Annotated in this window: 196 protein-coding genes, 1 pseudogene and 1 riboswitch (2 of these 198 only partly in view); of the genes and pseudogenes, 109 read left to right on the forward strand and 88 right to left on the reverse strand. The window is 28.9% G+C overall.

What is annotated here, in order from left to right; translation table 11 throughout:
* Both BLV71_RS15505 and ytxJ read right to left on the reverse strand, forming a co-directional pair.
* On the reverse strand, nt 1-1086 hold the 5' portion of the coding sequence (locus BLV71_RS15505) for a DEAD/DEAH box helicase (RefSeq protein ID WP_093871425.1). 471 nt of this gene lie to the left of the window's left edge; only the first 1086 of its 1557 coding nucleotides appear in the window; the start codon lies at nt 1084-1086; its stop codon lies off the left edge, out of view.
* Between the two features lie 70 nt (nt 1087-1156).
* The gene (gene ytxJ, locus BLV71_RS15510; RefSeq protein WP_093871426.1) at nt 1157-1549 is read right to left on the reverse strand and encodes a bacillithiol system redox-active protein YtxJ; all 393 of its coding nucleotides are present in this window, start codon (nt 1547-1549) and stop codon (nt 1157-1159) included.
* Between the two features lie 155 nt (nt 1550-1704).
* On the opposite strand from ytxJ, the gene clpB reads away from it, so the two are divergent.
* On the forward strand, nt 1705-4311 hold the full coding sequence (clpB, locus tag BLV71_RS15515) for an ATP-dependent chaperone ClpB (RefSeq protein ID WP_093872059.1): 2607 nt from the start codon (nt 1705-1707) through the stop codon (nt 4309-4311).
* A 27-nt stretch (nt 4312-4338) separates the two neighbouring features.
* Here the strand turns inward: clpB and BLV71_RS15520 are convergent, their stop codons facing one another.
* From BLV71_RS15520 to BLV71_RS15540, 5 genes are all read right to left on the reverse strand, one after another.
* Complete coding sequence (locus BLV71_RS15520) at nt 4339-4980, reverse strand: MIP/aquaporin family protein (protein ID WP_093871427.1); 642 nt, start codon at nt 4978-4980, stop codon at nt 4339-4341.
* A gap of 66 nt (nt 4981-5046) precedes the next feature.
* Complete coding sequence (locus BLV71_RS15525) at nt 5047-5448, reverse strand: GlcG/HbpS family heme-binding protein (RefSeq protein WP_093871428.1); 402 nt, start codon at nt 5446-5448, stop codon at nt 5047-5049.
* A 90-nt stretch (nt 5449-5538) separates the two neighbouring features.
* Nucleotides 5539-6381, reverse strand: coding sequence for a helix-turn-helix domain-containing protein (locus BLV71_RS15530; RefSeq protein ID WP_255405229.1), 843 nt, complete (start codon nt 6379-6381; stop codon nt 5539-5541).
* Between the two features lie 20 nt (nt 6382-6401).
* Nucleotides 6402-7397 carry a PLP-dependent cysteine synthase family protein gene (locus BLV71_RS15535; RefSeq protein ID WP_093871429.1) on the reverse strand — a complete coding sequence of 332 codons (996 nt, stop codon included), beginning with the start codon at nt 7395-7397 and terminating at the stop codon, nt 6402-6404.
* A 108-nt stretch (nt 7398-7505) separates the two neighbouring features.
* A complete protein-coding gene (locus BLV71_RS15540) occupies nt 7506-9644 on the reverse strand; it encodes a S9 family peptidase (RefSeq protein WP_255405282.1) in 2139 nt (712 codons plus the stop codon).
* Nucleotides 9645-9742: 98 nt separating this feature from the next.
* Between BLV71_RS15540 and BLV71_RS15545 the strand changes: the two genes are divergently transcribed.
* The 4 genes from BLV71_RS15545 (at nt 9743) to BLV71_RS15560 (ending at nt 13899) form a co-directional block, all read left to right on the forward strand.
* Nucleotides 9743-10066, forward strand: coding sequence for a YbaB/EbfC family nucleoid-associated protein (locus BLV71_RS15545; protein WP_093871431.1), 324 nt, complete (start codon nt 9743-9745; stop codon nt 10064-10066).
* Between the two features lie 5 nt (nt 10067-10071).
* Nucleotides 10072-10356: a DUF2752 domain-containing protein gene (locus tag BLV71_RS15550; RefSeq protein ID WP_255405230.1), complete on the forward strand. Its 285-nt coding sequence runs from the start codon at nt 10072-10074 to the stop codon at nt 10354-10356.
* Nucleotides 10357-10359: 3 nt separating this feature from the next.
* Complete coding sequence (locus BLV71_RS15555; RefSeq protein ID WP_093871432.1) at nt 10360-10680, forward strand: CCC motif membrane protein; 321 nt, start codon at nt 10360-10362, stop codon at nt 10678-10680.
* 234 nt (nt 10681-10914) lie between these two features.
* Nucleotides 10915-13899 carry a DEAD/DEAH box helicase gene (locus tag BLV71_RS15560; protein ID WP_093871433.1) on the forward strand — a complete coding sequence of 995 codons (2985 nt, stop codon included), beginning with the start codon at nt 10915-10917 and terminating at the stop codon, nt 13897-13899.
* 58 nt (nt 13900-13957) lie between these two features.
* On the opposite strand, the gene rocD is transcribed toward BLV71_RS15560, so the two are convergent.
* The 4 genes from rocD to BLV71_RS15580 all read right to left on the reverse strand — a co-directional run bounded on the left by rocD (nt 13958) and on the right by BLV71_RS15580 (nt 17937).
* Entirely contained in the window at nt 13958-15202 is a 1245-nt protein-coding gene (gene rocD / locus BLV71_RS15565) for an ornithine--oxo-acid transaminase (RefSeq protein WP_093871434.1), read from the reverse strand.
* 288 nt (nt 15203-15490) lie between these two features.
* Complete coding sequence (locus tag BLV71_RS15570; RefSeq protein WP_093871435.1) at nt 15491-16549, reverse strand: hypothetical protein; 1059 nt, start codon at nt 16547-16549, stop codon at nt 15491-15493.
* A 61-nt stretch (nt 16550-16610) separates the two neighbouring features.
* On the reverse strand, nt 16611-17390 hold the full coding sequence (locus tag BLV71_RS15575) for a hypothetical protein (RefSeq protein ID WP_093871436.1): 780 nt from the start codon (nt 17388-17390) through the stop codon (nt 16611-16613).
* Nucleotides 17377-17937, reverse strand: coding sequence for an RNA polymerase sigma factor (locus BLV71_RS15580; RefSeq protein WP_093871437.1), 561 nt, complete (start codon nt 17935-17937; stop codon nt 17377-17379). The genes BLV71_RS15575 and BLV71_RS15580 overlap by 14 nt, the downstream gene beginning before the upstream one ends.
* A gap of 322 nt (nt 17938-18259) precedes the next feature.
* On the opposite strand from BLV71_RS15580, the gene BLV71_RS15585 reads away from it, so the two are divergent.
* From BLV71_RS15585 to BLV71_RS15595, 3 genes are all read left to right on the forward strand, one after another.
* A complete protein-coding gene (locus BLV71_RS15585) occupies nt 18260-19162 on the forward strand; it encodes a lysophospholipid acyltransferase family protein (protein WP_093871438.1) in 903 nt (300 codons plus the stop codon).
* Nucleotides 19163-19374: 212 nt separating this feature from the next.
* On the forward strand, nt 19375-20310 hold the full coding sequence (locus BLV71_RS15590; RefSeq protein WP_093871439.1) for an OmpA family protein: 936 nt from the start codon (nt 19375-19377) through the stop codon (nt 20308-20310).
* Between the two features lie 13 nt (nt 20311-20323).
* Entirely contained in the window at nt 20324-20806 is a 483-nt protein-coding gene (locus tag BLV71_RS15595; protein WP_093871440.1) for a hypothetical protein, read from the forward strand.
* 69 nt (nt 20807-20875) lie between these two features.
* Here BLV71_RS15595 and BLV71_RS15600 read toward each other — a convergent pair whose 3' ends face one another.
* Together BLV71_RS15600 and BLV71_RS15605 are read right to left on the reverse strand one after the other, a co-directional pair.
* Nucleotides 20876-21100: a hypothetical protein gene (locus tag BLV71_RS15600; RefSeq protein WP_093871441.1), complete on the reverse strand. Its 225-nt coding sequence runs from the start codon at nt 21098-21100 to the stop codon at nt 20876-20878.
* On the reverse strand, nt 21087-22469 hold the full coding sequence (locus BLV71_RS15605; RefSeq protein WP_255405231.1) for an MATE family efflux transporter: 1383 nt from the start codon (nt 22467-22469) through the stop codon (nt 21087-21089). Before BLV71_RS15605 ends, BLV71_RS15600 begins: the two co-directional genes overlap by 14 nt.
* Nucleotides 22470-22590: 121 nt before the next feature.
* On the opposite strand from BLV71_RS15605, the gene tpx reads away from it, so the two are divergent.
* The 6 genes from tpx to ribB all read left to right on the forward strand — a co-directional run bounded on the left by tpx (nt 22591) and on the right by ribB (nt 29311).
* Nucleotides 22591-23088, forward strand: a complete 498-nt coding sequence (gene tpx, locus BLV71_RS15610) for a thiol peroxidase (RefSeq protein WP_093871442.1) — start codon at nt 22591-22593, stop codon at nt 23086-23088.
* A 6-nt stretch (nt 23089-23094) separates the two neighbouring features.
* A complete protein-coding gene (locus BLV71_RS15615; protein ID WP_093871443.1) occupies nt 23095-23475 on the forward strand; it encodes a diacylglycerol kinase family protein in 381 nt (126 codons plus the stop codon).
* Between the two features lie 27 nt (nt 23476-23502).
* On the forward strand, nt 23503-25953 hold the full coding sequence (locus BLV71_RS15620; protein WP_093871444.1) for an FtsK/SpoIIIE family DNA translocase: 2451 nt from the start codon (nt 23503-23505) through the stop codon (nt 25951-25953).
* A gap of 27 nt (nt 25954-25980) precedes the next feature.
* Nucleotides 25981-26634: an outer membrane lipoprotein periplasmic chaperone LolA1 gene (locus tag BLV71_RS15625; protein WP_093871445.1), complete on the forward strand. Its 654-nt coding sequence runs from the start codon at nt 25981-25983 to the stop codon at nt 26632-26634.
* Nucleotides 26635-26715: 81 nt separating this feature from the next.
* Nucleotides 26716-28164 (forward strand): LptF/LptG family permease, encoded by a 1449-nt coding sequence (locus BLV71_RS15630; RefSeq protein WP_093871446.1) that lies wholly within the window; start codon nt 26716-26718, stop codon nt 28162-28164.
* Nucleotides 28165-28168: 4 nt separating this feature from the next.
* Complete coding sequence (gene ribB / locus BLV71_RS15635; RefSeq protein WP_093871447.1) at nt 28169-29311, forward strand: 3,4-dihydroxy-2-butanone-4-phosphate synthase; 1143 nt, start codon at nt 28169-28171, stop codon at nt 29309-29311.
* Nucleotides 29312-29313: 2 nt separating this feature from the next.
* Here ribB and BLV71_RS15640 read toward each other — a convergent pair whose 3' ends face one another.
* Together BLV71_RS15640 and BLV71_RS15645 are read right to left on the reverse strand one after the other, a co-directional pair.
* On the reverse strand, nt 29314-31839 hold the full coding sequence (locus BLV71_RS15640) for a CHAT domain-containing protein (protein WP_093871448.1): 2526 nt from the start codon (nt 31837-31839) through the stop codon (nt 29314-29316).
* Between the two features lie 26 nt (nt 31840-31865).
* Complete coding sequence (locus tag BLV71_RS15645) at nt 31866-33113, reverse strand: S8 family peptidase (protein ID WP_093871449.1); 1248 nt, start codon at nt 33111-33113, stop codon at nt 31866-31868.
* A 146-nt stretch (nt 33114-33259) separates the two neighbouring features.
* Here BLV71_RS15645 and BLV71_RS15650 point away from each other — a divergent pair, with 146 nt between their 5' ends.
* Both BLV71_RS15650 and BLV71_RS15655 read left to right on the forward strand, forming a co-directional pair.
* The gene (locus BLV71_RS15650) at nt 33260-33814 is read left to right on the forward strand and encodes an RNA polymerase sigma factor (RefSeq protein WP_093871450.1); all 555 of its coding nucleotides are present in this window, start codon (nt 33260-33262) and stop codon (nt 33812-33814) included.
* Entirely contained in the window at nt 33814-34605 is a 792-nt protein-coding gene (locus tag BLV71_RS15655; RefSeq protein ID WP_093871451.1) for a tetratricopeptide repeat protein, read from the forward strand. Before BLV71_RS15650 ends, BLV71_RS15655 begins: the two co-directional genes overlap by 1 nt.
* 5 nt (nt 34606-34610) lie before the next feature.
* Here the strand turns inward: BLV71_RS15655 and BLV71_RS15660 are convergent, their stop codons facing one another.
* Genes BLV71_RS15660 through mnmA form a run of 5 tightly spaced genes read right to left on the reverse strand, consistent with a single transcriptional unit; the run spans nt 34611 to nt 39940 of the window.
* Nucleotides 34611-35330 (reverse strand): aspartyl/asparaginyl beta-hydroxylase domain-containing protein, encoded by a 720-nt coding sequence (locus tag BLV71_RS15660; protein ID WP_093871452.1) that lies wholly within the window; start codon nt 35328-35330, stop codon nt 34611-34613.
* 3 nt (nt 35331-35333) lie between these two features.
* Complete coding sequence (locus BLV71_RS15665; RefSeq protein WP_093871453.1) at nt 35334-36272, reverse strand: NAD(P)H-dependent flavin oxidoreductase; 939 nt, start codon at nt 36270-36272, stop codon at nt 35334-35336.
* The gene (locus tag BLV71_RS15670; protein WP_113785913.1) at nt 36272-37087 is read right to left on the reverse strand and encodes a toxin-antitoxin system YwqK family antitoxin; all 816 of its coding nucleotides are present in this window, start codon (nt 37085-37087) and stop codon (nt 36272-36274) included. The genes BLV71_RS15665 and BLV71_RS15670 overlap by 1 nt, the downstream gene beginning before the upstream one ends.
* A gap of 10 nt (nt 37088-37097) precedes the next feature.
* A complete protein-coding gene (locus BLV71_RS15675) occupies nt 37098-38708 on the reverse strand; it encodes a S8 family serine peptidase (protein WP_093871455.1) in 1611 nt (536 codons plus the stop codon).
* A gap of 44 nt (nt 38709-38752) precedes the next feature.
* Entirely contained in the window at nt 38753-39940 is a 1188-nt protein-coding gene (mnmA, locus tag BLV71_RS15680) for a tRNA 2-thiouridine(34) synthase MnmA (RefSeq protein ID WP_093871456.1), read from the reverse strand.
* Nucleotides 39941-40105: 165 nt separating this feature from the next.
* Between mnmA and BLV71_RS15685 the strand changes: the two genes are divergently transcribed.
* Nucleotides 40106-41800, forward strand: coding sequence for a T9SS type A sorting domain-containing protein (locus BLV71_RS15685; RefSeq protein WP_093871457.1), 1695 nt, complete (start codon nt 40106-40108; stop codon nt 41798-41800).
* A gap of 65 nt (nt 41801-41865) precedes the next feature.
* Here BLV71_RS15685 and BLV71_RS15690 read toward each other — a convergent pair whose 3' ends face one another.
* Nucleotides 41866-42570, reverse strand: a complete 705-nt coding sequence (locus BLV71_RS15690) for a toxin-antitoxin system YwqK family antitoxin (protein WP_093871458.1) — start codon at nt 42568-42570, stop codon at nt 41866-41868.
* A 45-nt stretch (nt 42571-42615) separates the two neighbouring features.
* Between BLV71_RS15690 and BLV71_RS15695 the strand changes: the two genes are divergently transcribed.
* The 3 genes from BLV71_RS15695 (at nt 42616) to BLV71_RS15705 (ending at nt 43844) form a co-directional block, all read left to right on the forward strand.
* On the forward strand, nt 42616-43191 hold the full coding sequence (locus BLV71_RS15695; protein WP_093871459.1) for a hypothetical protein: 576 nt from the start codon (nt 42616-42618) through the stop codon (nt 43189-43191).
* Between the two features lie 100 nt (nt 43192-43291).
* Nucleotides 43292-43480, forward strand: coding sequence for a hypothetical protein (locus BLV71_RS15700; protein WP_093871460.1), 189 nt, complete (start codon nt 43292-43294; stop codon nt 43478-43480).
* A gap of 133 nt (nt 43481-43613) precedes the next feature.
* Nucleotides 43614-43844 carry a hypothetical protein gene (locus BLV71_RS15705; RefSeq protein WP_093871461.1) on the forward strand — a complete coding sequence of 77 codons (231 nt, stop codon included), beginning with the start codon at nt 43614-43616 and terminating at the stop codon, nt 43842-43844.
* Nucleotides 43845-43897: 53 nt separating this feature from the next.
* Here the strand turns inward: BLV71_RS15705 and BLV71_RS15710 are convergent, their stop codons facing one another.
* Together BLV71_RS15710 and BLV71_RS15715 are read right to left on the reverse strand one after the other, a co-directional pair.
* Nucleotides 43898-44725 (reverse strand): sterol desaturase family protein, encoded by an 828-nt coding sequence (locus tag BLV71_RS15710; protein ID WP_093871462.1) that lies wholly within the window; start codon nt 44723-44725, stop codon nt 43898-43900.
* Between the two features lie 358 nt (nt 44726-45083).
* Nucleotides 45084-45629 (reverse strand): YkgJ family cysteine cluster protein, encoded by a 546-nt coding sequence (locus BLV71_RS15715; protein ID WP_093871463.1) that lies wholly within the window; start codon nt 45627-45629, stop codon nt 45084-45086.
* Between the two features lie 179 nt (nt 45630-45808).
* On the opposite strand from BLV71_RS15715, the gene argS reads away from it, so the two are divergent.
* Together argS and lpdA are read left to right on the forward strand one after the other, a co-directional pair.
* Entirely contained in the window at nt 45809-47581 is a 1773-nt protein-coding gene (argS, locus tag BLV71_RS15720; protein ID WP_093871464.1) for an arginine--tRNA ligase, read from the forward strand.
* A 277-nt stretch (nt 47582-47858) separates the two neighbouring features.
* Entirely contained in the window at nt 47859-49247 is a 1389-nt protein-coding gene (gene lpdA / locus BLV71_RS15725) for a dihydrolipoyl dehydrogenase (RefSeq protein WP_093871465.1), read from the forward strand.
* Nucleotides 49248-49318: 71 nt separating this feature from the next.
* Here the strand turns inward: lpdA and BLV71_RS15730 are convergent, their stop codons facing one another.
* The 7 genes from BLV71_RS15730 to BLV71_RS15760 all read right to left on the reverse strand — a co-directional run bounded on the left by BLV71_RS15730 (nt 49319) and on the right by BLV71_RS15760 (nt 54410).
* Nucleotides 49319-51094: a hypothetical protein gene (locus tag BLV71_RS15730; protein WP_093871466.1), complete on the reverse strand. Its 1776-nt coding sequence runs from the start codon at nt 51092-51094 to the stop codon at nt 49319-49321.
* A gap of 10 nt (nt 51095-51104) precedes the next feature.
* Entirely contained in the window at nt 51105-51527 is a 423-nt protein-coding gene (locus tag BLV71_RS15735) for a hypothetical protein (protein WP_093871467.1), read from the reverse strand.
* A gap of 191 nt (nt 51528-51718) precedes the next feature.
* Nucleotides 51719-52585: a pirin family protein gene (locus BLV71_RS15740; RefSeq protein WP_093871468.1), complete on the reverse strand. Its 867-nt coding sequence runs from the start codon at nt 52583-52585 to the stop codon at nt 51719-51721.
* Between the two features lie 9 nt (nt 52586-52594).
* The gene (locus BLV71_RS15745; RefSeq protein WP_093871469.1) at nt 52595-53032 is read right to left on the reverse strand and encodes a MarR family winged helix-turn-helix transcriptional regulator; all 438 of its coding nucleotides are present in this window, start codon (nt 53030-53032) and stop codon (nt 52595-52597) included.
* Nucleotides 53033-53119: 87 nt separating this feature from the next.
* The gene (locus tag BLV71_RS15750; protein ID WP_093871470.1) at nt 53120-53650 is read right to left on the reverse strand and encodes an NADPH-dependent FMN reductase; all 531 of its coding nucleotides are present in this window, start codon (nt 53648-53650) and stop codon (nt 53120-53122) included.
* Nucleotides 53651-53653: 3 nt separating this feature from the next.
* Nucleotides 53654-54058, reverse strand: coding sequence for an OsmC family protein (locus BLV71_RS15755; protein ID WP_093871471.1), 405 nt, complete (start codon nt 54056-54058; stop codon nt 53654-53656).
* A gap of 1 nt (nt 54059) precedes the next feature.
* A complete protein-coding gene (locus tag BLV71_RS15760) occupies nt 54060-54410 on the reverse strand; it encodes a DoxX family protein (protein ID WP_093871472.1) in 351 nt (116 codons plus the stop codon).
* A gap of 150 nt (nt 54411-54560) precedes the next feature.
* Here BLV71_RS15760 and BLV71_RS19075 point away from each other — a divergent pair, with 150 nt between their 5' ends.
* The 6 genes from BLV71_RS19075 to BLV71_RS15790 all read left to right on the forward strand — a co-directional run bounded on the left by BLV71_RS19075 (nt 54561) and on the right by BLV71_RS15790 (nt 59257).
* Nucleotides 54561-55514: a bifunctional helix-turn-helix transcriptional regulator/GNAT family N-acetyltransferase gene (locus tag BLV71_RS19075; RefSeq protein WP_093871473.1), complete on the forward strand. Its 954-nt coding sequence runs from the start codon at nt 54561-54563 to the stop codon at nt 55512-55514.
* A 10-nt stretch (nt 55515-55524) separates the two neighbouring features.
* On the forward strand, nt 55525-55890 hold the full coding sequence (locus BLV71_RS15770; protein WP_093871474.1) for a cupin domain-containing protein: 366 nt from the start codon (nt 55525-55527) through the stop codon (nt 55888-55890).
* Nucleotides 55891-56015: 125 nt separating this feature from the next.
* Nucleotides 56016-57410, forward strand: a complete 1395-nt coding sequence (locus tag BLV71_RS15775; RefSeq protein ID WP_093871475.1) for a pyridoxal phosphate-dependent decarboxylase family protein — start codon at nt 56016-56018, stop codon at nt 57408-57410.
* A 73-nt stretch (nt 57411-57483) separates the two neighbouring features.
* Nucleotides 57484-57894: a DUF6557 family protein gene (locus BLV71_RS15780; protein ID WP_093871476.1), complete on the forward strand. Its 411-nt coding sequence runs from the start codon at nt 57484-57486 to the stop codon at nt 57892-57894.
* A gap of 12 nt (nt 57895-57906) precedes the next feature.
* Nucleotides 57907-58443, forward strand: coding sequence for a GNAT family N-acetyltransferase (locus tag BLV71_RS15785; RefSeq protein ID WP_233487109.1), 537 nt, complete (start codon nt 57907-57909; stop codon nt 58441-58443).
* A 19-nt stretch (nt 58444-58462) separates the two neighbouring features.
* Nucleotides 58463-59257 (forward strand): hypothetical protein, encoded by a 795-nt coding sequence (locus tag BLV71_RS15790; protein ID WP_093871478.1) that lies wholly within the window; start codon nt 58463-58465, stop codon nt 59255-59257.
* 36 nt (nt 59258-59293) lie between these two features.
* Here BLV71_RS15790 and BLV71_RS15795 read toward each other — a convergent pair whose 3' ends face one another.
* Nucleotides 59294-60589, reverse strand: coding sequence for a phosphatidylserine decarboxylase (locus BLV71_RS15795; protein ID WP_093871479.1), 1296 nt, complete (start codon nt 60587-60589; stop codon nt 59294-59296).
* 472 nt (nt 60590-61061) lie between these two features.
* On the opposite strand from BLV71_RS15795, the gene BLV71_RS15800 reads away from it, so the two are divergent.
* Together BLV71_RS15800 and BLV71_RS15805 are read left to right on the forward strand one after the other, a co-directional pair.
* Nucleotides 61062-61631 carry a Crp/Fnr family transcriptional regulator gene (locus BLV71_RS15800; protein ID WP_093871480.1) on the forward strand — a complete coding sequence of 190 codons (570 nt, stop codon included), beginning with the start codon at nt 61062-61064 and terminating at the stop codon, nt 61629-61631.
* Nucleotides 61632-61687: 56 nt separating this feature from the next.
* Nucleotides 61688-62458, forward strand: a complete 771-nt coding sequence (locus BLV71_RS15805) for an MBL fold metallo-hydrolase (protein ID WP_093871481.1) — start codon at nt 61688-61690, stop codon at nt 62456-62458.
* Nucleotides 62459-62589: 131 nt separating this feature from the next.
* Here the strand turns inward: BLV71_RS15805 and BLV71_RS15810 are convergent, their stop codons facing one another.
* Nucleotides 62590-64224, reverse strand: coding sequence for an isocitrate lyase (locus BLV71_RS15810; RefSeq protein WP_093871482.1), 1635 nt, complete (start codon nt 64222-64224; stop codon nt 62590-62592).
* A gap of 76 nt (nt 64225-64300) precedes the next feature.
* The gene (aceB, locus tag BLV71_RS15815) at nt 64301-65896 is read right to left on the reverse strand and encodes a malate synthase A (protein ID WP_093871483.1); all 1596 of its coding nucleotides are present in this window, start codon (nt 65894-65896) and stop codon (nt 64301-64303) included.
* Nucleotides 65897-66023: 127 nt separating this feature from the next.
* Between aceB and BLV71_RS15820 the strand changes: the two genes are divergently transcribed.
* The 9 genes from BLV71_RS15820 (at nt 66024) to BLV71_RS15860 (ending at nt 80395) form a co-directional block, all read left to right on the forward strand.
* Nucleotides 66024-67505 (forward strand): helix-turn-helix domain-containing protein, encoded by a 1482-nt coding sequence (locus BLV71_RS15820; RefSeq protein ID WP_093871484.1) that lies wholly within the window; start codon nt 66024-66026, stop codon nt 67503-67505.
* A gap of 93 nt (nt 67506-67598) precedes the next feature.
* Complete coding sequence (locus BLV71_RS15825; RefSeq protein ID WP_093871485.1) at nt 67599-69227, forward strand: acyl-CoA carboxylase subunit beta; 1629 nt, start codon at nt 67599-67601, stop codon at nt 69225-69227.
* Nucleotides 69228-69241: 14 nt separating this feature from the next.
* The gene (locus BLV71_RS15830; RefSeq protein WP_093871486.1) at nt 69242-70837 is read left to right on the forward strand and encodes a tetratricopeptide repeat-containing sensor histidine kinase; all 1596 of its coding nucleotides are present in this window, start codon (nt 69242-69244) and stop codon (nt 70835-70837) included.
* Nucleotides 70830-71567 (forward strand): LytR/AlgR family response regulator transcription factor, encoded by a 738-nt coding sequence (locus tag BLV71_RS15835; RefSeq protein WP_093871487.1) that lies wholly within the window; start codon nt 70830-70832, stop codon nt 71565-71567. The genes BLV71_RS15830 and BLV71_RS15835 overlap by 8 nt, the downstream gene beginning before the upstream one ends.
* A 149-nt stretch (nt 71568-71716) precedes the next feature.
* Nucleotides 71717-72931 carry an OmpA family protein gene (locus BLV71_RS15840; RefSeq protein WP_093871488.1) on the forward strand — a complete coding sequence of 405 codons (1215 nt, stop codon included), beginning with the start codon at nt 71717-71719 and terminating at the stop codon, nt 72929-72931.
* A gap of 169 nt (nt 72932-73100) precedes the next feature.
* Nucleotides 73101-74975, forward strand: a complete 1875-nt coding sequence (locus BLV71_RS15845) for a DUF3352 domain-containing protein (RefSeq protein WP_093871489.1) — start codon at nt 73101-73103, stop codon at nt 74973-74975.
* A 186-nt stretch (nt 74976-75161) separates the two neighbouring features.
* Nucleotides 75162-75878: a YebC/PmpR family DNA-binding transcriptional regulator gene (locus BLV71_RS15850; protein ID WP_093871490.1), complete on the forward strand. Its 717-nt coding sequence runs from the start codon at nt 75162-75164 to the stop codon at nt 75876-75878.
* Nucleotides 75879-76004: 126 nt separating this feature from the next.
* Nucleotides 76005-77195, forward strand: a complete 1191-nt coding sequence (locus tag BLV71_RS15855) for a tyrosine-type recombinase/integrase (RefSeq protein WP_093871491.1) — start codon at nt 76005-76007, stop codon at nt 77193-77195.
* Nucleotides 77196-77515: 320 nt separating this feature from the next.
* Nucleotides 77516-80395 carry a KAP family P-loop NTPase fold protein gene (locus BLV71_RS15860; RefSeq protein ID WP_093871492.1) on the forward strand — a complete coding sequence of 960 codons (2880 nt, stop codon included), beginning with the start codon at nt 77516-77518 and terminating at the stop codon, nt 80393-80395.
* Nucleotides 80396-80446: 51 nt separating this feature from the next.
* On the opposite strand, the gene BLV71_RS15865 is transcribed toward BLV71_RS15860, so the two are convergent.
* Complete coding sequence (locus tag BLV71_RS15865; RefSeq protein WP_093871493.1) at nt 80447-81169, reverse strand: SOS response-associated peptidase; 723 nt, start codon at nt 81167-81169, stop codon at nt 80447-80449.
* Nucleotides 81169-82431: a Y-family DNA polymerase gene (locus BLV71_RS15870; RefSeq protein WP_093871494.1), complete on the reverse strand. Its 1263-nt coding sequence runs from the start codon at nt 82429-82431 to the stop codon at nt 81169-81171. Before BLV71_RS15870 ends, BLV71_RS15865 begins: the two co-directional genes overlap by 1 nt.
* Before the next feature lie 334 nt (nt 82432-82765).
* Between BLV71_RS15870 and BLV71_RS15875 the strand changes: the two genes are divergently transcribed.
* The 8 genes from BLV71_RS15875 to BLV71_RS15910 all read left to right on the forward strand — a co-directional run bounded on the left by BLV71_RS15875 (nt 82766) and on the right by BLV71_RS15910 (nt 88116).
* On the forward strand, nt 82766-84139 hold the full coding sequence (locus tag BLV71_RS15875; protein WP_093871495.1) for a hypothetical protein: 1374 nt from the start codon (nt 82766-82768) through the stop codon (nt 84137-84139).
* A gap of 11 nt (nt 84140-84150) precedes the next feature.
* Nucleotides 84151-84549, forward strand: coding sequence for a hypothetical protein (locus BLV71_RS15880; RefSeq protein ID WP_093871496.1), 399 nt, complete (start codon nt 84151-84153; stop codon nt 84547-84549).
* 1 nt (nt 84550) lies between these two features.
* Complete coding sequence (locus tag BLV71_RS15885) at nt 84551-84916, forward strand: hypothetical protein (RefSeq protein WP_093871497.1); 366 nt, start codon at nt 84551-84553, stop codon at nt 84914-84916.
* 188 nt (nt 84917-85104) lie between these two features.
* On the forward strand, nt 85105-85476 hold the full coding sequence (locus BLV71_RS15890) for a transposase (RefSeq protein WP_093871498.1): 372 nt from the start codon (nt 85105-85107) through the stop codon (nt 85474-85476).
* On the forward strand, nt 85476-86327 hold the full coding sequence (locus BLV71_RS15895; protein ID WP_143032775.1) for an IS3 family transposase: 852 nt from the start codon (nt 85476-85478) through the stop codon (nt 86325-86327). Before BLV71_RS15890 ends, BLV71_RS15895 begins: the two co-directional genes overlap by 1 nt.
* Nucleotides 86328-86379: 52 nt before the next feature.
* Complete coding sequence (locus BLV71_RS15900) at nt 86380-86835, forward strand: DUF2750 domain-containing protein (RefSeq protein WP_093871499.1); 456 nt, start codon at nt 86380-86382, stop codon at nt 86833-86835.
* Between the two features lie 15 nt (nt 86836-86850).
* Entirely contained in the window at nt 86851-87324 is a 474-nt protein-coding gene (locus tag BLV71_RS15905; RefSeq protein ID WP_093871500.1) for a hypothetical protein, read from the forward strand.
* Nucleotides 87325-87552: 228 nt separating this feature from the next.
* Nucleotides 87553-88116, forward strand: a complete 564-nt coding sequence (locus BLV71_RS15910) for an adenylate kinase family protein (protein WP_093871501.1) — start codon at nt 87553-87555, stop codon at nt 88114-88116.
* 33 nt (nt 88117-88149) lie between these two features.
* Here BLV71_RS15910 and BLV71_RS18940 read toward each other — a convergent pair.
* Nucleotides 88150-88260, reverse strand: a pseudogene (locus BLV71_RS18940) (IS110 family transposase); the annotation flags it as partial.
* A 262-nt stretch (nt 88261-88522) separates the two neighbouring features.
* On the opposite strand from BLV71_RS18940, the gene BLV71_RS15915 reads away from it, so the two are divergent.
* The 13 genes from BLV71_RS15915 to BLV71_RS15975 all read left to right on the forward strand — a co-directional run bounded on the left by BLV71_RS15915 (nt 88523) and on the right by BLV71_RS15975 (nt 101540).
* Nucleotides 88523-89449, forward strand: coding sequence for a hypothetical protein (locus tag BLV71_RS15915; RefSeq protein WP_143032803.1), 927 nt, complete (start codon nt 88523-88525; stop codon nt 89447-89449).
* A gap of 111 nt (nt 89450-89560) precedes the next feature.
* Nucleotides 89561-90706: a helix-turn-helix domain-containing protein gene (locus BLV71_RS15920; RefSeq protein ID WP_093871503.1), complete on the forward strand. Its 1146-nt coding sequence runs from the start codon at nt 89561-89563 to the stop codon at nt 90704-90706.
* Between the two features lie 98 nt (nt 90707-90804).
* The gene (locus BLV71_RS15925) at nt 90805-92334 is read left to right on the forward strand and encodes an amidohydrolase family protein (protein WP_093871504.1); all 1530 of its coding nucleotides are present in this window, start codon (nt 90805-90807) and stop codon (nt 92332-92334) included.
* Between the two features lie 206 nt (nt 92335-92540).
* A complete protein-coding gene (locus tag BLV71_RS15930) occupies nt 92541-93716 on the forward strand; it encodes a helix-turn-helix domain-containing protein (RefSeq protein ID WP_093871505.1) in 1176 nt (391 codons plus the stop codon).
* Nucleotides 93717-93782: 66 nt separating this feature from the next.
* On the forward strand, nt 93783-95414 hold the full coding sequence (locus BLV71_RS15935; protein ID WP_093871506.1) for a serine hydrolase domain-containing protein: 1632 nt from the start codon (nt 93783-93785) through the stop codon (nt 95412-95414).
* Between the two features lie 165 nt (nt 95415-95579).
* A complete protein-coding gene (locus BLV71_RS15940) occupies nt 95580-96665 on the forward strand; it encodes a serine hydrolase domain-containing protein (RefSeq protein WP_093871507.1) in 1086 nt (361 codons plus the stop codon).
* 107 nt (nt 96666-96772) lie between these two features.
* A complete protein-coding gene (locus tag BLV71_RS15945; RefSeq protein ID WP_093871508.1) occupies nt 96773-97480 on the forward strand; it encodes a ZIP family metal transporter in 708 nt (235 codons plus the stop codon).
* Between the two features lie 173 nt (nt 97481-97653).
* Nucleotides 97654-98124, forward strand: a complete 471-nt coding sequence (locus tag BLV71_RS15950) for a hypothetical protein (RefSeq protein WP_093871509.1) — start codon at nt 97654-97656, stop codon at nt 98122-98124.
* Entirely contained in the window at nt 98117-98692 is a 576-nt protein-coding gene (locus BLV71_RS15955; RefSeq protein WP_093871510.1) for a helix-turn-helix domain-containing protein, read from the forward strand. Before BLV71_RS15950 ends, BLV71_RS15955 begins: the two co-directional genes overlap by 8 nt.
* A 321-nt stretch (nt 98693-99013) precedes the next feature.
* Nucleotides 99014-99397: a Crp/Fnr family transcriptional regulator gene (locus BLV71_RS15960; RefSeq protein WP_093871511.1), complete on the forward strand. Its 384-nt coding sequence runs from the start codon at nt 99014-99016 to the stop codon at nt 99395-99397.
* Between the two features lie 69 nt (nt 99398-99466).
* Entirely contained in the window at nt 99467-100603 is a 1137-nt protein-coding gene (locus BLV71_RS15965) for an FAD-dependent monooxygenase (protein WP_093871512.1), read from the forward strand.
* Nucleotides 100600-101028: a DUF3995 domain-containing protein gene (locus tag BLV71_RS15970; protein WP_093871513.1), complete on the forward strand. Its 429-nt coding sequence runs from the start codon at nt 100600-100602 to the stop codon at nt 101026-101028. The genes BLV71_RS15965 and BLV71_RS15970 overlap by 4 nt, the downstream gene beginning before the upstream one ends.
* A gap of 14 nt (nt 101029-101042) precedes the next feature.
* Entirely contained in the window at nt 101043-101540 is a 498-nt protein-coding gene (locus BLV71_RS15975) for a GyrI-like domain-containing protein (RefSeq protein WP_093871514.1), read from the forward strand.
* A gap of 20 nt (nt 101541-101560) precedes the next feature.
* Here the strand turns inward: BLV71_RS15975 and BLV71_RS15980 are convergent, their stop codons facing one another.
* Both BLV71_RS15980 and BLV71_RS15985 read right to left on the reverse strand, forming a co-directional pair.
* The gene (locus BLV71_RS15980; protein WP_093871515.1) at nt 101561-102580 is read right to left on the reverse strand and encodes a hypothetical protein; all 1020 of its coding nucleotides are present in this window, start codon (nt 102578-102580) and stop codon (nt 101561-101563) included.
* Nucleotides 102581-102649: 69 nt separating this feature from the next.
* On the reverse strand, nt 102650-107725 hold the full coding sequence (locus BLV71_RS15985) for a T9SS type A sorting domain-containing protein (protein WP_093871516.1): 5076 nt from the start codon (nt 107723-107725) through the stop codon (nt 102650-102652).
* Nucleotides 107726-107841: 116 nt separating this feature from the next.
* Here BLV71_RS15985 and BLV71_RS15990 point away from each other — a divergent pair, with 116 nt between their 5' ends.
* From BLV71_RS15990 to BLV71_RS16010, 5 genes are all read left to right on the forward strand, one after another.
* Nucleotides 107842-110871 (forward strand): glycosyltransferase family 117 protein, encoded by a 3030-nt coding sequence (locus BLV71_RS15990; RefSeq protein ID WP_176974418.1) that lies wholly within the window; start codon nt 107842-107844, stop codon nt 110869-110871.
* Entirely contained in the window at nt 110859-111656 is a 798-nt protein-coding gene (locus tag BLV71_RS15995; RefSeq protein ID WP_143032804.1) for a class I SAM-dependent methyltransferase, read from the forward strand. The genes BLV71_RS15990 and BLV71_RS15995 overlap by 13 nt, the downstream gene beginning before the upstream one ends.
* Before the next feature lie 133 nt (nt 111657-111789).
* Entirely contained in the window at nt 111790-112746 is a 957-nt protein-coding gene (locus BLV71_RS16000; protein WP_093871519.1) for a carbon-nitrogen hydrolase family protein, read from the forward strand.
* A 40-nt stretch (nt 112747-112786) separates the two neighbouring features.
* Complete coding sequence (locus tag BLV71_RS16005) at nt 112787-113422, forward strand: Crp/Fnr family transcriptional regulator (protein WP_143032805.1); 636 nt, start codon at nt 112787-112789, stop codon at nt 113420-113422.
* Nucleotides 113423-113497: 75 nt separating this feature from the next.
* Nucleotides 113498-114391 (forward strand): Cif family virulence factor, encoded by an 894-nt coding sequence (locus tag BLV71_RS16010; protein ID WP_093871521.1) that lies wholly within the window; start codon nt 113498-113500, stop codon nt 114389-114391.
* A gap of 85 nt (nt 114392-114476) precedes the next feature.
* On the opposite strand, the gene BLV71_RS16015 is transcribed toward BLV71_RS16010, so the two are convergent.
* From BLV71_RS16015 to BLV71_RS16050, 8 genes are all read right to left on the reverse strand, one after another.
* Nucleotides 114477-115790, reverse strand: coding sequence for a DEAD/DEAH box helicase (locus tag BLV71_RS16015; RefSeq protein WP_093871522.1), 1314 nt, complete (start codon nt 115788-115790; stop codon nt 114477-114479).
* Nucleotides 115791-115926: 136 nt separating this feature from the next.
* On the reverse strand, nt 115927-117051 hold the full coding sequence (locus BLV71_RS16020; RefSeq protein WP_093871523.1) for a metallophosphoesterase family protein: 1125 nt from the start codon (nt 117049-117051) through the stop codon (nt 115927-115929).
* 62 nt (nt 117052-117113) lie between these two features.
* On the reverse strand, nt 117114-118289 hold the full coding sequence (locus BLV71_RS16025; RefSeq protein ID WP_093871524.1) for a phenylacetate--CoA ligase family protein: 1176 nt from the start codon (nt 118287-118289) through the stop codon (nt 117114-117116).
* 14 nt (nt 118290-118303) lie between these two features.
* The gene (locus BLV71_RS16030; RefSeq protein ID WP_093871525.1) at nt 118304-119221 is read right to left on the reverse strand and encodes a glycosyltransferase family 2 protein; all 918 of its coding nucleotides are present in this window, start codon (nt 119219-119221) and stop codon (nt 118304-118306) included.
* The gene (locus BLV71_RS16035) at nt 119222-120484 is read right to left on the reverse strand and encodes a hypothetical protein (protein ID WP_093871526.1); all 1263 of its coding nucleotides are present in this window, start codon (nt 120482-120484) and stop codon (nt 119222-119224) included.
* A gap of 10 nt (nt 120485-120494) precedes the next feature.
* On the reverse strand, nt 120495-121310 hold the full coding sequence (locus BLV71_RS16040) for a hypothetical protein (protein ID WP_093871527.1): 816 nt from the start codon (nt 121308-121310) through the stop codon (nt 120495-120497).
* A 240-nt stretch (nt 121311-121550) separates the two neighbouring features.
* Nucleotides 121551-122195, reverse strand: coding sequence for a hypothetical protein (locus BLV71_RS16045; protein ID WP_093871528.1), 645 nt, complete (start codon nt 122193-122195; stop codon nt 121551-121553).
* 195 nt (nt 122196-122390) lie between these two features.
* Complete coding sequence (locus BLV71_RS16050; RefSeq protein ID WP_093871529.1) at nt 122391-127886, reverse strand: alpha-2-macroglobulin family protein; 5496 nt, start codon at nt 127884-127886, stop codon at nt 122391-122393.
* A gap of 118 nt (nt 127887-128004) precedes the next feature.
* Between BLV71_RS16050 and BLV71_RS16055 the strand changes: the two genes are divergently transcribed.
* Genes BLV71_RS16055 through BLV71_RS16065 form a run of 3 tightly spaced genes read left to right on the forward strand, consistent with a single transcriptional unit; the run spans nt 128005 to nt 129553 of the window.
* The gene (locus BLV71_RS16055) at nt 128005-128586 is read left to right on the forward strand and encodes a MiaE family protein (RefSeq protein WP_093871530.1); all 582 of its coding nucleotides are present in this window, start codon (nt 128005-128007) and stop codon (nt 128584-128586) included.
* A 49-nt stretch (nt 128587-128635) separates the two neighbouring features.
* Complete coding sequence (locus BLV71_RS16060) at nt 128636-129073, forward strand: DUF4268 domain-containing protein (RefSeq protein WP_093871531.1); 438 nt, start codon at nt 128636-128638, stop codon at nt 129071-129073.
* A 9-nt stretch (nt 129074-129082) separates the two neighbouring features.
* Nucleotides 129083-129553, forward strand: coding sequence for a CAP domain-containing protein (locus BLV71_RS16065; RefSeq protein ID WP_255405239.1), 471 nt, complete (start codon nt 129083-129085; stop codon nt 129551-129553).
* A gap of 9 nt (nt 129554-129562) precedes the next feature.
* Here BLV71_RS16065 and BLV71_RS18755 read toward each other — a convergent pair whose 3' ends face one another.
* Both BLV71_RS18755 and BLV71_RS16075 read right to left on the reverse strand, forming a co-directional pair.
* Nucleotides 129563-130513, reverse strand: coding sequence for a C1 family peptidase (locus BLV71_RS18755; RefSeq protein ID WP_218131775.1), 951 nt, complete (start codon nt 130511-130513; stop codon nt 129563-129565).
* A 112-nt stretch (nt 130514-130625) separates the two neighbouring features.
* On the reverse strand, nt 130626-130961 hold the full coding sequence (locus tag BLV71_RS16075; protein WP_093871532.1) for a DUF4870 domain-containing protein: 336 nt from the start codon (nt 130959-130961) through the stop codon (nt 130626-130628).
* A 98-nt stretch (nt 130962-131059) separates the two neighbouring features.
* Between BLV71_RS16075 and mnmE the strand changes: the two genes are divergently transcribed.
* The 6 genes from mnmE (at nt 131060) to BLV71_RS16105 (ending at nt 137772) form a co-directional block, all read left to right on the forward strand.
* On the forward strand, nt 131060-132454 hold the full coding sequence (mnmE, locus tag BLV71_RS16080) for a tRNA uridine-5-carboxymethylaminomethyl(34) synthesis GTPase MnmE (RefSeq protein WP_093871533.1): 1395 nt from the start codon (nt 131060-131062) through the stop codon (nt 132452-132454).
* A gap of 715 nt (nt 132455-133169) precedes the next feature.
* Complete coding sequence (locus tag BLV71_RS16085; protein WP_093871534.1) at nt 133170-133385, forward strand: helix-turn-helix transcriptional regulator; 216 nt, start codon at nt 133170-133172, stop codon at nt 133383-133385.
* Entirely contained in the window at nt 133382-134440 is a 1059-nt protein-coding gene (locus tag BLV71_RS16090) for a DNA cytosine methyltransferase (RefSeq protein ID WP_093871535.1), read from the forward strand. Before BLV71_RS16085 ends, BLV71_RS16090 begins: the two co-directional genes overlap by 4 nt.
* The gene (locus tag BLV71_RS16095) at nt 134424-136550 is read left to right on the forward strand and encodes a sensor histidine kinase (protein ID WP_093871536.1); all 2127 of its coding nucleotides are present in this window, start codon (nt 134424-134426) and stop codon (nt 136548-136550) included. The genes BLV71_RS16090 and BLV71_RS16095 overlap by 17 nt, the downstream gene beginning before the upstream one ends.
* Nucleotides 136551-136559: 9 nt before the next feature.
* Nucleotides 136560-137165 (forward strand): response regulator, encoded by a 606-nt coding sequence (locus BLV71_RS16100; protein WP_093871537.1) that lies wholly within the window; start codon nt 136560-136562, stop codon nt 137163-137165.
* Nucleotides 137158-137772: a hypothetical protein gene (locus BLV71_RS16105; RefSeq protein WP_093871538.1), complete on the forward strand. Its 615-nt coding sequence runs from the start codon at nt 137158-137160 to the stop codon at nt 137770-137772. The genes BLV71_RS16100 and BLV71_RS16105 overlap by 8 nt, the downstream gene beginning before the upstream one ends.
* Before the next feature lie 205 nt (nt 137773-137977).
* Here the strand turns inward: BLV71_RS16105 and BLV71_RS18660 are convergent, their stop codons facing one another.
* The 17 genes from BLV71_RS18660 to BLV71_RS16180 all read right to left on the reverse strand — a co-directional run bounded on the left by BLV71_RS18660 (nt 137978) and on the right by BLV71_RS16180 (nt 161133).
* A complete protein-coding gene (locus tag BLV71_RS18660; protein WP_176974419.1) occupies nt 137978-138145 on the reverse strand; it encodes a hypothetical protein in 168 nt (55 codons plus the stop codon).
* Nucleotides 138146-138159: 14 nt separating this feature from the next.
* Nucleotides 138160-140406, reverse strand: a complete 2247-nt coding sequence (locus tag BLV71_RS16110; protein WP_093871539.1) for a T9SS type A sorting domain-containing protein — start codon at nt 140404-140406, stop codon at nt 138160-138162.
* 121 nt (nt 140407-140527) lie between these two features.
* On the reverse strand, nt 140528-140698 hold the full coding sequence (locus BLV71_RS18665; protein ID WP_176974420.1) for a hypothetical protein: 171 nt from the start codon (nt 140696-140698) through the stop codon (nt 140528-140530).
* A gap of 10 nt (nt 140699-140708) precedes the next feature.
* On the reverse strand, nt 140709-149636 hold the full coding sequence (locus tag BLV71_RS16115) for a M4 family metallopeptidase (RefSeq protein ID WP_369813939.1): 8928 nt from the start codon (nt 149634-149636) through the stop codon (nt 140709-140711).
* On the reverse strand, nt 149602-150339 hold the full coding sequence (locus BLV71_RS16120; protein ID WP_093871541.1) for a hypothetical protein: 738 nt from the start codon (nt 150337-150339) through the stop codon (nt 149602-149604). Before BLV71_RS16120 ends, BLV71_RS16115 begins: the two co-directional genes overlap by 35 nt.
* Before the next feature lie 181 nt (nt 150340-150520).
* Nucleotides 150521-152383, reverse strand: coding sequence for a tetratricopeptide repeat protein (locus BLV71_RS16125; RefSeq protein ID WP_093871542.1), 1863 nt, complete (start codon nt 152381-152383; stop codon nt 150521-150523).
* A 208-nt stretch (nt 152384-152591) separates the two neighbouring features.
* Complete coding sequence (locus tag BLV71_RS16130) at nt 152592-153815, reverse strand: MalY/PatB family protein (RefSeq protein WP_093871543.1); 1224 nt, start codon at nt 153813-153815, stop codon at nt 152592-152594.
* A gap of 17 nt (nt 153816-153832) precedes the next feature.
* Nucleotides 153833-154735, reverse strand: coding sequence for a phosphatase PAP2 family protein (locus BLV71_RS16135; RefSeq protein WP_093871544.1), 903 nt, complete (start codon nt 154733-154735; stop codon nt 153833-153835).
* 23 nt (nt 154736-154758) lie between these two features.
* Nucleotides 154759-155475 (reverse strand): cytochrome c biogenesis protein CcdA, encoded by a 717-nt coding sequence (locus tag BLV71_RS16140; RefSeq protein WP_093871545.1) that lies wholly within the window; start codon nt 155473-155475, stop codon nt 154759-154761.
* Between the two features lie 5 nt (nt 155476-155480).
* Nucleotides 155481-156143 (reverse strand): hypothetical protein, encoded by a 663-nt coding sequence (locus BLV71_RS16145; RefSeq protein WP_143032806.1) that lies wholly within the window; start codon nt 156141-156143, stop codon nt 155481-155483.
* 116 nt (nt 156144-156259) lie between these two features.
* Nucleotides 156260-157051, reverse strand: a complete 792-nt coding sequence (gene arsM, locus BLV71_RS16150; protein WP_093871547.1) for an arsenite methyltransferase — start codon at nt 157049-157051, stop codon at nt 156260-156262.
* A gap of 77 nt (nt 157052-157128) precedes the next feature.
* Complete coding sequence (sigZ, locus tag BLV71_RS16155) at nt 157129-157674, reverse strand: RNA polymerase sigma factor SigZ (protein ID WP_093871548.1); 546 nt, start codon at nt 157672-157674, stop codon at nt 157129-157131.
* Between the two features lie 116 nt (nt 157675-157790).
* The gene (locus BLV71_RS16160; protein WP_093871549.1) at nt 157791-158864 is read right to left on the reverse strand and encodes a 2Fe-2S iron-sulfur cluster-binding protein; all 1074 of its coding nucleotides are present in this window, start codon (nt 158862-158864) and stop codon (nt 157791-157793) included.
* Nucleotides 158865-158873: 9 nt separating this feature from the next.
* Nucleotides 158874-160127, reverse strand: coding sequence for an aromatic ring-hydroxylating oxygenase subunit alpha (locus BLV71_RS16165; RefSeq protein WP_218131776.1), 1254 nt, complete (start codon nt 160125-160127; stop codon nt 158874-158876).
* Nucleotides 160093-160482 (reverse strand): DUF2147 domain-containing protein, encoded by a 390-nt coding sequence (locus BLV71_RS16170; RefSeq protein WP_093871550.1) that lies wholly within the window; start codon nt 160480-160482, stop codon nt 160093-160095. Before BLV71_RS16170 ends, BLV71_RS16165 begins: the two co-directional genes overlap by 35 nt.
* A 74-nt stretch (nt 160483-160556) precedes the next feature.
* Complete coding sequence (locus tag BLV71_RS16175; RefSeq protein ID WP_143032807.1) at nt 160557-160817, reverse strand: hypothetical protein; 261 nt, start codon at nt 160815-160817, stop codon at nt 160557-160559.
* A 22-nt stretch (nt 160818-160839) separates the two neighbouring features.
* Complete coding sequence (locus tag BLV71_RS16180; RefSeq protein ID WP_093871552.1) at nt 160840-161133, reverse strand: DUF6787 family protein; 294 nt, start codon at nt 161131-161133, stop codon at nt 160840-160842.
* Nucleotides 161134-161284: 151 nt separating this feature from the next.
* Here BLV71_RS16180 and BLV71_RS16185 point away from each other — a divergent pair, with 151 nt between their 5' ends.
* The 6 genes from BLV71_RS16185 (at nt 161285) to BLV71_RS16210 (ending at nt 164965) form a co-directional block, all read left to right on the forward strand.
* A complete protein-coding gene (locus tag BLV71_RS16185) occupies nt 161285-161662 on the forward strand; it encodes a DUF2147 domain-containing protein (RefSeq protein WP_093871553.1) in 378 nt (125 codons plus the stop codon).
* Nucleotides 161663-161678: 16 nt separating this feature from the next.
* Nucleotides 161679-162830 carry a hypothetical protein gene (locus BLV71_RS16190; protein ID WP_093871554.1) on the forward strand — a complete coding sequence of 384 codons (1152 nt, stop codon included), beginning with the start codon at nt 161679-161681 and terminating at the stop codon, nt 162828-162830.
* Between the two features lie 4 nt (nt 162831-162834).
* Nucleotides 162835-163176: a hypothetical protein gene (locus BLV71_RS16195; protein ID WP_143032808.1), complete on the forward strand. Its 342-nt coding sequence runs from the start codon at nt 162835-162837 to the stop codon at nt 163174-163176.
* A 28-nt stretch (nt 163177-163204) separates the two neighbouring features.
* Nucleotides 163205-163747: a YceI family protein gene (locus BLV71_RS16200; protein ID WP_093871556.1), complete on the forward strand. Its 543-nt coding sequence runs from the start codon at nt 163205-163207 to the stop codon at nt 163745-163747.
* Nucleotides 163725-163931 carry a hypothetical protein gene (locus BLV71_RS16205; RefSeq protein ID WP_093871557.1) on the forward strand — a complete coding sequence of 69 codons (207 nt, stop codon included), beginning with the start codon at nt 163725-163727 and terminating at the stop codon, nt 163929-163931. Before BLV71_RS16200 ends, BLV71_RS16205 begins: the two co-directional genes overlap by 23 nt.
* 161 nt (nt 163932-164092) lie before the next feature.
* Nucleotides 164093-164965, forward strand: coding sequence for a DUF5777 family beta-barrel protein (locus tag BLV71_RS16210; RefSeq protein WP_255405243.1), 873 nt, complete (start codon nt 164093-164095; stop codon nt 164963-164965).
* 55 nt (nt 164966-165020) lie between these two features.
* Here the strand turns inward: BLV71_RS16210 and BLV71_RS16215 are convergent, their stop codons facing one another.
* The 5 genes from BLV71_RS16215 to BLV71_RS16235 form a co-directional block, all read right to left on the reverse strand.
* Nucleotides 165021-165581: a Crp/Fnr family transcriptional regulator gene (locus tag BLV71_RS16215; protein ID WP_093871558.1), complete on the reverse strand. Its 561-nt coding sequence runs from the start codon at nt 165579-165581 to the stop codon at nt 165021-165023.
* Nucleotides 165582-165617: 36 nt separating this feature from the next.
* On the reverse strand, nt 165618-166499 hold the full coding sequence (locus tag BLV71_RS16220) for a hypothetical protein (protein WP_093871559.1): 882 nt from the start codon (nt 166497-166499) through the stop codon (nt 165618-165620).
* 69 nt (nt 166500-166568) lie between these two features.
* Nucleotides 166569-167069, reverse strand: a complete 501-nt coding sequence (locus tag BLV71_RS16225) for a hypothetical protein (RefSeq protein ID WP_093871560.1) — start codon at nt 167067-167069, stop codon at nt 166569-166571.
* Between the two features lie 229 nt (nt 167070-167298).
* On the reverse strand, nt 167299-167511 hold the full coding sequence (locus BLV71_RS16230) for a hypothetical protein (protein WP_093871561.1): 213 nt from the start codon (nt 167509-167511) through the stop codon (nt 167299-167301).
* A gap of 189 nt (nt 167512-167700) precedes the next feature.
* Nucleotides 167701-169683 carry a GTP-binding protein gene (locus BLV71_RS16235; protein WP_093871562.1) on the reverse strand — a complete coding sequence of 661 codons (1983 nt, stop codon included), beginning with the start codon at nt 169681-169683 and terminating at the stop codon, nt 167701-167703.
* Between the two features lie 1183 nt (nt 169684-170866).
* Here BLV71_RS16235 and BLV71_RS16245 point away from each other — a divergent pair.
* From BLV71_RS16245 to BLV71_RS16350, 22 genes are all read left to right on the forward strand, one after another.
* Complete coding sequence (locus BLV71_RS16245; RefSeq protein ID WP_093871564.1) at nt 170867-172330, forward strand: cobyric acid synthase; 1464 nt, start codon at nt 170867-170869, stop codon at nt 172328-172330.
* A complete protein-coding gene (locus tag BLV71_RS16250) occupies nt 172324-173331 on the forward strand; it encodes a pyridoxal phosphate-dependent aminotransferase (protein ID WP_093871565.1) in 1008 nt (335 codons plus the stop codon). The genes BLV71_RS16245 and BLV71_RS16250 overlap by 7 nt, the downstream gene beginning before the upstream one ends.
* Entirely contained in the window at nt 173322-174263 is a 942-nt protein-coding gene (cbiB, locus tag BLV71_RS16255) for an adenosylcobinamide-phosphate synthase CbiB (protein WP_093871566.1), read from the forward strand. The genes BLV71_RS16250 and cbiB overlap by 10 nt, the downstream gene beginning before the upstream one ends.
* Nucleotides 174256-174783, forward strand: a complete 528-nt coding sequence (locus tag BLV71_RS16260) for an AAA family ATPase (protein WP_093871567.1) — start codon at nt 174256-174258, stop codon at nt 174781-174783. Before cbiB ends, BLV71_RS16260 begins: the two co-directional genes overlap by 8 nt.
* Before the next feature lie 11 nt (nt 174784-174794).
* A riboswitch (cobalamin riboswitch) is annotated at nt 174795-175001 on the forward strand.
* 79 nt (nt 175002-175080) lie between these two features.
* Nucleotides 175081-177330, forward strand: a complete 2250-nt coding sequence (locus BLV71_RS16265) for a TonB-dependent receptor (RefSeq protein WP_093871568.1) — start codon at nt 175081-175083, stop codon at nt 177328-177330.
* 3 nt (nt 177331-177333) lie between these two features.
* Nucleotides 177334-178134 (forward strand): (2Fe-2S) ferredoxin domain-containing protein, encoded by an 801-nt coding sequence (locus BLV71_RS16270; protein ID WP_093871569.1) that lies wholly within the window; start codon nt 177334-177336, stop codon nt 178132-178134.
* 2 nt (nt 178135-178136) lie between these two features.
* A complete protein-coding gene (cobA, locus tag BLV71_RS16275) occupies nt 178137-179681 on the forward strand; it encodes a uroporphyrinogen-III C-methyltransferase (protein WP_093871570.1) in 1545 nt (514 codons plus the stop codon).
* Between the two features lie 4 nt (nt 179682-179685).
* Nucleotides 179686-180618 carry a sirohydrochlorin chelatase gene (locus BLV71_RS16280; protein ID WP_093871571.1) on the forward strand — a complete coding sequence of 311 codons (933 nt, stop codon included), beginning with the start codon at nt 179686-179688 and terminating at the stop codon, nt 180616-180618.
* Nucleotides 180615-181325, forward strand: coding sequence for a precorrin-2 C(20)-methyltransferase (gene cobI, locus BLV71_RS16285; protein ID WP_093871572.1), 711 nt, complete (start codon nt 180615-180617; stop codon nt 181323-181325). The genes BLV71_RS16280 and cobI overlap by 4 nt, the downstream gene beginning before the upstream one ends.
* Nucleotides 181322-182698 (forward strand): precorrin-3B C(17)-methyltransferase, encoded by a 1377-nt coding sequence (gene cobJ, locus BLV71_RS16290; RefSeq protein WP_093871573.1) that lies wholly within the window; start codon nt 181322-181324, stop codon nt 182696-182698. Before cobI ends, cobJ begins: the two co-directional genes overlap by 4 nt.
* 2 nt (nt 182699-182700) lie before the next feature.
* On the forward strand, nt 182701-183342 hold the full coding sequence (bluB, locus tag BLV71_RS16295) for a 5,6-dimethylbenzimidazole synthase (protein ID WP_093871574.1): 642 nt from the start codon (nt 182701-182703) through the stop codon (nt 183340-183342).
* On the forward strand, nt 183343-184542 hold the full coding sequence (cbiE, locus tag BLV71_RS16300; protein ID WP_093871575.1) for a precorrin-6y C5,15-methyltransferase (decarboxylating) subunit CbiE: 1200 nt from the start codon (nt 183343-183345) through the stop codon (nt 184540-184542).
* Nucleotides 184543-186384 carry a precorrin-4 C(11)-methyltransferase gene (gene cobM / locus BLV71_RS16305; RefSeq protein ID WP_093871576.1) on the forward strand — a complete coding sequence of 614 codons (1842 nt, stop codon included), beginning with the start codon at nt 184543-184545 and terminating at the stop codon, nt 186382-186384.
* Between the two features lie 18 nt (nt 186385-186402).
* On the forward strand, nt 186403-187194 hold the full coding sequence (locus BLV71_RS16310) for a precorrin-6A/cobalt-precorrin-6A reductase (protein WP_093871577.1): 792 nt from the start codon (nt 186403-186405) through the stop codon (nt 187192-187194).
* Complete coding sequence (gene cbiD, locus BLV71_RS16315; protein WP_093871578.1) at nt 187185-188270, forward strand: cobalt-precorrin-5B (C(1))-methyltransferase CbiD; 1086 nt, start codon at nt 187185-187187, stop codon at nt 188268-188270. The genes BLV71_RS16310 and cbiD overlap by 10 nt, the downstream gene beginning before the upstream one ends.
* Nucleotides 188267-188983: a hypothetical protein gene (locus BLV71_RS16320; protein ID WP_093871579.1), complete on the forward strand. Its 717-nt coding sequence runs from the start codon at nt 188267-188269 to the stop codon at nt 188981-188983. Before cbiD ends, BLV71_RS16320 begins: the two co-directional genes overlap by 4 nt.
* Nucleotides 188980-190623: an AAA family ATPase gene (locus tag BLV71_RS16325; RefSeq protein ID WP_093871580.1), complete on the forward strand. Its 1644-nt coding sequence runs from the start codon at nt 188980-188982 to the stop codon at nt 190621-190623. The genes BLV71_RS16320 and BLV71_RS16325 overlap by 4 nt, the downstream gene beginning before the upstream one ends.
* Nucleotides 190624-190633: 10 nt before the next feature.
* Nucleotides 190634-191950 carry a cobyrinate a,c-diamide synthase gene (locus BLV71_RS16330; protein ID WP_176974421.1) on the forward strand — a complete coding sequence of 439 codons (1317 nt, stop codon included), beginning with the start codon at nt 190634-190636 and terminating at the stop codon, nt 191948-191950.
* Nucleotides 191947-192537, forward strand: coding sequence for a cob(I)yrinic acid a,c-diamide adenosyltransferase (locus tag BLV71_RS16335; RefSeq protein ID WP_093871582.1), 591 nt, complete (start codon nt 191947-191949; stop codon nt 192535-192537). Before BLV71_RS16330 ends, BLV71_RS16335 begins: the two co-directional genes overlap by 4 nt.
* Before the next feature lie 64 nt (nt 192538-192601).
* Nucleotides 192602-193678 carry a cobalamin biosynthesis protein CobW gene (gene cobW, locus BLV71_RS16340; RefSeq protein ID WP_093871583.1) on the forward strand — a complete coding sequence of 359 codons (1077 nt, stop codon included), beginning with the start codon at nt 192602-192604 and terminating at the stop codon, nt 193676-193678.
* Nucleotides 193679-193741: 63 nt separating this feature from the next.
* Nucleotides 193742-197488, forward strand: a complete 3747-nt coding sequence (cobN, locus tag BLV71_RS16345; protein WP_093871584.1) for a cobaltochelatase subunit CobN — start codon at nt 193742-193744, stop codon at nt 197486-197488.
* A gap of 103 nt (nt 197489-197591) precedes the next feature.
* Nucleotides 197592-200228, forward strand: a complete 2637-nt coding sequence (locus BLV71_RS16350; protein ID WP_093871585.1) for a T9SS type A sorting domain-containing protein — start codon at nt 197592-197594, stop codon at nt 200226-200228.
* A gap of 71 nt (nt 200229-200299) precedes the next feature.
* Here BLV71_RS16350 and BLV71_RS16355 read toward each other — a convergent pair whose 3' ends face one another.
* The 6 genes from BLV71_RS16355 to BLV71_RS16380 all read right to left on the reverse strand — a co-directional run bounded on the left by BLV71_RS16355 (nt 200300) and on the right by BLV71_RS16380 (nt 205973).
* Nucleotides 200300-201628: a leucine-rich repeat domain-containing protein gene (locus BLV71_RS16355; RefSeq protein WP_093871586.1), complete on the reverse strand. Its 1329-nt coding sequence runs from the start codon at nt 201626-201628 to the stop codon at nt 200300-200302.
* Nucleotides 201629-202174: 546 nt separating this feature from the next.
* Entirely contained in the window at nt 202175-202723 is a 549-nt protein-coding gene (locus BLV71_RS16360) for a D-alanyl-D-alanine carboxypeptidase family protein (protein ID WP_093871587.1), read from the reverse strand.
* The gene (locus BLV71_RS16365) at nt 202701-203786 is read right to left on the reverse strand and encodes an alanine/ornithine racemase family PLP-dependent enzyme (protein ID WP_093871588.1); all 1086 of its coding nucleotides are present in this window, start codon (nt 203784-203786) and stop codon (nt 202701-202703) included. Before BLV71_RS16365 ends, BLV71_RS16360 begins: the two co-directional genes overlap by 23 nt.
* Nucleotides 203783-204862 (reverse strand): DUF1611 domain-containing protein, encoded by a 1080-nt coding sequence (locus BLV71_RS16370; protein ID WP_093871589.1) that lies wholly within the window; start codon nt 204860-204862, stop codon nt 203783-203785. Before BLV71_RS16370 ends, BLV71_RS16365 begins: the two co-directional genes overlap by 4 nt.
* Nucleotides 204863-204876: 14 nt before the next feature.
* Nucleotides 204877-205062, reverse strand: a complete 186-nt coding sequence (locus BLV71_RS16375) for a hypothetical protein (protein WP_093872067.1) — start codon at nt 205060-205062, stop codon at nt 204877-204879.
* Nucleotides 205063-205412: 350 nt separating this feature from the next.
* A complete protein-coding gene (locus BLV71_RS16380; RefSeq protein ID WP_093871590.1) occupies nt 205413-205973 on the reverse strand; it encodes a helix-turn-helix domain-containing protein in 561 nt (186 codons plus the stop codon).
* A gap of 224 nt (nt 205974-206197) precedes the next feature.
* On the opposite strand from BLV71_RS16380, the gene BLV71_RS18670 reads away from it, so the two are divergent.
* Together BLV71_RS18670 and BLV71_RS18675 are read left to right on the forward strand one after the other, a co-directional pair.
* Nucleotides 206198-206350 carry a hypothetical protein gene (locus BLV71_RS18670; RefSeq protein WP_158530852.1) on the forward strand — a complete coding sequence of 51 codons (153 nt, stop codon included), beginning with the start codon at nt 206198-206200 and terminating at the stop codon, nt 206348-206350.
* The gene (locus BLV71_RS18675; RefSeq protein WP_176974422.1) at nt 206337-206507 is read left to right on the forward strand and encodes a hypothetical protein; all 171 of its coding nucleotides are present in this window, start codon (nt 206337-206339) and stop codon (nt 206505-206507) included. The genes BLV71_RS18670 and BLV71_RS18675 overlap by 14 nt, the downstream gene beginning before the upstream one ends.
* Before the next feature lie 205 nt (nt 206508-206712).
* Here the strand turns inward: BLV71_RS18675 and BLV71_RS16385 are convergent, their stop codons facing one another.
* Complete coding sequence (locus tag BLV71_RS16385; protein WP_093871591.1) at nt 206713-208905, reverse strand: tetratricopeptide repeat-containing sensor histidine kinase; 2193 nt, start codon at nt 208903-208905, stop codon at nt 206713-206715.
* A gap of 249 nt (nt 208906-209154) precedes the next feature.
* On the opposite strand from BLV71_RS16385, the gene BLV71_RS16390 reads away from it, so the two are divergent.
* Nucleotides 209155-209715: a Crp/Fnr family transcriptional regulator gene (locus tag BLV71_RS16390; protein ID WP_093871592.1), complete on the forward strand. Its 561-nt coding sequence runs from the start codon at nt 209155-209157 to the stop codon at nt 209713-209715.
* A gap of 119 nt (nt 209716-209834) precedes the next feature.
* Complete coding sequence (locus BLV71_RS16395; protein WP_093871593.1) at nt 209835-210251, forward strand: DoxX family protein; 417 nt, start codon at nt 209835-209837, stop codon at nt 210249-210251.
* A gap of 146 nt (nt 210252-210397) precedes the next feature.
* Here the strand turns inward: BLV71_RS16395 and BLV71_RS16400 are convergent, their stop codons facing one another.
* On the reverse strand, nt 210398-214678 hold the full coding sequence (locus BLV71_RS16400) for a T9SS type A sorting domain-containing protein (RefSeq protein ID WP_093871594.1): 4281 nt from the start codon (nt 214676-214678) through the stop codon (nt 210398-210400).
* Between the two features lie 670 nt (nt 214679-215348).
* Nucleotides 215349-216086 (reverse strand): endonuclease, encoded by a 738-nt coding sequence (locus BLV71_RS18945; RefSeq protein ID WP_093871595.1) that lies wholly within the window; start codon nt 216084-216086, stop codon nt 215349-215351.
* 377 nt (nt 216087-216463) lie between these two features.
* Between BLV71_RS18945 and BLV71_RS16410 the strand changes: the two genes are divergently transcribed.
* Nucleotides 216464-217339, forward strand: a complete 876-nt coding sequence (locus tag BLV71_RS16410; RefSeq protein ID WP_093871596.1) for a neutral zinc metallopeptidase — start codon at nt 216464-216466, stop codon at nt 217337-217339.
* 111 nt (nt 217340-217450) lie between these two features.
* Here the strand turns inward: BLV71_RS16410 and BLV71_RS16415 are convergent, their stop codons facing one another.
* Complete coding sequence (locus tag BLV71_RS16415; protein ID WP_093871597.1) at nt 217451-218602, reverse strand: response regulator; 1152 nt, start codon at nt 218600-218602, stop codon at nt 217451-217453.
* A gap of 213 nt (nt 218603-218815) precedes the next feature.
* Between BLV71_RS16415 and BLV71_RS16420 the strand changes: the two genes are divergently transcribed.
* Both BLV71_RS16420 and BLV71_RS16425 read left to right on the forward strand, forming a co-directional pair.
* A complete protein-coding gene (locus BLV71_RS16420) occupies nt 218816-219175 on the forward strand; it encodes a hypothetical protein (RefSeq protein WP_093871598.1) in 360 nt (119 codons plus the stop codon).
* Complete coding sequence (locus tag BLV71_RS16425; protein ID WP_369813926.1) at nt 219176-219571, forward strand: YchJ family protein; 396 nt, start codon at nt 219176-219178, stop codon at nt 219569-219571.
* A gap of 738 nt (nt 219572-220309) precedes the next feature.
* Here the strand turns inward: BLV71_RS16425 and BLV71_RS16430 are convergent.
* The 8 genes from BLV71_RS16430 to BLV71_RS16465 form a co-directional block, all read right to left on the reverse strand.
* Nucleotides 220310-220921 carry a porin family protein gene (locus tag BLV71_RS16430; protein WP_093871599.1) on the reverse strand — a complete coding sequence of 204 codons (612 nt, stop codon included), beginning with the start codon at nt 220919-220921 and terminating at the stop codon, nt 220310-220312.
* 46 nt (nt 220922-220967) lie between these two features.
* Complete coding sequence (locus BLV71_RS16435; protein WP_093871600.1) at nt 220968-221918, reverse strand: transketolase family protein; 951 nt, start codon at nt 221916-221918, stop codon at nt 220968-220970.
* A gap of 52 nt (nt 221919-221970) precedes the next feature.
* Complete coding sequence (locus tag BLV71_RS16440; protein ID WP_093872069.1) at nt 221971-222552, reverse strand: Maf family nucleotide pyrophosphatase; 582 nt, start codon at nt 222550-222552, stop codon at nt 221971-221973.
* Nucleotides 222539-223438, reverse strand: coding sequence for a UbiA family prenyltransferase (locus BLV71_RS16445; RefSeq protein WP_093871601.1), 900 nt, complete (start codon nt 223436-223438; stop codon nt 222539-222541). Before BLV71_RS16445 ends, BLV71_RS16440 begins: the two co-directional genes overlap by 14 nt.
* Nucleotides 223438-223896 carry an SsrA-binding protein SmpB gene (gene smpB, locus BLV71_RS16450; RefSeq protein ID WP_176974423.1) on the reverse strand — a complete coding sequence of 153 codons (459 nt, stop codon included), beginning with the start codon at nt 223894-223896 and terminating at the stop codon, nt 223438-223440. The genes BLV71_RS16445 and smpB overlap by 1 nt, the downstream gene beginning before the upstream one ends.
* A 198-nt stretch (nt 223897-224094) precedes the next feature.
* On the reverse strand, nt 224095-225345 hold the full coding sequence (locus tag BLV71_RS16455) for an aminotransferase class I/II-fold pyridoxal phosphate-dependent enzyme (protein WP_093872071.1): 1251 nt from the start codon (nt 225343-225345) through the stop codon (nt 224095-224097).
* A gap of 75 nt (nt 225346-225420) precedes the next feature.
* A complete protein-coding gene (locus tag BLV71_RS16460; RefSeq protein ID WP_093871602.1) occupies nt 225421-228873 on the reverse strand; it encodes a pyruvate carboxylase in 3453 nt (1150 codons plus the stop codon).
* 282 nt (nt 228874-229155) lie between these two features.
* A protein-coding gene (locus tag BLV71_RS16465; RefSeq protein WP_093871603.1) for a xanthine dehydrogenase family protein molybdopterin-binding subunit crosses the window boundary here: on the reverse strand, nt 229156-230686 show its 3' portion. 629 nt of this gene lie beyond the right edge of the window; 1531 of the gene's 2160 nt are visible here — the last part of the coding sequence; its start codon lies off the right edge, out of view — the gene reads right to left on this strand; it ends in the stop codon at nt 229156-229158.

The raw sequence follows: 230686 nt of genomic DNA on the forward strand, positions 1-230686 counted from the left end.
CCAAGGACCAAATCTATGGAAGTTATTACCTAAATCAATAACATTAAATTCTGATTTATCAGGTAAAACACGCGATCCCCTACCAATCATTTGGTAATACAATGTTAATGATTTTGTTGCTCTATTTAATATAATAGATCTTACTGAAGGCTCATCAAATCCAGTAGTTAATATACTTACTGAGGTGATAATTGCATTTGGTGTTTTATGAAACCACTTTAAAATAAAATCACGTTCTTTTTTAGTATTCGTATTATCTAAGTGAGCAATAGGATATCCAGCCCTTTTAAAAGTATCAAATACATGTAAAGAAGTATTTATTCCATTATTAAAAATTAAAGTTTTAGTTCCTTTTGCACGTTCTTCATATGCCTGCAATAACTTAGAAAGCATATCTGAATTTGTATATAGATCCTCAGAAGATTTTACGGTATAATCACCATTTGCACCTACCTCTAATGAAGTTAATCCTACATTATACGAAAATACATTTGCTCTTGCTAAATATTCATTTTCTATTAAATTACCAATACTTTCACCATCAATTAACTCATCATAATTGTTCTTCATTGGTAACTTAATGTTAGAACTCAATGGAGTTGCGGTAACACCTAATACGAACGACTTATCAAAAAACTTAAACAGTTTAGTAAATGAATTATAGTGAGCCTCATCAATAATAACCAATCCTACATCCGATATATCTAACATATCATCATTCAAACGGTTATTCAAAGTTTCAACCATTGCTACAAAGCAACTAAAGTTACTTTGATCATTTAAGTCTGCTTTACTATCAATGATTTTATTATCTACATTGAATTCGCTTAACATCCTAGCGGTTTGTTTACACAATTCAATACGGTGCGTCATTATTAACACCTTTTTTTGATAATGCTTTAAATACTGACGGGTAATTTCAGAGAAAATAACTGTCTTCCCTCCTCCTGTTGGTAATTGATACAGTAGGTGGTAATTTTCGGGGGCATTTTCAAAACTTTTAAAAATTTTGTGTAACGCTTCCTTTTGATAATCGTATAAATTTTTACCTACAATTGGCTTAGTCGTCGCTGTTTCTTTACTCAATTTTGTACTATTTTGAAGTATGCGAAAATACGACCTATTTAAGTAAATACCAGTAAAAACATTATAAAATTTAAAAAGTTTTTAAATTTATGTTAGTAATATCATAATGAGAAGCATAAGCTACAGCCACTCCTCTTTTTATAATCATTAGCTGTGGAGACTGGTGTAATACCTGAAATTTATAACCAATTTCATTAGACAATTCACGGTAATTTAATAAATCTAAATAATAAACTTTAAAATCTTTTAAACTCTCATCAAAACTACTTTCAAAACGTTGAATAACCATTCTACTAATTCCACAACGCGTTGAATGTTTAAAAATAGCTATTGGTTCTTTCTTTGATAAAATTTCAATTTCTTTAAGTTGATCCATACTTCGTAAAGGCAACCAGTTAACTAACGATTTTTCTTCTTTTTTTTCTGATGATGAATTTCCAAAAAGTGATTTTAATATTCCCATTATTGTTGTTTAGTATTTCTGTCGACTATAAAACCAAAACCTTTCAAGTGTCAAAAAGTCAGCAAAAACAAAGTGGTTAGCGACATTTTGACTCTTTTTATCTTTAAAAAAGTATTGGTATTAATTTTGACTAGTTCATTGTAAAATTAATGATTATGAATTTTAACAATTATACAATAAAATCGCAAGAAACTATACAACAAGCGCAACAATTAGCGCAAGAGTATCAACATAATCAAATTGAAAACGAACATATTTTTAAAGCTTTATTTTCAGTTGATGAAAATGTACTCCCTTTTATATTAAAAAAATTAAATGTTAATTTAACAATTGTTCAACAAATACTAGACAAACAATTAGATAGTTTTTCTAAAGTTACTGGTGCAAATTTAACACTTTCTCCTGAAGCTGGAAAAAGCCTTACAGAAGCTTCTGTAATAGCTAAAAAAATGAATGATGAATATGTTTCTATAGAACATTTGGTTTTAGCTATATTTAAATCAAAAAGTCAAATTTCTCAAGTATTAAAAGATCAAGGTGTAACTGAAAAAAATCTTCAAAATGCAATAGATGAATTACGTAAAGGTAATAGAGTAACTTCTCAAAATGCTGAAGAAACATATAACTCTCTAAACAAATACGCTAAGAATTTAAACCAATTAGCGCAAGATGGAAAATTAGACCCTGTAATTGGTAGAGATGAAGAAATAAGACGTCTTTTACAAATTTTATCAAGAAGAACAAAAAATAATCCAATACTAGTTGGTGAACCTGGTACCGGTAAAACTGCTATTGCTGAAGGTTTAGCCCACAGAATAATTCGAGGTGATGTTCCTGAAAATTTAAAAGACAAACTAATTTTCTCATTAGATATGGGAGCTTTAATTGCTGGTGCTAAATATAAAGGTGAGTTTGAAGAACGTTTAAAATCTGTTATTAAAGAAGTTACTACTTCTGAAGGAGATATTGTTTTATTCATTGATGAAATTCATACTTTAGTTGGTGCTGGTGGTGGACAAGGAGCAATAGATGCTGCTAACATTTTAAAACCAGCTTTAGCTCGTGGAGAACTTAGAGCCATTGGAGCAACTACTTTAGATGAGTATCAAAAGTATTTTGAAAAAGACAAAGCTTTAGAACGTCGTTTTCAAAAAGTACTAGTTGATGAACCAGATACTGAAAGTGCCATTTCTATTTTAAGAGGTATTAAAGACAAATATGAAACACACCACAAAGTACGAATTAAAGATGAGGCCATTATTGGTGCTGTAGAATTATCTCAACGTTACATTACTAACAGATTTCTACCAGATAAAGCTATCGATTTAATGGATGAAGCTGCTTCTAAATTACGCATGGAGATCAACTCTAAACCTGAAGAATTAGATGTACTTGATCGAAAAATAATGCAGTTAGAAATAGAAATAGAAGCCATAAAACGTGAAAATGATGAAATTAAGTTAAAATCATTAAATGCTGATTTAGGAAACATTAAAGAAGAACGTAACGAATTGAATGCTAAATGGCAATCAGAAAAAAATGTAGTAGACGGTATTCAACAATTAAAATCTGACATTGAAAATTACAAACTAGAAGCTGAAAAAGCAGAACGTAATGGTGACTATGGTAAGGTAGCAGAACTTCGGTACGGTAAAATCAAAGAAACCCAAGAGAAACTTGATCAACAACAATTGGTATTAGCTAATCAACAAGAAAACTCTTTAATAAAAGAAGAGGTTACTTATGATGACATTGCTGAAGTTGTTGCAAAATGGACAGGAGTTCCAGTTACAAAAATGCTACAATCTGAACGTGAGAAATTATTAAAATTAGAAGATGAATTACACAAACGTGTTGTAGGACAAGAAGAAGCTATTGAGGCAGTGTCTGATGCCGTACGTCGTTCAAGAGCTGGTTTACAAAACCCTAACAAACCTATAGGTTCTTTTTTATTCTTAGGTACAACTGGTGTTGGTAAAACAGAACTTGCAAAAGCACTTGCTGATTATCTATTTGATGATGAAAACGCTATGACTCGTATTGACATGAGTGAATATCAAGAAAAACATTCTGTAAGTAGATTAGTTGGAGCCCCTCCAGGGTATGTAGGTTACGATGAAGGTGGACAATTAACGGAAGCTGTAAGAAGAAAACCATATTCTGTTGTACTTTTAGACGAAATTGAAAAAGCACATCCTGACACTTTCAATATACTATTACAAGTATTAGATGAAGGAAGATTAACTGACAATAAAGGGAGAGTAGCTGATTTTAAAAACACAATTATAATTATGACTTCAAATATGGGAAGTCATATAATTCAAGAAAAGTTTGAAAACATGAAAAATGATCTTCATACTTCTATGGAGTTAGCTAAAACAGAAGTTCTTGGATTATTAAAACAAAGTGTTAGACCTGAATTTTTAAACAGGATAGATGACATTATTTTATTTACTCCGTTATCACAATCTAATATTAAACATATTGTAAAACTTCAATTGAATAATGTTAAGAAAATGGTAGCTAAACAAAACATTACTATTGATGCTACAGATGAAGCAATTAATTATTTAGCTAATAAAGGATATCAACCTGAATTTGGAGCTCGTCCTGTAAAGCGAGTAATTCAAAAAGACGTTTTAAATGCTTTATCTAAAGAGATTTTATCAGGAAAACTTACCACAGATAGCATTATTTTATTAGATGCTTTTGATGATAAACTTGTTTTTAGGAATCAATCAGATTTAATTGAAACCAACTAATTTAAAAAAGGCTAAAACATTAATGTTTTAGCCTTTTTTACTTATAAATAACCATGTACAATTCGCAGTAATCGCCCCAATAACTGGTGCCAAAAAATACAGCCATGCTATATGCATATTACCTGTAAACAATAATGGAGCTAAGCTTCTTGCAGGGTTAAACGATCCTCCAGAAATAGGTCCAGCTATTAAAATAAACCCCATAACTAAAGCCCCCAAAACAATACCTAATAAATGTGAATAATTCTTATTTTCACTAACTCCTAAAATAGTTAACATTAAAAAAAACGTTAATACTGCTTCCAATACAAAAGAAGGAATTACTCCTCCTGTTGGCAAAGTTTCTCCCAAAGTAGTTGTATTATAAAAAACAACTTTAAGTAATCCACTAGCCATTAATGCACCTAATATTTGCCACACTATATACCCTATAACTTCTTTTTTAGAAATTACTTTTCTTATTCCTAATGCAATAGTTACAGCTGGGTTAATATGAGCACCAGAAATACTTCCAAAAACATAAACTATTGCTGTTATAGTTACTCCAAAAGATACAGAAACACCCAATAAACCTATGCTATTATTAAATAACGAGTTAACAATCACTGCTCCTGTTCCACAAAAAACCAACGCAAATGTTCCAATGAATTCAGCTAAATACTTTTTCATTTTAAAAATTTAAGTATAAAAAAAGGTAGCCTACTTGCTACCTTTAATTATGTTTTACTAATTGATTTATAATATTGCACTTGCTCCTGCTTCTGCAACTGCATGATCATTTTCAACAGAACTTCCACTTACTCCAATTGCACCAATAATAGTACCTTCTGAATCTTTTATAGGTACTCCACCAGGAAAAGTTATTAATCCGTTATTAGAATGCTCAATATTAAATAAAGAACCTCCTGGTTGAGACAATTCACCTATTACTCCTGTATTCATATCAAAAAAACGAGCTGTTTTTGCTTTCTTTATTGAAATATCTAAAGAACCTAACCATGCTCCATCCATTCTGGCAAATGCAACTAAATTTGCTCCAGCATCAACAACAGCTATATTCATTTTTGTATTTAACTCCGTAGATTTAGCCTTAGCTACTTTTATAATTTCTTCTGCTTGTTCTAATACTATATTCATTTTGTAGTGATTTATATTTACACTGCAAATTTAGTACTAGAATTAACGCTCTTGTTTACTTGAAAAGGTCAAATAACTTATGAAAAAAGGTCACTTTATTTGAGATGGACTTATTCCAAATTTTGTTTTAAAAGCACTACTAAAATTAGAAAGGTTATTATATCCTAAATCCAAATAAATATCAGACACTTTTAAATTTCCTTTTTCTAAAAGTTCCTTAGCTTTATCTAAACGTTTATTTCGAAACCATTTTCCTGGTGAAATATCATGCTCCTTAATGAAATTTCTTTTAAATGTAGATAAACTCATATTACACAAAAAAGCAATTTCTTCAATTGTTAATGATGAGTATATATTTTTTTCAATAGTAGACTGAAATACAGATTCTTCTTTAAGAACTAAGCTACAAATATAATTTTCAAATAATTCTCCGTACTTGTTCAATAAATACAACAATAACTCTTCTAGTTTTAAAGAAAGTAAATCAATCATGAATTTAGATGATGATGTACTTATATTATTTAGAGAGTTCAAATAAGAACTTAAATAGTCATCATTTTCAATTACAAAATACGGAGCTATATTTTTTGTGCTCACTTTTTTATTAATATGTTTTTTAATAAAATTCTTTAATTTATCTTCAGAAAAAAATAATAATCTACAGTAATAAACTTCATCTGTATCTAACAACTCACTCCACAAGCTATTTCCCTTTTTTATTAAAATTGATTGTGAATTATCTACTTGCACTTTACTATCTGCAAAATGAACTTGCTTTTTACCTTTTTGTAAAAAGCTAAACATGTGCATATTTAAATTTACTTTTGTTTTAATGGCATTATCAACCATTTTTAAATCGTAAATATAAAGATCAGGATTATTTGTGCCTTTGATGTAAGAATCAGGTACATTTTCTATAGTAAAGTTAGACACAACTTAAAAACATATAAAATTTAATTTAAAAATCCTTGTTCATTCATCCAATCATCAGAATAAATTTTATTCATATATCGTGATCCATGATCAGGTAATATAATCACAACAAAACTATCTTCATCGAAAAAGTTTTTATCGGCATATTGTTGAACTCCCTGTAAAACAGCTCCTGAAGTATACCCTGCAAAGATACCTTCAGTTTTCACTAACTCTCTAGCTTTCAAAGCTGATGTTTTATCTGCTACTTTTTCATAAATATCTATCACATCAAAATCTGTTGATGTAGGAATTAAAGTTTTTCCTAATCCTTCAATTTTATATGGGCAAATTTCATTAGCATCAAATTCACCCGTTTCATGATATTTTTTAAGTACTGATCCTATAGCATCAACTCCTAAAATTTTAATTTCTGGGTTCTTTTCTTTTAAAAATTGCCCAGTTCCAGAAATTGTTCCTCCAGTTCCACTAGCGGCAACCAAGTGAGTTATTTTACCATCAGTTTGTTCCCATATCTCTGGGCCTGTACTTACATAATGTGCCTCAATATTTAATTCATTAAAATATTGATTAATATATATAGAACCTGGATTTTCTTTATGTAATCTTTTTGCTACTTCATAATAAGAACGAGGATCATCAGCAGCGACATTCGCTGGACAAATATGAACTTCAGCACCCATAGCTTTTAACATATCTATTTTATCTTGCGATGATTTATCACTAACTGCTAAAATACATTTATAACCTTTTACAATGCTTATCATTGCCAAAGAAAAACCAGTATTTCCAGAGGTAGTTTCTACAATAATATCTCCTTTCTTTACAATTCCTTTTTTCTCTGCTGTTTCAATGATATGAAGTGCTATTCTGTCTTTAGCTGAATGGCCAGGATTAAAAGCCTCTACCTTAGCATAGTGCTTTCCTGGAATGTTTTTAGTTATTCTATGTAATTCTACTAATGGTGTTTCTCCTACTAAATCTAAAATTGTATTGGTAATACCAGCGTGTCTCATTCTTATCTAATATAAAAGGCGTCATTACGAGAATATATGACGAAATTTAAAGATTTTATCTATTTTCTAGTAATGACGCCCTACTCTTTCCGAGGGGCAAAAGTAAAACTATTTTTCTAACTTTTCCTCTAACATTAAAAAGAACGTATATTCTTCTGCTAATTCTTTTAAAGCATCAAATCTTCCTGAAGCACCTCCATGACCCGCTTCCATATTTGTATGTAAAAACAACATATTCGAGTCTGTTTTAACCTCTCTTAGTTTTGCTACCCATTTAGCCGGTTCCCAATATTGCACTTGACTGTCATGTAAACCAGTAGTAATTAACATATTTGGGTATTCTTTTGCCACTACTTGATCATAAGGGGAATACGACTTAATATAATCATAATACTCTTTATCATTAGGATTCCCCCACTCATCGTATTCTCCAGTAGTTAAAGGAATACTATCATCTAACATTGTTGAGATAACATCAACAAAAGGAACAGCAGCAATAATTCCATTATATAATTCAGGGTTCATATTAACAATAGCTCCCATTAATAAACCTCCAGCAGAACCTCCCATAGCATACAAATGCTTTGGTGAAGTATACCCATTATCTATTAAATACTTAGAACAATCAATAAAATCTGTGAATGTATTTTTCTTTTTTAACATTTTACCATCTTCATACCACTCACGTCCTAGATACTGACTTCCTCTAATATGTGCTAATGCATATACAAAACCTCTATCAAGTAAACTTAATCGTGTAGTTGAAAAGCCATCTGGTATTGTGTAACCATATGATCCATAAGCGTACTGTAAAACTGGAGTATTTTCATCTATTTTTGTATCTCTGTGATGCACTATTGATACCACTACTTTTTCACCATCTCGTGTTGTAACCCAAATACGTTTGCTTACATAATTTTTTTTATCAAATGCCCCCCCTAAAACTTCTTGTTCTTTTTTAATGTTCTTAGATTGATCTTTCATATTAAAATCAATTATAGAACTTGGAGTTGTCATTGAATTATAAGAATAACGAATAACATTTGTATCAAATTCAGGATTAGAATATACATCTGCTGAATAAGTTTCTTCTTCAAAAGGTAAATAATAATCTAAAGTATTATCCCATCTTTTAATTCTAATTTTATTCAATCCTTCATTTCTTTCCTCTAAAACAAGATACTCTTTAAAAATAGAAAAATCTTCAAACAAAGTATCTTCCCTATGTGGTATAACATCAACCCAGTTTTCTTTTGAAGTTTTCTTTTCTGGAGTTTTCATTAATTTAAAATTAGTAGCCCCATCCTTATTGGTTTTTATATAAAAATGATCTTCATAATGTGCTATATCATATTCTAAATTGCGCTCACGAGGATGAATAACCTTAAAATTTCCATTAGGCTTATCTGCTTCTAATACTTGATATTCCGAAGAAACAGTATTGTACGAACCTATTACTATGTATTTTTTTGATTTTGTTTTAGTTACAAAAGTACCAAAGGTTTCATCTTCTTCCTCAAATACTAACACATCATCTTTAGTATCAGTTCCCAAAATATGTTTATATATTTGTGAACTTCGTAAAGTTACAGGATCTTTTTTAGTATAAAACAACGTTTTATTATCATTTGCCCATACAGATCCTCCAGTAGTATTTTCTATCTTATCAGAATAAATTTCTCCTGATTCTAAATTTTTAACCTGAATAATATATTGACGTCTACTAACTGTATCTACAGCAAAAGTAGTCAGCTTATTATTTGGAGATATACTTAGCCCTCCTAGTTGAAAATATTCATGTCCCTTTGCTTCATCATTTACATTAAACATGATTTCTTCCTTTGCCTCTAAATTTTCTTTTTTTCGGCTAAAAATAGGATATTGCTGACCTTTTTCATAACGAGTTATATAAAAATAACCATTACTTTTATAAGGTACTGATTCATCATCTTCTTTTATTCTTCCTTTCATTTCTTGAAACAACTGCTCTTGAAAATCATTAGTTTCAACAGTCATTTTATCATAGAAATCATTTTCGGCATTCAAATAATCATACACTTTTTGAGTTTGATTATCTTTAACTTCTGCATTTTTTTGCTCGTCTGTTAAACGCATCCAAAAGTAATTATCCTCTCTAATATCACCGTGTTTCTCTAACTTAGTTAATTGCTTTTCAGCTACTGGTGCTTTAATGTCTTTTTTCATTATATCATTTTTGCAGAATGCAAAAATAAGATTAAAAGCCATAGCAGGTAGCATTATTTTTTTCATTTTTATCAAGAATGATTAAAACTCTTATGAAAATACTACATTTGTTATTGAATAAATATGTAAATAATAAATCAATGTTTGGAGATATTTCTGGTATGATGGGTAAACTAAAAGAAGCCCAAGAAAAAGTAGAAGAAACAAAAAAAAGATTAAATACTGTTTTAATCGATGAAACTGTTGCTAATAATAATATAAAAGTTACTGTAACTGCCAATAGAGAAATTAAGGCTATTACAATTAATGAAACCTTACTTGAAGACCGAGAAGAACTAGAAGATTATTTAATTTTAGCATTAAATAAAGCTTTAAAAAGAGCTGGTGAAATAAATGAGCAAGAATTAGCTATTGCTGCTAAAACTGGTATGCCAAATATTCCCGGAATGGATATGTTTAAATAAAAAATATGTTTTTAAAGTTAGAAGATTACATGTTACCATGTTTAAATAAAAAACTCTTGGGAGTTGATTGTTTAGGTTGTGGTTTTCAAAGAGCGATTGTGCATGTTTTAAAAGGTGAGTTTATCGATGCTTTTAAAATGTATCCTGCAATCTATTCATTATTATTTTTTTTAATATATATTCTTCTAAATTTTAAGTTCAAATTTAATAATTCTCAAAAAACAGTTCGTTTCTTACTTTTATTAAACTTAATTTTAATAGTAGGAAACTTTATTTTAAAAATACTATAAACTATGGAACCTAAACAATTACAATACGGACCTCTTATTTATATTTTGGCTATTGTAGGACTTCCTTTATGTTGCTGCGCTGGAATTGGTATTATACCTTCTGGTATTGCCTTTTACATTGCTCATACTGAATTAAAAAAATACTACAAAGATCCTGAATCATATACTAACCAAGACAGTATTTATACTGGTAAAATAGTTGCTTTGGTTATTTTAATTATTAATGTTTTGTATTTAGCCTATACTGCTTATCAAATATACACTATAGGTTGGGACAATATCATGGAGCAATCACGACAAATGATGGAACAATACGAGCAATAAAAAATTAACCTATAAAACTAAAAACACCATTCTATTATATATATAAACTAGGATGGTGTTTTTAATTTATACTATTTTTTATCTAAGTAATTGAATACTTAAAAGATAAACTCCTTCATCAAAAAATTGTTAATTAAAACACTTCTATTTCTAAATAGAAATAATTTAAAACTCTTATTTTCGCCATTCTCCCCAACAAAATTACTTTTAATTTAGAGCACTTAAAGCGCACGAATGGATAACGAAAAAAACTGGCTACATTATTATAAAAACAGTTTATTTGATAGTGAAAACTTGGCTATTGATATTTCAAGAATCAAAAATTTATTTCATCAAAATAATGCTGATTTAACCACAGCTCTTTTAAACCCAAAACAAGCTAATGAACTATTAGATGTAGAGGAAAGAAGAATAAATAGGTTAAAAGGAATTAGTAAAAAAGATAGTCCTAAATGGCATGAAGTAAGCGAAACTCAAATTCTTATTGCCCCATTTCATTTACAATATCAAACTGATAATCCTAACTTTAAACAACGAACAATATATCCTTTTTGGGTAGCGGCAAAAGTAGACCGTTCAGGAAACTTATCTGCACCAAACGATTTGTTCCCTCTTATTGTTCGTAACTATTTAGATCCTATTGCAGATGTAAAAAATGATTTCATTTTTTCGTCCTTAGATACTGTCATGATGGTTAGAGATATTGAACAACCTGAACCTCCATATGGAAGTGAGTTAATAGGTTGGGATGATTACTGGACGTATGTAAATGAGGTCTTTTCAGAAATTACTTTTAGTAATCTATCTAATTATAAAAAAGAAAAATATACCACCGAATATAAACTCACTTATTTTTCTATTAGCTCAAAAATATCTACAGCCAAAAGTATTTTATTCTTATATCAAAACTTATTAAATGAGACTGAAGAATTACCTGTATTATCTAAAATAATAAATCCTTTTAATAGAGCCAGAAAAGAACCAATAACAGACTATGGTTTTTTAAATTATAATCATTTACATTTAGGACAAATGTCTAATGAATTTCCTTTATCTATAAGTCAACGTAAAACATTATTATCTTATTTAACTGCTGAAGAAAACTCAGTAACTGCAGTAAATGGCCCACCAGGAACAGGGAAAACTACATTACTACAAAGTTTAGTAGCTACAGAAGTTGTTAAAGCTGCTATTAAAGGAGAAGATGCTCCAATTATCTTAGCTTGCTCTAATAACAACCAAGCTGTTACAAATATTATTGATAGCTTTATTAACTCAGAAAGTAGTATGGGAGAATTAGCTGAACGTTGGGTTCCTGATTTTAATGGTTACGCTACTTATTTACCCTCTAACTCCAAAAGTGAAAAATACTTAAAGAATATTAATTTTTTAAAAGGTAATTTATTTGGGCATGAAGGAACTTTATGTGATTTAGATAATGAAAAATACGTTTACGAAGCTGAATATTATTTTTTAACGAAGTATAATAATTATTTTGGAGTAGAAACTAATTCCTTAGAAGATGCCTGTATGCATTTACAGGAAGAAATAATTACTATTGAAAACCATCTTATTGATAGTGTAGATTTTTCTAGTGATTACCTAAATTATATTGACAAAATTAATGCGATATTAGTAAACAAAGAGGATCTTATTGAAAAAAACACGTTTAAGATATCTAAACTACAAGAATGGAGAACTCTTTTTACTGAACTTAAATCTTATGCTAAAGACAGTGATTTTATTAATAAAATTAAAACTCATTTTATAGTAACCTCTTCAAAAAATAAAGAGATAGAAAGTTCTGATTATATTTTTAAAATTAATGAAGATGTTATTTCTAATAATGAATCTGCTTTCTCTTTTATAAAAGACTGTATTTATAATGTAAATATGGTGCTACAAGCTAACTTAAAATTAAACAACTGGAAACTTGAAAATAACATTCAAGGGTACCCTTTTGTTTCCGAAGAGAAAATGTGGCATTATGAATATGAAAAAGCAAAGAATAAAGACAAAACACATCGTTTTTTTTATGACGAAATTGACCTTGGCTTACGTCATACTGCTTTTTTATTAGCTACTCATTATTGGGAAGCTCGCTGGTTACTTGAAACCATTGATCTTATTGAAAATGATACAGAAAAAGGAACTGGTGAAAATGTTATTAAAGCCAAATGGAAAAGAAGAGCAATGCTTACACCATGCTTTGTTGCTACTTTTTACATGGCTCCTACACACTTTTTATATAGTCAATTTCAAGGCGAAAATGAAGAAGGTAAACCTGTTTTTGAATACCTTCCTTTGTATAATTTTTTAGATTTATTAATCATTGACGAAGCAGGACAAGTAACACCAGAAGTAAGTATCCCAATTTTTTCATTAGCAAAAAAAGCTTTTGTTGTTGGTGATTTAAAACAAATTGAACCTATTTGGTCCATTCCACCAAAAATTGATATTGGTAATTTAACATCTTTAAATATTATAGAAGAAGAAAAAGAAAATGAGCACTTACATGAGCTAGGTTTTTTAGCTTCTAGTGGTAGTATTATGAAAATGGCTCAAAATGCTTGTGAATTTGAAACCTCAATAGCTTCAAAGAAAGAAACTGGCTTAATACTTCTAGAACACAGAAGGTGTAATGATGAAATTATTGGTTTTTGTAACGAATTAGCTTACGAAGGTATTTTAAAGCCTATGAAAGGTAAAGCTAAAGAAGGTCAAATTTTTCAATCGATGATAGCTTATCATGTTGAAGGGGTTAGTGAACGTAAATATAATAGTAGATGTAATTTAAACGAAGTAAAAGCAATCATTTCTTGGCTACAACAAAATAAAGAAGCGATACAAGAAGCTTATGATGTAACTTCTATTGAAAGTGTTTTAGGAATAATTACCCCATTTGCAAGTCAAAAAGGAGAGTTATCGAAAGCCTTGATAGAAGCAGGTTTTAAAGTGAATCAAATAAAACTTGGAACTGTACACGCTCTTCAAGGCGCAGAACGCAATATCATATTATTTAGTTCTGTTTACAGTAATGAAGATGAAGGTACTATGTTTTTTGACAAAGACAACAAACCTAACATGCTAAACGTAGCGGTTTCAAGAGCAAAAGATAGTTTCATTTTATTTGGAGATACAAGGATTTTTGATGAAACCAAAAACACTCCATCTGGAGTTTTAAAAAAGCATCTAAATATTTTAGAAATGGTTAATTAAACCAATAAAAAAAAGGAGTAATTTAAATTACTCCTTTTTTTTAACACTAAGAATAAAATTAATTTTTAAACTCAGAAATTGTTTTCTTTATAATAGAGATACAATCCATCAACTGCTCCTCATCCATTACTAATGGTGGTGCAAAACGAATAATATTTCCATGAGTTGGTTTTGCTAATAAACCATTATCACGTAATTTAATACATATATCCCAGGCTGTAGAACTATCTTCAGTATCGTTAATTAAAATAGCATTTAATAACCCTTTACCTCTAACAGATTTTACTAAATCAGTTTGGTTTGCAAATTCAGATAATTCTGCTCTAAAAATTTTCCCTAAGCGTTCAGCGTTTTCTTCTAAACTTTCTTCTTTAACAACTTCTAAAGCAGCTATAGCTACAGCAGCAGCAATAGGGTTACCTCCAAAAGTAGAACCATGGTTACCAGGTTTAATAACATTCATAACAACATCATTAGCTAATACTCCTGAAACTGGATATGCTCCTCCACTTAATGCTTTTCCTAATATTAAAATATCTGGTTTTACATTTTCATGATCAACGGCTAACATTTTACCAGTTCTAGCAATTCCTGTTTGAACTTCATCAGCAATAAAAAGTACATTATGTTTTTCACATAATGCCTTAGCAGCGGCTAAATATCCTTCAGAAGGAACATATACACCTGCTTCACCTTGAATAGGCTCTACTAAGAATCCTGCTATATTATTTTCATTCTCTAAAGCTTCTTCTAAAGCCTTCAAGTTATTATACTCAATTTTGATAAATCCATTAGTAAATGGTCCAAAGTTCTTACGAGCTACTGGATCATTTGAAAAAGAGATAATTGTTGTTGTACGTCCGTGAAAGTTATTTTCACAAACTACAATTTGAGCATCATTTTCATTAATTCCTTTTACTTCATAAGCCCATTTTCTACACAATTTCAAAGCAGTTTCTACAGCTTCTGCTCCTGTGTTCATTGGTAATAATTTATCAAAACCAAAAAGTTCGGTAGCAAACTTTTCATATTTACCTAACATGTCATTATAAAATGCACGAGAAGTTAATGTTAATGTTTGTGCTTGATTTACCATTGCACCAACAATTTTTGGATGACAATGTCCTTGGTTTACTGCTGAATAAGCTGATAAAAAGTCGTAATACTTTTTCCCTTCAACATCCCATACATACACACCTTCTCCTCTACTCAACACTACTGGTAGTGGGTGATAATTGTGTGCTCCATACTTGTTTTCTAAATCGATCGCTTGTTGCGAAGTTAATTGGTCTAAAACAGCCATTTTTAATAATTTTTAATTTATAAAATAACCATTCCTTATCTACCTTTATCCTTTCGAAGAATTCCGAAAATTCAGCGTGGGAAAGAAATCATCCCTAATTTAGCAAAAGTACTAAATTTAAATCTAAGGTAAGATGGATTTATACATTTTTCACGTGTTTACTACTATAAACAAGAGTGAAAGTGTATTTATCTTTTTTATTCATACTATATTAATAGAACTTTTTTACACAACAAAAGCTAAAAACCACCTTTGAAAAATAGTTTTTAGCTTTATATTTTTTTTACACTAATTAATATCAAAACGAACTCCTAAAGAAATATTTCGAGTTTCTGTACCTTTAAATAATGGATTTAAATCATATTTAGCATACAAACCAACACCTTCATAAGCAAGATACGTACTCAGCCCATAATTAACTGTGTTCATATTAAAATCTCCTTTCTGTACTTCTTCTACACGTATTGATTCATTATTTTCAAACTCCAAGTACTGTCTTGTTCCTAACTTAAAACCAAAGAATCCTCCTATCCCAAACCTTAATCCATCATGAGTTTTATCAATAACTCTTCCATCAGACAACTTTTTATTTTTTGAAAAATCAAATTCTAAATGCATCGGAAACGTCATTTGAACATGCCTCAACCTACTTTCTGATAATGACTTCACATGTTGTTCTAAATTTGTAACTCCATTATTTACAACGTGGTGTTGATTGTTTTTAGCTCTTAAGTTGTTCCATAAAAAAGACAACCCATATTTAAAATATAACTTAGATGCTTCTTTACTAAATCTAGTTTTAAATGTAAAACCTAGTTCATAAAAATGTGATTGCCAAAACCTATATTGTGAATTATTTAAAGAGTTAAACTCATTATTCTCTAACACATTATTTACCCCAAAAGCAAACACAAATTGTGAAGTTGTTCTTTTATTATATTTTTTCTTTTTCCTTTTTTTATTTTTTCCGTCAAAAACAATAATATCATTATCAAAGAAACGGATACTAAAAGAGTCGTCCTCTTCTACACTAGCAATTTTACCATTTGTTTTATCCTGAACTAACTCTTGAAGTTTATGCTCTTGCAAACTAACTTTTACCTCTATTTGCTTTGCATGATAATTAGCTGCTTCATTTTTTTGTAACAAAGCTTGTTCTTTTGTTATTTTATTCTCTTTTAATTCTTTGTTTATTAATTTAATTTTTTGCTTTAGTGAATCTTTTTGTTGTCTCGTAATTTTATCAATTTTTTTTGATATTTTACTTACTTCTTTTTCAAATACTCTTTCTTGAGAAAAGGCAATAGTTGTGCTAAACAACACTAGTATTAGTATTATTCTTATCATTTTGTTTTGTTTTTAGATGTTAAAAAATTAAGCTAATTTATTTTTAGTAAGACCTTACATTTTATTTGTTTCTATCAGCAACAGCGATAGCAATATCAGATATTTTTAGTTTTATTTTACGCATAAAACTTCCTTTAAATTGATCATTAATCAAGTCGCTTTCTACCTCTGCTAAAATTGTTTCCGGATTAATTTTAAGGTTTGACTTTTTTAATTCTCTTTCAATTGTATTAATGATTTTATTTCTATTTAATTTATGCTTAGCATAGTATTCTTTTACTTCATCAACATTATGCGTTACAGCAAATAGTAAATCTTTACCACTAACTTTTATTGTATTTATATTTATTGGTTTTTTACTTTTTTCTTTACTAGCACTAGCTATCAAAGTTTCAATTTTTACATTTTTTTCTTTATCAACTTTAATAAAAGTATCCTCATTCTTTTTTATATTTATTTTTCTATCAATTTTTCTTAAATTATTTTTCTCTATTTTGACTTCTGGTATTGGAATATACTCTTGTTTAGCAATTGTAATTGTTTCTTCATTAATTAAGTTATCTATACTTTTTAATGTATCAACTTTTAATATCTCTAATTTAGTGTTTACTAAAATTGGTTTTATTTTTTCTTTCGAATTAAATTTGAAATAAGAAAAACCAATACTTAACAATAGTAATAAACTAGCTGCATAGCCGTAATAAATCTTTTTTTTATTTTTGGTTTTATATTGATTCTCATCCAGCTGATTACTTAATCGTTCCCAGGCTGAATTAGATGGCTCTATAGACCTGTTATCAAGCTTACTTTTAATTATTTTATCTATTCTATCTTCCTTCATTTTCTAACTTGTTCATTTTAATGTAATTTGCTTGCAACCATTTCCTAGCTTTAAACAACTGTGACTTTGATGTACTTTCAGAAATCTTTAATTTTTTAGCTATTTCAGAATGCTTATATCCCTCTATTGCATATAAATTAAAAACTACTTTATATCCGTTAGGTAACTTATCTATTAACTTTTGAATATCCTCAACACTTGTATTTTCTAAACTATCAATCGACTGCCCATCAAAAACATATTCCTTATCAGTAAGTTCTAAAATATTCTTCTTTTTTAAATACGTTAAACATGTGTTTACCATTATTTTACGAATCCAACCTTCAAAACTGCCTTGAAATTTAAATTTATCAATATTCGTAAAAACCTTAAAAAAACCTGATAACATCATTTCTTCTGCATGGTAATCATCTTTAACATACTGTCTGCATACGCCTAACATTTTAGGAGAATACTCTTCAAATATTTCTTTTTGAGCTTCTCTGTCTTGCTTACAAGCTTTTTTTATAAGCTTTGAAGTAGTGTTATGTAATGATATTACTTTCAATTCAGTTACAAATAATTTGTGCTTTCAAATATAAAGACGATTGTAAAATAAAAAAGGTTGCCTACAAAAATAAAAACTCTCCAATTTATTTTTAAAATGGAGAGTTCTCACTAAAATTAGAATGATAAAAACGGGGGGACTACTTATTTCTTTTCTTATTCTCTATAAATTTAAGGGTTAAAACCACAACAAAAACAGGAAAAACACTGATTAACAAATATTTACCAAAATAAAATTGATTTAACATATAAAAAATAAAATTTAAACTTCTTTTTACTCTTCAATTATATTATTAAGATATTTGCATATTTAAATTTGATTTATGAGCTTCATTGTATATATAATTTCTTATCCTTTCCTTTGGTTACTTTCAAGATTACCAATACGTATTTTATATATAATTTCTGATTTTTTTTATTTCATAATATATTATGTTGTTGGATATAGAAAGAAAGTAGTAAAAAGTAACTTAGAATTAGTATTCCCTTTAAAAACTGATTCAGAAATAACACAACTTTCAAAACAATTTTTCAGGCATCTTATAGATTTAATGATTGAAAGTGTCAAATCTTTTTCTATTAGTGAAAAAGAAATTTTAAAACGCTACAAGTACAAAAATCCTGAACTTATAAATAATTTAGCTAAACAAGGTAAAAGTATTGCTTTAGTTGGAGCACATAAAGGTAACTGGGAGTGGATTGTTAGTTTACCTTTTGCTATAGATATAGATGTTTATGGTTCATACACCAAACTTGCGAATCCTTATTTTGAAAAAAAAATTAAAAAAGCTAGATCTAGATTTGGATTTATAGGAATAAAAACCACGGAAACTGTAAAAAAAATTCACTTAAATAGTCTAAAGAAAAAACAAGGTTTATACATATTATTGAGTGATCAATCTCCTATGGTACATAAATCTCATTATTGGAAAGAATTTTTTGGTGTAAAAGTACCTATTCATACTGGTGCTGAAATGCTTGCTAAAAAATATGATTTTGCAGTGGTTTATTATAATACGACAAAAATTAAAAGAGGGTATTACGAAAGTGAATTTACACTAATTACTGACACTCCAAAAAAGTATGAAAAGTTTGAACTAATGGATGAATATTTATCTATTACAGAAAAAGTGATAAAAGAACAACCTGCCTATTATTTATGGTCTCATAAACGCTTTAAACATAAAGATAAATATAATCAATGGTTAAATTCAAGAAAAAAATAAATTATTATACACTTTTATCTATACACACTTCCTTTATTGCATTAATAAAACAATAAAAATATCAAGCTTAATATTCAATAAATTATTCATTGAATTTTATAAAAACAATCATTTAAAAACATAAAACATTACTACGTTTTATAAAAAATTTGATTTAATAAAAGTTTTTTATAACTTTATGTGCTTAAAACCAAACCTACTACCCCTTAACCATGAGAAACTTTTTAAAAGCTTTTCTCGTTTTTTTATGTTGGGCTGCTTTAGCTCTCTTTCTTTACAATCCTAATGAAAATTATGATTCGTTAGAGACTAAAGTAAATGCAATAGAAAATAAACAGTCAAGTTTATCGAATAAAAAAACTGATACTACAAAAAAGGAGATTTTAAAAAAAGCTGAGATAACTAAGGCTATTTTAAAAAAGCAAGTCAAAATGAACGCCAATACTTTTCCTTTGGTTTTTAATGACAAATTTATAACTAATTCAGCACATACAAGAGTACTTCTTCCTAAGAAGTTTTACTATTTTAAAGATTCTATATTTAACTTTTTAAACAGTAATAGTGGTAAGGAAATAGTTATAAATGCAGTTTACAAAGTAAATGAAATATTGACTGATAAAACTAATTTTGGAATAGCAAGAGCAAACAACCTCAAAAACAAATTAGTTAAATATGGTATAAACTCAAATAGAATTACATCTAAAGCTACGGTAAAAGAATATAAATACGATAAAGAAGGATATTATGCAGATGGCGTAACCATATTGGTTAAAAATATCTCTGAAAGTAAACGTGTTCTTATAGAAAAAGAAATTTCACACAAAACGCTATACATTTCTTTTAGAAAAAGTAGTTTAGAACCAACTAAAGCCTTGTTAACTTACACTTTTGAAATTAAGAATTACCTTAAAGAGCATTTGTCTAAGAAAATAACAATTATTGGACACACTGACAATCAAGGTAACACTGAAACTAATCAACTTATTGGATTAGAAAGAGCTAACCTTGTTGCTAAGTACTTTACTAAAAACGGTATAGATAAAAATAGAATTAGCGTTCAATCTAAAGGAGAAACCTCTCCTATTACCAACAATAAAACTCTAAAAGCTAGAAAAAAGAATAGACGAATTGAAGTAATAATTAATTAACCTCCCCTTAAACATGATTTTATTTTTAACAACCAAAACATCACATTTACTTGAATTCTTTTTTTGGATGTTGGGTTCCTTTTTAATTGGTTATATATTTTCTTGGTTTTATTTCAAGAATAAATACAAATCAGAATTAAACGAAAGCTCAGAAACAATAACAGAATTAAGAAATGAAATGCAATCAACCATACGTGCGAAAAAAACCGTAGAAAGAGGTGGTATAGAAATAAAACAACCTAAAGAGCTTGACTTTAATAAAATTGGTATTGCTACTGAAAAAGACAAAAATGATTTAACCCAAATTAAAGGAATTGGTGGTTTTATTGAAACAAAACTAAATAGCATAGGCATTTATACCTATAAACAAATAAACAATCTTACCAATGAAGACATAAACACTATAACAGATTTAATTCAATTCTTTCCAGGTAGAATTGTTCGAGATAATTGGAAAGGACAAGCAAAAGATCTTTTAAATAGTAAAGAAAAATAAAAATATTTCTCTAATAAACACTTATTTATTAGGGAAATATTTTTTTTATTTTTAACCATAAATTAATTACTATTCATACTTCTTCATTTCTTCATCATAAAACTCGCCTGCTTTATCCATTAAATCGGCCAATTCTGTAGCCACATCCTCTTCTTTTTCACCTGTTAAATCTTCAAACCATTCTATTTCATCATCTTTAAGATTAATTAAAAAACGAGGATATTCAGTATGTAATACAAAAACATCGTCAGGATGATTACTATTATCTGCTAGTAAAAATTTAGGTAAGTTCATTATTGTTTATCAGTTTTAAAGTTAAATAATTAAATCGTAAATATAAAAGAATTGAAGCTGTGGTTAATCCAGCTAGTAACCCTAACCAAATTCCAAAACTACCATACATGTTTTCCTTACCAAAATAAAAACTAATAGGAAAACCAATAATCCAATAAGATATAAATGTTATTATTGTTGGTATTTTAACGTCTTGTAACCCACGTAAAGCTCCCAATACCATTACCTGAATACTATCGCTAATTTGAAAAAAAGCTGCAGCTATTAATAAATTCGATGCCAACTTTAACACTTCCATATTATCAGCGTAATTTTCTACATCATTTGAATCTATATATAAATGTGGTAAATATTCATGTAACGCAAAAAATAAAAAGCAAAAACCGACAGCTAATATTGTTCCTAATAAAAATATAGAAAAAGCTATTCTTCTTAATTCATTATATTTTTGTAGCCCTTTTTGGTTACCTACTCTAATCATAGAGGTGACTCCTAAGCCCATCGCAACCATGAATGTCATTGATGAAAGGTTCAAGGCAATTTGATTAGCTGCTTGTGGATTTTTACCTAACAAACCACTCAACCAAATAGCCGCTGTAAAAATAGCTACTTCAAAAAACATTTGCATGGCACTTGGTGCTCCTAAATTTATAATTTTTCTCAACATTAAACTATCTAAAACAAATAATTTAATATTTGTTACAAGTTTTTTAGATCGTTCATTTTTAGTCAACAACCACCACAAATAAATGACCATTATAAATCTTGACAATAGAGTTCCATATGCTGCTCCTACAATTCCCATTGCTGGGAACCCAAACTTTCCAAAAATTAATACATAGTTTAATAAAACATTAGAAACATTTGCTAATAAGGTAGCATACATAGGATACCTAGTCATAGACATTCCATCACTAAATTGTTTAAATCCTTGGAAAATAATCATAGGAATTAAAGAAAAAGCCACTAAATCTAAGTATGGAATTGCTAAATCAACTACTTCAGTTGGTTGCTTCATAAAATATAATAAAGGCTTAGAGAAATAAACTCCTAAAAACATTAAAACTCCCATACTTATGCATAAAAATAATCCATGCTTAAATGTTGACTTTGCCTTATCAAAGTTGTTTGATGAATCTGCTTCAGCTATTAAAGGAGTTATAGCTGTAGAGAAACCAATTCCTAGCGACATAGCTATAAACATAAAACTATTCCCTAATGATACTGCTGCTAACTCTGCTGTTCCTAATTGCCCCACCATTATGTTATCTACAAAACTAACAAACGTATGTCCTAACATGCCCAACATTACTGGTGCTGCAAGTTTCCAATTATAACTAAACTCAGATGTGTATTCCTTAAAATTCAATTTGTTTTACTCTATTATTTTTAATCTGCGAAGATACTTCTTTTTAAAGGTCAAAATATTTTATTACCTCCATTTTTTAAATTATTTAACTACCTTTGAAAACTGATTAAATTTGAAAAAAATGGCAAAAATAACATTACAAGGAAATCCTTTAGAGACTGTTGGAAACTTACCGAACACAAATACAAAAGCACCTGATTTTAATTTAATAGCTGGTGATTTATCCGAAAAAAAATTAAGCGATTTTTCTGGTAACAAGCTAATTTTAAATATATTTCCAAGTGTAGATACTGGAACTTGTGCTACTTCAGTTAGAGAGTTTAATAAAAAAGCTGCTAGTTTAGAAAACACCAAAGTTTTATGTATTTCAAGAGATTTGCCTTTTGCTCAAGGACGTTTTTGTGGAGCTGAAGGTATTGAAAACGTTGTAATGCTATCTGATTTCGCGACTGGTGATTTTGGTAAACATTATGGATTAGAAATAGCTAATGGTCCTTTAAAAAGTTTACATTCTCGTTGTATAGTTGTAGTTAACGAAGAAGGAAACGTAACATATACTGAACAAGTAAGTGAAGTAGTTGATGAACCTAATTATGACGCTGCCTTAAAAGCATTATAGTTTTATATGAAAAACCCAAATGATGGATTTATAAAAGGTAGATTAAGAAGTATCAAATTTGCTGTTAAAGGAATGTGGCTATTACTAACTACAGAAGATAGTATTAAAGCTCAAACTTTTATAGGTTTATTAAGTACTTTAATGGGATTCTACTTTTCTATATCAACTACCGAATGGATGATTCAATTATTAACAATTGGCTTAGTTTTAGTAGCTGAAGCTTTAAACACAGCTGTAGAGAAGGTAGCCGATTTCATACATCCAGATTATCATAAAAAAATAGGTTTTATAAAAGATATTGCAGCAGGAGCACCTGCTTTTGCTGCTCTTATTGCACTTATTATTGCAAGTATTATTTACGTTCCTAAAATTATAGCTATATTTTAGCGTTTAGACTATTGTCAATTAACATATATGGTAAAAAAAAAGAAGACAACTGTTAAAAGTAAAAAAAGTGAAATTTCTATATTTACTAAGATTGGGGTATTTATTAAGAACAGACAAAACCAAACTATTTTTGGTGCTTTTCTAATCCTTTTCTCAATTTTTTTAACCGTAGCTTTTATTTCTTTTTTCTATTCATGGCAAGAAGATCAAAGCTCATTACAGCAATTCTCTAACAGGCAGTTACCAACTCAAAACTTATTGGGTAAAGTAGGTGCAAAATTAAGTAACCTTATAGTATTTAGAGGTTTTGGACTAGGTGCTTTCATTTTAAATGTTATACTTTTTTTTACTGGAGCACGAATACTTTTACAAACTAATTTAAGAAAAATTATTACTTCATGGAATTGGGGATTATTAGGTATGCTTTGGACTGCTATTTCTCTTGGTTTTGTTGAAAGTAAATATGCTGTTTTATCAGGTATAATTGGGTTTGAACTTAATGAATACCTTCAAACGTTTATAGGTAAAACGGGATTAATTATTTTATTACTTTTTTTCTTTATAGCTTATTTAATTATTCGATTTAGTATTGACCCTGACGCTATAGTTGAGAACATAGATGCTAAAAAACAACAAAAAGAAGCTGAAAAAGCTGCTAAAATTGAGCAAGAAGCTATTGAAAAAACTGCTAGAGAAATTCATAAAGAAGAGGCTGATAATGAGAAATCTGATTTTGAACTTTCAGTAGAAAACCTACAGCCTACTATAACAAACCATTCTAATGTTAATCAACAGTCAATTAAAAAAGAAGATGACAAAGAGATTTCTTTAGATATTACCTCTACCGAAACTCCTGAGTTAAAAATTTCTGAAGAAACTATAAAAGAAGTTGAAGTTGCAATTGAAAAAATTGCTGAAGAAAAAAGTGTGTCGGAAAATTTATCTGACCAATTAGTAAAAGATTTTGGAGAATTCGATCCTAAATTAGAATTAGGTAACTTTAAATTCCCAACATTTAACTTATTAAAGGAATATCATGAAAGTATCTCTGTAGACCCTGCTGAATTAGAAGCTAATAAAAATCAAATTGTAGAAACTTTAAAGAACTACAAAATTGGTATTGCTCAAATAAAAGCAACAGTTGGTCCTACTATTACTTTGTATGAAATTGTACCCGAAGCTGGGGTACGAATTTCAAAAATAAAAAATTTAGAAGATGATATCGCTTTATCATTAGCCGCTTTAGGTATTCGTATTATTGCTCCTATTCCAGGAAAAGGAACTATTGGTATAGAAGTACCAAATAAAAAATCTACCATAGTTTCAATGCATTCTGTTATTTCTTCTAAGAAATTTCAAGAATCACCTATGGAATTACCTATCGCTTTTGGTAAAACTATTTCTAATGAAACTTTTGTTGTAGATTTAGCTAAAATGCCTCACTTATTAATGGCCGGTGCAACTGGACAAGGTAAATCAGTAGGTTTAAACGCTATATTAACTTCACTCTTATATAAAAAACACCCAGCTGAAGTAAAATTTGTACTGGTAGATCCTAAAAAAGTAGAACTTACTTTATTTAATAAAATTGAGCGTCATTATCTTGCTAAATTACCTGATGAAGGAGAAGCAATTATAACAGATACAACCAAAGTTGTAAATACTTTAAATTCATTATGTATTGAAATGGATGCTCGCTACGATCTTCTTAAAAATGCAATGGTTCGTAACATTAAAGAGTATAACACTAAATTTAAAGCTAGAAAATTGAATCCTGAAAATGGTCATCAATTTTTACCATATATCGTTTTAGTAATTGATGAATTTGCCGATTTAATTATGACAGCAGGTAAGGAAGTAGAAACACCTATTGCTCGTTTAGCACAATTAGCTCGTGCCATTGGAATTCATTTAATTGTAGCAACTCAAAGACCTTCCGTTAACGTAATTACTGGTATTATTAAAGCAAATTTCCCTTCTCGAATAGCCTTCAGAGTAACTTCAAAGATAGATAGTAGAACTATTTTGGATGCTCCTGGTGCTGATCAATTAATAGGTAGAGGTGATATGTTATATTCTGGAGGAAATGATATTACACGTATTCAATGTGCATTTGTAGATACTCCTGAGGTTGAAAAAATAACTGATTTTATTGGTTCTCAACGTGCATATCCTGACGCACATTTGCTTCCTGAGTATGTTGGTGAAGATGGTGGCACAAATGTTGATATTGATATAGCAGATCGCGACAAATTATTTAAAGATGCTGCTGAAGTTATTGTAACGGCTCAACAAGGTTCAGCTTCATTATTACAACGTAAACTAAAATTAGGGTATAATAGAGCAGGTAGATTAATTGATCAATTAGAAGCTGCTGGTATTGTAGGCCCTTTTGAGGGTAGTAAAGCTAGGCAAGTTTTAGTTCCTGATTTAGTATCTTTAGATCAATTACTAGAAAACGAAAAAAACAACAATTAAAATCCGAAAACGGAAATCATATATCAAATGAAAAACATAGGTTTATTTTTTATAGGAATATTTATAAGTTTTAATACAATAGCTCAAGATTCTTCGTCAAAAGCAAAACTTTTACTAGATGAAGTTTCTACAAAAATGGGAGCATATAAAAATATGGTAATAGGCTTTAACTCTACTTTAGTAAATAAAGAAGCTGGTATAACCAACGACCCTCCTATCCGAGGAAATATAACAATCGCTGGAGAGAAATATAATTTAGAATATTTAGGTAACAACTTTTTATTTGATGGTAAAAAGCTTGCGGTAATTAACCATGATGAAAAAGAAATAAATATTTCTAATGGAGACCTTGAAGAAGAAGATGGATTCATCTACCCTTCAAAACTTCTAACTTTTTATAAAGAAGGTTATAATTACAAAATGGGAAAATTAAAGAATCATAAAGGGCGTAAAGTTCAATATGTTGATCTAACTCCAATTGATAGTAACTCTGATATTATAAAAGTAAAACTTGGTATAGATGCAAAAACAAAACATATATATAAGTTAGTACAAATAGGATCAAATGGAGCTGAAACTACATTTACAATTACTAAATTTAAAAGTAATCAACCTATTTCAGAAAAATACTTCTCTTTCAATAAAGAAAAATACACTAGTCAAGGTTACTTAATTGACTAAATAATCTAAAAGTTTTGTTATTATTTAAACAATAACAAAACTTTTAGGTTTTTATAAAACTAACAAACTACCTTTGTTTCTGTGAAAACACTAGACAGATATATTTTAAAAAGTTTTTTAATTCCTTTTTTAACAACTTTTCTAATTATATTATTTGTATTAATAATGCAAATGCTATGGTTAGCTTTTGATAATTTTGCAGGTAAAGGAATTGGTATTTTTATAATACTGAAGTTTTTGTGGTACTCTACTCTTATGGCTGCACCACAGGCCTTACCTATTGGTGTATTACTATCTTCAATAATGACTTTAGGTAGTTTATCAGAAAACTACGAATTTGCAGCAGCAAAATCAGCAGGAGTATCTTTACAAAGAATGGTTCGTCCTCTCGTTTTCTTAGCTGTATTTTTAAGCTCTATTAATTTTTTATTTTTAAATTATGTATACCCATATGCAGTTTTAAAACAACTAAATTTAAAAGCTAATATAAAAAAGAAACAGCCAGCTTTAGCATTAGTGCCTGGTAGTTTTAATACAGAAATACCTAATTATCAAATTAAATTTGAAGAAAAATACGGTGAAGAAAAAAACTTATTAAAAAAAGTTTTAATTTATGACTTATCTTCTAAAAGAGGGAATAATAAAATAATTACAGCTAAAAGAGGTAAAATTACTTCAGAACAAGGTAGTCGTTATATGACCTTGATACTTAATGATGGATATTATTTTGAACATCATAGAAAATCAGGAGAAACATTTGAAGAAAGGAAAAAAATGCCTGCCTCTCATGCTAATTTTGAAGAATACATTATAAATATTGATATCTCTTCACTTGACAATACTGATTTAGATGAATTAAAATATACAAAAAACTTCAACATGCTAAGTTTAGGGCAATTAAAAGATACTATTCCTGCCCTTAAAAAAGGATATGATGAATATATTGCTAGTAGAGCTAAAAACCTATTTCTTACTCTAGATGTTGAAGACCTTCATAACTACCCAGATTCTCTTATTAACAAAGAGTTATCTCCAACCATATTAAACAACTTTGAACTTAGAGAGAAAACTAACATTTTAAACATTGCTATTTCTAAAATAGATAGAACTTTAAGTAATAATAAATCATATAAAGAACCTTTAAAAAACAGAAGAAAATGGCTTAACCACCATGACATTGAATATTATAATAGAATAGCCTTTTCTTTATCTTGTCTTTTATTATTTTTTATTGGAGCTCCATTAGGTTCTATTATAAGAAAAGGTGGAATGGGACTTCCTATGATTTTAGCTATCTCAATATATGTTTTGTATTTTTTCACAAATACATTTGGAAGAAATATGGCAGAAGAGAGTTCTGTAACTGCCTTATTAGGTTCTTGGTTAGCTGTAGTTTTAATGTTACCTTTAGCCCTTACATTAACTATAAGAGCTGCTAAAGACAAAGGTTTATTCAGTATTAGTAACTTATTTATACCAATAACAACATTTTTTAAAAATATATTCTCTAAAAAAGAGAAAACAACTTAACTAAATGACAACACATACAACTCCTAAAATTCAATTAAATTCAATTGAAGAAGCTATAGAAGATATAAAAAAAGGTAGAGTTATTATTGTAGTAGATGATGAAGATCGAGAAAATGAAGGTGATTTTCTTGCTGCTGCAGAAAAAATTACTCCAGAGATGGTTAATTTTATGGCTACACATGGACGCGGATTAATTTGTACTCCCTTAACTGAAAGTAGATGTAAAGAGCTAGAACTAGGTATGATGGTTAGTAACAATACTGACCCTATGGAAACTGCTTTTACTGTATCTGTTGATTTAAGAGGTAATGGAGTAACTACAGGTATTTCTGCATCTGATAGAGCCAAAACTATTGAAGCTTTAGTTAATTCTAAAACTAGATCATTTGATTTAGCAAGACCTGGTCATATTTTTCCTCTAAGAGCTAAAAACGGAGGTGTTTTAAGAAGAACTGGCCACACAGAAGCTGCTATTGATTTTGCTCGTTTAGCTGGTTTAAAACCTGCTGGTGTTATTGTTGAAATAATGAATGAAGATGGAACAATGGCCCGTTTACCTCAACTTTTAGAGGTTGCAAAAAAATTCGACTTAAAAATTGTTTCTATTGAAGATTTAGTTGCTTACAGAATGGAGCATGATTCTTTAATAGAGAAAAAAGAAGATTATACTATTCAAACTCGTTTTGGTGATTTTCGTTTACGTGCTTACCAACAAACAACTAATAACCAAGTTCATATAGCATTAACAAAAGGAAGTTGGACTAAAAATGAATCAATATTAACAAGAATTAATTCAACTCTAGTAAATAACGATATACTTGGTACATTAACCAATAATGCTGATAAAAAACTTGATCAAATGTTTAAGGTGATAAATGAAGAAGGGAGAGGTGCTATTCTTTTTATAAATCAGCAATCTCAATCTTTAAATCTATTAAACAGACTTAAAAGCTTAAAAGAAAATCAAGCAAATGGTATAATGAAAGCTCCAAATGTTGTAATGGATAATAGAGATTTTGGTATTGGAGCTCAAATTCTTCATGATTTACACATTCATAAACTACGTTTAGTATCTAATTCTCAACAAACTAAACGTGTTGGTATGATTGGATACGGTTTAGAAATAGTTGACTACGTTAATTATTAATTTTACTTTAAATACAATTTATTTCTTTTTAGGAATAAAAATATAACGCCTAAAGTTATAAACAATAATATCCATACCCAGTTACTGTAATTAGTACTGGGTATTATTTTTATACTATCTGGATTTCCAATTAATATTAAAGATGCCCAAAAATATGGTGATGTTTCACTTAATTGATGCGTTTTTAAATAGTTTTTCTTTGCTATATTTAGAGCCTTCAACTTTGTTTTACCTGCACTTAATTCTTTATAAAATACTTTTAAAATTTCATTAGTTGACTTTTCATTTGCTTTCCATTGTGTTGTAATCACACTCTTTGCTCCTCCTCTAAAAAAACCTCTAGACAAACTCATAATTCCCTCGCCTATTTCTTGTTTTCCTGAAGCTCCATTACAAGCATCTAAGACTACTAACTCTGCATTATTTGACAAACTCAATAACTCCTTTAAATTAATTTTTTTATCCCGGAAAGCTATCCATGGATCATTATCTATTTTATTTAAACCAGCATGAGTGTTTAAATGTATTATTGAATAATTTTTTAACTCTTTTATAAAAGTTTCTTTTGTAGCTTTCTCCTCTATAAATAACTCAGTTTCACAAATTGATGCAACTTCTTGCATTGCCTTTTTACTTCTTTTAAGTGATTGAAGAGTTTTTTGATTAAAATCTACTGGAGCAAATGCCAATATTTTATCAATCGATTTCTTAGTGTTCCTATTTAATTTTTCAAATACTGAAGCTGATAATAAATAATTAATCTCTGTATGCTCTAATAAGTATTCACCTGTTAAGGCATCTGGAATTAATGCTTCAAAATTAATACGTTGTAATTTATAATCTGGAATTACTATTAATCCTTTATTTTTTATTTTCTTAATAGAATTTTTAAAAGGAAATAGTTTTAAAAATACATTATTTGCTAACCTCTTGTATTTTTCTTTATCATCTTTATAAATAAAATATTTAGACATTTTATTTTTTAAACTATCAACTTGATTAATTAATTCTGGTACGTTTTCTAATTTGTAAAATATTTTTTCATTCTCATTACAAAAAATTCCAAAACCTCTTTTTTCATTTAAAATATACTCTACCAAGTTTTTTTCTTTACCTATATGTTGTCTAATACTTTCTTCTAAACTAATTATTAAAGATTCTTTTTTGTTACTGCCCTTAGTATTATTTAATCCTTCTAATAATAATAAAGCCTTATTTTTTTCCATAAAATAAAATGCTTGAGAAACATCATTTTTATAATACGATAAAGTAACAGCTTTCATGTAAAAACTAGCTGCTTTGCGTATCCAAAACAGCTTAGAAGTATCAACAATACTTTCTAATCTAATAAACGAAATAAGTTTATCAACTAAAATACTTATTTCAATTGCTTTATTTAAATCATCATTTTTTAAAGTCGATTCATAATTTTTAATACTAGCTTCTACGTTTTCTATTAAATAGTCAAGAATATCTAACGTATAATCTGAATTCGTAATTTCTTTTAAACTAAGTACGGTTTCATCATAACCTCTATCTAAAAGAATGCCTATCGCCTTTTTATTATAACGTATTTTAATTTCAGGAGTTAAATAATCTCCCATATTACTATTTACAGCGGCAATTGCTTTTTTATCTGTTTTAATTTCTAATGCTTTATCAAAAAAATAATTTGCTTTTTTCCTTTTCTTTAACTTATTATATACCCTTCCTATATTACTGTATACTCTACCTACATTACCAAAATCATTCTTTTCTTCATAAACTTTTAGTACCTGTTTATACAATTCAATAACTTTAAATGGCTTATTTAAGTTTTCGTAAATATTTGCTAAATTATTTTTATAGCCTATATCAGTAGAAAGATAATTATGATTTTTTAAAATATTATCAATACTGTTTATATGATAATTTATTTCTTCTAAATACCTTTTTGTTTCATCTATATAACTATAAGTAGCAATCACTGCTTCATGAGCTTTTAATAAAGTTCTTGGATCTTTATAAGATGTATAGTTTTCAATTACTTTATTAAAATTTATTAAAGCATTAAAATAATCACCTTTATTAGTAAAAATAAACCCTAAATCTATATATGATTTATAAGTAAATTTATTTTTTACAGGTTGACTTTGCAGTTTTATAATTATTTCTTTTTGCTTTTTCTCATTACCCTGAACCTTATAGTAATAGTTTAAATTATAAAAACTATTATTTAATTTATAATAGTCAATTGAATCAGTATCTATTCTTATACTAATTGATTTCTGTGTAACAGAAATAGCTTTCTCATAATTATTTTCAAATGAATATAAAATACCTTGCTTATGATAAGCATACGATATATTCTCTTTAGTTAAATTTTCTCTTTTAGTTATAAATTCTTCTAAAATTTGAGTTTTTAATGTATTCTCAATATTTAATTTATAAATAGAATCGATTTCTTTTTCTTGATTTAGTTTACTTTGACTAAAGGATTTTTGATGAATGATTAAAAACGATAAAAAAAGAAAAAGAAATCGATTCATAAGTATCTCATTATTATTATGGAATACTAATTTAACAATTTATTATATTTTACAGGTCTCGAATACAATTGATTTACACCTATAACATTTAATGCGTCTATAATTTGGTTGGGACTATATAACATTCCAGACTCAAATAATACTTTGGCAGAAATTGCTGTTACTAAAGGTGCAGCATATGAAGTTCCTGAAATATATACAGGAGTGCCTAAAATATCATAAAACAAAATATTGTGGCCAGGAGCATAAAAATCTACGGTATTTATTCCATAATTGGAAAAAGAAGCAATATTATTTCTCTCTGAATCTGATGCTGCTATTGCTAAAATATTACCTTGTGGATATGATGAAGGATAATGACTTACATAATCATTATTAACACCAGAATTTCCTGCTGAAGTAACAATTAAAACATTATTATATTCTGCAATTAAGTCATTAAAAATAGAGTTAACATATGTATTATTATCATACCAACCTAAACTCATTTGAACAATATGAACTCTTGGTAAAGCATATTTTAAACCACATAAAATATTAAAATAGCTAGCTACCCCGTTTTGATCACATACTTTTACTGGTAAAATTTGATGTGGCACCCCTTCTTCATTCAATTTATTGTTAACAATATAAGTAACTTTTGTTCCATGAATTAATTCATAATCATCATAAAAATCATTGTCGTGATTTACAAAATCCCATCCCGATAATTCATTAGCCACATTAACCCCAGAAGAATTATATAAAAAAGGAGTTACAAACAATGGATAGTTCGCATTGACTCCAGTATCTAACACACCAATTGTTACTCCCGTATTATTCGGTACAATTTGAGATATAAAACTATTATTATCAGTATTTGACATTCCTGAATTATTTTCATTTTCTAAATGAAATACAAATTCATTATCTACATTTGAAATATCCCCTTCCGGGCCTCCACTTCCACCTTGTATAGTTAATTTTTTATCTTCAACATCCGCATTACTTCCAAAATCCCATTTCTCTATTAATTTATCATCACATAAATCACAAAATTGGTATTTGACAACCTCATAGAGTTTTCTCAATTTTTGTTTTTTACTAGTACTTACCCCTTCTCTAAACTTAATAATAAGTTCAGTTTTTGAATATCTTGGTGTTGGTAGAATAACTTTTTTTGTTTTAATCATTCTTGATTTTGCTTGATTTTCTGTTAATTCAGTATCATTTACTGTACACTCAACAAAGCCTAAACATAGAGTTAAAACAAATAATAATTTTAAGAGTTTCATTGTTTTTCTGTTTATAATTATTTTAGGAAACTTAGTAATATTACTATTTTTAATTTATATTACTATAATTATAGGCTTAAAATTATTAAAATCATTACCCATTTATTTTATTAAATTAATTTATTTTTGAACTATATTTTAAATTTATGACAGAAAGTGAAAGGTATTTAAATGCTTTATTGAAAGGGAATGAAAAAATAACTGCAGAGATATACACAAAATTTTATAGAAAAGTTAGTTCTTTTATTTTAGCCAATAAAGGAAAAGAAGAAGATGTAGAAGATGTTTTTCATGATGCCTTAATGTACTTAATCGTTGCTCATAAAAAACAAGCCTTAAAAATAAACTCTTTTGAAGGCTATTTTTTCACCATTTGTAAAAACATTTGGAAAACTTCATTAAAAAATAAAAATAAACAGGTAATAAATAATAATGTTTTACCACTAGAAGATAAAGATGATGATTTAAGCTTATTAATTATTCAACAAGAAAGAAGAGATTTATATCGAGATGCTTTTCATAAACTCTCTTCAAATTGTAAAGAAATTTTAGGTAACTATTTTAATGGAATGGGGTATCAAGAATTATTAGAAGAGTTTTCGTATAGTACAATAAATACTATTAGACAACGAGTTTTTAAATGTAAAACTAAGTTGATTTCATTAATAAAAAAGGATCGTCGTTATAATAAACTAAAGTGATGGAAGAAAAAACACAAGAAGAAATTGAACGTTACTTACATAACGAAATGAACATAGAAGAACGTTCTGTTTTTGAAAAAAAAATAAAATCAGATGAATTGCTTAAAGAAGAAGTTTTACTTCAAATTGCAATTCATGAATCTTTTGAGGATCCTAGCATTCAACACAATCAAAATATTTATAACATCAATTTAATTAATGACATTAAACAACAATTAAAGTCAGATGAATTAAGACAAACTTCAAAATTTATTAAAGAAAGTACTAAAAAACATAAAAACTCAAATAAAAAAACTATAAAACTAGTAACCAAGTTTATTGCTTCAATAGCTGCGGTTATTTTAATTTCTTTTATGTTATTTTACAACTCCCAACAAAATTCTCTAAGTTTATATAATGAATATGCTGATTGGAACAACCTACCTTCTTTAATTGAAAAAGGAGAAAGTAATACTCTTTCAGAGTTAGAAATACTGTACAACGCTAAAGAATATAAAAAAATTATTGCTTTTAATATACCTACAAATAAAGCTCCTTATGAATTAATCTACATAGGAACTTCTTATGTCAAGTTAAACGATTTTAAAAATGCTTCTATTACTTTTGACAATTTAATAAACACTAACTCATTAGAAAGCTCAAGAGGGTATTGGTATAAGCTTTTAATTCTTTTGAATCAGAATAAATTAACTGATGCTAAAAAAACGTTAACTATAATCCTTAATAACAAAGAAAATTATAATTATACTAAAGCTAAAGAGCTCTCAGAGAAAATTAAAAATATAAAATAGGAGATTTATTTAATTAACAGTTGATTTTCTAATTGAATAATTAGTTCTTTGGATGCTGGCGTGTTTTGTAATTTAAGTTCGTTTATCATTTGTTCAATGGTTGCCTTATCATGTACTTGAGAAGAATTCTCAAGTATAAAAAAGCGTTCCTTTTCAGCAAGAGAAAAAAATAAGTTATCTGACCATTGGTTTCTTTCTAAATCAATAACTAAATGAATTCTATCTGTATCTCCTAAATTTGAAACTGAATGTATATAGTTTACGTTTGTATACCAACATTCTCCAACTTTCATATCAACAATTTCATCATCTAATAAAAAAGTTACCTTATTATTAGTAATTATAGGAACATGGATACGAAAACAATTGTCTTCATATCCAAGTTTATAATCTCTATGAGGTTTTATTTTTGAGCCTTTTTCTAAGTTTAGTAATCTTACTGAAATTAATGAACTTTTAAAGGTATTTATAACTTCTTTAAGATATGGACATTCTTTTAAGAAAGGAGTTTCAATTATTTTTACTTTTTCTATGGACGCATAAATATTATTCTCATCACCATTTTCAGCATATAAAGCTATTGATTTCCAACTCCCTTCGTAACCTGTTTTATTAAAATGATCATTCCATTTAGAAGTAACAATTGTTTGTAACTCATTCTGAAGTTTTTCAACATTAAACTGAAAAGGTAATTTTAAAAACCTAACTCCTTTTTCTTTTTCCATTATTTATCCTAGCATTTCACTTTTAACTCTAGTAAATTCTTTCATTATATCATCTAATACATCTTTAGCTGGTTTTATTTTATGAATTAATCCTGCTATTTGTCCTATCTCTAATTCGCCTTCCTCTAAATCACCTTCAAACATTCCTCGTTTAGCACGAGCCCTCCCCAATAAATCTTTAATTTCTTCTATTGTAGGGTTCTTCTGATACAGTTCTTGTACTTCATTGTAAAATTTATTCTTTACCAATCTAACAGGAGCTAACTCTTTTAATGTTAAATGAGTACCTCCATCTTTAACCTCAACTATTGTTTCTTTAAATTTATCATGAGCTGATGACTCTATCGTAGCTGCAAAACGGCTACCTACTTGTACTCCATCTGCACCTAATACCATTGCTGCTAACATTCCTCTACCTGACCCTATTCCTCCAGCTGCAATTACAGGTATTTTAACTTGTTCTTTAACCATGGGGATTAATGTAAAAGTAGTTGTTTCTTCACGCCCATTATGTCCGCCAGCTTCAAACCCTTCACATACCACTGCATCAACTCCAGCTGCTTCAGCTTTTAAAGCAAACTTCACAGAGCTTACAACATGAACAACTGTAATACCTTTATCTTTTAAAAAATTTGTCCATGTTTTAGGGTTTCCTGCTGAAGTAAAAACAATTTTCACTCCTTCTTCAATAATAATATCCATGATTTTTTCTATATCAGGATACAACATTGGTACATTAACTCCAAAAGGTTTATTTGTAGCTTTCTTACATTTTTGAATGTGCTCTCTTAATACATCAGGGTACATTGAACCTGCACCTATTAATCCTAAACCTCCTGCATTAGAAACTGCTGAAGCAAGTTTCCAACCACTTACCCATATCATTCCTCCTTGAATAATAGGGTATTCTATATTAAATAATGTTGTTATTTTATTTTGCATTAATTAAAACTTGTATAAAAATGAAATGGTGTACTAAAATGAACGGGGACTTTTCTACTCATATGAATAGCTGGTTCCCATCCTTTTATATTTTTGAAATAAATTTTTAACCTATTTTTTAAATCTATTGGTATTTTATCACTTGTATTTACAATCATTTTTCCTTTAGAGGTTACTATGAAATTTAAATAAACTCTTCCATTTATCTGAAAACCTGATGTAATTAATGTACTGTACATTTTTTTAATTCTTTTAAAAAAAACCTTACTATCTCCTCCTTTAAATAAAAGTTTTTTACGCTCTATCAACTCTTTTTTTACTTTTACACCATTTTCGTTATATAATAATGTTTTCATTAACTTCCCTTTAGAAAAATATTGCCTACAGGCTATATTCCCGTTAGTATGGTAATACTTCCATATTCCAGTCTTTACTCCATTAATATAAAATAATGTATTATCTACACCTCCATTATAAAACCATGATTTAACAATACCATTTAAATCACCATCTTTATTAAACGAAAATGTCTTTTTTAAATTTCCATTTCTATAAAATTCAACAAATTTCCCTTGTGGGTTTTTCTTATCTTTAAATTTATAAGCTCCTCTTTTTGCTAATTTTCCATTTCTAAAATAAAGTGATCCTACCCAAATAGTATCCTTTTTTACTATAGTTTCTATAAATTTAGCTTCTTTTTTTCTTTTTGTAATTTTTTCTTTATGATTTATATAATTTACAATTGAATCTTTTTGACTAAATAAATTATTTACACATAACAACAATAATGTTATAATAATAAAATTCTTTTTCAATTTTAATTTCTTATTTTTTTATAAACTTAATTTTTTCAATTTTCCTTCCACTTTTAATTTGTAATATATATACACCTTTATTAAGTGATGACACATTTATTATATTAGAGTTAGAAATGTTCTTGTATACTTCTTGTCCTAGAACGCTATAAACAATTACCTCATTAATAGTATCAGTAAAAGAAATTATTAAATGATCCTTTACAGGGTTTGGAAATATCTTAAACTCTTCTTTGTCATTATCTTCTGATGACAATGTTTTATTATACGCCTGTTCCAAATCTGGTACACCATACCCATACTGATTTGTTGGATTGCTATATTTATCTGCAGACTCTCTAATCATATTCATTATTTCTACATTCGTTTTTGAAGGAAAAGCTTGCCAAAAAGACGCTACTGCTCCAGCCATAACCGGTGAAGAAAAAGAAGTTCCATTTGATGTTGATGGAATTCCTGTTTGATGATTGATAACATAAACATTACGTCCATGTGCTAAAACATCTGGTTTTACCCTTCCATCTGCTGTAGGTCCAAATGAACTAAAAGAGGCTATCGTTTCTGTGGCATCAACAGCTCCAATCGTAAATACAGAAGCGGCATCTGCTGGAGCAGAAATATATTTCCATGATTTATTACCATCATTCCCAGCTGAAGTAACCAATATCATACCTCTTGAAACTCCTATTTCTGCTCCTCTTGAAATAAAAGCTGTTTTCCCATCCATATCAGCATAGGTATGACTATAATTTGCGTTATCAAATGTAGTATACCCTAAAGATGTATTAATTACATCTACACCTAAACTATCTGACCTTTCAGCAGCCTCAACCCACAAACTTTCTTCTAAAGGTCCTTCATTAGAAACATCTTCTGTAATAAAAAGATAAAACGATGCGTCAGGCGCTGTTCCTACAAATTGATCTTTAATATATCCTGAAATATCTGACAAAACATTAGTTCCGTGATTATGACCTGAATAAAAGTTAGTACTTCTGTTAACAAAGTCATAACCTCCAAGAATTTTATTATTATCTCTAATCCTTTTAAAAGCACTTAATATATTTACATTTGGAAAACCTGCATCAATAACAGCTATTTGCATTCCCTTACCTGTAAAACCTTTTTTATGTAAAAAATCAGCTTTTATCATAGTTATTTGACTAGAAGTTAACCCATAATTGAAGTCTTCTTTTACTGATGAAAATTTATTATAATGTGATGCTTTCACTTTTTTTGTTGAAACAGTAGTTCTAGCGTTTAATGATCTATTAGCAAATTCAATTTTATCTATAAAATTAAATGTAGTTTTTAAAGCATCAATTTTTGATTTTTCTCCTCTAATATGAATTGCATTTAACCATTTTGACTTTGCTAAAACTGTTATACCATCAGCTCCTTTAATTTGATTATAATAACTACTATGTACTGGTACATCCTTTTCATCTAATGCTATCTTCTGTTTCGTTCTCCTATCTAAAGAACGTTGGGATAACATAGTTAAAGGATTAGATAAATAGTTAGAAGCACTAGGTTTATCTTTCAAAATAACCCATGCATCTTCTTGAGAAAAGAGATAAGAGCTAAATAATAAAACGCAAAAAAGTAGTAATTTTTTCATGTTGACTAAATTACTACTTTTATTATTATTTTTATAAAAACAAGCTAACTAATAACTCCTGAACCCAGTAACTCTTCTTCTTTATACCAAGCTACAAATTGACCTTCTTGAATTGCTGATTGTGGATTATCAAATTCAACATATAATCCTTTTTCAACTTTATGTAACGTTGCTTTTTCTAATTTTTGACGATAGCGTATCCTTCCTTCTACTTCCAAAGTTTCACCAGATTTTAATGCTAAATCTTTACGTACCCAATGTAATTCTTCATTAGAAACAAATAAAACATTACGGTATAATCCTTTATGATTTTTTCCTTCTCCAGTATAAATTACATTTTCATCAACATCAGTTTCTATAACAAATAAAGGTTCTTTTGTTCCTCCTACTGCTAATCCTTTACGTTGTCCTTTTGTAAAATAATGAGCTCCTTGATGTTTTCCTACAACTTTACCATCTTCTTTCGTATAAACGAACTTTGTAGAAAAATACGCTAATTCAGCCTCTTTATTTTCAAATTGAGTGACTGAACGATTATATCCCTCAAAATCTGAGGGTATTTGAATAATAACCCCTTCTTTTGGTTGTAATTTTTGCTGTAAAAAATCTGGTAAACGTACTTTACCTATAAAACATAAACCTTGACTATCTTTTTTATCAGCTGTTATTAAATCTGCCTCTTTAGCTATCTCTCTAACCTCTGGCTTCGTTAATTCACCAACTGGAAATAAAGCTTTTGATAATTGTTTTTGAGATAACTGACATAAAAAATACGATTGATCTTTATTAGTATCCTTACCACCTAATAATTTATATACAGGCTTACCATCAATAATTTCTTCTGCTTTTCTACAGTAATGTCCTGTAGCAACATAATCTGCTCCTAAACTTAATGCAATATCCATAAATACATCAAATTTAATTTCACGATTACATAAAACATCAGGATTAGGAGTTCTTCCTTTCTCGTACTCATTAAACATATAATCTACAATACGTACTTTATATTGTTCACTTAAATCAACAGTTTGAAATGGAATTCCTAATTTCTCAGCAACAATCATTGCATCATTACTATCTTCTAACCACGGACATTCATCAGATATAGTTACAGTATCATCATGCCAATTCTTCATGAATAAACCTATAACCTCATACCCTTGCTCTTTTAATAAGTGTGCCGTAACACTACTATCAACACCACCTGAAAGTCCTACTACTACTCTTTTCATTATTTACTTTTAGTGAGGTGCAAATTTACGAATACCTTTTCAATAATTAATCATTTCAATATAATTCCAATTAACACAGAAATCAACTGAAATTTCACCCGAAAAGGGTTACCCCTTTTTTTTAAGTTCTCTTTAATTTTACACAAACAACTAACCTATATAATTATGAAAAAAAGTATTTATTTTTTTACCCTAATTCTACATTCAGCCATACTAATTGCTCAAAACAATTGTAATTGTGATCATTACATATCCAATTTGAGTGCTACAAATTTCAACCTTATTAATGGTAACTCATTTGATTATAAACCTGGTGATATTTTTTGTATTGCTAGTGGTGAATATAAAGGGATTAGACTAGTTAATTTTAATGGCTCACAAAACAACCCTTTAATTTTTAAAAATGATGGAGGAAAAGTTATTTTCTCTGAAACAACATATCCAGCTATAGAATTAAAAGAAAGTACTTTTATAAAATTTACAGGTACTGGTAATACTGAAAACAAATATGGATTTATTGTTACAGCAAATACAACTGCTATAGGAATTACTGAGTTTAGTAGTGATATAGAAATGGATCATATTAAAGTAGAACGTGCTGGTTTCGCTGGTTTTATGGCAAAAACAAATCCGAGATGTAATAACCCAAAAACCTGGAGAAGAAATGGATTTATTATGAAAAACATTAAACTTCATGATAATTATATAAAAGACACTGAAGGTGAAGGCTTCTATATAGGAAGTACAGATGGATATAAAGTTAAAACAAGATTAAAATGTAATGATGAATATGCTTTTCCTCATTGGTTAGAAAACATTGAAATATATAATAATAGTATTGAAAATGTTGGCTGGGATGGTATTCAAGTAAATTTAGTGAGAAAAAATGGACAAATTTATAATAATACTATAACTGGTTATGGTACATCTACAAATAATGGATATCAAAAATTTGCAATGAGTATTGGAGGTGGTCGTTACTCAGTTTATAATAATTATATCAAAAACTTAAACGATGGTAAAGGAATGCAGTTTATAAGTACTCAAAGTGGTACAATGATATATAATAACGTGATGATTAATCCAAAATCTGATGCTATTTTTATACATAGTAGACATCAATTGGAAGATAAAACTAGAGCCTATTATGTTTTAAACAATACAATTATAAACCCTGAAAAATCAGGCGTTAAATTATATACTCATATTACAGAAAGTTCAAATCCAAATTTATTAAATACACTACAATCTTCTATTCCTAGTTATTTTGTAAATAATATTATTGTAAATCCAGGTAATAATTATGAAACTACTGGAACATGGAAAAATATTGATGAAAACTATTTTGACTTTAATGCTCCAGATGAAAAAAACATGCTGAAAAAATATATCAGTTCTAATTTACTTTCAAAAAATATTGATACACTTGGTTTTTCAGATTCATTAAATAATAATTATACTCCAAAAAACAGTAGCTCTAGTATGGTAGATACAGGTGAAGATTTAGTAAAATTTGGTATTACTAATGATTTTAATGGAATTAGCAGACCTCTAAACAATGCATTTGATATTGGAGCTTACGAACTAAAAAATGTGAGTAACTCTCTTCATGTAAAATCATTTAAACCTGAATCAAAAATCATCACTACTCTTTACCCAAACCCAACAAATAATTATATAATCATTAATACATTTTTAAAAATTAATTCAGCTATATTTTATGATATAAAAGGAAATTTTATTGAAAAAAAGGAAAATCCTTCAAATAAAATCTCTATTTCAAATTTGAAAGAAGGGCTTTATTTTATACGAATAAACTACGAAAACACAACTGAAGTTTTACAAATTATAAAAAAATAATATTAAAAAGAGCTATTGCATTTATAAATACAATAGCTCTTTAAAAAAATATTAAATATGTAAGTTTATTTATTTTTCAACTCAGATAACTTATTTTTCTTCTTCTTTGTAACTACTTCACCATCCATATAAAATTCCCATTTACCATCTCTCTTACCTTTTTTATAGTTCCCTTTTTCTTTTATATTTCCTTTCAAATCATAGTATTTCCCTTCACCATGTAATTTTCCTTCTTCATAGCTTACATCTTCTATCAAAACACCATCTTCAGTAAAAACTTTAGAAGTTCCATGTTTTTTCCCTTGACTATAATATGTTTCTTCTGTTAGCTTTCCATTAGTATAGTAGTTTTTTAATACTCCATCCAATTTTCCATTAGCATAATTCTCTTCAGAAATAATTTTTTTCCCATTAGGAAAATAATAAAGCCATGTACCTTCTCTATTTTTTCCTTTCATTTTTCCTTTACTCTTTAACTTCCCTGTAATAGTATAAAACTTTACATCAGCCACATTATTAACTAAAGAAAACTCCTTAATAATAGTTGGTTGAGTTGATGAAGTAATTGAATAAAATTTAAAAACTCCTATTTCTTTACCATCTTTAAACTCACCTTGATATCTAATTTTTCCGTTTTTATAAAACTTTTTCCAAACTCCAGTTCTTTTACCTTTATTATTAAATTGATTTGTTTTTTGAGCACTCATCGTTACTGTAAAAAACATTACTAATAAAATTGTGATTGAAAATATCCTTTTTATATTTATCATTTTGTTACTCCTTTTACGATTCAAATTTACATAAACCATACCAATATGAGTATTGATTTTTTAATTACTGTACTAAAAAATATGGATAACCCTGCAAGAGTTAATCGAAATAACGCAGCAAATATTGTATTAGAACAACCTGAGTTAGTAAATTTCTTAGTTGAATTAACTTTTGACACTAGCAATAAAATTTCAATAAAAGCTGCTTGGGTATTAGAATGGATTTGTACTCATCATGGTATAAATAACATACACCCTTATCTTGATGTTTTTACTGAAAGCATTTCAAAAGTACATTTTGATAGCGCTATAAGACCCTGCTCAAAAATATGTGAACATTTAGCCACAGCATATACCTCAAAAAAAGAAAATGACACCAAATTTATTTTAACAGAAAATCATATTGATAAAATTGTTGAAACTGGGTTTGACTGGCTTATTACCGATCAAAAAATAGCTGTTAGAGCATATACAATGACTACTCTTTATTTATTCGGCTTACATAAAAGTTGGATTCACCCCGAACTAAAACACTTAATTAGTACTAAAATAATACATGAAAGTAAAGGTTGCAAAGCTAGAGGCACTAAAATATTAGAACTAATTAGTAAACATTCATAAAACATTCGTTTCGGAAACAAATTTACTTCTTTTGAAAAGTCTTTACCTTTTTTTACAAAAACCTTTATAAATTAATTTTAATTAATTAAAATTATATATTATGTTAAAAAAAATTAAAAGATTAGAGGGTGTTAAAAAATTAAAAACTTCTGATTTAAAAAAGGTTACAGGAGGTTGTGTTACTTACGATTTAGCTTTTGTTTGCTATGAAGATGGTAATTGTTGGGATTCAAACATTGATTTATCTGGAGATTATATTATGTGTGTTCCTACAGTTCCTGTATTTTAACCTAACTTTTTCCCCTTAAAAATAATATTTAATCATTTTCGGAAACAAATTTACTTCTTTCGAAAACTTTTCAACTTTTATATCATCAAATCATTCTACATTGATAACAATATTAATAATTAAATTATAAGTTATGTTAAAAAAAGTTTTAAGTTTAAGTGGTGTTCAAGAGTTAAATAATGCTAAAAAAAAAGTAATCAATGGAGGTGCCAATGATTATTTATGCTTTAAAGCTGATGGATCAAGTTTTAATTCTGGTACTGATGTATCGTCTTCTTCAGTGAACTGTTCACCTATTGCAGAAGTTGCTGCTAGTGATGATGACTATTTTGAGTTTAATTACAACGATCATATTAGACCATAATCTTAAAAGAAATCAAACTATAATAGCCATGTAAAAAACATGGCTATTTTTAATTAGATATTAGTAGGTTTTCTATATCCTTGAAAAGGTTGTTTTAATAACTCTTTTAAACTGGAATTTATTTCTTCATCTGGAAATGTATCAACACCGTATACTATTTTTTCGCGGTCTAATTCCATGTAAGTACCAAATACTCTATCCCAAATAGAAAAAATATTCCCATAATTACTATCAGTATAAGGCAATAAATTATGATGATGCACTTTATGCATATCTGGAGAAACTATAACATAACTCAATATCTTATCTAATTTTTTAGGTATTTTAATATTTGCATGATTGAATTGAGTTAAAACTAAAGAACAGGATTGATACAACATAACAACTGCAATAGGAGCTCCTACTAAAAACACACCTAATAAAGTAAATATAAATCGTATTATACTTTCAATAGGATGATGTCTGTTTGCTGTTGTGGTGTCTACCTTATGATCTGTATGATGAACTAAATGTACCATCCATAACGGCTTTACCTTGTGCTCTACAAAATGTGCTAAATAAGCTCCAAAAAAATCTAAAAAAAATACTCCTAAACAAACATAAAGCCATAATGGAATTTTAGGTAACCTATTTATTAGCCCAAAGTTATTTTCTTGTACCCAATCAGCCGTTTTTAATAATAAAAAAGCCAACAAAAAATTAATTACAATAGTAGTTCCTGTAAAAAACAAATTAGGAAATGAATGCTTCCATTTATTGTACTTAAAATTAAATAATGGTATGGCGCCTTCGAGTAACCAAAAAAAAGTTATTCCTCCAACAAGTATTAAACTTCTATGAGCTGAAGGAATTGTTTCAAAATAATTTATAAGGGTTTCCAATATGTACTAGTTTTCCTTAAAAATAAAAAAAAGTTTTGAGTTAGTCTTTTCTTTTTTAATAATCTACAATTTTTGTAAAAAAACTTCTACTTCATCTTTTTGATGTAAAGTTTAATTTTTTTTCCTAATCGAAATCTACTTGACCTAACTAACCGCTTCAAGTAATACATTTCTAAGAGTAGATATTATTTTATTTGATAACCCTAATTTTATAAAGCTACATAATTCTCGCTCTGACTTACTTAAAGTTGAAAAATATTTTTCTAAATATCTATCTTTTTATTTTTTACTAAGTTATATTCAAGCTTCTTAAAATTAAAAATAACAACCCTTACACCAATTCATTACACTAAAAATTCTATCGTTGCTTTTTAGCTCTAGGTGATCTTCTAACTTTTTCATTAGATTTTAAAGGTAAGCGCTTTTTTAATTCTTCAACAATTCTATAAGTAGCAGGGCAAATCTCAGTATTGTTTATTGTTAAATCTGAAATTTGAGCAAACTTTTTACGATTGGTATGTGGATATTCAGCGCATGCCTTTGGCCGAACATCATAAATATAACAAGAATTATCTCGTTCATCTAAAAAAGTACAGGGTGCAGATTTCAACACCATAAAATCGTCTGAATCTCTTTCTAAATATTGATCAACAAAGTTATGAACTTTCATTTTTAAATGTTTTGCTACTCGTTCAATATCTTTATCAGTAAAAATTGGAGATGTTGTTTTGCAACAATTACCACAATCTAAACAATCGGTTTTTTCAAACTCTTCATCATGAATCTCTCTAACAATTAAATCTAAACGTTTTGGCGTTCTCTTTTTTAAAAGTTGAAAATATTTTTTATTCTCTTCTAAAGCGTCTTTTGCTAATTTCTCTAAATTTTCTAAATCTTTATCCATCATTCAACAGTTTAAATATAACTATAATTCTATTAATTATTTTCTTAAAATCTAAAAGAAAACTAGACGCCTTTTTAGCATTTTAAATCATTGCAAAAATACCTATATAAATTGTTAGAATCACTTTAAATATCATCCAAATAAATTATGTAATTTTGCACATCAATTTTTAATAAATAATGAGTATTCAAACCTTAATAGAAACTAAAGTAAAAGAAGGATTTTTAGCCTTGTATAATATTGAAATTCCAAGTGTTGAATTTCAAGCAACTCGTAAAGATTTTGAAGGAGACATCACTGTTGTTGTGTTCCCTTTACTGCGGTACAAAAAAGGAAATCCAGTTCAAATTGGTGAAGATTTAGGTAAGTACTTAGTAGAAAACATAGAAGAAATAACTAATTATAATGTAGTTAAAGGTTTTTTAAATTTAGTAATTGACGATTCTTTTTATGTAAACTTCTTTAACCAAATTTCAACTAACACTTCATATGGCTTTGTAAATGAAAACAAGATTGATGCTCGTATGGTTGAATATTCATCTCCTAACACCAACAAACCTTTACATTTAGGGCATGTTAGAAATGTGTTACTTGGATATTCGGTTGCTGAAATATTAAAAGCATCTGGAAAGAAAGTTTACAAAACTCAGATTATTAATGATCGTGGTATTCATATTTGTAAGTCTATGTTGGCTTGGGAAAAGTTCGGTAACGGAGAAACTCCAAACTCAACAGGTTTAAAAGGTGATAAATTAGTAGGTAATTATTATGTGAAGTTTGACCAAGAATATAAAAAAGAGATTGCTGCGTTAATTGCTTCTGGTATTTCTGAAGATGATGCAAAAAAGCAAGCTCCATTATTTATAGAAGCTCAAGAAATGCTTCGTAAATGGGAATCTGGTGATGAAGAAGTTGTAGCCTTATGGGAAACTATGAATGGATGGGTGTATAAAGGTTTCGATGTTACTTATAAAAATATAGGTGTAGATTTCGATAAATTATACTACGAGAGTAATACTTACTTATTAGGTAAAGATGTTATTGAAGAGGGGTTAAAAACGAATGTTTTTTTAAAAAAGGAAGATGGTTCTGTTTGGTGTAATTTAACTGATGAAGGTTTAGATGAAAAACTAGTATTACGTTCTGATGGAACTGCTGTTTATATGACGCAAGATATTGGTACTGCCATTCAACGTTCTAAAGACATGCCTGATGTTGGTGGAATGGTATATACAGTTGGTAATGAACAAGATTATCACTTTAAAGTATTATTCTTAATTCTTAAAAAGTTAGGGTATTCTTGGGCTAGTCAACTACATCATTTAAGTTACGGAATGGTTGATTTACCTTCTGGAAAAATGAAATCTCGTGAAGGTACAGTAGTAGATGCAGATGATTTAATGGATGAAATGACTGATACAGCGCGTACTATTTCTCAAGAACTAGGGAAATTAGAAGGGTATTCTAATGAAGAGAAAGAAGAATTGTATAAAATTATTGGATTAGGAGCTTTAAAATATTTTATCTTAAAAGTAGATCCTAAAAAGAGAATTTTATTTGATCCAAAATCTTCGGTAGATTTTCAAGGAAATACAGGGCCTTTTATTCAATACACCTATGCTAGAATTCAATCAATTATAAGAAAAGCAACTTTTGATTATTCTCAACCTGTAGCTATTGAATTACACGATAAAGAAAAAGAATTAATTAAGCAATTAGAATTATATCCTGAAATAATTCAGCAAGCTGCTAATAATTATTCACCAGCAGTTATTGCAAATTACACCTACGAATTGGTTAAAGAGTTTAATTCTTTCTACCAAAACGTACATATTTTAGGAGAAGAAGATCAAGATAAAAAAACATTTAGAGTTCAGCTAGCTAAAAAAGTTGCTAATACTATAAAGTCTGCATTTAATTTATTAGGAATTCAGGTTCCTGAAAGAATGTAGAAAAGTTAGCAGGTATTCCTGCGTTAGGGATTAGGGCGGCATCCTTTTTAAAACATTATAAAGTAAGCGTCTTTACGAGGACAAGGGACGAAGTAATCTCATAGGATTAAGAGATTACCACAGTTTACAAAAAAGTAAACTTCGTAATGACACGTTTTAAAAAGATATAGAGGAAAGCCCGTTAAAACGCCCAAAACAATTTATTTGTGATTTTTATTAGTAAAATCATTGAAACCGTAGAATAATAATATAACAAACAACAAGTAAAATAAACGACATGAAATACGACGTATTAATAATCGGAAGTGGTCCTGGAGGTTATGTAACAGCTATTAGAGCATCTCAATTAGGCTTTAAAACTGCTGTAATAGAAAAAGAAAACTTAGGTGGAATTTGCTTAAACTGGGGATGTATTCCTACAAAAGCTTTATTAAAATCTGCTCAAGTATATGATTATTTAAAACATGTTGACGAGTATGGTTTAAAAGCTGAAGCTATTGATAAAGACTTTGAAGCTGTAATTAAACGTAGTCGTGGTGTTGCTGAAGGAATGAGCAAAGGAGTTCAGTTCTTAATGAAGAAAAATAAAATTGACATCATTGATGGTTTTGGTAAAGTAAAAACTGGTAAAAAAGTAGATGTTACTGCTGAAGATGGAACTGTTACTGAATATAGTGCTGATACTATTATTATAGCTACAGGTGCTCGTTCAAGAGTGTTACCAAACTTACCTCAAGATGGTAAAAAAGTAATTGGTTACCGTGAAGCTATGAGTTTGCCAAAACAACCAAAGTCTATGATTGTTGTAGGTTCTGGTGCTATTGGTGTTGAGTTTGCACACTTCTATAATTCTATGGGAACTGAGGTAACTATCGTTGAATTTATGCCAACTATTGTTCCTGTTGAAGATAAAGATGTTTCTAAACAAATGGAACGTTCTTTTAAGAAATCAGGTATTAAAATAATGACAAGTTCTTCTGTTGAATCTGTAGATACTTCTGGAGAAGGAGTAAAAGCAACAGTTAAAACTAAAAAAGGAGAACAAATTTTAGAAGCTGACATCGTATTATCCGCTGTTGGTATTAAAACTAACATCGAAAACATTGGTTTAGAAGATGTTGGAATTATTACTGATAGAGATAAAATTTTAGTAAACGATTGGTATCAAACTAATATCCCTGGATACTACGCAATTGGTGATGTAACTCCTGGGCCTGCACTTGCTCACGTTGCTTCTGCTGAAGGAATTACTTGTGTTGAAAAATTAGCAGGTTTACATACAGAAGCTATTGACTATGGAAACATTCCTGGTTGTACCTATGCTACTCCAGAAATTGCTTCAGTTGGATTAACTGAGGCCAAGGCAAAAGAAGCTGGTTATGAATTAAAAGTTGGTAAATTCCCATTCTCTGCATCAGGAAAAGCAAAAGCAGCTGGAACTCCAGATGGTTTTGTTAAAGTAATTTTCGATGCTAAATATGGTGAATGGTTAGGTTGCCATATGATTGGAGCTGGTGTTACAGATATGATTGCAGAAGCAGTTTTAGGTCGTAAATTAGAAACTACAGGACATGAAGTTTTAAAAGCTATTCACCCTCACCCTACTATGAGTGAAGCGGTAATGGAAGCTGTTGCTGATGCTTATGATGAAGTAATTCATTTATAAAAAAATCAGAAAACATTTTTATATAAATAAAAAAAGAGCGCAAGATGCGCTCTTTTTTTATTCTGTAATAATTAATTATTCGTAGATCTTACTGTACCAATGTTAAATGAAGGTACTGGTAATTTTAGTCCAAAAAACCAATAAGGATCACCAGTAAATACATTAATAGCTATCCCAGACTGCACATAATCATGAAGTAAAGAAACTACAACACCAACTCCTAACTCGGGAACATCATCAGCATCAAAATCTGGTGCAGACATATGTAAACCTACTCCCCAATCAAAAATTCTATTATAAGTGACACTTTTTCTTCGTGCTTTTTGATCCCAAATACCTTTAAAAATTAAATTATAATATGGTGCCATTTGAAACTGCGTTTTTACTTCAGTATTTGCTAATGGATCAGCAAAAATAACACCTACAGATCCTTCTAAATGAGGAAGAACTTTATACATATAAACCTCTCTATTTTCACTATATAATAATTTTTTCTTTGAATTAACTTCTAACTTAAAAGCAATTCTATCTCCACTTTTTCTTTTTCCTGTAGTTATTAAATCTAAATCCGTTTGCTTAGGTATATCCTTTAATGATAATTTAAATACTTTATTACTAAATTTCAACAATGAAAAATCAATAGGTGTCCCTGATAATAGTTCATTTATAGCACCTACAATTTCATTGTTAAAGGCAATTCTTATCCATGAATCTAAATTATCTTTTAATTTATTTACTGTACTCTCTAAATTTTCATGACTTCCTAACGCTTTAATTTTAGTATATAATGAAGTACTCTTTATTAAAAGTTTCTTTCCTTCTTTATCTATTAAATCTATATCATTTTTAATTTGAGATATCACTTGAAAAACAATACTCTGATTATTAAATGTTAAATTTTCATAATAAGTAACTCGTTCTTTAATTTCTTTCTCAAAAACTTCTAAATCGCTTTTAAAACTAGTAAAATCAACAATAATTTGATTTACCTCTGTTGCAACAGGTAGCGCTCTTAAATCTTCATTAATTTGATTTACAAGCATTTCTAATTCATTAGAAAATATCTTTTTTAAATAAGTTAATTGATTATATACTATATTTTTTAAAGCCGTAAGTCCACTAGTTTTATTCTCCTGAGTTAATTTACTGAATTCTTCAAATTCTTTTAACTGTTCTTCAGTAGGTAAAATTTGCCAACGTTGTACCTCATACGGTTTTTTAGGTGCTATAGAGTCAAAACCAGGTAAGTGTAATGACTCTGTTTGCCCATTATTAGATAACCAAGCACCAAATTGAACATAAACACCTTCTTTATCTGCATATTCTTCAAGTTCCTTTATTAATTTATCTAATTCTTTTTGAGCTGCATCATACATGTATTCCAACCTGTACCTTTGAAAATTAACATTCTCCTCTTTTAAAATATCAGCTAAATCAATAACGTCTCTGGCTATTTTACTCATTTCTCTAGCCCATTCCTTGTTTTTTTCATTACTAGTATCTTCTTTAAATTCATTGTAATTATAAGCACTCAAAGTAGCATTAAATGATTTTAAAAGACTTTTCCTAGACTCCAATATTTTAGTGAAAAACTTTATTTTTTCTACAATACTAGTTGAAACTCCATTTGTGTTTTGTCTTGCTTTTTCTAAAATTACATTTTTATTTAGATCAATTTGTAAAACACTATTAATATCAACAACTATGTTATTTTTATAATCATCCTTGTTTTTTTCGTAACCGCCATCTCTATCTCTTTCCAAAACTGAAATAACTTTTTCTTGTCCTATACTAGTTATACTTTGTATGAGTAATAAAACTAAAAAAATATAATGTGATGCTTTCATCTTTTCTTTTTTAAATACTTAAATTTTTATCAAATGCCCAGGCTCTAAAAATTGATCTTTCTATATAATACATAGGCTTATTAGCATACTTTTGTGTTAACACTGCATCTCCAATATTATTAAAAACATTAGTAATTGAAAAAAAGATGTATTCTTGAATAGCATCCCATTTTATTGTATCTAATCTAGGATTTACATGTAGACTACTCAATAAGTCATTTAGCAATATAGGGTTCTTGGCCTGAACTACACGAACTCCTTTAAAAAAATGATCATCTGAATTAATTAAAGAAGATATTTTTGTTAAAACTGTTTCAGCTGTATTGCTATTACCTATTACTAATAATATTACAACTGGATCATTGAATAAATCATTCAATGTTGCTTCTGCATCAGCTTTGTTTGTTTCTGATAAGAAAATAGGGTTAATCATAATGTTTGGTTATAGTTTTTAGTTGTTTACAAAATATTGAAAATTAATTAAATACTACAAAAGGTTTTGCACTAATTTTTATTAGTTATTACCCTATACTTCTTTTACTTAAATAAAAAATCTCAACGTTAAATTTAACGCTGAGATTTTTAAGTGCATAACTTTTATAAAAACTATTTAAATATTAATTTCTAATATAGAAAACCCATTTTACCTTGTTTATAATCTCTTAAAGCTTCCATTATTTCAGTTTGTGAATTCATTACATAGGGCCCCCAAGATGTTACTTTCTCTTTAATTGGTTCACCAGAAAGGAACAACAATACACTTCCTTTTTCAGCTTCTAACTCAATCCTACTTCCTTCTTCTTTAAAAGTTATCATTTGGTTTTCACCTTTCAATAAAGTCGTTTCTTTATTTATAATAGCTTTACCTTGTAATAAATACACAAGTGCTTTATGACCTTCAGGAACATCAAACTCAATTTCTCCGTTATTTTTAGCTTCAATAGTGAATACATTTACTGAAGTTTGCGTTTTTATTAACCCTTGTTTATTCTTCTGCCCTCCAGCAATTACTTTTAATAAAATACTTTTATCAATATTTTCAACAATAGGTATCTGTGATGCTTTAATATGCTGATAGTTAGCAGGAATCATTTTTTTATTAGCAGGAAGATTAAGCCACAATTGGATTCCTTCTAAATCTCCGGTTTTTTCAATAAATTCTTTTGTAGGTCCTTCAGAATGTACAATTCCTCTACCTGCTGTTACCCATTGAACATCACCTGCTTCTACAATCACTTCGTTACCTAAAGAATCTCTATGCAACTGTTCTCCTTTAAATAATAAAGTTATTGGTTCAAAACCTCTATGAGGATGTGCACCTACATCAAAAGGATTATTAAAAGGACTAATAGCATAAGGCCCATAATGGTGAAGTAATAAAAAAGGATCAACCATTTCTATACCTTCAACTGGCAAAGGTTGTCGTAACCTAATATTCCCCATATTTACTATAGGACTCTCACTTATTTTATGAACTATTTTTAAATCCATTTTATTTTTTTATCTTAATTTATCTAATAAATCACTTAACTGTACAGCTTCTTCTTCAGTTAAATTTTCAAAAAAATCAAATTCAATGGTATTACCAATATCAGATAGTAATGTTAAACCACTTTCAGAAATTTTTATAAACACTACTCTTCTATCTGTATTGCATCTATATCTTTCTATAAACTTTTTATCACATAATTTATCCATTAAACGTGTTGCATTGGGTGCACGTTCAATCATTCTATCTTTTATTAATTGTACTTTTACTGGCTTACCTGCTCCTCGTAAAATTCTAAGAATATTATATTGCTGTGGTGAAATACCATAAGGTTTAAAAAATTCATTCTCCTTACTCGTCAACCAATTTGCAGTATATTTAATATTAATAAAAGCTTTTACTTTATCATTTGGAAACGTTGATTTAATGTCTTTTGAAATATCTCCCATTTCTTTTATTTTTTCTCTTACAAAATTATAAAAACCTTAAATAATTACCAAGGAATATATTTACAATTCATAATATGTAAACTCAAATTATAATGAAGTTTTTAACTTATTAACCAATTCTTTTAGTTGGTCATTATACTCTTCATTAATTAAACCACCGTCTTTAAAATTTTCAGAAAAAGAGGGTAAAGAAAAATCTGCTACAATTCTTCCTCCCATATAAGGAAAACCAGCTTTTGCTATAGATAGAACTGAACTTCCTCCTCTAGCCCCAGGTGAAGTTGCCATTAAAAGCATTGGAATATTATTCCACAATTTTTGCTGAATTCTTGACATCCAATCGTACGTATTTTTAAAAACTGCTGAAAAATTACCATTATGCTCTGCTAAAGAAAGTATAATACCATCAGCACCATGAATTTCATCTAAGAACTTACTTGCATTTTTTGGAATACCATTATTTGTTTCTTCATCAATTCCGTAAACTGGAAGTGTAAAATCATTTAAATCTAAAACTGATACTTCAACATTATTTAACAAACTACTTGCATACTCTGCTAATTGTTTATTAATTGAATTAACACTATTACTACCTGCAAATACCACTACTTTTTTCATTTTTTATTTAATTTTTGAAATTATAGGTGTTTCACCCTTTACCATTTTTGCTACTGGACATTTACCAGCTATTTCCAATAATCTTTTTCTTTGTTTATCGGTTACTTCTTTTTCAAAAGAAATTTCTTCTTCTAATATTTTTTGTACACCTTCAGAAGTTAATTTTTCCTTTTGATAAACATTAACTGTTATTTTACCTAAATCCCACCCTTTGTGTTTTGCATACATCCTAAGTGTTATTGATACACATCCACCTATTGCTGTTAATAAATACTCAACTGGTGTAGGACCGTTATCATCACCTCCTTTATTAGTTGGTTCATCTATAACTACAAAGTGATTTCTCATTTTAGACTCAGCTAAATAATCACGATTACTCAATGTTACTTTAGAAACTGTTGTTGCCATATTATGCTTTCTTATCAAAGATATATGAAACAACCAATAAAATTAATGCCACTAAAGCTGCAAATTGCCCACCATCTGAAATCATTACATGCGCAAAAAACGCCAAAATAAAAGCAAAAAAGAATCCTGCATACGCCCATTCTCTGAAAAACTTTCCTTTAAAAAACCAAATGGCAATTAAACCTAAAATTTTTGCAATTGCGTATGGATATATTATATAAGTTGGATATCCAAATCCTGTGAACATTCCTGCAACTTCTGCATGATTAAAAAAATACATTCCTGCTGAAAACAACATTAACAAAGTCAATAAACCTGTTGATACGTAAAAAATAATTTTATTCTTATTCATTGTATTATATTTTAAATTTAATGCAAATATACATTTTATTTTCCATGGTATATAATTTTATGGAAAATATTATTTATACTTATATAAATTAATTTGATATTAAAAATTCATATATTTGCATAAGTACTTATATAAATACTTATTTAAAATATGATAGACGCATTAAAAGGTATAGGAGAAATTGGCATGGGGTCACGACTTAAAAGAGTTAGTGACTATATGATGCGAGAAACTCAACTAGTATATAACGAATTCAATATAGATTTCGACCCCTATTTATTTCCTGTTTTCAAAATCATTAAAAATAAAAATGGTGTTACGAATACTGAGATTAATGCTAGTTTAAAAACATCACAACCCGCAACTACTCAAACTCTTAACAAACTGATAAAAAAACAACTTATAATACTAAAAGAAGATAAACATGATAAGAGAAAGAAAATTATTTTCTTATCAAAAAAAGGAATTGAACTAATACAAAAGATAACTCCACTTTGGGAAAGTATTGAACATATTATTAAAGAATACACCGCTATACAATCAAATTCATTAATTGAACATCTAAATATTTTAGAAGAAAAATTTAATCAAAAAGATTTTAGTCAAGCGATAATTGAACATGTAAAAATGAATACAACAACAAAAACAATTGAAATTGTAGATTTTAAAAATGAGTACTCAACTTCTTTTTACAACTTAAATATTGAATGGTTAAAATCCTTCTTTTATGTAGAAGCTTTTGATGAAGAAGTATTAAGTAATCCTGAAAAATATATTATTAATAAAGGAGGTCATATTTTCTTTGCAAAATTAGGTGCTGAAATTGTTGGAACCGTTGCTCTAATGCCAAAAGATGGGACTTATGAGTTAACAAAAATGGCAGTGTCACCAAATTACAGAGGCCATAAAATTGGTCAACAATTAATGCAACATTGCATTGACTTTGCTACTAAAAATAACTTTAAGAGCTTAATATTATACTCTAATAGAAAACTTGAAAACGCTATTTATATTTATAGGAAATATAACTTCATTGAAATTCCTGTTGAAGAAGACTCTCCATATGAACGAAGTGATATTAAAATGAAATTAAACCTAAACTAACTTTTAAATTATGAAAATAGAATTAAATAAAGAGGCTAATAAATTACAAAACTATTTTTCCCCTAAAATAATTTCTGAAGTTAATGATGAATACGTTAAAATAGCAAAAATTAAAGGTCAAGAAATTCCCTGGCACAATCATGATAAAGAAGATGAGTTATTTTATATTATTGAAGGTTCTCTTTTAATGGAAATAGAAAATAAACCTAATTTTGTAATGAATACTGGCGATTTATTTGTTGTACCAAAAGGTGTTAACCATAGAGTTTCTTCATCTGAAGATTGTTTAATCATGCTTATTGAATCTAAATCTGCAAAACATACTGGCGATATAGAATCTACAATTACAAAATCTATTGATGACCAAAAATATTAGTATTTATTATAGTAAGCATTAAAACTTCAATCGATACATCTAAATCTTTATTAGATAAAATTCAATCACTATGATTAAAATAATCTAGTGAATAGGTAATAAATTGTTAATACTAATTAGAAAAAATGAGTGAAATTCAAAATAAAATGTTTCAAGAAATTAGAAGCAAAGAAATATTTAACCAAGTGCAACAATATTCGTATGAATATTTAAATTCTATTTTTAATAGGAACGTTTATCCTTCAGAAGAAGCACTAGATAATTTGTCTGTTTTTAATGAAGAACTTCCTGAAAATTCAACAAAAGCTACAAAAGTTATTGAGCAATTAAATACATATGGTAACCCAGCTACTACTGCAACATTAGGTGGTAGGTATTTTGGTTTTGTAGCTGGGAGTGCTGTTCCGGTAGGATTAGCTGCAAAAAGTCTAGGCACATACTGGGATCAAGCACCAGCAATGAATGTTCTTTCTCCCATTGGTAGTAAATTAGAATCTGTTGTAGAAAAATGGCTTGTTAATTTATTTAATTTACCAAAAAAAACCTCAGCAGGATTTGTTAGTGGAACATCAACAGCAAACTTATGTGGTTTAGCTGCTGCTAGATATCGAATTTTGGAAAGAAACAATTGGAACATCAATGAAAAAGGGCTTAGAAATTCACCCAAAATAAGAATTGTTACAAGTAAACAAGCACATTCTACAGTTTTAAAAGCTGTAGGTATTTTAGGCTTAGGCAAAGAAAATATAGAATGGGTAGATGTAGATAAACAAGGGAGAATTATACCCGAAGAAATTCCTGAATTGGATGCAAACACTATTTTGGTATTACAGGCTGGTAATGTAAACAGTGGAGCTTTCGATAATTTTGAAATTATTTGTAAAAAAGCTAAAAAAGCCAATACTTGGGTACATATTGATGGAGCCTTCGGATTATGGGCCGAAGCAGTAAATGAATTAAAATATTTAACTAAAGGGCTTGAAAATGCTTCCTCTTGGGCTGTAGATGGTCATAAAACATTAAATACTCCGTATGATTGTGGAATTATACTATGTGCAGATCAAGAAGCTATGACTTCTGCACTTCATATGTCTGGTAGTTATATTGTAGAAAGCTCGGAAAGGGATGGAATGTTTTATACTCCTGAAATGTCTCGTAGAGCTAGAATAATAGAGTTATGGTCAATAATGAAATATCTAGGAAAAAAAGGAATCGATGAAATGATTTTAACAATGAACCAAAGAGCTAAACAGTTTGCCAATGAAATAGAAAAAATAACTGGCTTTTATGTTGAAAATGAAATTGTTTTTAATCAAGTAATTGTAAGATGTGATTCAGATAAAATTACAGAGAATGTTTTACTTAATATTCAACAGTTAAGAGAATGTTGGTTAGGAGGTTCAATATGGTTTGAAAAAAAAGTAATGAGAGTTAGTATTTGCTCTTGGGCAACAACAGAAAGTGATATTACAAAAGCTGTCAAATCATTTGAAAAAGCACTAGAAATATCAAAAAAATAAATACTTTTTTATTTAATTTGAATAGAACACCTTTTAAGTTATTAATTAACTATACCTCATAATTATTAAAAATTTGATTTTAAAAAACATAATAAACAATTGTAACTGGGAAGATATTCAACTTGAGTTAATAAAATATTATCCTGAATTGAAAAATTCACTTCCAGATTTTAAAAAAGTATTTATAGAGTTAAATAATCTTCCTATTGTAGAAAATGAATTTATTCTTTTTATACAGAAAGTAGAAATTGAAGGCGAAGATTTTTATATTAGAGTTTCTGGAATTGGTGAAATTAATGAGTTAGGTAATTCATATAATATTTCAGCTATAAATTGGAAAAAATGGCTTGCCATGAAAATTCACCCAATTAGTTTAAAAAATTTCACAAATGCTGAAATAATTGCACACTCATTGTACGAAATGACATTTTTAGGTTTTAGTGAAAATGAAATTGATTCTAATCTAGAGAAAATTGAAAATTAATTACCAAACAAAATGATTATATTTGGTTTAATGACAATTAAAAAAGTAACGATTCAAGATATTGAAAGCTTAAAAGAAATAAGTAAATTGACTTTTATTGAAACTTATTCTTCTAAAAACAGCTATGAAAATATGGCTAAATATTTGGAAAATGAATTTTCTACTGAAAAAATTACAAATGATTTAACCAATCCAAAAATTGAATTTTACTTTGCTATACTTAACAAAATAATTGTAGGATATTTAAAGGTAAATTTCAAAGAAGCTCAAACTGAAATAAAAGATGAAAACGCACTAGAAATTGAACGTATTTATGTGTTAAAAGAATTTCATCGTAAAAAAATTGGACAAGCCCTTTATGAGAAAACAATTGAAATAGCCACAAGAAATCATATAAAATATATTTGGTTAGGAGTTTGGGAACAAAACTATAAGGCCATTCGCTTTTATGAAAAAAATAATTTTATTGCTTTTGATAAGCATGTTTTTATGCTTGGTAATGACAAACAAACTGACATTATGATGAAATTAGATATAAAAAAAGCATAATTAAAAAAACTACTGAAGAATGAAAATGAAATTCACACTACTACTCTACTTTTCATTATACGCCTCTGTATCATTCGCATGCCTATCTACAACTCAATTTAAAATATTTCCTATTGGTATAAGTAATTCAAAAATAATAACTTTTGATGTTTATATTTATAGAGGAGGATACATAGACAAGAAGAATACTGATGATTTTGTATTTCCTAAAACCTCGTGGTCTTTAAAGTCTTTTATCGGAATTTATGATTTAAATGGAAAATTAATATCTAAAGAAGCTCTAGATGTATCAGAAATAAGAAAAGACGAATACCTTAAAGGACTTAAAATTTCTTACAAAAAGGGAATTCAAACTATAAAAAGCAAATTTAAAAATTTAACTTTTTTTGAACCTGAATATATTTCATTTTGTAATTTTCAAAAAAAATGTGAAATTTTAGAAATTATTCATACTAAAAAAACTCAAAAGAATTTTTTAATCTATCAAAATAAAAAACAACTAATAAACTTAAATAGATTCAAAGAATTTAAAAGAAGTATGCAATATTCTGATGACTTAACTTCTTATTATATAAGTTCAACTAGAACATATAAAACTGATAAATTTGAAATTGTAATTGGGCATTTACAAAATGGACAGGGATTATCTACACACCAAACTTCAATTAATAAAAACAATAGCGAAAATAACAAGCTAGAAAACAAACCAGATTTTGAGTTCAATAAATTAGAAAATGCTGTTTATAAAGAACCTTTATTACATCATGCATATGGGTTTGATTTTCTTATTGTTTCCAAAAAACAAAAAAGGTAGTTTTGTTTCAAAACTACCTTTTTTCTAACTAATTTATTATCTATTCCAGTAAACAGAAGTCTGTCCGTATTGGAAATGAATAGGTTGATGTGATGGATCTTGTTGAAACATATATAACTCATGTGGAGGCTTTTCAAATAACATAATAATATCTGACCCTCCAAACCTAAACTTTCCAAACTCTTGGCCTTTAACTACTTTTTTGCCTTGAAGCTCAGTATACATATCAACACCTGATACTTGGCACATTCCTATTGGTAAAATAGCTACTTTTCCTACTTCTGGTCCTGCATCCATAATTACCAATCCTCTTGCTTGTGTAAACTCATATCCATTTTCTCCACCATCTGGAGCATCAAACTGTCCATTTGAAGCAGTTTCTACATTTAAATATACTTTACCTTCTACTGGTAAAATTTCTAAAATTTCACCACTTACTGGTGTATGAAAGCGATGATAATCAAACGGACTTAAAAAATAATGTATAAATGTACCTCCATAAAAATTCTCACCATATTTACTAAACTGCAATAGCTCATCTACAGTTCCAATAGTATGAGTTCCTTTCAATGTAATTTCATCAACATTTCCTTCTTTATCAATTGGATAAAAAGCTTTAAAAGTACAATCTGCTGGAGACACAATAGTTGTATTATCTTCAGGACTTGCTATAGGACGTAATGGAGATATTCCTGTTTTTGGATCTGCTTGATTAAACTCTCTATAAAAAAATTGATTGAAAGTTTTCCAACTTTTTTCGTTATCTGAATATAAAGGAAAATTATAAACGCTTTCTCCTAAACTATTTTTATCATCTTTAAACGATTTTAAAGTTTCATCATTTAATGATGCTTCAGTATCTAAGAAAGTACCCCAAGCATTTGCAAAACTCACCAACCAATTGGCAAATTCAGGATAGCTTTGCATTGTTTTTCCTTCTGAGTCTTCTTGATCTATTAACCAATATGATTGGCAAAGTAAATCATACACTTTTTGATTGTATCCATTTTTTGTTCCATCACTTGTCCAAGCATTTGGATATTCAGGATCTCTACTTTCATTAGGAATCATTTTCACATAAAGATCTAAATAATCATAATAAGCATCAACAGTTACTGGCCAACCTTTACCTTTAAACTCTTTATCAATTGCTTTGTAAAGATCATTGTTTAAAGGAGGTATATTTTTATCAGGACTACCATATTTAGATAATTCAACTGCCTTTTTTAATGATTCTCCCAAACTTTTTGACATTGCTGAATCGCCATCTAAAATACTTTTCAGTTGCTCAACAACTGCTTCATGAGTTTTAATAGTTTTCACTGCCTCCATAATTAATAAAGTTTTAAATAATTCCTACTCTTTTAAAATAGGTTTTTCGGATACCACCTATAAAAACAATCATAGCCAATCAATCAAAATCCAGTATTATTTACTTTAAATATTAAATGATTAAACAACATCTGACACAATAAACTCGACTAATAATTATAGAGTCAGACAATTCAAATTTGTAGAATTAATAAGTTTATTTTAAAAAAAATGTCATGAATATATAGTTTTCACTCATAAAAGCAACAATTATAGTAATAGGAGAAATAAAATAATCAGTAATACAACTATACCTAAAACTTAGGCAGTTATTAATACTCTTTTAAAACAGGTAATTGAATATTAATAACTGTGAGATAAGTTCTAATATTTATTCTCTGTTTGTTTTCTTAAAAACTGTAGATTTCTTTTTAAAAGTCATGAATATAAATAGAATACCATTACATTTATTAAGTAATTAAATAAAGCAACAATGTTTTCTGAAATATCTAAATTTTTCAAAACTGAATACCCCTTAAATGAACATGGGTTAGAAGAACTTTTTTCTCTATTTAAAATAGGCCATTATAAAAAAGGAAACTTGATACTAAAAGAAAATGAGAAGGAAAAACAACTACGCTTTCTTAACAAAGGTTTAGTTAGAGAGTTTTATTCAAACCATGAGAAAGAAATCAACATAAATTTTTATACAAAACCCCTATTCATTACTGATTTATTAACTTTTAATCAAAACTCTACTACTCTTAAAAATCAAGAATGTCTTTCTTCTGTAGAAATTTTAAGTATTGAAAGAAAATCATTTTTTAATCTTTTAAAAAAATATGAATGTGGAAAATCATTTGTTGAAGCGTCATTTCAAAAACTATTAAAGCAAAAAGAATTACTTGAATTTAACCGTATTACCAAAACACCAGAAGAATTATATAATGAACTAATTATATATAAATCCGATTGGCTTCAATCTATACCTCAATACCATATTGCTTCATACCTAAACATAACTCCTGAAACATTGAGTCGTATTAGAAAAAGAATTTCTTGATTTGAATCAATGGTCATTATTTATTTAGAATAGACATTTGTATAAATATTATACGTATGTTAAAAATTCATCATATTAGAAACGCTACAATGGTTTTAGAAACCGAAAAAGACGTTATTTTAATAGACCCAATGCTAGGTGACCAGGGAATCATGCCTAGTTTTACACTTTTTAGGTATAAGGCCAGAAAAAATCCTACCATTTCTTTACCAAACAATACCAATTCAATATTAAATAAAGTAACTCATTGTTTGATTACACACCAACATCCTGATCATATTGACAATAAAGGAATACAGTTTTTAATTCAGAAAAACATTCCTGTTACTTGTAGTGTAAAAGATAAAAAAGCTTTTCTAAAAAAAGGGTTAAACGTAGTTAAAACATTAAAATACTGGGAGCAACAAAGTTTTTTAGGAGGTACAATTGAGGGAATTCCTGCTAAACATGGATATGGTTTTGTATCTAAATTAATGGGTAATGTAATCGGATTCTATATAAAACTACCAAATCAAAAGTCGATTTACCTAAGTTCAGATACTATTTATACAAGTTCAGTAGATAACGTTTTAAAAAACCACAAACCAGAAATTAGCGTTCTAGCATGCGGAGCAGCTCAATTTGACTTGTTTAATAAACTTATTATGAATGTAGATGACATTTTAAAATTTGTAAAAAATACAGATGGTAAAGTTATTGCAAATCACATGGAGTCAATAAATCACTGTCCATTAACTAGAAAAAAATTAAAAAATATTTTAATAAAAAATAAATTAATAAATAAAGTCTGGATTCCTGAAGATGGAGAGTTTTTAGAAATAACCTAATACCTAAATCTAATAGCTTTACTACAAAAAACTCCACCAAAAGGTGGAGTTTCACTTCAAAATAACATAAAATTTATTACTTATAATAAATAATACATTCTCTTTAATTCCATTTAACTTTATAACTACACTTACGCTACAGCTATTTTCTTACCACTTCCTATTTCCTTTTTAACTTCTTTAGTTTCAAATTGATTCGAAGTGTTTTTTGCTCCACCAGCTTTAAGCGCTTTATCTCCAGCAAAAAATGTTTTATGATCATCTCCTAAATTAGAGCCTGCCATTCGTTGGTGTTTTACACAAGCAACTCCTTTTCTTATTTCTTGCCTTTGTACCCCTTTTACGTAAGCTAACATACCATCTTCTCCAAAATATCCTTTTGTTAAATCATTCATATGTAAAGCTGTTGTATGATACGTAGGTAACGTAATTAAATGATGGAATATCCCAGCTTCTCTTGCCCCGTCAATTTGAAAAGTTTTTATTTTTTCATCAGCACGATGACATAATTCTGAACCATCATATTGCTCATCCATTAAATTATTCCTGTCATATGGCGTCATATTCTCACCTTCAGCAAGCATCTCTTCATATACTTGATTTCTAAAATTAAGTGTCCAATTAAATGAAGGAGAATTATTATACACCAATTTAGCATTTGGTACAACTTCTCTAACCCTATTTACCATATGAGCTATTTGTCCAACATGAGGTGTAGGCGTTTCAATCCATAATAAATCAGCTCCATTTTGTAAACTTGTTATACAATCCAATACCACTCTATCTATATTTGAACCTTCTTTAAATTTATACAAACCATTTGCTAATCTAACTGGACGTACCAACTTCCCTCCTCTTTTCAATAATATTTCATTCTCTTTGATTTCACCAATTGACACCTCTTTACATTCAACAAAATCTAAATATTTTGAAGCTAAATCACCTGGTTCATTACTTACAGGTAATTTTTGAGTTAAACCAGCTCCTTCAGAATCAGTTCTGGCAACTATAATTCCATCATTAACTCCTAATTCTAAAAATGCATATCGAATAGCATTTAACTTAGCTATAAAATCTTCATGAGGTACTGTTACTTTACCATCTTGGTGCCCACATTGTTTTGCATCAGAAACTTGGTTTTCAATTTGAATAGCACAAGCACCCGCCTGGATCATTTTTTTTGCCAATAAGTACGTTGCTTCTTCATTTCCAAAACCAGCATCAATATCTGCTATAATAGGCACAACATGTGTTTCAAAATTATCTATTTCATATTGTACATTTTCACCAGCTTCTAACCTTCGAAATAAATCATTTAATTCAATGGCATCAGCTTGGCGTAAAAAATCATAAATTTCTTCAATTAAAGCTGGTACCGCTGTTTTTTCATGCATCGACTGATCAGGAAGTGGGCCAAACTCTGATCTTAAAGCTGCAACCATCCAACCTGAAAGGTATAAATACCTTTTATTGGTAGTTTTATAATGTTTTTTTACAGAAATCATTTTTTGTTGAGCAACAAACCCATGCCAACAACCAAGTGATTGTGTATATTCAGATGAATTTGCATCATATGCTGCCATATCTTCCCTCATTATACTTGCTGTATATTTAGCAATATCTAATCCTGTTTTAAAACGATTTTGAGAAACCATCCTTGCTGCATTCTGTGGATTAATAGCATTCCATGAACTCCCATATTTTTCCTTAAGACTTCTTACAGTTTCTAATGCAGAACTATAACTTTCGTGTGCTATTTTTTTCATAATTTTGTAATTGATAAAGGTTATTAATTGTATTGATAACTTGCCCTGTTAATGTTGCCGCATTGCAGGGCTATTTTTATAAATATTTATACGCTGGTAAGGTTAAAAACTCTTCAAATTCATTAGATAATACTAATGAATCAAATAATTCAATAGCTCTTTTATAATTTCCTTCAGAAAAAACCACATCTCCAACTAAATTTTTTATTTTCTTTATTTCTGATTTTTTATACTCATTATACATTGGCTCAGTAAATGTTCTTCCATCCTCTAACATTACTTCACTTTTTAACCATTGCCAAATTTGAGTTCTTGAAATTTCAGCAGTAGCTGCATCTTCCATTAAGTTATATAGTGCTGCTGCTCCATTACCAGATAACCAACTTTCTATATATAAAATACCTACATTTATATTTTTTCTTATACCATCTTCTGAAATTGTTCCTTCAGGTAACTCTACCAATGCTTTCTCAGTAATATTTAATTCACTTAATTGTTTATCTATTTGGTTCTTATTAGGCATATACTCATTAAACATATCCATTGCTGTAGAAACTAAGCCAGGGTGTGCCACCCAAGTTCCATCGTGCCCATTAATAACTTCTTGTTCTTTGTCTTTTTTAACTTTCAAAAAAGCAACTTTGTTAGCCTCTTCATTATTTTTTACAGGAATTTGAGCTGCCATTCCTCCCATTGCATGAACTCCACGCTTATGGCAAGTTTGAATTACTTTTAAAGAATATGCATTCATAAAAGGAGTACTCATAGTTACTTGATCTCTATTCGGAACCATAAATCCTTTATGGTTTCTAAACTTCTTTATATATGAAAAAATATAATCCCAGCGACCACAATTTAATCCTGCCATATGATCTCTCAATTCATATATAATTTCATCTAACTGAAAACTTGCAGTTATAGTTTCAATTAAAACAGTTGCTTTTATTGTTTTTTGTGGTACTTCCATATAATCTTGAGCAAATACAAAAACATCATTCCACCAACGAGCTTCAAAATAATGTTCAAGCTTTGGTAAGTAAAAATAGGTTGCAGAATTAATAGCTAATAAACCTTTAATATTATGAAAGAAGAAAAGTCCAAAATCAACTAATGCACCTGACATTTTTTCTCCTTCTACTTCTATATGTTTGTCTTCTAAATGCAAACCTCTTGGACGAACAAGTAACGTAGCTACTTCTTTATTTAAACTATAAGTTTTATCTTTTTTCTCATTATAAAAAGAAATTGTTTTGTTTACTGCATCACGAAGATTTACTTGTCCGTTTAACAAATTAGTAATTGTTGGAGAATTACTATCTTCAAAGTCTGCCATAAATGTTTTTGCTCCGGAATTTAGTGCATTGATCACCATTTTTCTATCAACTGGCCCAGTAATTTCTACTCGTCTATCTAACAAATCCTCTGGTAATTCAGCACAAGTCCAATTAGTTTCTCTTATGTTTTTAGTTTCTTTTGGAAATTCAGGAAAATTTCCAGCATCAAAATATGCTTGATAAATTTTTCTATCCTCTAAAAGTGAAATCCTATTGGCATTGAATTTCTTATGTAACTCAATTAAAAAATGCAAGGCCTCGTCTGTTAAAATATCTTGATAGATATCTGTTTTAAAACCTTTTAAATTAATTTCTTTAATTAATGCTGCTGCTTTCATAATTATCATTTTTAAGAATTACACCGCAATGATAAAAAATATTTCTGAACTCCACAAGCGAACGTTCGCTATTTTTATTAAATTTTTAAAAATAATTTATTCGCTTATTATTTATATATTTGTTTTTATGCATATTGAAGACGAATACATTAGATTAATTTTTGGTTTAAAATTAAAGCAAATACGAACTGAGAAAAAGCTATCTTTATTTGGATTAGCAAAACTTACAGGGCTCTCAAAATCGTATTTAAATGAAATTGAAAAAGGAAAAAAATACCCCAAAACAGATAAAATTGTTTTGCTTTCAGAAAATTTAGATGTGCCTTATGATCATTTAGTTTCTTTAAAATTAGATAAAAACTTAGCTCCTATTGGTGAAATACTACAATCACAAATACTAAAAGAAATCCCTTTTGAGTTATTTGGTATTCAAGAAAAAAATTTAATTGATATTGTTGCTAATGCTCCAGCCAAAGTAAATGCGTTCATTAGTACTATTATTAAAATATCTCAAAACTACAACTTAACTAGAGAGAGTTTCTTCTTAGCATCACTTCGTTCTTACCAAGAAGCTCATAATAATTATTTTGAAGAAATTGAAGATCATGTTGAAGCTTTTGCTAAAGCTTATCATATAGATTTATCATCTAAAATTGAATCTTCTGACCTAGAAGAAATTTTAATTGAAGAATTCAACTACACGATTGACAATGAAGAACTTTCTAAATACTCAAACTTAAACGAGCTTCGTAACTTATATATTCCAGCAAAAAAAACACTTTTAATAAGTAAAGAAATATCAGAAGCCCAAAAAGCTTTTATTTACGCGAAAGAAATTGCTTACAATTTTTTAAAAATTGAAAATAGATTATTTACTTTCCCATGGATAAAATTTGAAAGCTTTGATCAAGTTTTAAATAATTTTATAGCTTCATACTTTGCTGGCGCTTTGATCATTTCAAAACAAAACTTAGTTCATGAATTAAAAACCTTTTTTGAATCTAAAACTTGGAGTAATGAAAATTTTAATATAATGATGAGAAAGTATAATTGTTCAGCTGAATCTTTTTATCAGCGTTTAACAAATATCCTTCCTAAATATTTCAATATTAAAAATTTATTTTTTCTACGTTTCACCCATAAAGTAGACTCCCCTAAATACAAACTAACTAAAGAGTTACACATTACACAACAGCAAACACCACATGCTAATAGAAATAATGAACACTATTGTAGACGCTGGATTTCAATTAATTCTATTCAAAATTTAGAAAACTCGAATGCATCAACATCTTTTGGTATTCAAACATCTTCTTATGAGAATTCAACTAATGAATATTTAGTACTATCATCAGCCACATCAGACCCTTTTAAAAAGGATGTAAGTAGAAGTATTTCTATTGGTTTACTTATATCACCACATTTAAAGAAAAGATTAAAATTTGCAAATGACACTTCTATACCTACAAAAAAAGTTGGTATTACTTGTGAAACATGCTCTATAAAAGACTGCAAAGAAAGAATGATAGAACCGTGGCGTTTACAAAGAGAACTTGATTTTGAAGATTTTGACAAAACAGTTTCTACCATTTTAAACACTTACTCTTAATATAAAATCAACATCATATTCAGTCTTTTTCAATTGAACATTATCTACTAATTTAGTACTTTAGCAATCGCTTACAAACAACGATAACAACATATGGACCTTACCTTTAATAAAAACGAAGATCATAATAAACTTTTAGCATCAGAATTACGTCAAAAACTTACCAAAGTAAAACTAGGTGGTGGCCAAAAACGTATTGATAAGTTACACGAAAAAGGAAAAATGACTGCTCGTGAGCGTATCGATTATTTATTAGATGACAATCAAAAATCTATAGAAATTGGTGCTTTTGCTGGTGAAGAAATGTACCAAGAACATGGTGGATGTCCTTCCGGAGGGGTTGTTGTAAAAATGGGATATATACAAGGTAAACAATGTATCGTTGTAGCAAATGATGCAACTGTAAAAGCTGGAGCCTGGTTCCCAATTACTGGAAAGAAAAATTTAAGAGCTCAAGAAATAGCTATAGAAAACAGATTACCTATTATTTATTTGGTTGATTCTGCTGGAGTATATTTACCTATGCAGGATGAAATATTTCCTGACAAAGAACATTTTGGAAGGATTTTCAGAAATAACGCAGTTATGAGTAGTATGGGAATTACTCAAATTGCTGCCGTAATGGGGAGTTGTGTTGCAGGTGGTGCTTATCTGCCAATTATGAGTGATGAAGCTTTAATTGTTGATAAAACTGGGAGTATATTTTTAGCAGGAAGCTATTTAGTAAAAGCTGCCATTGGTGAAACTATCGACAACGAAACCTTGGGTGGAGCTACAACACATTGCGAAGTTTCTGGTGTTACTGATTATAAAGCTAAAGATGACAAAGACGCTTTAAATAAGATAAAAAATATTGTAGATAAAATTGGTGATTATGATAAAGCTGGTTTTAGTAGAAAAGAAGCTTTTCCTCCTAAAGAAAATGAAGATGATATTTTTGGAATTTTACCAAAAGCACGTCATGAACAATATGATATGCTTGAAATTATTAAACGTTTAGTTGATAATTCTGAATTTGATCAATATAAAGAAGGTTATGGAAAAACCATCATTACTGGTTATGCCCGAATTGATGGATGGGCTGTTGGTATAGTTGCTAATCAACGTAAATTAGTTAAAAATGCTAAAAGAGAAATGCAATTTGGAGGTGTAATTTACAATGACTCTGCAGATAAAGCAACTCGTTTTATAGCTAACTGTAACCAAAAGAAAATTCCTTTAGTATTTTTACAAGATGTTACTGGTTTTATGGTTGGAAGCAAATCAGAACATGGAGGTATTATTAAAGATGGTGCAAAAATGGTAAATGCCGTAAGTAATTCAGTAGTTCCTAAATTCACTATTGTTATTGGTAACTCCTATGGTGCTGGTAATTATGCTATGTGTGGTAAAGCGTATGACCCTCGACTAATTGCTGCATGGCCAAGTGCTGAATTAGCTGTTATGAGTGGAGCTTCAGCTGCTAAAGTTTTATTACAAATAGAAACTGCTTCTTTAAAGAAAAAAGGAGAAGAAATTACTCCTGAAAAAGAAAAAGAGTTATTTGATAAAATTAAGTCTCGTTACGATAAGCAAATTTCACCTTATTATGCTGCTGCAAGAATTTGGACAGACGCAGTAATCAACCCTTTAGACACTAGAACTTGGATTTCAATGGGGATAGAAGCTGCTGACCATGCTCCTATCGAAAAGCCATTTAACTTAGGTGTAATTCAAGTTTAATACTATGCTTAATTTTGATTAAAAAAATATTAATTTTTGCTGTATTATTTTTTAGTACGCTAGTTCAGAGTCAACATACTGATTCAATTAAAACAGCCACCTATTTTATATCTAAAGGAAATAAAAATCTAAAAAAACAAAACTTTGAGCAATCAATAAAAAATTATCTTGAAGCTTTAAAAATTTTAGAAAACGAAAAAGATTCTATACAGCTAATTAAGGTTTACACAAATATAGGCGTGCTAAATGCACGCCTTAAAAATTTTGATAAAGCAATAATTTATTTACAAAAATCTTTATCACATATAAAAAAAGAAGATAATCTTAAACTTCAAGTATTATTTAATATCGCTGGTCTTTATACTGAAAATAGAGATATTACTTCTTCTTTAAAAATTAATCAAGAAGCAGAAACTTTAGCTAAAAAACTAAATAACGAAGCTGTTTTAAGTAATATTTACAACAACTTTAGTCTTTTATACAATCGTTTAAAAGAATATCCAAAATCAATAGAATACGGAGAAAAAAGCCTTCTTTTAAAAGAAAAACTAAAACTTTCTCCAGAAATAACCATCAATAATATTGGATATAGTTACCTACTTAATAAACAATATAAAAATGCAATTTTATATTTTAATAAAATTAAAAGCACAAAAAACAAAAGTCTACAACGGTTAGTTTTAAACAATTTAAAAGATGCTCATAAAAATTTAAGAGAAGACAATACTGCTCTTAATTATGCCAACCATCTTTTAAAACTAAAAGACTCACTATACAAGGCAGAACAAAAAGTTAAAGTAGCCTCATTGGTTGAAAAATTCGAATCAGAAAAAAAACAACAACAAATAGATGTTTTACATATTAAAAATCAATTGCAGCAAATAAAAATTAACAATCAAAAAAACATCTTTATTGTTTTATTTATTATTGTTTTATTAGTTTCTATTTTAATTTATTTATGGTTTAAAAACCAAAAAACTAAACAATCACTAAGGCAAGCTTCTTTAAAACATAAATTACTACAGACTCAATTAAATCCTCATTTTTTATTTCATTCATTAAATAGCATTCAATCATTTATTTATCAAAATAAAAAAGAAGAATCACTAAATTACTTGTCTAGTTATAGTAAACTAATGCGTTCTATATTTGATAGTGCTTCTACTGATTTTATTTCCATAAAAGAAGAAGCTAATACTATGAATAGTTATTTAGAACTTCAAAAAGTAAACTTTAACGAAGACACTGTTTTTTTAATTAATGTGGATTCTAATATTGAACATTTTTTAATTCCTCCTATGTTCATTCAGCCTTATGTTGAAAATGCAATTCAACATGGTATTAAAAACATTAAAAATGGAAAAGTAGAAATTACATATAGTAATTACAACAATTTAATTAAAGTTATTATTTTTGATAATGGAAAAGGAATCAATACCAGTAATAACAACCAACTGCTAGAACACTCTACAAGTTCAAGCGTACTAAAAAGTAGAATTAAAAACCTGGAAAAAACCCACTCTTACTCCATTAAAACGAGCATTAAATCGAATGATAATGGTACTATTATAACTTTACTTTTCCCAAAAAAAACTTCTATTTATGATTAGTTGTGCGTTAATTGAAGATGATAAAAATACAATTACAATGCTTAAGAGCATTATAGAAGAAAACTTTGATGCTATCAATGTAATTGGTTCTGCTTCGTCAATTAATGGTGCCTATGAGTTAATTACAAATACAAACCCTACATTTATTTTTTTAGATGTTAATTTAGAAGATGGTGATGGATTTGAAATTCTAAATAAATTTAATTCTCCTAAATTTACTGTTATATTTATTACTTCTTACAGTAAATACGCAGTAGAAGCTTTCAAATTTAGTGCTATTGACTTTGTTCTTAAACCCTTCTCCCCATCAGACATTATTAAAGCCGTAAATAAAGTTATTCAAGAAGAACATAAGAATTATCTTGAAAAAATCACTACACTATACCATAACCACACATCTGGTCAAAAGAAAATAATTCTTTCAAATTCTGACAGTATTCATGTAGTTTCTTTAGAAGATATTTTATACGCAAAATCTGATAATAGCTATACTACTTTTTTCACTATAGATAAAAGAGAAATTTTAGTTTCTAAATCATTAAAGTCATTTGATGACCAACTTTCATCATATTTTTTCTTTAGAATTCATCAAAAGTACCTCATTAACTTACAACATATTAAAAAATTTAATAAGCGTAATGATGAAATTGTATTAATTAATGACACCTCCTTACCTGTATCTCAAGGAAAAAAAGCGGACTTATTGCACCTTTTAAAATCTTCAAGTTAACTATACCATATATTACAATTCAAAACAAACAACCTTAAATTCAAATAAAAAAAAAACAAATTCAAGTTTCCTTATTTCGTATAATGAAACGAATATTTTTTTACACTACCTTTAATCTAAAAATCATTTAATTTTTAGTAAACTTTATAATGAAACAGATTAGAAAATCAATTGTATTAATTATACTTTTATTCACTTTTACACCTAATATTCAAGCCCAATTTTGGAAAAAATTAAAAAAGAAAGCTGAAAACACAATTGTTAAGAAAGCCGAAAAAGAAATTGATAAAAAAATAAATAAAAAGAAAGAAAATAACGATAAAAAAATTGTAGAAGGAAATAATAAAAAAACACCTAAAAACGATTCTATAAAAATTTGGCGTAATTTTAAATTTATACCAGGTGAAAAAGTTATATTTTTTGATAATTTAAAATATGAAGAAGTTGGAGAATTTCCTTCTAAATGGGATCTTTTTGAAGGAGGCTCAGAAATTGCTTTATTCAACAATCAAAAAGTAATAATTCCTACGACTAAATACACCAATGCAATTTCTCCTTTATTTAAAAAAGACAATTATTTAGGTAATGAATTTACTATAGAATTTGATATTTATATAGATGATATTAATAATATTAATGACTGGCTTGATTTTAAAATATTTTTCACTGGCACAATTAAAAAATACAAAAGCTTGGGTTATGGCGGTGACATTACAATAACTCATAGAAAAAATAAGGTTGAGGGTAACATATATACTAAAGATCAAAGATTTTATCTTGAAAACATAAATTTTGGTTCAAAGAAAAGTTGGCACCATATTTCTATATCTTATTATAAAAAGAAACTAAAAATATACCATAATGAAAAAAGAATTGGTAACATCCCTAATTTCCCTACTGATATAAAAGGTTTTACCATAGTTTTAGAGACTCCTAAGTCATTTGACAATAGAAAACTAATTACTGGTATTAAAAATATACGTATTGCTCATGGAGGTGGGCAAATGTATAAACGTATAATGAGTGAAGGTAAATATGTTACAAATGGAATTCTTTTTAATTCAGGAAAAGCAAAAATAAAACTGCAATCTATGGGAATTATAAATAAAATAACTACAGTTTTAAAAGAAAATCCAGATTGGAAAATGAAAATAATCGGATACACAGATAGCGATGGGAGCGCCAATGGTAACCTTAAACTTTCAAAAAAACGTGCTGATGCTGTTAAACAAGCAATAATACTTCAAGGAATTTCTGAAACACGATTAACTACTATTGGAAAAGGAGAAAACGAACCATTGAATACCAATAGTACTCCTGAAGAAAAAGCAAATAACCGCAGAGTTGCTTTTATTAAAATTTAGCTCACTTAAATTATCGAAATACTATTTAAAGCATAGAAGTATTGATTACAAATATGTTAAAATTAAAGAAAATCACTTTCAATGTATTTTTAGAAAGTGATTTTCTTTTTAAACCTTTATGATTTTTCTAAATTTGTTGTGTTCTATAAAACATTAACAAAGAAAACTTATGAAAAAAAAGATACTATTTTCTGCATTACTTATTTTACTTAGTATCATTATTTATCAAATCTATGTTTTCACCACTGTTGATGAAGACAATATTAATCCTATTTATTTAATTCCTGATGATGCTGTTTTTCTTATAGACACTGAGCGCCCTATAGACACTTGGGATGAGATTAGTAATAGTAATATTTGGAAACACCTACAAAAAAACTCTTATTTTAATACTGTTACTGAAAGCCTTAATAACCTTGACAAAACGTTTAAGGAACAGCAAAAAATAATACAATTTTTAGGCGAAAGAGACATCCTTATTTCAATACACGTTTATAAACCAAAAACATACGGATTATTTTATGTTGTTGATTTACAAAAAATTTCTAAACTAAGTTTTTTAAAAAGCTCTATTGCTAAACTTGCTGGTGAAGGATATAAAGTAACAAAAAGGCAATACCACAATCATGAAATAACAGAATTATACGATAAAAAAAAGAGAGAAACTTTATATATTTCTTTTATTAAAAATCAATTAATAGCCTCTTATACGCACGTATTAGTTGAAAATTCAATTGATCAATATTTAGAACCAGTTATTGGTAGAGATGTTGACTTTGTTGAAATTAACAAAGAAACTCCTGAAGATGGTTTATTTAAACTATTTATTCATTACAAATATCTTAATAAATACTTGTCTTGCTTTTCTAACAAAGTAAATTCTGATATTTTAAAAACTATTGGAAATACATGGCTTTATTCTGGTTTTGATGTTGGATTAAAAGAAAGCACAATAATTCAAGCAGAAGGATTCACCAACTTTGACCTAAGTTCGGAAAGTTACTTGCGAGCTTTACAAAAGTCAGGAAAAGGAAAACGGTCTATAGCTAAAATAGCTCCTAAAAATACAGCACTCTATTTAAGTTTTGCTTTTGACAGCTTTGATGAATTCCATGAAAATTTCGAAGCCATAAAAGAAGAAAATCAAAATAATTTTAAAGCGTATACAGAACAGGTTACTGATATTGAAAACAGATTAGATATCAACTTAAAAGAACATGTTTTTAGCTGGATTGGAAACGAAATAGCTTTATTACATATTAATGATGCCATTTCTAAAAAACAAAAAGATGTAGCTGTTGTATTAAAAACAAATAGCATTAATAAAGCTAAAGAAAATTTAGACTTTATTTTAACAAAAATAAAAGAAAAAACACCTTTAAAATTCAAGCAAATAAATTACAAAAACCAAACTATAAACTTTTTAGACTTAAAAGGTTTCTTTAAAATGTTAGCGGGTGATTTATTTTCTAAAATGGAGAAACCATATTTTACAATTATAGATGACTATGTTATTTTTAGTAATAGTCCTAATACTCTAAAAGAGATAATTAATACACAATTAATTGGCTACACTTTAGCTTCTAGCAAAAAGTTTTTAGATTTCAATGATCAATTTGATGAGAAATCAAGTTTGTTTGCATACATAAATACTCCATACATTTATGATGATTTACTAAGTTTTACTGATAGAAAAACTCAAAGAAAAATACATAAAAACAAAGATTATTTAATTTCTTTTTCTCAAATTGGACTTCAGTTAATTTCCAGAGGTAGTCATTTTGAAAATTATTTAGCAATTGCATACGAAAACCCTGTTGAAATTGGTAAGCAATTAAGAAACAATAAAAATTTAAAAAGAGATTTATTAAAAAAGCTTGTTAATGAAAATGATACAGCATCAGTAGCAATGACAAAAGAAACTTTTTTTAAAATACCCGAAATATTTCCAAATGATTTAAGTGCTTCAGAATTTATAAAGAAACACGATACTGGCACTATAAAATTTGAAGTTGAATTAAAAAACGGTTTAAAAACATGGTGATTATAGTGAATACTATAAAAACGGGAATTTAAAAATAACAGGAAAGTACAAAAAAGGAGTTCAAATAGGTACTTGGAAAGCCTACAGAGAAAAAGATGAAGAACTCTTATTCAAAAAACGATTTTAAATTGTAAATATATTCTGCAATAATTACATTTGCAGGCATTAAAACTTAATTATTTAGAAATGGGAAGAGCATTTGAATTTAGGAAAGCTAGAAAAATGAAGCGTTGGTCAGCTATGGCGAAAACCTTTACTCGTATTGGTAAAGACATTGTAATGGCAGTAAAAGAAGGTGGCCCAAACCCTGAAACTAACTCACGTTTACGTGCTGTTATTCAAAATGCTAAGGCTGCAAATATGCCAAAAGATAATGTTGAACGTGCTATTAAAAAAGCCTCAGATAAAGATACTGCTAACTATAAAGAAACACTTTTTGAAGGATATGCTCCTCATGGAGTTGCTGTAGTTGTAGAAACTGCTACTGACAATAATAACAGAACTGTTGCTAATGTACGTGCTGCTTTTAATAAATGTAATGGTAATATGGGAACCTCTGGATCTGTTATTTTTATGTTTGACCATACTTGTAACTTTAGAATTAATGAAGAAAGCTTACAAATAGACCTGGAAGAATTTGAATTAGAAATGATTGAGTTTGATGTAGAAGAAGTTTTTAAAGACGAAGATGGTATTATGATTTATGCTCCTTTTGAGCAATTTGGTGGTATCCAAAAATATTTAGAAGAAAACAATTTAGAGATTTTATCTTCTGGTTTTGAACGAATTCCAACCACAACTACCAAACTTACAACCGAACAACAAGAAGAAGTTGAAAAGCTTTTAGAGAGATTAGAAGAAGAAGACGATGTTCAGAATGTTTACCATTCTATGGAAATGTAATCTCAATAAACATAGCATTCACAGCACCAACCCTCTATTTTACTAGAGGGTTTTATTTTTCATAATTATTTATTTTTGTTTATTTTTGTTAAAAAAGTGAACCAATAGTGAACCAATAAAATATTTATGAATTTCAGCTTACAATTAAGGTCCTATAAAAAGAAAAACCAAACACAAGCTATACGGTTACGCTTCTTCACTAATAAGAACGATATTCAATACATTGACACAAAAATATCAGTTTTAAAAAACCAATGGGACTCAAAAAAACAAGTTGTTAAAAAACACCCTTTAGAAGAAAGTTTGAATGCTAAACTAAACGCATTACTTACAGAAGTAAAAAAAGTTCATTATAAAAATGAAGGTGCTTCCGCAAAGAGACTTTTACAAATTTATAAAAACACTAAACAATTTGACACTTCATCTTTTTTAGACTTTTATCAATCTTTAGTTGATGAAATGATCTTAAAAGAGAAAATTAGATCAGCAAACACTACCCAAAAATACATTAGTAAACTAAAAAAATACTCTTCCCATATTTCATTTTCAGATTTATCTGTTAATTGGGCAACAGACTATGAAAATTATTTACTCAAAAAAGGAAATAAAATAAACACAATAGCTTCCAATTTTAAATCAATATACTCAGCTCTAAATAAAGCTATAAAACTTGGCTTAATAAACTCTAACCCTATTAAAGGTTATAAAATTGTTGTAGAGAATGTAGAAAAAGAATCTTTATCACTTGAAGAAATTGAAAAAGTAATAAATTTAGAAATACACCCTAGACATAAAGGAATGATTAAAGCTAGAGATATATGGTTATTTTCATTTTATACAGCTGGTATGAGATTTACTGATATATGTCAATTAAAATGGATTAATATAATAGGTAATGATATTGTTTACACAATGAACAAAGCTAAAACTAGATCTGGTTCACGAAGAACAATACCTTTGAATCCTAAATCTATTGAAATACTAGAAAAATATAAGAACAAAGATGATTTTTATGTATTCCCTCCTCTATACAATCATAAAAACTCTTCAATAACAACAATTGAACATAGAATATACATTACTAATAATAATCTAAATAGGGCTTTAAAAATAATTGCAAAACAGTGTGATATAAACAAACCTATATCCATGCACATGGCAAAACATTCCTTTACTGATTATGCTGTAAAAAGTGATGTTGGGTTATTAATGATTTCAAAATTACTTGGACATACCAAATTATCTACAACTCAGCATTATTTAAAAGATTTTTATCACAAAGAAGAATCAGATACTATCAACAAGTTATTTGGTTAATTAAACAAGATTTTTCTAATCTTACACTTTGCAAAAAACATTAATATTTCTTACGTTTGATATTGAAAAAAAATTGTTAGAATACTCAATTTCTATATCTACATTTTTTAGGCTATATACATACCAACAATAAAGAACTATGGATACCCGTAAAGTAACCCTTTATTTATTACCATAAAATATAAAAAATTACTTAAAGCACTTTCATCTTTATAAGTTATTTTAAGTATAAAACTCTATTAATAGTAATTTCCTGCAATTAAAAAGAGAAAATATATTTCAAATGGAAATACATAATTTGCTATATAAAAATAGGATTAATGAAAAAAGATATAAAAAATTATTTAAATAGTTATAATTTACCAAAAATTGAACCTTTAATACTTATAAAACAAATTGGATCATTACTTTTCTTCTTTTTTTTACCTTTAATTACAATATCTCAATCAAAATCATTTTTTTGTTTTGTTATAGAATATATATCAAGTTATCATATCAATTTACAAATATTTAGTATTGCCACATATGGATGTCTTTTTTTAATAATTATTTACTTTATTTTTACAATAAGAAAGAAATATTTTGCATCTAAATTAGAAATGTTTTCTTTATATACACTATTAATTATCACCTATCATATTAGCACTAATGCTACTATTATTTATGAAATTGATATACATTTTGGTAATTCTGCTACTCTTCTATTAGAACTTTTATTATTAATCTTAGTTTTAGTTTTATTCAGTTTAATAATAAAGCATTTTTTTGGCTACATTGATCAAATTCGGAAAAAAGAAAACAAAGAAAACATGTTTCTAGAAGATTCTTTTAACTTTTGGAAAGAGAAAATCAAAAAAGGGTCTCATATCACAAAACCTTCTGAAGAAATTTCTAACATAATAAAAAGTAATAATTTTGACAAATCGTTTTCTATAGGTATTACTGGTCACTGGGGAAGTGGGAAATCATCATTATTATCCATCGTTAAAGATCATTTAAAAAATGAAAAAAATATAGTTTTAGTTGACTTTAAACCTTTTCATAATCATAACCAAAATGAAATCATAGAGTATTTTTTTGATATTTTTAAAGATCAACTAAGAAAGTATGACGGTACATTATCAAATAAAATAATTGATTATGCTAAAAAACTTAATGAAGTATACGAGAATAAAACATTCGGAACTATAATTAATAATATATTCGATTATAATAATAAATCATCCGACACACTTTATATTGAAATTAATAAAAGTATAAAAAAAATTAATAAAAAATTTGTTATATTCATAGATGATCTAGATAGACTACAAAAAGAAGAGATATTTCATGTTTTAAGACTTATTAGAAGTACAGCTAATTTCTATAACACTTTTTTCATAACTGCTATAGATAAAACTCAAATAATAAAACAATTAAACCACATAAATTCTAATCACACTAATTATTTAGATAAGTTTTTTCAATTAGAAGTTTTTATACCTAAAATAAACCATTGGGATTTAAAAATTTTCTTTATTGAACAATTAAAAGAAAAAACAAAATTAAGCTTTAATGAAAATTACAGTTTTAATTTTAAACTTTTTAATTTTTTTATATTCAACTATAGAGATATAATAAGACTTGTAAACCAAATTAATTTCGAATCATTATTATTAAAAAAACCTTCTTCAATTGACCACAATGATTTAATAGTTTTTTCTATTTTTAAATTAAGATACCCTGAGATTTTTGAAAAATTAAAATTAAATCATAATGAATATCTAGTATTAAATAACGGTTATTACGAATTAGAAAATTCTAAAACTGTAGCTTCAACTGTAGCTCCATTGAGTAAACAAGAAGAAATTATTGATGATTATAATTCACAAAAAAAAGGTTTAAAGTTAATTTTTGATTATCTTTTTGGTTCAAACCCTAATAAATCTGATAAAAACATATGCTTTTCAGAAACATTTAGTTTAGCCCTTAATCCTAACTCAGCAATACTAAGTACACAAGGTATTAAAAATATAATAAATGATTTTAAAAAAAATGAAGCCTTCAATTTTTCTTTGAAATTTCCTGATGCAATTACAATAACTAAATTTTTAAATAAAATTGGTGCTGGTGAAAATTCAACTTACACAGATAACGAGAGCTTTGAATTGTTTAAAATAATAATAATTTTATTTGATATTAATTTTGACAAAATAAATCATCAATCATATTTTAAAACTTTTGACAAAATAATAGAATTTTGCAAGCCTGACAGAGCTATTGAATTTTTATATGATTATATAAAAGATGATTATTTTAATTACCCTAGTGATTCAATTAACTCAATTATATTACATATTGATGATCAATTTAAAAAACAAGATTCTATTTGGAAAAATCATACAGAAAAATTAAATAAATTAACTGAAAATATTGTTGACTTATTTAAACCTCATAGAGCAGATAAAACAGTAGAATATGCATGGTCGGTTTTTAACTTCTTTAACCGAATAAGTTTTATAGACAAAGAGAAACTTAGGTCATCAATTCTATTCAATTTAGAAACAATAAGTGATAAATTAAAATTCTTTATAAATAATAATAATAATGGTCTAATAAGATTTAACCAAACATTAGTCTATTATTTTTCCAATTCAAAAGACGAGCTTGCCGATAGGTTATATTTTGGGATAGAAAACATTCCTTATAAGCTAAAATTACTTCTAAAATTAGAGAGTTTATTTTCCAATAAAAATATTTATTTCCCTATTGAATTAAAAGATATAAACATAATTACTAAAACAGATAGTATATACATGCTAGCATCATTTCCTTACGAAGTAGATTGGGATCCTCATTATAGCATAGGTTTTTTTAATCATAAAAAAGCAATTCTTATTGATACAGCCATAATTAAGACAAGAACCGTCTATTATTTTAAAGTAACTGAAATTAAAGATAACTTAAAATTATTTAATGAATTCAAAGAACCATACAGGTCCAACAGCGAAAAATACAACCAACTAAAATCAGACACTTTACGTGACATAGCTTATGGAATGTGGCCAAGACCAGATGGAATAGAATCCTTTGGTAATTTTATTTTTTCAAATAACAATTATGCTATAATCAATCCTCCTAATGACCTAAAAAACAAAATTAAACTAGCAGTATTAGACAACTTCCTAGATCTTAGTTTTTTTGATGAAAATTTATCATAGAAGACATTTTTTAATTCAAAACTATTTCAGGTTAAAATTGAGATTTAATACCTAATAACTAACAGGATGTAAAATATCACTTCTATTACTATCAACTCTTTTAAAAATGTCTTGAGAAACTGAAAAAGCTTCAATTTCATTTTTAGTAAACGTATGCAATAGGGTTTTAATCGTATCTTGATTATCATCACAATGAAGCCATTCATATTCATCGGATTGATCAAGTATTAATGGCATACGATAACTTCCTTTTGAGTTTGGTGAATTATGAATCTTTTTAAACAACGGATTTGCTTCCGTAGTTATTAAACTAGCTGAATATAGCGGATTAATACCATCATCAATTACACTATACACTCCAGCAAACGCAAATAACTGATGGTTATTCATTTGAAAATAATACGGAATAGATCCTTTTACTCCTGGATCTTTATGTGGCTCGTATAATCCGTCTGCAATTATTAAACAACGCTGCCAATTTATAAACTGACTATACAGCTGGCTTTCAAATAATCGCTCTCGAGTTGCATTTAGTGTATTTGTTTTTCGTAAAAACTCTGAACGTTTTGATAAATCGTAGTAAGAAGGTAATAATCCCCATGAAGCAAAATCTATTGTTTCAGGATCTTCTTGACGAATGATGTACAAGTTTTTTGTTTCCCAACCATTAAAATGATAGTATGACTCATACGCTTCAGGGTGTTCAAAAGTAGCATTAAATCTATCTTCTAATTTTCTAGGTTCTTTTTTAGTATTTGAAATATGATAACACATTATTTTACAGAAATTATATCTTTCAATCGTGTCGTATAATTGGGTGATAACTTCTGCTGTCTCATGATCCAGGTACGGTTTGGATTTTGAGTAGCCATTTTAATAACATCTTTATGATATTTGGTATTCATTTTATCAATGGCACTCATTAAAGGTTGCATTTTATACCCTTCATTTCCAAATATTGTTAATTGCTGAGAAGTCATCGGTGTAATATTTCCAACGATCACACCTGCTCTTTTATACTTATAACCTTCTTTAAATATACGTTTTAATCCTAAAATAGCGTAGGTATTTAAATCATTATTAATATTTGAAGCATACGGAAGTGTAATTACTGTACTCTTTGAATATTGTTGCGCATCCTGTTTATGCCTATTGGTAGAAACAAAAACAATTACATACCCACAATACGAACCTTGTTTTCGTAACTTCTTAGCACACTCTACTGCAAATGTTGAAACTCGTTCTCTAATATCATCAAACTTCATTAAATCACTAGCAAAAGAACGTGTAGTAGCAATGTTCTTTTTATCTTTCACTTCTTCGTCTAGTGCTAAAGTTTGCAAACCACTCAAATCTCTTTGAAGTCTCATACCTACAATACTCATGTTTTTCTTCACCCAATCAGGATGCAATTGAGTAAAATCATACCCCGTATTCACATTCAAAGCACGAAGCTTTTTAGCATATTTTCTACCAATACCCCAAACATCTTCAATAGCTAACCATTTAAGAGCTTTGATACGTTTCTCTTCAGAATCTATAATATGAACTCCTTTTGTTTGCGTAGGAAACTTTTTAGCTACTCTATTTGCTACTTTACTTAATGCTTTGGTTGGAGCAACACCAATAGAAATAGGAATACTCGTCCATTTTCCTACACAATCTTTCATTTCTAAGCAATGCTCTCTAATATTAAAATGTTTTTCAAAACCATCAAACTTTAAAAAAGATTCATCAATAGAGTAAATTTCAATATCAGGAGTGTATTGTTGTAGTATATTCATTACACGTTCACTCATATCAGCATATAACGGATAATTAGAACTAAACACATGAATATTGTGTTGCTTAAAAATTGGCTTGTATTTAAAAGCTACAGCCCCCATTGGAATACCAAACTTTTTAGCTTCATTTGAACGTGCAATAACACAACCATCATTGTTACTTAAAACAACGATTGGTTTATTATTTAAATCTGGACGAAATAGCCTTTCGCAGGAAGCATAAAAATTATTACAATCAACCAATGCAAACATATTGCAAAAATAAAACAAAAATATGTTTGAATCTGCTTTTGTTGATAAGTTGTGTTCTCACAATTGTTTAAACATTGAAAATCATTGATTTTCACTTTGCAAAAAGCAATTATATTTCTTACGTTTGGTATTGAAAAAATTGTTAGAGTACTCTATTGCTATATCTACATTTTTTTAGGCTATATACTTACCGAAAATAAAGAACTAAGGATACCCGTAAAATTACCTTAGTACCACTTTATATATTTACCTAAAGTTCCTTTTATCTGGAACAATAATCCAATAAACGAGAACTTTGTTCTCTATATAACGAGTTACCCAACATTAGAACAAAATGAGTATAATCCGACCAAGACTTAATGATTTTTATAATATTCCTATAACTCAAGAAGAGGTCGATTTTGCAATTCCGTTTATTGATGAGGACATTCCTTTGTATGTTGACCCTTTCCTTCTTTGGAAATCACCTTCAATGCAGGATAATTCATTACATCTTTCAATAACTAATAGTTTTAACCAATTAGGTCATTTAATTTCAAATGGAAAAGAAAAAGAAGCATTAAATATACTTATAAGAGCATCTGAGTGTGACGAAGTTGGCTTAGGAAATTCAAAAACTAAAGTTGGTAAAAGAATTGGAAAGAAATTAGGTTTGAAAATTTTAAATCAATTCACGTCAATTCCACAATTACAAAAAAATGGATTTATTCATTTTGAGGAAATTCAACTATTAGTTGATAATTTTTCAAAAGATAGAGTAAGTGATATTGCCTGTAATTTTATTCAATCGTTTTTAGTAGACTACACAATTGAACAGTCAGAAAAATATGGAATTCCAATTGAAAAAATTAAACTAACGAACCTTTACAGTTCAAAAACAAATACTTTTGGAGAAGAGGATACCTACCTACCTATTAACCCAAATACTAAAACACCAATAATTTTCACACCCAAAAGATGGTTAAAACATATTCCTTGGATAAATACAGATGACTATTTTAATAATTATTATGTCAAAAACATTCATAAAGAAGGAGACGAATTTCCAGGTAAAATAAAATTATTAGATTTTAATAGACAGAACTATGATATGGTTCAAGCATACACAGCTATTAAAGAAAAACAAATAGAAAACTGCAAAAACGACCCTCTTTTTACTCAAATTCCAATTACGTCAGCCAAAAGAAAAATTTCAACGATAACAAAACTACCAACAGGTAAAACAAATAATGCAGATAGAAAATTTGAAGATAACGTATGTCAACTTATGACCTCGCTCGTTTATCCTCATTTAGATTTTGCTCAAGAACAAAGCAGAACCGAATCAGGTGTTCAAATTAGAGATTTAATATTTTACAATAATAAATCAAGTGATTTTTTAAAAGAAATTTATGAGGCATATAATTGTAAACAGATTGTGATGGAACTTAAAAACGTAAAAGAAGTTCAACAGTCGCACATATTGCAATTAAATAGATATTTAAAAGAACAGTTTGGTGGGTTTGGTATCATCATAGCGCGAAATCCTATACCTAAAAAAGTAACTAAAAATATAATTGATTTGTGGTCAGCTCACAGAAAATGTATTTTAGTTCTAGACGATTCTGATTTAAAAATGATGACACAAGTTTTTGAAAGTAAACAACGAGACCCGATTGAAGTTATAAAAAAGAAATATATTGAATTTACGAGGGCTTGTCCTTCTTAATAAGAAAAAAAATGAACGCAACTGAAGTCCACTTATTTGAAAAAACGCAAAGTCAACTTGAAGGCTTACTTACAGAAGTAACAATTCTAGCTAAGAAATCACCTAATGATGGAGTGAATAAATTTAAATTGAAATTTATTAATGAAATTATAGTTAATGGTAATAAGGTTCTTGGAAAAACATATAAACCATTAGATTCTTTTGAAAAATTTGACGAAGATGATTTACCCTCAAATAGCGATATTACATTTATCTTATCGCAATATTTGAATTGTTTTGAAAAAAAACGAGCCGATAATATATATCGCGAACAGAAATACGATGGTAACAAATACTTCTACGAATGGTATTGGTCTATCGACAAATCCAAATCTAAAATTAAAACGGCACCACCAAAAAAGATAAAATAATATGGGAAATAGAAAATCACTTCCGACAGATGAAGAAGTTTTAAAATTTGAAATGCTCAATGAACTAACTGATTCAATCTATACTGAGATGAAAGAATTCTCAAAGAAAAAGCCTGATGATGCTCTTAATAAATTTAAAGTAAAAAATGTAAATAGAGTACTTACCCAATTAAAGAGTTTCCTTAAAGATGAGCCTACTGTCGATTTTTTAGATTTATTAGACGATGAAAGTTTACCAACAAATAGTGATGCAATTTTAATTATAGGTCAATTCAAAGCATCAATGGACAATTTTAGAAATAAATACAAAACAAAATATAGAGTTTGGAAAACTATTGAAAATCCAAATGGTAATTCCAGTTATTAAAAAAACGTTGGGTAACAACGTATATAAAAAATAGCGGTTATAGTGCTTAAAAGAAAGCATAAATAATAAAATTAAGGTCAGTTATAAACCGAAAAGTTAGTTCTTAAAAACCCGCTACTTTTCATATACAAACCCGTTAGCAAACATTATGACCCGTCCTAAAATAAGGCTACATAATTTTAAACATTATGTACAAAAATGACAAAGTAATTAGACGTTACAGCGAACCTTTTAAATTAAAAATTTTAGCCGAACTTACCATCGGAAAACACACAAAGAGCGAACTTTGTAAACTCTATTCCATTGCTCCTACAACAGTAAATGAGTGGATTAAAAAATACAACCGTAAAGACTTAATGAACACCAGAGTAAAAGTGGAAACTAAAGACGAAATATCTAGAATTAAAGCGCTTCAAAAAGAAATAGAACAGCTTAAAAAATTACTACTTAAAAAAGATCTGGATGCTATGATCGAAGAATCCTATCTTGAAGTAGCGGCGGAAGATCTCGGTTACAAATCTATTGCTGATCTAAAAAAAAAGTTAAGTATAAAGCCTTAATTAAAGCTAAAGAAAAAGCTAAGGGATTTGCTTCTTTAAAGACTATAACCCATTGTTTTGGACATAAACGTGACGCGTATTATAAATACAAATCTAGAGCTGATAAACGTTTAAAAATAGAACAACAGATTATTAACATCGTTAAAAAAAGACGCAAATCCCTTCCTAGAGAAGGTGTAAGAAAACTTGTGAAATCGTTAAATGTAGATTTTAATAAAGCTAATATTAAAGTTGGTAGAGATACTTTATTTAATGTGCTTAGAAAACATCAAATGTTAACCCTTAGAAGGAGAACAAGTGCTAGAACCACAAACTCTTATCATCGTTTTTATAAATATAACAACATCATAAAAGGCCTGGAAGTTACTAGAAATAACCAAGTTTGGGTATCTGATATCACATACATTAGAACCGTAAAAGGGTTTTGCTATTTGGCTTTAATAACTGATATGCATTCTAGAAAAATAGTAGGTTACGACCTAAGTGATAGTTTAGAATTAAAAGGATGTGTAAGAGCTCTTAATAAGGCTATTTATCAAGCTAAAGACATTAAACAACTCATTCATCACTCGGATAGAGGAATACAGTATTGTAGTAATCTGTACACACAAATACTTAAAAGAAAAAAGATAGAGATTAGTATGACCCAAGAAAATCATTGTTACGAAAACGCAATGGCAGAGCGCGTAAATGGAATTTTAAAAGATGAATTTTATCTCGACCAAACCTTTGATAACGTGAGTCACGCAAAGAGAGCGGCAAAAAATGCAATTAATTTATACAACGAAATAAGATTACACTTATCTTTAGACTATAAAACACCTAATATGGTATATAAATTATCAGCTTAAAAATCAATTTTAACCTGTAGCCATATTTCAGGACTAGACAGCTGACTAAACTATGTTACAAAATCATATAACGGTTAAAAACAGACATAAGAAGTTTATAAAAACAATATGTGAAACCGAAATAGTCTATGGACTAAAAAACAAAAAAGGTTTTGCAACTTCAAGTTCTGTCCATTATGATGATGAGAATGGAGAACCAGCTGGAATGATATGCTTTTGGGCTGAAAAAGCACGTGCAAAATCATGTATTAAAGACGGTTGGAAAAAATACCAAGTGACCGAAATACGGTTATCTGAATTTATGGAAAACTGGTGTATTGGAATGGAAAATGACGGACTTTTAATTGGAACCCAATTTGACCAAAATATGTTCGGATTTGAAGCAGAACCTTTGGAATTAATTCTTGACTTATCATCTGAACTAAACTCTCTTGGAAAAGAATTAGATTTAAAGAAATTTGACGGGATAGCGGACTTGGAAAAACAAGTCAAAGCCTCAATTGAATAAAAAATAGATTAGCGAATGGACATAAATATATCATATTATTTAGCTGAACACGGATGGAGTACTTGCTGGATAAATACAAAAGATAAAACTTATGAAATGTCTATCACTCATATTTTTCACGAAGATCCAATCGAAGAATGTATGAATTGCATACTTAGAATGATAAACGGACAGAAAAACTCTGAATTTAAATGGTACGGAGAACCTGGTGGAGAAAGAATAACCTTAAAAGAAGTTGAAACTGAAAAAAATATGATTGAATTTACTGTAGATCAATTCACTAATGATTGCGGAGAAATTATTGACGACTTTGAGGAGGCTCTTAAATTTTCTATCTCGAAAAAATTATTAGCGACTATGTTTTACTACGAATTCAAGAAAATATCAGAACTTTTAAAAGATAATAGCTATAATAAAAACAGAAATTCTGATTTTCCTTTTCAAGCGTTTAAGACATTCGAAAAAGAGGTTTTGGAATATCTAAATTAAAAAAGCCAGCAGGTAACAATGTATAAAAAACATAGTGCTCTGGTTCTTAATCGAAAGGTCTGTGTTTATTTGCAAAGTTGCTAAATATAAAATTTGGCGTTTATAGTAAAAAGATAAAAGCAAAATATTTATATTTAGCTAAGTAATAAACCGAAACGATAGTGCTTATCACCTGCCCTACGATTTCTTATACTTAACGTTACAAGCAAGCTGAACAAACCAACATAAATGGAAATATTGATAATAACAGGACCACCATATTCTGGGAAAGGAACACAATGTGAAATTTTAAAAACACAACTTAATTTTGAACATATATCAACAGGAGATAGATGCCGATTAGAAAAACAAAATGAAACCGAAATCGGAAAAATAATGTCCGAATATGAAGAAAAAGGAGATTTAGTTCCTGATTCGATTATGAAAGACCTTTTCAGTCAAATATTGGACGAAAACAGTTCAAAAGGAGGAATTATATTAGACGGTTATCCAAGAACTGAACCACAAGTTAATGACCTAATTGAACTTGTGAATTCAAAACAAATGAGTATTGGAAAAGTGCTGAATATAGATGTGCCGAAATCTGAACTTTTAAAACGAGCGGAAAAAAGAGCCGAAACATCAAACAGAAAAGATGACAAAGACCCTAAAATTCACATTAAAAGAATTGAGGTTTTTGAGAATTCGACAAGACCAGCAATTGAATATATGAAATCAAAAATTAAAGTTCTGACCTTTGATGGACTTGGAACAATTGAAGAGATAACTGAACGAATAAAAGCCAGCTTGTAACAAAGAACTGTGGTAAAAAAAACTAATTTTTGTTTAATTTTTAACCAAAGTATTTCTGTAAGTTTCATCGTATATTAATCTTGATTTCGCGATAGCAAAGGCTTGTTTTAATAGCTTATTACAAACGGCTATTAAGGCAAGTTTCCAAAGCTAAATCTCTATTTATTCAAGAATATGAGACTTCAAAAGGAATTAATGAACTGATTAGGTTAATAGATAAACCGACTCAAATTGAATTTAAAAAAATAGTAGAATTAATCAAGTTAGTTAATAATACTGAACATTATAGTGGTTCTCAATGGCACGACTATAAAATTCATTTGAATGCAGTATTACTAAAAAATGAATTTGAATCAAAAATATTATAAAAAGCCAACAGGTAACATTGGCAATAATTAAAAAACAAATGAAAAAAATCAATCTTATCGTAATAATCTGTCTTATTCTTTGTTCTTGTCAGAACAACAATGAGCAATTAGAAGTTTTTCCTGTCGAAAAAATTAATTCATCAAATCCCGATCCAAATCTAGCTCTAATCCCTGTAATGAATGGAAGCATATTTTTTATAGCTGGAAAAAATACTCCAAAAAATGCTACTTATAGAATGTATTTCGACACTTCTGAAAATCCTAAAACAGTATTTGATTTAACAACAACAGAAAAGAAATATACCAATTTGAAAATTAATAAAACTTATTATTGGAGAGTAGAAACAATTGGAGTAAAAGGAGAAGTTTTAGCAAGCTCGCCTATTTGGAATTTTACAACAGATAATAAAATTATTGTAAGAACCCAAAAAGATTTGGAACTATTAGGTAGTAATAAATATTCAAAAATTGAAGGAACATTAGTTATTGGAGACCTATTCAGCCTTACTGAAACACTTCCTCCTCCAACAGATATATCTGACTTATCACCTTTAAGCGATTTAACACATGTCCTAAAACTTGTAATAAACAATAATAACTCTCTTATAAACCTTAATGGATTATCAAACCTTAAAGTTATTTATAACGATTTATTTATTGGTCAAGGACAAAATTTAAGTGGAGGTAACTCATCATTAGTTGATATTAGTGCTTTATCAAAAATACAATCACTAAATGGAACATTAATAATATACAACAACAATAAACTGAAAAGTTTAAAGGGTTTAGAACTTCTAAAATCTATTCGTAAAGATTTAGTTATTGAAGATAACTCCATATTAAATAATTTTTGTGCTCTTACAACACTTTTTAATAATACTGGATTATCTGAAAATTATTATGTCAAAAACAATAAATATAATCCCACTAAAAAAGACTTAATAGAGAAAAGATGTAATAATTAATCAGATACTAATAATGGACGAATGAGTTTAACATTTAGAAAAATTCAATAATTATTAAAAAAATAAAAAGTTTTCTTTTTATCAAACTACACAAAAATTATAAAAAACAATTTGCAACCACAATTCTCTTTATTTGATTTACTTATTTTAATTGGAATTATTCAAGGAGTCATTACTAGCATATTATTACTTAGTACTAAGAAAAATAAAAACAGTAATAAATTTTTAGCTTTTGCTTTATTATCTTTTTGTTTTTTAAGTACTAAACCTCTTCTACACACTTTAAATTTATGGAATACATCCTTTTTTCGATTTTTCCCTAACGGAATAGAATTAGCATTATCTCCTTTAATTTATTTTTATATAAAATCTCTCATATCTCCAGAATTTCGTTTTAAAAATAAAAATTGGATACATTTTATCCCTTTCACTTTGGCACAAACGTATGCTTTTGTTGTTTACTTTTATGCTTTACTAAGTCCCGATTTTTATGAAAAAGATTTAATTGCCCTAAACTTCAAGTTTAACTATATAAAACAACTAGAAGAATATTTACTATTGGCTTTTCTACCTTTCTATCTATTTTATGGCTATAAAGAACTTACTGATTATAAAAAATGGTTATGTAATACAACATCAGACAATACATATCCAAATTTTAAGTGGCTACAAAACATCTATTCACTATCTATCTTAGTTAGTGTTTTTTTACTTACAAACCATACTTTAGATATATTTTTCAATCTAAAAAACAAAACAATTATTCATTATAATCTACTTACTCTTTTTATAGCTTTTATAATTTATTATTTAGGATTAAAAGGATACTTACAGCCTAATTATACGTTCAGCAGACATGAAATTACTTCTCAAAACAAATCAGTTATACCACTCTCTAATATTAAACTAGAAGAAACGATAGATCATCTTCAAAAAGCAATGCTTAAAGATAAAATTTATTTAAACCCTAAATTAAATATTTACGAACTATCAAAGTTATTAGGTATTTCTCAAAAAAGTATATCGTTGGCCATTAATCAACATTATAAAATGAATTTTAGAGACTTCATAAACGACTATCGTATAAATGAAGTTAAGTCTAAACTAAATGATTCAAACTACAAAAAAATGTCAATTCTTGGTATAGCTCTTGAATGTGGTTTTAATTCCGAAGCTAGCTTTTATCGTATTTTCAAAAAAAATACAGGAATATCTCCAAAAGAATTTATTGAACTTAAAAATGATACTAAACTATAGTTTTTACTCTCAAAACAGGTTATGAGAGTTCCTTTTTAAATAAAAAAGTAACGAATTGAAAAGCTTTTTTGTCCTTTGTATAAATAAATATTTACATTATGAATTATACATCAATCAAAAAATGGATACTAGTCATTTTTTTAATTTTAATTACTATTAGCATTGTATCTTGTATTGGAATTAAATCACAAATCAACCAACATCTTGGAAAAAACACAGAATTAGTAGACACATCAATTTTTAAAATTTCATCCAACCCAATAGCTATAAAAAATATAAGTGTATTATCTCCGGATAGTTCAAAAATGTTAGATAGTTTAACTGTTTTAATTAAAAACGGAAAGATCTTAAACATTGCCAAAGGAATAAATATTACAAACCAATACAAAATAATAAACGGAACAGGAAAATACCTTATTCCTGGTTTTATAGACTCTCACGTACATTTAAAAAACAGTAAAAATGATTTACTTCTATATTTGGCTAATGGTGTTACTTACATAAGTGAAATGACCGGAAGTAAAAGGCATTTAGAATGGCGAAAGGAAGCTCAAAATGGAGCTGTAAGCCCTAAAATATATGTAGCAACAAGAAAAGTAGGAAGTAAAAAAGGTTTTATTAGAAAAATAAAAGAACTTTATTTTGATCAACCACTAAATTACACAACAGAAAAAAAAGCTAGAAAAGCTGTCCGAAAATTCAAAAAACAAGGATTTGATGCAATTAAACTTAATGGTACATTAAGTAAAGAAATACACCATGCAATTACTGATGAAGCGAAAAAACAAAATATTCTAACTATAGGCCACTTAAGTTACTCTATTGGGTTAAATCATTTTTATTCCTCTGGACAATCACAGTTATCTCATATAGAAGAAATCACTAAAAATACTATGGAAGATTATACTGGCGTTGTTTACAATACTCCTAAACTTTATTTAAAATATCTTAATCAAAATAGTGATTCAATAGCTATAAACCTCAAAAAAAATAATATTGTTGTTTCTTCAACAGTTTGGGTATCCGAAAGTTTTCCAAAACAAAAATTCGAACTTAATAATTTTATTAAAACCATTGAACTTAAATATACAAACCCTGGTTTAATTGAAGGGTCAAGACTAGCTAAAGGCTGGCTTCCTGGAAATAATGCTTATGAAGATATAGAAGTTAAAAAAAATCCAAAAATTAGTGAAAAATCAAAAATATTTTGGAAAACCTACGCTAAAGCAATTAAAATTATGGCTAAAGCATTAATAAGGCATAATGTAATTTTAACAGCTGGAACAGATGCTAATGTTACTGGTGTAGTACCTGGATTCTCTTTACATGATGAATTTGAATCATTAAAAAAATGTGGTATGTCAAACTCTAAAATTCTTCATAGTGCAACAGTTGCTCCTGCTGAATGGATGAAAAGTAATACTGGTAAAATTAAAATTGGTTATGACGCTGATTTGGTTCTTTTAAATAAAAATCCTTTAGAAGATATAAAAAACACGAAATCAATTAACACAGTAATTGCTAATGGAAAATTGTTAAACAGAAGAAGTTTAGACAAAATGTTGCAATTAGTAAAAGAAGCTAATCATAGAAGTAGAAAAATAAACATTGATAAATATATTGAATAAAAAATACCTAGTTTAATACTTTTGAATAATCAATAAAGAAAAATTACTGTTATTTCTAGTGGTAGTTAGAGTGCAAATTAAAAAGTTTGCACTTTTTTGATTATTATAATTACATTTTATAAGTTAGTTCGTCTAATAGTTAATTAGAATCTATAGGTCTTAATTAAATCTGTACTGATGATTCTATCATACTAAAAATACAATCAATGTGCGAATCCAATTTAAATTTATTTAACCTAATCATAATTGCATCTGTTTTTATAGGAACAACATTCGGAATGTTACTTATTTTTACTAAACGAATTAATAGAAAAGCTAATATTTTACTTGGTTTAGTTACCTTTATTATTGTGTTATGGAATATTTGGGTATTAAGTTTAGATTTTCAAATAACAAATTACTTCCCATTATTTTATATAATCCCTTTAAATTTTTCACTAGCTCTTGGTCCATTATTATATTTATACGTAAAAAGAATAACCAATTTTAATCATCTTTTGTCTAAAAAAAGTTTTCTTCATTTTTTACCTTTATTATTAGAATTAGTTGTTCACTTAATTATAAGCTATGATGCTTTTTCAAATAATATTATTGGTATTGAAACAAACACTTACCTTAAATTAATGCCTATTTTACAGTTATTTGCTATTATTTCCATTGTCACATACTCTTTCTTTGCTTTAAAATCTATTAAAAAATATCATTCATGGCTGCATAAAAACTATAGTAATAATGATGCTTATAAATTAAAGTGGCTTTACAGGTTAATTATAATATTTGCCCTTCTTTGGTTTTTGTGGGTTCCTTATACTATAATTGACTATGTAGTATTTAATTTTCAGCTAGGCATTAATGATTATTATCCCATGTATGTTTTACTTTCAGTAATAACTATTTGGATAAGTGTTGAAGCTTTTTTAAGACCTGAAATAATTTTACTTGAAGCTAAGAAAGAAAAAAATGACTCTGAAGAAAACAGCACAATTAAAGAAAAAACATCTGAAGAAATTATGAAAAAGGCTTCTTGGTTAAAAGAACAAATGCTAATAAATCTTTTTTACCTTAACTCAGAATTGACACTAAAGTCTTTAGCAGAAAGCCTTAACATGCATCCTAATATTTTATCTAAAGTAATAAACGAAGGTTTAGGTAAAAACTTTTCAGACTTTGTAAATGAATATCGCGTAAACGCCATTATTGAAAAAATGCAAAATAAAAGATATGACCACATAACTCTATTAGGCTTATCATTTGAATGTGGCTTTAACTCTAAAACCACTTTTAATAGAGTATTTAAAAATATTAAAGGTATTACTCCCTTACAATATAAAAAATCATTGAAAAATACACCTGAAGCACAAAAAATGAGTACCATTCTATAATTTGGAGCTATTGGTACTTCCTTTGAATAGTAAGTTTGTTGAATAACATAATTTAATATTCAAAAAATGAAATTAAAATACAATTTAATCTTTCTTACTTACCTTATAATCTTTTGTAATACTATAATTAGTTTTGCACAAAAAAAGGAAATTGAAAATATTAATTTTTCAAAAATTAATTTTCAAAAAGTTAAAATCACTCCAAATTACTATTCTAATAAATTCATTTTAAATAAAGATGAATTTCTAAACATTCATTTTAACTTAAATAAGCCTCTTATTGAAAGTTTGAAGTCATTGGCTCCTAACTTAACGCAAAATCAATTATTAAATAAGGGAAATTTCCAATTCACATTTTTAATAAATGGTAAAAAAGTTTATGTTGAAAACTTAAATAAAGGTGCTGGTAGTATTAAAAGTAAAACAACTCAACTTAAATTTTTAATTCCGCTACTATATCCAAAACAAATTGATTTTTGGGGATGGTTTATGTGGTTAAAATTTATGAAAATTGGTGGCGGACAAGATTATTTTAGTGAAGGTAATCATTCTTTATCCATTCAAATAAGACCTTATATAAAAGAAAAAAAAGTGAAAGTTGGAAAAATTATAGCACAAGGAAATATCGCTATAAAAGTAGCAAAAATAACAGTAGATGAACGTTTAATACCAGTTCAAGAAATACTACCAAATAGTGGTTGGGAATTATCTAATGATAAATATAACCATCAAAAAATAGAGGCTTTAAATAGGAAAATAGCTGAAAAAAGATTTGAAAATATAAATGGAATTGTTGTTATTAAAAATAATAAACTTTTAATAGAAGAATATTTTAATGGAGAAAATAGAAATAGTTTACATGACGCAAGATCAGTAGGAAAATCATTTGCATCAACACTCCTAGGAATAGCTATTGATGAAAAACATATTAAAAATGAATATGCTTTCTTAAAAGAGTTTTACCAATTAAAATTATTTAAAAATTATACTCAAAAGAAAGATTCTATAACATTAAAGTCTCTTTTAACTATGAGTTCTAGTTTTCTTGGTGATGATACCGATTATAGTAGTCCAGGAAATGAAGAAAACATGTATCCTACAAAAAACTGGTTGAAATTTTCACTTGATCTCCCCTTACATAAACATAAAAAAATAGGACAAGAGTTTACATATTTTACCGCTGGAGTAATCATTTTGGGTGATATTATACATAAATCTGTTCCTAAAGGATTAATTTCTTTTGCTGATACAAAGCTATTCGCTCCTCTTAATATTACTAATTATAAATGGCAATATACTCCTCAAAAAGTTGGTAACACAGCTGGTGGAATACAATTAAGAGCCATTGATTTTGCTAAATATGGGCAGTTATATAAAAATAATGGTCAATGGAAAGGTAAACAGATTTTAACAAAAAAATGGGTAGATAAAAGTTTGTCTAAACAAATATCTCAATCAAATGCAGGTATAAAAAATAGACATTATGGTTATCTTTTCTGGAATAAAACATACACAGTTGCTAATAAACAGTATGAAGTTTCTTTTGCTAATGGTAGGGGTGGAAATAAAATTTTTATTTTTAAGAACATTCCTTATGTTATTGTAATTACCTCTTCTGCATATAACACTCCAAATGCACATTCTAATGTTGATAAAATGATGGCTCAATATATATTACCCGCAATACTACCAAATTAGTAATATATCTATATTAATACTCATCATTAGCTTTATTGTAAAGCAAATGATGAGTATTAATAATAACTATTTTATTTATATAAAAAAGGTAGTTTTTTAAGCTTATTGTAACCTATATATTTCACCTAGCGTCCAACCATAAAATAATATATAGAAACCATAAAAATGAAAAGAACATCTCTTTCAAAATATTTATTAGCAATTATTTCTTTTATCCTTTTAAATTTTCAAACAATTAGTTATGCTCAAAATTTAGAATCTACTATCGATAGTATATTGCAAAAAAAATATCCTACAAACGCTCCTGGTGCTACTTTTTTGGTTTCAAAAAATGGGAAAATCATATATAATAAAGCTTTTGGTCTTGCTAATCTTGAATTAAATGTTCCTATGCGTCCTAATAATGTTTTTGAAATAGGTTCTATAACTAAACAATTTACGGCTATTTCGATTTTAATGCTAGTAGAACAGGGCAAAATAAAATTAAATGATGATATAACTAAATATATACCTGACTACCCTACTCGTCAAAAAAAAATCACAATACATCATTTATTAAATCACACTTCTGGTATTAAAAGTTATACTTCTCTAAAAAAACTTTATAGTATAGACAAAAATGATATATCTCCTGAAGAACTTATTAATCTATTTAAAAACGAACCTATGGATTTTAATCCTGGTGAGTATTATAAATATAACAACTCAGGCTATGTAATTCTAGGATATATAATTGAAAAAGTATCAGGTTTAACTTATGAAGAGTTTGTTACTAAAAATATTTTTAAAAGATTAGGCATGAAAAATTCTACGTATGGAAACCATAGAACCATTATTAAAAATAGAGCATCAGGATACCACCTTAAACAAAATTATCAAAACTCTAGGTTTGTTAGTTATACCCTATCCTATTCAGCAGGGGCACTTCTATCCTCTGTTAATGATTTAAATATTTGGCAACATGCATTAACAGAAAATAAGCTTTTAAAAAAAGAAACAATAAAGAAAGCCTTCATTAATTATAGTTTAAAAAATGGTAAGAAAACAAACTATGGGTATGGATGGAATATAAAAACTTTAGGTAATAAAAATTCTTATGAACATGGAGGTTTTATCTTTGGCTTTAAATCAATGGGAGTATATTTACCTGAATCAGGTATTTATGTTATCGGTTTAAATAATTGTGATTGTAATTCTCCAACAAAAGTTACAAGAAAGATTGCAGAAATAGCTCTTAAGCATTTAAACTGAACCCTAAGTAATAAAACTTAAAACCTTACCTAATTGACATCTAATCTTTTTTCAATAACAAAATAATACGTAATTTACATACTTAAGTTAGATTTAAGTTTAAAAGTATGCTAACATCTATTATTTTGTTTTCTGGATTTGCTGGTATTACAGTATTTGTAGGTGGACTCTTGGCTAATTATTTTAATCATCATATTAAAGAAAGCCCAATAAAATACGAAATCACTCATACACTCATGTCATTTGGAGCTGGTATCATTTTGTCTGCCTTAGCATTAGTTTTAATTCCAAAAGGTATGGAAGAACTAAGCTTGGTTCCAATGGCTTTCTCGTTTCTTATTGGGGCAATTCTCTTTATGCGCTTAGATCAGTTTTTAGCAAAAAAAGAAGGAAAAACTGCTACACTGTTGGCCATGATGATGGATTTCATCCCTGAATCAATTGCTTTAGGAGCTGTATTTGCTATTGATTCTAGTGCAGCAACTCTTTTGGCTATATTTATTGGATTGCAAAACTTGCCTGAAGCTTTTAATTCTTACCGCGATCTAGTGCTAAGTGGACTTAGCACTAAAAAAACACTTTTTATATTTTTAGCTTTAAGTTTTTTTGGAATCATCGCTGCTTTAATTGGATACTTTCTTTTAACTGACTCTCCTAAATTAACAGCACATCTAATGACTTTTGCTAGTGGAGGAATTTTATATTTATTAGTCCAAGATATCATACCAGAAAGTAAACTAGAAAAAAATTACTTGACTTCTTTAGGAGCTACATTAGGTTTTCTTGTTGGTATTATAGGTGAAAAGATAGTTTAACTATACTCAAAATAACAAAATAAAGACATTTAATCAATCCCTCACTCCTATTCATTTAAATTACTTTTTTTTATGCATGAAGCATAAATTGCATAAAGATGTCGCATTCATGGCGGGACCAAAAATAGTAATGTCATTATACTTTTGTACTTCATATTTTTAACATTTACACATTGAATAATAAAAGAATTAAGTTTCATAAAACACTATTACATGAAGCTATAAGCATTATCAAAACTCCAATAATAATTGCACTACTTGTAACCATTGTTCGCTATATTTTAGAACTGTTAGGTATTTCTGAAAACATTATTTTCATTATAGGATTACTCTGGTTAACCTTGGGATTTTCCATTTACTGGGGAATAAAATTAAGTGATACTAAAACCCCCTTTATATTACTTCTTTTATGTTTAACTATTTTTTCACCCTTATCAAGAATTCCCGTTGCAATTCTTTGGTGGGTTGATAATAAATGGGAAATTGGAACTCATTATGGATTATATTTTAATAGTTTTGAGCAGGCTTTATTTAATCAAATAATTTATGGCTCTTTAATCCAGCTAATACCTGGCTTCATACTTGGTGCAATTACAATTGCTATTATGCAAAAGCAACATAACAAAAAACATAAAAATGGATAAAAATCATCTAGCAGAAAAGATTAAAGAATTAAGAAATAAAAGAGGTATGTCTCAAGAAGTACTTGCTGAAGAATCTGGTTTAAGTTTAAGAACAATACAAAGAATTGAAAATAGTAACTCAAATCCAACTGGAGAAACGCTTAAACGGTTATCCAATGCTTTACATGTAACTCCAGACGAATTAATTGATTGGAGTGTAAAAAAAGATACTAAAAGTTTACTTTTTTTAAACCTCTCTGCCCTAACTTTTCTGTTTTTTCCACTACTTGGAATTTTAGTGCCTTTTATTGTATTTACAAATAAAAAAGGAAAAGTTAAAAATATTGATACACTAGGGAGAGATTTAATAAACTTTGAAATAACATGGAATATAGTATTATTTTCCCTTCCTATTCTATTATTTATTTTGTCAAAAACGCCACTTATAGAAAACCTTACTCTTAAATTATTTTTTATTTCTATTGGAGTGTTATATTTCTTTAATTTATGTTTTATTCTTTTCAATACTCTAAGAATTAATAATGAAAATATCACTATTTATTATCCTAAAATTAAATTTTTAAAGTAGTTTATACTACCTACATCTGAAGAAGTTATTTTTTTAATTAAAAAAAGTAAATAAAACAATCAATTAATAGAGAAATCAGTATTTTTAACACAATTACTATACTAGCATTAACGGTCATTACATTAAAAAATCGAGGCACTAAAAAATATATTAAACATTATTTTACCCATTGAAAATAAAGATTGGGAAGCAGTAAAACCACATTTATCAGTAGTTAGTTTTGCTGAAAATGAAATATTACTTTCTCCTCCCAATATTTGTAATCATATAATTTTTATTAAAAATGGATCTATAAGATCATATTTCAGAGATGATAATTTAATGGAAACTAATTTATTACTTCGTTCAAAAAATGAATTCATAACCGATTATGAAAGCTTTATTAGTCAGAAACCTTCAACTTTATGGATACAAGCTATTGAAAAAGGAGAAATGATTCTTTTAAATCATAAAGGACTATATTCTCTTTACAACAATTCTTTTTATTGGAATAAATTTGGTAGAATTATAAGTGAGCAAATTTTTATTAATAGTAAACGAAGGACTGAGCAACTTTTATTTTTAAGTCCTAAAGAAAGATATTTACTTCTTTTAAAGGAGTTCCCAGATTTTTTTCAAAAATATTCATTAAAACATATTGCTAGTTATTTAGGTATTACTCCACAATCATTAAGCAGAATTAGAAATCAAATTTCTAAACATTAATTACCCAAAGTTAAGTGCCTATTTTATTTTATTATTTGAAATTTGCTTTAAAATAATAAGATTAATTCCATGAAAACAATTGATATTATTGGTGCTGGAATAGGTGGGTTAACAATGGCAATAGCTTTAGAACAAAAAGGCTTTAAAACAAGAGTTTTTGAACAAACAGAAAACATTAAACCTATAGGTGCTGGCATTATTTTAGCGAATAACGCAATGCAAGTTTATAAAGCACTTGGATTACACAAAATAATTGAAGAAAAAGGAAATCATATTTCTTCACTAAATATTACTAAACCAGATTTAATCCCTCTTTCAAAAGTAAATCTATCAGCATTTGAACATAAATTTGGGGTTAAAAATATTGCAATACACAGAGCTGTTTTACAGCAGATTTTAATTGATCAATTATCTTCTTCTTCTCTTAAATTAAACTATAAGTTAGAAAAAATAACAAAAAATTCAAATGGCCATACCTTAAAGTTTAAAACGGGGCAAACTATTCAATCTTCAACCCTAATTGCTGCAGATGGATTAAACTCAATTGTTAGACAGCAATTATTTTCAAAAACCAATATTAGAAATGTTCAACAATTTTGTTGGAGAGGAATTACAGATTATTCTTTACCTCTAAAGTATCAAAATGAACTTAACGAAGCCTGGGGAAAGTCTAATAGGTTTGGCTTTGTACAAATTGCTAAAAATAAAGTATACTGGTATGCTCTAAAATCTTTTAAAAAAAATAAAGAGGAAATAAATAGCAACAATATCAAAAACCACTTTTCCCTATACAGTAGTATTATTCAAGAAATTATATCTTCTACAAACAAAAAACAGATACATACAGCAGAAATTTCTGATTTAAAACCGATTAAACGGTGGTATAAAGAAAACGTATGCCTCATTGGAGATGCTGCGCATGCAATGACCCCTAATATGGGACAAGGAGCTTGCCAAGCAATAGAGGATGCTTTTATACTTTCTGAATGCTTAAGTAAATATCAAAACGACATTGCTTTTAAAAAATTTCAAAAATTACGAATAAAAAAAGCTCATCAAGTAGTAAAAAAAAGTTGGATGATTGGAAAAATAGCACATTTATCAAACCCTTTTTTAATTAGTATTCGTAATCAAATAATCAAGCTTACGCCAGAATCAATCAATAAGAAACAGTTTAACCAAATTTTTAAAATCTCTCGTTTATGATAACCCTAATTTTTTCTTTAATCTTATTTTTCACCTTCATTGTGTTAGGGAGTTTTCATATATATTGGTTATTTGGAGGTACATGGGGTGTAACTAAAGTTATTCCTACAAAAAATAATCAATTAAATAGTGTTGCTATTCCTAAAATTGCTACTGTTATAGTAGCAGTTGTATTAATATTATTTGGTTTTGTTTATCTTGTAAAAACAGAACTAATAAATATTGAACTTCCAAACATAGTCATAGCATATGGATATTGGTTTATTCCTTGTATCTTTATAATTCGCGCAATTGGAGAATTTAACTATGTAGGATTTTTCAAAAAAATAAAAGGTACTGAATTTGCTAAAGCTGATTCTAAAATATTTTCTCCCTTATGTTTGGGTATTGGAATTCTAGGAATATTAATACAGACTATTAAGTAGTAATAAAAATAAATATGATGCAACCAAGGATAGAAACACTTCCTACAAAAAAACTAGTAGGAAAATCGATAAAAATGTCTTTAGCGGCTAATAAAACTGCTGAATTATGGAGTAGTTTTATGCCTGAAAGAAAAACAATAAAAAACACCATTGGTTCAGATTTTTTTTCAATACAGAGCTATGAAAAATCATTAGATTTTAAGGATTTTAATCCAAATACAGAGTTCACTAAATGTGCTATGGTTGAAACTTCAAAATTTGAAGATATTCCTGAGAATATGGAAACCCTAATTTTAAAAGGTGGACTTTATGCTGTTTTTATACATAAAGGAATGGCTAAAGATTTCCCTAAGACATCTCACTATATTTTTAGTCACTGGTTACCTAATTCTGATTTTGAATTAGACCAGCGAGAACATTTCGAATTATTAGGAGCAAAATACAACCCTATTGATGAAAACTCTGAAGAGGAGGTTTGGATACCTATCAAAAAAAGACAATCATTAAACTAAACTTCTAATATTTATTGAGCTTATTTAATTTTCAATAAGAACAAAATTTCTTTTTTATAGTGCTTGAAAATTCCTTTAATTGAAATAATATTAATTGGAAATTCTAAAAAAACATGTATAAAACTTAAAAAAAGTAAACATACAACTCCTAACTTATAATCTAAAACAAATAAACTAATAGCCAAGATCCATAATACTACTATTATAACTATTTTTTTATAATTTAAGTTCTTCCCCCAGCCTATTATATTAGTTTTAGAAAACCAATTTAAATAATGATATGTATAAGCAAATGATATAAACATTTGAATTTTATGGACAGTTGTATCTGAGAAATTAAAAGTAGATCCATCCGAAAAATTAAATATTTTTGATAAGTTAGTATTTAATACATAAAACTTATTCTCTATATAAATACTTTTAACATAATCGGTTAATGAAGAGCTCAATTCAAAAGGGAAAAATAAAATGATTAAAGGAATTAATACTAATAGCCAAACATTAAAACAACCTATTTTAGAATTACTTTTAATACTACCATACCACATAAAAAGCAATGTGAATATATATACATGAATTATAGTTGGCATTAATATTCCAAATAACAAATTAAACCCTCCTTTTTTTACGAACCATAGTCCAAGTAAAAAAACAAGTATAGAAGCTATTAGTTTTGTTTTCTTCTTTTTAAATGTCAAAAAAATTATGGCTAACATAAAGCACATAAAAATGGCAATATTAGAATACTCTTTAATGAATTTTAAAACTTCATCAAGAAGGGTATTTTTAACAAAAGGATAAATTGCATCAATACTCAATAATGGAGAAATAGAAACAACTATTGTTAATACAATACTAATAAAAAGCCATTTTTTCTCAGAAACAAAATAAGAATTATCTCTAATCCAATTAATCTCTGTTAAATAATGCAAAGGACCTAATACAGCATAGGATAGAAGAAATAATTCAAATGGTAGTATATAAGCTAGAAATATTGAAATTAGTAGTAGTAAAGTATTTAATATATCAATCCGTTTCATAACTATAAAAATAAAGCTTCATCTGTAAAAGAACAAGATGAAGCTTTATAAAAGTTTTTATTTATTTTTTTACTCTATTATCATTTTCTTAGTATCTACTTTATGACTTTCAATATAAAGAGTATAATAATAAACTCCAGAGGCAAGTGATGAACTATTAAAATACAGTTCATTTTCTCCAAATTTTGTTAAATGAACCGTATCAATAACCTGTCCTGATGAATTACTAAACACAACAGCTGCTTTTTCATACTTACTAGGTACGTAATACTTTATTGAAGTTGTACCATTAAAAGGATTAGGTATATTTTGGTATAAAATAGGAGTCTCTTTTTTTGTTGCTACACTTCCTGAGCTTAAAGTTCCTTCACAAGCACAAGCCTCAATCGTTTCTACTCTAGATATTAAATTATCAATTTTAGTTTGTTGTTCTGAAACTTTAGTTTCTAATGTAGATATTAAAGATGATAAATCAACATTAACAGAAGACCCATTCTCAATGCCGATAGTTAATGTATTACCAGACAATGAAGCTGATGTTAAATTCTGATTATCAGAACTAACATAAGATGATAAATCGATTGTATTACCTCCGGCAATAGTCAAATTATTTCCTGTTAATGAAAGTGTTTGGTTATCGGTTCCTGTTCCATCTTGTAAAACAGATAAATCCACACTCGATCCATTAGTTATATTTAAAGTAGTTCCACTTAAACTTAAATCTTGTGAATCACTTCCTACTCCTCCACCTAAACTAGATAAATCTACACTGTTTCCGTTTGAAATATTTAATGTAGTTCCTGTTAATGAAACTGTTTGGTTATCAGTTCCTGTTCCATCCTGTAAACTTGATAAATCTACACTGTTTCCATTTGCTATACTTAATGTAGTTCCTGCTAATGAAACTGTTTGAGCATCGGTTCCAGTTCCATCCTGTAAACTAGATAAATCTACACTTGCTCCATTGGTGATATTTAAAGTTGTTCCACTTAAACTTAAATCTTGTGAATCACTTCCTACTCCTCCACCTAAACTTGATAAATCTACACTGTTTCCGTTTGAAATATTTAATGTAGTTCCTGTTAATGAAACTGTTTGGCTATCTGTTCCTGTTCCATCTTGTAAACTTGATAAATCAACACTGTTTCCATTTGCTATACTTAATGTAGTTCCTGCTAATGAAACTGTTTGGCTATCTGTTCCTGTTCCATCTTGTAAACTTGATAAATCAACACTTGCTCCATTGGTGATATTTAAAGTTGTTCCACTTAAACTTAAATCTTGTGAATCACTTCCTACTCCTCCACCTAAACTAGATAAATCTACACTGTTTCCGTTTGAAATATTTAATGTAGTTCCTGTTAATGAAACTGTTTGTGAATCTGTTCCAGTTCCATCTTGTAAACTTGATAAATCTACACTGTTTCCATTTGCTATACTTAATGTAGTTCCTGCTAATGAAACTGTTTGGCTATCTGTTCCTGTTCCATCTTGTAAACTTGATAAATCAACACTTGCTCCATTGGTGATATTTAAAGTTGTTCCACTTAAACTTAAATCTTGTGAATCACTTCCTACTCCTCCACCTAAACTAGATAAATCAACACTGTTACCATTTGATATAGTTAATGTAGTTCCTGCTAATGAAACTGTTTGACTATCTGTTCCAGTTCCATCTTGTAAACTTGATAAATCTACACTATTTCCATTCGCTATACTTAACATAGTACCTGCTAATGAAACTGTTTGGCTATCCGTTCCTGTTCCATCTTGTAAACTTGATAAATCTACACTGTTTCCATTTACTATACTTAATGTAGTTCCTGCTAATGAAACTGTTTGAGCATCGGTTCCTGTTCCATCTTGTAAAACAGATAAATCTACACTGTTTCCATTTGCAATACTTAATGTAGTTCCTGCTAATGAAACTGTTTGAGCATCGGTATTATCTAAATATCCTGATAAATCTACACTTGTTCCATCGTTTGTTAAACTTAAAGTATTACTACTTAATGATAAGTCTTGAGCATCCGTATTGTCTAAATATCTTGATAAATCTACTGTTGATGCATTACCAGATATGCTTAATGTATTAGTTGCTAAAGAAAGTGATTGTGCATCTGTTCCTGTTCCATCTTGTAATCCTGATAAATTAACACTATTTCCATTTGCTATACTTAAGGTTGTTCCTGAAAATGAAAGTGATTGTGCATCAGTATTATCTAAATATCCTGATAAATCTACACTTGTACCATCATTTGTTAAACTTAAAGTATTACTACTTAATGATAAATCTTGAGCATCCGTATTGTCTAAATATCCTGATAAATCTACTGTTGATGCATTACCAGATATGCTTAATGTATTAGTTGCTAAAGAAAGTGATTGTGCATCTGTCCCTGTTCCATCTTGTAATCCTGATAAATTAACACTATTTCCATTTGCTATACTTAAGGTTGTTCCTGAAAATGAAAGTGATTGTGCATCAGTATTATCTAAATATCCTGATAAATCTACACTTGTACCATCATTTGTTAAGCTTAAGGTATTACTACTTAATGATAAATCTTGAGCATCCGTATTGTCTAAATATCCTGATAAATCTACACTTGTTCCATCGTTTGTTAAACTTAAAGTATTACTACTTAATGATAAATCTTGAGCATCCGTATTGTCTAAATATCCAGATAAATCTACTGTTGATGCATTACCAGATATGCTTAATGTATTAGTTGCTAAAGAAAGTGATTGAGCATCTGTTCCTGTTCCATCTTGTAATCCTGATAAATTAACACTATTTCCATTTGCTATACTTAAGGTTGTTCCTGAAAATGAAAGTGATTGTGCATCAGTATTATCTAAATATCCTGATAAATCTACACTTGTTCCATCGTTTGTTAAACTTAAAGTATTACTACTTAATGATAAATCTTGAGCATCCGTATTGTCTAAATATCCTGATAAATCTACTGTTGATGCATTCCCAGAAATACCTAATGTATTTGTTGTTAAAGAAAGTGATTGAGCATCGGTATTATCTAAATATCCTGATAAGTCTACACTTGTACCATCATTTGTTAAACTTAATGTGTTACTACTTAATGATAAATCTTGAGCATCCGTATTGTCTAGGTATCCAGATAAATCTACCGTAGATGCATTCCCAGAAATACCTAATGTATTTGTTGTTAAAGAAAGTGATTGAGCATCAGTTTGAGTTGCCCAAGTTAATGCACCTGAACCATCTGTTACTAATACCTGACTTGAAGTTCCATCAATAATAGGAAATTCATAATTACCAGCTATATTCAGGCTATTTGCTATTTGTAGTTTTCCTTGTGTACTAATTGCTGCTACTGGTGCTCCGTTATAAGGCCCCCAAGTCCAACCATTAGCAGTTGAAGTACTCATCGTATTTTTGATACTCACCCCTGTAACTGGACCATAATTAAAATTGGTTCCGTTTCCATAAGATATTTTATAACGTTCACTCGAATTAAATTCAATACCATTAGTTGCCCCATAATTGAAACGAATAATATTATCTTCCATATTTAGAGTAGCTGATGCTGTATGATTTCCTAAATTATCAGATAATAAACTATTCCATGCTGTTCCATTCCATACATATAATAAATTTTCTTCAGTATCATATACTGTAAGTCCATTATGAGTAGTTGTTAAACCGTTTCCTAATGTAGTTTTTTGTGCAGTTGTAAGTCTATTAAATAATAATCCTTTATTGGTCCCTGAAAGTTCTAAGGCTGCTTTTGCATTAGGTGAATCTGTACCAATACCTACACTTAATGGATTTGTAGCTCCTCCTAAAACCATGGTATTTGCAATTGCCGCTGTAGCTGCATTACCTATAGCTACTGAGTTATCTCCACTAACAATAGCATTGTACCCTAATGCTATATTATTTGTTGCATCTAATGCACCTCCAGTATTATCAATTAAGTCATTTGAAGCTGCTCCAAAACCAATAACAATAGCTCCGTCATTTTTAATAATTGACCCAGATCCGATAGCTACAGAATTTTTATTATCTATATCTACACTATTACCTATACCTACTGCATAGGATTGTGAAATATTTGTTTGATCTCCAAAACCTACTGAATAATCAGCATTAGCATTCATATTTAATGAATTTCCTATACCAACAGCATTATTACCACGCATATCATGGTTATTACCAATAGAAATACTATACTGAGCATTGTTATAACCACTGTACCCCATTATAATAACATCATTGTTATCTACATCAATTCCTGCACCAATAAATGTTGTTCTATATCGTCGAGTATTATTATAATCAGAATATGCTCCCATACCTACATTATCTTCGCCCTCTCGATTGGTAAATCCTGTTTCATAACCAACATACGTATTTCTATTAGCATTAGTAGTAGAATTTGTTCTATTATTATCCCAACCAGATCGTGCTCCTACAAAAGTATTAAAATCTGCATGCTCAGTAGCAACTCCAGAAGCGGCTCCTATCATAGTGTTATAGACACCTTTATTTACATCAATACCTGCTGAATCTCCAAATGCAGAATTATGATGTCCTTCACTAACATCTGATAATGCTTCATCTCCAACACCTGTATTACGATATCCTGTTCCAGATGAAATACCAGCTTCATTACCTACAAATGTATTTCTATACCCTGTTGTATTGGAGAATCCTGCATCCTCACCAATAAATACATTTTCATATCCTGTAGTGGTTTTTGTTCCAGCTTCTTCACCTACAAATACATTATCATATCCAGTAGTTGAGTTTTCTCCTGCTTCAGTTCCAATATAAACATTATCTCCTCCAGTTGTATGGTACCTTCCAGCTTCCATTCCTATAAATGTATTATCAAAACCTGTTGTATTAGAATACCCTGCCATATACCCTATAAATGTACTTTCAGAGGTTGTATTATATCTACCTGCCCTATACCCTAAAAATGTAGTATAGTGTGCTGATGTAAGAGCAGAACCTGTACTATCACCATACATCGTATTATAATCTCCTGATGAAATACTTACACCTGAACCTGTACCTGATGTTTGATTAAGTGTTTGAGCATAACCCCTTGTAAAACAAAGAAGTAGAAACCCAATTAGAAGTAACTTTTTATTCATACTTTTTAATTGTTTGATTATGACAAAATTACATATTATAATTAACATTATATTGTAATTATTTTTAAAAAAATTAACTTTTAGTTCTGAATTTATTTATTATATATTTGACGTCTGTGAAATCTAACCAAACAATTGTAAGCTGGGGATTATTTTTAATCTCTTTTATTATTTACGCTATTTGCATTCCAAATTCAATAACTTTTTGGGATAGCCCAGAATTTGTCGTTTCTAATTACTCTTTACAAACAACACACCCTGCTGGTGCACCATTTTACACCCTTTTAAATAATGTTTTAATTGGAGTCTTTTTCTTTATTAAGCCAGTTATTGTTTCCAATTTATTCTCATCTCTTTTTGGTGCTTTATCTGTTGTATATTTATTTAAAATAATTACAATATTCTCTGTAAAAGTAACACCTAATCAGGAAAGTATAATTCATCATATTGCTGGAGTTATTGGGTCCTTATCTTTTGCCTTTTGTCATAGTTTTTGGGTTGCTTCTACAGAAACAGAAGTATATACTTTATCTTTTTTCTTATTGATTTTAATTTTTTGGTTACTTTTAAAATGGGAAGGAACTAATAATCTAAATCAAGAAAAAAAATTGCTGCTAGTTATTTTTCTATTGTTAGGTATTTCTCTTGGGGTTCACCTCATTAATTTAGCTATAATAATTCCATTAACTCTTATTTTTTTTAATAAAAAGTTTGGGTTTACCACAAAACACATACTCCTTTCTTTATTTATCGGATTAGCTTTATTCTTTATTTTTCTAACAGTACTATTTCAAGGAACTATTTCTCTTTTATCTTCTTTAGATATTTGGATGGTTAATTCATTAAATTCTCCAGTTAACTTTGGGGCTACTTCTGGTTATATAATCATCATATTTAGTGTTATTTTAAGTGTTTTTATAAGTCATAAGTTTAGAAAACTTACACTTACTTATACTTTACTCTGTTTACTAATGTTTTATATTGGATTTTCTTCATATATAATGCCTTTAGTAAGATCACAAGTAAATACTGCAATATCTAATACAACTTTAACCACTTCAAGTTTATTAAAATATATTAGAGCTGAACAATTTGGTATTTCTAATATTCCATTATTAAAAGGTTCTTCTTTCAATGCCCCTTTGAATAGTAATACTCCTTTTTTAAACGGAAAACCTAAATTTAGATATAATACAATAAAAAAAAAATACACAATTATTGATGATGGTAAGAACAGTGTTCTTAATTATGATAAAAAATTTGACTTATTATTTCCAAGAGTTTTTCATAAAAACGCTATTAATAAAGAAGCATATAAAACTTGGGCAACAATAAAAGGAACTCCTGTTTTTTTACCTAATTTAAAGCAAACAGTTAACAAACCAACTTTTTTGGAAAACTTATCATTTTTTTATAATTATCAAGTAAACTGGTTATATCTAAGATATTTATTTCAAAATTTTGTTGGGATTCAAAATACTTTTAAAGGAACCGGAAATATAACAAAAGGAAACTGGGCTTCAGGGTTCAACTTTATTGATAAAAATAGAATTGGAGATCAATCGGTTATTCCACAATATTTTAAAAACTTAAATAGTAAAACTCTTTTTTATGGATTTCCTTTTTTACTTGGTCTAATAGGTTTATATAAACTTCGTAAACAAAAAGTTTACTTTTTAACTTCTATCCTTTTATTTTTAACTTTTGGTGTAGGAATAACAATTTATGTTAACCCTGTTCCCCAAAGTATACTAATTAGAGAAAGAGATTATATCTTTGCAGGTTCATTCATTTTTTTCTGCATATGGATAGGTCTATCTGTTAATAGTTTATTCTCTTTATTTAATTTTATAAAAAATGAAAAAAAGAGAATTATAACAATTGGAGTTATCACTTTATTTGTGTCTCCTATTCAATTACTCGCCAAAGGATTTGATAATCATTATAGAAAAAAAGAAACGTTTGCTTTTGAGCTTGGAAAAGCATATTTGGATGGATGCCCAAATCAGGCTATTTTGATAACAAACTTTGACAACATGACTTTTCCTCTTTGGTATTTACAAGAAGTAGAGAATTATAGAACAGATGTTAGAATTATAAATTTTGATCAATTACAACTTGATTGGTATGCTCAAAAATTAAAAGTAAAAATTAATAAATCAAAACCAATTACTCTATCTCTTAATGATGATTTTATTAACTCTAAATTTGACAGTGAAATACCTTTAAATAAGATAACTAATAAGTATTTCAATTTAAAAAAGGCTGGTACTTTTTTAAACAATCCTAAAAATAAAATAACACTTCAAGGAAATAGTTTTTATACTATGCCTACAGAAAATCTTATTTTACCTATCCGTAAAAACATATCTCTAATTGGGTCAAATATTAAAAATTTAGACACTTTAAAATGGTCTTATAAAAAAAACATCTATTATAAGAATGAACTTATACTATTAGATATTATAGGAAATAACCTTAAGGATCGTCCTATTTGCTTCGCCGAGAATGGTGACAAAAAACATTTTTTAGGGCTTAATAATTATTTAATACAAAAAGGAATTGTTTTTGAATTACTTCCTTTAATAAGAACTAAAAAAGAATTAAACCCGAAAATTGTAGATACTAAAACATCTTTTAACAACTTAGTTACTTCTCCCCCTTTTAAAGTGTTAAATAATATTGACTCTAAAATAACTGATGAATCTGTTTATATATCTAAAAGAGTTTTGAGAAGATCTTATTATTTTTTAGCCCAATCATTAATTGAAGAAAAAAATATTAAACAAGCTGAAAGTACATTAAATTATTGCATTAAAACAATTCCTAACCAAACAATACCTTTTCATGAATTTGGATTTGCAATTGGAAAACTTTATTACAGAATTAATAAAAAAGAAAAAGGATTTCAAATTTGTTCTACTGCTATTAAAAACATTGAAGATGAACTTAAATGGATACTTTCTTTTAATCCTCCGAGACCAATTATTAATGTAAGGTATGCTAATGGGTTAATGAAACGTTACGAACAAATGATTTTTCAAATAAAAGATTATAACATTGCATATTATACTAAAAAAAATACTGAATTAAATCAAATTAAAAAGCAATTAAAAACCTGGCAACTTAAAAATTGGCCTTATTAATTAAGTATATGTTCTTTTTTTCTACAGAAGTAACCTCTTCAAAAATATCATCAGACTCTCCTTTATACCAAAGAACAAAAAAAGCCTATGAACTCATTAAAAATGATGTTTTTGGTTCTTTACTCGAGATTGGTCCAGGCGAAGGGTATGGCCTTAATTTAATTAAAGAAAAATGTACTGACATTTATGCAATAGATAAAGCCAATTATGCTGTTAAAGAACTTACTTCTAAATTTCCAGAGGCTACTATCATTAAACAAAAAGTTCCTCCTTTACCACAAATAAAAAATGAAAGTTTAGATTTTGTTATCTGTTTTCAAGTAATTGAACATATAAGAAATGATCTTAATTTTTTAAAAGAGATTCATAAAAAACTAAAACCAGGAGGTACTTTGTTTTTAACTACTCCAAATATTGAGCAATCGGTAGCTAGAAACCCTTGGCACTACAGAGAATATAAACATAAAGAATTAGAAAAACTTTTAAATTCAATATTCAATTCTGTCATTATAAAGGGAATTAAAGGAAATGAGCTCTCTACCAAATATTATACTGAAAATAAAAAAAGAGTACAAAAAATTTTAAAATGGGACTTTCTTCGCTTAGAAAAAAAGCTACCTTCCTTATTACTTAAAATACCTTATGAAGTACTTAATAGAATAAACAGGAAAAAACTACTTAACAATCACAAAGATTTAGTACATAAAATCTCCTCAAAGGATTATATTTTAACGGATAAATGTGATAGTAACTCACTTGATTTTTTTTGTATTATACAAAAGTAAGAGCAAATTTAGTTTTATTCCTTACTTGTTAAACTTCTTGTTAAAAACCTTAACCTGTTTCCTATTTCGTATCTATTTCCTAAATTAGAAGCATAAAATATGTAATTAAACTATTGACAGATACGCTTCCAACATGAATACAGAAAATATACTCAAAATAGGAATGGCTCAAATTTCGCCAGTTTGGTTAAATAAATCAAAAACTATTGAAAAAATAAAAGACTCTATTAACAAAGCTGGAAATTCAAATTGTGAACTTCTAGTATTTGGAGAAGCACTTCTTCCTGGTTACCCTTTTTGGTTATCAATGACAAATGGTTCAGAATTTAATTCTACCGTTCAAAAAGAAATACATGCCCATTATATAAGAAACTCTATTCAAATTGAATCAGGAGAATTGGATGAAATTTGTAGTCTTGCAAAAAAGAATAATGTTGCCATATATTTAGGAATAATAGAACGTGCCAAAAACAGAGGTGGCCATAGTTTATATTGTTCTTTAGTATATATAGACTCTGAAGGTGAAATTAAATCTGTACATAGAAAACTACAACCAACTTTTGAAGAACGATTAACTTGGTCACCAGGTGATGGTAATGGATTAAGAGTTCATGATTTAAAAAAATTCTCTGTTGGTGGTTTAAACTGTTGGGAAAACTGGATGCCATTAGCAAGAACTGCACTATATGGTATGGGAGAAAATTTACATATTGCTGTTTGGCCAGGATCTGACACTAACACAAAAGATATTACTAAATTTATAGCTAAAGAATCTCGATCTTTTGTAGTATCAGTTTCTAGTTTAATGAAAATTGAAGATTTTCCTAAAGGCACACCACATTTAGAAGAAATACTTAAAAACTCACCTAACATTTTAGCTAATGGTGGATCATGCATAGCAGGACCTGATGGTGAATGGGTTGTTGCTCCAGTTATAAATAAAGAGGGAATAATCACAGCTGAAATTGACTTTAATAGAGTACTGGAAGAAAGACAAAACTTTGATTCTGTTGGACATTATTCTAGACCAGATATAACAAAACTTACCATTAATAGAGAAAGACAATCTGTAATTAATATTATAGATTAATTACTTATAAAAAATAACTCCTAAGCATACCATATATAATTTGAATGAAATAGAAAAAATGTTGAATGTTTTTATAAAAGAGCTTCGTATTACTGAAGAAAAACTAATCAATGAACTAACAACAAATTCAACTTTAACAACACATAAAAAAGGTGATTTTATAATTAAAAACAACCAATACATTAAAGTATTAAAAATTGTTTTACAAGGAAAAGTAAGGGTTTACCAAGAAAATGAAGAACGTGAAATCCTAATTTATTATTTAAACAGCATGGAAACTTGTACTCTGTCTCTTTCCGCTTGCTTTGAAGATTGTAAAAGTAGTGTAAATGCTATCGTTGAAGATAATTGTACTATTTTGAATATCCCGGTAAGACATGTTAAAGATTGGAATTTTAAATACAAATCTTGGAATACTTTTACCACAAAAACTTTTAGAGAAAGTTATAACCACTTAATAAATCAATATTCAACCCTAGCTTTTCAACCTTTAAAAGATAGATTGTTTGATTACTTATTATCAAAAGCAACTGATTCAATTGTAAAAAAATCTCATCAAGAATTAGCAAAAGAATTGGGTACTTCAAGAGAAGTAATATCTAGGCTTTTAAAAAATCTTGAAAAAAACAATAAACTTCATCTTGGACAAAAAGAAATACTCCTTTTAGTAAAATAATTAAGCCTGTGATAAAAGTCACAGGTATTTACTTTTTTATCATCTTTTCTTTGTAATAAACTTAAATACATTAAAATGAAAAGATTTAAAATAGTCCTACCAATATTTATATTTCTAATTGTGAGTAACACTTTTGGACAAATTTCAAAGAATAAAAATAAATCACCCCAACAATCTTACATTAGTCATAGTCCAACTAAACATCATAAAGTAGCTTTAGAAGTATTAAAAGCTAGTAAAACATGGATTTCAAACTTTAATACTAAAAACATAAAAGCTTGCTTGCAAGGGTACTCTAAAAAAGCAGTTATGAATGTTACTCCTTATGGTGTAAAAACTGGTAAAGAAGAAATTTCAAACTTTTGGAAACCTTTTATTAAATCTGGTGCCACCAACTTAATATACTCAAATGTAAGTATTGAAATAGCTAATGAAACTACTGCTTTTTTATCCGCTAATTGGAGTATGAATGTAGGAAGAGGTATTATATTTCAAGAGAAATGGGAAAAAATTAAAGGTCAATGGTTATTAACCTACGATAATTTTCAAATATTGGAACAGTTTAAAACTCCACAAGAAAATACTACTTCCCCTATTACTAGTCATAACATATTAGAAAAAGTTATTACAGCATCAATAAACTGGATAGAAGGCTTCAATACAGGTAAAAAAGATGTGTGCGGAAATGGATACTCCAATAATGCTACAATGAATGCCGTTCCTTTTACATCTGTAAATGATAAAAAGAATATCAAAATATTTTGGGATAAACTAATTACTGACGGAGCTACAAATCTTACCTATCATAATCCAACATTCAGTGTTAAAACAAACAATAGTGTTATACTTACATCTCTTTGGAGTATGAATATCGGTGAAGGAAAAATTTTTCAAGAAAAATGGGAAAATATAAATAATGAATGGCTATTAACATATGATGAGTTTCAAGTAATAAAACAATATCAATAGCTAACACCTACTTTAAATTTAAAGTAAGTTATTCATAAAAAACCAAGAATAACTAGTAGATATCCTTGGTTTTTTATAGTTATTTTTAAACTATACTAATACGTACTTTCTTACTTTTTAAACGAGTATTATTTAAGCTCTCTACTAGATCTTTAGCTTCAGTAACAGGCACAGCAATAAACGCACAATCTTGTTTAAGTTCTATAACACCTAATTGATCTTTAGTTAAATTACCTTTTTTAAAGAAAAGTCCAGCGATATCTCCTTTTGAAATTTTGTCTTTTCTTCCCCCTGAAATAAATAACGTTTCCCAATAACGAGGTTTCAGCTTTTCTTTATTAGAAATAGTTACGTTTGGTACATTCTTAATAAATTCAGGCAAATTTTCTTTTTCCCATTTTAATACATATGCTGTTCCTTTAGCATTTACCCTAGCTGTTCTACCATTTCTATGTGTAAATTCTTCTACTCTTTGTGGTAGTTCATAATGAATTATATAATTCATTTCAGGAATATCGATACCTCTTGCTGCTAAATCTGTAGCTATTAAAACTTGACTTGTTCCGTTTCTGAACTTTATTAAAGAACGCTCTCTATCTCTTTGCTCCATTCCTCCAGAAAAACAACTATGTGCTACTTTACTTTTTGATAAAAAGTCACTTACATGTTGAATACTATCTTTTAAATTACAAAAAATAATTCCTTGTTGATTACCAACATGAAGTAACAAGTTTAAAAGTGTTTGATTTTTATTCTTTGCTGAAGAAACCACAGTTTTTATAGCTAGTTTTTTTGGTTTCTTACCTGTTAAGTAGTTTAATACTTTTGGGTTATTTAACCTCACAAAATCTGGTACTTCTGATTCTTGAGTTGCTGATGTTAAAATTCGTTTATTAATGTTTGGTAATTGATTAATAATACCTCTCATTTCATACTCAAAACCAACTTCTAATGACTTATCAAATTCATCAAGTATTAATGTTTTAATACTATCTTTAGAAAAACGTTCATTTGCAAAATGATCAGATATTCTACCTGGCGTACCTATTAAAATACTTGGGGTATGTTTTAATTCTATTTTATCTTTTGCCATAGACCTTCCTCCATAAACAGCATTTACTTTTAATCCTGTTCCCATTTCACGAATAACTTGCTCTATTTGAATAGCAAGCTCTCTTGAGGGAACTAAAATTAATACTTGAACTTCTTTATTATTTGGATCTATTACCTTTAATGTAGGTAATAAAAAGCCTAATGTTTTTCCAGTTCCTGTTGGTGAAAGTATTACAGTATTTGCTGTAGTATCTATAACTGAAATAGCCTCATTCTGCATTTCATTTAATTCATAGATATTTAATTTTGCTAAAATATCCTCTTGCGTTTTAATTGTATTTGCCATAATATATACTATCTATGAATTTTTTATTTTTCGCAAAGATAGTTAGTCTTATAACAGTAATTATCATTTAATATCTAATAAAAAACTCATTAAGAAAGTTCTTAATGAGTTTAATCAATATAAAATAGTTTATTTTTTAATTATTTGGATATGGATTTACATTCTTTGACCATGTCAACACTGTTTCATCTCTTACGGTCGAAGGACTATTTGGCATTGCTTTATAGTAAGGATTCCCTTTATCATAACCAATTGAACTTAACTTTACATCCCCATTACTCATAATATCAATTTTAGAGTACCCAAAAAAGGTGGCTGAACCAGGACTTCCACTATTCCCTGCAATTACTTGGTATGTACCTTTATTACCAGGTTGCATACGTTGATAATCATGTAAATGTGCTGACAACATTGCTACCACTTTATTTTCTACCAATTTAGGCCATAAAACTAGCCCTTCAGGAAACCCTTTATGCCCTGTTTCTGGTTTTCCACTTACATAATAAGGTTTATGACCTAATACAAAAACATGATCTATTTTAGGATTTTTTTTATATTCTTCAACTTTATTAATTATCCATTGAGTTGGTATTTGCCCTTCTAAACCATAAGGGCTTTCTTTTGTTGGACTATTATAAGTATCAGTGTTCATCAATACAAATCCAATATTTTTACGAGTAAAAGCAAAAGTCATTTGATTATTAATACTATCATTTCCTTTAACATAGTCTCTATCTTTAGGCATATATTCTGCCATATGCTTCATCCAAATTTGAGTAGCTCCTTTCAAAGGCCATTCATCGTGGTGCGGTACATTATAATCATGCCAATATAACATTTCATGATTCCCTGGAATGGCTACCATTTCTATATTAGATTTACTAATAGGACTAAAACTAGTGTTATAGTATAATTTTTTCCATGCAATTAGTTGATTTTCTAACTTAGTTGTAGTAGATTCTGCCAATACCATATCTCCTAAAAAGAAAAATAAATCTGGTTTCCTTTTTAAATCAGAAATTTCAGTCCAAATTCGTTTCATTGCTGATAAATTAGCCGTAGAAGCATTTGTTGCTGTAGTATCTCCTACTTGATGCCTATCTACTCTATTACAGCCTAAAAAAGTAAAACTAAAAACTATAGAATCTTGCTTTTTAGAAACCTCTTTAAAATCTTCTTTTACTATTTTATCTTTTTTCTTTTTATTACAACTAGTTACTACAAATATAATTAGTAGTATTAGTACATATTTAGCTCTCATAATTGATTGGTTTGGTTACTATTCAAAGTTAATTACTTCTCTTCATTTAATTCTAAAAAAAATTACTCTCTAAAATCAATAACAATTGGCGTTTTAGAAGTTGTATTATTTATATATAAATCAGATTCGCTTACAAAAGCCACAGTGATATTTATTTTTTCTGGGTTGACTTGGAAAATTTGTTGTAATTTTTCTTCAACTAGATGATAAATTTCATTAAGTTCGGAATCTTTTGTATTTGTTTTTATTAATAAAAACTTCACATCAACTTGTGCCTCTGAATTAAAAAATAGTTGAATTTGAAAACGGTCAACTTCATTAAAAAGCCAATCAAAATCATTTATAAAATATGCTTCAGCATCAACTGAAAATGATTTAGACTCTCTAGATATTAATGTTAAAATTCGTTTATTCCCTTCTTCTTTTATAGTTCCTACATCTCCCATCTTATATCTAAAAACTGGAAACCTTTTCCTTAATAAATTAGTTACCACTACCGTTCCGTTTCCATTATTATCTGGATTTTCTACTTCTACAATTATATCATCCAATATATGAAATGACATTGGTTTTTTTGAATAATTTGACCAACCCCATATACCAGTTTCTGCTGAGCCATATAACGAATAAATTTGCTGAGCTCCAAATGCTTTTTTTAGAAGAACCACTTGAGATGCTAATAGAAACTCACCAGCATACATTATATTTTTTATAACTAATTGCAAATTATTATCAAGTACATACTTTGCAAAAAGCACCAGTTTTGATGGTGTTCCCATTACTATGTTCCCATTGAACTGTAATGCACTATTGTATACTAGTTTAAAAGATGAAGACGCTCCTAAAGAAATAGTTGTAGCATTACACTTTTCTAAAACATCATCTACAATAGCAGCTGTGCGATACATATCTTTATAACTAAATAAATTCAACGCTATGGTTTTAGATGAAAACATTCCAAATTTAACTAACTCTTTAGCTAGTAATTTACGTTGATATAAATTTTCTTCTATATCTACTGGAAAAATTAGCGGTTTAGCTGATGAACCTCCTGAACGTACTAAATACACCCCTTTTGATTCATCCTCTAGTTTGAATTTACTACTTAAAATTGTTCTTAAAGTATGTTTTTCCATAGGAAATACATCAGACATAGATTGAACATCATCATAATATTCTTTAAACAAAGAAGATTCTTTTACTATAGAAAAATGTTCCTTCAACTTATCGTTTATCATTATTCTCTTTAGTTTTAAAATTTGTGAAGAAAAAAGTAATGTATTTGATTTAAAAATATTTTTCTATACCTAATTATAAATTTTATTTTTTGAGATAATGAATTCAAACTAGACATTGCATGATTAATCCATCGTTTTGATACAACCCCTTTTAATCTTTTATCATAATACTCCTTACTATTCTTAAATCGGGTAAGCACTGGAGGATAATCAATTTCTTTCCAATGATTATACTTTTTTCTTGAAGCACTTCCTGGTACTTCTCTAACTTTTAAAAACTCTCCCATCAATAAACCAACAGTATTCCTCTCTTTAATTATCATTTTTTTTAACACTCGATACCAATAGTCTATTCCCTCATAAATAATAGGTTCTTCAATGTATTTAATTGATTCACCATACGTTTTTTTTAAAACTACGTTAGAGCCTAATAAGTAAAAATTTTGTGATGTAATTAATTTTAAAGGATTATTTATACGGTAAACATTAGGTTTTATTAATGTAAGTTCTTTTTTTAATTTATCAATTTTTGGATATACTCTATTACTTGGAAATAACTCAATTCCTAAAACTAAAAAATTAATGGTATGTAATGACATTACATTTATTGCTGTTTCTATCAAATTTTCTTTGTAAATATCATCTGCATCTAAAAAACTTACAATATCTCCAGTCGCTTTTGAAAATCCTATATTTCTAGCATATCCTATTCCATAATTTTTTTTTAGTTCAATCAATTCTACACGAATCCTTTTAAAACAAATTGGAGCTAGTTTTAAATAGTCTTTCACTATTTGTAAGCTATCATCCGTACTTTTATCATCAACGATAATTAATTCATAAGGTAACTTGCTTTGTACTGCTAAAGAATGTAATGTTTCTTTAATATATGCAGCTTTATTATATAATGGAATTATAATTGAGAACCTCATTTATTTCATTCTTATAGCACTTGGTAATACATAAGCTCCACTGTGGACATTAATAATACTTTGTTTTGATCCTCTATAAACGCCTAATCCAAATGAATTTTCATTGTAAGCTAATAACATACCAACAATATTTATTTCTTCAATACTTTTATCATTTTCTATAGAAAACTTTTTTTGTGGTATATATTCTTGGACCATGTATTCACTCCATTTTTCATTAATTATTTTTCTCCAAGTATCTGAACTACATTCATTTTTAACAAACATGTCAAGTCCTCTACCTCCACTACTTTTTTTAAGTACCCAGTTAGCATTAGAGTTAATTAGTTGGTCTCTGATTATTTCTAAATCTAGAGTATAAGACGGGATAAGGTATTTTTTTAAAAAATTATAGTCTTCACTGTTTACATACCTTCTCATTATTTGCTCATCATATAAAGCTGCTAATACTTTTTTATCATGAATTAAAATAATTGAACGTACATCATTTATACATTTTTTAGATCGTATTAACGCTTTTAAAACTGAAGGCTTTAATTGCTTTAGTTCTTCCCTATCCATTTCAAGAATAAACTGAGTAGCTTCTTTAGTTTCAAAGATCAATTTACCTTCAACAACTTCAAAATCATTAGGTGAAACATCTTTAATAGTAAAACCTAGTTTAAGTAACTCATTAAACATTAAATATGCTTCAGTTCCTTTTTCTTTATTATGCACATAATATAGTGTTTCTGTTATGTCAAAATCATTTGACAAATTTGTAATAAACCCTAACTGTTCATCGATAGAATCCCATTCAGTACCTTCTTTTGGTTTTAGTTCATTTAATATCTCATTTACATAGTAACTAATCATCCAACCATTAATAGGATATCTACACCCTATTTCACAAATTTTTGGTACTCCTGACATATCAAAAACTAAATCTGGACGATACATACCTACTTTGTATGGTATTGAATATGCTTCTACTAATATATCTTCTAATTCTTTATCTAACTGATACAATTCCTGTATCCTTTCATCATTAAAATAATTTAGAACTATCTTTTCAAAAACATCATTCAATAAGTTTGTTAATCTTGAAAACTCTACTTTTGAATTAGAGCTCATTACAACTGGAACATTTTTAAATAATTTTGTATCATGAGATAGCGTTCCTAAATGTTTTTTTAGTAACTGATTAAATTTTAATGCATCAACTCCTACCTTAGAAATATCCCAAGTTTTTTCTTCCTTTTTATTAACCTTATCTTCAATCATCTAAATTATTTTAAAAAGTGTATTCTTGAGAAAGTTCTTTATTTAAAACTCCCATTACCTCAGATTTTAAATGTAAATAGTCTTCTATTGTTTGTTTTAAATCATAATTATTTACATCTATTTCAAAAGCCTTCGCATAAGAATTAACCGCATCTACAGCATGAAAAAAATGATTTTTCTCAGTTGGACCACAATGAACACGAATCCATGCAAGAGCACTGTCTATTTCTGACTCAGTTAAACGTCCTTCATCTTGCAACCAATTTTCAAATAGAGGAATGATAAATTCAACTTCACCATGTGTATAAATTTCATGTACTAAAGTTGTTAATAACCCTACCATAATATCTTTATTACGTAACGAATTTTTATCTTTCCAAGCCTTAAATGCTATCGCTTCTTTATTTAAAAATGTATTAGACAACCAAGAATCATCGCCTGAAATACTTGTTGCCATATTATAAAATAATTTAGAGTGTAATACTCTACCTACCACTGCTAAATCTTCATCAACAATTCTATTTAAACTTGATACTGATTTAAATAAATCATGTTCACTTTTTACTTCTTGATTTTTATGAATAATCATGGTCATACGATTACTTAAACCTGCAACTGTCATTGCACTATTATTCGTTTGACTCCAACTCTTAAAAAAAGTATTTAGTACTTCTTTATTTTGTTTTTGGGATGTAAATTCTTTAAAAGATTCTTCTATAACTGAAAAATTTTCTTCTTGTAAGGGAAAATAAGTAGATAACTGAGTTTTTAAGTGAGAACTCTCCATTTGATCTATTACAGGAGAAATAATTGAAATTAAGTTCATAATAAGTACGTTTTAAATTTTAGTTAGTTTTCTCTATTAAATAGCCTTACATACAACTATTTTATAATCATACTGCTAGTTTAAGAATTATACGTACTCTTTTCTTTTAAAAAACTCTAGACGTTTAAAATTCAGGTATAAGAGAGCGTTATTTTTAGTTATTAAAAACAAAAAGAGGTTAAAATCATAAATTGACTTAACCTCTTTTATTATTTCTTTAATAAAACTAATATACTTACGTTATGACGTTTTACCTGTTTTTAAATATTTTATTGCATTTTCAATAGATCTGTCTCTAGCTTTAATAAGTGTCTTGGTAAAATCAAAAAAGAACACCGAACTTTCACCTGTTGATTCAAATTCTAAAACTTGTTTCATAGCCTTTACATCGTAAATAACTACAGTAACACTTACTGTACAAAACTCAGTTGAATTATGGGTTCCCATTGCCCCTGGACCAAACCCCGGAGAATAACTAGAACTAACATAATTATCAATTGTAACACCTTTTAAATACAATAAATATTTTTTATCTGTTTTAGTTAAAAGATTATTAATTATATCATTATTTTTTTTGCTATATCCTTCAGAAAGTGCCTTCCATTTATCACTTAAATCTATAACTAAATTGGTATATAAATTACTACTATTTAACGATGATTTAAAATCGTTAGCAAACGATTTTAAAAACACTTCATTACTCTCGTAATTTTTCTTAAATGTTTTTTTAAAACTATTTACAGTTACTTCTTTATTTGCAACAATTAGCATTGATTCAGATTTCAACACCTTTTCCGTTTTATGTATGTTGTTTATGAAATGTTTAGTTGGAATACAGGAAACTAATGAGATTAATACAAAAATGTATATTACTTTTTTTAACATAGCTTAGTTATTTTAAATTTAAGGCGGCAAATATATAACTCAAGGTATTATTTCACAACACCTATTTTATTTTCCTTTTCAAACCATATTGATTTTCTTTACTTTAAAATTAAAAAAACAAGGTTTATCTAATCATAAACCATGTTTTTTATTTAATTATAATTCACAAATTAAAAAGAAAATATTCTTATTTATTTACTTCATAACTTTAACCCATTGTCCTTTATTACGAGCTATATAGTCATTGTCATACATTGCTTCTACTTGAATACCTGGTAAATAATACTCTCCTAAATAAGAAGCATTCAACAGTACTCTAAACGTTTTAGTTTCAAATTTATTTAAGGTAAAATAATTACTAATGCTTGCATCTCTAATATCTGTATAATCAACTTTTGATGAATTAGTATTGTTTCCAAAATCTGTGAAACGAGTATTTATAATTTCCCAACCTGATGGTATAAATTGTGTTAAAGCTACATTTTCAACTTTCTCATTAGTTGAATTTCTTACAGATACTTCTGCAACAAAATTAGTTCCTTGAGACAAACTATTTGGCTCAACTTTAACTCCTTCTTTTGATTTATAAACTACTGTTGCTTCTAAATTTTTTTGAACAACTTTCTCTTCACCAACTGGTAAAATTCCTTTATTAAAAACTCTTACATATAAAACTCCTTTATTTTTATTCGATACTTTTAATTTATTATCTTTTTGCAAGCCAACTAAATCTTTAATAAACAATGCTTTGGATGTGTTTATTTTTTCTATGTTGTTATTAAATGAGTAACTAGCATTAATACCTGAACTTTCTCCATTTTGAAGCGCATATTGGCTTATTGCTAATAAACTATATGAAGTTGTTTGTGTACTCATCCAATTTTCACTAGATAAAGTTTCAGCAATTTCTTTAGCTAATTTAATTGCTTTTGTTTCCTCATTTAATAATGTATAGGTTTCTAAAGCCATTGCCTTATTTCTAGTTTCTGAACCATAATTATAGTAATACCTCTTAGAGTAATTTTGAGATGACAAACTATTTAAGATCAATTTTGCTATCGATTTTTTACCTAATAAAGCATAAGCTGCCGCTAATCTCATTTTAGCTTCATTAGAAATAGAATTGGTTTCTCTTAAACGATTCATTGATGCTAAATCAGGGCTATTTGCTAAACTCAAAGTGTATAATCGGTATGCTTGTGTTAAAGCATTATTATAATATCTTGAATTATTTCTCCAATTTCTTGATTCTTGTTTTTGGTATTCAATCCATTTTGACCTAAATCCAATAGGTAATACATATCCTTTTTTAGCAGCTTCAATCATAAAGTGCCCTGCATAAGATGTTCCCCAACTATTTGCATTACCACTTCCTTGCCAATAAGATAAACCTCCATTTGATAATTGAAAGTTTGATAAACGCTGAATTGTTGCTTTTATGTTTCTTTCTATTGATTGTTTTTTCTCTACTGGTAGTTCAAATATTTCAGAAAGAAATAATTGAGGAAAAGCACTGGAAGTAGTTTGCTCAACACATCCATGTGGATATTGAATTAAATACCCCATACGTTTTGTAAAATTCATTGGTGGTAATGTAGACAATTCTATACCAACAGCATTTGTTCCTTGAGTTCCAAAAGTTGAAAAATTTATTTCACTTTGCTCGTTTGATTTTAAAATCAAATCTTTGACTTCTGTTGTTACAGGGTTTGGATTTAACACATCTATTTCTACTTCGTAAGATGCTTTTTCATTTCCAGAACTAGCTTCAATATTTACCTTACCTATACCTTTAAAATCATTAACTTTTAACGTAAAATATGCCATTTTTTCATCAGGCTGATTAAACGTAACAGTTTGTGTTTTGTCTCCAATAATAGTATAAGATTCATTAGGCTTCACTGTTACCTTTACTTTTTTTACTGAAGGTTTCATTGCAAATACAGTAACTGGTAAAGTAACTGTTTCTTTTGGTGTTATTTTACGAGGTAATGAAGCTAAAATCATTACGGGTTTACGAACAAAAGAAGTTTTTTCATCACTACCGTATGCTTCCTTTTTTATATCAGTTGCAACAACCATTGCACGAACAGAACCAACATATTTGGGTATTTTTACCACATGTTCCTTAGTATCTCCTTTTTCTAAATGAAAAGGCCCCAGATAAACAACCATAGGTTTAAACCTATTTGCTTTTTTGTTTTTACTACCAGCTTCAGCTTCATCTCCTCCTATACTTAATATTTGATTTACCTTACCTCCATAAGCACCTACCACATCATCAAAAATATCCCATGTTTTTACACCTAATGATTGACGTGCATAAAAAGTACTCCATGGATTAGGCGTTTTAAAACGTGTTAAATCTAACAAACCATCATCTACTAAAGCAATTGTATATGTCATTGCTTTCCCTTTTTTCTCTTTTACTTTAATTGTAGCTACTGATTCTGGTCGTAATTCATCAGCTATACTAATCTCTGGTTCTAATTTTGTAGCTGGATCATTTACCAACATTGGTATTGATCCATACATTCTTATTGGTAAATCATTTACTGTTTGACTATGTTTTTGTAACAATGATATATTTACAAAAACATTAGGTGTATAATTAGCTAACACTGGAAAACTAAATTCAGTTTGCTTAGCTTTTGTTTCTACCCAAAAATTATCTAATACTTCAACACCATTTTCAATGGTAATTAAAGCTCTTCCCCCTTCAGATGAGGGAAACTTTACTGTGGCTGTTTCATTTACTTGATACGATTCTTTATCTGTTGTAAATACCAACATCGTAGCATTTGTTTTGTCTTGACTTCCTTTTTTCTTTCCATACCAAGAAGGCCAATCGAAATATGCAATATTTGATGTTACATGTTTACTTTTTTTATCTCTTACTTTTATTAAATAACGCCCCCAATCACCTTCATCAACTTTTAAATCAAAAGAACCTTTACCAGTTGCATTCGTTTTTACCTGTAACGTTTTGTATGGTTGATGATAACGAGTTCCATCGTAATTCGAAAGTCCATTATCAGATGTGCTCCACCACCATCTCCACGACAATTTGTACACCTTTACTTCTAGATTATTTCTAATACCTACTCCTAAATCATTAACTGAAGCTACATTAAACGTATACTTTTCATCTGTAAACAAATAATTTCTAGACTGTTGCTCTTCTGCATTTAATAACCCAACATACGAAGTATATGGTGATACTTTTTTAGAAAATACATCGGTACTAAAATCACCTCCATTTTCATACACTTTAGTTATAAAACTGGCTTTTAACATCCCTGGAGCTTTATTAGCCAATCTCGGTTTTACTGAAAAAGTTGTTTTTCCTTCATTGTTTAAAACTCCTTTTAAAACTTTGAATTCTTCCGTACCAAATCTTCTAGTAATATCATCAAACTTATAATTTGAATACTTAGGAAAAGCTGTTACTGTTTGAGTAAATTTCCCATTAATGTCTAACTTTAAATTTCTAGCAATGGCACCATGCAACCACTTTACTTCCACATCTCCATCAATAGATGTATTCGCCTTAATAAAATCTGCTTTTGTATTTAACTTAATTTTTAAACGGTTAGGCTTAATTGTTTCTATTTTTAAATTTTTATTAAAAACCGCCCCACCTACACTTACTCTTAACTTCCAATTTCCTGTTATTGCATCTCTATTAGTTTTAGGAGAATACGCATACACATTTTTGGGAATTTTAAATAATATTTTACGTTCAGTAATTTTCCCTTGCGGATTAATCAACTCAAATTTTATTGGATGTTTTTCTGGAATTGGATTCGCATTATCATTTAAAACAAAAGTTAAAAATAATTGATCTCCTGGTCTCCAAACTCCTCTTTCTCCATAAATATATCCCTTAATTCCCTTTTGAAGTTTCACTCCTGAAACATCAAACTTACTCATTGACAATGAATTTCCGTCATTCAGTTTAATATAGGTAGTATTATTATTTTTAGTTACAACAGCAAAAAAAGCATTGGTTATACCTTCAATTTTTACTATTCCTTCTTTATCTGTTGTTGTTTCAATAACTGGTTGCTGCTGTAAATTATATAACGTTACCTTAGCTCCTTCAACTGGCTTAGTTGTTAATAAATCAGTCACAGCAATAAAAGTTGTATTATTGTTTCCTTTTTTAACTATTACACCCAAATTAGTAGCTAAAATATTTGTGCTAATATTTTTATTATAAAAATAGGATTCAGTACAAGGATTTTTTCTATCACTCCAACGATAGCTACGATAATTATCATTATAATAGTTAGGATTATCGAACGCCTTAGTATTTACTTCTTTTTTACCATAAACTATTGTAGTTGTTGAAAGTGTTTCATCACAAGTGTAATTTGAATATTCTTTTTTAAATGAAAGCTCTACCCTATACATTGCTCCATTTTCAACAGTAATAATTTCTGCTAAATCTATAGCAAAGGCATTTTCTTTAGTCAAATCAACACCTTGATTTGTTAAGTTTACAGTATAACTTGCTACTGGCCTTCCTACATAACGTAAATTACCTTTATTACTTAGGTTGTTATATTGTAAAAACTGTAATACATTATCTTTATATATTTTATAAATAGTTGCATCAACAGCTTTAAGGTTAACAGCTTTAAAGTTTATTTTTAAATTTTTTGAATTTGGTATAATTGTTCCACTTTTTATAAAACTTACAAGCGGATTTAATTGTTTAAAGTGTAATGTTTTACTATAACTTTCTTTTAAAGCATATCCGTCAATACTTTTAAGTCCTTTAAATATTTCAATATCAACTTTATTTTTAAATGCTGCTTTTGGATAGATTGTTACTATATTGTTATTAATAGCATACGTAAAATATCTTTTTTGAGTATTTACAAACTGAATAAGCCCTTTTAAATCTTGATTCTTCTTTATTGCATCAGAAAAACTAATCTCTATATGTTGTTTTTCAGTATCAACAACTTCAATATTTAATACTTTAAAGTTGTTCTTTCCTGTAATTGATAATTCTCTTTCTCCTTTAGATACTGAGTTAATTGCTTTACCATTCCATAAGACATTTATACTTTTATCATCTTCAAATCTTTTTAATTTATCAATTTTAAAAGTCGCTTTAGAAACAAACTCTTCTGAAGTATCAAACTTTATATCTGTGGCTTTTCCATTATAACTTGCACTCACTAACTCTGAAAGTTTTGAGCTTTCAATTACATCACTCGCTGTTAAAACTCCTTCAATATAATATTCATCTTTATTTAATACAGTTGGTGACTTTAATGCTACATTAAATAACAGTTTTTTTGTTTTAATTTTAACAGTAAAATCTTTCAGGTTACTATCAATACCATCGTATAGTTTTGATAAATGTAAGGTTACATTGTATTCTTGATTACTTTTTAACTTTTCAGAAGGAACAAAAGTTAATAAGTTGTCTTTTAAAACAACCGTCCCTTTTACTTTAGGTGTTATCGTAAAAACATCATTTTTTACATCAGCTACATTTGCTTTATTCTTTAATAAAAAATCTAAACTAGAAGTCGTCGATATTAAATTCTCAGGAAAAACTGAAACATATTCACTATAATCATGAACATTACTTGCTTTAGACTCGTTTTTTTTACATGATTGTACACCCAATACAAATACTAGTAAAATGATGATTTGATAGACTCTTTTCATATTAAAATAGTTCTTTTTCTTAAAAAATATTTGAAGTACTTCAAAGTTAGTTATTTTACTTCTTGTTTTAGTTAAAAAGAGCTTATATTTTTTACTTTTACACTTTCAAATTTAAATTATGCTTGGATTAAAATTCGATACTGAAACTTCATGGGTTGACGTTGCTAAAAATGGATTACAACAACTATTAACTGACCATGCTTTTGCTGAACAAAAAGCCGCTTCTAACGCTGTTTCGATTATTATAAATTATTCTGAAGAAACTGCACTTGTTAAGGATATGAGTGATATTGCTATTGAAGAGATGGAACACTTTAGAATGGTTCATAATATTATGATTGAACGTAATATGGTGTTAGGTCAAGGAACGAAAAATGATTATGCTTTAAAGCTTCAAAAGTTTTTTCCGCATACAGGGAAGCGTTCAGAAGCATTAGTACATAGATTATTAGTTGCTGCTTTAATTGAAGCTAGAAGTTGTGAACGTTTTAAAGTGTTTGCTGACAATTTGAAAGATGAACAACTTTCTAAATTTTATTTAGATTTGATGGTTTCTGAAGCTAATCATTATACCTTATTCTTAGGATATGCAAGAAAGTATATGGATAAGAATATTGTTGATAAAAAGTGGAATGATTTATTAGCATTTGAAGCTGAAATGATGAAAAATAGAGGTACTACTGCCAAAGTTCACGGATAATAGAGATACACGATAATTCAACAATTATTGAAAATTAATAACTCACATAATGTTTAGTAAAGAAGAATCTGCTCAATTAAGAAAAGAATTTTGGACTAGCTTTGGAAAATCTTTTCCAAGAAAATGGTTGTTATACAACACTAAAATAAAAGGATTTGCGTTTAAATTTCAAGCGGATAGAAAAAAAGCTTCTGTTTGCCTAGATTTTGAGCATCCTGAAGAAATAGCAAATGAGTTATTATATGATCAACTAATTTCATTAAAAAAAATACTTGAAACCGAGTACTTACCCGAAGTTATTTACAATGATAATTTTGAGTTAGATAATAGAAAAATAATTAGACGTATATATATTCCTTTTGAAAAAAAGTTTAGTATTCATAATAAGAACACTTGGAGAGATTGTTATGAGTTTTTTGTTGATACAATGACTGAATTTGAACTATTTTTTTATGAATATGAAGATTTTATTAAGCAAGCCATATAACTCGATATAATGAAGAAACCTTTTTTTAAGTTTAATATCCTATTACTAGCTGTTTTATTTTTTACTTGTTCATCAGATAAAATTTCAGATATAAATGATCAAGCAAATTCTTCTTTAGAAACTGAAATTTTATTATTAATTAACGATCATAGAGCTAGCTTAAATTTAAAAAAACTTGAAACACTAGCTGTTATAAAAACACAAACAAACAGTCATACTAAATATATGATTAAAAAAGGTAAAATATCACACGATAACTTTAATCAACGTGCTAATTATCTTCAAACAAATGCAAAAGCTACTAGCACTTCTGAAAACGTCGCTTCTGGATATTCTTCAGCAAAATCTGTAATTAAAGGCTGGTTAAATAGCACTGGTCATCGTAAAAATATTGAAGGCAATTATACTCATTTTAATATAACTGCTGCCCAAAACAATAAAGGAATTTGGTATTACACCAATATTTTCATGTATCAATAAAAACAAATTCTACCATCTAAAATATTTATTTTTTACTCGTACTTTTTTAATTATTAGTGCTTCTAAAGCAAAAATTTCATGGTAATCATAACTTATACGTTCATACCCTCCTACTCTCCATTGAGTTCCATATGAGTTTTTTATAATGAAACCTTCTTTATCATAACCAACAATGGCAACAGCATGGCCTCCATATTTATTTTTAGTATCAGTTATTTCCATCAATAGCTCACCCTTTACTATACGTTGATTAATATTTTGATATAAACCTTTAGCTACTGAATATTTAAGATAATTTCCACTTGCGCCTAATACTTTATATCCCACATCTGGTGTTATGGTATTAAATTTCCTAGAAGAAAAACTTTTCCAAGCATCTTGATATATCAGAGGATATGAAACAGGAATCGCTTTTATTCCATTACGCAATTGTTGTTTTATATATTCTATATCCTTTGCTTTCTTAGCATCTAAATATTCATAGTCAGTGACAAAAACCCTAGCCTTTTTCTTATATTTTGTAACCAATGTAAATAAGCCAACTTCGCCTTCATATAAATATTTAGAAAACTGAGTTTCATTCATTTCTCTAGCTCTTTCATAATCTAAATTATATGGCAAATATTTCTCTTCAATAACTCCATCCTTTTTTAAAGATTCAGGGTAAAACTTTAAAAAATGCCCTCTTTTAACTGCAGTTTTACCATCATACTGATATCCTTTTTGGAATGCATATAAATACTTCTCACTTAAATCTTTTGATACATTAGGAAATGTTTCTAAAGCCGCTGCAATAGCAAATGCTGTACAAGTATATTTTACCCCTTGGTGTTTAACTGGTGATTGACTTTTCCAATGAACTAATGGAAGAGATCTACTTATTTTAGTAAAATCTGTATTTTGAGAAAATGTAATTCCTACCAATAAAAGTAAACATAGAGTACATGTATATCTCTTCATAGTTTATTGTTTTTTAAGATAGTACGCCAAATATACAATAACTACATTTTTATATAAAAGTGAAAAACACCCTAAATTAGGGTGTTTTTTCGTTGATTTATTTTTTATTTTTTTATAAAAACTTAATACTAAAAGGATAACTTGGTTCTTCATTATTACTTGCTTTAATAGCATTTAGTATCGGGAAAATAATATACGCAGCTCCTATTACTAAAAAGCCAAGTAAGCCCAAACCAAAAAATAACACTAAAGGAATACATATTAACAAATATAGAAACATAGTTATTCTAAAGTTTAAAATAGCTTTACCATGTTCATCCATATGTAAAATTTCATCCTTTTTTACAGCCCATATAATAAGAGGAACAATGAATCCTCCGATTCCTGTTACAAAATCTAATAATTGACTTAAATGGGTTAACACTAATAATTGATTATTTCTTTTCATATGTATATAGAGGTTGATTGTATAAATAAGACGCTTAACATGCAGTTTTGTTACAAAAAGTAAATTTATATCTCTATTTTACTATGTATATTTGCACCATGATTGAAAACGATACCATTATTGCTTTAGCTACTCCAGCAGGTGTTGGAGCCATTGCTATAATTAGACTTTCTGGGGAAAAATCTATTGAAATTGCCGATACTTTTTTCAAATCGGTTAAGAAAGTTAAATCGCTACGTACCCAAAAATCTCATACACTACATTTGGGACATATTGTAAATAATGATCGTGTTATTGATCAAGTATTAGTTTCTATTTTTAAAAATCCACATTCTTATACGGGTGAAAACGTAGTAGAAATTTCATGTCATGGATCAAGTTTTATTCAGCAAGAAATCATTCAACTATTTTTACAAAATGGGTGTAGAATGGCTGATAATGGTGAATTTACCATGCGTGCTTTTTTAAATGGAAAAATGGATTTAAGTCAGGCAGAAGCAGTTGCTGATGTTATTGCTTCAAATTCTGCAGCTTCCCATCAAATGGCTATTCAACAAATGCGTGGTGGAATTACCAATGAATTAAAAGAATTACGTGGTCAATTATTAGATTTTGCTGCCTTAATTGAATTAGAACTCGATTTTTCAGGTGAAGATGTTGAATTTGCCGACCGAACTAAATTTAAAGAACTTGTTTCAAAAATTACGTTTGTACTAAAGCGATTAATTGATTCTTTTGCTTTTGGAAATGCAATGAAAAATGGGATTCCAGTTGCAATAATAGGGGAACCTAATGTTGGAAAATCAACACTTTTAAATGTTTTATTAAACGAAGAAAAAGCCATTGTTTCTGACATTGCAGGTACTACTCGTGATGCCATTGAAGATGAAGTTATTATTGACGGAGTTGCTTTTCGTTTTATCGATACTGCTGGTATTCGTGAAACTGAAGATGTTGTTGAAAATATTGGTATAAAAAAGGCGTATGAAAAAGCAGAAAACGCTCAATTAATTATTTTCTTAATCGATTCAAATAAATTTTCTTATTCTAGTGATTTATTTTTAAAGGAAATTGAAACTATCAAAGAGCGTTTTCCAAATAAACGTTTACTAGTAATTGCAAATAAAATTGACACATTATCGTGTCATGACTCTTCTATTTTACAATCAGAAATTGAGCATTTAATTTTATTGTCTGCAAAACAAAAAACTGGAATTGATGAACTAAGAAATGAGTTAACTTCCTTAGTAAATACTGGAGCTTTAAGTAATAATGAAACTATTGTTACAAATTCCCGTCATTTTGAAGCTTTAAACAATGCGTTAATAGCTATTACTTCTGTACAACAAGGTATTGACTTAGAAATTTCTACCGATTTATTTTCTATTGATATTCGTGAGTGTTTACGTCATTTAGGAAATATAACTGGTGAGTATGATGTTGATAAAGATATTTTAGGGCACATTTTTGGGAATTTCTGTATCGGGAAGTAATAAAAGAAAACAAAGGAAATCAAAAGAAACAAAACCATTTTAATCAACACTTTAAGTCATTTTTTTTAGGATAGATGCTGTGGTAGAAACAAATCTTTAGGGCCAATAAAAATAGAAGAATTTTTCAGTTAGAAAAAAATAAACTTTACAGAAGAGTATAGATTTAAAGATTGTATAAGTATTTTAACACTCCCTTTTGATTTTTACATAAAAAAATACAATTTACTAATAGAGTTTGATGGTTAGCAACACTTCAAGCCACAAACAACCTTTGGGGGAAAAATCAAATTTAAAAAAGAAATTCAAAGAGATATAATTAAAAAAAAGTACGCTTTTGAAAAGAAAATAAACCTACTTAGAATATCTTATACCGAATTAAGTAGAACTAATAATATTATAATAAATACAATTAAGCTTATAGAAAACAAAGAGGAAGTATTTATTAATTCAGATTCTAAAATTGTAAAAAAATATAATGATGTATACATTGATTTTCATAAATAAAAAATTGTACTAATTCTAGATATTGATTTATTTAATTATCATGATAGCCTTATCTCATTCGAACTTCGCAAAATCTTCACTAAGTCACATTCGTTCCTTAACTCAAATCTTTGCTTGTCTCATTTCGTTAAGGCTATTAAAATATTTGAATATATATATATATATTGACACATTAAATCATATATTTGACATGTAATGCAAAAAATATTACATGTCAAACAAAAAGAACTACAATAGACTTAAAGTAGTTTTAACAGAAAAAAAGCAATCTAGTAGAGAATTAGCAAAAAAACTTAACTGTTCTGAATCTACTGTATCAAGATGGTGTACAAATGATGTACAGCCTAACTTAGAAACTTTATATAAAATCTCTCAATTTTTAAATATTGAAACAAGAGATTTAATTTCAATTAATAGAAATATATGAAAACTGCTATTGATATATTTAGTGGTGCTGGAGGCCTAAGTATTGGGGCTGAGATGGCAGGAATCCAAATTCATACTGCTATTGAAAATAATAAACATGCTGCTGAAACTTTTAAACATAACCATCCTAGCACTAAAGTTATTTGTAATGATATAACTAAGGTTAAATCTAAAGAACTACCAAAAAATCCATTTATCCTTTTTGGAGGTCCTCCATGTCAAGGATTTTCTATATCTAATACTAAAACTAGAAATACTGACAATAAGAATAATTCACTGTTTTTTGAGTTTATTAGACTAGTTGATGAAACTAAACCAAAATGGTTTGTTTTTGAAAATGTTGAAGGGTTTACATCTTTTAATAATGGTAAAGTTTTAAAAGAACTTGAAAGTAAATTCAATTCTTTAGGTTATAAAGTAGAACATAAAGTTTTAACTGCTTCGGATTATGGTGTCCCCCAAAATAGAAATAGATTTTTTATGGTAGGGAATAATCAAGGAATTACTTATGATTTTCCTGAAAAAGCACAAAAAAGAGTAACTGTAAAGCAAGCTATAAGTGATTTACCAAAACTCACTAATGGAGATAATATAGATAAACTACCATATAAAAAAGGTAGATGTAGTAATTATGCTAAACTAATGAGGACTAATTCGAAAGAGTCTAGTCAAAATCATTTATCAAGAAATAGAGAGTACGTAATAGAAAGGTACAAACACATATCTATAGGTGAAAACTGGAAAGCTATTCCTCCAGAGTTAATGGAGAATTATTCAAACACATCAAATTGTCATAGTGGTATATATAGAAGACTCCATCCTGAAAAGCCTTCAGTTGTAATAGCTAATTATAGAAAGAATATGTTAATTCATCCTTATCAAAATAGAGGTTTATCTATTAGGGAAGCTGCTAGAATTCAAAGTTTTCCTGATGATTTTATTTTCAAAGGAAGTTTATCCCATATTCAACAACAAATTGGAAATGCTGTGCCTCCATTATTGGCTAAAGCTATTTTTGATAAAATTATTAAGGTAGACAATGAGTACAAAAAATAAGAATACAATCAATTTTAACTTTGATATAAGTGCTTATAGATTACTAGGAAGAGAACTTATTACTGATAGAATAACAGCTTTATTTGAAATAGTAAAAAACTCTTACGATGCTAATGCTGATAATGTAACTATTAGTTTTGAGAACTTGATTCCTTATTCTAATACTAATTCTAAAATCATAATTAAAGATGATGGAATTGGAATGTCTTTAAGAGATTTAAAGAATAAATGGATGGTTATAGGTACCAGCGATAAAAGAAGAGAAAGAACTTCTCCTTCTCCTTATAATAGAAAAGTTGTTGGAAAAAAAGGAATAGGAAGATTTGCTGTCGATTTATTAGGTTCTAAATTAACTTTAAAAACTAAACAAGAAGGAAGTGATAAATGGATTTATTTAGAAACAGATTGGTCTAAATATGTTGAAATAGAAAACCAACAACTACTATTACCTTTTGAAGATAAAAAAGACTATTTTACTGATATTGAAAATAAATACTGGTTTGAAGATGCTAAAAAAGAGGAATATGGTACAACTCTTAAAATTGAAAGAATACAGGAATGGACTAATTATGATATTGAGCGTTCATATAATGAATTAACTAAACTAGTATCTCCAAACTTTAAAATACCTCCAAGGTATCCTTTTAATATTAAAATAAAATCTCCTTTTGAAAACTTTATTGATGTTAAAATAAAACCAAATGACGTTAAAGAACAATCTACTATTTCTATTGAATTATCATATGATGAGAAATCAAATACGCAACAAGTAATAAGAAATAATAATGGAGTTTTAGAAAAAATTAATGTGCCAAAAAAGAGTTTTGGTCTTGTAGATTTTACTTTTCATTATTTTGATTTAAAGGCTAAAAAAAATATTAAAAAGAATTCTACTGCAGATATTGATGGTATCAAAATTTATAGAGACGGAATTATTACTACTCCATTTGCTGAGTATGAAGATAAAGTCACTAAACAGAAGGATATAATTGGTATAGATAAAAGAAGATACTCTGGTTTTTTTGATAAAATTAGTAGTAGAGATTTATTAGGCTTTGTAGAACTTAAAGATGAAAAAAATCCTGATATAATTGAAGCTACAAATCGCCAAGGTTTTATTGAAAATAATGAATGGAGAGATTTAAAGGTTTTTATTATAGAACAAATTGAACAAGTAGAATTATCATTTAAAGACCAAAGAAATAAAGCTTCTGAAAAAACAAAATCCGAATTAGGCAATGCAAATAACTCTCTTAAAAACTTAAAAACATTAGTAAGTAATATAAAAAAAGAGGCTTCTCCAGTAGTAAAAGAACAATTAAAAACAGTTCAAATTGAATTGGGTAAATTACAAGGAACCGTTAGTAAAAGCATTAAAGACTATGTTCGTTTGGAAGAAGAAACTAAACAAAAAGAAAATTTATATTCTTCTTTAGTTTCATTACAAACCTATGCAGCAATGTTTTCTCATATGACAAAACATACTATTGGACATGTCATTAGACAAGCCGAATATTTTAGCAAATATTACCCTGACACTAGTAAAGACAGTAGATTTATGAGTATCTCAGGAAACATTTTTGAAGAATTTATTACTTTAAGAGATGGTGTTGATTTTATGCTGAAGTATGCAAAATCTGACACTGATGTAGAAGAAATTGATTTGAAAGATTTATTAGAAATTTTATTCAATAAAATATATAAAGATGTCTTTTTTCAAGAGAAAATTAAAATCCAATTAGATATTAAAAAGTCTATTATTCTAAATTACAATAGAAAAGCTATAGAAGATGTTTTTGATAACCTGATTAGTAATTCAATTAAAGCTCTAAAACATGAGGAGAATAAAAAAATAAAATGTAGTTCTGAAATACAAAAGGATAAACTAATCATTTATTTTTCAGATAATGGGATTGGTATAAATGAAGAAGACAAATATAAAATTTTTGACATATTTTTTACAAAGACATTTGATGATGGAGGGTCTGGCTTAGGGTTATACATGGTAAAAACTCGAATAGAATCTATGAAAGGTGATATTGAATTAATTGATAATGAATTTAAACCAACAGGAGCAACTTTTAAAATTGAATTACCGTTTAAGAAATAAAATTTAAAAATGAATATAGAAATTGTTATTATCGATGATAGTATAAAAATAAACGATGATCCGTTAAAATGGGAATTAGAAGATAAATTCGGAGAAAAAAACGTGCACTTTTTTACCTCTTCTATTGATGGATTAAAATATATCAATGATAGTTTACTTAAGAATATTATAGTTTTATTGGACATACAGTTTCCAAAGGGAGAAAAAGATGGGCATCAAATTTTAGAAGAAATTTCTTCTATTTCAAAATTAATTCCTGTTATTTTATGGAGTGGTGTAGATGAAAACGATGAACATTTTTCCGATTTTATAAATAACCATGCTTTTGGTTTTCTCACAAAAGGAGTTTCTATTGCAGAAGCTATGCCGATGATAGACCGAGCTGTTATTTCAATTGAAACTAGTGTCGATAATGCTATTGAAGATTGGATTGTTAATAATGAAGAAGATAAAGATAAAACTATATATATAACATCTGAAGGCGATAAGCTATCTCTTAATGATATATTGAAAGAAATAAGATTACAATCTAACATAGGAAAAGAGTTTTCTTTAAAATTGAATAAGCTTACTATAAATTTATTATTAAGAAATAAAGAGAAGCTAGATGACTAACAGTATTTTTGCATTTGATACCTCTGACCTAACTCTAGGTGAATTTTTTAGAAGTTGTAAATTAGATTTAGAAGCTTTTTTTCAAAATAACAATAACACTAGTATTAGGTATATACATGGAAACCAACTTAATGATTTAAATATTTCTATAGTATTAGAAAATATGACCTCTTTTATTTTTGGTGCTTATTCACATGGTTCTGAAAATTCTTTAGTTGTTTCTGCCACAACTCCGTATATTTCAACGGAATTAAACAATGAAGCCTTTGAGAATGCCTTTTTTTATACTTGGTCATGTAGTAGCGGTAAAGTGTTAGGTAAAAGTTTAATTGACAATAAATGCGCTTGTTTTATTGGTTATAAGGATATAATAAGTATTTGGTCTACTCATCAAAAACCTTTTGTTGAAACAGCTACACTTGGTCTTAAACTTTTTATAGAAAACGTTTCAACACATAATATTCCATCATTAATAAAAGAAAAATATAATGATGAAATCGATGAAATTTACAAAAAAAATTTTATGATTGCATCCATTTTAATGGATAATAGAGACGCTCTCGTTATTCATGGTATAGATATGACTATATCAGATTTAAATAATTAAATAACTACACCTATTTTCCACCTCATAAACGCCCAAGTACTTATTTTACTTGGGTTTTTACTTTCTGAACCGGAAAGTAAATTTTATAACATATTTCATCAATTAGCAAGAACTATAAAATAAATAATAAACAAAAAAAGACAGCTTTCTTACTGTCTTTTCTTCATTTAAACTAAATCCCCATTCAGTTTATCTATTCTCTTATTTAATCCCATCCTGGAGCTTCAGGGCTCTGAGCTTGAGCTTTTTTGGGGTTTAAAAGAATATAAGTTCCTAAGGCTGTTAATGCTGTGTATTTACCATATTTTCCTATTTTTTTTAAAGCTTCCTTTCTTGTAATTTCTTCTGCTTTATTACTTAAATCTCTTTTCATCTTTCTTAAGGGAATTATTTAATTATGATTTTTTGAGTTTTCTTTCCTAATTCAGAGTTCACCTCAACAACATAAACTCCTATTTGTAATGATGGAAGAGCTATTGAATTGTTACCCAAACCTTTTACACTTTCATTTAGTAATAAAACTCCATTAACAGTATATAAATTAACCTCAAATTCTTCATCCGAAATTCCATTAACTATTAATGTATTCTTAGATTCTGTATAAATTTTAACATCATCAATATTTGTATTTACTGTTTCTATTTTACTTTGTTGGGTGTGTAAATAAAAACGACCTACTCCATTTAGTTTTTCTTTAATAACTATCGTATAAATATCATTTTTTGAAGTATCTAATTTTGTAAAAGTCTTTAACTCTCTATCTTCTATAAAAACTTCAAGTCCTTGTGGTAAACCTTGAGTTTTGATAGTAAAACTTACCTCTTCTTCTGATGATATCTTTAAACCTATTGGCAAAATTGTTGTCTCAATACTTTCAATTGGCAAACATTGAATTGTAAAATCATCACCCTCTTCATTGTTCAATAATCTTGTATATACATCAAAGTTTGATCTAGAATAGTTTCCTAAATCATATCCTGGATCTAATCCTAAAGTAGCATTCTTAAGATATTTGATATTCGTATCTATTGTTGTACTTTTTGAAGTTACCAATAATTGAATACTTGGTCGAATAGTTTTTTCTCCTCTAGCAAAAATTCCACCTGTGGCAGGCTGAATTTTTCTTTGTGATTGATTAAAAATTATATCAGTTACTCCTGTAGTTGTCTTCACAAAAAAACCTTGCCCAGGTGCTAAAGAAGCCTCTGAACTGGCTAATGATTTACCTACATATTTAGACTGAGCGTTATCCCAAACGTATACACCTACATTTACTGGATCAAACTTACTTAGATTACTATTTATAAAGTTTGTTCCTCCATTTTCATTAATTGGTAAAAAAGCTGTGTAGGGATTTCCAACAGCATTCCATTCTGAAACTGTTACTGATTTTGTTACATCTGACTTTTCTATTGTTCCTTTAAAAATTACAGTTCCATTTGCTGCTCTTGAAATAGCATACGACTTCCCTTTTTCAAAAGTTTCACTTGGATTAGCGGCTAAATAATCAACATCATAATATACCCATTTAGATCCTGTAACTTTACTGTCATCATAATAAGAAATTGCATACCTGTTTGGAGTTGTTGAAGTATTTATACGGATAGCATTTTCTGAATTCTCAGCAAACTCCTTTATACTTTGACCATGAACAGGTGCAGAAATTATACTCCATGCATTTGCTAGCAAGCCTCCTCGCTTATAAACTACTTCACCATTTGTTGTTCCTTTTACTAATAAACTTGAACTATTACTTGCTGTAGATAACATAGTAAATACACCATTATTTACTAAATTTCCTTCAATAGTTACTGAGCCATTTTCAGAAATATCAAACGATGAAAGTGATTCTACTGTTAAGTCATTTATCTGCACAGAAGAATTTACTTCAGGAGTATTAACTACATTAGGAATAATAATATCATTTGTAATTGTTGGCACAGTTCCACTATCCCAATTACTATTATTTAACCATGAAATACTGGTGTCTCCATCCCACACTATTTCATCTATTCTTGAGGCTCCTATTGAGTTGAAAGTAGCCCCTAACAATTGAGTTCCTTCATAGTCTACGCAATTTGCTCCATCAAATGGACCACTTGATGCTGATCCACAAGCTGTATAAAACAAATTTGTTGATTGACTTATTCCTGTTTCAAAACTAACCATCGGGTCTTCATTTATATTTACATATTTTATTTTAATATGAAATAGCTTTGTAGGTATGGAAGTAACGTTATTAGTTACAAAAGTACTTGAAGAAAAAGTTTGTACAAATGAAACTGAAACTCTAGAGCTAATATTATCAATTACTATAAAATCTGAATAAATCTTCGCACTACTAACAGCATCTACTCCTTGTCCACAAATATAACCTTCAGTATTTAAAGCTGTAATTTCTACTCGATTATTTGCTTTTACATTATTTCCGAAGGCTGTAGTATTATAATTAAAGTAAATTTGACCTTTACCTAATTTAAAATCAACTGTTGATGATATATAAACATCTGCTTCATAATAATCATACGTTCCATCATTAGTATTTTGTGCATTAACAAATGTAAAACTTAAATCTTGTCCTAACATTATTGTATTTATAAACAATAGTATTATTAATGGTAATTTTTTTTTCATTTTATAATTCTTTATTTTTTATTACAATTAAGCAATCAAATACTCTCTACTTCCCTTAAAATTATGGCTAATCTTAATATTTTCAAGAGTATGAGATTACTTAGGGGAATTTTTATTGATATTAAATTTTTTGAATATTTACAATACGCATCGTTATTCCATTAAATGTTTTTTCCATTTTTATTTTGGTTAACCAAAACAAATTTCCACGATGGTAAATAGGTAGGTATAAAAACTTATTTATCTCTTTTCGTACCTTGAATCTCTTGTTTTTCTTTAAAAATAATTTCATCTGACTTGTTTTAAAATTGTTGACCTTTTCCTACGTTTTTATTTATAATATTATCAACATCTGTAGTTTGTACCTGACTATTCATATCCATATCAGCTTTATGATATCCTGAAGACCCTAAAATTGAAATTACATTACTTGCATCAATCGTTTGTATTTGACCATTACTATCATAATCTCCTGATGGTATTGCATAAATGCCTTCATCCATACTTATTAAAGCATTTGTTCCTCCAGAAACTGTAGTTGTTGTGCTACTAAAGTTTATGTTGGTTATTGTTGTAGATAAGCTAACAACTGAAGCACTTTGAATAGCTAAGTGATTACGATGATTTATTACAATATAATAATCGCCTTCGGTTTGTTCAAATAATACATTTGAAACGCCATCTATAGTTACAATATCTCCATCTCGTTGTAATAATGCAGATTGTTGATCTATAATAATACTTGTATCTGTAGCATCTCTTAATTCAACCCAAATCCAATCTACTATGGCGTTTTCTCCTGTAACATCAAAGACAGTACTTTCACAGGTTAATGCATCTGAATACGGACTCGTGGTTGGTATTAAATCTGAAATTCTTAAATCATCGCGCATTAAAGTTTCTTCTCCTAAATTTGCATCTGTAAAGGCACCTTGTAAATAGGCATTTGCGGCTAATAATAAAGTAGCACTACATGATACTTCGTTAAAACTTGCCGAATCACCTTTTCCTAAACTCCAATAGGTATCACTATACGTTTGACTATCTACTAGAATACATGTTAATTCAGAATTATTTCTGGCATTAAGTACAGTAATATCAGCATTAGTACCATTTTTAACATTTAAACTGGTTAATGCATTATTAGATACTTCTATAAATGTTAATGCTATATTTAAACTAAAATCTAAACTCGTTATGGAATTATTTTGACATTGTATGCTTTCAAGGTTTACATTATTACCAAGATCTAAAGCTGTTAGATTATTATTATAAATCGTTAAGATTTTTAATACTCTATTATTACTAAAATCAACAGTTGTTAATCCACTATTATTTGCAAAAACCTCTTCTAAAGCTACATTATTTGTTACATTAAATGATGTTAGATTTGTATTATCTGACACATCTAACACTTTTAAATTAAGATTACTACTTAAATCTAATGTGGATAGTGAATTGTTAGACACATATAATTTTTCTATGGCTGTAAAATCTTCAATTCCTGTTAAATTGCTAATCGATTGTCCATGAAAACTTATTGATATAATAGTTTCAATAAGTGCTGTAGGTACTTGTCCGTCATTATTAATATCATCAAAACCTAAACTATATAACCTTGCTTCAAAATTAGCATCTGGTATGGCTGTATAACGGCAATAAGTATCTGAAAATACTGTAGTATCGTCTTTTGCCCATGTGGTATAATCATTGGTTAAATCATCTACCAAAATACAGGTTAAATCTGCGTTTCCTGTTGCATCAAAACTAGTTATACTTGTATTGCTACCATTTTTAATATTTAAACTTTCTAAATTACTATTATTAACCTCAAGTAATTTTAGCCCTATATTTTTAGAAAGATTTAAACTCGTTAAGTTAGTTTTGTAACAATATAATTGTTCTAATAATAGATTTTTTGACAAGTCTAGCGTTGTAATATCTGTATCAAAACATATTAACCTTTTTAATAACGTATTATTGGTCACGTCTAAAGATGTAATATCTGTACCTCTACAATTTAACTCTGTTAACTGTGTATTATTCGTTAAATTTAAACTTGTTATTGAATTTGCAGTACATTGTAATGCTACTAGATTTACATTATTACTAACATCTAAAACAGCTATATTGTTTAAGTTACAATTAAAAGTTTCTAAAGCAGTAAAATCTGCTATTCCTGTTACATCAGTAATTCCTTGATTTTTTATATCTAAACTAGTAACCACTTCAATTAATACTGTTGGTACTTGTCCGTCTCCATTAACATCGTCAAAACCTAAAGCTTCTAAACGCGCTTCAAAATTGGCATCTGGTATAGCCGTATAACGGCAATAGGTATCTGAAAAAGATGTTGTAGTGTCCTTAGTCCATAAACTATAATCGTTATTGGTTAAATCATCAACTAAAACACATGTTAAGTTCTCATTATTAGCTGCTTTAAACGAAGTTATATTGGTATTATTTCCGTTTCTAACATCTAGGTAACTTAAGTTGCTATTATTCTGACATGAGAATATTGTTAATGCAGTATTATTACTCAAATCTAAACTTGAGATTTCATTCTCATCAATATATAAGGTTTGTAATAACAAATTATTGGTAACATCTAAACTTGTTAGATTATTTGCTAAAAGATCTAAACTTATCAACTGAGTGTTTAGTGAAACATCTAAAACCGTTAATTTATTTCCGTATACAAGTAAACTTTGTAAACTAGTATTGTTTGAAATATCTAAGCTTGTTAATCCGCAATTAAATGCACTCAGTGATAATAGATTTGTATTGTTAGAAAGGTCTACAGAAGTAAGTGAAGCATTGTTAGCACTAACTAAAACTTCTAAAGCTTCAAAATCTTCTAAACCTGTTAAATTCGCTATATCTTGGTTTGAAACATTTAAGTTGGTTACTCCTTCAATGAATCGTGTTGGTACTTTTCCGTCTCCAGAAATATCATCATATCCTAAGGCTTCTAAACGTGCTTCAAAATTAGCATCTGGTATTAATGTATAATTACAATCTGTATCACTAAAGTTTACATCACCATCTATCAATAACCAATTGATTACTGAATACTCTGCATCATCTACTAAAACACAACCTAAATCTTCATTCCCTACTAACTGAAAGTTTGTACCACCTGTATTGTTTGTATTAGCTCCATTTTGAAGGTTTAAAGAACTTAAATTATTATTGTTTGCTCTAAAGGAAGTTAATGCTGGATTATTACTTAAATCTAATGTAGTAAAGTCATTATCATTTCCCCAAAAAGAGGTTAATGCTATGTTATTACTTAGATCTAGGCTTGTTAAATCATTACCAGTAACCCATAATACTCTTAAATCTGTATTTTTAGTGATGTCTAAACTAGTTAATCTGCAACTTTCAGCTTTAAACCCAACCAATAATGTATTTTTTGAAAGGTCTATAGTTGTAAAATTATTACTTCTTACAATTAATTGTCTTAACTCAGTATTATTTGTAAGATCTATCGTACTAAGTGAGTTGTAACCTACATCTAAAGTTTTCAAGGCACGGAAATCTTCTATACCTGTTAAGTCTGAAATACTTTTACTTTCAACATCTAAACTTTCTAATTCTTCAATTAAATAAGAGGGAACCTTTCCGTCTCCCGAAATATCATCATAGCCTAAAGCTTCTAAAGCGTCTTCAAAATTAGCGTCTGGTATACTTGTGTAACGACAATAAGCTCCTTCGTTAAATGTCACTCCTGCATCTACATTATCTTCCCAAATAGTATTACTATTACTATAAGCTACATCGTCTACCAGAATACAGGTTAAATTAGGATTTTCAGTGGCATCAAATTCGCTTATCAATGTATTACTACCATTCTGAATGTTTAAGTTATATAAATTGGTTTCAGCACAATTTAAAATACGTAAACTGTTAAGTGTGCTTACATCTAAATCTTCTATTGGAGTTTGATTGATGCGTAGTTGTACTATAGCTGTATTGTTACTTAAATCAATACTTGTAAGCCCCGTATCGTGTACTTGTAATTCAGTTAGTAATGGATTATTTGATACATCTAAAGAACTAATATTTGTACTACTTACAATTAATCGATTTAGCAAAGGATTATTACTTACATCTAAACTGCTTAGGTTAGCATTGGTAAATGCACTTAACTCTTCTAAGACTACATTATTAGTTAAGTCTAGATTGGAGATATTAGTCGTATTTGCTCCTAGTTTTTTTAAAGCTGTGTTATTTGAAATATCAAGAGTTGATATATTGTTGGCACTAACATATAATTCTTCTAAAAGTACGTTGTTTGAAACATCTATACTTGTTAGATTATTAAATTCACAGCTTAATTTTTTTAATGCGGTAAAATCTTGTATTCCTGTTAAATCAGCAATAGATTTTAATGTTAAATTCAAATTAGCTACATTTTCAATTAAGGCTGTTGGTACTTGTCCGTCATTTGATACATCATCATAACTTGATAAAGCAGCTTCAAAATTAGCATCTGGTATCGCTGTATAACGACAATAGGTATCTGTAAAAGATGCTATGAAATCTTTTATCCATGTACTGTAATCATTATCAAGATCATCTACTACAATACAACTTAAGTTTGAATTTCCTGATGAATTATAATACGTAACATTAGTATTGTTACCGTTTTTTACATTTAACCCTGTAATATCATTTTCCTCAAAAGCTAGTACGACCAATTGTGTATGACTACTTAAATCAATAAACCCTGTAACATTATTTCTTTCAAAGGCAAGAAAGGTTAAGGCTGTATTATTAGTAACATCTAAACTCGTTAATTCATTATCGCTTAAATCTAATAATGTTAATGCTGTGTTTTGTGATACATCAAGAGTTGTTATTGCATTCTCATCTAAATCTAATTCTTTTAAAGCCGTATTTTTAGAAACATCAATACTAGAAAGTTCATTGTCTTCAATAAACAATTCTTCTAATAAAATATTATTACTGATATCAACATTAAGAATACTATTATCCGAAATATTTAACTCTACTAAAGCTGTAAAATCTGCAATACCTGTTATATCTGAAATACTTTTATTACGTACATCTAACAAGGTTACTACTTCAATAAGTTTTGTTGGCACTTGCCCATCACCAGCAATATCATCATACCCTAAATTATATAATGCTGTTTCAAAATTAGCATCTGGTATCGCTGTATAAACACAATAGGTATCGCTAAAATTTGTTGTAATATCTTTAGTCCAAAAGGTATAATCTTTGTTTAAATCATCAACCAAAACACAAGTTAAACTAGCATTACCTGCAACATCAAAATCTGTTATATTTTGATTAAATCCGTTTTTAAAGTTTAATAAACTTAAATTATTATCTGCACATTCAAGTTGGGTTAAGGCAACGTTTGTAGTAAGGTCTAATTCGGTTAAATTATTTCCCGAAAGTCTTAATATTCTTAAAACTGTTTGATTAAATACATCTATCGTTGTTAAATTACTATCCGTTAAATTTATATTTTCTAACAACGGATTTTGTGAAATATCCAAACTTGATAGTGAATTACCGCTTATATATAAATAGGCTAAATCTGGATTATTAGTTACGTCTAAACTTGTAATACCGGTTTGATTTAGGTTAAGCGTTCTAAGAATTGTATTTGCTGATACATCAACAGTACTAAAGCTATTATTTCTTAAATTCAAATTTGTTAAACCTGTATTTGCACTTACAGATACACTTGTTAATTGATTATACCTTCCTGATACTTCACTTAATACTGTATTTGTTCCTAAGGATAAAGTAGCTACGTCATTATTATCAAAATTTACCGTTTCTAAATTTTCGTTATTACTTACATCTAAACTTGTTAAAGTATTATTATTTACATCTAAATCTATTAAGGCTGTAAAATCTGCAATACCTGTTATATCTGAAATCGACTGACTACTTATATCTAAACCTGTTACTACTTCTATTAAAGCAGTTGGTACTTGTCCGTCATTCGAAATATCATCATAACCTAAGGTTTCTAGAGCGGCTTCAAAATTTGCGTCTGGTATAAGTGTATAATTATCACAGTATAAACCAAAACTAGAAGCTTCATCTATATTAGTCCAATTGATAGCACTCCATTCAGGATCATCTACACGAATACAACTTACTGGAGTTCCTGATGTGTTAAAACCTGTAATACTAGTATTTGCACCATTTTGAATATTTAAACTTGATAAAGTTGTTATATCATTAGCTATTAACTTCGTTAATAATGTATTATTAGATAAATCTAATACTGTGAGGTTAGTTGAATATACATCTAATGTTGCGAGATTTATATTTAAACTTAAATCTAATGATGTAATCTCAGAATTCCATAAATCAAGAGCACTTAAATTTACATTGGCACTTGTATCTACAGTTAACAAATCACAACTTGTACAGTTAAAACGGGTTAAAGCAGTATTTGCTGATAAATCTATTGTAGTTCCTGAATATTGTCGTAATCTAAAGTCTTCTAGTGCAATATTATTACTCACATCTATTGTACTAAAAATATTTCCACTAGCTGCCCAAAGCGTTTTCAAATTTATAAGATTCGATATCTCTAAGGAGGTTAAGCTATTATTATTCAATTTTAATGATTCTAGTGCTACAAAATCCTGGATTCCTGTTAAATCAGTGATACCTTCATTAGAGACATCTAAACTAGTAACCACTTCTATTAAAGCAGTTGGAACTTGCCCATCACTCGAAATATCATCAAGCCCTAAAGTTTCTAAAGCTGCTTCAAAATTAGCATCTGATATCTTTGTATAATTACAATATGTACTACTATAACTAGCGCCACCATTATTGGTCCAAGTAGTTGTACTAAAATCTACCTCATCTACAATAATACACTCCAAATTTGAATTTCCTCCTGCATGGAAGTAAGTGAAATTAGCGTTATTTCCGTTTTTAATATTTAAACCTGTTAAGTCGTTTCCTTGAACAGTAAAATTTGTTAAAGCAGTATATGCTGAGAAATCATAATCTCCAGATAAATTACAATTTGAAAGTGTTAGTCTTGTAATAATAGATGCATCTGCTACTTTAAATGATACTAAATCAGCATTGTTATATACGATTAACTCTTTAAGCGCAGTATTACTACTAACATCTATAGTTGTTAAATCATTATTATCAGCAAAAAGAGTTTCAAGCGCTGTAAAATCTTCAATCCCTGTTAAATCTTCAATATTTTCTACACGAACATTTAAAGAAGTAACACCACTAATTAACGATGTTGGAACTTTATTATCTCCTAAATAATTATCATAACTCAAATTATACAATGCTCTCTCAAAATTAGTATCTGGTATTTGTGTATAAGCTATTTCATTTAGCGTATAATTCCCTATTTTTTTAGCACAAGATTCATCTCCAAATGTTGCCCAAACTTCATAAGTATCTGCAGCCAATCCTGTTAATTCACCACTACCAATACTGTCGTCAAATACATAAGGATATGAAATTCCACCATCTACACTAAATTTAATACTGGTTTGTGCTGCTTCATTAGGATAACTAACCTGTATAATCCCATCAATTTCAGCGATATCTGGTTCAATAATACCATCTACTGTAGCAGTAATTGTAGCTACTGTAGCTACAGTATAGGTTCCTACTTCTCTTGGACAATCATCTCCTCCTCTTCTTACCCATACATTATAATTTCCTGCTGCTAAATCTGATATAGTTTGTGATTTTGAGGTATTATCATAATTATAAGGATAAGTAGTACCTCCATCAATACTAAATTCAATATTATTTAATCCTGAAACTTCATCAAAATTTACAGTTAACGAACCATCTGCATCACTTGAACAACCAGCCCCACTAGAAGTTACACTTGTTACATTTGGTAATGTTTTTACGTTAAGATATCTATTATTAGTTGTTGAAGTAGTACCACAATTATTAGAAAACAATAATCTAAAACGCACCCCATCTAATGCTTCTGTTGGATTAGTAATGGTTAACGTATTCGTTCCTACTCCTGAATATGCATCATCATTACTCAAATCTGCCCAACTTCCACTGGCATCGTTTTGCCAAATCATGCTATCTGCTTCATCTGCTTCGGCTGTAAATGTTGCTATTTCATCAGCACATACTGTTTGATCTGAGGTATCTGTTGTTATTACAGGTTTATTACCACTAAATTCAGTACCTATTCCAACTGCATAAAAAGCATTCGTAACCGCTTCTTCTTCTGTAGCACAATACCCATATAAATCTTGTGCTGCTTGTATTGCTGCGTCTCTTGCATCTTCAAAATCACTAGTAGCTGTTAAATAAACCTCTTGCATTCTATAAGTAATTGCAGCTGCTTTCGTTATTCCTATTCCTGAAACATTAAAACTATTTCCTATGTCGTTAGTTCCTGAACCACCTTGAGATAATAACCAAAACCAATAGTTTAATACACCACTATTTGTATGAACACCACAATAATCATTATTTGTACCGTCTGGTGTACAAGAACTTACATCATACCAATAAGTTCCTCCATAAGTATCTGGCTGACCATAAGTATTTGGATTAGACATTGAACGAAAAGCACCACCCCCATTCTCTTCGTTTATTAATGAAATATCTTTTGATGTACCATAATTAGTATTTGAATAATTTTCAATTACCATAGCCCAAATATCTGATAACCCTTCATTTAAAGCACCCGACTCTAATTCATAATCTAAATTAGAGGTTGCATTATTCACTCCATGCCCTATTTCATGAGCTACTACGTCTAATGTTGTTAATGGCGTAAAAGAACCACCTCCATCACCATAAACCATAAAGCCCTGATTATCAGTTTGTGCAACCCAACCAGCATTTGTATAATTTGTGTCATAATGTATATAAGAAGCTATAGCACCATCTGCATCATCGTAACTATTCCTACCTTGCTCATTTTTCCAGTAATCATAAACAACTTGCGCTCCCCAATGTGCATCTAAAGCATACTGATCTTCATTTGAACTCATTTCTGCTGCAGTCCAATTATTATCTGTATCAGTAAAATCAGTTACATAATTTGAGTTATGATCTGCTAAGTTATCATGATTATTAAAATTTACCGTTATAATTCCATTTCTTTGACCAGATCCAGTATTTTTTGATCTACCTGTGTTAGCACGTGTTTGATCATATAGAGTATAATTAGTTCCATCAAAAGTTGTTTCTATATTTTTTTGTTCCAGAATATGCCGTAACTCCCGACCCTGAAACTAGTAGAGCTTTTGAATTTGTTTTATTTTCTTTATGAGGGGTTATAATATTTTTATTTTCTTCAAAGCAAAAAAACACTTGGCTTTTAAACTTCAAAATAACCCCAGTTTGTGCGTCTATATATACATACCCCATTTTTAGTTCTCCTTCAGAACTACCAATACCGATTTTATATGCTAATTGTAATACACCATCTTTTCTTCTAGGTAGTATAATTAATTCAATACTTGGGATATTAGTTTTTGAAATTCCTTGTTCATCTAACCAAAAAACTTTTTCACTACCTATAAATTTTTTTACATTAGAAACTGCTAACCGTTTAGAAATTTTAGGAGATGTACTTATAGTTTTTGTATTATAATATGCACCACTATAAGATTTAATTAATCCGTTTTGTTCATGAAACTTTACTTTTCCAAACTCTACTTTAACACCATTATAGTATTGCTGATAAGTTGTGTGTCTAAAATTCTTTTTATCTGTTTTACTTTTTACTTTTCTAAATTCAGTTCCAAATACTGGTTTTAGTTTTGATGATAATAAACTTAAAGGAGAACTTTTCCCTTGCTTTTCATCAACTTTAGTAAACCTTATTTTATGTTTTTTTTTGATAATTTGTGCATGTAATGATATAAATGCACTACAAAAAATTAAAGTTATAAGTAATCTTATTTTCATAATTTATTGATAATTAAAATCGAATTCAAAAAAATGAATTTGCTTCTAATTACTCAAAAAATCGAAAGGACAAAAAACGGACAAAAACAAAAAACCCTTGATTTACAAGGGTTTTAACAGGTAACTATAAAATTACTTTTGATCAATAAATTTTATGATAATAAAAATATTGTGTAAAAAATTATGATGCTTCTAAATAATTCAGGATAGAAATACCTTTAGGCGCATTAATTTTTTTTCTTAATCTAGATCTACTTTTAGTCACACTATCATTAGAAATGGCTAACATACTTGCTATTTGATTTGTATCTAAAAATAGTTTTTCTAATGCTAATAAACGTTCTTCTGCTTTTGTTAAAGAATATCCTTTTTGTTTAATTTCTCTAAAAAAACTTGGGTATACATTAATAAACTTTTCTTTAAAAGTATACCAATCTTCATTGGTTAGAATTTTAACAGAAGTTAGGTTTTGAATATCTTCTGAAGAATTTATTTCTCCTATTTCTTCATTCAATCGTTCTATTTCTTTTGTTAACAATTCTTGAACTCTTCTTTTCTCTAATAATTGATTTGTAAACTCTTCTAATGATTTTTTGTTTTTGGCTAATTTCTTTGCCAGCGCTTTTCTTTTTAATTTTCCTCTTTTCCAAACAAAATATAATATACTAGCCAACGCTAGAATTATTGATATAAAAATAACTAAAAACATTTTTCGTTTACTAGCTACTAATTCTTTATCTTTTTCTAGTAACTTAATAGCTATTTCTTGTTTTAAAATTTCATTATCTTTTCGTTGTGTTTCAAATTGCGATTGATAATATAAAAAAGTATTATTTTTTACAAGGTTATTACTTTTTTTATCTAATTTTAAATATGCTTCTAAATGAGTAAATGCTTTTTTATAATTATTTTTTGCAGCATACACTTCAGCTATTTCTTTTTCAGCTAATTTAATTAGTTTGTCTTTACCTTCATTTTCTTTTAGACTTAATACTTTTTTAAGAACTGTTTCCGCTTTTGCATATTGATTTTTTAAAAAGAAAATTTTTGCTTCATAAGGCAATAAATTATTTAAAAAATAATTTTGAGCACTTGTTTTTCTTGCTATTTCTTTACATTTTTTTAAATATATTTCAGCGCTTTTAACATCTTTCTTTTCTAAACTATAGTCTATTCTTAAATTATTAATAAAAAGTTTTACTAGGTTTTTTTCTGATTTATACTTCATACTATCCAAACAAAAAGTAGTTGAATCTATGTAGCGATTCATCAATTCATAATTCTTATTTTCAGAATATGATTTAGCTAAATCTCCATACGCAAAGCCTATAAATTTATAATTTCTCCCTTTTTTTGCATTTTTTAGGTTCTTTTTTCGTTCTATTAATGATTTATCATGAAATCCATTTTTTGAATATAAAGCTGATAACTCACTTATAACTATATTTTTATAATCTTTATCTCCAACAATATCATACAGTTGATATGCTTTTTCATAATACTTAACTGCGTTTAAAAAATCATCTATTTCATTATAAACCTGACCAGCAAAATACCTTGCATCTGCTGTGTATAATGTATCTTTTTCTTTAAGAAAAATGTCTCCAGATGTATTATAATCAAGTATTGCCTTTTCATATTGATCTGTATTAAAAAAATAACTTGCCCTTTTTAATAGTAAATGTGCTTCAGTAATTTTTTTTGTAAACTTATCTTTATCCGTAAGCATTTTATCAACAATGTACTTTGTTGAATCTAGTTTTCCTTGATTTGTATAATGTTGAATAATTGAACGAGATTTTTGTGCAGCGGCATCATATAATTTCAATTCTTTTGCTAAAAAAACATATTTGTTCAGGTAGGTAAGTTTCTTTTTAGAATTCTTCTTTACTAATATTTTAGTTATATCATCTAAAATTTCTAATTGCTTTTTTTTATCTGAAGTATTTTCTAATTTTTGAATTAACTCTTCTGTTGAGTTTTGTGAAATACTTTGTCCTATTGAAAATAAAAATATCAATATTAATAAAAAAGTTTTCTGCATGGTGTTATTGTTATAATTTAAAAATTACTTACCCTAAATATATCTTTTTTTTAATAGCATTATCTTATTTTTTCTTTTTTTTAATATTAAAAACAAAAATCATTATTAAGATATTAGTAATAATATCCAATAAATTATATCTGAAAAAAGTAGTTAACTAAATAATTAACTACTTTTTGTAAAATCTAAAAAAACTTAAATTAATCTATTAGCAAGAACAACAATTGTCAGTAGGTTCTTCTTCATTGAAAGAACAATCTATCCCTTCATTCAATGCTTGCTTTAACTGATTAAATGCTTGTTTAATTTTTGACAAAGGTGAAGCAATATTCATTCGCATAAATTGTGTATGACTTCCTTCAAACCAATCTCCAGGTGTTAAAGCTAATTTGGCTTGATTAACAATTACATGTTTTAGAGCTTTATCTGATAATTTCAACCTACTAAAATCTAACCATACTTGATATGTTCCCTCGGGTTTATACATAACAACTTCTGGCAACTCCTTTTGTAGATAGTTTTCAATCCAATTCATAGTTGTTTCAAGATAAACTAATAAATCATCTAACCATTTTTCACCTTTTGTATAAGCTGCTATTGTTGCATTTGCTGAAAGTATATTTCCATGATCCAAGTATAAAGATTCTACTGTTGTTTTTACTTGTTTTTTGAAATTATCATTAGATATATACAAATAACCATTAGAAATACTTTGCATACCAAATGTTTTAGCTGGTGAACCAATAACTGCAATATGGTTCTCACTATTATTTATAGAAGCTATACTATTAAATTTTGATGCTAAATACACTATATCTGAATGAATTTCATCACTAATAATAGTTACATTATACTCATTTGCTAAATTTACCAACTTTTGTAATTCTTCTTTACTCCATACTCTACCTACAGGATTATGAGGATTACATAGTATCATAGACTTAATATTTAATGTTTTAAACTTACGCTCTATATCTTCAAAATCCATTTCATAACGACCATCAATAACCTTTAACTTATTTCTTACTACTTTTCTACCTGCAGATTCAATAACTTTAAAAAACTGATGATAAACAGGTGTTTGTACCATAATACTATCACCTTTTTTAGATAATTCTCTTATTAAAACACCTATTCCAGTTAGTACACCTGAAACTTGAACAAATGATTTTGGATTTAAATCTAATTGATGACGCTTAAAGTTCCAATCGGAAATTGCTTTGAAAACATCTCCTGTATTAAACTCATAAGCATAAATATTTCTTGTTACCAACTTCTGAAGAGCTTCTTGTATTGGTTTTGCTATTTCAAAATCCATGTCCGCTATCCACAAAGGCATCACTTCTGTTCTTCCAAACATCCCCTTTAAATAAGCAGGATTATTTTTTGCAAAATTATTTTTCACCGAATGTATACTATCAAATTGACTCATTTTTTTCTTTTAATTTATTATTTTCTCCACTCAGCTTTAGCTGCTTTGAAATCTTTTTGAAACGTACTTGTATTCCACATTAGCAATAACATTCTATGTGCTATTTGCCTAGCAGTTTCATCATCACTTGGAAAGTGTACTCCCATTATTTCTCGAGATAAACCAACCTCATAAGCTAAAGATATAAACTCTTCTCTTTTTTTTGGTATCAATTCACTTAATGCGTATGCTTGTATGTATGCCCATAATGTGTGCCCGCTAGCAAATGAAGGCGTTGGAATTTCTTGTAATGGTTTTATATTTGAATCAAGATGATATGGCCTAGCTCTAATTTTATTAAACTTTAATATAAATTCTAATAATCGTGCATCATTCATTATTCCTTTTAATAATTTTGAGGTACTTGGTAAACTCTTAGCATCATATCTCTTACCAGCAATTTCTCGTATCATAAAAAATAAATCTTTTAAATTATTCTCATATCTATCATCTGTTTTAGTATAATTTTTATGAGGCCAATATCCAATTTTTGCAAGTTTCATTACTCGTACTACTTGCTTATTAGTTCTATTTTTTTGTAAATCAAGTAAAAAATCTAATTCTGCCCTAGTTTGCTCCGAACTATTTGCTGGAAAATTTACAGAATTCATAATAAAATCTATTTGACTCGAACTTAAATAATATGGTTTATTTAATGCATAAACTAATATAAAATTTAAATAATTATCTGTAGGATACACTATGGCATCCATCCACGCGAATTTAGTACGCTTATTATTACTTAATTTCTTTAACTCTTTGTAATGATTCTTTACAGGCTCTATATTATGAATGGTAGACAAAATAGAGTTCTGACTATAAACACCTATAGAAAAAGCAAATGAAAAAATTATTATAACACTTGTTTTAAAAATACTCATGATTATTTTTTATTGTTAACCTTTTAAAACCAACCTATTAACAACCCGAATCCTAGTATAATCATTGAAATACCGGAAATTTGACTTATAATATGTTTATTTTTTAATAATTGATTTGAAAATTTATTGAACCCAAAACCGAAACCAATTAATAAAGCTCCAAGAGGAATACTATAACCAATAGCAAACACAAATAAAGTAAACCAACTTAGAAACAAACTACCTTGTAAATAGGATGTTCCTAGTATAATTGGAAATATTGGGCTACAACCAACAGAACATGCCGTGGCAAAACCACCTAAAAGTAAACCAAACAAAAAACTTTTATTTGCTAGTTTTGAAACTCTATTCGATACTTTTGATCCTACTTTTAAACTAAAAGGAAGCATCCCTAAACTCATTAATCCTAAATACACTATTAAAACACCTGCTAATATTGTCCAATATTGACCAACCATTTTCCCTATAGATGTACTTATTAAACCTGTTAAAGCACCTACTAATGATAAAGAAATAATATTACCTACTAAAAAAGAAAAACCTGTTTTAAAATGTGAGGTTTTACTTTTTGTACTAGTTTCTGAACCTGCATAACTTGTAATTACTGCCAAAACACCAACATTACAAGCAGAACCAACTGCTGCTAAAAGTCCCAGTATAAAAACAGCTATAAAAAAAAATGGTGAGTTTAATTGATTTTCAATAATACCACTTGTCCATTGTTGTAAATTTTCTAGCATACTTTCTAATTTGATTTTTTTAAACCATTACAAGTAGCTGTTTGTTTTGGTGAACAGGTAGCTCTTTGATTACTATCACACGAAACTTTACTTGATTCTATACAACTATTTTTTTCACTAGTTGAACAAGTCGCACTAGTAACTATAGCTGTATCATATGCTCTAATTAATTTTATAGAGTTTACATTTATTGCTTTTATAATTGAAGTACTTTTTCCTACAACAGCAATTGATGGTATTTCTTCTATTTTTAATTTTGATACAATATCATTGTAATTGGAAGTGTTTGATTCTAAAACTAATAAATCAGCAGAACTTTCAGTTTCATTTAACTCGTTAACTGTATTACTTACTTTAGAAATAGTTTTCTTATTCTGACTGCTATCGTTTCCCTTTAGAACAATATAAACAACCTTTTTATTTGTTTTTATCCATGCAAAATCATTAATAGAAATTGTTACTAATCCTTCAGTAGTTTTACATGCATCGTTATCCGTCACTACTTCTTTAAAAGCTGTATTTAAAGCAAAAATTAATGCTAAACCCAATATAAACAAACCTATTTTTTGTTTCATACTTACGTTTCTATTTTGGGAAGTGCAACAATCAGTATTATCTTTTAATTCTTCGTTTGGTGTACAACAATTTGTTCTGTTTGATTTGTTCATTATTTTTAATTTTAAGGTTATTTTCTACCTATAGACGTCACAGTAAAAAAAAGACGCAAAAAAAAATGCTTCATACAATTATGAAGCAATTTTTCTTATCAAAATGATTCTAAAAACTATTTTTCAGCATAAACACCTAAGCTAATTACGGCATTATCACTTTCCTTAAATTTTTCGAGTTCTTCAGGACAGCATACATAATTTAATAACACCTCATCTGGCATATCTACAATCCGTTCTTTTGTTATAGTAATATTTTTAAAGCCAGCGTCCTTTATTGCTTGTATATACTCTTCTTCCTTTAATGCTCCAGAAATACATCCCGCATACATTTCAGCAGCTTCCATTATTCCTTTTGGCAAAGTTCCTCTTAAAACAATATCTGACATGCTAAAATGACTTCCTGGTTTTAAAACACGATATACTTCCTCATATGCTTTCTTTTTATCTGGAACTAAGTTTAATACACAGTTACTCACTGTAACATCAATACTATTATCTTTAAGAGGTAAATTTTCAATTTCTCCTAATATAAAATCGATATTAGTGTACTCAAGTTTTTGTTTATTCTCATTAGCTTTTTCGATCATTGCCTCCGTCATATCAACTCCTATTACATATCCAGAATCTCCTACAAGCCTTCTAGCTACAAAAACATCATTTCCTGCACCAGAACCTAAATCTAAAACAGTATCACCTTCTTTTATTTTTGCATACTCAGTTGGAATTCCACATCCTAATGCATAATCTGCATCAGCTTCATACCCTTCAACAGTTTCATAACTTTCACTTAATGTCCAATCTTGAGCTGGCGATCCACATGATGTTGGTCCACAACCACAACCTGCTCCAGAATTTGCAACCCTTGTATACGCTTCTTTTACGTGTTCTTTAATTTCTTGTGACATACTATATTTTATTTAAAGTGTTTTTATTTAATTTTCACTCTATAGACGTCAGCTAGAAAAAAGGACGCAAAAAATAGTTAATCACATTTTTTTTTACACTTTTTTTCCTTGTAATCAATAACATCTCCATACACATCTGTAGAGATTATACAGCAATCTTCATAAGCAGACTTTAGCATTTCTCTTCCCCGTTGTACTCTTGATTTTGTTCCCGAATATGAGATATTTAATAGTTTAGCAATTTCTTTCTGAGGTATATTTTCAATATCTGCTAAAATAATAGCCTGCTTATATTTATCAGGTAGTGAATTTATGAATGGGCTTAAACAACTAGTTAACTCTGAAGTAAGAGTGTCTTCATGTAAATCTTCTGAATCTATATTATCAGAAGATTCATTGTACTTCAACTTTCTAAAGTGAGAAACTATTTCATTACGTGTAATTTGATAAATCCAAGCTATTAGTTTTTCTTTATTTTTCAAGGTTTCAAACTTTGTAAACACCTTTAAAAAAACATCTTGAACAATATCTTTTGTAAGCTCGGTATCTTTAACTTTTCCATTAACAAAATTAGTTAATCGATCATTCATCGTATTCCAAACATGTATAATTTCAGTATTCATAATTACAAAAATAAATCTTTGATTTATTTATAGACGCGGAGGCTAAAAAAAGACGCAGCTTTTTTTATTACTTATTTTACTTTGTAAAACATTTACTCTACTAAAACAAAACAATTCTAGTTATAAATGATCTCAATATTACTTGTTAATGGATAACTTTGACAACTTAGTACATAACCATTTTCTACTTCTTGTTCTGTTAATGCTAAATTTTTTAACATAGCTACTTTTCCTTTAATTACTTTACATTTACAAGTAGCACAAACCCCTCCTTCACATGAGTATGGTGGTGAATAATTTTCATCTAACAAGGCTCTTAAAACAGTTTTTCCTTTAGGAATAATAATTTCATTTTTTTCACCTTTTAAATTAACTATTAAGTTAGCTTCTGTAGTAGTTTCTATTTCGTTATTCATAATTGCTCCTCCAAAACTTTCAATAAATATTCTATTGAAAGGAACATCCATACCCTCTAACGTTTTTACAGTATTATCTATCATTTTTCCAGGACCACAAACATAATATTCAGTATTTTGTGCATAAGGTGGGTATGTATTTATAAACCAATTTATACATGTAGCATCGACTCTTCCTTTTCTATAAGTTTTATCAGATACTTTCCATAAATCACTCCAACTACTTTTTGGTCTACTTAATGTTTGTATTAATACAAATCTATTTTTATATTTTTCTTCAAGTAATTTTAACTCTTCTCGAAACATAATAGTTTCTTGATTTGTATTACCATATATCATATATACATAGCTCCTTTCTTCTGTATGCAATACCGTTTTTAAAATAGAAATAATAGGTGTAATTCCACTACCTGCCGCAAATAAATAATATGTTTTATAATTATCTTTATTCACCTTTGCTAAAAAATATCCTTCAGGAGGTAAAACTTCTACATAGTCTCCTTTTTTAAGAGTATCATTTATATGGTTTGAAACCAAACCATCCTTAACACGTTTTATACAAATTTGTAAATACTCACTAATAAAAGGCGAGCTACATAATGAATATGAACGACGAATTTGCTGTCCTTTTAGATTAAATTGTAACGTAATATATTGTCCTGGATCATATTTAAACACACTATATAATTCATTTGGTATTTTGAAAGTAATTAAAACTGAATTTTTAGTTTCTTCTTTCAAGTCGATAATTTTTAATGAATACACTTTACCCATAATACGTTTTTAAACATTTGCTCCGTGATTATTCATCCATTTCTTAACCTCTTCTTGAAAACGCATAACTGCATATTCTCCTCTTTTGGCCCTTGCTCCTAAACTAAACATTGGCGATTTTAAAGATTTTTGCTGTTGCTCACAAGCATATACGTCTTCTTTCATAAAATCTCCAGAAGCCATTGGATCGCTTGGATCTCCTTCGTACTTCCCTTTATTTCCATATTTTAACCAAACTTTGCTCATGGAAGACCTAGTATATTGTTTGGTAAACTCCCATTCACTAGCATTTTCCATTTTAGATCTAATTACAACCAATGTTTTATCTGCAGCTAATGGTATTGCATGAAAAGTATTCCATGCTGCTTCCCCTTCAGTAATTCCTATATTAGGGAACAACCAAGGCACATAAGCTCCAATTTTTTCTCTTGGCACACTACTTATTAATGGCTGTGGTGATGCATTATCTACATCTGCTAAATACTCTGTAACCAAAGGTTCATAAAACCAATAATGGGGTCCTTTCCAACCAAATTCTGCTTTTGCATGGTCATACATATTTAGTGTTCCTTCATGTAAATGAGCCAAATGGTAGTGATCTATATAGTTTTCAACAATAATTTTCCAGTTTGCATGTATCTCTTTAGTGTAAAATGCCTCCCCTTCTTTTTCTTGATACTCTACTAATTCTTCAGGTATATGTGGCCCTAAATATGGTGTTACTTCTCCAAAAAACTCTAGTATATTCTGAGCATTCTTTTCTGGATGTACAAATAACATTCCTTTAAAAATATCAACTGAAGCTTCATGCAAATTCAAATCACATTCATGTAACTTTTTAGAGCATAAATATGGAAACTCCTCTTCTTTTTTAGGTACACTAATTAATTTCCCTTCTAAATCATATGTCCAATCATGATACGGACAAGTAATTGCTTTTTGATTTTCTCCTACTGCACGTAAAAGTTGTGTACCTCTATGACGACACATATTATGAAAAGCTCTGAGTCGATGGTCTCGACCTTTAACTATGAAAATATTATTTAATCCAGCTTGAACAGCAATGTAATCTCCCGGATTTGCCACATCTTCTACCAAACCTGCAAATTGCCATGTAGTACTAAATAAAGTTTTCATTTCTAAATCAAACCACTCTTTAGATGTATAAGCTTCTACAGGTAATACATGCATCATTTTCTTTTGTTGTGAATCCATACTTCTACTCATATTATTTATTGATAACCCTTCTCCAAACCTCTTCATAAGGTTCTCCTTCTACCGTCATTAATACCTTTAGTATATCTTTATTTTTTAACGTAATAACAACTTCATAATAAGTTCCTCCTGGTAAATACATTTTCCCTTTTATATACTTTTTTCCTTTTCTTTCAACTCCTGTTAAAAAATAGTCCTCTTTTTTATTATTTCCTTTATATGTTTCTTTTCCGTCATTGTAGTAATGAATTTTTCCAAAGAATTTTCCTTTATACTTAACAACTTCATACACTGCTTCGTAATAGTCATTTTTCACTTTCCAAGTGCCTATAATTTCATCACTACTTTGAGCACACGAAACACAAGCAATTGAGAACACTAAAATTATTAATAGCTGTTTCATTTTTTTAAATTTTATAAAATAATTACACCTTATAAGTCCTATAAAATATTTTCTGCTTATTAAAAATACTTTTGCTAGTAATACTCACTATAATCTATAAACAAAGTAGATAATGAATATATTGACATTAACACCCAACTACTAATAATTACCCAATAAAGCACTGTATTTTCTTTTTTTGATATAGGCTCAATAAAATAAGTTATTCCTGTAAATAGATCTGGAATCACCCAAAACAGGAATAAAATTCCCCATGCCCATTCCCAATTCATTAGTAAAGCGACGTACATTAAAATTAATGCTGCTATTGATCGCCATTTAAAAGATTGTTTCATTCTTAAATATAAAAAAGAAATTTTAAATTGAGATACCAAATCTTCTTAACATCTTCTTTTCTAGACTCCAAAAAAAACTAAATTGCCCGAAACCCCAACCGAATAACACTAAAAAAACTTGATAAAACACAAAGCTTGAAATCACAAAAAGTGGATAATAGATAAACGGGTTAAAATTATCTAAAGTAATTCCTAATAACTTTAAAACTGGTCTTCCAATGGCTATAGATGATGAGCCTGTAATTGAAAAAACTATACATATTATCATTAAATCTTTTGGTGTTTCTACATTCCAACATACCATTAATTTTTTCATCTTAAATAAATTTGGTTCAAAATTATACAATAGTCATTTGTTTTATTTTGACTTATATCAAAAACGCTTCTTTGTGATGATTTTGACATAAGTCAAAATTATTGTTTAGAAAGCTTCCCAATTTTGCCTTCGTAATTATTAAGCATTAAAAATGAAAAAATCTCTAGTTGGTGTATTCCTTTTTTTAATTAGCTGTTCTTCTCAAATTGATCATCGAGTTTTAGGTACCTGGAAAGTTCAAAGTACTTTTTATAAAGCTATTTATAAGATAGAAAAACAGCATACAAAACTTATAGGTAAAGTTCTTTACTATAATGATGACACTACTATACTAAAAAAAACAAACACTGATAAAGATATTTTTTTAAAAAACTTAGAATATAAAAATGAGGTATATGTTGATGCTATTTCTGGTGCTACAAAAACTAATTCTAAAAATTTAAAAATTAAAGTTAAACACAAGGATACATTAGAAGTTACTAGCTATATAAGTAATAAGCCTCTAGTTGAAATTTGGATACGAAAATAATACTAAACAATAAATTATGAAAAAAAGACACATTCTTTTTGGGATACTAATAACTCTTTCTCTTACAAATTGTGAAGATGGAATTAGAGATATAACTGGAGGAGGAACAGCAACACCAAATCCAGATCCATTAACAGAAGTTATCCCTACAAATATTAATACCGATGGATTTGACTTTCTTGAAAAAATGCAAGGCCATTGGGTAGGTAGTAATCGAGTTATTGCTGATGATTATCCCTGGTTTGGCTGGGATTATAGAGCTATTTCTAAATCACATATACACGGTATTCATGAAGGTGGTTCATTAGGTAACTTATTTACTTCTTTTTTTGTAACCAACTATAAAGGTACTAGAACAATAATGGCACGTAATGGAGGACTATTAAGTGGTATTTATAGAACAAGTTATTTTGTATTAGATAAGGTTGAAAATAGAAATACTGAAGGGAAATACTATCGTTTTGTAGATGCTATTGGTAGTAAAAATATTATGTACTTTGAGTTACGTTTTAAAAACGACAGCTTATACTTTAACTCTTATACTAGCAATTTAGGGAATCGAATTCCATCTCGCCATATGACTTTTAAAGGAAAAAAAATGCATATTGAATTAGCACAAACGGCGGCTAATGCTACTAATTTCCCTCAAAATATTATTGATACTGGTTTAGATTTTAAAAACGGGTTTAAACCTGAAAATCTATACGTAGAACAAGGAGGAGAAAGTGCAAAATCGGCAACATTCTTAGCGCAACAAACAAATAATAATGTATATGAATTAGCACCACAATCTGGAGATCCATATCAAATAACTAACCATCCTAGATTAGGTACGTTAACTGTGAATTTAACAAGAAACAGTCAAATTAGTGAAACTGACTTGTTAGTGTATCTATCTAGAGACCCTTTAACAAATGCTAACGGCTATTTAACCACCAACATGAATGCTTATAACACATTACTACATTTTCCAAGTTTAGAAAATAAAGAAAATGATTTTTTATTTACATACCTGCATCCTGGAGAGTATTACTTAACTGTTATTGCTGATAAAAATGATGACGGAAGTCCAAATCAAGGAGATATTTTAAGTATTAGTAAAAAAGTTACAATACTTCCTTTAGAAAATAAAATTGAAAACGTAACCAATATTGATGTTCAAAATTAAAAATATGAAAAAAATAGTATCTCTATTAATCATAACTATAATGATGATTAGTTGTACAACTGCAGAAATTCCTTTAGCTGGGCAAGTTCCCATTACAAGAAACATAACTTATACACAAGATATACAACCCATTATATTTAATAACTGTTTAACCTGTCATAGTTCAGTAAATCCAAGAAACGGATTAATCTTAGAAACCTTTATTCAAGTAAAAAATTCAGCTCAAAATGGAACTTTAATAGCACGAATGAACGATGCTGCTAATCCTATGCCACAAAGTGGTCTTTTAACAGCAGATAAAAGAGCACTAATTGATAAATGGAGAACCGATGGTTATTTAGAATAATAAAAACATCCCTAAAACATACTCTAACATGAGAAACCTAATCATACTTACAATTGTATTAATAAGTCAAACTATTAATGCTCAAAAGTACTTTACAAGAACTGGAAAAACAGATTTTAAGGCTTCAGTTGATGCTTTTGAACCTGTAGAAGCTTCGAACAATAGTACTACAGCAATTTTAAAAATAAACACAGGAGACTTTGCCGCTCAGCTATTTATTAATGCTTTTAATTTTAAAGTTGCCTTAATGCAAGAGCATTTTAATGAAAATTATATGGATAGTGACACGTATCCGAAAGCTATATTTAGAGGAAAAATAGAAAAATTCTCTTTAAATAAATTAAGTACAAAAAAAGAATTTTTGTTAAATGGAACAATAGAAATCCGTGGAATTAAAAAAGAAATTAACACACTTGTAACCGCCATTTATAAGGAACATAAAATTTTAATAAAAGGTAACTTTTCTATTACCCCTCAAGATTTTGAAATTAAAATACCTAGTGTTGTTAGAAAAAAAATTGCCCAACAAATAAACATTATAATTAATTATGAGTTGGTTGAAAAAAAATAAATTAATAGTAGTACTATTCTTTATTGCTTTGTGTGGATTTACTTCTTATAAATACATTTATAAACCACATAAAACTATTGAAAGTTTGACACCAAATTTTAAAGGAAGCTCATTATTTTTTTTACAAAAAGCTAACAAAAACTTTAACCACTGGAATTCAAAAATAGCTGTATTAACTGGTTAAGTAAGTTCTATTGATAAAGAAGGAATTACATTAAATGATAAAATATATTGTCAATTTAAAAATCCAAAAGAAGCTGCTCTTATAAAAGAAAATCAAGTTGTACGAATCAAAGGTCGTGTTATAGGATACGATAATTTATTAGACGAATTAAAACTAAATCAATGCATACTAAAATAACATATATCATCATCATTACTTTATCGTTATTATCAATTACAACTCAAGCACAAGATGATTTATTAAATGAACTAAATAACGAAACTAAAAACACAAAACAATTTGATTTACCTGCATTTAAAGCCATGCAAATAGGTAATTTACAATCTACTAAAATTGCCGATAAAGGAGATTTATACTTAATTGTGTCACATCGTTTTGGTACTTTTAAAAACGGAATTGATGACTTTTTCGGATTAGATCAAGCAAATACTAAAATACAATTAGCCTATAGTTTTTGGGAAGGAATTCAGTTAAGTTTCAGTAGAGATAGTTTTGAAAAAACATATTCAGGTACTGCTAAAGTTCGTTTAACAAAGCAATCAAATCAATTTCCTTTGAATATAGTTGGATATGCAAGTGCTGATATTAATTCAGAAATTAAAAAAGCTAACTACCCTAGTTTAAAATTTGGTGATCGTATGACTTATACCACTCAATTGTTGGTTTCTCGAAGAATTTCTAAAAAACTTTCTTTAGAAATCGCTCCCTCATTTGTTCGTCAAAATTTACAAGACCTAAACTTCACTGGAGCTAGAACACATAACCAGATATTAATTGGGTTGGGAGGTCGAATGAAAGTTAGCAAACGCATGAGTATTAACCTAGAGTATGCTTATAACTTCAGTAAACATGAAAATTCAAAATATAACAATCCGTTGACTTTAGGAATTGATATTGAAACAGGAGGACATGTATTCCAATTATTATTTTCAAATGCTAGAGGTAGTAATGATGGTGCTTTTTTAACTAAGGCACAAGGTGATTGGAGCACAGGGGATATTTCATTTGGTTTTAATGTTGTAAGAGTTTTTTAACGCATGAAACCTTCTTTTCAAGATAAAATCTTTCTTATAATTAAGAAAGATTTTTTTATTTCCCCCTAACTCTACTAAGAGTTTCTTGGCTAATTCCCAGCATAGAAGCAATATGACCTAAATTTGCTATTTGAGTAATTTTTGGAAACACATTAATTAACAATTCATACTTTTCTTTAGCTGTTAAAAAATAATACCCTTTATAAAAATCATCAATTATAGCTATCTGCTCCTCCATCATTAAACGTCCAAATCGCTCTAAAGTTGGATAATTTTGATATAATTCTTGCCAATCATTATATGAAATTGCAAAAACTAGTATATCACTAGTAGCTTCAATATACTCCAATGAAGGTTTTTTTAAAATATAACTATGCCACGAAGTAAATATTGATTGCTCCGGATAAATCCAATGCGTAATATCTTTACCCTTTTGAAACAAGTACGTTCTTACAGTTCCTTCAGATAAAAAATATAAATGTTTACATGTTTTGCCTTCTTCTACTAATAACTCATTCTTGCTATATTTTTTTTTAACAATAACATTAGTAATAGCCTTTTCTGCCTCTTCAGAAAGAAAAACATATTGTTTAATAAATTGAATAAAATCTTGCATAAAGCTAATTTAAGAAATGCCATACAAAAGTTAAAATTAATCAACACTAATTGTTTCAATTTTAATTGGGGATAGCATCCAAGACATATTCTCTAACTTTTGTTGTACATACCAAATAAAAACACCTCTTGTATGCTTATTTTGAAGTTTTCTTTTTAACACAAAAGCTGGAATCCAAAGTAATCTAACTTTCCCTGTACCATTCCAGCCAGCTTTTAATAACATTTCTTGAACTACTTTTGTATATTCTTTATAGTTTGAAATATACTCAGCAGGATCAAGAGTTACCTGAATATTATCAATAAATGTATGGCGACTAACCTTAAAGGATTTTATTTGCTCAGGAGGATAAGATATGATTGATTTATCAATAATATTCCATTCTGAAAAATCTTCTTTATCATCTATTATGTTCTTATATTTTTTTTGCTCACCAGTACAATAATGTTGATACACTTTCTTATTCGTCCAATATTCAATTTCATTAAAATCATCATTAATACTACATTCAAAATAAAGCTTGTTGTTTTTATACTTTTCAAACTCTTTTTTCGAAAACACCTTCTTTTTATCAAAGGCCATATTAATCTTCAGTACCGTGTCTGAAGTTATTTCATATTTATAAATTTCTTGTTTATAAAAAGCTTGAGTAGTTTTAATAAAAAGAGTGTTATTTATCAATTTATTTGAACAAACTTTAAAGAAAAACTGACCATCAAAATCTGACACCTTGGTATCAATCCATTTTTTATGTTCATTCATAAACTCAACAACTACTCCTGTTAAAATATCATTCGTAGTGTTACCTCTAACTAACCCCTTAATTTTATGAACACTCCCTTTTTTAAAAGGAATATTTGTTTGAGAATAAGAAACAAAACTATAAATAAATGCAATAATGATTATTTTATACCTCATAGGTTGAATGTATCTTTTTTAAACGAAGTAACAAAAGCTATTAACTTTGAATACTACAATTTATAATTCTTAGTTTTTTAGTAAAAAAACACTCAATAGTAGTAATAAAAAGCCAAGTAACATCATAACAATTCCTGCAAAATATTCTTTTGCTTTATAGCTTTCATGAGTTAATAATACTTCATCTTCAGATATCAACTTCAATACATTATTTGCTACATCATCCTGGTTTAATTTTTTATAATACACCAAAACCTTTATACCTTTTTTTAACTTCCTTGTTAACTCGGCATAATTTTGATTGTTATTATAACTATAAAAAACTTCATTCGTAGTATTCAACTTTATTTTTAGAATTTTTAAATTAAAATAAATTGAATATTTACCCGTAGCCTTCGTTCTTTTTAAAACAACCTTTGTATGCTCTATAGTCCCTTTTTGCTGATGAATACTTTTTAGATCTCTTGAATAATTTTCTTTTAAGGTAGAAAAACCCAGCCAGATAAGTAGTATTGAAACTCCAATTGAAAAAACAAAAAAAATACTTTTTTTAATGGTTTTTATATTCATGTTTCATATTTATTAGTACCTATTTTAATTACTTAAATTCAATTTTAAGACCATATTATCATAACACTACAAAAAATTATTATAGTTAGTACAACAATTAATACTAGAAGTTGAACTTGATACCTAATACTAGATATTACTTTTTTCTGACTGCGTTTTACATCAAACATTCTTTTTATTTCTTCCTTTTCATAGTCATTTTGATTCATTTTCCCGCTACTTTTTCACTTTATTCATCTTCATAATTTCCAAAAAAGAAATATAACAATCCTCCAACTAGTATTAATAGAAATCTAACTACCCATCCCATAGTATTTCCCCAAACATCTACCCATGCTAATAACCTTATATTGTAATTAAAAATTGAAAGCACGATAGACATAATTCCCATAGCAGCAAGAACCAATCCTCCTTTTCCTAATTTTGATTTAATGGTTTCCATAAAGTTTTATTTTTAAGTTCGGAATAAAAGTACTGGATACATAAACATCAAAAAATAGAGAATTCATTTTAGAGACTTTAGAAGAAATAAGTGATGCGTTTAAAGAAATAAACGCTTTCTAAAAATTTTAAAAAATTATAATAGTCTACCAGAAGCTTCTACCATAGGTATTCTACAAATTAGAACACGCTAAATTACCCGTTCGTCCGCTTTATACGCACCACGACGGTGTAATATCCATTGGGCTTCATCAAGAGGATTTACCCCTTTATAGTCACGAACTATACCTTCTCCTTTAGGACAGGTATCATATCCATGAAATTTTAGTCTAAGACGCGATTTACCACTCGTTATTGAATTTAACTTCCTACCAAAATCTAAGGATGTAGCTACAGGAATTCGTCCTTTTAAATGAAACACCTCATCCATAAACTCTGGAGTATCAAAAACAGCTCTTCGCGTACTTAACTCAGAAGTTATCTTCCCTAACAACCCTTCATTTGCTTTTATTTCAAAACTTAATATAGGCTCTAATAAATGTGTTCCACCAATTTTTAACCCTTTCATAATTCCCATAGGAGTTGCTAGGTTAAAATCACCGGGTCTGGAATGTACATTATGATCTTCTCCTTTTATCAACGTAATTTTTACATCGGTTACCTCCCACCCTAAAATTCCTTGTGTCAAGGCTTTCGGAATGGTTCGTTCTATTTCATTTTGATATTTGATATGTACATCATTCTGTGAAACAATTGAATGATAACTAACTCCTGAATTTAACGGAGCAGGTTCAATTAAAAACGTCATAATTGCCCAACAAGGCTTTGGCATCCAATAGCGAATATAGCCCTCTGCTTTTTTGCTAATGGTTTCTTTGTACACCACTTGTGGATCCGTAAAACTTGCGTTGATTGAAAAACGTTCTTTTAAAACATGCTCCAAAATTTCAACTTGCATTTGTCCCATTAACAATAATTGAAGCTCCTTCTCTACCTTAAACCATTTAAAGCTTAAAGAAGGATCTTCTCTATCTAATTGCTGTAAAGCATCTGCTAGTACGTTATAATCAGCATTATTATCAGGAACTACCTGAACACTCAATACTGGAATATGCAACTGAGGTAATTTTGGAATTCCTTCTGGACTTCCTAAGACATCACCAGCTTTTGTACCTAAAACACCCGTTATTACCCCAATATCTCCCGATTGTAAAATAACATTATCTACATATTTTGTATTGTGTAATTGTTTTGTCTGATTAATTTTAGTTTCTAACTGTTGCGTATCGTTGTATATGGTAGATTTAGAAGACAATTCTCCTGAAAAAACTTTTACATGTGCCATCATACCAAAAACCTTATGATGTTCTAATTTAAACACAAATGCTGAAAGCTCTTTAGACGTGGTTATTTTAGAAGTTGGGCAATAGGCTACTATTCCATCTAAAAGTTCAGTTACCCCTATATTATTCTTAGCAATACCAGTATATACAGGAGTTATTTTAGTATCGATTGTTAACTTACGAATACTCTTTACATACTCATCATCTTTAATTGATTCAGAATTTAAAAAACGTTCTAATAAGAGTTCATCACCCTCTAAAATATGCTCAATAGACTTTTCTTTAATTTCACTATCAACTTCACTATTAAAAACTGGCGTTATGGTAGCATCCGTTAATCCATCATTTTCTGAGGCGTACAACACTACTGTTTTAGTTTTTAAATCACTTTCTATCTGGGTAATTGTTCCTTCAGCATCTGCACCTTGACGATCAATTTTATTAATAAAAATAAGAGTTGGTATATGTAACTCTTGTAAAGAATCCCAAATATTTAGGGTATGTGCTTGCACCCCTTCTACAGCAGAAACTACTAACACTACCGCATCAACAACACACAATGCACGCTCAACCTCGCTTGAAAAATCAACGTGACCAGGCGTATCAATTAAATTAATCTTTGTGTCTTTCCATTCAAAGGAAGTGGTGGCAGCTTTTATAGAAATTCCACGCTCTTTCTCCAGTGCTAAACTATCAGTACTTGTTGACCCTTTATCAACACTCCCCAACGTTCTAATAGCACCTGAATTGTATAAAAAATGCTCGGTAAGTGTGGTTTTACCTGCATCTACATGCGCTAAGACACCTATATTGATCGTTGGTTTCTTCATTATTAAGAGTAATTTGATGTTTTTTTAAATTCCGATTGTAAAATAATAGGAATGCCGTAATAATAAGCCTTTTTTATAAATTAATACTTCTAGGTAAAAGATTTTTTATCAAACCGTCATTACGAATGAAATGCAATGGAATGAAGTAATCTCAACATCGCTAACTCAAAACAAATCAAAAACACTCAACAAACAGATTGCTTCAGTCGTAACCTCCATCGCAATGACCAACCCAAACCGTCATTACGAATGAAACAAAGTGGAATGAAGTAATCTCACCATCGCTAACTCAAAACAAATCACAAACTCTCATTAAACAGACTACTTCCTCGTGCCTCGTCGCAATGACAAACCCAAACCGTCATTACGAATAAAACAAAATGCAATGAAGTAATCTCACCAACACTTACTCTAAACAAATCACAAACTCTCAATAAACAGATTGCTTCTGTCGTTACCACTCCTTCGCAATGACGAACCAGAAGCGTCATTACGAATGAAACAAAGTGAAATGAAGTAATCTCTTCATCGCTAACTCTAAACAAATCAAAAACTCTCATTAAACAGATTGCTTCTGTCGTTACCACTCCTTCGCAATGACGAACCAAACCGTCATTACGAATGAAACACAGTAAAATGAAATAATCTCATCATCACTCACTCTAAACAAATCAAAAACTCTCATTAAACAGATTGCTTCCTCCTACCTCGTCGCAATGACCAACCCAAACCGTCATTACGAATGAAACAAAGTGGAATGAAGTAATCTCATTAACGCTAACTCAAAACAAATCAAAAACTCTCAATAAACAGATTGCTTCCTCCTACCTCGTCGCAATGACCAACCCAAACCGTCATTACGAATGAAACACTGTGCAATGAAGTAATCTCATTAACGCTAACTCAAAACAAATCAAAAACTCTCAATAAACAGATTGCTTCTCTTGTTACCACTCCTTCGCAATGACCAACCCAAACCGTCATTACGAATGAAACAAAGTGGAATGAAGTAATCTTATTATTACTAACTAGAATTATAATCAGAATTCCAAACTAACAGATTGCTTCCTCGTGCCTCGTCGCAATGACCAACATATTCCCACCACCAATAATAAAAAACAGCAATTCCCTTAGACAAACTATATTATTCAATATTTTTGTTTTTCTAAAAAATAAAATTAAAATGCAAAAACTACAACCTATCATGTTAGTTGGCACTGGATCAGATGTTGGAAAGAGCTGGATAACAACAGGTATTTGTAGATGGCTTAAACAAAAAGGATATACCCCTGCTCCGTTTAAAGCCCAGAACATGTCATTAAATAGTTTTTCTACCCCTGATAATTTAGAAATTGGAAGAGCGCAGGCCGTGCAAGCAGAAGCATGTGGTATTCCGCCAACGGTAGCAATGAACCCTATTTTATTAAAACCCTCATCGGTAAATAAATCGCAAATTGTATTACATGGAAAACCAATTGGCGACCAAACGGCGAAAGAATATTTTTTAGGAGACAATAAAAAACACCTGTTTGAAGAAGCTAAAAAATCGTTTCATCAACTAGCTTCAAAGCAGAATCCTATTGTAATGGAAGGTGCTGGAAGTATTAGTGAATTAAACTTAAAACATAGAGACATTGTAAACATGCGAATGGCTGCCGCTGCCAATGCCTGTGTATATTTAGTAGCAGATATTGATAAAGGAGGCGTATTTGGTAGCGTGTATGGCACTATTGAATTGTTAGAAGAGTGGGAACGTAAATTAGTAAAAGGTATTATTATTAATAAATTTAGAGGAGATACTGCTTTATTTATTGATGGAAAAAAGAAACTAGAAGAACTCACTAAGATTCCTGTTTTAGGTATTTTACCCTATGCAAAAGATATTGTAATTGAGGAAGAAGATTCCGTTGCTTTAAACCAACGAAAAACTACGGCAGTTGAAAACAAATTAAATGTAGCCGTAGTAAAACTCCATTACATGTCTAACTACACCGATTTTCAATCGTTAGAACAAGAACCGTTAATCAATTTATATTTTACTAGAAATCCAGAAGAACTAAACAAAGCAGATGTACTCATTATTCCGGGTACAAAAAATACGATTGAAGATTTAATAGCCTTAAAAAAAGATGGTTTGGATACCATTATCAAAAAGCAATATGCACACATTCCTGTTATTGGGATTTGTGGAGGTTACCAAATGTTAGGAAACACTGTAAAAGATCCTTTTTCAGTAGAAAGTAATAATTTACAAGAAGAAGGATTAGGATTGTTTGATATTGAAACCACCTTAACAAAAACAAAACAAACGGTACAGCGTAATTTTAAGTTTAAAGACTTTGAACAGACTTGTGAAGGCTACGAAATTCATATGGGAGAAACAATTGTGCCTAAAAACAAGCATTTGAATCTTATTAATAATAAAGAAGAGGGCTATTTTGATGGAAATAAAAGTTGGGGAACCTACTTGCACGGTATTTTTGACAATCAAGAAATTGTAACAGAACTACTACAAGTAAAATACCCAAATGCTGAGGCTATCAATTATAAAGCTTTTAAATCGGCACAATTTGATAAATTAGCCGATTGGATTGATGAAAATTTAAACATGGAAACCATCGTAAAAAATAGCGCACAAGAATGTTAAACGGCCATGGTGATGACCTTCATTTGATAGAAGGAAAAATTAAACACAACTTTAGTTCAAATGTGTATTATAAAGGATGCCCAAAATCGTTACTTGATGAAATTTCAAGGAACGTTCATAGAATTGAAAGCTACCCCTCACCTATTGCCAATGAGTTGAATGAATTAGCAGCAAAAAAATTTCTACTCCATAGCAATAAATTTTTGTTTACCAACGGAGCAACAGAAGCCTTTTATTTAATAGCGCAGTTATTTTCAGCAAAAAAAGCAGCTATTGTAGCACCAACTTTTGCTGAATACGAAGATGCTTGTAGTATTTTTAAGTTGGACTATCAGTTAATTTCTAGAACCGAAGTAAAAGATACGAATGCAGATCTTCTATTTATTTGTAACCCTAACAACCCAACTGGAACTATTTTTTCTAAAAAGGAACTGGAACTTCTTTTTAAGGAAAAACCAAGGACTACATTTGTTATTGATGAAGCGTATATTGAATTTACCAACAATCTAGAATCAGTTGCTTCATTAACTACAACGCATACAAACTTAATTGTCGTTCGCTCATTAACAAAAACATTTACCATTCCTGGATTACGATTAGGCTATATCATTTCAAACACCTCAAACATTAGTGCACTTTTAGCACTAAAGATGCCTTGGAGTGTGAATACGTTAGCTATAAAAGCGGGTGAATTCATTTTTAACAATTATAAAACACTTCAATTCAATGCCTCTGAATTGTTAGAAGAAACTAGTATTTTTAAGAAAGAGCTTGAACAAGTAAAAGGTATAAAAGTTTGTGAAAGTAACACCTCTTATTTTTTAATTGAATTACTGAATAGATCGGCAAAAGAATTAAAAAAATATTTAATAGAGAAGCATCAAATTTTGATTAGAGACGCCACAAACTTCAACAATTTAGAAGGAGAACACATTCGTCTTTCAACACAAAGTAAAGCTACTAATCAACTACTTATTCAAGCGTTAAAAGAATGGATTTAACTTCAATTTACATACTCGTTATTGCATTTGGTTTGGATTTACTTTTAGGAGATCCTAAAAAACTACCACATCTTATTATTCTATTTGGTAATAGTATTTCTTTGGGTGAGAAATGGCTTAATAAAAATAAGTACCAACTTTTAAAAGGCGCGCTTTTAACAATTACTTTAGTTAGTATTTCTTTTACGGTACCGTATATAATTATAAAGTGGCTACATGTATGTAATTTTAAAAGTATTGCCTCTGTGTTTTCGGTTGTAATGCTGTTTTACTGCCTAGCCAACAAAACATTAGTAAAAGAAGGCTATGCTGTTTTTAATACACTAAAAAATGAAGGATTACAAGCGGGTCGTAAACGTTTATCCTGGATTGTTGGTCGTGAAACTGATAACTTAAACGAACAACAAATTAGAGTTGCAACTTTTGAAACCATGTCTGAAAATTTAAGTGACGGTGTCATTGCTCCACTTTTTTATTTTTTAGTATTAGGAGTTCCTGGTGCTATGGCGTATAAAATGATTAACACCTTCGACTCTATGATTGGGTATAAAAATGATCGATATCTATTATTTGGTCGGTTTGCTGCAAAACTAGATGATGTTGCTAACTATATTCCATCAAGAATTACTGCACTATTAATGTTACTTGTTCAGTTTAAAATACATGGAATTTCTTTTGTTTTCAAAGAAGGAAAAAAACATAGTAGTCCTAATGCTGGATACCCAGAAGCCTCTTTAGCATTTATTTTAAATTGTCAATTTGGTGGTCCTAATTATTATCATGGAAAATTAGTTGATAAACCTTTTATAGGAAACAATAACAGGAATATAGAACATGATGAAATTAAAAGAGTTGCTACCATTAACTATAGCTCAAGTATTCTTTTTATTGCAATTATAATAGGATTACTCGTATTTTTTCAACATGTATAACCTACCTAAAAAATATATCATTACTGGGGCTCCAGGCACTGGAAAAACCACTTTAATAAATCTTTTAAAAGATACAGTTCCTTGCATGGATGAAGTTTCTAGAAGAGTTATTATTGATGAGCAAAAAAATAATAGAAACGGAATGCCGTGGGAAGACATCCACCGATTTACTGATCTTGTTTTCGAATTAACAACTAAAGAATTATTAAATTCAAACACGCTAATTTGTGATCGGTCTTTATTAGATTTAGAAGCCTATTTAACGGTAGCAAATAAACCAATTCCTAATTACTTACGAAATTTTCCTTATAAAAAAAACTACCATACAACTGTTTTTTTTGCACCAACTTGGTTTGATATTTACTGTAAAGATGCACAAAGATTACAAGAATTTGAGTATTGTTTAACCCTAGAAAAAGCACTACTAGAACAGTATACCAAAAAAGGATTTGAAATTATAATGCTTCCTAAAACTTCTGTTACTACAAGAAAAAAACTGGTTTTAGAAACTATCGTATAATAAAATACTATATATTCGCTTCGATTTTTGGTTTCTTATTCTTTCATAAAATTTTTGAATAAGAATTAAAAGGGAATTTGGTGCAAATCCAAAACTGTTCCCGCAACTGTAAAGCTTATTAAAGGCTTCATTAACAAAAACCACTGTAGGTAAAACTATGGGAAGGTAAATGAACGCTAAGCTAAGTCAGGAGACCTGCCTAAATCAAACCAATTTATAATAATAACTCTCGGGTAAAGAGTTAGAAAATTATGTTATTCATATTTTCTTTCCCTACCTGCTTAATTTCTTTTTTAAATGCAAAAATTGATTTTATGCAGTCTATGGACACTGTGTTTTTCACTATCCATATTCGCACAAAACAATACCGTTCAAGGTAAAGTAACTGATCAAGAAACTCAGTTAACAATTTCACAAGTACGTATTACAACGAACAAAGTTTCCAAAGGAACAACTAGTGAAACAGGTAATTTTTCTATAAGAATAGAAAATTTCCCTATAAAATTAACCTTCACTTCTGATGGCTATTTACAGAAAACAATTCTACTAAAAAAAGAAACCTCAAATTTAAATATTACACTAGAAAAGGAAGTTATTCAACTTTCAGAAATTGTCATCAATTCTAAAAACCAAAAAAAATTAGGAATTCAAAAGGTTTCTAAAATTTCATTACAATTAAGACCTATAAACAGTGCTCATGATTTTTTAAAAACAGTACCTGGTTTATTTATAGCGCAACATGCTGGAGGTGGAAAAGCTGAACAGATATTCCTTAGAGGATTTGATAATGATCATGGTACTGACTTTGCAGTACTTGTAGATGAAATCGGTATTAATTTAAGTTCTCATGCTCACGGACAAGGGTATGCCGATTTACATTTTTTAATTCCTGAAACTGTTCAAACTGCAGATTATTATAAAGGGCCTCATGAGGTTTCACTAGGTAATTTTGCGGTTTCTGGTGCCGCTAAATTTTCTTCAAAAAACAAACTACATCGTAACGTAGCTAAACTAGAATATGGGCAATATAACTTTGTTAGAGCTTTAGCAATGGTTTCTCTTTTAAATGAGAGTAGTTTTTTAACGAATAATAATGAGAATGCTTATGTTGCTATAGAAGGAACCTACAACACTAGTTTTTTTGAAAGTGATCAAAAACTAAGACGATTAAATACTTTTGCTAAATACACCCTTCCTCTTTCTGATGCTCACGAACTAAAAACTTCTTTTTCTACATTTCATAGTGATTGGAATGCTTCTGGGCAAATACCTTTACGAGCAGTTAAAAGTGGACTTATAACTAGATTTGGTGCTATTGATGATAAGGAAGGTGGTGATACTAAAAGAATTCATTTTAATGTACAATTAAGTTCTCGCCTTTCAGAAAACACTCAACTTACCAATCAATTGTATTATGTATCAAATAAATATAATTTATTTTCTAATTTTTCTTTTTTCCAAAACAATCCTGTTAACGGTGATATGATTCACCAACACGAGAATCGTAACGCATATGCTTACAAAGGAAATATTTCAATAAAAAACTTATTAAAAATACCAAATAGCACAACTTCTTTTGGTTGGTCTTTTGAACATAATAACAATACGATTGGATTAAACAATGCTATTGGACGAACATTTTTAAAGGCAATAAATAAATTTGATATTGAAGAAACAAATATTGCTTTATTTTTAAAAGAAAGAATTCAAATAACCCCTAAACTAACAGCTTTAGGTGGTCTTAGAGCTGATTACTTCAATTTTAATGTAAATGAATTAGTACCAACACCTCAACAAGGAAACACTACAGCCTTTAGAGTTAGCCCTAAAGTTAGTTTATTTTATGATGCTACAAATAACATTCAGTTATATGCTAAAGCTAGCGTTGGATTTCATTCAAACTATGCGAATGCTGCAGTAAAAAACAGTGATGTAAATCCATTACCAAAAGCAATTGGATATGATGTTGGAACAGAATTTAAAATAGGAAAAAAGTTTGTAGGAAACCTTGCTGCTTTTTATTTACAAAGTGATGCAGAGTTTGTTTTTAGTCCTGATGGTTTTGAATTTGAAAATAAAGGTAGATCAAAACGAATTGGTAGTGAAGCTTCTTTTAGATACCAACCCTTACCTAACTTTTGGTTAGATACCGATTTAAATTATAGTTTCGGTACTTTGTTAGACGCTCCTAAAAGTGAGAATAAAATACCAAGCGCTCCGAGATTTACTTCAACAGGAGGTGCTACTTTACGCTTACAAAACGGGATTAATACTTCATTACGCTATCGTTATTTAGGAGAGCGTCCTCTGATTGAAGATGAATCAGTACTTGCTCAAGAATACTTTATTACAGATTTAGTTATTAATTATACCAAACCTAAATATCAAATAGGGTTGTCTATTGAAAACCTATTTGATACTAGCTGGAGAGAAGCTGTTTTTTACGACTCCTCTCAACTACAAGGAGAACCTCAGCCTGTTGATGATATTCATTTTACACCTGGAACTCCTTTTTCAACAAAATTAAGTATAACATATTTCTTTTAAATCATGGGAAAAAACATCGCCAATACCACACACACTTTTTTCTTTTGCGACGGAGGGTCATGCCAAAAAGCAGGTAGCGAAAAAGTTGTTAGAGAAGCTAGAGCTTATTTGAGAAACAATGAGCTTTGGGATAGTACTCATACTATAAAAACTAGATGTAATGGTAGATGTGAAGATGCCCCTACTTGTATTGTAAGTCCGGGAGAATTTTGGTATAAAGAATTAACTCCCGAAAAAATAACGCATATCGTAAAAGGACATTTAAATAATGAATGTCCTATAGAAACTGAATTATTATATAAAAAAGGATGGGATAAGCAAATTTCTAACAACGAAAGAGCCCCAATAACACCAAAGCCTTTTGAACTAAAAAATGATACAGAATTAGGTGAGTGTTTTATTACCAAAGGATTTAGTTCAGATCAGTATTTGTATCCGTTATTCTTATTTCTTAGAGAAAACCCAGATGGTGTAACTCTTACTATGACAAATCAAAATTCTATTGATTTTAATGATATTGAAACGTTAGAATATTCTAAAACACATACACTTGAATTATTTACTAAAACAACTTGCATTCCATTAACTATTGCAGCTGTACCAAAAGATAATAAAGAGTTACAACAAGCTAAAATTTCTAGCACGGAATATTTTTATCAAAAGGAATCGCAACAAGTTGGTATACGTTTTAAAAATAAATTTGGTGACGTTTTAGGAAAAATAGCATTCGATTCCATAGCTAATAAAGGCTGGGAATATTGTAGAAAAATACAGTTAAAAAACGCAATTTTAAATTTAACATAACAATGAAAAAAGGTGTTTCAATACTAGGTTTAGGTTGGTTAGGTTTACCATTAGCTTTACAACTTCAAAAAAGCGGTTATACTGTTAATGGAAGTACTTCAAGACTCAGTAACTTAAAATCATTAGCTACATATTCTTTTCACACCTGTAGAATAAAAGTTGAAGCTGATACCATTATTGGCGACTGGGAATCTTTTATTCATGATACATCTACGTTAATTATAAATTTTCCTCCCAAGCGAATTGAAAATATTGAAACCATTCATCCGCTTCAAATTAAACAAATTATAAAACATACACCGAAAACAACAAAAATTATATTTGTTAGTTCCACATCGGTATATCAAAACACCAATACTCTTGTAAGTGAATCTCTACATTGCATTCCTGAAAAAGCTTCTGGTAAAGCTCTCATAGAAGCTGAAAAGTTATTACAACAACATTTTGGAAATAACTTAACGATTCTTCGTTTAGCAGGGTTAATTGGTCCAAAACGCCATCCTGGAAGATTCCTTGCTAATAAAAAACAATTAAAAAATCCGAATGTTCCAGTTAATTTAATTCATCAAAAAGATGTAATTAACCTGATTAAAAAAATTTTAGAACAAGATTGTTTCGGTGAAACTATTAATGGCTGTGCAGATATTCATCCTAAAAGAAAAGATTTTTATGAAAATGCAGCAATTAAATTAAACATGTCTCCTCCAATTTTTGAGATACCAATTAAAGAAAATTATAAAATAGTTGATAATTCAAAATCAAAATCAGTATTAAATTTTGAATACCAATTTTCAAATCCTGAGTGGATTTTCACAAAAGAATATTTACCTGAAGTTTCTATAGTGGGTTGTGGTCCAGGTAACAAAAACTTGTTGACTTTAAAAGCTTTTGAAGCCATTGAAAATGCTGAAATTATTTTACACGATAATTTAATTTCTGATGAAATATTAGCCATAAATACGCAGGCTGAACATATTTACGTAGGTAGAAAATATGGTGATAAAGGCGATCAAGAAACGCGTCAGAACAACATCAATGTATTGATGAAAAAACACTGTGAGCAAGGAGATAATGTAGTTCGCATAAAATCTGGAGATCCATACATCTACGGAAGAGCAGCCGAAGAGGTTCGGTTTTTAAAACAGCATAATTTACCTTTTACTGTGGTTCCAGGAATTTCTGCTGCGTTAGCCGCTGCTAGTTCTGTAAACATACCTATTACGGAAAGAAGACAGTCGAACGCCATTTTAATTTGTACCGCACATACGGCAGATTATTCTACCGCGCAGCTTAAAGGAATTGCTGAAATGCTAAATGCTGGTAACACACTAGCTTTGTATATGGGCTTGAAAAGTATGGATAAAATTGTTCCTAAATTAATGGAAGTATGTAAGAACCCTGATATTCCTATTAATGCGGTTTCAAATGTATCAAGAGAAAATGAAGTGCTACTTTCTTCAACATTAGGTGAGATAGAAAACGATATAAAAAAACAAGAACTACAAATGCCTGTAGTATTTTTAATAGGAGTAAAACCAATTAATTAAAAGAATGAAAAAAGGAATTTTACTTTGCGGACACGGCAGTAGAACCAAAACTGGAACCGATGCTTTTAAAGAATTAGTTTCCATTTTAAAAGCCCGTTATACAGATTATGAGGTTGATTATGGCTTTTTAGAGTTTAATCACCCAGTTTATGAAGCTTCTATTGAACGTATGTATCAAAAGGGTATTCGTGAAATTTATGCGCTACCAATCATACTTTTTGCGGGTTCGCATGCTAAGAATGATATTCCTTATGAAATGAATACCATACAAAGCTATTATAGCGATTTAACTATAAAAATGGGAAAACACCTTGGTGTAAATTCATTTTTATTAGAATTAGCTCAAAAAAGAGTTTTGGAAGAAGAAAGCAAACATACACCGATGGATAGAAAAGAGGTGTGCTTAATCGTTGTAGGTAGAGGAACAACCGATACTGACGCAAATTCTGATGTTCATAAATTAGCTTGTATGTTGGGAGAAGGTATGGGCTTTGGTTTTACAACAGTATCCTACAGTGGTACCGCCTACCCTAATGTTACTAAAAGTTTAGAATTAACAAGTAAAATGGGCTTTAAACGAACGATTGCGATCCCTTTTTTCTTTTTTACTGGTATACTATTAGAGCGTATTTATAATCAAATTCGAACATTTAGTGAAACTTCTCCTTATCAATATGTGTACACCAAAGCTTTTGGTAGCGATGAGCTTATTTTAAAAGCTTTTGATGAACGACTAGACGAAGCTATCAATGGTACGGCAAACATGAATTGCCAATTGTGTAAATACAGAAAACAAATTGTTGGTTTAGAATCGGAAGTAGGAAAAGAACAAGTAGGACATCATTTAGGTGTAAAAGGTGTTTTGTTTGAAGAAGATGAAAAAGTTGGTCAAAAAAACAGCGTATTTACTAAAATTAAAAAAGGTTTAGGAATATGATAAAAGGTACAATATACGGTGTCTCTTTAGGTCCTGGTGATCCTGAGTTAATTACTTTAAAAGGATTAAAAACCTTACAGAAAGTAGATAAAATATATTACCCTGGCTCTTTATTTAAAAATGGCAGAAAAGCTAGCTATTCACATTCTATTTTAAATAACTATAATTTAGATTCACAAAAACTCGAAGGATTTTATTTAAAAATGGATTTAGAGAGAGCGCAAGCAAAAGTTATTTATGAAACAACCTTTCAACAAATACTTTCTGAGTATAATAAAGGATTATCTATAGCAATTGTTAGCGAAGGAGATATTAGTACTTTTAGCTCTTTTTCTTATCTGTTAGAAAAAATACAAGCGCATAATTTACCTATTAATTTAATTCCGGGTATTAGCTCTTACTTGCATTTAGCATCTGAAAGTAAAACTCCTTTATGCTTACAAAACGAAAAAGTAGTAGTAATTCCTCGCATACAAACCAAAGAAGAACTACAAGAGGCTATTGCTAATTTCGACACTGTAGTATTAATGAAAATTATATCGGTTGTTGATATAATTACTGCTGTAATCGACACTAAAAAACATAGCGTTACTTATGCCGAACGCTTAGGAACGAATCAACAATTTATAACTAATAACTGGAGTACTGCCAGCACAAGAGAAACACCTTATTTTTCTCTTATGATTATTAAAAAAATAAACAAATGAAAATAACTGTAGCAGGCTTAGGTCCTGGAGATATCAATTATATGTTGCCCGTAGTTAAAAATGCTTTAGAAAAAGCAGACGTAGTTATTGGTTACGATTATTATTTTCAATTTGGAGCATCACTTTTTAAAGAAAATGCTGAACTTATTTCAATGCCCTTAGGTAAAGAAGAAGCAAGAGCTCATAAAGCTATTGAAAAAGCAAAAGAAGATAAATATGTAGTGGTTATTGGTTCTGGTGATGCCAGTATTTATGCCATGGCTGCCATTGTTTATGAAGTGGTATCTAAAGGAAATGATGATGCCATTGAATTAGAAACACTTCCTGGTGTTTCAGCATTTTTAGCTGCTGGTAGTAAATTAGGTGCACCGCTAGGTCATGATTTTTGCTGTATTTCATTGTCTGATTTAATGACACCTTGGAACAAAATTGAGCAGAGAATTAAAGCTGCTGCAATGGGAGATTTTGTAACCAGTTTATACAACCCAAAAAGTAAAAAAAGACATTGGCAGTTAGGTAGATTGCAGAAAATATTTTTAACAGAACGCTCACCTGCTACCCCAGTTGCAATTATAAGACATATAACACGTCCAGAAGAAGAACTTAAAATTACCACTTTAGGAGAATTTAACCCTGAAGATGTAGATATGTTTTGCTTGGTAATGATTGGAAACTCGCAAACCTATCGTTTTAAAGATTATTTGGTTACTCCAAGAGGTTATTTAAATAGAAAACCACATACAGGTAAAGAAATTCAACAAGAAAGTTTTAGAATTGTTACCGATCGTATTAAAGGAATCCCTTTTTCTATTACTGATAAATGGGCAGTAACGAGAGTTATTCATACTACAGGAATTTTAGAAGATTTTAATCATTATTCAGCAACACCGAATGCTATTGAAAATTGGCATACGCATCTTAAAAATGGTGGAGAAATTGTTACTGATGTTACCATGGTAAAAGCAGGAATCACAAAAGCTTTTATAAAAGAATACGGAAATCAAATTCACTGTTTATTAAATGATGAAGATGCACAAGCGCTAGCTAAATCGGCAAATATTACGCGCTCACAAGCTGGAATTCGAAAAGCCATTGAAAAACACCCGAATGCTTTGTATGTAGTAGGAAATGCTCCAACGGCTTTATTCGAAATTGTTGAACAATTAAGAGACAATGATACTTTTAAACCTGTTGGTATAATTGGAGTACCTGTTGGTTTTGTGAATGTTTTAGAATCAAAAGAACAATTATCACAAATTGCAACTACCGATTGGGTTATTATTGAAGGAAACAGAGGTGGTAGTAATGTTGCAGCAGCTATTACAAATGCAGCTTTTACGTTACCGGAAGCTTCAACTTATTTTAAATCTTAAAAATGAACAAATTCACTCCAGAAAATATAGAAACCTTAGAGCAAATAATACTTGCTCGTAGAGATGTTAGAGGTAATCGTTTTATAAACACACCTATTCTTCAAAAGGATTTAGATAAAATTCTATTTGCTGGAGTAAATGCACCTTCTGTTGGATTTTCTCAACCATGGGAATTTGTAGTTATTAAAGATTTAGACATTAGAAATAAAATAAAAGACAGTTTTTTTGAAGAAAACGAAAAAGCAAAAACTCTTTTTGAAGGAAAAAAAGCCGATGCCTACACGCAATTAAAATTAGAAGGAATTGTAGAATCGGCATTAAATATCGCTGTTTTTTATAAACCAAGTGAACACCCTGTTTTAGGGCAAACTACTATGAAAGAAGCCGGTGTTTACTCAGTAGTATGCGCTATTCAAAATATGTGGTTAATGGCAAGAGCTTTAAACGTTGGTTTAGGTTGGGTAAGTATTTTAGACCCAAACAAGATTAAAACCATTTTAAATGCTCCTGAAAACAGACAGTTAATAGGTTATTTATGCTTAGGGCATGTAGATAAGTTTTATGAAAACCCAGAGTTAGAAAGTTTGCAATGGGAAAAGCGTAAAAATATAAACGATGTTGTTATTAAAGAATGTTATCAATAAATGAAGCAAATACATTCACATATCGACTTTTATTTAATTGGAATTAGCAATCATCCTAGTCCGAAATTGAATGATGATGTCTTGAAATTAATTAAAGAAGCATCTGTTTTTTCTGGTGGAAAACGACATTATCAATTGGTAAAATCGTTCCTACCCGAAAACCATACTTGGATTGAAATTTCAGGTAAAATAGATGCGCTGATGAATCAGTATAAAAAAATTACGACAACGATTGTGGTTTTTGCCTCTGGTGATCCTTTTTTCTATGGCTTCGGAAATACGTTACAACGCTTATTACCCAATGCTAAATTAAGCGCTACTCCTTATTTTAATAGTATTCAATTGTTATGTCATAAAACACAAACGAACTACAATACATTAAAATCGGTATCTATACACGGTAGAGATTGGTCAGCACTAGATGAAGCACTAATTCATAGAAACGAATTAATCGGCGTATTAACCGATAACAAAAAAACACCTGCCGAAATTGCGAAACGTATGCTGCAATATGGTTTTGATAATTACTCAATAACCATTGGAGAAGCTTTAGACGGAGATAATGAACATATTGAACAACTAGATTTAGTTTCTTGTTCTAACAAAACACATGATAATTTAAACTGTGCATTATTAAAACAAACAGCACCTAAACACAAACCTTTTGGTATTCCTGATGCATCCTTTATTCCATTAACGAATAGAGCTAACATGATTACTAAAATGCCTATTCGTTTAAGTACAATTAATGCGTTAGAATTACAAAATAAAACGGTGTTTTGGGATGTAGGAGCTTGTACTGGATCTGTTGCTATTGAAGCGAAACAACATTTTCCGCATTTACAAGTCGTTGCCTTTGAAAAACGAACTGAATGCGCATCTATAATTCAACAAAATACAGAACGTTTTTCAACACCTGGAATTGCTATTATTATTGATGATTTTTTTAATCTCAACTTAAATGATTTTGAAATTCCTGATGTTGTTTTCATTGGTGGTCACGGTGGACGCTTAAAAGAACTACTCCATTTAATCCATAAACAAAACCCGGCAGTACGATTCGTTACTAACGCTGTAAGAGAAAGCAGCACTAAAATATTTACAGAAGAACTTACAAAATTGAATTACATCGTTAATACTAGTGTTATTCAAGTAAACCAACATAATAAAATTAGCATTCACACAGCTGAACTAAAATAAATGAGAAAAATAGCCATCATAGCAGTCACTGAAAAAGGAATAGAAAAAGCCCTTATTATTCAGAAAGAATTTCCAAAATCATTAGTCATAACTACTTTACAGTCTAGTAATGAAAGTGTATCAACTATTACGTCTATTTCTGACTATTTAGCTGATAATTTTATGAAACTAGATGGTATTTGTTTTGTAACAGCCTTGGGTATTTGCGTACGCTTAATTGCTCCGTATATTCAAGATAAAAACACCGATCCAGCAGTAATTTCTGTTGATGATTTAGGGTTACATGTGCAATCTGTATTAAGCGGACATAAAGGTGGAGCGAATGATTTTGCATCAAAAACAGCGAGTGTATTAGGAGCAAATGCTGTAATATCGACCTCAAGTGATGTACAAAATATTTGGGCTTTAGATACTCTTGGAAGTCAATTTAATTGGCAAACAGAAAGTTCAATAGCTAAAAATAAAATAATGGCATTGTTTGCTAATAACAAACCTACTGCGTTACTTTTAGATATTAAAGATAAAGGCACACAGCATTTAGAAAAAACAGTTCCTAGTTTTGTGACTATTTTTTATAATGAAAAAGATATTGATTATACACAGTTCGAATTATTTATTGCGGTAAGTTATAAAGTTTACGAAGCAAAAATTCCTAGTTTATTTTTAATTCCGAAAGTATTATCTGTTGGTTCTGGATGTTCTAAACAATTAGATTTCGAGTTATTTCAAGAAACCTTAAAATCAAAACTAGCTGCTGAAGGATTATACTTTTCTGCCATCAAAAACTTTGGTTCTATTGATATTAAAGCGGAACAGCAAGCTTATTTAGATTTTAGTGAGGCTAACAATATTCCTTTCAGCACATTTACTTCTGATAGAATAAACACTGTTACGATACCTAACCCAAGTGCAATGGTACAATCAAAAATTGGTGTTAATGGTGTTTCAGAATCTTGCGCGATGTTACTTTCTGGAAATAATGATTTACTTGTTGAAAAACAGAAAATTCATTTAGAGAACAGTGAAAAATTCACTTTTTCGGTTGCTTTAAGCGCTGAAGTAGCTCGTAAAACAACGGTTGCTATTATTGGTGCAGGACCTGGTGATGAGGAATTAATAACTGTAAAAGGAAAACAATATTTAGAAGAAGCAGACTGTGTGTTATATGCTGGAAGTTTGATTCCTGAAGAAATGACCAATTGGTGTAAACCAGGAGCGGTAGTTAGAAACTCTGCAATGATGACTTTAGAGGAGCAAGTATCTTTAATGCAAGAACATTATAAAAAAGGAAACGCTATTGTTCGTTTACAATGTGGTGACCCTTCTTTATATGGTGCTATTCAAGAACAAATGACCATTTTTGATGAATTGGAAATGGATTACTTTATTGTACCTGGTATTTCTTCTTTTAGTGCAGCAGCAGCAGTATTAAAATCGGAATTCACCATACCCGAAGTAGTACAATCTATTGTATTAACTCGTGGTGAAGGAAAAACTCCTATGCCATCAAAAGAAAGTATTTCAGCATTTGCAGCAACAAATTCAACCATGTGTATCTTTTTAAGTGTTGGTATTGCTAAAAAAGTAGAAGCACAACTATTAGAACATTTTGATGCCGATACACCCGTGGCAGTTATGTATCGAATTTCTTGGAAAGATGAAGAAATATTTCAAGGAAAATTAGAAAACCTGGCACAAATTGTAAAAGAGAGTAAAAAAACTAGAACTGTATTAATTGTAGTAGGTCATGCTATTGGAGCTCGTAAAAACAGATCGCAGTTATACAGCCCTGAATGGAAACATATTTTTAGAACTAATAAGAAATTTGTAGTTACAGAATAATTCATAAATAAGAAGAAAATGATATTAGTATTTGGAGGAACAACAGAAGGTAAAAAAGTAGCAACATTGCTTCAAGAGAAATCGATGCCTTTTGTGTACTCAACAAAAACAAATATTCCTTTTCAAGAAAATGATATTGCAAATTATAGATATGGAGCTTTAGATCAAAAACAGTTAGAAAAATATCTGCTAGAAAACGATGTGAAAATTATTATTAATGCTTCTCATCCTTTTGCTGAACTGCTCCATAATACAATTGCTAACGTAGCAGAAAGTTTACAAATACCAGTTATTCGATTTGGTAGAAAACTACTTCCAAGAACAATAAACCCATTAGTTTCGTATGTAAATACTTATGATGATGCTTGTGAGTTATTAGAAAAACATCAGGTAATACTGGCTTTAACAGGTGTTCAATCTATTAAAAGATTAAAACCTTGGTGGCAAAAACAATCTATCTTTTTTAGAATACTGAACAGACCAGAATCCTTAGCTATTGCTGCTGAAAGCAACTTCCCTGAAAAACAATTGATCTTAGGTTTGCCTTCAGATAATTTGGAAAAAGAAATAGACTTAATTAACACAAAGTCTATCGATTTAATCTTAACAAAAGAAACAGGAAACAGTGGTTTTTTAAGCACAAAAATTAATGCTGCTTTAAAAACGGATACACAAATCATCATCATCACACAACCAGAAATCCCACCTTACTTTCAACAAGTATTTAATGTAGTTGAGTTAGAAAACTTACTTACTAGTACGCAACGTTCATTATCGCTAACTAATAACACTACTGTAAAATGGGATTAAGAAAAGTACCTAAAGGTCCCTTAAGAGAAGGTTTTACAACCGGAACTTCTGCAACTGCAGCTGCTAAATCAGGATTGATGGCTATTATTCATCAAAAAAAGATTAATACAGTTAGTGTTCATTTACCTATTGATAAAGTTCTTGAAATACCAATTCATCATTGTGAGTTTACTGAAAACACCGCTAAATGTTCAGTTATTAAAGACGCTGGTGACGATCCTGATGTAACAAATGGAGCCGAAATTGGATGTATTTTAAAGTTAACGCAAGAAAAAGAAATTCAGTTTATCGCAGGTGAAGGTGTTGGTACTGTTACGCTTAAAGGTTTGGAACTTGCTATAGGAGAGCCTGCTATTAATCCTGTACCTAGAAAAATGATTACTAGTGCTATTCAAAAGTTATTGCACGATTATGATTTAGAATGTGGTGTATCGGTAACCGTATATGTTACGGATGGCAAAAAGTTAGCAAAACGTACACTTAATGAACGTGTAGGAATCATGAATGGTTTGTCTATTTTAGGTACAAGTGGTATCGTAAAACCCTACTCTTCCTCTTCATATATAGCAAGTATAGAACAAGGTATTGATGTTGCAATTGCTAATAACATTTCAGAGTTAGTTATTAATTCAGGCGCAAGAAGTGAAAAGTATTTATCTAATAAATTCAATCATTTACCTGAATATGCTTTTATCCATTACGGAAATTGGATTGGTGAAACACTCACTAAAATAAATAAATCTCCCATTAAAAAAGTTAGCATTGGTATTATGCTAGGAAAAGCTGTAAAACTAGCTGGAGGAGTTACAGATACGCATAGTTGTGTTTCCAGCTGGAATAAAGATTTTGTCGTTGATTTAGCTCTTCAAGTTGGTTTTTATGAAGCTGATAAAATCAAAGAATTAAACATGGCTGGGAGGTTAATTGAATTATTTGATTTTGAACAAAACTCTCCTTTCTTTCAATTATTACTAGAACATTGTTACCAACATACACATATAAAAATTAAACAGGTAGAGTTAAGTATTTACCTTATACATAAAAACGGAACCCTTATTAAACATATTAAAAAATGACTTTAACTTCTTTAATTAGGCCTTTAATGGCTGGAATTTTACATTCATTTGAACCAGATCATGTTACAGCTGTTTCAGTACTAGCAACTGAAAACGCTATTAACAAAAAAAAGGTCAGCTTCAAAACTGTATTTAAAGCATCACAATGGGCTTTTGGTCATTCTGTAACCTTATTACTTTTTGGAGGAATTGCCTTACTATTTAAAAGCATGGCAACTCTTTTTGTAAATGATATTTCTTTCTATGCTGAGTTAGCAGTTGGGCCTATTATGATTTGGTTGGGAGTTGTAGCCATTAAAAGAAATCATGCTATTAATGAAATGGTAAATGATCATAAAAAGATTGAGCCACATGAGCATGAACTGTCTAACCCTATACATTTACATGGTACTAAAGGAGAAGAAATAGCTGTTAACCCAATGAATAAATCATTCTGGATTGGTATGTTACACGGTCTTGCAGGTACTGGAGGTGCATTAACATCTGCATTAGTTCTAAGTAGTACAACAGTAACAGACGCTATTCTAATTCTAGCAGTTGAATCATTAGGTATTATTATAGCAATGGGAGTTTACAGCTATGTATTAATAGCAGTAATGAGTCGTTTTTTAGAACGAAACTTAGCTATTTTTAAATGGATGAATGGTATTGCAGGAGTTGCTTCTGCTATTATTGGAGTTATATGGTTATATAATAGTATTTCTGGATTATGATAAAAAATCAAAAACATACTAATTTTCCTTTTTCAGCTATTGTTGGTCAAGATAATTTTAAACTAGCACTTATTTTAAATTTAGTTGACCCTCTTATTGGCGGAGTACTAGCTATTGGAGATAAAGGAACTGGAAAGACTACATTAATTCGTTCGTTAACCAATTTAATGGGAGAACAACAAAATTATCCTTTTATTAACTTACCTATTGGTGTTTCTGAAGACCGACTTATTGGAAACATCGATCTAGAGCAATTGATAAATGCTAAAAAGGAAATCATTAACCCTGGTTTAATGGCAAAAGCACACCAAGGAATTTTATATGTTGATGAGGTTAATTTATTACAAGATTACCTTACTGATATATTACTAGATGCTGCTGCTTCTGGTAATTATTATTTAGAAAGAGAAGGTGTATCACATTATTTTAAAAGTAGGTTTTGTTTAGTAGGCTCTATGAACCCAGAAGAAGGAAATCTAAGACCACAACTAAAAGATCGTTTTGGCTTGAGTGTTTTAATAAAAACACCAACCGACTCAAAAATACGTCAACAAATCATAAAGCAACGTTTTCAATTTGATGATAATCCTTCGCAATTTATTAATTCATACAAAGAGCAAAATGAAAAAATAGCTACGCGAATTAGCAATGCTAAAATAAAATTGAAATCTATAAAAATAGAAGATGCTATTATTGAGTATTGTAGTGAATTAGCGATCAAACATCAAGTAGAAGGGCTACGTGCTGATATTTTATTAGTAAAAACAGCTAGAGCTTTTGCTGCATATCAAAACATTTCTGAAATAACTAAAGAGGCTGTCGATACTATTGCTGATTTCGTATTAAATCATCGAAAATCACAAACGCCCCCTAATCAACAAAACGATTCTCAAAAACAAGAAAATAAATCTCAAGAACAATCTTCTGAAAACAATCCTTCAAAAGAAGAAAATATACATATTCGTATTCCTAAAAACACATTTCAAAAACAAAAAGAAACTACATCCAATACAATTGAGCAAGGAGTTAAAGCTCGTTTAAACAAGGAAGGTACTATACTAGAAAGCGATACAAAAAAAACGGTAAGTCAATATTTAGCAACTGATAAATTCGAATTGAAAACGAAACGAAAAAATAACCTTTTAAAGCAACATCATATCTTTTTAATAGATTCTAGTGGTTCAATGTTAAAGGAGCAAATCATAGCTTATGCTAAAGGAGCAGTCAATAAAATCGCTGAAAACTCGAAAACTCAGAACACACAGTTTTCTATTGTGTCTCTATTTAATGGAGGAGCTCAATTAATTTTAAGTCATACTAGCATTTTACAAGAATTAGAAAACACGTTAACAACACTTAAAACTGGAGGTAAAACAAGTTTAAAAGCCGGTTTTAAACAAGTTAAATCAATTTGTACTGACATAGATTACAACCACAATCTTCATATAATTACTGATGGTAAACTAAATACTGGAGACGATCTTGAAGCTACAGTATTGGCTTTTCAAACATTTTGTAAAGGAATAAAGAACACACAAGTAATAGATGCAGAAAAAGGATTTGTTAAAATTGGAGAAGCTTTAGAATTTTCAAATAGAATTAATGCAAACTATGAAATTTTAATTACTGAAACCTTATAATTTATATTTTTTGACCAAACAATTCATCATATCAGCACCCAATAGTAACGCAGGAAAAACAACTATTACGTTAGGTTTATTACGTTTAATTAAACGTAAAAACATAGAAATACAACCTTTTAAAGTTGGTCCTGATTATATTGACCCAAAATTCCATGAATTAGCTTGTGGTAAAGTTGGTGTTAATTTAGATTTATTTATGATGTCTCAACAAGATATCAATAATAACTTATCTCATTACGGGAAAAAAGCTGATATTAACTGTATTGAAGGTGTAATGGGGTTATTTGATGGGGCTAAAAAGGATAGCGGTAGCACTGCCGAATTAGCAAAAAAACTCAAAACACCAGTAATACTTGTTGTAGACGCAAAAGCTGTTGCGTATTCTGTTGCTCCTCTCATTCAAGGTTTTATAAATTTTGATACCGATGTTAAAATAATTGGAGTTATTTTTAATCGTGTAGGTTCAGAAAGACATTATAGAATGCTAAAAGAAGCTTGTGATGACATCAATGTAAATTGCTTTGGTTATTTAGCTAATCTTAAAAATATTGAAATTCCATCAAGGCATTTAGGGTTAAATATTCAACAAATAGAAAAATTTGACGTTATTATTGATGAGATTGCTACCGAGCTAGAAAAAACACTAGACTGGAATGCTATTTTGGAAATTTCTAAAAAAGTGGAACCTATTCTTACTTCAACGCATAAAACAGTAGCTTCTAAAAATATAACATTTGCTATTGCTAAAGATGAAGCTTTCAATTTTATTTATCCCCATAATATAAATGCTATGAAACAATTGGGCGAAGTTATTTTTTTTAGCCCTATTCATGATTCTGAAATTCCAAAATGTGATTTTATATTTCTTCCAGGAGGCTACCCTGAATCTTACTTAAAAGAACTTTCTTCTAATACTTCGATGTTAAAAAGCATCAAAACATTCGCTGAGAATAATGGCCAAGTTTATGCAGAATGTGGTGGAATGATGTATTTAGGGAAAGCTATTATTTCTGAAGAAAACAAACCTTTTAAAATGGTTAATTATTTTGATTTTGAATCGACCATAGCAAATAAAAAATTGCATTTAGGCTATAGAACAACCATAACAAATAACCACATTTTTAAAGGACACGAGTTTCATTATTCTAGTTTACAAAACGATAATGAAACTACTATAAATGCAACAGTTTTGAACGCTAGAGATAGTAAAACTGATACTAAAATTCATAAAAAAAATAAAGTAATAGGTTCATACATACATCATTATTTTGGTACACCTGAAATACTATTACAATTAATTAACCAACTAAATAACGACATATGAAAATTTACACAAGAAAAGGAGACAAAGGAAGTACCGGCGTTTTTGGAGGAAAAAGAGAATTTAAAAACTCTGCTCGAATTGAATGTATTGGAACCTTGGATGAGGTAAATTCTACCATAGGTTTATTACGCTCTAAACTAGGAAATGACCATGAATGGCAACCAAATTTACATCGTATTCAAAAAGATATGATGAATATGATGTCGCATTTAGCACGCCCGTCAGATTCTAAAAAAGTAAATCCAAATCCTGAGCCTAAAGACGGTGCTGAATTTTGTGAACAATGGTTAGATGAAATGGAAGACAGTATCAGTTCTCCTTCTGACTATTTTTTACTACCTGGAGGAAATGAAATATCTGCACTTTGCCATGTTTGTAGAACGCAAGTAAGAAGAGGAGAACGACAATTGGTTACTTTAATGCAAGAAGATCCTGAATGTGTACATGATTATATTATGAGTTATGTAAACAGAATGTCTGATTTATTCTTTACCATGGCAAGAGCTGAAATGGACAAGCATGGTGTAGCTGAAGAAAAATGGAATCTTTTCTTATACAAAAGAAAGAAAAAAGCAGTTAAAAAATAGTTCTGAACTTATTTCAGAATCAAATAAAAAAACAATTCAATAGTAACAATTTATATTTTTAAAAATGAATAAGAAAATACCAATTACCATCGTTACCGGATTTTTAGGTGTAGGAAAAACTACCTTAGTACATAACATGTTAAGAAATGCCAATGGAAAGCGTATTGCTGTGTTGGTTAATGAATTTGGAGAAGTAGATGTAGATGGGCAATTAATTGCATCCTCAGAATGTGGTGATGACGATTGTAATTTAGTACAACTACCAAACGGTTGCATTTGCTGTACTGTACAAGAAGAGTTTTTACCTTCTATGTTACAATTATTAGAACGTAAAGAAGAAATTGACCACATCGTTATTGAAACTTCAGGTTTATCAATGCCTAAACCTTTAGTAAAAGCTGTTAATTGGCCAGATTTAAAACCTCATATAACTATAGATTCAGTGATTACAGTAGTAGATGCTGTAGGAATTGCAACAGGTGAAATTTGTGACAGAGAACGTGTGCAAGCACAACGTTTAGCAGATGATTCTTTAGATCATGAAACACCTATTGAGGAGTTATTTTTAGATCAATTATCATGTGCTGATTTAGTTTTAGTAAGCAAAAGAGATTTAGTTGACGATAAAAAATTTGAAGAGATAACTAAAATAGTAACCGCTAAAGCAAGACCAAATACTAAAATTATACCTGTAGAAAATGGAACGTTAGATAATAGTTTATTGTTAGGTATTGAAGCTTCTGCTGAAGATGATGTAGATAATCGTCATTCTATTCACGAAGAGCATCATAAGTCAGGAAATCACCACCATCATAATGATGATATTAAAACTATTTTGTTAGAGTATTCTGAAACAGCAGCTATTAAAGCTTTAGTAAATGATTTAAAAGCATTGGTAGAAAAACATGAAATTTATAGAATTAAAGGTTTTGTTAACATTCCTAACAAACCTATGCGCATGGTTTTACAAGGTGTAGGTTCTCGTTTCGATTATTATTTTGAAAGACCTTGGGGAGCTAATGAAGAGCGTAAAACAAGTATCGTTGTTATTGGTAAAAATATAGAATTGACTGAAAAAAATGAAGTGATTACTCATGCTCATTCGCATAGTCATAGTCACAGTCACGGACATTCTCATTAATAAATAATTTGCTGTTCTATTATATCAATAAATAGTATTTAGGTTTCATAAAAAATATAAAGCGTGCATTTAATTTCTACCATACCGGGCGGCTGGAATCCTAACGATGAAGGAGTATTTTACATTGATCAATCTCCTGGAGATATTGTTTTTTTATCTTCAGCAGATTCTGATTTATTTATGATGAATAATGCCTACAAATTAGTGCATAATTCTGTAGAAAATGCACCTTCATTTCGGTTTGCTAATCTTAGTTACTTTAAACAAGAATTAACTATAGATGCGTATGTTGATGAGGTAATTTCTTCCGCTAAAATTGTTGTACTTAAACTTTTAGGAGGAAAAGCCTATTATAATTATTTATGTGAAGCTGTAACTGATTGTTGTCAAGAAAATAACATCAAATTAATATTCTTACCTGGTGATAACAAACCTGATTTAGAGTTAATGCAATCTTCTAACATTCCGTTAAAAAATGTTGATTTAATTTGGAAATACATCCAGTCAGGTGGTATAGAAAATTGTCAATCCGCTTTACAATTAATTAGTAATAGAATTAGTGATGTAGAAATAATACCTAATGCTATTAAAACGATTCCTGATTTATTTTTATATCACCCTGAAGAAGGAATTTATACTACTTTAAAACCAAAAAGCAACCAAAAACAAGCCATTATTTTTGGGTACCGAAGCTACTATTTATCTAATAATTTAGCACCTATACACAGTCTTATTAATACATTAGAAATACAAGGCATTTCAGCTGTTGTTTTAATGGCTGCTGGCTATCGTGAACATGATATTCAGCAACAAATATTCGACTTACTAAAACAACATCATCTTAAAAGCCTTCAGATTATTATAAACACTACGGGGTTTAGTGTGCAAGGATTTCATGACACCACACAAAGTTTATTTGCTATTTTTAACGTTCCCGTAATTCAAGCCATTATGGGAAGTTGTAATCATGAAAGTTGGTTAGAAGGTGATTTCGGCTTGCCTCCTACTGATATTGCAATGAATATTGCCCTACCAGAAGTGGATGGTAAAATTATCTCTAAAGTTATTTCATTTAAAGAATCCATAGAAAAAGACACTTTAACAGATTCTGAAGTTGTTTCTTATGTACCACATATTGAAGGTTGCCAGTTTGTTGCTAAAATGGCAAAAGCTTGGATAAATCTTCAGAATAAAAATAATTCAGAAAAGAAAATCGCTTTAGTTTTACCAAATTATCCAAATAAAAATAGTCGTTTAGCAAATGGTGTTGGTTTAGATACTCCACAAAGTACCTTGCAAATATTAGCGCAATTAGCTGATGAAAATTACGAATTAGCTGCTAATTACCCCACAACAACTAACGAACTTATAAATAAATTAACCGATGCTGTTACCAATGATGTAGAGACTATAAATACTTTAAATGAGCGTAAAACAATTCGTTTAGAAGAAAGTGTTTTTTATGAATATTACAATCAATTATCTCCAACACTTCGAAATACTGTAGAAGCACAATGGGGACAACCAAATGAATCTCCTAATTACAAAGAAGGCGCTTTTTTAATTCCCGGGTTTTTATCTAAAAATATTTTTGTTAGTATTCAACCTAGTAGAGGTTATAATTTAGATTTACAAGCAAGTTATCATTCACCAGACTTACCTCCTCCTCCAGCTTATTTGGCGTATTACATTTGGTTACAACACCATTTTAAAGCAGATGCTTTAGTGCATATTGGTAAGCACGGAAACTTAGAGTGGCTTCCTGGAAAAAGCGTTGCCTTGAGTAAAGAAACGTGTTTTCCAGCTGCTATTTTAGGGCCGATTCCACATTTTTATCCTTTTATAATTAATGATCCAGGAGAAGGAACACAGGCTAAAAGAAGAAATCAAGCAATTATATTAGATCATTTAATTCCGCCAATGACACGAGCTGAGAATTATGGTGATTTACTAAAGTTAGAGCTTTTAATTGATGAGTTTTACGAATCGGCTTTAGTTGATAGAAAACGTGCTACTCTAATAAAATCTAAAATTGAAAACCTTGTAAATGAAACCCATCTTAAAACAGATTTAAATCAAGATGGAAAAGATATTGACGCTTTATTAGAAGTAATTGACGGTTATTTATGTGAATTAAAAGAGTCACAAATTAGAGGAGGGCTACATATTTTAGGAAAATTACCCCGACAAGAAAAACTAGTCGATTTAATTGTTGCCTTACATCGATTACCTCAAGGAAATTTAAAAGGAATAACACAATGTTTATCTGAAGATTTACAACTTAATTTCGACCCAATTAACGTTACCTATTCTGATATATTTAAAAAAGAGATTTTTGGTATTTCTTGTAGAACCTTCGGGCAAGCTGTTGAACTTTTAGAAAATAAATCTAAAAACATCATTAGTCAATTAATATGTGGAAATACCATTCCTAAAATTGGAGAATCTACTCATGAATTGATTAATTATATAAAATTACATACTCTACCAGTATTACAGAAAACAAGTAATGAAATTGGAAATTTAATTAAAGGGTTAAATGGACAGTATGTTCCTGCAGGTGGCTCTGGTGCGCCAACCAGAGGTAGATTAGACATTTTACCTACTGGAAGAAATTTTTATTCAGTTGATGTACGTACTATTCCTTCTGAAACCGCGTATCAATTAGGTCAAAAAAGTGCTCAGAATATTATTGATCGTTACTTACAAGAAAATGGAGAATATCCTACTTCTATTGGGTTATCTGTTTGGGGTACCTCAACAATGCGAACTAGTGGAGATGATATTGCACAAGCACTAGCTTTGATAGGAGTTAAACCTATTTGGCAAGGAAGTAACCGACGGGTTAAAGACTTCAAAGTGCTTTCAACTCTAGAACTTAAAAGACCAAGAATAGATGTAATGTTACGTATTTCTGGTTTTTTTAGAGATGCTTTTCCTGATATAATTTCCCTATTTAATGCTGCTATTGAAAAAGTGGCAGAATTAGATGAAACTGATGAACAAAACCCTATAAAAAAACGTGTAGCTGCTGAAAGGAAAGAATGGCAGAACCAAGGGTTAGATGACAAGCAAGCCAATGAACGAGCTTTATACCGTGTGTTTGGTTCAAAACCTGGTGCATATGGCGCTGGATTACAAGGCTTAATTGATGGAAAAAACTGGACGACTTCAGATGATTTAGCGCAGGCTTATATCAATTGGAGTGGTTATGCTTACTTTGGTAAAAACAACAGTGGTAAGTCTGCACATGAAACCTTTAAAAAACGATTATCCTCTATTGAAGTGGTTATGCAGAATCAAGACAATAGAGAACATGATATTTTAGACTCTGATGATTATTATCAATTTCAAGGAGGAATGACAGCTGCTGTTAACACCATAAAAGGATCCCAACCTGAAACTTATTTTGGAGATCATTCCCGACCTGATAATCCGAAGGTAAAATCTTTGAAAGAAGAATTATTAAAAGTCTTTAGATCTCGAGTAGTCAATCCAAAATGGATGCAAGGTATGCGAGAACATGGCTATAAAGGTGCTTTTGAAATGGCAGCTACTATGGATTATCTTTTTGCTTATGATGCTACTACCAATTTAATAGAAGATTTTATGTATGAACAAATTACTGAAAATTATTTGTTTAATGATGAAAATAAAGCTTTTATAGAAGAACATAATCCTTGGGCTTTAAAAGATATGTCTGAACGAATGTTAGAAGCTGTTCAAAGAGGAATGTGGGAAAATCCTTCAGAAGAAATCGTACATGAATTAAAGGAAATTTATAAAAAATCAGATGCTATCACTGAATAAAGAAGTTATTTATATCAATACATATTATTCGATAAACAATTTATTAAAATAGTTATTAAAAAATAAATTACCTTTATTGCTTTAACCCCTATCCCCTTTTATTATGAGACAATTAAGTATTTACTTACTTACTTTGATGATTATTTTCTCTTGTAAACTTGAGAAAAAAGACTCCGTAAGTATTCCTCAAAAGCATAAAAAAGAAAAAAAAGAAGAGAATCCTGATAAATATGCCATCTGGACAGAGGCTCAAGCTGCTAGGCATCAAAAGATATTACAAAAGCTAACTACTTCTGCTAAAAAATTTAACCATAAAAAAGGAAGTTTTACTAGTTATGCGAATGGTAATTTAAACGGTTCTTGGATAAATAGAGGCCCTAAAAATATGCCTGGCGCCTTTAAATTTGCTGAGATGTTAGAAGGTACCGATATTATTTATGGAGTAACTCACAATCACTACGCTGGTGAGTTTAATTCAAAAGCTTATATTTTTAAAGGAACTGTATACAACCCAAAAACAGGGAAAGGCGGTGACGATTTTACATTACTTACTGCTAATTGGCCAAACAGGTATCAAAACTTATTTGCTTTTAAAATTGGAGCTACTACCCGATTAATAGCACACATTGAAAATGGTCCTTTATACTATTCAGATGATGAAGGAACCACTTGGGCTCGCTCAAATGGATTACCTGATGCTAATACAAGTTCAGCTATTAACAGACAAGACAATCATACTATATATGTAACCAATGGTCAAAAAATATACATATCTACCGATAAAGGAATTAACTTTACTCTACTAAAAGATTACGGTTCTCCTAAAAAAAGTAGTTTTTTATATACTCCAAGGTTTTCAGCACAGCCAAATTCTAATACAGTTTATTTAGCTAGAAATGGTTCTTTTTATCAATTAAACAACGCTAAAACTGATTTTACATTATCAGGAACTTATATAAATAGTCATGGTAATCGTCAATTTAGTATTGGAGGTGATAGTAGAGTTCTTTATATTACTGAAAACAAAAACTATTGGGTATCTACTGATCATGGTAAAACTTGGACTAGTAAATCACCGAAAGGAAATTGGTACGGAGATAGAACTGGAAAAATGTCACCAGGTAAATTCTTTGCTGTACACCCAGAAAATCCAAATATTTCTATTGCAGGATATGCACAACCAGTAATTTCTTTAGATAAACTAGATACCGATTTGTCAACAACCAGTGGCTGGGGAAGATATCAAAATGGAACACATTTAAAGGCTGAAGACTATTATAATAGGATTCGATTTAATTATCATCCAGATTTTCAAGCTTCGCACTTTTTTTACAATAGCTCTGGCGATTTGTTTTCTGCTAGGTGTTCAGATGGCGGTATTTTTATTTCTTATAAAGAATGGAAAAGCTTTCCTAATGAAGGTACAGCATTTGATAATTCAGGATATGCCAATGCTCACTACATTAATTTAAATGTATTAAATACCATAAATCCTTTAATTTATAGAGAAAATATTTTTACAGGCGCTAACAATCCAAATCACATTTACTATAGCACTCAAGATCAAGGAAGTGGTAGTATTATCAGTGATACAAATAATGAAACTCTAGATTTTTACCAAAGTATTGGAGGTGATGGACCTCCAATAGATAGTTATGATGGTAAACATGCTTGGAAATGGCAACGAGAAGGTAAAAAAGTATATGCTCCAGTAAAGATTTATAGTAATACTGGAAGTTTTCAATCTATAGGAAAAATCAACTCCCTTTTTAAAGAAGAGAATTCTGTTAGTTTTACCAAAAAATCAGAAATGGGTTGGGTACAAACATATATAGACCATGCTGATTCAGATAAAAATATGTGGATTTTAGCTCAAGATTTAAATAGAGTTACTTGGGATGGTACAAATATTACTTCACACATAATTAATAAAGGTAATAACCACGTAGCTGCACTTGCTCAAGCTACAGGAAATCCAAATAAATTATACATGCTTCAAGATAGCAAAGTATTTATTTCAACAGATAGGGGGACTTCATTTAATACCTCAGCCGACACTCCTTTTTCTTTAACAAATGAATCTTGGGGAAAAGGTGATATAGGTAGTGGAGTTGTATTACCTACTAACGATAATTGGATTTTATTTTGTGGCCCAAGTACCAATAATGTTGGTGCTATTTTATCAAAAGATGGAGGACAAACTTGGATTGATGTTACTGGAGATTTTCCTAGTGGAATTGATGCACAAACTGGAGGAATGGTAGCTACACCTAATGGTAAATTTGTATTTGCAGGTACAGATATTGGTCCTTATGTTTTTGATGTTACTAATGAAAAATGGTATTCTTTAGCGGAAGGTATTGGTTTTTTTAATGCAATGGATGTTGATTACATTCCCGCTATAAATACGGTTCGTTTTGCTTCATGGGGATCAGGAATTTTAGATTTTAAAATTGAAGCGAAATCATTAGGTGTAAATGATCATACTTTAAATACATTGACACTTTTCCCTAACCCTGCTAAGGATTTTGTAACAATCAATTTAGAATCTTTATTAATCAATAAAGTAACCATTGAAGTTTTTACCCTTCAAGGAAAAAGAGTGATTCATAAAAAAGAAATTTCTTTCATTAATAAAAAAACCACACTAAATACTTCTAAACTTGTGGCTGGAATATACCTAATTACTATTACTGGTGAAAACAATAACAAAGCGACTAAAAAAATGATTATAGAATAGCTTTTTTCTAAACTTATCAATAAAAAACACAAGTAACTTAAATTAGTTACTTGTGTTTTCTTTTTTTAATATTATTTAACAAGTACTCTCTTTGTACAAGTACCTTCTTTAAAATTTAGTTTTAAAATATATACACCACTAGGAATAATATTTGTAGCTATTTTATTGCCTTTGCCTTTAGTAGTAATAATACCGTAAATATCATACATAATGTATCCCAGTAATTTGCTGTTTTTTGGGTACTTTACTGTAATCTCCTCTGCTGTAGTAATTACTTGTACAGCATTCGATATATCACCTGCTACAAAATTTTCTGTAACGGAATTAAAACCAGTCCACAAAGCCCCAGGGTCTGTAACATATGCTCCAATAGTACCCGATGGTATGTGCAAATTTATTGTACTACGATTGTAACCAAAAGAATCTCCTAAACCTGTAACTATTGTTGGTGGTACTGTAGCTAATGAGGTCACACTTGTTAAAGGGTTTGAAGCAAATGCTCCACCTTCGATGGTATCTACATTACTTGGTATGGTTATATTTGTTAATTCATTACCACTAAATGCCCACATCCTTATTTTTGTTACAGAATTAGGAATTACAATACTAGAAAGATTATTACTTTGAAAAGTAGCACCTCCTATAAATGTAATCGTATTTGGAAGAGTTACACTAGCAAGTTGGTTACTTTGAAATGCCCCATTACCTATATACGTTACACTATTAGGAATAAAAATACTTGATAAATTATTACTATTAAAAGAATTAGCACCTATACTCGTTATAGTGTTAGGAATAGTGATACTTGTTAATTCATTATACTTAAAAAGTGTACTTGAAATACTTGTCATTCCACTAGAGATAGTTGCACTCGTAATTTCATTATTTTCAAAAGCTCCATTTCCAACAGTTATAATATTATTTGGAAGTATTACACTTGCAATTTGGTTATTTTTAAAAGCTTCATAACCAATAATTGTAAGAGCAGAAGAGAAAGAAATGTCCGTTAATAAATTATCCTTAAAAGCCTTATAACCAATACTAATTACACTATCAGGAATTAGTACATTTGTTAAATAATTATCTTCAAAAGCTCCATTTCTAATACTAATTACGCTATTAGGAATTGTTACATTTACTAATGAATTGTATTTAAAAGCATTTGCTCCAATTTCTGTAACACTATAAGTTATGCCAATACCTCCAGTGCCCAATATATGCCTAGTAACTGAACTAGGAATTACAACTGTTGTTCCACCAGTTGTATTATAATCTATAACTTTTACTTTATTGGGTTGAGTAGATATTACTTCATAAGTTAATTTTCCTGAAATAAAAGTTTGTGAATGCCCTACTACAGATATAAACAGTAAGGTGACAATAAGTAATGTTTTTTTCATAAGATTTGTTTTAGTTATTATTTACCATAAAACTATATCAAACTAATGAAGAGAAAAACAGAAAAACTATTTCGGTTAACTCTAAATAAATATATGTAATACTAGAAGTAATATGCGTAAAATTGAAATATTAATGTTATTCCTCTTAAAAATATTTAATATTTACGAATCATTTTTAAAAGTAGCTAGTCTTTATTTGGTTCTATATAATTAATCAAAAATGATTATTTCAAACTAACATGTTTAATAAGTCCTTTCTTTTTAATCGTTCAGATATTATCGTAGTAGATAATGTTTTTTTTGCACTGATTGTTCTTTTCTACTTGAACAATAATACCTTTCATTTTCTAATGAAACTATTTTTAACCTAAAAATTAATTTTTAGGTTAAAAAATAAGAATAGAATAAATTTTTAAACCACTTCATCAATTATTCCATATAATGCAAAATCTTTTTCTTTTTCAATAGCCCAAATAACATTTCCATAATCAAAATGCCAATATTCTTTAGGATCGCATACAAAGCCTTCTCCTTCAAATAAGCCAATTAATAAAGCTCTATTTTTTTTGCTTCTTCACTAATTTCAGGATGATAAGGATAACATTTTTTTGAAAGAACAATATCATACCCTTGGTTTGTCCCAAAATCCATCACACAATTTTTAGTAATGTCATAAATTAATGCATCTATAGATCCTCCTGTAGCATGCATTGACTTTGAAGGTGGGGCAATAAAATAACTAACTATCTCTTTAACCTCATCGTAAGATTTTTCTGGATGCTCTTTTTCAAATAATTTCAATTTAGTATCCCATAGAATCTGTTGATGATCAAAAGATCTCCATACAGAACGAATAATCAATATTTTATTTTGAATATCTAACTTCTTAGTTATTCGTTCTATTTTTCCCAAGATACCTTCTCTAACTAGGTACATATAATCCGCAGATATTGAAGGCTCAAAAATCAAATTAAAATCTGTATTCATTAAACTCTTTAAAGGTGAATGATTCTCTCGAATCCAAATTGAAGGAGTTAAAAGTTTATTTTTACTATCCTTTTTTTCAACTGATTCACAGTACACTTTCTCTTTCATTAAAATTGATTATATTTTTAGTTATATATGATGAATTTAATGCTCCTAATAAAGCATTGTAGTTCAAGTCAAATTCTACGATATCACCTACTCTTAAATTTGATTTAGTATTATCTATCACGATATGATCACTACTTGCTCCCAAAACAAATACATTTTGTCTAGGAGTAATACCAGCAACAGCAACATCTTGTTGTCCGATAGCTAAAATAGCCCTCCTCATTAAACCATCATCTTTAAATTTTGGGATTTTACCATTGACATTTTGATATACTACACCATAAGGTTGTGAAGGCTTTATTTTTGATTCTATTACTTCTGCTACTAATGTAAAAGCATCTCCAAAAAGACCTAGAATTGCTGATCTACAAAGTGATTCTGTACCTAAAAAAATAGATTCTCCTATGCGTAAGTTATTTACTCTACCTAAATTTTTTGAAGTTTTAAACCAAAAAAAATTTGCTGAATTTCCACCAGAGATAATAGTTAAAATAATATTAAATTTTTTTTCTAAATGAATAGTTATTAAAGAAAGCTCATTCATCTTATCAGTATCTGGTTTTATTCCACCAAAGCAAGTAAGATTTGTTCCTATACCTATCAAAAGCAGCCCTTTTAATTCTAATACTTCTTTTACTATATTATCCATTTCTAAAGGCATAATCCCCTCTCGTAAATCTCCCAACTCTACCATAAGAATTATTTTATGCACAATATGATTCCTTAAGGCATATTTTGAAAGTTCTTTTAGAACTGTTAGCTCAGTATTTAAACTTATATCTGTATGATTAACAACTTTTTCTGCTAGACTCAAAGAAGGTGTTCTAAGTAACAAGTACTGTGCACTTATACCTTTTCTACGCATTTTTATAATATTCTCAAGTCTGGAATCTGCAAGAATTTCAATACCGTTTTTTACTAAAACAGCTGCAATTATTGGATTGCCTCCTATAACTTTAGTTACTCCAGTAACATAAATTCCTTTAGTACGATATAACCTTTTTAACTGTTTGACATTATGAGCAATTTTTCTAAGGTCAATATCTATTCTAGGAAGGCTCAAACCAGTTTCGGATCTCTTTTTAACTCCGGAAATGTTTTCATTAATATTCTTATTAGTTTATCACATCCATATTTTAAAACATCTGTTGTAGGTAATCGGTGGATAGCTTCATATTTTATAACGGCATTGTTTACTTCAACATCGTTCATATCCTCATGGTTAATAGTAATGGCAATTACTTTTGATTTAGAAAAAACTTCTATCATTTCTATCTCTTTTCCTAATGTTAACATTGCTATATCTGGGTAATCGCAATAATATTTTCTTTTTGGAGGATGCTGGATAATAATTGCATTAGGCATTGATCCTCGTAAAATTGCACTTGATGATGTAAATGCAGGGTGACTTAAAGCTCCTTGTCCTTCTACAATAATAATATCAGGATTTTCTTTCTCGTAAGCATTAAGAATAGCATTTTCAACCTCTCCTGTAGCAAAACCTGATGTTAAAACATCTATTGCCACACCATATTTAGATCCTTGGAGTAAACCTGTTTGACCAGTAGTTACAAAAACTGCTTGTAAACCTTCATTTTTAAGTGCTTCTACTAAAAGTAATGCAGATGTTCTTTTTCCTACAGCGCAATCAGTCCCCATTACGGTAATTATTGGAGTTTTTATTTCTTGTATACGTCCTGTAAAATTATGTAACTTTTTACGATCTGGTGGTTTTCTTACATCTTGAATAGTAACTCCATATTTGTGAGCCATATCTCTAAATTGGGTATTATCATTTAAAAATTCTGGCATACCATTAACAATATTCATTTTGTTTTTAATAGCTAAAAAAAAAATGTTCTTTTGTTCATTATTCAAAAAAGATGTGAGTGGTGCAATACCATAAATAAAATATTTAGGGCTATTTTCCAATTCTTTTAAAGCGCTTTCTAAACTTTTAAAGATTGGAATTTTATTTCTTACCCCATCCAGACATTCACCTGAATCTTCACCAGTTTTAGAACTATCTATAACTCCTACAATTTTATAGGTATCAGATTGCCTTATTAAACCATTTGCTACTTTTCCATCTACCTTACCAAACTCCTTTTCACAATAAATTAATGCTTCTGGTTTCATTATATATTTTAGTTTTAAGACTCTGTTGTAAGATTTTGAGATAATTCTAGTTCTCGTTCAAAATAAACTAATTCTTTTGCTAATAAATCATTCTGAACTCTACAGTAATAAATCTTACGTGCATATATTCTTATAACTAGCATCACAAATGGTCTAGCTTTTGCATAAACAACATCTCCTGCTTTATATTTACTTTCCATTTTACGTTTATTTTTTTTATTCATTTCGATTTTTTGAATCTCTTTTTTCTTTTTTAATTGCTTTTTTTTCTTTCGGAGTTCTTGTAGGAGGTTTTTTCCCTGTTTTTTTTCTTACTTGTTTCTCTTTTGACATTAGAATTATTTTTAAATTTAAATATTAAATTTTGAATTCTTGTTTTGTAAAAATTTGTAAGTTTTTTTAGGCCTCCCTTACTCAAATTACTTTTCTTGGGTATATCATTCATAATGACTACTTGTTTAAACTACTCGATTAAAATTAATCTAGAAGGTAAAGGTCAGAAATAGTTAGGATAAATTAGTTACACAATTATTTACAATTATTACATATATCATAGATTTTCTAAATTGATATTTCTTTTTATTTGAAGTTTTTTATAAAAAGTAGGAGTAAGTCCAGTAACTTTCTTGAACTGATTTGATAAATGTGATGAACTACTGTAATGCAGTTTATCAGCAATTTCATTAAGGTTAAGCTGATTATATAGTAATAATTCTTTTACTTTTTCAATTTTATGGTTAATTATATAGTTTTGTATAGTCATTCCTTTTACTTCAGAAAAAATATTTGCTAAATAAGTATAATCGTAACCTAATTTCTTACTTATATAACCTGAATAATTAGTTTTTGGTACTTCTTCTGAATAATGAATCATTTCAATAATTATAGTTTTTATTTTTTCAATTAAAATACTTTTTTTGTCATCTAATAATTCAAGTCCAGATTTAAATAAATTATTTTTAAAATCAACACGTTTTTTCTCTGAAATATCTTCTAAAACCTCTACAACTCCAAGATTAATTACTACTGAATTTATTCCTAGTTTATGCAATTCTTTTTTTACTAGCATTTTGCAACGTAAACTCACCATATACTTTATGTATAGTTTCATTTATATATTTTTTATTAATAAAGTTTGAATAGATAGTGATTAAGAATTACCTCCTTTTAATAGACAACAAGAATATTGAGGTTAAACCTTTAAAAAAACTCTGAATGTAATTCTTATAAAGATAGTGAATAAATACCTATACTTAATTTATACTTTAACCTAAACTGATTGTTTATTAACAAAATAGAAATCATACCTTGGTAAAATAACTTAATATAAATATTATGTGGAAATACAATAAATATGCTTTGGGTGATATAGTTACACATAGTGATTCTCCTGATTTAGACTTTCAAATTTTTTATGTATTAAAAGTTCAACCAGAAATTAAAGGAGAATATATATATTATTGTAAACTAATAGATGGATATCCCTGAGAAGTTAGGTAAAGAATCGAAGTTTCACGAATCTTATTTATCTTTTTTAAGAAAAGGAACAAAGGAAGAATTAAAAATTCTCTTAAATACTGCTATTATAAACGAAAATTATGAATTAGCAAGGAAGCTAAAAAATATAATAGATAATATTTTTTAAATTAATACTATCGTCCTCTTACTAATTAAAAAATATAAATAGCATTAACTAGTAACTATCAAATAAAAAAAACAGCTATAACCTTATCAAAATAAATAAAATTATAGCTGTTAATTTAGTTAAAAATTGATTAACGTTTCATAATACATCTAACCTTCTTAACTTTTCCATCAACAATTACTTTTAAATAATAAAAACCTTTTCTTTAATTACTAACTCTTTCTTTTATATATGGTATTTTTAAAATAACTTGGGTTCCCTTCTTATTATATTTACTTCTATCTTCTAAAGTTACTGTTCCTTTCATTTTAAAATATTTAGATAATATTTTTAATCTTTCAGAAGTAATCGCTGTAGATAATGACTTTTTATATTGATTATTATTTTCCGTTTGTGAACTTATTCCAATACCATTATCTATAATTTTACATATTAATTCTTTATTTAAAAATTCAAGATTAATAGCAATAGTTTTATTTTCACTTTGATTTATAAACGCATGTTCTATGACGTTTTCAATGAACGGTTGAATTAACATGGGCGGTATTTTAAACTCAGAAGTATTTAAAGTATCATTTATAGAAATGGTATAATTATAGGTTTCATTTTCTAAATTCTGAAGTGTTAAATAGTTTTCTATTGCAGTTAGCTCTTGAGATAATAAAACTGTTTTGTCTCTTGAATTTTCTAAAATAATTCGAAGTAGTTTTGAAAACTTTGACAAATAAGAAATTGATTTTTTCTGTTCTTTATTCAATATCATTCCTTGCAATACAGAAAGCGAATTGAAAATAAAATGTGGTGTCATCTGCGAACGCAATAATTTTTGTTCTATAACTATATTTTGAATTTTAGATTTTTCATTTCTAATTCTTAAAAAGAAAATTACGCCTCCTAAAGTTAGAATTGTTACTAAAAAAGCTATTACCCCAAGTAATAAATTATGTTTTGAGTTTTCTAAATCTTGAGAAGTAGATCTTACTCTTTTTGTTAATTTTAATTCTCTTTTTTCTGCAGATGCTAATTCGTCTTTATATTTATACTCATATTCTAATTGAGTAATTTTCTGAATATTTTCTTTGTTAAAAAGACTGTCATTAAATATTTTGAATTTTTTATGACTTTTAAAAGCTCTTTTATAATCACCAATATTATTATAAATCACTGAAAGTAATTCGTATATATCTTTTTGAAAATAAAGTATTCTTAATTTGTTTGAAATATTCTTACTTTTTAAAGCATAAAACAACGCTTTCTTATATTTTTTTTGATTTATATATGAAATTGTCATTCTATAATACGAATTACATAAACCTAACTGATAACCAAATTTTAAACTAATTACTTCAGCTTTTTCAAAACACCTAATAGCTTTAATTTCATTTTTTAATTCTCCATAAACTCTACCAATGTTATTTAAATATCTAGTTTGTCCAATTTTATCATTAATTTCTTCACTAATTAGTAATGCTTCTTTATGATAATTAAGTGCAGTTTTATAATCTTTTTTATTTATATAAATAACCCCTATATTATTTAAAGCTTTTGAAATATTTTTTTTGTTTCCAATCTTTCTTTGGTATTCTAATGATTTCTTATAATTCTCAATCGCTTTGTCATAATTTTCGTAATTCTTATAAACTAACCCTAAATTATTTAACACTTTTGAGACCCCTAGCGAATCTTTAATTTTTTCTGAAGTTTCAAGTGACTTGTTGTAATTTTTTAAAGCAAAAGGATAATTTGCTTTTTTTAAAAAGATACTTCCTATACTTAAATAACAATTAGATAATTCTAATTCATTATTAAGTTTAATATTTAAACTTTTCGCTTTATTATAGTATAAAAGTGCTTCATTATATTTTCCAGTATCAAAAAAAGAATGTCCTACATATTTTAATTTAATTGCAGTTTTATTAGTGTTTCTTGTTTGATTATCTAAAGCTATAGATCTTTTAAAATTTAATATTGCATTATTAAAATCATAATTATAAAAAAACATAAACCCCATTTTTGCATAACATTCAGAGACTTTATTCTTACGATTTATTTTTTCATACAATAAAAGTGCTTCATTATAATAATTTATAGATTCATTAAAATTTGACTTTTTTGATTCTATTAGCCCCTTAATAAAAAAACTACGTGCTTGACCTTTAATAAATTCTATTTCAACAGCTAATCTTTTTGCTTCTTTGACATATGTTAATGCTTGAGTTGGATTCTTTTTATAATAATAAAAAGCTAAATCGTTTAATGTTTTTACACGGTTTGAATCTTTTTTAATATTATTATTTAGTTCATTTTTTAAACTATCTCTTTTAAAATTTTGAGCTTGTATACTTCCTATAAAAAGAAATAATAATAAGTAAATAAAACGTGAATTTGAGTAACTCATTTAAAATGAATGTTTTTTGATTTTAATATTTCCTATAAAAGTCAAATAAATTATGAATATAATTACTACACTTTTTATTCTAAAAAATAATAAACGCTAAAACTACTGATTTTAAAATTAAAAAAACTTGATGTTTTTTACGCTACTTTTCATTTTAAAAAACCTAATAACTAATTTTACCACTTCTTATTTCTTTAAAAATAAAGAAGCATATTTGTATACTCTTTTTTGTCAAAATACTACTAAACAATGCATATACTTAGAAAGCATATAGAAGAAATAATTTCACTTACAGATGACGAATTTGATTTTATTTTAAGTCATTTTGAGCAAGTAAAAAAACGTAAACATCAATATATTTTACAAGAAGGAGAGGTTGCGAATAAAGAATATTGGATAATTAAAGGTTGTTTAAAAAGTTATTTTTTTGATGAAAAAGGGAAAGAACATATACTTCAATTTGGTATGGAAAATTGGTGGATTACAGATTATGAATCATTTGTAAAACAAACCTCCTCTAAAATTTATATCGATTGCATAGAAGATAGTCAGTTATTATATATTACCTATGAAAATAGAGAAAAACTAACTGCAGAAATGCATAAAATGGAACGCTTTTGGGCTAAAAAAAGCAAATATGGTAGAATTGCCTTACAAAATAGAATTCTATCATTGTTAAAAAACTCATCTAAAGAACGATACGAACTACTCTTAGAGCAACACCCCACATTATTTCAACGAGTACCTAAAAAACTAATTGCGGCTTACCTTGGTGTTTCTAGGGAAACATTAAGTAGGTTAAACTCTTAACTAAACTTCTTTTATAAAATGTGATATTAATCACAAATTAATAGTGACTTTAGTCCTGTTTAATGTCTTTTAATACCTTGAATTTTGTATCACAATAATTCATTAAAAATTAAAAAGACATGAGCATTTTAGAAAAAATTCAAAACAAAGAAATTGGAACATTAATTCAAAGAGTTAGTATAGGCTTACTTATATTATTTCACGGTATTGCAAACATGAATTCTAATTATTTATTTATTAAAAGTTTATTGAATGGCTTGAGCTTACCTGAATTCTTTTCTTATGGTGTTTTCATTGGAGAGGTAGTTGCCCCTGTACTTATAATTATAGGTTACAGAGCTAAATTAGCTAGTTTGTTTTTAACCTTAAACATGTTCATTGCCATTTTAATGGCACATGCTTCTGAAATATTTTCCATTAACCAATATGGTGGCTGGGCTATAGAATTACAAGCATTATATTTATTTGGAGCATTAGTTATAGTGTTTTTAGGTGCAGGAAAATATGCCATATCAACAAATTCTAAATGGGATTAGTGTCTTTACAAAAAAGTCAAATTAATATGCTTAAAATTTTTGAATAGTTAGGTATAAAACCTTCTATTTATTTTAAATAAAAAGGCAACTAATAAATTAGTTGCCTTTACTATGATCAAAATATTTTGATTTTATTTATTAAGTGATTAACGTTTCATTATACATCTAACCTTCTTAACTTTTCCATCAACAATTACTTTTAAATAATAAAAACCTCTTCTTAAATTAGATAATTGTAATTTGTTCTTTGTTTGTCCTTCAGTAACAGAAATAGTTTTTTCAAATACTTTTCTACCTCTAAAGCTATAAATAGCTATTGTAGCATCTGTATCAGCTGTACTATTAAATTGAACATTCAAATTATTTCTAAAAGGGTTAGGAAATACATTTAATCTAGTAATTCGAACTGGTTGATTAGTAGTACCGTCACAATCGCCTAAAGTACTTCCTCTTTTTAAGTAATACTTCACTGCCCAAGTTGGAACACAAATTGTACGTCTTCCTTTAAAGCAAATCTTTACACGATTGTAGTGCCCAAATTTCCCACAAGTTACATCTTCTACATTTACTACTGTTTCTGATGCTATTGAACATCCTCTTGCATCAGTAATAGTTACTGAATATGTTGTTGTTTCAGTAGGGCAAACATTGATAGTTTCAGTTGTTTCTCCTGTACTCCATTCGTAACTATAAGGAGCTTCTCCTCCAAGTACCTCAAGTACACCGATAGAAGTACATGATTTTGGAGCATATCCTAAATACACTTTTGCTCCTTTTGTTAATGCAGCAGTCATTGGTGTTCCTTCAGTAATTGTAAAATTTTCTACTACTGAATTATTTAATGCATCCGTTACTACTACATTATAGGTACCTGCAACTAATCCTGCTAAACTATTTTCTGTAATAGCTATACCGTTATTTAATGTATAGGTATATGGCATACAACCTCCTGAAACATTTATCACAGCAGTTCCATCGGCAGTTCCATTACATGTTACATCTGTAGTTCTTACACTATCTAAAGTAAGCGCTTTTAATTGTAATTGTACAGAAACTGGGAAGTGATCAGAAGATGTTTTTGTATAATCGCTATCATAAAACTCATAATGTACACGAGCAGAAGCATTAATATACTCATCAAATAATTCATTTGAAAGAGTAATATGATCAATCATATTTTCTCTAAATGCATATGATCTGTATCCTTGAGCGCTTAATGTTGATGATACTACATTATAATTTGTAGAATCACTTACATATGCTTGATATGTTGAAGCAGTACTTGAAACTCCATCAGCAACAGTAACATCTACATCATCATTATAATCTCCTAATACAATTAAATTTTTGTCTGCGTATTGAGTATCTAATGAATCTTTTAATACTTCAACATCAAATTTACGCATATCATATCGTTGCTGAGCCCCAGTTCCTCTATTCGCTCTAGCATGTAAGTTAACAACATTAACTTGTTGTGTGCTACCATTTACAGTAACGTTTGCCGTTAACATAAACGGTAAACGACCACTTGCATAAAAACGAGTTTTATCTGCTTCAGGGTATCCTGATAATGCTGAATCATTACCTCCATTATAATAAGGATGAATTGATTTTAATAACACTTTAGTATCAACTACTTCAACAGTTTGTGTTTTATAAATAAAACCTATTTGTTGTTTTGTTCCTGAAGTATCATTTGGATACGATGTTGCATCAGATAAAATAAAACTATACCCAGGTAATTCACTTACCATTTGAGTAAACAAAGCTGCATCTGCAATTTCTTGCACTGCATAAATATCTGCATTTAAAGTTTTTATTACCGTTTTTACACTATCCTTTTGGATTGCATCTGAATTTGTATTTCCTGCAGCTGGAGAATTTTTTTCATCTCCAAACCATTCTATATTCCAAGTTACAACATCTAATGCCTTTTCTTTATCAACTTCTACTACCGTATCTGGAGTTGTATATTCACCAGCACATGACAAGTCTTCTCTAATTCTTGGTAATAATTGATATGTTGTAAAAAATCTTCCAACTACACCAGTAATTCCAGAACATGTTTCTGGTTGCCCTAAACCTACTAATGAGGTAACATCATTGTCAATACGTAATTGTGCAGTACCACTCGTATCTGTTAGTGTATAGTTAGAATTTCCAAAAAGAATTCCTCCTGGTGTTGGGAAACTTGGGTTAATAACACGAACTAACTCAGCTGGATGATCAGCTAATTGGCTCAAAGTAACCGTTGCTGGCACTATTGGATTATTAGGTAATCCGTTATTTGTAGCCTCAGTTACAGGGTTAATTTGAATTTGATCATTAAATGCGCTACGAGTTCCTGTTACAGTAATTGAATCTCCAATCGCAAAATTACCATTACCATGAACTAACTCATCAAAAATAGCAATACCACCGGTAGCATCTTGAATATAAGCAGAACCTCTAAATTGATCTGATACTGTTAAAACTCCACTTACAGTAACTAACTCTCCAGTTGCTGTAGTACGAGCAGCTGCAATTGAAATAGGATCTGGTGCTGGTATCACTGCTCCATTTTCTGTTCCAGGTGTTGGTGTTGCTTGTGTATAAGTACTTGTGTTTCTTACTCCTCCATCTCCGTTTGGAATTCTTTGCGAAGAATGACCATCTTTATCACCTAACTGGTCTTCATTAATTTGTGCTTGTCCAGTATTTAATAATACTAAAAGTTCAGCATCATCCGAATCATTTGTATCATATACTAAAGCATCTATTAAATCGGTGGTAGTTACTGATGTTCCATTTGCAAATGAAGTTGCATTTCCTCTATATAAAGCTACTGCATCTGCTCCATTTTGTAATCCATTACTTGGAAGAGTCATATTCACATTAACTACTGCAGTATTTCCTAATACAAAATATCCTTCAGCATTTGTTGTTTGACCAGCTAAATCATAAGCACCATAGCTTAAATTATTTGAACCATTATACATTACAATTACAAAACCATCTAAAGAAGTATTTCCTTTTCCTCCATCATAGATTTCAACAAACTCTAAAGTATCTGATCCAGCTGTATCTGCATCTACTTCATTTATTACTAAATTAACTTGTTCAGTTGCATTTGTATTTGCACTTCCTGGTGTAGGAATTGCTTGTGTATAAGTTGATGTATTTCTTAAACCTCCAGATCCATTAATATAACGCTGTAAAGAATGTGCATTTTTATTTCCTTTAGCATCTTCATTAATTTGTACTTGTCCACTATTCATTAACACTGCTAACTCAGCATCATCAGAATCATTTGTATCATATACTAAAGCATCTATAATATTAGTGGTAGTAACAGATGATCCATTAGGGAAATCTGATGCATTCCCTGAATATAGCGCTACTCCATCTGCTCCATTTTGTAATCCATTACTAGGAAAAGTAATTGACGAAACATTTGGTACAGCAACATTTCCTGCAACAAAATATCCATTAGCATTAGTTGTTTGTCCATCTAAATCATATGCCGCATAACTAGTATTATTTGATCCATTATAGAATACTAATACCAACCCATCTAATGAAGTATTTCCTACTCCTCCATCAAATAATTCAACAAACTCTTGTACATCTGTACCTTCAGTATCAGCATCTACTTCATTAATTAAAACAGTAGGAGCTGCTACTACTTCTCCATTTTGCTCACCTGGTGTTGGTGCTAATTGAGCATATGTAGCTGTATTTCTTGCACCACCTTGTCCATTAGGAATACGTTGAGAAGAATGACCATCTTTATTTCCTGCTCCACCTTCATTAACTTGAGCCTCACCAGCATTTAACAATACTAAAAGTTCAGCATCATCCGAATCATTTGTATCATAAACAAAAGCATCTACTAAATTATCAGTTACAATGGCTGAGCTATTAGGGAAATCTGACGCATCTCCTGTATATAAAGCTACTGCATCAGCTCCATTTTGTAAACCATTACTAGCAAAAGTCATTGATGAAACATTAGGTACCGCTACATTTCCTATTACAAAATACCCATTAGCATTTGTTGTTTGACCATCTAAATCATAGGCTGCATAACTAGTATTATTAGATCCATTATAAAATACTAATACCAATCCGTCTAAAGAAGTATTTCCTGCTCCACCATCATATAATTCAACAAATTCTTGAGTATCAGTACCAGCAGTATCAGCATCAACTTCATTAATTATAATAGAAGATGTAGTTGCTATAGTTTTACCTGTAAGTTGAATATCATCAATTCCAGCGTAATCACTACCTCCGTTTTGTTTAACAGCAATAGTTATTGAAACTTTTTTAACAGTGTTAGGAACTGTTTTTGAAACGGTAATCCAACCAGCTGTACTAAAAGGACTAGCATCAGTTACTGTAACAACTCCTTGTGAAGTTGTATCATGGAAAATTTCATAACTCAATGTATCTCCATTTGCTACATCATAACCTACTATATTTAATTTAAAAGATAAAACAACATCTTCATAAGATTCTATATCAATAGAATTAAAAGTAAGCGTACCACCATCAGCAGTACCACAATTACCATTAAGATCTCTTACTCCAAAAAAATTAGATCCAGTACCTGCTTGGCTAATAGAACCAACACTAGAAACTACATCCCATACATCATTACCTCCATCATTACATACTACTGGTGAAACTGAATAATTCCAAGTATCTGTAGCACTAGTTTCGTACCCTTGAAAAGCAATAACTCCATCTGTTGGACCAGGGTTTGTTGTATCATCTAAAGTTGTTATACTAACTGCATTACTAATTACTGATACATTACTAGTAGCATCAATAGCTTTTACTGTAAATGTATATGCAGTACTTGCTGTTAAACCAGTTACATTATATGTTGTTCCAGTTACAGAAGCTATTTGTGTAGTTCCGTTAAATACTTGGTATGCTAAAACACCTACGTTATCAGTAGAAGCATTCCATCCAAGAGTTGTACCTGTTTTAGTTGTACTTGTTGCTAAAAGATTTGCTGGAGCAGTTGGCGCCTCTGTATCAGTGGTTCCTGAATTAAAACGATTAGCAGCTTGCGGACCTCCCCAAATAGAAGTTGCAAAAGCAGGATTATCAATAAAAAGGATTTCTATTTCCTTGTATTCCTTCTAATAACGTATTTCTATTTATTTCATATTGAGATACTGGATCTTGTGCGTTCCATTCTAAAAAAATATCCATCATATCTGGATGGTAATTTTTTGTTCCTGTACCTACTGCAGTTGCTAAACATTGGTTTCCATAACGTAAATACATATACATCATCATACGAGCTACATCACCTTTCCATTCATCTCCTGGATACCAGTTTCCACTTACATTTCCAGCTGTTCCTGAACCATTTCCAAAACGAAGGTTTCCTCTATTTGAATTCATACGTACATCACTTGATCGTACATGGTGGGCATCTGATCCAGGGCCTGTACTTCCTAAATTTGGGTTTCCTAAAGATCTTGGATATGTATGCTCTCTATTCCAATCTCCCTGATTACCACCATTCATAGTTTTAGAGCGAGTACGATCTGTTGTAGAGTTATTATCACCATCATTATAACCATATATCAACAAAACATTATTATTATTTGTTGGATCTAAATCTGTTTGACGTAAAGCATCCCAAACTCCTGGAGTATAACTAAGGTTGGTAGTTTGTGTATTAGTTATTAATACTGCTAAGTCAGTTTTTAATGCATCTCCTGTTTTAGTCAGGTCAAATCCATTATAATAAGTTGGCACTTGTGAAAATGACAAACAACTCATTAGTAAAAAAATAGACAATAAAAATTGCCTTTGAAGGATATTTTTTTTCATGAAAAAAATTGTGTTTAAATTAATCCTCACAAAGATAGTGTAACCAAAACATTAATTGTTAACACAATATTAATTGTTAAAAGACTCTTTCTTTTCAAGAAAAAACTTATTAACAATCATCAAAACAAAATATAAACAATTAATAATCAGCAACTTAAAACCATAGATATTTATACAAACACAAGTAATAAATCTTCAAAAAGCTTAAGGAGTTTTATGTTTTTTACCTGTTTAAAAAAACAACAAAAACCTAATTTTTGTTAAAATTTTACATTTTAAATGTTTTTTTTATTAATTTTTTGGGATAAGTTATTTTAAACTATATATTTGGCGACGAATTAATCAATCGCACAAACCTTTCTAAACCTTCTAAAAAAATGAAACAAGTTTTAAGATTAATGACGTTGGCTATTTTAGTCTCGTTACAAAGTTGTGACAACAATGAAATAGACAAAAACACAGCAAAAGACCCAAATTCTCCAGAAATTGGACTTTTACCTAGTCATTTAAACAACGCTGGTACAGCACATGATTGTGCTACAGTATCACAATTTGGACCAAATTCTTACTGGTCAAATACTATTGTAAATAGTACAGAAACAAACTTTTTAAAACAACAAAATAATAGTGCATCTAGCCTTTTTGGTTTAAATAATGTGCCACTTTATTTTGCCGCAGGAAGCGGTACTTTCAATGCACTTTCTTACGGACCTCCAGCAAATTATATTATATGGGGTGAAGAAATGTTAAGTGGAGCTTTAAACTACGGAAGAATTGCAGTAGGATATATTGCAGCTCATGAAGTAGCTCATCAAGTACAATTTAGACAAGGATATCCTTCAGTAACTGGAGCTTCTAATACTGAATTAGAGGCTGATGGATTTGCTGGATATTACTTAAGAAAAAGATATACTACTAACTGGACTGAAGTTGACCCAGCATATAGATTTGCTCAATCAATTGCAGGAGCTAGTGGTTCTTCTCATGGTAGTGCGCCACAAAGACGTTCTGCTTTAAGGTTAGGATGGTTATTAGGTCAATATAACTTATCAAATAGTAACCTTGATTATTATTTCTTTTATTACTATAACAGTTATGTTCTTCCTGGTAATGGAAAATCTACTAACATGGTAAAACCAAAAGATATAGATAGTAATGTACATAAATACATGTTATCAAAAATGGATGAGTTAAAAGATATCAATTCAGGTAAAATATCTGAAGATGAATTCGCTAACTTAAGCAACAACTAATAATACACATTAAATAGCGATTGATTATTTATAAAAGAGAGGCTCTAATCAAGCCTCTCTTATTTTTTTTAATATATATCTAATGTTTATTTCTTATTATCTATTAATTATTTAAACAGTTTTACCTCTATATCCAAAAAATATTTGACCTAATTGAAAAACAATTTTTATCGAATCTTTCATTGACAATTTAGAACCATCAACATGAACCCATCTTTTTAAAGGCATTTCTGATATCATTTGTTTTGCTTTTGCTAATGTAAATTTTTTCCTCATTCTCATAAATATTTCTACATCAAACAACCATTTAGTCATAAATTTTTTACCAAAGAGTAACTGAACAACATCCTTATCAAAAATTTTAGCACCGCATTGAGTATCTTTAAAGTCCATTGACAATATTTTTCTTATTATAAAATTGATAGTCATACTTATAATTGCCCTAGCTGAATCTTTAGCTATATTAGCTCCCATTCTCTGAATTCTTGACCCACTAACAATTTTAAAGTCAGACCCTTCAATACTAGCTACCAGATCTTCAAAATCATTAAAATCTGTTGATAAATCAGCATCTAAGAATCCAATATAATCTAACGATTTATTTTCAGACAGATACAACATTCCTTGTCTTACTGCTTCTGCTTTACCTCCATTTTGTTCACAATTATATACAGTTATATAGTCTTCTCTTCCTACTTTTAACCTTTCTAATGCCTCTAATGTTTTATCAGTGCTACCATCGTTTACAAAACATAAATAATACCCCGTATACTCATCTATAAAACTTAAAAATTCTTCTTTTAAAAGTCTTTCTTCTTCATTGTAACACGGAATTACAACTCCTACTCCTCTTTTTTGAATAATAACTCTATTGCTATATGTAACTTCTTTTTTATTTATTTGTGGAGCTCCAATTAAATGCTTAGTTCTTGCACAAATTTCATTTAAACTTAATGGTTTTTTCATATAATCATTAATTCCTAACTCAAACCCTTTGATTATATTATTATCATCTACACTACCTGATAAAACCATTATTGGTGTTGCTGATCTTGCTTCTTCTCTTATGTACTCAACAATATCTAACCCTGAAATCTCAGGCATATTAATATCTATAATTACTAAATCAGGATTAAAAGAATCAAATAGTTTTTTACCTTCTATTCCATTAGTTTCAACCTTTACATTATACCCCATTGCTGTTAACCTCTTTTCTATAGGGAGCAACACTAATTCTTGATCATCTATTACTAGTACTTTCATTTTATAAGTTTTTGGAGTTTTGATATAACAAAAATAGATTACAAGTCTATATTAAAGCTTCGTATATCGTTGGTTCTCTAAACACTTACGTTTAATCGTTGTTTTTTATAGATAAATGGTCAATCGTATGTTTTCAAAAAAACTAAAAATACTTCTATTAGTTATTTTTCAACCATAACTAAAAAAGTAACTTTACTTCTTTAAAAATTATACATGACAATTAAAGATCTAGTCGGAAATTATACTATAATTGGGAGTAATCAAGACACAGAAGAAAGTACCTATAAAGGCATTCTCAGCTTAAGTTTAGATGATAATAATAGAATTATTGCTAAGTGGATTATTAATAATGATCAAGAGCAATATGGATCAGGTTTTTTTAAAGATTCTATTTTGGTTATTAACTTTAATTATCTTGGAGAGAATCAAATTATTTATAAAGGAGTTGTGGTTTACAGATGTATAAATAAAGACATACTAGATGGTTTTTGGTCTGAAAAGCACGGAAACCCATTATATTTAGGTGAAGAACGATGTTTTAGAATAAAAGATGAAAATGAACTTTTAAATTAAATGAATACGATGCAATGTCCATGTAATCCATCTATAAAATATAAAAATTGCTGTCAAAAAGCACATCAAAATATTAACTTAGCTATATCTGCTGAAAATTTAATGCGCTCAAGATACAGTGCTTTTGTACTAGGTAATATTGATTATCTACAAAAGAGTCATCATAGCAGTACAAGACCAAATAAAAAAGAGAAAAAAGAAATTTTAAAATGGTCTAAATCGGTTCAATGGATTAAACTTGAAGTTTTAAAAACATTTAGAGGTACTTCTATCGATAGTGTTGGAAATGTAGAATTCAAAGCTTTTTTTATGGAAAATGGGAAAATAGAAGTTATCCATGAAAACTCTCTTTTCCATAAAGAAAATAATCATTGGGTTTATGTAGAGGCTATATAAAACACTCATTTACAAAAATTTTAACATAATTTAACATTTTAATTTGTAACAAGATCAAGTTTTATTCTTCTTAATTATATATACGTATTACAATATAGTGTTGAGAGGAGAGGTTTTCTTATTGAAGTTGGCCTTTCCTCTTTCCCTTTTTAATATTTTCATATTAACTAAAAAACTACAACTATCTAGTTAACCACATTTAACTTTACATGGATAAAAACAATCATAAACACTATTAAATCAACTACTTATACTAATTTTAACATTTAAGTTGTAACAATTTTAAGTTTCAATCTTCTAACTTATATATACGTGTTACAATATAGCGTTGAGAGGAGAGGTTTTCTTATTAAAGTTGGCCTTTCCTCTTTCCCTTTTTAATATAGTCATATTAACTAAAAAACTACAACTGTCTATTCAATCACTTTTAAATTTACAAGCAGAAAAAAAACATAAACACTATTAAATCAACTACTTATATTAATTTTAACATTTAAGTTGTAACAATTTTAAGTTTCAATCTTCTAATATATATACGTATTACAATATAGCGTTGAGAGGAGAGGTTTTCTTATTAAAGTTGGCCTTTCCTCTTCCCCTTTTTAATATGTAATGTTTATTGAAAAAGTAACAGCCAATTATTTTATAATTATAAATTAAAAAAGCTGAATAATTTTAAATTATTCAGCTTTTTATAAAAATTCTATATTTCAGTTAAAGAGAGTTTTTTTGTGCTCTTTAAAACCTATATGATAATCCAACTATAATTTGGTTTACTCTTGTATCAAAATTAACATTTGGAGCTCCATTACTATTAATTAATTGTGATTCAGTATCTGAAAAAGCTCTTTCCCATCTTACATCTAATCCTATCTTACCTAATTCAACACCAGCACCTAATTGAAGTCCAACTGTAAAACCACTTACATCAGTTTTTACATCGTTTAAACTTTTTAAACTAAAATCCCCATCAATAATGTATTGAAAAGATGGACCTACAAAAACATGGGCTACCTTTAAAAATTTTTTACCTAATAATACAGGTATATCAATTTTTTGAAAATTATAACTAGCTATTTCATCTGAATTTTTAGCTGATATTTCACTTTTTAAAGATGTATATACCAACTCAGGCTGAACATACAAACCAATTACAGGAATTTTTATACGTGATAAAACCCCAATATGAAATCCAGTTTTACTCTTAGCACCGTCTAAAACATCTGTTTTTACCTCTTGAAAAGAATCAGAATTGTAATTAATCCCCCCTTTAATACCAAACTGTATTTGTGATTGAGAAACTTGAACAACTCCTAATAAAAACAAAACTAATATTGCTATTTTTTTCATAATCTAAATAATTTAAATTTATTTGTTTAACGAATTTTAATTTATATTATTTTCTTTTAATTACTTTTTCTACGGCAGCAATGATAGCCACATCATTTAATCCGTACTTCGCCATTAACTGATCTGGTGTTGCAGATTCACCAAAACTATCATTAACAGCTACAAATTCTTGAGGTGAAGGATTATTTGTAGCTAAACAACGTGCTACACTCTCTCCCAAGCCTCCATATTTATTATGTTCTTCTGCAGTTACTACACAACCAGTTTTAGCTACAGATTCTAAAATAGCTTCTTCATCTAAAGGCTTTATAGTATGTATGTTTATAACTTCAGCAGATATTCCTTTTTCTTCTAGTTGTTCTGCAGCTTGTAATGCTTCCCATACTAAATGACCTGTAGCTACTATTGTAACATCAGTACCTTCAGTAAGCTTAATTGCTTTCCCAATAACAAATGGTTCATCTGTCATAAATACAGGTACTTTTGGTCGTCCAAAACGTAAATATACAGGGCCTTCATGCTCAGCTATAGCAAGAGTAGCTGCTTTAGTTTGACTATAATCACAAGTATTAATTACTGTCATACCTGGTAACATTTTCATTAATCCAATATCTTCTAATATTTGGTGTGTAGCTCCGTCTTCTCCTAAAGTAAGACCTGCATGCGATGCACATACTTTTACATTTTTATCAGAATACGCTATAGATTGACGAATTTGATCGTATACACGACCTGTTGAAAAGTTAGCAAAGGTTCCTGTAAATGGAATTTTTCCTCCAATAGTAAGCCCAGCTGCGATTCCCATCATATTTGCTTCAGCAATTCCAACTTGATAAAAACGTTCTGGATGATTTTTTTCAAAATCATTCATCTTTAACGAACCGGTTAAATCGGCACATAGAGCTACGACATTAGGATTTGTTTTTCCTAATTCAGTTAACCCATCGCCAAATCCTGAACGGGTATCTTTTTTTTCAGTGTAAGTATATTTCTTCATTAGTATGTGTTGTAAATACGGTTCAAAAATAATCTTTTAAAAAATAATTAAGTTATAATTTCATTAATTCTTTATAAAGTTTATGAACAGGGAACCCCATAACAGTAAAATAACTACCTTCAATTTTAGTTATTCCTATTTTTCCTATCCATTCTTGAATCCCATAAGCTCCTGCTTTATCATACGGTTTGTATGTAGTAATGTAATAATCAATCTCTTCTTTTGTTAATTTTTTAAAATATACTTTTACTGAATCGTTAATTACTTTCTTAAAATTTTTATTTAAAATACAAACAGATGTAATTACCTCGTGCACGTTATTTGATAACCTGCTAAGCATATCAAAAGCATCTTCATAATTTTTAGGTTTCCCTAGTGCAATATCATCTATCCATACAATAGTATCAGAAGTAATAATTAATTCATCTTTTTCTATACTTTTCTCAAAAGCTTTAGACTTCAATTCAGCTAAAAAATCAGTAATTTCATACGATTTTAAATTATTTGGATACACTTCATCTACCTCTTTAAGTTTAATTGTAAAATCGACATCCAAATCTTTCAAAAGCTCGTGCCTTCTAGGTGAACCTGAAGCTAAAATAACTTTATAGTTTTTTAATTTATTTGATAACATATTTAAAATAGTAAGCAATAATAGGAATACTCATAACAGCTAAAGTGTAAACTATATTAGATTTTTTTAGCAAAGCCTTATAGTCATTATCACTTCTTGCACTTAATAAATAATAAATGAAGTATAATTCAGGAAAGGTACCTAATAATAAAATTGTTGAGAGTATAAATTTATTTTGAATAAATGAAATTGCAAATCCCAATACAACTATACTTGTTAAAATTGAAATAATTAAAATCATTGTTTTTGTTCTTCTTCTCCCTAAAACTATTGGAATTGTTTGGTGATTATAAGTATAATCATGATTAATATTTATAATATCTTTTATACTTTCCCTAACAATATTCCCCATAAATGATAGCGAAATATAGAATATCGTTATAAGTTGAAATTTAAATAATAACTCCCATTGTTCTGTTGTTAAATTCACGGGTAAATCACACCACCATACTAAAAGTACACTATATGCCTTAATAAATGAATTTATAATGTTGGTGAAAATTGTTTTTTTTAAAACATACAAAGAATATAAAGCTATTACACACATATTAAAAACACCAATAAAACCATAATAAGGTTTATTGATATTAAAAGACAATATAAAACCTATAAAAACACTAGTAAGAGCTATAATAACCCCTATTTTTTTTGCCTTCTGAATTGGATACTTTGGAAATTTAACTTCCTTCTTTCTTGCGTAATAGTTTATTAAAAAACCGGCAGCTAATACTCCAACTGTAGATAATTGTAGTAAAAATAAATCAAAAAAAGAAAGTTTGGTTTTAAAACCATAACCATGTAAAAAAAACATTTTAAATAAAAACTGAATAAATGCTATGTACAATAGATTTTTCCATTTTATAATATTTAAAAAAATTTTAGTCATTAATTAAAATTCTTTTTTATTCTAGCTAAATCTCTTTTGCTATCACGATCTTTCATCGTTTCCCTTTTATCATGTGTCTTCTTACCTTTTGCTAAAGCTACGTCTAATTTAGCCCAGCCATTTTCATTAATAAAAAGTCTTAAAGGAACAATTGTATTCCCTTTAGCTTCAACTTCTCTAGCTAATTTTTTCAACTCTCTTTTATTCAATAACAAACGCCTTTCACTTTTAGGATTGTGATTAAATTGATTACCGAAAGCATACTCTTCAATATACATATTAATAACAAAAAGTTCTCCTTTATCATTAAATTCACAAAAACTTTCTGTAATTCTTGCTTTGCTATGACGTATCGACTTTATTTCCGTTCCAGTAAGCTGAATTCCTGCAGTATATTTATCTATAATCTCGTATTCAAAACGAGCTTTTTTATTCTGTATGTTTATATTTTTTTGCATAATCAAAAACAAATATACTTATAAATTTAAGGTTTAAAGTAAAAATAATAAACTATGGTTAATAGGCACATTTTAAGTATTCTTTTTCGTTTTTTTTTAATTAAAAATAAATAATTATAATAAATCTTATTTTAAAAGCACAAAAAAATGCTCTGAAATAAATTCAGAGCATTTTAGATATTCACATATGTTTTATGCTTATTCAGCCATTATAGCTTCAGCTACTTTTTTATAAGTACCATTTTCAAGTTTCTCTCTAATTGCAGAAAAAGCTATTATAGTTTCTTCTACATCTTCTACTGTATGACGAGCTGTTGGTATTAATCGTAATATAATCAATCCTTTTGGTATTACTGGATACACTACTATTGAACAAAATACTCCATGATTTTCACGTAAATCTTGAACCATAGCCATAGCTTCTGGTATTTCTCCTTTTAAATACACAGGAGTAATACATGTTTGAGTAGTACCTAAATCGAAACCAGCGTTACGTAAGCCAGATTGTAATGCATTCGTTATTTTCCATAAGTTCTCTTTCAACTCTGGCATTGTACGAATCATATCTAAACGTTTTAATGCTCCTTTTACCATTGGCATTGGTAATGATTTTGCAAACATTTGAGATCGCATATTGTATTGAAGATATTGAATTACATCTTTATCTCCTGCAAAAAATGCACCTATACCCGCCATAGATTTTGCAAATGTTGCAAAATAAACATCAATACCATCTTGTACACCTTGTTCAAAACCAGTACCTCGACCTCCTTCTCCTAAGGTTCCAAAACCATGAGCATCATCTACTAATAAACGGAAATTATATTTTTCTTTTAAGGCAACTATCTCTGCTAAACGACCTTGTTCTCCTCTCATTCCAAATACACCTTCAGAAACTAACAAAATTCCTCCTCCAGTCTTTTCTGCCATTTTAGTTGCTCTCATCAAATTCTTTTCGCAACTCTCAATATCATTATGTCTATATACAAAACGTTTTCCTGCATGTAAACGAACTCCGTCAATAATACAAGCATGAGTATCCATATCATACACAATAATATCATCTTTTGATACTAAAGCATCAATAGCTGAAACCATACCTTGATATCCAAAATTCACTAAATAAGAAGATTCTTTCCCTACAAATTCAGCACACTCTTGCTCTAATTGCTCATGATATTTTGTATGCCCAGACATCATACGCGCTCCCATAGGGTATGCCATTCCGTCTTTAGCTGCAGAATCACCATCTACTTTCAATACATCAGGATGATTTGCTAAACCTAAATAATCGTTAATACTCCAAGTAATTACTTTTTTTCCATTGAAAGACATTCGGTTTGATATTGGCCCTTCTAATTTAGGAAACACATAATATCCTTCTGCAATATCAGCCCATTTTCCTAAAGGTCCTTTATCCCCTTTTATTCTTTCAAATAAATCTTTAATCATTTTTACCTTTTGTTTTATATGTTGCGAAAGTAAACTTTTTTAAGACCATATCAAAAAAACTTAACTTATCTCTTACTTCAGTTTCACTACTAAATCACTAGCATCAACCAAGGATCCTGCTTCTAATAGAACTTTATCAATAATACCTGAAGAAATAGCTGTTACTGTTGTTTCCATTTTCATGGCTTCAATAATAAATAACGGCTGATTTTCTTTTACTTCTTCTCCGTTTTTAACTAATACTGTTGACAATAAACCTTGCAAAGGAGCTCCTATTTGTTTTTCATCTTCTGCATCTGCTTTCACATTTTCTATTTTATCAACTTTTACGGAATTATCTTTAATAGATACATTTCTCATTTGTCCGTTAATCTTAAAGAAAACATTTATAAAGCCATTCTCATCTGGCTCGCTCTTTTGCATTAATGAAATTAACACTTTCTTTCCTGATTCAATATCAACCATAATTTCTTCCCCTACTTCCATTCCAAATAAAAAGTTTTTAGTTGGAATATTCATTACGTTACCAAATTTTAAATGGTTGTTATAGGCATCAGTAAACACTTTTGGATACAATTTAAATGATAAGAAATCAGTAATTTCTAACTCTCTTCCCATTCCTTTTCCAAATTGTCTTTTGAAATCTTTAAATTCTTTTTCAAAATCAATTGGCTCTAAATGTGCGTTTGGCCTATCTGTATACGGTTCTTCATTTTTTAAAATGATTTTTTGAAGTTTATCAGGAAAACCACCAACTGGCTGTCCTAAATCTCCTTTAAAAAAACTAATTACAGATTGTGGGAATGAAATAGTATCTCCTCTTTCCATTACATCTTTAACTGTTAAATCATTACTTATCATATATTGAGCCATATCACCTACCACTTTTGAACTAGGTGTTACTTTTACAATATCTCCAAACATTGTATTTACCTCTCCATACATTTTCGTTACCTCTGTAAACTTATCTTCCAACCCTAAAGCAATAGCTTGCCCTTTTAAATTTGAATATTGCCCTCCTGGAATTTCATGTTCATAAACTTCACCAGTTCCTGATTTTAATCCTGATTCGAAAGGATAGTAATATCCTCTTACTGCTTCCCAATAGTTCGAGTACTCTGATAATTTCTCGGTGTTTAAAAGATTTTCTCTTTCATTAAATCGTAACATTTCAACCATTGAGTTAAAATTTGGTTGTGATGTTAATCCAGACAATCCTCCTAATGCTACATCAACAACATCTACACCAGCTTCTATAGCCTTTAAATACGTTGCAGATTGAACCGAAGATGTATCGTGAGTATGTAAATGGATAGGAATATTAATTTCTGATTTTAATGCACTTATTAATTCATATGCTGCTTGTGGCTTTAATAACCCAGCCATATCTTTTACTCCTAAAATATGTGCTCCTGCGTTTTCTATATCTTTTGCTAATTGCAAGTAATATTTTAAATCATACTTAGTTTTATTTGGATTCAAAATATCCCCAGTATAACAAATAGAAGCTTCTGCTAATCCATTGGTTCTATTTCTTACATGTTTAATACATGGTTCTATAGATTTCATCCAGTTTAATGAATCAAAAATTCTAAAAACATCTACTCCAGTTTCCCATGATTTTTCTACAAATTTTTCAACTAAATTATCTGGATACGCTGTATATCCAACTCCATTAGACCCTCTAATTAACATTTGTAATAAAACATTAGGCATTGCTTTTCTTAATAATGCTAATCGTTCCCATGGATTTTCCTGTAAAAATCGTAAACAAACATCAAAAGTTGCACCTCCCCATACTTCCATACTAAATATCTCTGGATGATTCTTTGCATATCCTTCAGCTACTTTTAGCATATCTGTAGTTCTCATTCGTGTTGCCAACAAACTTTGATGTGCATCACGCATAGTTGTATCTGTAAAATGAATTTTCTTTTCATTCTTTAACCACTGTGCAAACTTTTCAGGTCCCAGCTCAGTTAATAAATCTTTGGTTCCTTTCGCATAATTTTCTGTTTTTGAAAACTTAGGAACCTTAGGTACAGTAAACTGATGACTTTTATTTATTTTTTTAACATCTGGGTTTCCATTTACAATTACCTCTCCTAAAAAATTAATGAGCTTATTAGCTCTGTTTTTAGGTTCTTTAAATTCAAATAGTTTAGGTTCATTTTTTATAAAATTAACTGTAACCTCTCCTTTTCTAAATGTTTCGTGATGTAATATATTTTCAAGAAAAGCTATATTTGTTTTTACACCTCTTACTCTAAACTCGACTAAAGCTCTTAACATCTTCCTACAAGCACCATCTAATGTTCTACTTCTTGCAGAAACTTTCACTAACATAGAATCAAAGAATGGCGATATTTTCACCCCTTGATATATACTTCCAGCATCTAATCTAATTCCAAATCCAGATGCACTTCTATACGTTGAAACTGTTCCATAATCTGGTTTGAAATCATTTGCAGGGTCTTCCGTTGTAACTCTACATTGTAATGCATATCCTGTAATTACAATTGACTCTTGACTTGGGATTTTTATTTGTTTATCTGCTAATTTATAACCTCCAGCTATAAACAGTTGCGTTTTCACTAAATCAATATTCGTTACCATTTCAGTAACAGTATGCTCTACCTGAATACGTGGATTTACTTCTATAAAATATACACTACCATCGTCATCTACCAAAAATTCAACAGTACCTATATTGTTATAGTTTACTGCTTTACAAATATCAATAGCATAAGTATATAAATCATTTTTAATTTTATCTGTTAAACCAAATGAAGGGGCAAATTCTATAACTTTTTGGTACCGTCTTTGAACAGAGCAATCTCTTTCATATAAATGCACAATGTTTCCATAAGTATCTGCAACTATTTGGATTTCTATATGCTTTGGGTTTTCAACATATTTTTCCAAGAAAACAGTATCATCTCCAAAAGCATTTAATGATTCTCTTCTTGCCTCTGGAAAAGATTTTTTCAACTCTTCATCACTTCTAATAACACGCATACCTCTACCTCCACCTCCAGAAGCTGCTTTTAACATAATTGGATATCCAATTTTTTTTGCTTCAGATAAAGCTATATCAATTGAGTTTAAATCTTCTTGACTGCTTTGAATAATTGGCACATTATTAGCAACTGCAACTTCTTTTGCTGTGATTTTATCTCCTAAAGCTTTTAATACCGACACTTTTGGTCCAATGAAAATAATTCCATTCTCTTCACATTTCTGGGCAAATTCAGCATTTTCAGATAAAAAACCATATCCAGGATGAATAGCATCTACATTATTTTCTACAGCTACTTTAATAATAGCCTCAATATCTAAATAAGGCTTTAAGGGCTCATTATCTTCACCTATTTGATAACATTCATCTGCCTTATAACGGTGTAAAGAATACCTATCTTCATAAGTATAAATACCAACAGTTTTTATTCCTACCTCAACGCAGGCTCTAAATACTCTAATAGCTATTTCTCCCCTGTTAGCTACTAGTACTTTTTGAATTTTCATTGTGCTTTGTGTTTGTTAATGTGTTTGTTAGCGTGTTTTATAAATTGCTCTCCAAATTTAGTTTTTAATTTACATTTTTATAAGTAAAATCGATATTTTACTTATAAAAAAACATTAATTTAACACATTATCAAAATAAGTGTAATAAAAAACTACTTTATCATTTTTTTATTAAATAATTATCAATTTAACAATTAAAATCAGATACTATTTTAACAATCTTCCCAAATTCTTTTTTACACAAAAAAAAGGAAGCTTGATTAAGCTTCCTTTTTAAATATTCTATCCTAGAACTTTTCTTTTTTCTCCAACTTCATCTATAAATGGTTGTTTATATAATCTGGTATTTAATGCTCTATAAATCGCATTAGAAACCGCACCTCCAGCCGGAGGTAACCCAGGCTCTCCCAATCCAGTTGGAGACAACTCATTTTGAACAAAATGCACTTCTACTTTTGGCGTTTCATTCATTCTTATTAAACGATAAGTATCGAAGTTTTTATTTGATGGTTTTCCATTTTCAAAAGTCAAATTTCCATACATAGCATGTCCAATTCCATCTATAACTCCTCCTTGAATTTGGTTAATTGCTCCTGTTGGGTTTACAATTATACCACAATCTACAGCTGCAACAACTTTAGTAACAACAGGCACACCATTTTTCAGCTCTACTTCTGCCAATTCTGCTACATGGGTATTATGGCTATAATAAGCCGAAAAACCTTGAAAAACACCTTCTTTAGACTTTCCCCAACCACCTTTTTCAGCAGCTAATTTAATCGTGTTCTCCATCCTTTCTCCAGAATACTCTATTTTTTCATCTGCATTATCTTTTACATTCTGCAATAGTTCAATTCTTAACTGAACTGGATCTTTCCCCATTTCTTGTGCTAATTCATCGAAAAAACTTTGTTCTGCAAATGCTAAAAAGTTAGTGTAAGGAGCCCTCCATGCACCTGTAGTAATATTACTTTTATAATTACCACTAGACACTTTATAATTTGAAATACACCCTGCAGGAAAAAAATGTGGAATTAATCCATACATATTACTGTTTATCGCTGCTTCTTTTAAATGATATCCAGTAATTTCTCCATCCTTTAAAGAAGCTGAAATTCTATATTTTATTGCTGGTCGATAAATACCATCTGTCATATCATCTTCTCTAGAAAAAATAACCTTTACAGGTTTTTTAGCCAAACTAGAAACTTCAGCAGCCTCTAAAGCAAAATCTCCATATAAGCGACGTCCAAATCCACCCCCCATTCTTGTCATTTCTAATTCAATTTCCTCTTCTTTTCTTTTTAGTAAATTAGCAACTCTTCCTGCCGTCCATTGTGGAGTTTGAATTGGCCCTACTAAATGTACTTTTTCATCAGTTACATCTGCATAAAAATTCATTGGTTCTAAACAATTATGGGGCAAAAAAGGAGAATGATAAGTTCTTTCTATTACTTTATCAGCCTCTGAAAAAGCTTTTTTAACATTCCCATCTTCTCTACGAACATCTAACTTTTCATTATCAAGAATTCCATTTAAAATCTTATCATGTTCTAAAGTGCTTTCTAACTCTCCAGCATCTTTCCAAACAGCTTTAATTGCTTTTTTTCCTTTCATTGCTGCCCAAGTATTTTTACCCAAAACTGCAACTTTATCACCAAACCTTAAAACTTCAAGTACTCCTGTTACTTTTTTTGCTTCACTGTCATCAAAACTTTCTAATTTTTGACCAAAAGCAGGTGGACGCAAAACTGATGCATATAACATATTTTCAGCTTTATAATCTAATCCGAAAAGTGGTTTCCCTGTTGTG

It is taken from the genome of Tenacibaculum sp. MAR_2010_89, assembly GCF_900105985.1.
Lineage (GTDB): Bacteria > Bacteroidota > Bacteroidia > Flavobacteriales > Flavobacteriaceae > Polaribacter > Polaribacter halocynthiae.

Excerpts from the sequence above, each read along its gene's own strand:
- ytxJ (WP_093871426.1), bottom strand. The coding sequence starts at position 1,549 with ATGGGAATATTAAAATCACTTTTTGGAAATTCATCATCAGAAAAAAAA.
- clpB (WP_093872059.1), top strand. The coding sequence starts at position 1,705 with ATGAATTTTAACAATTATACAATAAAATCGCAAGAAACTATACAACAA.
- BLV71_RS15520 (WP_093871427.1), bottom strand. The coding sequence starts at position 4,980 with ATGAAAAAGTATTTAGCTGAATTCATTGGAACATTTGCGTTGGTTTTT.
- BLV71_RS15525 (WP_093871428.1), bottom strand. The coding sequence starts at position 5,448 with ATGAATATAGTATTAGAACAAGCAGAAGAAATTATAAAAGTAGCTAAG.
- BLV71_RS15535 (WP_093871429.1), bottom strand. The coding sequence starts at position 7,397 with ATGAGACACGCTGGTATTACCAATACAATTTTAGATTTAGTAGGAGAA.
- BLV71_RS15540 (WP_255405282.1), bottom strand. The coding sequence starts at position 9,644 with ATGGCTTTTAATCTTATTTTTGCATTCTGCAAAAATGATATAATGAAA.
- BLV71_RS15545 (WP_093871431.1), top strand. The coding sequence starts at position 9,743 with ATGTTTGGAGATATTTCTGGTATGATGGGTAAACTAAAAGAAGCCCAA.
- BLV71_RS15550 (WP_255405230.1), top strand. The coding sequence starts at position 10,072 with ATGTTTTTAAAGTTAGAAGATTACATGTTACCATGTTTAAATAAAAAA.
- BLV71_RS15555 (WP_093871432.1), top strand. The coding sequence starts at position 10,360 with ATGGAACCTAAACAATTACAATACGGACCTCTTATTTATATTTTGGCT.
- BLV71_RS15560 (WP_093871433.1), top strand. The coding sequence starts at position 10,915 with ATGGATAACGAAAAAAACTGGCTACATTATTATAAAAACAGTTTATTT.
- rocD (WP_093871434.1), bottom strand. The coding sequence starts at position 15,202 with ATGGCTGTTTTAGACCAATTAACTTCGCAACAAGCGATCGATTTAGAA.
- BLV71_RS15570 (WP_093871435.1), bottom strand. The coding sequence starts at position 16,549 with ATGATAAGAATAATACTAATACTAGTGTTGTTTAGCACAACTATTGCC.
- BLV71_RS15575 (WP_093871436.1), bottom strand. The coding sequence starts at position 17,390 with ATGAAGGAAGATAGAATAGATAAAATAATTAAAAGTAAGCTTGATAAC.
- BLV71_RS15585 (WP_093871438.1), top strand. The coding sequence starts at position 18,260 with ATGAGCTTCATTGTATATATAATTTCTTATCCTTTCCTTTGGTTACTT.
- BLV71_RS15590 (WP_093871439.1), top strand. The coding sequence starts at position 19,375 with ATGAGAAACTTTTTAAAAGCTTTTCTCGTTTTTTTATGTTGGGCTGCT.
- BLV71_RS15595 (WP_093871440.1), top strand. The coding sequence starts at position 20,324 with ATGATTTTATTTTTAACAACCAAAACATCACATTTACTTGAATTCTTT.
- BLV71_RS15600 (WP_093871441.1), bottom strand. The coding sequence starts at position 21,100 with ATGAACTTACCTAAATTTTTACTAGCAGATAATAGTAATCATCCTGAC.
- tpx (WP_093871442.1), top strand. The coding sequence starts at position 22,591 with ATGGCAAAAATAACATTACAAGGAAATCCTTTAGAGACTGTTGGAAAC.
- BLV71_RS15615 (WP_093871443.1), top strand. The coding sequence starts at position 23,095 with ATGAAAAACCCAAATGATGGATTTATAAAAGGTAGATTAAGAAGTATC.
- BLV71_RS15620 (WP_093871444.1), top strand. The coding sequence starts at position 23,503 with ATGGTAAAAAAAAAGAAGACAACTGTTAAAAGTAAAAAAAGTGAAATT.
- BLV71_RS15625 (WP_093871445.1), top strand. The coding sequence starts at position 25,981 with ATGAAAAACATAGGTTTATTTTTTATAGGAATATTTATAAGTTTTAAT.
- ribB (WP_093871447.1), top strand. The coding sequence starts at position 28,169 with ATGACAACACATACAACTCCTAAAATTCAATTAAATTCAATTGAAGAA.
- BLV71_RS15640 (WP_093871448.1), bottom strand. The coding sequence starts at position 31,839 with ATGAATCGATTTCTTTTTCTTTTTTTATCGTTTTTAATCATTCATCAA.
- BLV71_RS15645 (WP_093871449.1), bottom strand. The coding sequence starts at position 33,113 with ATGAAACTCTTAAAATTATTATTTGTTTTAACTCTATGTTTAGGCTTT.
- BLV71_RS15650 (WP_093871450.1), top strand. The coding sequence starts at position 33,260 with ATGACAGAAAGTGAAAGGTATTTAAATGCTTTATTGAAAGGGAATGAA.
- BLV71_RS15655 (WP_093871451.1), top strand. The coding sequence starts at position 33,814 with ATGGAAGAAAAAACACAAGAAGAAATTGAACGTTACTTACATAACGAA.
- BLV71_RS15660 (WP_093871452.1), bottom strand. The coding sequence starts at position 35,330 with ATGGAAAAAGAAAAAGGAGTTAGGTTTTTAAAATTACCTTTTCAGTTT.
- BLV71_RS15665 (WP_093871453.1), bottom strand. The coding sequence starts at position 36,272 with ATGCAAAATAAAATAACAACATTATTTAATATAGAATACCCTATTATT.
- BLV71_RS15675 (WP_093871455.1), bottom strand. The coding sequence starts at position 38,708 with ATGAAAAAATTACTACTTTTTTGCGTTTTATTATTTAGCTCTTATCTC.
- mnmA (WP_093871456.1), bottom strand. The coding sequence starts at position 39,940 with ATGAAAAGAGTAGTAGTAGGACTTTCAGGTGGTGTTGATAGTAGTGTT.
- BLV71_RS15685 (WP_093871457.1), top strand. The coding sequence starts at position 40,106 with ATGAAAAAAAGTATTTATTTTTTTACCCTAATTCTACATTCAGCCATA.
- BLV71_RS15690 (WP_093871458.1), bottom strand. The coding sequence starts at position 42,570 with ATGATAAATATAAAAAGGATATTTTCAATCACAATTTTATTAGTAATG.
- BLV71_RS15695 (WP_093871459.1), top strand. The coding sequence starts at position 42,616 with ATGAGTATTGATTTTTTAATTACTGTACTAAAAAATATGGATAACCCT.
- BLV71_RS15700 (WP_093871460.1), top strand. The coding sequence starts at position 43,292 with ATGTTAAAAAAAATTAAAAGATTAGAGGGTGTTAAAAAATTAAAAACT.
- BLV71_RS15705 (WP_093871461.1), top strand. The coding sequence starts at position 43,614 with ATGTTAAAAAAAGTTTTAAGTTTAAGTGGTGTTCAAGAGTTAAATAAT.
- BLV71_RS15715 (WP_093871463.1), bottom strand. The coding sequence starts at position 45,629 with ATGGATAAAGATTTAGAAAATTTAGAGAAATTAGCAAAAGACGCTTTA.
- argS (WP_093871464.1), top strand. The coding sequence starts at position 45,809 with ATGAGTATTCAAACCTTAATAGAAACTAAAGTAAAAGAAGGATTTTTA.
- lpdA (WP_093871465.1), top strand. The coding sequence starts at position 47,859 with ATGAAATACGACGTATTAATAATCGGAAGTGGTCCTGGAGGTTATGTA.
- BLV71_RS15730 (WP_093871466.1), bottom strand. The coding sequence starts at position 51,094 with ATGAAAGCATCACATTATATTTTTTTAGTTTTATTACTCATACAAAGT.
- BLV71_RS15735 (WP_093871467.1), bottom strand. The coding sequence starts at position 51,527 with ATGATTAACCCTATTTTCTTATCAGAAACAAACAAAGCTGATGCAGAA.
- BLV71_RS15740 (WP_093871468.1), bottom strand. The coding sequence starts at position 52,585 with ATGGATTTAAAAATAGTTCATAAAATAAGTGAGAGTCCTATAGTAAAT.
- BLV71_RS15745 (WP_093871469.1), bottom strand. The coding sequence starts at position 53,032 with ATGGGAGATATTTCAAAAGACATTAAATCAACGTTTCCAAATGATAAA.
- BLV71_RS15750 (WP_093871470.1), bottom strand. The coding sequence starts at position 53,650 with ATGAAAAAAGTAGTGGTATTTGCAGGTAGTAATAGTGTTAATTCAATT.
- BLV71_RS15755 (WP_093871471.1), bottom strand. The coding sequence starts at position 54,058 with ATGGCAACAACAGTTTCTAAAGTAACATTGAGTAATCGTGATTATTTA.
- BLV71_RS15760 (WP_093871472.1), bottom strand. The coding sequence starts at position 54,410 with ATGAATAAGAATAAAATTATTTTTTACGTATCAACAGGTTTATTGACT.
- BLV71_RS19075 (WP_093871473.1), top strand. The coding sequence starts at position 54,561 with ATGATAGACGCATTAAAAGGTATAGGAGAAATTGGCATGGGGTCACGA.
- BLV71_RS15770 (WP_093871474.1), top strand. The coding sequence starts at position 55,525 with ATGAAAATAGAATTAAATAAAGAGGCTAATAAATTACAAAACTATTTT.
- BLV71_RS15775 (WP_093871475.1), top strand. The coding sequence starts at position 56,016 with ATGAGTGAAATTCAAAATAAAATGTTTCAAGAAATTAGAAGCAAAGAA.
- BLV71_RS15785 (WP_233487109.1), top strand. The coding sequence starts at position 57,907 with ATGATTATATTTGGTTTAATGACAATTAAAAAAGTAACGATTCAAGAT.
- BLV71_RS15790 (WP_093871478.1), top strand. The coding sequence starts at position 58,463 with ATGAAAATGAAATTCACACTACTACTCTACTTTTCATTATACGCCTCT.
- BLV71_RS15795 (WP_093871479.1), bottom strand. The coding sequence starts at position 60,589 with ATGGAGGCAGTGAAAACTATTAAAACTCATGAAGCAGTTGTTGAGCAA.
- BLV71_RS15800 (WP_093871480.1), top strand. The coding sequence starts at position 61,062 with ATGTTTTCTGAAATATCTAAATTTTTCAAAACTGAATACCCCTTAAAT.
- BLV71_RS15805 (WP_093871481.1), top strand. The coding sequence starts at position 61,688 with ATGTTAAAAATTCATCATATTAGAAACGCTACAATGGTTTTAGAAACC.
- BLV71_RS15810 (WP_093871482.1), bottom strand. The coding sequence starts at position 64,224 with ATGAAAAAAATAGCACACGAAAGTTATAGTTCTGCATTAGAAACTGTA.
- aceB (WP_093871483.1), bottom strand. The coding sequence starts at position 65,896 with ATGAAAGCAGCAGCATTAATTAAAGAAATTAATTTAAAAGGTTTTAAA.
- BLV71_RS15820 (WP_093871484.1), top strand. The coding sequence starts at position 66,024 with ATGCATATTGAAGACGAATACATTAGATTAATTTTTGGTTTAAAATTA.
- BLV71_RS15825 (WP_093871485.1), top strand. The coding sequence starts at position 67,599 with ATGGACCTTACCTTTAATAAAAACGAAGATCATAATAAACTTTTAGCA.
- BLV71_RS15835 (WP_093871487.1), top strand. The coding sequence starts at position 70,830 with ATGATTAGTTGTGCGTTAATTGAAGATGATAAAAATACAATTACAATG.
- BLV71_RS15840 (WP_093871488.1), top strand. The coding sequence starts at position 71,717 with ATGAAACAGATTAGAAAATCAATTGTATTAATTATACTTTTATTCACT.
- BLV71_RS15845 (WP_093871489.1), top strand. The coding sequence starts at position 73,101 with ATGAAAAAAAAGATACTATTTTCTGCATTACTTATTTTACTTAGTATC.
- BLV71_RS15850 (WP_093871490.1), top strand. The coding sequence starts at position 75,162 with ATGGGAAGAGCATTTGAATTTAGGAAAGCTAGAAAAATGAAGCGTTGG.
- BLV71_RS15855 (WP_093871491.1), top strand. The coding sequence starts at position 76,005 with ATGAATTTCAGCTTACAATTAAGGTCCTATAAAAAGAAAAACCAAACA.
- BLV71_RS15860 (WP_093871492.1), top strand. The coding sequence starts at position 77,516 with ATGAAAAAAGATATAAAAAATTATTTAAATAGTTATAATTTACCAAAA.
- BLV71_RS15865 (WP_093871493.1), bottom strand. The coding sequence starts at position 81,169 with ATGTGTTATCATATTTCAAATACTAAAAAAGAACCTAGAAAATTAGAA.
- BLV71_RS15870 (WP_093871494.1), bottom strand. The coding sequence starts at position 82,431 with ATGTTTGCATTGGTTGATTGTAATAATTTTTATGCTTCCTGCGAAAGG.
- BLV71_RS15875 (WP_093871495.1), top strand. The coding sequence starts at position 82,766 with ATGAGTATAATCCGACCAAGACTTAATGATTTTTATAATATTCCTATA.
- BLV71_RS15880 (WP_093871496.1), top strand. The coding sequence starts at position 84,151 with ATGAACGCAACTGAAGTCCACTTATTTGAAAAAACGCAAAGTCAACTT.
- BLV71_RS15885 (WP_093871497.1), top strand. The coding sequence starts at position 84,551 with ATGGGAAATAGAAAATCACTTCCGACAGATGAAGAAGTTTTAAAATTT.
- BLV71_RS15890 (WP_093871498.1), top strand. The coding sequence starts at position 85,105 with ATGTACAAAAATGACAAAGTAATTAGACGTTACAGCGAACCTTTTAAA.
- BLV71_RS15900 (WP_093871499.1), top strand. The coding sequence starts at position 86,380 with ATGTTACAAAATCATATAACGGTTAAAAACAGACATAAGAAGTTTATA.
- BLV71_RS15905 (WP_093871500.1), top strand. The coding sequence starts at position 86,851 with ATGGACATAAATATATCATATTATTTAGCTGAACACGGATGGAGTACT.
- BLV71_RS15910 (WP_093871501.1), top strand. The coding sequence starts at position 87,553 with ATGGAAATATTGATAATAACAGGACCACCATATTCTGGGAAAGGAACA.
- BLV71_RS15915 (WP_143032803.1), top strand. The coding sequence starts at position 88,523 with ATGAAAAAAATCAATCTTATCGTAATAATCTGTCTTATTCTTTGTTCT.
- BLV71_RS15925 (WP_093871504.1), top strand. The coding sequence starts at position 90,805 with ATGAATTATACATCAATCAAAAAATGGATACTAGTCATTTTTTTAATT.
- BLV71_RS15930 (WP_093871505.1), top strand. The coding sequence starts at position 92,541 with ATGTGCGAATCCAATTTAAATTTATTTAACCTAATCATAATTGCATCT.
- BLV71_RS15935 (WP_093871506.1), top strand. The coding sequence starts at position 93,783 with ATGAAATTAAAATACAATTTAATCTTTCTTACTTACCTTATAATCTTT.
- BLV71_RS15940 (WP_093871507.1), top strand. The coding sequence starts at position 95,580 with ATGAAAAGAACATCTCTTTCAAAATATTTATTAGCAATTATTTCTTTT.
- BLV71_RS15945 (WP_093871508.1), top strand. The coding sequence starts at position 96,773 with ATGCTAACATCTATTATTTTGTTTTCTGGATTTGCTGGTATTACAGTA.
- BLV71_RS15955 (WP_093871510.1), top strand. The coding sequence starts at position 98,117 with ATGGATAAAAATCATCTAGCAGAAAAGATTAAAGAATTAAGAAATAAA.
- BLV71_RS15960 (WP_093871511.1), top strand. The coding sequence starts at position 99,014 with ATGGAAACTAATTTATTACTTCGTTCAAAAAATGAATTCATAACCGAT.
- BLV71_RS15965 (WP_093871512.1), top strand. The coding sequence starts at position 99,467 with ATGAAAACAATTGATATTATTGGTGCTGGAATAGGTGGGTTAACAATG.
- BLV71_RS15970 (WP_093871513.1), top strand. The coding sequence starts at position 100,600 with ATGATAACCCTAATTTTTTCTTTAATCTTATTTTTCACCTTCATTGTG.
- BLV71_RS15975 (WP_093871514.1), top strand. The coding sequence starts at position 101,043 with ATGATGCAACCAAGGATAGAAACACTTCCTACAAAAAAACTAGTAGGA.
- BLV71_RS15980 (WP_093871515.1), bottom strand. The coding sequence starts at position 102,580 with ATGAAACGGATTGATATATTAAATACTTTACTACTACTAATTTCAATA.
- BLV71_RS15985 (WP_093871516.1), bottom strand. The coding sequence starts at position 107,725 with ATGAATAAAAAGTTACTTCTAATTGGGTTTCTACTTCTTTGTTTTACA.
- BLV71_RS16000 (WP_093871519.1), top strand. The coding sequence starts at position 111,790 with ATGAATACAGAAAATATACTCAAAATAGGAATGGCTCAAATTTCGCCA.
- BLV71_RS16010 (WP_093871521.1), top strand. The coding sequence starts at position 113,498 with ATGAAAAGATTTAAAATAGTCCTACCAATATTTATATTTCTAATTGTG.
- BLV71_RS16015 (WP_093871522.1), bottom strand. The coding sequence starts at position 115,790 with ATGGCAAATACAATTAAAACGCAAGAGGATATTTTAGCAAAATTAAAT.
- BLV71_RS16020 (WP_093871523.1), bottom strand. The coding sequence starts at position 117,051 with ATGAGAGCTAAATATGTACTAATACTACTAATTATATTTGTAGTAACT.
- BLV71_RS16025 (WP_093871524.1), bottom strand. The coding sequence starts at position 118,289 with ATGATAAACGATAAGTTGAAGGAACATTTTTCTATAGTAAAAGAATCT.
- BLV71_RS16030 (WP_093871525.1), bottom strand. The coding sequence starts at position 119,221 with ATGAGGTTCTCAATTATAATTCCATTATATAATAAAGCTGCATATATT.
- BLV71_RS16035 (WP_093871526.1), bottom strand. The coding sequence starts at position 120,484 with ATGATTGAAGATAAGGTTAATAAAAAGGAAGAAAAAACTTGGGATATT.
- BLV71_RS16040 (WP_093871527.1), bottom strand. The coding sequence starts at position 121,310 with ATGAACTTAATTTCAATTATTTCTCCTGTAATAGATCAAATGGAGAGT.
- BLV71_RS16045 (WP_093871528.1), bottom strand. The coding sequence starts at position 122,195 with ATGTTAAAAAAAGTAATATACATTTTTGTATTAATCTCATTAGTTTCC.
- BLV71_RS16050 (WP_093871529.1), bottom strand. The coding sequence starts at position 127,886 with ATGAAAAGAGTCTATCAAATCATCATTTTACTAGTATTTGTATTGGGT.
- BLV71_RS16055 (WP_093871530.1), top strand. The coding sequence starts at position 128,005 with ATGCTTGGATTAAAATTCGATACTGAAACTTCATGGGTTGACGTTGCT.
- BLV71_RS16060 (WP_093871531.1), top strand. The coding sequence starts at position 128,636 with ATGTTTAGTAAAGAAGAATCTGCTCAATTAAGAAAAGAATTTTGGACT.
- BLV71_RS16065 (WP_255405239.1), top strand. The coding sequence starts at position 129,083 with ATGAAGAAACCTTTTTTTAAGTTTAATATCCTATTACTAGCTGTTTTA.
- BLV71_RS18755 (WP_218131775.1), bottom strand. The coding sequence starts at position 130,513 with ATGAAGAGATATACATGTACTCTATGTTTACTTTTATTGGTAGGAATT.
- BLV71_RS16075 (WP_093871532.1), bottom strand. The coding sequence starts at position 130,961 with ATGAAAAGAAATAATCAATTATTAGTGTTAACCCATTTAAGTCAATTA.
- mnmE (WP_093871533.1), top strand. The coding sequence starts at position 131,060 with ATGATTGAAAACGATACCATTATTGCTTTAGCTACTCCAGCAGGTGTT.
- BLV71_RS16085 (WP_093871534.1), top strand. The coding sequence starts at position 133,170 with ATGTCAAACAAAAAGAACTACAATAGACTTAAAGTAGTTTTAACAGAA.
- BLV71_RS16090 (WP_093871535.1), top strand. The coding sequence starts at position 133,382 with ATGAAAACTGCTATTGATATATTTAGTGGTGCTGGAGGCCTAAGTATT.
- BLV71_RS16095 (WP_093871536.1), top strand. The coding sequence starts at position 134,424 with ATGAGTACAAAAAATAAGAATACAATCAATTTTAACTTTGATATAAGT.
- BLV71_RS16100 (WP_093871537.1), top strand. The coding sequence starts at position 136,560 with ATGAATATAGAAATTGTTATTATCGATGATAGTATAAAAATAAACGAT.
- BLV71_RS16105 (WP_093871538.1), top strand. The coding sequence starts at position 137,158 with ATGACTAACAGTATTTTTGCATTTGATACCTCTGACCTAACTCTAGGT.
- BLV71_RS18660 (WP_176974419.1), bottom strand. The coding sequence starts at position 138,145 with ATGAAAAGAGATTTAAGTAATAAAGCAGAAGAAATTACAAGAAAGGAA.
- BLV71_RS16110 (WP_093871539.1), bottom strand. The coding sequence starts at position 140,406 with ATGAAAAAAAAATTACCATTAATAATACTATTGTTTATAAATACAATA.
- BLV71_RS18665 (WP_176974420.1), bottom strand. The coding sequence starts at position 140,698 with ATGAAATTATTTTTAAAGAAAAACAAGAGATTCAAGGTACGAAAAGAG.
- BLV71_RS16120 (WP_093871541.1), bottom strand. The coding sequence starts at position 150,339 with ATGAAAATAAGATTACTTATAACTTTAATTTTTTGTAGTGCATTTATA.
- BLV71_RS16125 (WP_093871542.1), bottom strand. The coding sequence starts at position 152,383 with ATGCAGAAAACTTTTTTATTAATATTGATATTTTTATTTTCAATAGGA.
- BLV71_RS16130 (WP_093871543.1), bottom strand. The coding sequence starts at position 153,815 with ATGAGTCAATTTGATAGTATACATTCGGTGAAAAATAATTTTGCAAAA.
- BLV71_RS16135 (WP_093871544.1), bottom strand. The coding sequence starts at position 154,735 with ATGAGTATTTTTAAAACAAGTGTTATAATAATTTTTTCATTTGCTTTT.
- BLV71_RS16140 (WP_093871545.1), bottom strand. The coding sequence starts at position 155,475 with ATGCTAGAAAATTTACAACAATGGACAAGTGGTATTATTGAAAATCAA.
- BLV71_RS16145 (WP_143032806.1), bottom strand. The coding sequence starts at position 156,143 with ATGAACAAATCAAACAGAACAAATTGTTGTACACCAAACGAAGAATTA.
- arsM (WP_093871547.1), bottom strand. The coding sequence starts at position 157,051 with ATGTCACAAGAAATTAAAGAACACGTAAAAGAAGCGTATACAAGGGTT.
- sigZ (WP_093871548.1), bottom strand. The coding sequence starts at position 157,674 with ATGAATACTGAAATTATACATGTTTGGAATACGATGAATGATCGATTA.
- BLV71_RS16160 (WP_093871549.1), bottom strand. The coding sequence starts at position 158,864 with ATGGGTAAAGTGTATTCATTAAAAATTATCGACTTGAAAGAAGAAACT.
- BLV71_RS16165 (WP_218131776.1), bottom strand. The coding sequence starts at position 160,127 with ATGAAGAGGTTTGGAGAAGGGTTATCAATAAATAATATGAGTAGAAGT.
- BLV71_RS16170 (WP_093871550.1), bottom strand. The coding sequence starts at position 160,482 with ATGAAACAGCTATTAATAATTTTAGTGTTCTCAATTGCTTGTGTTTCG.
- BLV71_RS16175 (WP_143032807.1), bottom strand. The coding sequence starts at position 160,817 with ATGAAACAATCTTTTAAATGGCGATCAATAGCAGCATTAATTTTAATG.
- BLV71_RS16180 (WP_093871552.1), bottom strand. The coding sequence starts at position 161,133 with ATGAAAAAATTAATGGTATGTTGGAATGTAGAAACACCAAAAGATTTA.
- BLV71_RS16185 (WP_093871553.1), top strand. The coding sequence starts at position 161,285 with ATGAAAAAATCTCTAGTTGGTGTATTCCTTTTTTTAATTAGCTGTTCT.
- BLV71_RS16190 (WP_093871554.1), top strand. The coding sequence starts at position 161,679 with ATGAAAAAAAGACACATTCTTTTTGGGATACTAATAACTCTTTCTCTT.
- BLV71_RS16195 (WP_143032808.1), top strand. The coding sequence starts at position 162,835 with ATGAAAAAAATAGTATCTCTATTAATCATAACTATAATGATGATTAGT.
- BLV71_RS16200 (WP_093871556.1), top strand. The coding sequence starts at position 163,205 with ATGAGAAACCTAATCATACTTACAATTGTATTAATAAGTCAAACTATT.
- BLV71_RS16205 (WP_093871557.1), top strand. The coding sequence starts at position 163,725 with ATGAGTTGGTTGAAAAAAAATAAATTAATAGTAGTACTATTCTTTATT.
- BLV71_RS16210 (WP_255405243.1), top strand. The coding sequence starts at position 164,093 with ATGCATACTAAAATAACATATATCATCATCATTACTTTATCGTTATTA.
- BLV71_RS16215 (WP_093871558.1), bottom strand. The coding sequence starts at position 165,581 with ATGCAAGATTTTATTCAATTTATTAAACAATATGTTTTTCTTTCTGAA.
- BLV71_RS16220 (WP_093871559.1), bottom strand. The coding sequence starts at position 166,499 with ATGAGGTATAAAATAATCATTATTGCATTTATTTATAGTTTTGTTTCT.
- BLV71_RS16225 (WP_093871560.1), bottom strand. The coding sequence starts at position 167,069 with ATGAATATAAAAACCATTAAAAAAAGTATTTTTTTTGTTTTTTCAATT.
- BLV71_RS16230 (WP_093871561.1), bottom strand. The coding sequence starts at position 167,511 with ATGGAAACCATTAAATCAAAATTAGGAAAAGGAGGATTGGTTCTTGCT.
- BLV71_RS16235 (WP_093871562.1), bottom strand. The coding sequence starts at position 169,683 with ATGAAGAAACCAACGATCAATATAGGTGTCTTAGCGCATGTAGATGCA.
- BLV71_RS16245 (WP_093871564.1), top strand. The coding sequence starts at position 170,867 with ATGCAAAAACTACAACCTATCATGTTAGTTGGCACTGGATCAGATGTT.
- BLV71_RS16250 (WP_093871565.1), top strand. The coding sequence starts at position 172,324 with ATGTTAAACGGCCATGGTGATGACCTTCATTTGATAGAAGGAAAAATT.
- cbiB (WP_093871566.1), top strand. The coding sequence starts at position 173,322 with ATGGATTTAACTTCAATTTACATACTCGTTATTGCATTTGGTTTGGAT.
- BLV71_RS16260 (WP_093871567.1), top strand. The coding sequence starts at position 174,256 with ATGTATAACCTACCTAAAAAATATATCATTACTGGGGCTCCAGGCACT.
- BLV71_RS16265 (WP_093871568.1), top strand. The coding sequence starts at position 175,081 with ATGCAAAAATTGATTTTATGCAGTCTATGGACACTGTGTTTTTCACTA.
- BLV71_RS16270 (WP_093871569.1), top strand. The coding sequence starts at position 177,334 with ATGGGAAAAAACATCGCCAATACCACACACACTTTTTTCTTTTGCGAC.
- cobA (WP_093871570.1), top strand. The coding sequence starts at position 178,137 with ATGAAAAAAGGTGTTTCAATACTAGGTTTAGGTTGGTTAGGTTTACCA.
- BLV71_RS16280 (WP_093871571.1), top strand. The coding sequence starts at position 179,686 with ATGAAAAAAGGAATTTTACTTTGCGGACACGGCAGTAGAACCAAAACT.
- cobI (WP_093871572.1), top strand. The coding sequence starts at position 180,615 with ATGATAAAAGGTACAATATACGGTGTCTCTTTAGGTCCTGGTGATCCT.
- cobJ (WP_093871573.1), top strand. The coding sequence starts at position 181,322 with ATGAAAATAACTGTAGCAGGCTTAGGTCCTGGAGATATCAATTATATG.
- bluB (WP_093871574.1), top strand. The coding sequence starts at position 182,701 with ATGAACAAATTCACTCCAGAAAATATAGAAACCTTAGAGCAAATAATA.
- cbiE (WP_093871575.1), top strand. The coding sequence starts at position 183,343 with ATGAAGCAAATACATTCACATATCGACTTTTATTTAATTGGAATTAGC.
- cobM (WP_093871576.1), top strand. The coding sequence starts at position 184,543 with ATGAGAAAAATAGCCATCATAGCAGTCACTGAAAAAGGAATAGAAAAA.
- BLV71_RS16310 (WP_093871577.1), top strand. The coding sequence starts at position 186,403 with ATGATATTAGTATTTGGAGGAACAACAGAAGGTAAAAAAGTAGCAACA.
- cbiD (WP_093871578.1), top strand. The coding sequence starts at position 187,185 with ATGGGATTAAGAAAAGTACCTAAAGGTCCCTTAAGAGAAGGTTTTACA.
- BLV71_RS16320 (WP_093871579.1), top strand. The coding sequence starts at position 188,267 with ATGACTTTAACTTCTTTAATTAGGCCTTTAATGGCTGGAATTTTACAT.
- BLV71_RS16325 (WP_093871580.1), top strand. The coding sequence starts at position 188,980 with ATGATAAAAAATCAAAAACATACTAATTTTCCTTTTTCAGCTATTGTT.
- BLV71_RS16335 (WP_093871582.1), top strand. The coding sequence starts at position 191,947 with ATGAAAATTTACACAAGAAAAGGAGACAAAGGAAGTACCGGCGTTTTT.
- cobW (WP_093871583.1), top strand. The coding sequence starts at position 192,602 with ATGAATAAGAAAATACCAATTACCATCGTTACCGGATTTTTAGGTGTA.
- BLV71_RS16350 (WP_093871585.1), top strand. The coding sequence starts at position 197,592 with ATGAGACAATTAAGTATTTACTTACTTACTTTGATGATTATTTTCTCT.
- BLV71_RS16355 (WP_093871586.1), bottom strand. The coding sequence starts at position 201,628 with ATGAAAAAAACATTACTTATTGTCACCTTACTGTTTATATCTGTAGTA.
- BLV71_RS16360 (WP_093871587.1), bottom strand. The coding sequence starts at position 202,723 with ATGAAAGAGAAAGTGTACTGTGAATCAGTTGAAAAAAAGGATAGTAAA.
- BLV71_RS16370 (WP_093871589.1), bottom strand. The coding sequence starts at position 204,862 with ATGAAACCAGAAGCATTAATTTATTGTGAAAAGGAGTTTGGTAAGGTA.
- BLV71_RS16375 (WP_093872067.1), bottom strand. The coding sequence starts at position 205,062 with ATGGAAAGTAAATATAAAGCAGGAGATGTTGTTTATGCAAAAGCTAGA.
- BLV71_RS16380 (WP_093871590.1), bottom strand. The coding sequence starts at position 205,973 with ATGAAACTATACATAAAGTATATGGTGAGTTTACGTTGCAAAATGCTA.
- BLV71_RS18670 (WP_158530852.1), top strand. The coding sequence starts at position 206,198 with ATGTGGAAATACAATAAATATGCTTTGGGTGATATAGTTACACATAGT.
- BLV71_RS18675 (WP_176974422.1), top strand. The coding sequence starts at position 206,337 with ATGGATATCCCTGAGAAGTTAGGTAAAGAATCGAAGTTTCACGAATCT.
- BLV71_RS16385 (WP_093871591.1), bottom strand. The coding sequence starts at position 208,905 with ATGAGTTACTCAAATTCACGTTTTATTTACTTATTATTATTTCTTTTT.
- BLV71_RS16390 (WP_093871592.1), top strand. The coding sequence starts at position 209,155 with ATGCATATACTTAGAAAGCATATAGAAGAAATAATTTCACTTACAGAT.
- BLV71_RS16395 (WP_093871593.1), top strand. The coding sequence starts at position 209,835 with ATGAGCATTTTAGAAAAAATTCAAAACAAAGAAATTGGAACATTAATT.
- BLV71_RS18945 (WP_093871595.1), bottom strand. The coding sequence starts at position 216,086 with ATGAAAAAAAATATCCTTCAAAGGCAATTTTTATTGTCTATTTTTTTA.
- BLV71_RS16410 (WP_093871596.1), top strand. The coding sequence starts at position 216,464 with ATGAAACAAGTTTTAAGATTAATGACGTTGGCTATTTTAGTCTCGTTA.
- BLV71_RS16415 (WP_093871597.1), bottom strand. The coding sequence starts at position 218,602 with ATGAAAGTACTAGTAATAGATGATCAAGAATTAGTGTTGCTCCCTATA.
- BLV71_RS16420 (WP_093871598.1), top strand. The coding sequence starts at position 218,816 with ATGACAATTAAAGATCTAGTCGGAAATTATACTATAATTGGGAGTAAT.
- BLV71_RS16425 (WP_369813926.1), top strand. The coding sequence starts at position 219,176 with ATGAATACGATGCAATGTCCATGTAATCCATCTATAAAATATAAAAAT.
- BLV71_RS16430 (WP_093871599.1), bottom strand. The coding sequence starts at position 220,921 with ATGAAAAAAATAGCAATATTAGTTTTGTTTTTATTAGGAGTTGTTCAA.
- BLV71_RS16435 (WP_093871600.1), bottom strand. The coding sequence starts at position 221,918 with ATGAAGAAATATACTTACACTGAAAAAAAAGATACCCGTTCAGGATTT.
- BLV71_RS16440 (WP_093872069.1), bottom strand. The coding sequence starts at position 222,552 with ATGTTATCAAATAAATTAAAAAACTATAAAGTTATTTTAGCTTCAGGT.
- BLV71_RS16445 (WP_093871601.1), bottom strand. The coding sequence starts at position 223,438 with ATGACTAAAATTTTTTTAAATATTATAAAATGGAAAAATCTATTGTAC.
- smpB (WP_176974423.1), bottom strand. The coding sequence starts at position 223,896 with ATGCAAAAAAATATAAACATACAGAATAAAAAAGCTCGTTTTGAATAC.
- BLV71_RS16460 (WP_093871602.1), bottom strand. The coding sequence starts at position 228,873 with ATGAAAATTCAAAAAGTACTAGTAGCTAACAGGGGAGAAATAGCTATT.